Source organism: Rivihabitans pingtungensis (assembly GCF_003201855.1).
GTDB lineage: Bacteria > Pseudomonadota > Gammaproteobacteria > Burkholderiales > Aquaspirillaceae > Rivihabitans > Rivihabitans pingtungensis.
In genome coordinates this window covers 1-223991 of record NZ_QJKI01000003.1, presented here as the reverse complement: position 1 = coordinate 223991, position 223991 = coordinate 1, and the positions used below count along the sequence as shown (strand labels likewise).

The 223991-nt window shown below is 63.0% G+C and carries 207 protein-coding genes, 4 tRNA genes, 1 other RNA gene and 2 pseudogenes; 99 read left to right on the top strand and 115 right to left on the bottom strand.

The window, feature by feature from the left end; all coding sequences use genetic code 11:
- The first annotated feature begins 93 nt into the window (after positions 1-93).
- The 14 genes from DFR34_RS04185 (at position 94) to DFR34_RS04120 (ending at position 10951) form a co-directional block, all read left to right on the top strand.
- The gene (locus tag DFR34_RS04185) at positions 94-1065 is read left to right on the top strand and encodes a hypothetical protein (RefSeq protein ID WP_110389896.1); all 972 of its coding nucleotides are present in this window, start codon (positions 94-96) and stop codon (positions 1063-1065) included.
- Positions 1066-1419: 354 nt separating this feature from the next.
- Entirely contained in the window at positions 1420-2823 is a 1404-nt protein-coding gene (nifE, locus tag DFR34_RS04180; protein WP_110389895.1) for a nitrogenase iron-molybdenum cofactor biosynthesis protein NifE, read from the top strand.
- A 233-nt stretch (positions 2824-3056) separates the two neighbouring features.
- Positions 3057-4448 (top strand): nitrogenase iron-molybdenum cofactor biosynthesis protein NifN, encoded by a 1392-nt coding sequence (gene nifN / locus DFR34_RS04175; protein ID WP_110389894.1) that lies wholly within the window; start codon positions 3057-3059, stop codon positions 4446-4448.
- 16 nt (positions 4449-4464) lie between these two features.
- Positions 4465-4893 (top strand): NifB/NifX family molybdenum-iron cluster-binding protein, encoded by a 429-nt coding sequence (locus tag DFR34_RS04170; protein WP_211309285.1) that lies wholly within the window; start codon positions 4465-4467, stop codon positions 4891-4893.
- On the top strand, positions 4890-5330 hold the full coding sequence (locus DFR34_RS04165) for a SoxR reducing system RseC family protein (RefSeq protein ID WP_110389892.1): 441 nt from the start codon (positions 4890-4892) through the stop codon (positions 5328-5330). The genes DFR34_RS04170 and DFR34_RS04165 overlap by 4 nt, the downstream gene beginning before the upstream one ends.
- A gap of 21 nt (positions 5331-5351) precedes the next feature.
- The gene (locus DFR34_RS04160) at positions 5352-5822 is read left to right on the top strand and encodes a NifX-associated nitrogen fixation protein (RefSeq protein WP_110389891.1); all 471 of its coding nucleotides are present in this window, start codon (positions 5352-5354) and stop codon (positions 5820-5822) included.
- A gap of 16 nt (positions 5823-5838) precedes the next feature.
- Entirely contained in the window at positions 5839-6048 is a 210-nt protein-coding gene (locus tag DFR34_RS04155) for a CCE_0567 family metalloprotein (RefSeq protein WP_110389890.1), read from the top strand.
- A 5-nt stretch (positions 6049-6053) separates the two neighbouring features.
- On the top strand, positions 6054-6332 hold the full coding sequence (fdxB, locus tag DFR34_RS04150; protein ID WP_110389889.1) for a ferredoxin III, nif-specific: 279 nt from the start codon (positions 6054-6056) through the stop codon (positions 6330-6332).
- Positions 6332-6682, top strand: a complete 351-nt coding sequence (locus tag DFR34_RS04145) for a hypothetical protein (RefSeq protein WP_110389888.1) — start codon at positions 6332-6334, stop codon at positions 6680-6682. The genes fdxB and DFR34_RS04145 overlap by 1 nt, the downstream gene beginning before the upstream one ends.
- A gap of 3 nt (positions 6683-6685) precedes the next feature.
- The gene (locus DFR34_RS04140; protein WP_110389887.1) at positions 6686-7102 is read left to right on the top strand and encodes a hypothetical protein; all 417 of its coding nucleotides are present in this window, start codon (positions 6686-6688) and stop codon (positions 7100-7102) included.
- 535 nt (positions 7103-7637) lie between these two features.
- The gene (locus tag DFR34_RS04135; RefSeq protein ID WP_110389886.1) at positions 7638-7961 is read left to right on the top strand and encodes a HesB/IscA family protein; all 324 of its coding nucleotides are present in this window, start codon (positions 7638-7640) and stop codon (positions 7959-7961) included.
- 147 nt (positions 7962-8108) lie between these two features.
- The gene (gene nifU, locus DFR34_RS04130) at positions 8109-9005 is read left to right on the top strand and encodes a Fe-S cluster assembly protein NifU (protein WP_110389932.1); all 897 of its coding nucleotides are present in this window, start codon (positions 8109-8111) and stop codon (positions 9003-9005) included.
- A gap of 88 nt (positions 9006-9093) precedes the next feature.
- A complete protein-coding gene (gene nifS, locus DFR34_RS04125) occupies positions 9094-10302 on the top strand; it encodes a cysteine desulfurase NifS (protein WP_110389885.1) in 1209 nt (402 codons plus the stop codon).
- A 109-nt stretch (positions 10303-10411) separates the two neighbouring features.
- A complete protein-coding gene (locus DFR34_RS04120; protein ID WP_110389931.1) occupies positions 10412-10951 on the top strand; it encodes a flavodoxin in 540 nt (179 codons plus the stop codon).
- 45 nt (positions 10952-10996) lie between these two features.
- On the opposite strand, the gene DFR34_RS04115 is transcribed toward DFR34_RS04120, so the two are convergent.
- Positions 10997-12700: an AAA family ATPase gene (locus DFR34_RS04115; RefSeq protein ID WP_110389884.1), complete on the bottom strand. Its 1704-nt coding sequence runs from the start codon at positions 12698-12700 to the stop codon at positions 10997-10999.
- Between the two features lie 292 nt (positions 12701-12992).
- Here DFR34_RS04115 and DFR34_RS04110 point away from each other — a divergent pair, with 292 nt between their 5' ends.
- Positions 12993-13421 carry a CBS domain-containing protein gene (locus DFR34_RS04110; protein WP_110389883.1) on the top strand — a complete coding sequence of 143 codons (429 nt, stop codon included), beginning with the start codon at positions 12993-12995 and terminating at the stop codon, positions 13419-13421.
- A gap of 175 nt (positions 13422-13596) precedes the next feature.
- Here DFR34_RS04110 and trxC read toward each other — a convergent pair whose 3' ends face one another.
- Positions 13597-14049 (bottom strand): thioredoxin TrxC, encoded by a 453-nt coding sequence (gene trxC, locus DFR34_RS04105; RefSeq protein ID WP_110389930.1) that lies wholly within the window; start codon positions 14047-14049, stop codon positions 13597-13599.
- Between the two features lie 145 nt (positions 14050-14194).
- On the opposite strand from trxC, the gene DFR34_RS04100 reads away from it, so the two are divergent.
- Entirely contained in the window at positions 14195-14848 is a 654-nt protein-coding gene (locus tag DFR34_RS04100; RefSeq protein ID WP_110389882.1) for a pyrimidine 5'-nucleotidase, read from the top strand.
- Positions 14849-14943: 95 nt separating this feature from the next.
- Here DFR34_RS04100 and DFR34_RS04095 read toward each other — a convergent pair whose 3' ends face one another.
- The 8 genes from DFR34_RS04095 to rplU all read right to left on the bottom strand — a co-directional run bounded on the left by DFR34_RS04095 (position 14944) and on the right by rplU (position 22559).
- Complete coding sequence (locus DFR34_RS04095; protein WP_110389881.1) at positions 14944-16038, bottom strand: VanZ family protein; 1095 nt, start codon at positions 16036-16038, stop codon at positions 14944-14946.
- 58 nt (positions 16039-16096) lie between these two features.
- Positions 16097-17161, bottom strand: coding sequence for an ABC transporter substrate-binding protein (locus DFR34_RS04090; RefSeq protein ID WP_110389880.1), 1065 nt, complete (start codon positions 17159-17161; stop codon positions 16097-16099).
- Between the two features lie 250 nt (positions 17162-17411).
- The gene (locus DFR34_RS04085) at positions 17412-18188 is read right to left on the bottom strand and encodes an ABC transporter permease (protein ID WP_110389879.1); all 777 of its coding nucleotides are present in this window, start codon (positions 18186-18188) and stop codon (positions 17412-17414) included.
- A complete protein-coding gene (locus DFR34_RS04080; protein WP_110389878.1) occupies positions 18181-19113 on the bottom strand; it encodes an ABC transporter permease in 933 nt (310 codons plus the stop codon). The genes DFR34_RS04085 and DFR34_RS04080 overlap by 8 nt, the downstream gene beginning before the upstream one ends.
- 3 nt (positions 19114-19116) lie before the next feature.
- Positions 19117-20205 (bottom strand): ABC transporter ATP-binding protein, encoded by a 1089-nt coding sequence (locus DFR34_RS04075; RefSeq protein ID WP_110389877.1) that lies wholly within the window; start codon positions 20203-20205, stop codon positions 19117-19119.
- Between the two features lie 444 nt (positions 20206-20649).
- Complete coding sequence (gene obgE / locus DFR34_RS04070) at positions 20650-21786, bottom strand: GTPase ObgE (RefSeq protein ID WP_110389876.1); 1137 nt, start codon at positions 21784-21786, stop codon at positions 20650-20652.
- Positions 21787-21953: 167 nt separating this feature from the next.
- Positions 21954-22232: a 50S ribosomal protein L27 gene (gene rpmA, locus DFR34_RS04065; RefSeq protein WP_110389875.1), complete on the bottom strand. Its 279-nt coding sequence runs from the start codon at positions 22230-22232 to the stop codon at positions 21954-21956.
- Between the two features lie 15 nt (positions 22233-22247).
- Positions 22248-22559, bottom strand: a complete 312-nt coding sequence (rplU, locus tag DFR34_RS04060; protein WP_110389874.1) for a 50S ribosomal protein L21 — start codon at positions 22557-22559, stop codon at positions 22248-22250.
- Positions 22560-22831: 272 nt separating this feature from the next.
- Between rplU and DFR34_RS04055 the strand changes: the two genes are divergently transcribed.
- Positions 22832-24892: a molybdopterin-dependent oxidoreductase gene (locus DFR34_RS04055; RefSeq protein WP_110389873.1), complete on the top strand. Its 2061-nt coding sequence runs from the start codon at positions 22832-22834 to the stop codon at positions 24890-24892.
- A gap of 472 nt (positions 24893-25364) precedes the next feature.
- On the top strand, positions 25365-26618 hold the full coding sequence (locus DFR34_RS04045) for an MFS transporter (protein WP_110389872.1): 1254 nt from the start codon (positions 25365-25367) through the stop codon (positions 26616-26618).
- A 43-nt stretch (positions 26619-26661) separates the two neighbouring features.
- On the opposite strand, the gene DFR34_RS04040 is transcribed toward DFR34_RS04045, so the two are convergent.
- The 7 genes from DFR34_RS04040 to DFR34_RS04010 all read right to left on the bottom strand — a co-directional run bounded on the left by DFR34_RS04040 (position 26662) and on the right by DFR34_RS04010 (position 35215).
- Positions 26662-27561 carry an alpha/beta hydrolase gene (locus tag DFR34_RS04040; RefSeq protein ID WP_110389871.1) on the bottom strand — a complete coding sequence of 300 codons (900 nt, stop codon included), beginning with the start codon at positions 27559-27561 and terminating at the stop codon, positions 26662-26664.
- Positions 27562-27564: 3 nt separating this feature from the next.
- Entirely contained in the window at positions 27565-27939 is a 375-nt protein-coding gene (locus DFR34_RS04035) for a RidA family protein (protein WP_110389870.1), read from the bottom strand.
- Between the two features lie 228 nt (positions 27940-28167).
- Entirely contained in the window at positions 28168-28563 is a 396-nt protein-coding gene (locus DFR34_RS04030; RefSeq protein ID WP_110389869.1) for a VOC family protein, read from the bottom strand.
- 194 nt (positions 28564-28757) lie between these two features.
- On the bottom strand, positions 28758-30110 hold the full coding sequence (locus tag DFR34_RS04025; protein ID WP_110389868.1) for a TolC family outer membrane protein: 1353 nt from the start codon (positions 30108-30110) through the stop codon (positions 28758-28760).
- 54 nt (positions 30111-30164) lie between these two features.
- Complete coding sequence (locus DFR34_RS04020; RefSeq protein ID WP_110389867.1) at positions 30165-33224, bottom strand: efflux RND transporter permease subunit; 3060 nt, start codon at positions 33222-33224, stop codon at positions 30165-30167.
- Positions 33221-34315: an efflux RND transporter periplasmic adaptor subunit gene (locus DFR34_RS04015; protein WP_110389866.1), complete on the bottom strand. Its 1095-nt coding sequence runs from the start codon at positions 34313-34315 to the stop codon at positions 33221-33223. The genes DFR34_RS04020 and DFR34_RS04015 overlap by 4 nt, the downstream gene beginning before the upstream one ends.
- Positions 34316-34570: 255 nt before the next feature.
- Complete coding sequence (locus DFR34_RS04010; protein WP_110389865.1) at positions 34571-35215, bottom strand: TetR/AcrR family transcriptional regulator; 645 nt, start codon at positions 35213-35215, stop codon at positions 34571-34573.
- Between the two features lie 159 nt (positions 35216-35374).
- Between DFR34_RS04010 and argB the strand changes: the two genes are divergently transcribed.
- Positions 35375-36259, top strand: coding sequence for an acetylglutamate kinase (gene argB / locus DFR34_RS04005; RefSeq protein ID WP_110389864.1), 885 nt, complete (start codon positions 35375-35377; stop codon positions 36257-36259).
- 64 nt (positions 36260-36323) lie between these two features.
- Here argB and DFR34_RS04000 read toward each other — a convergent pair whose 3' ends face one another.
- The 9 genes from DFR34_RS04000 to DFR34_RS03955 all read right to left on the bottom strand — a co-directional run bounded on the left by DFR34_RS04000 (position 36324) and on the right by DFR34_RS03955 (position 47761).
- Positions 36324-37208: a hypothetical protein gene (locus tag DFR34_RS04000; protein ID WP_146215044.1), complete on the bottom strand. Its 885-nt coding sequence runs from the start codon at positions 37206-37208 to the stop codon at positions 36324-36326.
- Positions 37209-37503: 295 nt separating this feature from the next.
- Positions 37504-39273, bottom strand: coding sequence for a dihydrolipoyl dehydrogenase (gene lpdA, locus DFR34_RS03990; protein WP_110389861.1), 1770 nt, complete (start codon positions 39271-39273; stop codon positions 37504-37506).
- 60 nt (positions 39274-39333) lie between these two features.
- On the bottom strand, positions 39334-40968 hold the full coding sequence (aceF, locus tag DFR34_RS03985) for a dihydrolipoyllysine-residue acetyltransferase (RefSeq protein ID WP_110389860.1): 1635 nt from the start codon (positions 40966-40968) through the stop codon (positions 39334-39336).
- A gap of 29 nt (positions 40969-40997) precedes the next feature.
- Complete coding sequence (gene aceE, locus DFR34_RS03980) at positions 40998-43664, bottom strand: pyruvate dehydrogenase (acetyl-transferring), homodimeric type (protein ID WP_211309283.1); 2667 nt, start codon at positions 43662-43664, stop codon at positions 40998-41000.
- A 496-nt stretch (positions 43665-44160) separates the two neighbouring features.
- Positions 44161-45690 carry a M48 family metalloprotease gene (locus tag DFR34_RS03975; protein ID WP_110389928.1) on the bottom strand — a complete coding sequence of 510 codons (1530 nt, stop codon included), beginning with the start codon at positions 45688-45690 and terminating at the stop codon, positions 44161-44163.
- Between the two features lie 208 nt (positions 45691-45898).
- Entirely contained in the window at positions 45899-46324 is a 426-nt protein-coding gene (locus DFR34_RS03970) for a YeeE/YedE family protein (RefSeq protein WP_308418005.1), read from the bottom strand.
- A 3-nt stretch (positions 46325-46327) separates the two neighbouring features.
- Entirely contained in the window at positions 46328-46759 is a 432-nt protein-coding gene (locus tag DFR34_RS03965) for a YeeE/YedE family protein (RefSeq protein WP_110389858.1), read from the bottom strand.
- 59 nt (positions 46760-46818) lie between these two features.
- Positions 46819-47106, bottom strand: coding sequence for an ArsR/SmtB family transcription factor (locus DFR34_RS03960; RefSeq protein ID WP_110389857.1), 288 nt, complete (start codon positions 47104-47106; stop codon positions 46819-46821).
- A gap of 145 nt (positions 47107-47251) precedes the next feature.
- A complete protein-coding gene (locus tag DFR34_RS03955; protein WP_110389856.1) occupies positions 47252-47761 on the bottom strand; it encodes a winged helix DNA-binding protein in 510 nt (169 codons plus the stop codon).
- A 130-nt stretch (positions 47762-47891) separates the two neighbouring features.
- Here DFR34_RS03955 and pxpB point away from each other — a divergent pair, with 130 nt between their 5' ends.
- The 8 genes from pxpB to pxpA all read left to right on the top strand — a co-directional run bounded on the left by pxpB (position 47892) and on the right by pxpA (position 53998).
- Positions 47892-48560 (top strand): 5-oxoprolinase subunit PxpB, encoded by a 669-nt coding sequence (gene pxpB / locus DFR34_RS03950; protein WP_110389855.1) that lies wholly within the window; start codon positions 47892-47894, stop codon positions 48558-48560.
- Positions 48553-49485 (top strand): 5-oxoprolinase subunit C family protein, encoded by a 933-nt coding sequence (locus DFR34_RS03945; RefSeq protein ID WP_110389854.1) that lies wholly within the window; start codon positions 48553-48555, stop codon positions 49483-49485. Before pxpB ends, DFR34_RS03945 begins: the two co-directional genes overlap by 8 nt.
- 37 nt (positions 49486-49522) lie before the next feature.
- Positions 49523-50308 carry an alpha/beta hydrolase gene (locus DFR34_RS03940; RefSeq protein ID WP_110389853.1) on the top strand — a complete coding sequence of 262 codons (786 nt, stop codon included), beginning with the start codon at positions 49523-49525 and terminating at the stop codon, positions 50306-50308.
- 256 nt (positions 50309-50564) lie between these two features.
- Complete coding sequence (locus DFR34_RS03935) at positions 50565-51131, top strand: beta-class carbonic anhydrase (protein ID WP_110389852.1); 567 nt, start codon at positions 50565-50567, stop codon at positions 51129-51131.
- Complete coding sequence (nadD, locus tag DFR34_RS03930; RefSeq protein WP_110389851.1) at positions 51128-51769, top strand: nicotinate-nucleotide adenylyltransferase; 642 nt, start codon at positions 51128-51130, stop codon at positions 51767-51769. Before DFR34_RS03935 ends, nadD begins: the two co-directional genes overlap by 4 nt.
- A gap of 170 nt (positions 51770-51939) precedes the next feature.
- Positions 51940-52308, top strand: a complete 369-nt coding sequence (gene rsfS / locus DFR34_RS03925) for a ribosome silencing factor (RefSeq protein WP_110389850.1) — start codon at positions 51940-51942, stop codon at positions 52306-52308.
- A gap of 163 nt (positions 52309-52471) precedes the next feature.
- A complete protein-coding gene (gene rlmH / locus DFR34_RS03920; RefSeq protein WP_110389849.1) occupies positions 52472-52942 on the top strand; it encodes a 23S rRNA (pseudouridine(1915)-N(3))-methyltransferase RlmH in 471 nt (156 codons plus the stop codon).
- Positions 52943-53251: 309 nt separating this feature from the next.
- Positions 53252-53998 (top strand): 5-oxoprolinase subunit PxpA, encoded by a 747-nt coding sequence (gene pxpA, locus DFR34_RS03915; protein ID WP_110389848.1) that lies wholly within the window; start codon positions 53252-53254, stop codon positions 53996-53998.
- Positions 53999-54178: 180 nt separating this feature from the next.
- On the opposite strand, the gene DFR34_RS03910 is transcribed toward pxpA, so the two are convergent.
- The 11 genes from DFR34_RS03910 to hisB all read right to left on the bottom strand — a co-directional run bounded on the left by DFR34_RS03910 (position 54179) and on the right by hisB (position 60059).
- Positions 54179-54529, bottom strand: coding sequence for a DUF2069 domain-containing protein (locus tag DFR34_RS03910; protein ID WP_110389847.1), 351 nt, complete (start codon positions 54527-54529; stop codon positions 54179-54181).
- The gene (gene tatC / locus DFR34_RS03905; RefSeq protein WP_110389846.1) at positions 54526-55272 is read right to left on the bottom strand and encodes a twin-arginine translocase subunit TatC; all 747 of its coding nucleotides are present in this window, start codon (positions 55270-55272) and stop codon (positions 54526-54528) included. The genes DFR34_RS03910 and tatC overlap by 4 nt, the downstream gene beginning before the upstream one ends.
- Positions 55269-55799, bottom strand: coding sequence for a Sec-independent protein translocase protein TatB (gene tatB, locus DFR34_RS03900; RefSeq protein ID WP_110389845.1), 531 nt, complete (start codon positions 55797-55799; stop codon positions 55269-55271). Before tatB ends, tatC begins: the two co-directional genes overlap by 4 nt.
- A gap of 6 nt (positions 55800-55805) precedes the next feature.
- Entirely contained in the window at positions 55806-56015 is a 210-nt protein-coding gene (gene tatA / locus DFR34_RS03895; RefSeq protein ID WP_110389844.1) for a Sec-independent protein translocase subunit TatA, read from the bottom strand.
- A gap of 44 nt (positions 56016-56059) precedes the next feature.
- The gene (locus DFR34_RS03890; RefSeq protein ID WP_110389843.1) at positions 56060-56383 is read right to left on the bottom strand and encodes a histidine triad nucleotide-binding protein; all 324 of its coding nucleotides are present in this window, start codon (positions 56381-56383) and stop codon (positions 56060-56062) included.
- Positions 56384-56397: 14 nt separating this feature from the next.
- Positions 56398-56730 (bottom strand): phosphoribosyl-ATP diphosphatase, encoded by a 333-nt coding sequence (locus DFR34_RS03885; protein ID WP_283253919.1) that lies wholly within the window; start codon positions 56728-56730, stop codon positions 56398-56400.
- Between the two features lie 106 nt (positions 56731-56836).
- Entirely contained in the window at positions 56837-57241 is a 405-nt protein-coding gene (hisI, locus tag DFR34_RS03880; RefSeq protein ID WP_110389842.1) for a phosphoribosyl-AMP cyclohydrolase, read from the bottom strand.
- Entirely contained in the window at positions 57238-58005 is a 768-nt protein-coding gene (hisF, locus tag DFR34_RS03875) for an imidazole glycerol phosphate synthase subunit HisF (RefSeq protein WP_110389841.1), read from the bottom strand. Before hisF ends, hisI begins: the two co-directional genes overlap by 4 nt.
- Before the next feature lie 36 nt (positions 58006-58041).
- The gene (hisA, locus tag DFR34_RS03870; RefSeq protein ID WP_110389840.1) at positions 58042-58782 is read right to left on the bottom strand and encodes a 1-(5-phosphoribosyl)-5-[(5-phosphoribosylamino)methylideneamino]imidazole-4-carboxamide isomerase; all 741 of its coding nucleotides are present in this window, start codon (positions 58780-58782) and stop codon (positions 58042-58044) included.
- 30 nt (positions 58783-58812) lie between these two features.
- Complete coding sequence (gene hisH / locus DFR34_RS03865; RefSeq protein WP_110389839.1) at positions 58813-59469, bottom strand: imidazole glycerol phosphate synthase subunit HisH; 657 nt, start codon at positions 59467-59469, stop codon at positions 58813-58815.
- The gene (gene hisB / locus DFR34_RS03860; protein WP_110389926.1) at positions 59466-60059 is read right to left on the bottom strand and encodes an imidazoleglycerol-phosphate dehydratase HisB; all 594 of its coding nucleotides are present in this window, start codon (positions 60057-60059) and stop codon (positions 59466-59468) included. Before hisB ends, hisH begins: the two co-directional genes overlap by 4 nt.
- A gap of 154 nt (positions 60060-60213) precedes the next feature.
- Here hisB and hisC point away from each other — a divergent pair, with 154 nt between their 5' ends.
- The 10 genes from hisC (at position 60214) to qatD (ending at position 74371) form a co-directional block, all read left to right on the top strand.
- A complete protein-coding gene (gene hisC / locus DFR34_RS03855) occupies positions 60214-61275 on the top strand; it encodes a histidinol-phosphate transaminase (protein WP_110389838.1) in 1062 nt (353 codons plus the stop codon).
- Between the two features lie 202 nt (positions 61276-61477).
- A complete protein-coding gene (locus DFR34_RS03850; RefSeq protein ID WP_110389837.1) occupies positions 61478-63037 on the top strand; it encodes a type I restriction-modification system subunit M in 1560 nt (519 codons plus the stop codon).
- The gene (locus DFR34_RS03845) at positions 63034-64209 is read left to right on the top strand and encodes a restriction endonuclease subunit S (protein WP_110389836.1); all 1176 of its coding nucleotides are present in this window, start codon (positions 63034-63036) and stop codon (positions 64207-64209) included. The genes DFR34_RS03850 and DFR34_RS03845 overlap by 4 nt, the downstream gene beginning before the upstream one ends.
- 1 nt (position 64210) lies before the next feature.
- The gene (locus tag DFR34_RS03840; protein ID WP_110389835.1) at positions 64211-65326 is read left to right on the top strand and encodes an AAA family ATPase; all 1116 of its coding nucleotides are present in this window, start codon (positions 64211-64213) and stop codon (positions 65324-65326) included.
- A 157-nt stretch (positions 65327-65483) separates the two neighbouring features.
- Positions 65484-66518 (top strand): virulence RhuM family protein, encoded by a 1035-nt coding sequence (locus DFR34_RS03835; protein ID WP_110389834.1) that lies wholly within the window; start codon positions 65484-65486, stop codon positions 66516-66518.
- Positions 66515-69646, top strand: a complete 3132-nt coding sequence (locus DFR34_RS03830; protein ID WP_110389833.1) for a type I restriction endonuclease subunit R — start codon at positions 66515-66517, stop codon at positions 69644-69646. Before DFR34_RS03835 ends, DFR34_RS03830 begins: the two co-directional genes overlap by 4 nt.
- A gap of 24 nt (positions 69647-69670) precedes the next feature.
- Complete coding sequence (locus tag DFR34_RS03825; protein ID WP_110389832.1) at positions 69671-71512, top strand: KAP family P-loop NTPase fold protein; 1842 nt, start codon at positions 69671-69673, stop codon at positions 71510-71512.
- On the top strand, positions 71512-72375 hold the full coding sequence (locus DFR34_RS03820) for a Qat anti-phage system associated protein QatB (RefSeq protein ID WP_110389831.1): 864 nt from the start codon (positions 71512-71514) through the stop codon (positions 72373-72375). The genes DFR34_RS03825 and DFR34_RS03820 overlap by 1 nt, the downstream gene beginning before the upstream one ends.
- Positions 72372-73634: a Qat anti-phage system QueC-like protein QatC gene (gene qatC / locus DFR34_RS03815; RefSeq protein WP_110389830.1), complete on the top strand. Its 1263-nt coding sequence runs from the start codon at positions 72372-72374 to the stop codon at positions 73632-73634. The genes DFR34_RS03820 and qatC overlap by 4 nt, the downstream gene beginning before the upstream one ends.
- Positions 73634-74371, top strand: coding sequence for a Qat anti-phage system TatD family nuclease QatD (gene qatD, locus DFR34_RS03810; RefSeq protein ID WP_110389829.1), 738 nt, complete (start codon positions 73634-73636; stop codon positions 74369-74371). Before qatC ends, qatD begins: the two co-directional genes overlap by 1 nt.
- 3 nt (positions 74372-74374) lie before the next feature.
- Here the strand turns inward: qatD and DFR34_RS03805 are convergent, their stop codons facing one another.
- The 9 genes from DFR34_RS03805 to DFR34_RS03765 all read right to left on the bottom strand — a co-directional run bounded on the left by DFR34_RS03805 (position 74375) and on the right by DFR34_RS03765 (position 82439).
- Positions 74375-75562, bottom strand: a complete 1188-nt coding sequence (locus DFR34_RS03805) for a tyrosine-type recombinase/integrase (RefSeq protein WP_110389828.1) — start codon at positions 75560-75562, stop codon at positions 74375-74377.
- A 218-nt stretch (positions 75563-75780) separates the two neighbouring features.
- The gene (ychF, locus tag DFR34_RS03800; RefSeq protein WP_110389827.1) at positions 75781-76872 is read right to left on the bottom strand and encodes a redox-regulated ATPase YchF; all 1092 of its coding nucleotides are present in this window, start codon (positions 76870-76872) and stop codon (positions 75781-75783) included.
- A 29-nt stretch (positions 76873-76901) separates the two neighbouring features.
- The gene (gene pth / locus DFR34_RS03795; protein WP_110389826.1) at positions 76902-77471 is read right to left on the bottom strand and encodes an aminoacyl-tRNA hydrolase; all 570 of its coding nucleotides are present in this window, start codon (positions 77469-77471) and stop codon (positions 76902-76904) included.
- An 89-nt stretch (positions 77472-77560) separates the two neighbouring features.
- Entirely contained in the window at positions 77561-78121 is a 561-nt protein-coding gene (locus tag DFR34_RS03790) for a 50S ribosomal protein L25/general stress protein Ctc (RefSeq protein WP_110389825.1), read from the bottom strand.
- A gap of 87 nt (positions 78122-78208) precedes the next feature.
- The gene (locus tag DFR34_RS03785) at positions 78209-79165 is read right to left on the bottom strand and encodes a ribose-phosphate pyrophosphokinase (RefSeq protein ID WP_110389824.1); all 957 of its coding nucleotides are present in this window, start codon (positions 79163-79165) and stop codon (positions 78209-78211) included.
- A gap of 83 nt (positions 79166-79248) precedes the next feature.
- A tRNA-Gln gene (locus DFR34_RS03780) sits at positions 79249-79323 on the bottom strand.
- Between the two features lie 7 nt (positions 79324-79330).
- Positions 79331-80176, bottom strand: coding sequence for a 4-(cytidine 5'-diphospho)-2-C-methyl-D-erythritol kinase (gene ispE, locus DFR34_RS03775; protein ID WP_211309281.1), 846 nt, complete (start codon positions 80174-80176; stop codon positions 79331-79333).
- Positions 80167-80724: a lipoprotein insertase outer membrane protein LolB gene (gene lolB / locus DFR34_RS03770; protein WP_110389823.1), complete on the bottom strand. Its 558-nt coding sequence runs from the start codon at positions 80722-80724 to the stop codon at positions 80167-80169. The genes ispE and lolB overlap by 10 nt, the downstream gene beginning before the upstream one ends.
- The gene (locus DFR34_RS03765) at positions 80721-82439 is read right to left on the bottom strand and encodes a tetratricopeptide repeat protein (protein WP_158281729.1); all 1719 of its coding nucleotides are present in this window, start codon (positions 82437-82439) and stop codon (positions 80721-80723) included. The genes lolB and DFR34_RS03765 overlap by 4 nt, the downstream gene beginning before the upstream one ends.
- 148 nt (positions 82440-82587) lie before the next feature.
- Here DFR34_RS03765 and mutM point away from each other — a divergent pair, with 148 nt between their 5' ends.
- On the top strand, positions 82588-83403 hold the full coding sequence (gene mutM / locus DFR34_RS03760) for a bifunctional DNA-formamidopyrimidine glycosylase/DNA-(apurinic or apyrimidinic site) lyase (protein WP_110389821.1): 816 nt from the start codon (positions 82588-82590) through the stop codon (positions 83401-83403).
- Positions 83404-83416: 13 nt separating this feature from the next.
- The gene (locus tag DFR34_RS03755) at positions 83417-84229 is read left to right on the top strand and encodes a lysophospholipid acyltransferase family protein (protein ID WP_110389820.1); all 813 of its coding nucleotides are present in this window, start codon (positions 83417-83419) and stop codon (positions 84227-84229) included.
- Here the strand turns inward: DFR34_RS03755 and DFR34_RS03750 are convergent.
- The 4 genes from DFR34_RS03750 to DFR34_RS03735 form a co-directional block, all read right to left on the bottom strand.
- A complete protein-coding gene (locus tag DFR34_RS03750; protein WP_506344871.1) occupies positions 84195-84560 on the bottom strand; it encodes a hypothetical protein in 366 nt (121 codons plus the stop codon). The two genes, DFR34_RS03755 and DFR34_RS03750, sit on opposite strands and share 35 nt — an antisense overlap.
- Before the next feature lie 77 nt (positions 84561-84637).
- A complete protein-coding gene (locus DFR34_RS03745; protein ID WP_110389818.1) occupies positions 84638-84916 on the bottom strand; it encodes a hypothetical protein in 279 nt (92 codons plus the stop codon).
- Entirely contained in the window at positions 84910-86028 is a 1119-nt protein-coding gene (locus DFR34_RS03740) for an AAA family ATPase (protein WP_211309280.1), read from the bottom strand. The genes DFR34_RS03745 and DFR34_RS03740 overlap by 7 nt, the downstream gene beginning before the upstream one ends.
- A 49-nt stretch (positions 86029-86077) precedes the next feature.
- Complete coding sequence (locus DFR34_RS03735; RefSeq protein ID WP_110389817.1) at positions 86078-86896, bottom strand: symmetrical bis(5'-nucleosyl)-tetraphosphatase; 819 nt, start codon at positions 86894-86896, stop codon at positions 86078-86080.
- A 362-nt stretch (positions 86897-87258) separates the two neighbouring features.
- Here DFR34_RS03735 and DFR34_RS03730 point away from each other — a divergent pair, with 362 nt between their 5' ends.
- Positions 87259-89274: a UvrD-helicase domain-containing protein gene (locus tag DFR34_RS03730; RefSeq protein ID WP_110389816.1), complete on the top strand. Its 2016-nt coding sequence runs from the start codon at positions 87259-87261 to the stop codon at positions 89272-89274.
- 134 nt (positions 89275-89408) lie between these two features.
- Here DFR34_RS03730 and DFR34_RS03725 read toward each other — a convergent pair whose 3' ends face one another.
- Together DFR34_RS03725 and DFR34_RS03720 are read right to left on the bottom strand one after the other, a co-directional pair.
- The gene (locus DFR34_RS03725) at positions 89409-91277 is read right to left on the bottom strand and encodes a diguanylate cyclase (protein ID WP_158281728.1); all 1869 of its coding nucleotides are present in this window, start codon (positions 91275-91277) and stop codon (positions 89409-89411) included.
- 135 nt (positions 91278-91412) lie between these two features.
- A tRNA-Arg gene (locus DFR34_RS03720) sits at positions 91413-91489 on the bottom strand.
- Positions 91490-91768: 279 nt separating this feature from the next.
- Between DFR34_RS03720 and DFR34_RS03715 the strand changes: the two genes are divergently transcribed.
- Positions 91769-92380 (top strand): c-type cytochrome, encoded by a 612-nt coding sequence (locus DFR34_RS03715; RefSeq protein ID WP_245906807.1) that lies wholly within the window; start codon positions 91769-91771, stop codon positions 92378-92380.
- Between the two features lie 178 nt (positions 92381-92558).
- Here DFR34_RS03715 and DFR34_RS03710 read toward each other — a convergent pair whose 3' ends face one another.
- Together DFR34_RS03710 and hemE are read right to left on the bottom strand one after the other, a co-directional pair.
- Positions 92559-93476, bottom strand: a complete 918-nt coding sequence (locus DFR34_RS03710) for an AraC family transcriptional regulator (RefSeq protein ID WP_110389813.1) — start codon at positions 93474-93476, stop codon at positions 92559-92561.
- A gap of 48 nt (positions 93477-93524) precedes the next feature.
- Positions 93525-94592 (bottom strand): uroporphyrinogen decarboxylase, encoded by a 1068-nt coding sequence (gene hemE / locus DFR34_RS03705; RefSeq protein ID WP_110389812.1) that lies wholly within the window; start codon positions 94590-94592, stop codon positions 93525-93527.
- 324 nt (positions 94593-94916) lie between these two features.
- Between hemE and DFR34_RS03700 the strand changes: the two genes are divergently transcribed.
- On the top strand, positions 94917-95516 hold the full coding sequence (locus DFR34_RS03700; RefSeq protein WP_110389811.1) for a glycoside hydrolase family 19 protein: 600 nt from the start codon (positions 94917-94919) through the stop codon (positions 95514-95516).
- Between the two features lie 122 nt (positions 95517-95638).
- On the opposite strand, the gene cobS is transcribed toward DFR34_RS03700, so the two are convergent.
- The 3 genes from cobS to cobT are packed head-to-tail and all read right to left on the bottom strand — an operon-like array spanning position 95639 to position 98023.
- Positions 95639-96403, bottom strand: coding sequence for an adenosylcobinamide-GDP ribazoletransferase (gene cobS / locus DFR34_RS03695; RefSeq protein ID WP_110389810.1), 765 nt, complete (start codon positions 96401-96403; stop codon positions 95639-95641).
- On the bottom strand, positions 96396-96998 hold the full coding sequence (locus tag DFR34_RS03690; protein WP_110389809.1) for a histidine phosphatase family protein: 603 nt from the start codon (positions 96996-96998) through the stop codon (positions 96396-96398). The genes cobS and DFR34_RS03690 overlap by 8 nt, the downstream gene beginning before the upstream one ends.
- Complete coding sequence (gene cobT, locus DFR34_RS03685) at positions 96995-98023, bottom strand: nicotinate-nucleotide--dimethylbenzimidazole phosphoribosyltransferase (protein WP_110389808.1); 1029 nt, start codon at positions 98021-98023, stop codon at positions 96995-96997. Before cobT ends, DFR34_RS03690 begins: the two co-directional genes overlap by 4 nt.
- Positions 98024-98109: 86 nt before the next feature.
- Here cobT and cobU point away from each other — a divergent pair, with 86 nt between their 5' ends.
- The 6 genes from cobU (at position 98110) to DFR34_RS03655 (ending at position 100915) form a co-directional block, all read left to right on the top strand.
- A complete protein-coding gene (gene cobU / locus DFR34_RS03680) occupies positions 98110-98625 on the top strand; it encodes a bifunctional adenosylcobinamide kinase/adenosylcobinamide-phosphate guanylyltransferase (RefSeq protein WP_110389807.1) in 516 nt (171 codons plus the stop codon).
- 104 nt (positions 98626-98729) lie between these two features.
- Positions 98730-98930 carry a hypothetical protein gene (locus DFR34_RS03675; protein WP_110389806.1) on the top strand — a complete coding sequence of 67 codons (201 nt, stop codon included), beginning with the start codon at positions 98730-98732 and terminating at the stop codon, positions 98928-98930.
- The gene (locus DFR34_RS03670) at positions 98927-99247 is read left to right on the top strand and encodes a cell division protein ZapA (protein ID WP_110389805.1); all 321 of its coding nucleotides are present in this window, start codon (positions 98927-98929) and stop codon (positions 99245-99247) included. The genes DFR34_RS03675 and DFR34_RS03670 overlap by 4 nt, the downstream gene beginning before the upstream one ends.
- Positions 99248-99268: 21 nt before the next feature.
- Positions 99269-99448, top strand: a non-coding RNA gene (gene ssrS / locus DFR34_RS03665) — 6S RNA.
- Positions 99449-99506: 58 nt separating this feature from the next.
- Positions 99507-100118 (top strand): 5-formyltetrahydrofolate cyclo-ligase, encoded by a 612-nt coding sequence (locus DFR34_RS03660; protein WP_110389804.1) that lies wholly within the window; start codon positions 99507-99509, stop codon positions 100116-100118.
- Positions 100115-100915: a sulfite exporter TauE/SafE family protein gene (locus tag DFR34_RS03655; RefSeq protein ID WP_211309279.1), complete on the top strand. Its 801-nt coding sequence runs from the start codon at positions 100115-100117 to the stop codon at positions 100913-100915. Before DFR34_RS03660 ends, DFR34_RS03655 begins: the two co-directional genes overlap by 4 nt.
- 69 nt (positions 100916-100984) lie before the next feature.
- On the opposite strand, the gene ubiD is transcribed toward DFR34_RS03655, so the two are convergent.
- The gene (ubiD, locus tag DFR34_RS03650) at positions 100985-102508 is read right to left on the bottom strand and encodes a 4-hydroxy-3-polyprenylbenzoate decarboxylase (protein WP_110389803.1); all 1524 of its coding nucleotides are present in this window, start codon (positions 102506-102508) and stop codon (positions 100985-100987) included.
- A gap of 336 nt (positions 102509-102844) precedes the next feature.
- On the opposite strand from ubiD, the gene DFR34_RS03645 reads away from it, so the two are divergent.
- The 4 genes from DFR34_RS03645 (at position 102845) to DFR34_RS17070 (ending at position 105706) form a co-directional block, all read left to right on the top strand.
- Complete coding sequence (locus DFR34_RS03645; protein ID WP_110389802.1) at positions 102845-103489, top strand: OmpW/AlkL family protein; 645 nt, start codon at positions 102845-102847, stop codon at positions 103487-103489.
- Between the two features lie 297 nt (positions 103490-103786).
- Positions 103787-104347, top strand: coding sequence for an L-threonylcarbamoyladenylate synthase type 1 TsaC (gene tsaC / locus DFR34_RS03640; RefSeq protein WP_110389801.1), 561 nt, complete (start codon positions 103787-103789; stop codon positions 104345-104347).
- A 31-nt stretch (positions 104348-104378) separates the two neighbouring features.
- The gene (gene tolQ, locus DFR34_RS03635) at positions 104379-105068 is read left to right on the top strand and encodes a protein TolQ (RefSeq protein ID WP_444544402.1); all 690 of its coding nucleotides are present in this window, start codon (positions 104379-104381) and stop codon (positions 105066-105068) included.
- Between the two features lie 251 nt (positions 105069-105319).
- Entirely contained in the window at positions 105320-105706 is a 387-nt protein-coding gene (locus tag DFR34_RS17070) for a hypothetical protein (protein WP_158281727.1), read from the top strand.
- Here DFR34_RS17070 and DFR34_RS17500 read toward each other — a convergent pair.
- The gene (locus tag DFR34_RS17500; protein ID WP_245906806.1) at positions 105696-105866 is read right to left on the bottom strand and encodes a hypothetical protein; all 171 of its coding nucleotides are present in this window, start codon (positions 105864-105866) and stop codon (positions 105696-105698) included. The genes DFR34_RS17070 and DFR34_RS17500 overlap by 11 nt on opposite strands.
- Positions 105867-105881: 15 nt before the next feature.
- Here DFR34_RS17500 and msbA point away from each other — a divergent pair, with 15 nt between their 5' ends.
- From msbA to DFR34_RS17810, 7 genes and pseudogenes are all read left to right on the top strand, one after another.
- Positions 105882-107642 carry a lipid A export permease/ATP-binding protein MsbA gene (gene msbA, locus DFR34_RS03625; protein ID WP_110389798.1) on the top strand — a complete coding sequence of 587 codons (1761 nt, stop codon included), beginning with the start codon at positions 105882-105884 and terminating at the stop codon, positions 107640-107642.
- Positions 107635-108732: a glycosyltransferase family 4 protein gene (locus tag DFR34_RS03620; RefSeq protein ID WP_110389797.1), complete on the top strand. Its 1098-nt coding sequence runs from the start codon at positions 107635-107637 to the stop codon at positions 108730-108732. The genes msbA and DFR34_RS03620 overlap by 8 nt, the downstream gene beginning before the upstream one ends.
- A gap of 2 nt (positions 108733-108734) precedes the next feature.
- Positions 108735-109559 carry a polysaccharide deacetylase family protein gene (locus tag DFR34_RS03615; protein WP_110389796.1) on the top strand — a complete coding sequence of 275 codons (825 nt, stop codon included), beginning with the start codon at positions 108735-108737 and terminating at the stop codon, positions 109557-109559.
- Complete coding sequence (locus DFR34_RS03610; RefSeq protein WP_110389922.1) at positions 109559-110692, top strand: glycosyltransferase family 9 protein; 1134 nt, start codon at positions 109559-109561, stop codon at positions 110690-110692. Before DFR34_RS03615 ends, DFR34_RS03610 begins: the two co-directional genes overlap by 1 nt.
- On the top strand, positions 110689-111882 hold the full coding sequence (locus DFR34_RS03605; RefSeq protein ID WP_110389795.1) for a glycosyltransferase: 1194 nt from the start codon (positions 110689-110691) through the stop codon (positions 111880-111882). Before DFR34_RS03610 ends, DFR34_RS03605 begins: the two co-directional genes overlap by 4 nt.
- Complete coding sequence (locus DFR34_RS03600; RefSeq protein ID WP_110389794.1) at positions 111879-113006, top strand: glycosyltransferase family 9 protein; 1128 nt, start codon at positions 111879-111881, stop codon at positions 113004-113006. The genes DFR34_RS03605 and DFR34_RS03600 overlap by 4 nt, the downstream gene beginning before the upstream one ends.
- Positions 113006-114061 (top strand): annotated as a pseudogene (locus tag DFR34_RS17810) (hypothetical protein); the annotation flags it as partial. The gene DFR34_RS03600 and the pseudogene DFR34_RS17810, both read left to right, overlap by 1 nt.
- Here the strand turns inward: DFR34_RS17810 and DFR34_RS03590 are convergent.
- The 13 genes from DFR34_RS03590 to aroK all read right to left on the bottom strand — a co-directional run bounded on the left by DFR34_RS03590 (position 114059) and on the right by aroK (position 129048).
- Entirely contained in the window at positions 114059-116146 is a 2088-nt protein-coding gene (locus tag DFR34_RS03590) for a methyl-accepting chemotaxis protein (RefSeq protein ID WP_110389792.1), read from the bottom strand. The pseudogene DFR34_RS17810 and the gene DFR34_RS03590 overlap by 3 nt on opposite strands.
- Positions 116147-116577: 431 nt before the next feature.
- Positions 116578-118209 carry a methyl-accepting chemotaxis protein gene (locus DFR34_RS03585; protein WP_110389791.1) on the bottom strand — a complete coding sequence of 544 codons (1632 nt, stop codon included), beginning with the start codon at positions 118207-118209 and terminating at the stop codon, positions 116578-116580.
- A gap of 281 nt (positions 118210-118490) precedes the next feature.
- Positions 118491-119741 (bottom strand): UDP-N-acetylglucosamine 1-carboxyvinyltransferase, encoded by a 1251-nt coding sequence (gene murA / locus DFR34_RS03580; RefSeq protein WP_110389790.1) that lies wholly within the window; start codon positions 119739-119741, stop codon positions 118491-118493.
- Positions 119742-119823: 82 nt separating this feature from the next.
- The gene (locus DFR34_RS03575) at positions 119824-120069 is read right to left on the bottom strand and encodes a BolA family protein (RefSeq protein WP_110389789.1); all 246 of its coding nucleotides are present in this window, start codon (positions 120067-120069) and stop codon (positions 119824-119826) included.
- A gap of 91 nt (positions 120070-120160) precedes the next feature.
- A complete protein-coding gene (locus tag DFR34_RS03570; protein WP_110389788.1) occupies positions 120161-120916 on the bottom strand; it encodes an ABC transporter permease in 756 nt (251 codons plus the stop codon).
- Complete coding sequence (locus tag DFR34_RS03565) at positions 120916-121824, bottom strand: ABC transporter ATP-binding protein (RefSeq protein WP_110389787.1); 909 nt, start codon at positions 121822-121824, stop codon at positions 120916-120918. Before DFR34_RS03565 ends, DFR34_RS03570 begins: the two co-directional genes overlap by 1 nt.
- Positions 121825-122034: 210 nt before the next feature.
- Positions 122035-122964 (bottom strand): AEC family transporter, encoded by a 930-nt coding sequence (locus DFR34_RS03560; protein ID WP_110389786.1) that lies wholly within the window; start codon positions 122962-122964, stop codon positions 122035-122037.
- A gap of 144 nt (positions 122965-123108) precedes the next feature.
- Entirely contained in the window at positions 123109-124008 is a 900-nt protein-coding gene (locus DFR34_RS03555; protein ID WP_110389785.1) for a LysR family transcriptional regulator, read from the bottom strand.
- A 54-nt stretch (positions 124009-124062) separates the two neighbouring features.
- Entirely contained in the window at positions 124063-124587 is a 525-nt protein-coding gene (locus DFR34_RS03550) for a response regulator transcription factor (protein ID WP_110389784.1), read from the bottom strand.
- Positions 124584-125825 (bottom strand): ATP-binding protein, encoded by a 1242-nt coding sequence (locus tag DFR34_RS03545; RefSeq protein WP_110389783.1) that lies wholly within the window; start codon positions 125823-125825, stop codon positions 124584-124586. Before DFR34_RS03545 ends, DFR34_RS03550 begins: the two co-directional genes overlap by 4 nt.
- A gap of 561 nt (positions 125826-126386) precedes the next feature.
- Complete coding sequence (locus tag DFR34_RS03540; protein WP_110389782.1) at positions 126387-126779, bottom strand: type IV pilus assembly protein FimV; 393 nt, start codon at positions 126777-126779, stop codon at positions 126387-126389.
- Positions 126780-127388: 609 nt separating this feature from the next.
- Entirely contained in the window at positions 127389-128480 is a 1092-nt protein-coding gene (aroB, locus tag DFR34_RS03535; RefSeq protein ID WP_110389781.1) for a 3-dehydroquinate synthase, read from the bottom strand.
- Positions 128467-129048, bottom strand: coding sequence for a shikimate kinase AroK (gene aroK / locus DFR34_RS03530; protein ID WP_211309278.1), 582 nt, complete (start codon positions 129046-129048; stop codon positions 128467-128469). The genes aroB and aroK overlap by 14 nt, the downstream gene beginning before the upstream one ends.
- Positions 129049-129221: 173 nt before the next feature.
- Between aroK and dapC the strand changes: the two genes are divergently transcribed.
- The 3 genes from dapC (at position 129222) to DFR34_RS03515 (ending at position 134099) form a co-directional block, all read left to right on the top strand.
- The gene (gene dapC / locus DFR34_RS03525) at positions 129222-130415 is read left to right on the top strand and encodes a succinyldiaminopimelate transaminase (protein ID WP_110389780.1); all 1194 of its coding nucleotides are present in this window, start codon (positions 129222-129224) and stop codon (positions 130413-130415) included.
- Positions 130416-130538: 123 nt separating this feature from the next.
- Positions 130539-131360 carry a 2,3,4,5-tetrahydropyridine-2,6-dicarboxylate N-succinyltransferase gene (gene dapD / locus DFR34_RS03520; RefSeq protein WP_110389779.1) on the top strand — a complete coding sequence of 274 codons (822 nt, stop codon included), beginning with the start codon at positions 130539-130541 and terminating at the stop codon, positions 131358-131360.
- A gap of 735 nt (positions 131361-132095) precedes the next feature.
- Positions 132096-134099: a methyl-accepting chemotaxis protein gene (locus tag DFR34_RS03515; RefSeq protein WP_158281726.1), complete on the top strand. Its 2004-nt coding sequence runs from the start codon at positions 132096-132098 to the stop codon at positions 134097-134099.
- Between the two features lie 131 nt (positions 134100-134230).
- Here the strand turns inward: DFR34_RS03515 and polA are convergent, their stop codons facing one another.
- Complete coding sequence (polA, locus tag DFR34_RS03510; protein ID WP_110389777.1) at positions 134231-137005, bottom strand: DNA polymerase I; 2775 nt, start codon at positions 137003-137005, stop codon at positions 134231-134233.
- Positions 137006-137019: 14 nt separating this feature from the next.
- Here polA and DFR34_RS03505 point away from each other — a divergent pair, with 14 nt between their 5' ends.
- From DFR34_RS03505 to DFR34_RS17840, 5 genes and pseudogenes are all read left to right on the top strand, one after another.
- Entirely contained in the window at positions 137020-137748 is a 729-nt protein-coding gene (locus DFR34_RS03505) for an LOG family protein (protein ID WP_110389776.1), read from the top strand.
- A gap of 26 nt (positions 137749-137774) precedes the next feature.
- Complete coding sequence (locus DFR34_RS03500) at positions 137775-138089, top strand: DUF2782 domain-containing protein (RefSeq protein WP_110389775.1); 315 nt, start codon at positions 137775-137777, stop codon at positions 138087-138089.
- 324 nt (positions 138090-138413) lie between these two features.
- Positions 138414-139352 (top strand): homoserine kinase, encoded by a 939-nt coding sequence (gene thrB, locus DFR34_RS03495; RefSeq protein WP_110389774.1) that lies wholly within the window; start codon positions 138414-138416, stop codon positions 139350-139352.
- A 740-nt stretch (positions 139353-140092) separates the two neighbouring features.
- Positions 140093-140350 (top strand): annotated as a pseudogene (locus DFR34_RS17845) (methyl-accepting chemotaxis protein); the annotation flags it as partial.
- 45 nt (positions 140351-140395) lie between these two features.
- Positions 140396-140824 (top strand): CZB domain-containing protein, encoded by a 429-nt coding sequence (locus DFR34_RS17840; protein ID WP_373277935.1) that lies wholly within the window; start codon positions 140396-140398, stop codon positions 140822-140824.
- Between the two features lie 130 nt (positions 140825-140954).
- On the opposite strand, the gene pqqE is transcribed toward DFR34_RS17840, so the two are convergent.
- The 7 genes from pqqE to DFR34_RS03455 all read right to left on the bottom strand — a co-directional run bounded on the left by pqqE (position 140955) and on the right by DFR34_RS03455 (position 147527).
- Positions 140955-142052 (bottom strand): pyrroloquinoline quinone biosynthesis protein PqqE, encoded by a 1098-nt coding sequence (gene pqqE, locus DFR34_RS03485; RefSeq protein WP_110389772.1) that lies wholly within the window; start codon positions 142050-142052, stop codon positions 140955-140957.
- Positions 142045-142317 (bottom strand): pyrroloquinoline quinone biosynthesis peptide chaperone PqqD, encoded by a 273-nt coding sequence (gene pqqD / locus DFR34_RS03480; protein ID WP_110389771.1) that lies wholly within the window; start codon positions 142315-142317, stop codon positions 142045-142047. The genes pqqE and pqqD overlap by 8 nt, the downstream gene beginning before the upstream one ends.
- Positions 142314-143060, bottom strand: coding sequence for a pyrroloquinoline-quinone synthase PqqC (gene pqqC, locus DFR34_RS03475; protein ID WP_245906805.1), 747 nt, complete (start codon positions 143058-143060; stop codon positions 142314-142316). Before pqqC ends, pqqD begins: the two co-directional genes overlap by 4 nt.
- Positions 143060-143983 (bottom strand): pyrroloquinoline quinone biosynthesis protein PqqB, encoded by a 924-nt coding sequence (gene pqqB, locus DFR34_RS03470; RefSeq protein WP_110389769.1) that lies wholly within the window; start codon positions 143981-143983, stop codon positions 143060-143062. The genes pqqC and pqqB overlap by 1 nt, the downstream gene beginning before the upstream one ends.
- Positions 143984-143992: 9 nt before the next feature.
- Complete coding sequence (gene pqqA / locus DFR34_RS17835; RefSeq protein ID WP_077302250.1) at positions 143993-144073, bottom strand: pyrroloquinoline quinone precursor peptide PqqA; 81 nt, start codon at positions 144071-144073, stop codon at positions 143993-143995.
- Between the two features lie 414 nt (positions 144074-144487).
- A complete protein-coding gene (locus DFR34_RS03460) occupies positions 144488-146911 on the bottom strand; it encodes a penicillin-binding protein 1A (protein WP_170121687.1) in 2424 nt (807 codons plus the stop codon).
- A 112-nt stretch (positions 146912-147023) separates the two neighbouring features.
- Positions 147024-147527, bottom strand: a complete 504-nt coding sequence (locus DFR34_RS03455) for an SRPBCC family protein (protein WP_158281725.1) — start codon at positions 147525-147527, stop codon at positions 147024-147026.
- 129 nt (positions 147528-147656) lie between these two features.
- On the opposite strand from DFR34_RS03455, the gene DFR34_RS03450 reads away from it, so the two are divergent.
- Positions 147657-148433: a TatD family hydrolase gene (locus tag DFR34_RS03450; protein ID WP_245906804.1), complete on the top strand. Its 777-nt coding sequence runs from the start codon at positions 147657-147659 to the stop codon at positions 148431-148433.
- Positions 148434-148696: 263 nt separating this feature from the next.
- Here the strand turns inward: DFR34_RS03450 and mmsB are convergent, their stop codons facing one another.
- From mmsB to DFR34_RS03385, 13 genes are all read right to left on the bottom strand, one after another.
- Positions 148697-149605 carry a 3-hydroxyisobutyrate dehydrogenase gene (mmsB, locus tag DFR34_RS03445; RefSeq protein ID WP_110389766.1) on the bottom strand — a complete coding sequence of 303 codons (909 nt, stop codon included), beginning with the start codon at positions 149603-149605 and terminating at the stop codon, positions 148697-148699.
- A gap of 72 nt (positions 149606-149677) precedes the next feature.
- On the bottom strand, positions 149678-150814 hold the full coding sequence (locus tag DFR34_RS03440) for an enoyl-CoA hydratase/isomerase family protein (RefSeq protein WP_110389765.1): 1137 nt from the start codon (positions 150812-150814) through the stop codon (positions 149678-149680).
- A 17-nt stretch (positions 150815-150831) separates the two neighbouring features.
- Positions 150832-151614: an enoyl-CoA hydratase gene (locus DFR34_RS03435; protein WP_110389764.1), complete on the bottom strand. Its 783-nt coding sequence runs from the start codon at positions 151612-151614 to the stop codon at positions 150832-150834.
- A complete protein-coding gene (locus DFR34_RS03430; RefSeq protein ID WP_110389763.1) occupies positions 151611-152771 on the bottom strand; it encodes an acyl-CoA dehydrogenase family protein in 1161 nt (386 codons plus the stop codon). Before DFR34_RS03430 ends, DFR34_RS03435 begins: the two co-directional genes overlap by 4 nt.
- A 225-nt stretch (positions 152772-152996) precedes the next feature.
- Complete coding sequence (locus DFR34_RS03425) at positions 152997-154499, bottom strand: CoA-acylating methylmalonate-semialdehyde dehydrogenase (RefSeq protein ID WP_110389762.1); 1503 nt, start codon at positions 154497-154499, stop codon at positions 152997-152999.
- An 85-nt stretch (positions 154500-154584) separates the two neighbouring features.
- Positions 154585-155820, bottom strand: a complete 1236-nt coding sequence (locus DFR34_RS03420) for a phenylacetate--CoA ligase family protein (protein WP_110389761.1) — start codon at positions 155818-155820, stop codon at positions 154585-154587.
- A 571-nt stretch (positions 155821-156391) separates the two neighbouring features.
- Positions 156392-157240, bottom strand: coding sequence for an ABC transporter ATP-binding protein (locus tag DFR34_RS03415; protein WP_110389760.1), 849 nt, complete (start codon positions 157238-157240; stop codon positions 156392-156394).
- Positions 157241-157324: 84 nt separating this feature from the next.
- Entirely contained in the window at positions 157325-158653 is a 1329-nt protein-coding gene (locus DFR34_RS03410; protein WP_170121686.1) for an ABC transporter substrate-binding protein, read from the bottom strand.
- A gap of 221 nt (positions 158654-158874) precedes the next feature.
- Complete coding sequence (locus tag DFR34_RS03405) at positions 158875-159939, bottom strand: branched-chain amino acid ABC transporter permease (protein ID WP_110389759.1); 1065 nt, start codon at positions 159937-159939, stop codon at positions 158875-158877.
- A 53-nt stretch (positions 159940-159992) separates the two neighbouring features.
- The gene (locus DFR34_RS03400) at positions 159993-160874 is read right to left on the bottom strand and encodes a branched-chain amino acid ABC transporter permease (RefSeq protein ID WP_110389758.1); all 882 of its coding nucleotides are present in this window, start codon (positions 160872-160874) and stop codon (positions 159993-159995) included.
- 21 nt (positions 160875-160895) lie between these two features.
- The gene (locus tag DFR34_RS03395; protein ID WP_110389757.1) at positions 160896-161684 is read right to left on the bottom strand and encodes an ABC transporter ATP-binding protein; all 789 of its coding nucleotides are present in this window, start codon (positions 161682-161684) and stop codon (positions 160896-160898) included.
- A 15-nt stretch (positions 161685-161699) separates the two neighbouring features.
- Positions 161700-163679 carry an AMP-dependent synthetase/ligase gene (locus DFR34_RS03390; protein WP_110389756.1) on the bottom strand — a complete coding sequence of 660 codons (1980 nt, stop codon included), beginning with the start codon at positions 163677-163679 and terminating at the stop codon, positions 161700-161702.
- Positions 163680-164063: 384 nt separating this feature from the next.
- Complete coding sequence (locus tag DFR34_RS03385; RefSeq protein ID WP_110389755.1) at positions 164064-164918, bottom strand: 3-hydroxybutyryl-CoA dehydrogenase; 855 nt, start codon at positions 164916-164918, stop codon at positions 164064-164066.
- 288 nt (positions 164919-165206) lie between these two features.
- Here DFR34_RS03385 and DFR34_RS03380 point away from each other — a divergent pair, with 288 nt between their 5' ends.
- The 3 genes from DFR34_RS03380 (at position 165207) to DFR34_RS03370 (ending at position 168602) form a co-directional block, all read left to right on the top strand.
- A complete protein-coding gene (locus DFR34_RS03380; RefSeq protein WP_110389754.1) occupies positions 165207-165611 on the top strand; it encodes a MerR family transcriptional regulator in 405 nt (134 codons plus the stop codon).
- Between the two features lie 131 nt (positions 165612-165742).
- Positions 165743-166924, top strand: a complete 1182-nt coding sequence (locus tag DFR34_RS03375; RefSeq protein WP_110389753.1) for an acetyl-CoA C-acyltransferase — start codon at positions 165743-165745, stop codon at positions 166922-166924.
- Between the two features lie 535 nt (positions 166925-167459).
- The gene (locus DFR34_RS03370; protein ID WP_110389752.1) at positions 167460-168602 is read left to right on the top strand and encodes an acyl-CoA dehydrogenase family protein; all 1143 of its coding nucleotides are present in this window, start codon (positions 167460-167462) and stop codon (positions 168600-168602) included.
- Between the two features lie 270 nt (positions 168603-168872).
- On the opposite strand, the gene DFR34_RS03365 is transcribed toward DFR34_RS03370, so the two are convergent.
- Positions 168873-169436 (bottom strand): hypothetical protein, encoded by a 564-nt coding sequence (locus DFR34_RS03365; RefSeq protein ID WP_110389751.1) that lies wholly within the window; start codon positions 169434-169436, stop codon positions 168873-168875.
- 104 nt (positions 169437-169540) lie between these two features.
- Here DFR34_RS03365 and DFR34_RS03360 point away from each other — a divergent pair, with 104 nt between their 5' ends.
- From DFR34_RS03360 to DFR34_RS03345, 4 genes are all read left to right on the top strand, one after another.
- A complete protein-coding gene (locus DFR34_RS03360; RefSeq protein ID WP_110389918.1) occupies positions 169541-170683 on the top strand; it encodes a MalY/PatB family protein in 1143 nt (380 codons plus the stop codon).
- 253 nt (positions 170684-170936) lie between these two features.
- A complete protein-coding gene (locus DFR34_RS03355) occupies positions 170937-172022 on the top strand; it encodes a TRAP transporter substrate-binding protein (protein WP_110389750.1) in 1086 nt (361 codons plus the stop codon).
- 229 nt (positions 172023-172251) lie between these two features.
- Positions 172252-172875 carry a TRAP transporter small permease subunit gene (locus DFR34_RS03350; RefSeq protein ID WP_245906803.1) on the top strand — a complete coding sequence of 208 codons (624 nt, stop codon included), beginning with the start codon at positions 172252-172254 and terminating at the stop codon, positions 172873-172875.
- On the top strand, positions 172868-174772 hold the full coding sequence (locus tag DFR34_RS03345) for a TRAP transporter large permease (protein ID WP_245906802.1): 1905 nt from the start codon (positions 172868-172870) through the stop codon (positions 174770-174772). Before DFR34_RS03350 ends, DFR34_RS03345 begins: the two co-directional genes overlap by 8 nt.
- Positions 174773-174946: 174 nt before the next feature.
- On the opposite strand, the gene DFR34_RS03340 is transcribed toward DFR34_RS03345, so the two are convergent.
- Positions 174947-175591: a DedA family protein gene (locus DFR34_RS03340; RefSeq protein WP_110389749.1), complete on the bottom strand. Its 645-nt coding sequence runs from the start codon at positions 175589-175591 to the stop codon at positions 174947-174949.
- 99 nt (positions 175592-175690) lie between these two features.
- Between DFR34_RS03340 and alr the strand changes: the two genes are divergently transcribed.
- Positions 175691-176764 carry an alanine racemase gene (gene alr, locus DFR34_RS03335; RefSeq protein WP_110389748.1) on the top strand — a complete coding sequence of 358 codons (1074 nt, stop codon included), beginning with the start codon at positions 175691-175693 and terminating at the stop codon, positions 176762-176764.
- A 126-nt stretch (positions 176765-176890) separates the two neighbouring features.
- Here alr and DFR34_RS03330 read toward each other — a convergent pair whose 3' ends face one another.
- Positions 176891-177214: a hypothetical protein gene (locus DFR34_RS03330; RefSeq protein ID WP_110389747.1), complete on the bottom strand. Its 324-nt coding sequence runs from the start codon at positions 177212-177214 to the stop codon at positions 176891-176893.
- 336 nt (positions 177215-177550) lie between these two features.
- A complete protein-coding gene (gene glnK / locus DFR34_RS03325; protein WP_110389746.1) occupies positions 177551-177889 on the bottom strand; it encodes a P-II family nitrogen regulator in 339 nt (112 codons plus the stop codon).
- A 330-nt stretch (positions 177890-178219) separates the two neighbouring features.
- On the opposite strand from glnK, the gene DFR34_RS03320 reads away from it, so the two are divergent.
- From DFR34_RS03320 to DFR34_RS03295, 6 genes are all read left to right on the top strand, one after another.
- On the top strand, positions 178220-178528 hold the full coding sequence (locus tag DFR34_RS03320) for an accessory factor UbiK family protein (RefSeq protein ID WP_110389745.1): 309 nt from the start codon (positions 178220-178222) through the stop codon (positions 178526-178528).
- A gap of 11 nt (positions 178529-178539) precedes the next feature.
- On the top strand, positions 178540-180030 hold the full coding sequence (locus tag DFR34_RS03315; RefSeq protein WP_110389744.1) for a YifB family Mg chelatase-like AAA ATPase: 1491 nt from the start codon (positions 178540-178542) through the stop codon (positions 180028-180030).
- Positions 180031-180179: 149 nt separating this feature from the next.
- The gene (locus DFR34_RS03310; RefSeq protein WP_110389743.1) at positions 180180-181064 is read left to right on the top strand and encodes an SPOR domain-containing protein; all 885 of its coding nucleotides are present in this window, start codon (positions 180180-180182) and stop codon (positions 181062-181064) included.
- 241 nt (positions 181065-181305) lie between these two features.
- Positions 181306-181920 (top strand): thiol:disulfide interchange protein DsbA/DsbL, encoded by a 615-nt coding sequence (locus DFR34_RS03305; protein WP_245906801.1) that lies wholly within the window; start codon positions 181306-181308, stop codon positions 181918-181920.
- A gap of 126 nt (positions 181921-182046) precedes the next feature.
- Positions 182047-182868, top strand: a complete 822-nt coding sequence (locus tag DFR34_RS03300; RefSeq protein WP_110389742.1) for an undecaprenyl-diphosphate phosphatase — start codon at positions 182047-182049, stop codon at positions 182866-182868.
- A gap of 78 nt (positions 182869-182946) precedes the next feature.
- Positions 182947-183022: transfer RNA gene (locus tag DFR34_RS03295), tRNA-Met, on the top strand.
- Positions 183023-183189: 167 nt separating this feature from the next.
- Here the strand turns inward: DFR34_RS03295 and speB are convergent.
- Positions 183190-184155 (bottom strand): agmatinase, encoded by a 966-nt coding sequence (speB, locus tag DFR34_RS03290; RefSeq protein ID WP_110389741.1) that lies wholly within the window; start codon positions 184153-184155, stop codon positions 183190-183192.
- 536 nt (positions 184156-184691) lie between these two features.
- Here speB and DFR34_RS03285 point away from each other — a divergent pair.
- Both DFR34_RS03285 and DFR34_RS03280 read left to right on the top strand, forming a co-directional pair.
- Entirely contained in the window at positions 184692-185030 is a 339-nt protein-coding gene (locus DFR34_RS03285; RefSeq protein WP_110389740.1) for a P-II family nitrogen regulator, read from the top strand.
- 57 nt (positions 185031-185087) lie between these two features.
- Positions 185088-186596, top strand: a complete 1509-nt coding sequence (locus DFR34_RS03280; RefSeq protein ID WP_110389739.1) for an ammonium transporter — start codon at positions 185088-185090, stop codon at positions 186594-186596.
- A gap of 131 nt (positions 186597-186727) precedes the next feature.
- Here the strand turns inward: DFR34_RS03280 and DFR34_RS03275 are convergent, their stop codons facing one another.
- Entirely contained in the window at positions 186728-187216 is a 489-nt protein-coding gene (locus DFR34_RS03275) for an Lrp/AsnC family transcriptional regulator (RefSeq protein WP_110389738.1), read from the bottom strand.
- A gap of 148 nt (positions 187217-187364) precedes the next feature.
- Here DFR34_RS03275 and DFR34_RS16745 point away from each other — a divergent pair, with 148 nt between their 5' ends.
- Positions 187365-187883, top strand: coding sequence for a hypothetical protein (locus tag DFR34_RS16745; protein ID WP_146215043.1), 519 nt, complete (start codon positions 187365-187367; stop codon positions 187881-187883).
- A 39-nt stretch (positions 187884-187922) separates the two neighbouring features.
- Positions 187923-187998, top strand: a tRNA-Phe gene (locus DFR34_RS03270).
- 69 nt (positions 187999-188067) lie between these two features.
- On the opposite strand, the gene DFR34_RS03265 is transcribed toward DFR34_RS03270, so the two are convergent.
- Complete coding sequence (locus tag DFR34_RS03265; protein WP_110389737.1) at positions 188068-188340, bottom strand: ribbon-helix-helix domain-containing protein; 273 nt, start codon at positions 188338-188340, stop codon at positions 188068-188070.
- Between the two features lie 197 nt (positions 188341-188537).
- On the opposite strand from DFR34_RS03265, the gene DFR34_RS03260 reads away from it, so the two are divergent.
- Both DFR34_RS03260 and DFR34_RS03255 read left to right on the top strand, forming a co-directional pair.
- On the top strand, positions 188538-189107 hold the full coding sequence (locus DFR34_RS03260; RefSeq protein ID WP_110389736.1) for a DJ-1/PfpI family protein: 570 nt from the start codon (positions 188538-188540) through the stop codon (positions 189105-189107).
- A gap of 532 nt (positions 189108-189639) precedes the next feature.
- Positions 189640-191274, top strand: a complete 1635-nt coding sequence (locus DFR34_RS03255; RefSeq protein ID WP_146215042.1) for a methyl-accepting chemotaxis protein — start codon at positions 189640-189642, stop codon at positions 191272-191274.
- 92 nt (positions 191275-191366) lie between these two features.
- Here the strand turns inward: DFR34_RS03255 and DFR34_RS03250 are convergent, their stop codons facing one another.
- Complete coding sequence (locus DFR34_RS03250) at positions 191367-192944, bottom strand: tetratricopeptide repeat protein (protein ID WP_110389734.1); 1578 nt, start codon at positions 192942-192944, stop codon at positions 191367-191369.
- Positions 192945-193043: 99 nt separating this feature from the next.
- A complete protein-coding gene (gene tpx, locus DFR34_RS03245) occupies positions 193044-193541 on the bottom strand; it encodes a thiol peroxidase (protein ID WP_110389914.1) in 498 nt (165 codons plus the stop codon).
- A 232-nt stretch (positions 193542-193773) separates the two neighbouring features.
- Here tpx and DFR34_RS03240 point away from each other — a divergent pair, with 232 nt between their 5' ends.
- A complete protein-coding gene (locus DFR34_RS03240; RefSeq protein WP_110389733.1) occupies positions 193774-194151 on the top strand; it encodes a SirB2 family protein in 378 nt (125 codons plus the stop codon).
- Positions 194152-194288: 137 nt separating this feature from the next.
- On the opposite strand, the gene DFR34_RS03235 is transcribed toward DFR34_RS03240, so the two are convergent.
- The 6 genes from DFR34_RS03235 to DFR34_RS03210 form a co-directional block, all read right to left on the bottom strand.
- A complete protein-coding gene (locus tag DFR34_RS03235; protein WP_110389913.1) occupies positions 194289-194942 on the bottom strand; it encodes a response regulator in 654 nt (217 codons plus the stop codon).
- Positions 194943-195128: 186 nt separating this feature from the next.
- Positions 195129-195449, bottom strand: coding sequence for a c-type cytochrome (locus DFR34_RS03230; protein ID WP_110389732.1), 321 nt, complete (start codon positions 195447-195449; stop codon positions 195129-195131).
- A 157-nt stretch (positions 195450-195606) separates the two neighbouring features.
- Positions 195607-197382, bottom strand: a complete 1776-nt coding sequence (locus DFR34_RS03225) for a PQQ-dependent methanol/ethanol family dehydrogenase (protein WP_110389731.1) — start codon at positions 197380-197382, stop codon at positions 195607-195609.
- 142 nt (positions 197383-197524) lie between these two features.
- Positions 197525-198115, bottom strand: coding sequence for a pentapeptide repeat-containing protein (locus DFR34_RS03220; protein ID WP_211309275.1), 591 nt, complete (start codon positions 198113-198115; stop codon positions 197525-197527).
- 179 nt (positions 198116-198294) lie between these two features.
- Positions 198295-200151, bottom strand: a complete 1857-nt coding sequence (locus DFR34_RS03215) for a methanol/ethanol family PQQ-dependent dehydrogenase (RefSeq protein WP_110389729.1) — start codon at positions 200149-200151, stop codon at positions 198295-198297.
- 299 nt (positions 200152-200450) lie between these two features.
- Positions 200451-202952, bottom strand: a complete 2502-nt coding sequence (locus tag DFR34_RS03210; protein ID WP_110389912.1) for a TonB-dependent receptor — start codon at positions 202950-202952, stop codon at positions 200451-200453.
- 289 nt (positions 202953-203241) lie between these two features.
- On the opposite strand from DFR34_RS03210, the gene DFR34_RS03205 reads away from it, so the two are divergent.
- Complete coding sequence (locus DFR34_RS03205; protein WP_110389728.1) at positions 203242-204510, top strand: sensor histidine kinase; 1269 nt, start codon at positions 203242-203244, stop codon at positions 204508-204510.
- Positions 204511-204738: 228 nt separating this feature from the next.
- Positions 204739-205377: a response regulator gene (locus tag DFR34_RS03200; protein ID WP_211309274.1), complete on the top strand. Its 639-nt coding sequence runs from the start codon at positions 204739-204741 to the stop codon at positions 205375-205377.
- Between the two features lie 110 nt (positions 205378-205487).
- Here the strand turns inward: DFR34_RS03200 and DFR34_RS03195 are convergent, their stop codons facing one another.
- From DFR34_RS03195 to DFR34_RS03180, 4 genes are all read right to left on the bottom strand, one after another.
- Positions 205488-205886: a hypothetical protein gene (locus DFR34_RS03195; RefSeq protein WP_110389727.1), complete on the bottom strand. Its 399-nt coding sequence runs from the start codon at positions 205884-205886 to the stop codon at positions 205488-205490.
- A 118-nt stretch (positions 205887-206004) separates the two neighbouring features.
- On the bottom strand, positions 206005-207474 hold the full coding sequence (locus tag DFR34_RS03190) for a KAP family P-loop NTPase fold protein (protein WP_110389726.1): 1470 nt from the start codon (positions 207472-207474) through the stop codon (positions 206005-206007).
- Positions 207475-207639: 165 nt separating this feature from the next.
- Entirely contained in the window at positions 207640-208257 is a 618-nt protein-coding gene (locus DFR34_RS03185) for a glutathione S-transferase family protein (RefSeq protein WP_110389725.1), read from the bottom strand.
- Positions 208258-208350: 93 nt separating this feature from the next.
- On the bottom strand, positions 208351-208680 hold the full coding sequence (locus DFR34_RS03180) for an FKBP-type peptidyl-prolyl cis-trans isomerase (RefSeq protein ID WP_110389724.1): 330 nt from the start codon (positions 208678-208680) through the stop codon (positions 208351-208353).
- A gap of 184 nt (positions 208681-208864) precedes the next feature.
- Here DFR34_RS03180 and DFR34_RS03175 point away from each other — a divergent pair, with 184 nt between their 5' ends.
- Complete coding sequence (locus tag DFR34_RS03175) at positions 208865-209812, top strand: D-2-hydroxyacid dehydrogenase (protein ID WP_110389723.1); 948 nt, start codon at positions 208865-208867, stop codon at positions 209810-209812.
- Positions 209813-209873: 61 nt separating this feature from the next.
- Here the strand turns inward: DFR34_RS03175 and DFR34_RS03170 are convergent, their stop codons facing one another.
- Complete coding sequence (locus DFR34_RS03170; protein ID WP_110389722.1) at positions 209874-210626, bottom strand: M48 family metallopeptidase; 753 nt, start codon at positions 210624-210626, stop codon at positions 209874-209876.
- 205 nt (positions 210627-210831) lie between these two features.
- Between DFR34_RS03170 and DFR34_RS03165 the strand changes: the two genes are divergently transcribed.
- Both DFR34_RS03165 and DFR34_RS03160 read left to right on the top strand, forming a co-directional pair.
- Entirely contained in the window at positions 210832-211746 is a 915-nt protein-coding gene (locus DFR34_RS03165) for a MerR family transcriptional regulator (RefSeq protein ID WP_110389721.1), read from the top strand.
- 199 nt (positions 211747-211945) lie between these two features.
- Positions 211946-213562 (top strand): phosphoethanolamine transferase, encoded by a 1617-nt coding sequence (locus tag DFR34_RS03160; protein WP_110389720.1) that lies wholly within the window; start codon positions 211946-211948, stop codon positions 213560-213562.
- A 112-nt stretch (positions 213563-213674) separates the two neighbouring features.
- Here DFR34_RS03160 and DFR34_RS03155 read toward each other — a convergent pair whose 3' ends face one another.
- Together DFR34_RS03155 and DFR34_RS03150 are read right to left on the bottom strand one after the other, a co-directional pair.
- Positions 213675-214781 (bottom strand): FUSC family protein, encoded by a 1107-nt coding sequence (locus tag DFR34_RS03155; RefSeq protein ID WP_110389719.1) that lies wholly within the window; start codon positions 214779-214781, stop codon positions 213675-213677.
- A gap of 86 nt (positions 214782-214867) precedes the next feature.
- Complete coding sequence (locus tag DFR34_RS03150) at positions 214868-215650, bottom strand: GntR family transcriptional regulator (protein WP_245906800.1); 783 nt, start codon at positions 215648-215650, stop codon at positions 214868-214870.
- Between the two features lie 293 nt (positions 215651-215943).
- On the opposite strand from DFR34_RS03150, the gene DFR34_RS03145 reads away from it, so the two are divergent.
- From DFR34_RS03145 to DFR34_RS03125, 5 genes are all read left to right on the top strand, one after another.
- Positions 215944-216705: a (Fe-S)-binding protein gene (locus DFR34_RS03145; protein WP_110389718.1), complete on the top strand. Its 762-nt coding sequence runs from the start codon at positions 215944-215946 to the stop codon at positions 216703-216705.
- On the top strand, positions 216702-217406 hold the full coding sequence (locus tag DFR34_RS03140) for a LutC/YkgG family protein (RefSeq protein WP_110389717.1): 705 nt from the start codon (positions 216702-216704) through the stop codon (positions 217404-217406). The genes DFR34_RS03145 and DFR34_RS03140 overlap by 4 nt, the downstream gene beginning before the upstream one ends.
- On the top strand, positions 217403-218848 hold the full coding sequence (locus DFR34_RS03135) for a LutB/LldF family L-lactate oxidation iron-sulfur protein (RefSeq protein ID WP_110389716.1): 1446 nt from the start codon (positions 217403-217405) through the stop codon (positions 218846-218848). Before DFR34_RS03140 ends, DFR34_RS03135 begins: the two co-directional genes overlap by 4 nt.
- 9 nt (positions 218849-218857) lie before the next feature.
- Positions 218858-221668 (top strand): FAD-binding and (Fe-S)-binding domain-containing protein, encoded by a 2811-nt coding sequence (locus tag DFR34_RS03130; RefSeq protein WP_110389715.1) that lies wholly within the window; start codon positions 218858-218860, stop codon positions 221666-221668.
- Between the two features lie 397 nt (positions 221669-222065).
- Complete coding sequence (locus DFR34_RS03125) at positions 222066-223742, top strand: lactate permease LctP family transporter (RefSeq protein WP_110389714.1); 1677 nt, start codon at positions 222066-222068, stop codon at positions 223740-223742.
- The last annotated feature ends 249 nt before the right edge of the window (positions 223743-223991 follow it).

The window sequence follows — 223991 nt, the reverse complement described above, 5'->3', positions numbered from 1 at the left end:
GCTGTCGCGACGCTGATTCCGACTGTTTTTTGGTTTGGCGGCCGCCAGATGAGGCGGGCGCCAGAGTGTTGAGACTGCGACAAGGAACGCCGCATGAAAGATACCGCTGCCTGGTCCGAATACTGTAAATCCCTGGCCCCGGCCCTGATTCACGCCTGCACCATGGCCCCGGTGTCCACCGGGCCGTCGGCGCTGGTGCGCGAACTGGCCAACACCGCGCCAGACTGGCCTTTCCGCCACGCCGCCTGCCGTGGCGGCTGGCACCGGCTGGGCGGGCTGATCGACGCCAAGGGCAAACGCCTGACCGACAATCTGGAAAGCTGGGCGGAAACCGAGCTGGCGACTCGCCAAGGTGATCTGGGCTGGCTGGCCGAGGACTACGCCGAACAAGGGTTGCTGGCCACCCGGCTGGTGGGGCGCACCCATTATCTGGTGGCGCAGGCTGGCGATGGCCCGGCGGATTTTCTGCAACTGGAAATCGAAGAATTACAGGAAATCGCCAGCCACACCCTGTTTGCCGATGGCGAACCGGCCACCCTGGACGAACTGCTCGACCCGCAACTGCCCGCCCACAGCGGCCGTCCGCTGGGCCTGCCGTATTATGTGTTCCGCCGCGTCAGCCATGCCGGCGCCTTTGTGGCGCGCATGCGCGCCAAACACCCCGAACCCGGCCCCATCCACCGCATGCTGGAAGATTGGGCGGCGTGCAGCGCCGGCCAGGCCAGTGATTTTTGCAATCACTGGGTGCTGGCGATGAGCGAACACCAAGACCGCTTCTTGCAGTCGGTGTTCCGCGCCAAGCCGATGAGCACGCTGGAAGGCCATCCGCCAGCCTTTCACGGTGAACAAGGCCAGACCAACGGCGCCTTGCGCGCCGCGCTGACCGCCTACGACCGCGCCTGCGGTTATCCGATGGCCTGGTATTTCCATATGCTGGTGACCCACGCCGTGCCGCACTGGGTGGCGCAAACCATCATCGAAGACGCGCAAGCCGGGTTTGAGTATCTGCCCGAGCGGGATCTGGCGGTGGTGCGCGATTGGCTGCATCGGCCGTATGCCCTGTAAGCGTCACTCACCAAACCCTCCTGGCGTGCTTGCCCGACCTTGCCGTACTGTCTGTGGTCGTGCGCCTGGCCCGGATCGCTGCGCCGGGTTTGGTGCGTGACGCTAAATCTGTGTTTGCCGGGGCGCGGCGCTCAGTTGCCCCCGATTCCTCTCATCACAGCGGCCAGCGATAACAACGCCTTGGCCGCTGTGGCTTGCATGAACCACTGGCCTGCGCGCGGTTTTTTGGCTGGGCTGCCACGCTTTGTCAGCTTCGCCACAAAGCTGACAAGACAAATATTTGATAAATATCAAATGGTTAAATGTGGCATGCGAATTGCGATGCCCTAGGGTGAACTCAAGGGGAGATGCGCAATGAAAGCAAGCGATATTCAGGCTTTGCTCAACGAGCCAGCCTGTAGCCACAACCACAAGGAAAAATCCGGTTGCGCCCGACCCAAGCCCGGCGCAACGGCGGGCGGTTGTTCGTTTGATGGCGCGCAGATTGCCTTGCTGCCCATCGCCGACGTCGCCCACATCGTCCACGGGCCGATTGCCTGTGCCGGGGCGTCGTGGGACAACCGCGGCACCCGCTCGTCCGGCCCCACGCTGTACCGCATCGGCATGACCACGGATCTCTCAGAAACCGATGTGGTGATGGGGCGTGGCGAAAAGCGCTTGCTGCACGCCATTCGCCAGGCGGTGGAGAGTTACCGCCCGGCGGCGGTGTTTGTCTACGCCACCTGCGTCACCGCGCTGATTGGCGACGATATGGAAGCCGTGTGCAAGGCAGCGACCGATTTTTGGGGCGTGCCGGTGATTCCGGTGGACGCCGCCGGCTTTTACGGCACCAAAAACCTGGGCAACCGCCTGGCCGGTGAAGCAATGTTCAAGTATGTGATCGGCACGCGCGAGCCGCAGCCGGCCGCGCCGCGCCCGGACGGCCTGCCCACCTATGATGTCAGCCTGATTGGCGAATACAATATTGCCGGCGAGTTCTGGCATGTCGCCCCGCTGTTTGACGAGCTGGGCTTGCGCATTCTGGCGACCTTGTCGGGCGATGGCCGGTTTGCCGAAGTGCAGACCATGCACCGCGCCCAGGCCAATATGGTGGTGTGCGCCAAGGCCTTGCTGAACGTGGCGCGCAAGCTGCAAGACAATTTTGGCACGCCGTTTTTTGAAGGCAGTTTTTACGGCGTGGCCGACACCTCGGCGGCGCTGCGCGACTTTGCCCGCCTGATTGGCGATGATGACCTGTCGCACCGCACCGAAATGGTCATTGCCCGCGAAGAAGCGCTGGCCAATGCGGCGCTGGCGCCGTGGCGAGAAAAACTGGCCGGCAAGCGCGCGCTCTTGTACACCGGCGGGGTGAAATCCTGGTCGATTGTCTCGGCGCTGCAAGACCTGGGCATGACCGTGGTGGCCACCGGCACCAAAAAATCCACCGAAGAAGACAAGGCCCGCATCCGCGAGCTGATGGGCGACGATGTGCGCATGATCGACGACGGCAGCCCCAAGGGCCTGCTGTCCGCCTACCACGACCTGAAGGCCGACATCCTGATTGCCGGCGGGCGCAATCTGTACACCGCGCTGAAGGCGCGCATTCCCTTCCTCGACATCAACCAGGAACGCGAATTTGGCTACGCCGGCTACACCGGCATGGTCGAACTGGCGCGCCAGCTGCATCTGTCCATCAGCAGCCCAGTGTGGCCGGCCGTGCGCCAACCGGCGCCCTGGGCGGATAGCCGCCGGGCGCTGGGCGAGCTGCTGAGCGCGTAAGCGCTGCGCAGTCTGCACGGACGCTGTGTGTGCCGCACTGAGGGGCCGGGCTTGATCGCCCGGCCCCGTTTGCATTTTTCCCATTCTCCTGAGCCTTGTTTGGCTGCGTGTGCTCCCATGCACATTTTGTCTGGTTTGCGACAGATGAATTAGCCAAGCCATTGTTATTCAATACATATTCTATTGGCGCGTTCTTTGCTGCACTCCTGGCAACATCACCGAGGGAGGTCAGCATGGCTGAAATCGTACTGTCGAAAAAAGCCCTGGCGGTGAATCCGCTGAAGGTCAGCCAGCCTTTGGGCGCATCGCTGGTGTTTCTCGGCTTGAACAAAAGCCTGCCGCTGATGCATGGCTCGCAGGGTTGCACCGCGTTTGGCAAGGTGTTTTTCGTGCGCCATTTTCGCGAGCCGATTCCTTTGCAGACCACGGCCATGGACCAGGTGTCCACCATCATGGGCGCGGACGAGAACGTGGTCGAGGCCTTGCGCACGCTGTGCGACAAGCAAAAGCCCGAGATCATCGGCCTGGTCACCACCGGGCTGTCGGAAACCCAGGGCACCGATATTCACCGCTGTGTGCGCGAGTTTCGCGCCGCCTATCCGCAGTACGCCGACACCAGCGTGGTGGCGGTGAACACCCCGGATACGCTGGGCTGCCTGGAAACCGGCTACGCGCTGGCGGTGGAAGCGCTGCTGGACACTCTGGTGCCAGACACCCGCCACGCCGGCCGCCGCCCCAAGCAGGTCACCGTGCTGGCGGGCGGCCACCTGACGCCGGGCGATCTGGAAACCCTGCGCGACTGGATCGAAGCCTTTGGCCTGCGGCCGGTGCTGGTGCCTGATATTGGCGATTCGCTGGATGGCCATCTGGTCGAGGCCGAATATTCGCCGCTGACCCTGGGCGGCACGCCGCGCGCGGAAATCGCCAGCCTGGGCGAATCGGTGGCCACCCTGGTGATTGGCGAATCGCTGTATCGCGCCGCCAGCAAGCTGGAAGCGCGCACGGGCGTGCCGACCTACCGCTTTGCCGGCTTGATGGGGTTGGCGGCCTGCGATGCATTCACCCTCACCCTCAGCCAGCTGTCCGGCAAGCCCGTGCCGCCGCGTCTGGAGCGCCAGCGCGCCCAATTGCAGGACGCCATGGTGGACAGCCATTTCATGCTGGGCATGGCGCGGGTGGCGGTGGCGGGCGACCCTGATCTGTTGGCCATGCACTGCGAGTTTCTGGCCAGCATGGGCGCCGAGATTATTGCCGCCGTGTCGCCGGTAAAAACCGACGGCCTGGCGCGCCTGCCGGTGGCCAAGGTGATTGTCGGCGACCTGGAAGACCTGGAGCTGGCGGCGCGTGGTCAGCGCGTGCAACTGGTGGTGTCCAATTCGCACGCCGCCGGCACGGCCCAGCGTTTGGGCGCGCCGCTGATGCGCGCCGGCTTTCCGCAGTATGACTGGGTGGGCGGTTTCGCCCGCGCCTGGGTGGGCTATCACGGCACGCGCCAAGCCCTGTTCGATCTCGCCAACCTGATGTTGAGCCAGCACCATGACATTGATCCCTACCGATCCCGGTACTGGGCAGCAGAACGCGACGGCGCGCCCCTCGCGCTGGCTGAAGCTGGAATGGTCCACTGACCGGGAGACACACGACATGCTCAAGATTGCTTTTGCTTCCAACGACCGCACGCGCGTCAACCAGCACTTTGGCGCGGCAGAAGGGTTTGTGCTCTACGAGGTCAGCCCCACCCGCACCAGCATGGTGGGCGTGGCCGAGTTTGCCCCCGAGGCCATGGACGGCAACGAAAACAAGCTGGGCGCCAAGGTGGATTTTCTGGAGGGCTGCGCGGCGGTGTTCGTGATGGCCATCGGCGCCTCGGCGATCAAACAGCTGGTGGCGCGCGGCATTCGCCCGATTCGCATCACCGAATCCGACAAAATCGAAGACCTGCTCTACGACATCGCCCAGGGCATGAAGCACGGCGGGGTGGCCTGGATCGACCAGGCCATGGCCGAACACGCCCGCCCGGCGCGCAGCGCCGACCGCTTTGCCGCCATGCAGGAAGAAGGGTGGGAAGGATGATCGAACATCTGGGCATTGTCGAAGCCGTCCAGGACGGCAAGACCACCATCAGCGTGGCCACTGGCGGTTGCCGCAGCTGCCACAAAGAAAGCGAATGCGGCATCGGCCAGGTGGCTGGCGGCCGCGCCGTCACCCGGCTGACCCTGCCCGCGCCCAGCGGCCTGCAAGTGGGCGAATCGGTGCGCGTGCGCATTAGCGAAGACAGCCTGCGCCGCAGCGCCTTCATGGGCTATTTGCTGCCGCCGGTGATGATGTTGCTGAGCGCGGCGCTGGGCCACTTTGCCATCGGCGGCGATGTCGCCGTGGCGGTGGGCGCACTGACTGGTTTTCTGTTTGCCCTGTTGCTGGCCCGACTGGCCCCGGCGCGCCTGCCCGAAGTCAGCGCCGCCACCCCGACTCATGAAGCCACGCCGCAGCCCAACGTGCTTTCACACTGACACCCCACTGGAGACCCCACCATGAGCACCGCCCCTGTTGTGCAAGAATCCGACCCGATCCTGGGCACTGACTTCATCCGCGAAATGGTGCGCCAGATGCGCGCGCTGGACACCTACGGCGTCTACAACGGCCAAAGCCCGGAAAAAATCCTCGATCCCTTCGTGCTGACCCGCGCCCGCCGTCAGGAAATCCCGCTGGTGGGCGACCCGGACGAAGAAACCCTGGCGCGGGTGAAGGCGCTGTACAACGCCATCGCCGTGCTGATCGAAAAAGAATGCCGCCTGCTGGCCGTGCCGCTGATCCACCTGACCCACGAAGGCTTTGGCCGCGCGCTGATCACCGTGGGCAAGCTGGTGGTGGTGGACAAAACCCTGCGCGACGTACACCGCTTTGGCTTTGACAGCCTGTCCAAAATGAAGGACGAAGCCGACAAGCTGCTGGCCGTGGCGCTGGAGCGCATCGGCAAATATTCTGACGTGGCCGGCCTGTAAGCACACGGAGGCGAAGATGAGCGAAGACGAAATCCAGGCGCTTGATAAAGAAGTGAAAAAACTCAAGCGCATCGCCTCCGAGTGGGCGTCGCAATTGCACGATCTGGTGGAGGACCGCCTGCCGGCGGCCTACCACGAGATCCCGACCATTTCTCAATCCACTTACGATGCCTGCAAGGCCTGGGCGGACGCCACCGCCCGGCTGAAAGCAGCACAGAAAGGGTGATTCCCATGCCGCAAGTCACCGGCCTGACCCGTGGCGGATCCGAATGGATTCCGCAGTTTGTCACCGACCTGAACCAAGAAAAATGCATCGGCTGCGGCCGCTGCTATAAGGTCTGTCCGCGCGACGTGCTCGACCTGGTCGAGCGCGAGCTGGAGGACGACGACGAAGACGACGACAACATGATGGTGATGTCGATCGCCAACGCCAATGACTGCATTGGCTGTGGCTCCTGTGGCCGCGTCTGCCCCAAGGACTGCTACAGCTACGAGCCGCTGGCCGCCTGATGCCGGCCACGCTGGATCCCGCCGTGGGCGAATCACTGTGCGCGGCGCTGCGTGAGCAGGCCGCGCGCCTTGGCGTCTCGCTGGGCGACGAGCCCATCTGGGCCCAGGCCAGCCTGAGCGAAGCGGCCGACCCTTACACCCAGGCGGTCAGCGTGCTGGCCACCTGGCGGGGCGGCGCGCGCTATGGCCAAGCGACATTTTTTCCCGACGGCCGGGTGTTTGCCGAATACCAAGTGCTGGCGCCGCACCCCACGCGGCCCGGCTGCTTTATTGACGCGGTGCAGGTTTGGGGCGCGCCCGCCGCGTGGCGCGGCGAAGCCGTGTTGATTGAGCTGCCCGCCGAGGATTGACCCATGTCCTTGCAACCGCGCCTGTTGCTGTTGCACAAGCATCGCACCAGCGGCCGCGTGCGCTATCTGCGCCTGCCCGACGGCATGCTGGCCTTTGCGCCGCTGCCTGCGCTGGCCATGCTGCGCGATCCTGGCTATGCGCCCAAATTGTATTTTCATCCGGCCACGGTAACGCGCGAAGCCGAAGCCTGGCTGGCCCTGCCCGCCGGCAGCATCGAACTGGACGCCGAGTTTCATTGCTGGGTGGATACGCCAGAAGGCGATGTGCCGGTGTTGCTGGGGGCGTTTACCGCGATTGACCCGCCGTTTGACGCCGCCGAGCGCTGCGCCGGGCGGTTTATCCAGCTGACCGAGGCGCGGCAGTGCCGCGAGGTGGAGCTGGAGATTCTGCGCCTGGCGTATGAGCATGTGTTGGGGTGAGGGTGTGTGAGCTTTGGTTGCGCTGGGGTGTGGTCTGTGATGAGTGGCTGCGCTGGCGCGCAGCGGCTGGATTTTGGGCGGGGCTTCGCCCCGCACCCGACCCCTTTTCTTTGTCTCGCCAAAGAAAAGGGGGAAAAGAAAGGCGACCCGGGCGCCGCGCCCTTCGGGTTCCCTGTGCTTCTCGAAAGTCAGGGCCGCCACGGAATGGCGCGTCGGCTGCGCCGCCGCTTAGCCGTGGCGGACAGCTCCCTGACTTTCTGCGATGCTCGGCGCGCCACACGGGGGACACGGCGGGCTAAGCGCCACGGGCGGCGCGTTGAATTGCGCCATACGCGGCTGTGTGCAATATATGGCGCATTTGGTCCGTTGTCTTGTGTGTGGCTGTCGGTCGTAGAGCCGACAGTGACAATGTTTTGTTTGTGACAATTCCGGGGTGTGTTTGCGTAAATATTTGATTTTAATCAAATTTGCGCAGCGCAACAAATGGCACGGGGTTTGCTGACATCTCCATCAGGGACAACCAGGAGATTCCGCCATGATCACACTTACCCCCGCCGCCAAAAAAGCCATCGAACGCTTCATCCGGGGTTCTGAAACCCCTGTCGCCGGTCTGCGCCTGACCGTGTCCGGCGGCGGTTGCTCTGGCCTGCAATACGGCATGCGTCTGGAAACCGAAAAAGCCGACGACGATTGGTCGTTCGATATCGACGGCGTGACCATTCTGGTCGATCCGATCACCCACCCGATGATTGACAGCGTGAACATTGATTTCATCGACACGCTGACCCACACCGGCTTCCGTTTTGATAATCCGAGTGCCAGCGCGCAGTGTTCCTGCGGCCAGTCGTTCTCCGTGTAAGGCTGTTTTTTTGTTTTTGCGCTGCCTGACGCCCCATCCCCCCGACCGACTGGCGTCGCGCAGCAAGACGCAGCATTTTCCAGAACACGCGACACGCCCGCGCGCCGGATGCGCCGGGGCGGTCGCCATGCCCAGGAGGCCCCCATCATGTGGGAATATTCCGACAAAGTTCGTGAGCACTTTTTCAACCCGCGCAACGCTGGCCCGCTGGAAGACGCCAATGGCATTGGCGATGTGGGTTCGATCCAGTGCGGGGACGCGCTGCGCCTGATGCTCAAGGTGAACCCGGAAAGCGAAGTCATCGAAGACGCGCACTTCCAGACCTTTGGCTGCGGTTCGGCCATTGCTTCGTCGTCGGCGCTGACCGAGATGATCAAGGGCATGACCCTGGACGAGGCGCTGAAGGTCTCCAACCAGGACATCGCTGATTTTCTGGATGGCCTGCCGCCAGAAAAAATGCACTGTTCGGTGATGGGCCGCGAAGCGCTGCAAGCGGCGGTGGCCAACTACCGTGGTGAAGAATGGAAAGACGACCACGAAGAAGGTGCGCTGGTGTGCAAGTGCTTTGCCGTGGACGCGGTGATGATCGAAGACGTGATTCGCGCCAACAATCTGCACACCGTCGAAGAAGTCACTTTCTACACCAAGGCTGGCGGCGGTTGCGCGGCTTGCCATGAGGGCATCGAAGAAATCCTGGCCAAGGTCAAGGCCGACAGCCCGGGCGCTGGCGAAGTGTCGCCGCCGCCGGCCTGTCCGGCCACGCCGGAAGCGCCCAAGCCGCCGGCCAAGAAGCTGTCCATCGTGGAAAAAATCAAAAAAATCGAAGAAGTGCTGGAGTCGGTGCGCCCGATGCTGCAACGCGACCACGGCGATGTCGAGCTGGCCGATGTGCAGGGCAAGAAAATCTATGTGCACCTCAAGGGCGCCTGCTCGGGCTGCATGATGGAAGCCGCCACCTTGGGCGGCATCCAGCAAAAGATGATCGAAACGCTGGGCGAGCTGGTGCAGGTGCTGCCGTCCTCGCACATGCCGGCCGAAGCCTGATTTCCGATTCACCGGGTTTTACTGGATTGTCTGTCAGCCGGGCGGCGCGCGCCGCCCGGCCTCTCTCCCCGCTAGTTTGGAGTCGCCCATGGAACCGATCTATCTGGACAATAACGCCACCACCCGGGTTGACCCTGCCGTGGTGGAAGCCATGCTGCCGTTTTTCACCGAACACTTTGGCAACGCCTCGTCGATGCACGCCTTTGGCAGCCAGGTGGGCAAGGCGCTGAAAAACGCCCGCAGCCAGGTGCAGGCCCTGCTGGGCGCCGAGCATGATTCGGAAATCATCTTCACCTCCTGCGGCACCGAATCCGACTCCACCGCCATCCTGTCGGCGCTGAAAGCCCAGCCCGACCGCAACACCATCATCACCACCGTGGTCGAGCACCCGGCCATCCTCACCCTGTGCGAGTGGCTGGAAAAAGAAGGCTATATCGTCCACAAGCTGAAAGTGGACAAGCGCGGCCGGCTGGACATGGACGAATACAAATCGCTGCTGAATGACCGCGTGGCGATTGTCTCGGTGATGTGGGCCAATAACGAAACCGGCACGATTTTCCCGGTGGTGGAAATGGCCGAACTGGCCGCCGCCAAGGGCATCATGTTTCACACCGACGCCGTGCAGGCGGTGGGCAAGATCCCCATCGACCTGAAAAACACCAAGATCGACATGCTGTCGCTGTCTGGCCACAAACTGCACGCGCCCAAGGGCATTGGCGTGCTCTACCTGCGTCGCGGCTGCCGCTTCCGCCCGCTGCTGCGCGGCGGCCACCAAGAGCGCGGCCGTCGCGCCGGCACCGAGAACTCCGCCTCCATTGTCGCCCTGGGCATGGCCTGCGAGCTGGCCATGCAGCATATGGACGCCGAAAACACCACGGTGAAGGCGCTGCGCGACAAGCTGGAAAAAGGCATCCTCAGCCAGGTCAGCCATTGCTTTGTCACCGGCGACCCCAGCAACCGCCTGCCCAACACCTGCAATATTGCGTTTGAGTACATCGAAGGCGAGGCCATCCTGCTGCTGCTAAACAAGCTGGGCATCGCGTGCAGCTCGGGCTCGGCCTGCACCTCGGGCTCGCTGGAGCCCTCGCATGTGATGCGCGCCATGGGCATCCCCTATACCGCCGCCCACGGCACCATCCGCTTCTCGCTGTCGCGCTACAACACCGAAGCCGAAGTCGATCGGGTGATTGCCGCTGTGCCGGACATCATCGCCCAACTGCGCAAGCTGTCGCCGTACTGGGGCGACAAAGGCCCGTCGGCCAACCCGGAAGCCAGTTTTGCACCGACTTATGCCTGATGTTTTCTTCCCTCCGGCAATGCTGCGTATTGCCTGAATTGAGATCCCCGGCCCCACCGGGGATTTTTTTCATCACCTCACCATGACTGACTATAAGGAGAGTCTCATCATGTCCCAGATTGGCGTATTTTTTGGCACCACTTCCGGCTCCACCCGCAAAGTGGCGAAAATGATCAAAAAACGCTTTGACGACGCCGTGATGGCCGCGCCGTTGAACATCAACCGCACCGACGCCGAGGTATTCGCCAGCTACCCCCTGCTGCTGCTGGGCACCTCCACCGTGGGCGAAGGCCAACTGCCCGGCGCCAGCGCCGACAGCGAAGCCAGCTGGGAAGAAGCCATGGTCAAACTGGCCGGCGTGGACCTCAGCGGCAAAACCGTGGCGCTGTTCGGCCTGGGCGACCAAAGCCGCTACCCCGAGCGCTTTGCCAGCGGCCTGCGCGACCTGTATGAGTTTGTGATCAGCAAAGGCGCCGCCGTGGTCGGCCAATGGCCAACCGAAGGCTATGAATTCGAGCAATCGCGCGCCGTGGTGGACGGCCAGTTTGTCGGCCTGGTGCTGGATTTATCCAACCAATCGCAACTCACCGAAGCCCGGCTGGACGCCTGGCTGAAGCAGATTGCCCCGGTGTTTGGTTTGCCGGGGTAAGGCGTTGCGCTGCCCGTGCAGGAAGGACATCCTGCACGGGTACTCTCACCCCACCCCCACCACATCCATCCCCCGAAACGCCGAGCAGCGGATAAACACCTCCAGCGTCGGCGCTACCGCCTTGTGGTGGCAGTATTTGGCCACCAGTTTGGCCAGGCCTTTGATGTCGCGGCCGGTGGCGGCGGGAAAGCGGCTGGCCAGTTCGTCCATCAGCGCGGGGTCAAGCGCCAGGCCAAATTGCTCGCTCATCACCGCCCAGATGCGCCGGCGGTCGTCGTGTTGGGGTGGGTGAAAGCGGATCAGGGCGATGCAGCGCGAGACAATTGCCTCGTCGATGTCGTCCACCCGGTTGGTGGTGAGAAACAGCAGGCCGTTGAAATATTCCAGCACGCGCAGGAACACGCCGACCACGGCGTTCATGGTGATATTGTCGTCGCGGCGTTTGATATAGACATCGGCTTCGTCGATCAGCATCACCGCGCCCCAGCGCTGGGCGCGGGTGAGCACTTCTTTCAGCGCGGTTTCCATGGCGCCGACGTTCAGCCCCAGTTGGCCAGAGTGCACGCGGTAGAGCGGGCGCTGGATGATTTCGGCGTACACCTCGGCGGTCAGGGTTTTGCCCACCCCGGCCGGGCCGGCGCACAGCACGGTGGTGCCGCCGGATTTGCCGGCGACGATGTCGTCCATCAGCACGTCCATTTCGGCGGTGAGGATGTCGATCAGGTCGGTTTGCTGTGGCGGCAGCACCAGCTTGGTTTTCAGCGCCGGTTGATAGACATACGGCGTCATGTCGTCCACATGCACCCACACATAGTGGTGCAGATCCAGGTGGAAGGTGAGGATGTAAAAATGCACCGGCAGCTCGGTGAACGCGCCCCTGGGCATCTGGCCTTGCAGGGTTTCCAGGTCGGCTTCCTGGCGGCTGCTCAACAGATTGCTGCGGGTGAGCCGGCGCAGAAATTTGCTGAGGATGTCGCCAGTGGCGTCCAGCGCCAGCGGGCGTTCGCCCAGAATGCCTTCGTCGTTGACCAGCCGCGCCGGCTGGCCGGTGGACGACAGAATCACCACATCCTTGCGCGCATAGTCGGTGTCGCGGTGGGTGGCGGTGGGGTTGTCGGCAAACCAGCCCACCCCACGCGCAGAAAACTGCGCGCCGTAGCGCGCGCGCCAGTCAAAATAGCGCTCGGCGGCTTCGTCGTAGCTGGCCAACAGCGCCGGGGTTTCTTTGACAAAACCTTTGTGCGCCAGCGCCTCGGCCAGGGTGCGCCCGGCAATGTCGGCGGCCGACAGGCGCACGGTGACGGTGGCCAGCCGCGCGCGTGAATTGGCCTTGAGCTCGATAAACACTTTGCCGGTTTCGTCTTCCGATGGCGGGGTGTAATCCAGCCGGCTCACCACATAGGCCAGCGGCTTGCCGGTGATTTGCGCCGAAAACAGCCAGCCGCGTAGCGCGCCGTCAATCAGATAATGCGCCAGCGCCGGGGCCAGCGCATCCAGCTCGTCTTCGCCAAAGCGCGCGCCGCCTGCCGCCAGCGCCTGTTGCAGGGTGAGCAACTGCGCAGCCTGCGCGCGCAGGGTGACGCCGCCGGCCTGATAGCGGGTCACCAGCTGCGCCAGCTCGGCGTCGTGCAAATCGGCAAACGCCATCTCCACCCGATTGCCAAAGCGCAGCTGCGCTGCCCAGGGTTGCAATCGGGGAAACTCGGCCAACAAGGCTTCAAAGTGCCCGCGCTCGATGCTGACTTTCATGGCGCTTACCTGTGTGCAAAAGAAAGTGTGCGTGCAGCGAGTTTTGTGCCAGACAAATATATTTTTAAAAACAATGGATTGAATTTTTTTGTGGCGTGGATTGTCAAGCATGGCACACCGCCAGGCTGTACCCCGGTGGACGTGCCTACAGCATGCCGCAACTTGCCCTGCATTCCAGCCGGATAGCGGCTATAACTCAAAAGCACGCCTGTCGCCGGCCTGGCGACCTGCTGAGCCCTGGCGCCGTCCTTTGCGCCCCTTGCCTATCGTATGACGCAACCAAGGAGAGACCATGCTGACCGTTCGCCAATTGTTGAAAGAAAAACCCGCCGGTTTTTTTAGCGTGCCGCTGGACGCCACCGTGCTGCAAGCCCTGCAAGTGATGGCCGAGCACAATGTGGGCGCTGTGCTGGTGATGGAGGGGGAAAGCCTGCGCGGGATTTTTTCCGAGCGTGATTACGCCCGCCGCGTGGTGTTGTTGGGCAAGACTTCGGCTACCACGCTGGTGGGCGAAATCATGACCAACAAGGTGTGTTATATCGGCCCCGAGCATACGGTGGATCAGTGCATGGCGCTGATGACTGACAAAAACATCCGCCACTTGCCGGTGCTGGAGCATGGCGCTGTGCTGGGCATGGTGTCGATGCGCGATGTGGTGCGCGCCACGCTGGATGCCCAGGCGCAAACCATTGAGCAACTGGTGAGTTACATCCAGCAGTAAGAGTCACTCACCACCCTGGCGTTGTGGTGTGACTTTGCCGTACGACTTGTACTGTCTGCGGTCACACACCTGGCCAGCGCCGCTGCGCTGGCTTTGGTGAGCGCGCTTACCCCGTGCGCTTTGGCCCGAATGGCGGCCGGCGCTGGGGAGGCCGATTGCCGTCCTGGCTTGTCTGCTATTTGCCCGCCTGTCGCAGCCCGGCCGCCAGCCAGCGCTGAATGCTGGCGGCGTCCATCGCGCCGGCCTGGCGTTGTACTTCTTGTCCATTCACAAACAACACCAATGTGGGAATGCTGCGGATATTAAAGCGCTGGCCCAGCGTGGTTTCGGTCTGGGTGTTGATTTTGGCAAAGCGCACCTGCGGCAGTGCGGCAGCGGCCTGGGCAAAGGCCGGGGCCATCATCTGGCAGGGGCCGCACCACGGCGCCCAGAAATCCACCAATACCGGAATCTCATTGCGGCGCAGATGGCGCTCGGCATTGTCCACCGTCAGTTCCAGGGGCTGGCCGCTCAGCAGCGGCTGATGACAATGGCCACAGTTGGGCGCATCGGCCAGCCGGGCGGCGGGCAGGCGATTGATGCCGTCGCAGTGCGGGCACACCAGGTGCAGAGGGTCAGGCGAGCGCATGGCGGTTTCCGTCAGCAAGAAAAAGATAACCCACAGATAAGGGGCTGTGCTGACACTTTCAAGTATTGTAGTTCGTTAGCCTGCGTTGGCCCCGGCGCTGGCCGTGCTAAGCTAGCCGGCCTGATTGTTTTTGTCCCGTCTTGCCATGCCGTCTTCCCGTTTATGGGTCTTTGACCTGGATAACACTCTGCACAATGCCAGCGCCGGGGTGTTTCCGCTGATCAACCAGCAGATGACCGATTACATCGCCCAGCACCTGCAATTGGAGCAAGCCGCCGCCAATCAGGTGCGCGAAGCCTACTGGCGGCGCTATGGCGCCACGCTCACCGGCATGATTCGCCAGCACGGCGCCGACCCCACGCATTTCTTGCACCACACCCACCCTCTACCCGAATTGCTGGCGCAGGTGCGCCACGAGCCTGGGCTGCCGGCCTTGTTGGCGCGCTTGCCGGGCGACAAGGTGGTGTTCTCCAACGGCCCCAGCCGCTATGTGCGGGCGGTGTGCCGACATCTGGGCATTTTGCCCTTGCTGCGCGACTGCTTTGGTGTGGACCGCCTGAGCTTTCATCCCAAGCCCGACCCGCGCGCCTACCGGCGCGTGCTGGCCGCCATGGGCCGTCGGCCAGAACAGTGCGTGCTGGTGGAGGATTCCCTGGCCAATCTGCTGACTGCGCGGCGATTGGGCATGCGCACGGCGTGGCTGGCTCCGGCTGGCACGGTGGGCAAGCCGGCTTATGTGGACGTGCGTTTGCGCCAGATTGGCGAGCTGGCCCGCCATGTGCGGTTGGCCAAGATGTAAGCGCAGCTCACAAAACGTCTCGCAGTGCGCCTGGGACAGTACAAGCAGTAGGGTAAGGTCGGGCAACGACGCCAGGAGGGTTTTGTTAGTCGCGCTTACCAGCGCTCGCGGCGCAACTGGCGGCTGATCGACAACAGCACGCACGCCAGTGCCGCCCACGGCCACAGCCGGTTGGCGAATTCGGATAGGGCGTTGATATTGGTCAGATGGTAAGCCCAGCGGAACAGCCCGCGCTGGTCGTCGTCGGCCGCTACCAGTGGCCATTGTGCCGCCGCAAGTTGCGCCAGGCCCAGCAACAGCAGTGCGCAGATGCTTTGCACCAGCCGCTGGGTGTGGCACAGCAGCCAGGTCAGCACGCCGCCCAGCGCCAGGCCGGCCAGCACATGCGGGTTGATCCAGGCAAAATACGCCACCGGCTTGAGCATGGCGGCGGCCACCGCCACCTTGAACAACCAGGCCAGCAGAAAAAACCCGCCCAGCACCGGCGCATAATCGCGCCGTCGCGCCAGAAAACTGGCGATAAACAACAGCGTGGCGGTCAGGTTCAGCATCGCCCCGCCGGCTTCCAGCAGAAACAAAAACAAGGCTGGATCGGCAATCGGTGATTCAAACGGCTGCGGCAGCCCTTCCGGCATCACCACCACGCCAAACAGCGGGTTGGCCGGATTGATCTGGGTGAGAAACCACAGCGCCACCAGCATCAAGGCGTAGTCGGCGCTGTTGTCGGCCAGCAGCCAGCGCCGGCGCAGCCGCTGCATGGCGCGGCCCAGCCGCACTGTCCACGGCAGCGTAGCCAGCAAGCCGCCAGCCAGCGCACCCGCGGCATTGCACAGCACGTCCAGATTGGACGCCACCCGCATCGGCAGATACAGCTGGATGATTTCAATTACCAGGCTGGTCAGCGCCCCCAGGCCCAGCGCCGCCAACACGCCCAGCCAGGCCGGCCGGAACATGCGCGCCAAGGCGACGCCATACGGCACATAGGCCAGCACATTGACGCCCTGATCAAAGGCGGTGCGGTAATACGGCAGCGGATACAGCAGAAAATCCAGCCAGGGTTGGCCGTTGAATTCCCATTCGGTGAACGGGTAAAGACTGACCACCACCAGCGCACCCAGATAACTGAGGGCAAACCAGTGCGGCACCCGGTGCGGGGCGGGCGGCAAAGAAGGCAGGATTGGCGGCGTCATGGCTGTGCGCCGCCCGCCCGATGCCGGGCGAGCGGACTGCGCCAGAAGCGGGAGAGCATTACTTCAGCTTGATTTCCGACCACAGCTTGTTCAACTCACGACGTTGCTTGCCGTTGAGGTCTTGCAGCTGTTGCAGCTTGGGCAGCGCTTCCTTGCTCGGGAAGATGGCCGACAGCTTGGTGATCTCCGGCTTCACGTTCGGCATGGCGGCCTGATTGGGGTTGCCGGCGCCCACTTCGTTGGTCAGCTCGGCGGCGTTCTTGCCATCCAGCATGAAGTTGATGAACTTGTGCGCCAAGTCCTTGCGCGGGGCGTCTTTCAGGATCACCAGATTATCCATCGACAGGGTGTTGCCTTCTTGTTGCAGGCTGAAGTTCAGCTTGAACGGGCGCTTGGCCTTCAGCGCATCCTGCTGGGCCTGGAACAGGTCGTTGGAATACCCCAGCGACACCCAGGCGTTGCCCACGGTCAGCTCTTTGATATAGCTCTGGTTGTTGAACGCTGCCCAGTACGGCTTGGCCTTCAGAATCACCTGCTGGGCCTGCTTCCACTTGGCCGGGTCGGTTTCGTTGGCCGGGTAGCCCAGATACATCAGCGCGGCGGCCATCAGCTCGCGCTGCGAATCCAGCACGGTGACCTTGCCCTTGATCTTGGAGACCACGGCCGGATCAAAAATCAGCGCCCAGCTATTGGCCTTGTCCAGCACGCCAGCTTTTTGCAGCTGGGTTTCGTTATAGCCCAGCACCGTGGTGGTGAAGGCGTACGGCACTGAATAGGTGTTGGCCTTGTCGAAGAAACCGCCCATATAACCCGGGTTGATGTTCTTCAGATTGCTCAGCTGCGCCTTGTCCAGCGGCGCGGCGCCTTTCTGGCCGATCAGCGTTTGCACGGCAAAACCGGTGGGCACCACAATATCGTAGCCCTTGGCGCCCGCGGCCAGCTTGGCCAGCATCTCTTCGTTGTCGCCGTAGTAATCCTGCACCAGCTTACACTTGCACGACTGCTCAAAGCGCTTGGCAGTGGCTTCGGTCAGGTAGTTGTTCCAGTTGTACAGGTGCAGCTCATCAGCGGCAAACGCCATGGAACTGGCCAGCAAGGACATCGACAGCAGCAGCTTTTTCATCTTGTTCCCTTTAAGGTTCGGTCAAAATCAAGTCACACACACTGCACACCTGCTTGCTGGCTGGCCGGCAAACAGGCAGAAATTATCCCACTCACGCGCCATCGTGCCCAGGCGGGCATCCAGAACTCGCCGCCGCGTGGCGCGGGTGAAGGCTCAACACCACCGTCACCCTCAGCGCGCCGTGGCCGCTTGCCAGGGGGGCGACGCAGTGAGAAACAAAACGGCGATGGTGAAGCACCGATGCGGCCCATCACTCCGCCCGCAAGGCCCCCGGCGACACTTTGGACACCAGTACAATCAAACACAAGGTCAGCACCATCAACAGCGTCGAAATGGCATTCACCTCTGGCGTTACTGCGATCTTGATCATCGAATAAATCTGCAAAGGCAGCGTCGATGAGCCCACCCCGGCGGTAAAGAAGGTAATCACAAAGTCGTCAATCGACAAGGTGAACGCCATCAGGCCGCCGGCGAGAATGCCCGGCATGATCTGCGGCAGCGTCACCAGCCGGAAAGCCTGCCACGGCGTGGCGCCCAGGTCGCGGGCGGCTTCCACCAGGCTGTTGTCCATGCCCTGCATGCGCGCGCGCACCACAATCGCCACAAAGCCGATGCAAAACGCCACATGGGCCAGAATGATCGAGGTCATGCCCAGGGTGACATTCAGCAACACAAAGAAAATCAGCAGGCTCACGCCCATCAGGATTTCCGGGATGGCGATCGGGGTCAGCACCAGGAAGGGCAGCAGGCGCAGCTTGTAGCGGTGCATGGCAATGCCGGCCAGCGCGCCAAAAAAGGTGGCCGCCAGTGCCGACACCACGCCAATCACCATCGAATTGCGCGCCGCCACCAGCATTTCGCGGTTATTGAACAGCTTATGGTACCAGTCCAGGGTGAAGCCCACCCACTCGGCGTTGAGCTTGGAATCGTTGAACGAATACACCACCACGATCACCAGCGGCAGGTACAGGAACACATAGGCCAGCGCCGCCGCCGCCCACAGCCACCAGGATTGTCGTTTAGCCATGTTTCTGCTTCGCCTTCTGTTTGCCGCGCCCCACGGCGGCGGCCAGACCCGCCATCAGCAGCACGCCGCCGGTCAGCATGATCGACAGCACGGCGCCAAACGGCCAGTCGCGGGTTTCCAGGAATTGCTGCTTGATCAGGTTGCCGATCATGATGCCCTCAGTGCCGCCGATGATGTCCGGCACGGCAAACATGCCCAGCGCCGGGATAAACACCAGCGCCGCACCGGCGTACACGCCAGGCAGCGACAAGGGCCAGGTGATCTTCCAGAAGCGCTGCCAGGCCGAAGCGCCCAAATCCTGCGCAGCGTCCAGCAAGGCCATGTCGTGCTTTTCCAGATTGGCGTACAGCGGCAACACCATGAATGGCAGATGCACGTACACCAGGCAGACAATCACCGCAAACGGGGTGAACAGCAGGCTGACCGGCTCGTGGCCAAACGCCGTCACCACCAGATTGATGGCCTTGCTCAGCGCCGATTGCGGGCCGAGCAGAATCATCCAGGCATAAATCCGGATCAGAAAATTCGACCAGAACGGCAGAATCACCAGCAACAGCATCAGGTCGCGGTATTTTTTCGGGCTGCGCGCAATCAGCCAGGCCAGCGGGTAGCCCATGGCGATGCAAATCAGCGTGGTCAGCGTGGCGTACCACAGTGATTTGATGAACAGCTCGATATACAGCGGCTCGTCCACCAGCCGGACAAAGCTTTCCAGCGTCAGATAATCGCGCCAGTTATCCAGGGTGATGTCCAGCACCAGCTTGCCGGTGGCCGGGTCTTCCGAGGTCAGCGGCATCAGCCCGCCGTAATCGCCAGGGTAGCGAAAGGCGGCAAACATCATGATCAGCGACGGCAGCAAGAAAAACACCACCAGATACGCCAGCGGCGGCCACGACAGCAGCCATTTTCCCAAACGTTCCTGCATGGCTTACTCCGTCAGGAAGCTGCCGGCATCAAAACGCCAGGCGATTTCAACCAGATCATTGTCGTCAAACAGCTTGGCCAGGCCCGGCGCCGAATTGGGCAGCATGGCCTCGATGCGCACGCCCTCGCCCACTTCAACGATGTACAGCGTCACATCGCCCATGTACAGACAGTCATGCACGCGGCCCTTGAAGTAAGCCTCGTTGGCCAGCTCGGGCAGTTCGCGGTCGAGTTTGATTTTTTCCGGGCGCAGCGCCAGCCAGCCTTGCTGGCCCACTGTCACACCTTCGCGCGCCAGCGCCTTCATTTCGCCGCAGCCCTTGATGGCGATGGTCATCGTGCCGTCGCCGTGGATGGCCTTGACTTCGCTTTCCAGCACATTGCACTGGCCGATGAAATCCGCCACAAAGCGGTTGCGCGGGTAGCTGTAGATGGTTTCCGGCATGTCCAACTGCTCAACCTGACCACTGTTCATCACCGCAATGCGGTGCGACAGCGCCAGCGCCTCGCCCTGGTCATGGGTGACGTAGACAAAGGTGATGCCGACTTCTTTTTGCAGATTGATCAGCTCGATCTGCATTTCTTCGCGCAGCTTGGCGTCCAGCGCCGACAGCGGCTCGTCCAGCAGCAAGAGGCGCGGGCGGTCCACCAGCGCGCGGGCAATCGCCACCCGCTGGCGTTGGCCACCGGACAGCTCGTGCGGGTAGCGTGTGCCGAATTTGCTCAGGCGCACGTCTTCCAGCAGTTCGTCCACTTGCGGGGCGATTTTGTCAGCGCTCCAGCCGGCCATTTTCAGCGGAAAGGCGATGTTTTCGCGCACGGTCATGTGCGGAAACAGCGCATAGCTCTGGAATACTGTATGCACCGGGCGCTTTTCGGGCGGCACATTGGACACATCCTTGCCATCCAGCAGGATTTCGCCGCTGTCGGGCTGTTCAAAGCCGGCCAGCATGCGCAAGAGCGTGGTTTTGCCGCAGCCGGACGGCCCGAGCAGGGTGAAGAACTCGCCAGCGTTGACCGACAGGCTGACGTGGTTGACCGCGGTGAAGTCCCCGAACCGCTTGACTACATTACGAATTTCAAGAAGCGCCATGGTGTTCCCGTCCGACCGGCGGCCGGACGCCGTGAGAAGAATTCAATCCGTCGCGCCTGGCCCAAGGCCGCTGCGCGTCCCGTAACATGACATAGTGCCGGAAATCCGGCCCCCCGTCATGCTGGGGGTGTGGAACTGGGTTCCGTAGCGTGGCTTGTGGGGGTGAAGCAAGGGGTGGGCCACGGCGATGAGGTGGCATTGTTCAGCGCCACTTGGCGTCGCTGATAAAACTCAGCGAAGCGATTCTGGCTAGGTGTGCGGCCGTAGGCAGTGCAAGCCGTACGGCAAGGCCGCACAACGACGCCAGGAGGGTGAGCGGCGCTCAGGCCCGGCTGGGCGTCGCACGCCGATGAAGCTGGGCGCTCTCGGGTGCGACATCGGCGCAAGATAGTTACGCCGACAGGGGATTAGCGTCAAAAGCAGGGCCGGCGTGAGCGCGCCGGCTCAGTCGGCCTGGGGCTGGCTCGGGGCGATCAGTTCGCCCGGACGGGCGGCGGCTGCGGCGGCCAGGCGGTCTTGCTCGGCGCGCTGGCGGAGGGTGTCCAGATAGTCCATCACCGCGTAGGTCAGCTCGCGCGTGCCTTCGCCGGTCAGCGCCGAAATCACAAAGTGGCGCGGCGCCATCGGGTCGAAGTCGGCGTAGGGGTCGGGGTTTTCCTGCCAGCCGTAGTCGGCAAGGAACTGTTGCACGCGGGCGGCGCGTTCGTCGTCGTCCACCATGTCCAGCTTGTTCAGCACCAGCCAGCGCGGTTTGTTGTACAGCGATTCGTCGTATTTGCGCAGCTCTTCGACAATCGCGCGCGCCTCGGCCACCGGGTCGGTGTCCGGGTCAAACGGGGCCAGGTCCACAATGTGCAGCAGCAGGCCGGTGCGCTGCAAATGCTTGAGAAAGCGATGGCCCAGGCCAGCGCCATCCGCCGCGCCTTCGATCAGGCCGGGGATGTCGGCAATCACAAAGCTGCGGTTTTCGTCGATGCGCACCACGCCCAGATTGGGGTGCAGGGTGGTGAACGGGTAATCCGCCACCTTGGGTCGCGCGGCGGACACCGAGCGGATAAAGGTGGATTTGCCGGCGTTGGGCATGCCCAACAGGCCAATATCGGCCAGCACCTTGAGCTCCAGCTTCAGCTCGCGCTGCTCGCCCGGCTCGCCGTGGGTGAACTGGCGCGGCGCGCGGTTGACCGAGCTTTTAAAGTGAATATTGCCCAGCCCGCCCTTGCCGCCACGGGCGATGATGACTTCCATGCCGTCGGTGGTCAGGTCGGCCACCACTTCGCCGGTCAGCGAATCGGTAATCAGCGTGCCCACCGGCATGCGCAGGATAATGTCGTCCGCGCCCTTGCCATAGCAGTCGGCGCCCCGGCCGTTTTCGCCGTTGCGGGCGATGTATTTTTTCACAAAGCGGTAGTCCACCAGGGTGTTGATGTCTTTGTCCGCCACGGCAATCACATTGCCGCCGCGCCCGCCGTCACCGCCATCCGGGCCGCCGCGCGGGACGAATTTTTCCCGGCGCATGCTGGCCGAGCCATTGCCGCCCTTGCCGCCGCACACTTCGATGCGCGCTTCGTCGATGAATTTCATGTCACTCTCCTTGAACGCAGCCAAGTCTGGCCGCGCTGTGCGCGGGGCAACGGTGAGCCATCAGCCGCCGCGCCGGGCAGGGGCTCATGGTTCACGGCTGCGCCGCAAACAACAAAAAGAGCCCTATCGTGGGATAGGGCTCTGATGACGCTAAAACTGCGTGTAAATTACGCGGCTTCGGCTTCGCCAGTGTACGGCAGCACAGTCACGGTCTTGCGCTTGGCGGCGCCTTTGACCTCAAACTTGACATAGCCGTCAACCTTGGCGAACAGGGTGTGATCCTTGCCCATGCCAACGTTGTCGCCAGCGTGGAAGCGAGTGCCACGTTGACGGATGATGATGCTGCCAGCGGGAATCAGTTCGCCGCCATAAGCCTTGGTGCCCAGGCGCTTGGACTCAGAGTCACGACCGTTGCGCGAGCTACCGCCTGCCTTTTTATGTGCCATGAGAGTTCTCCCGGATTACTTCGAAATCGCGTCGATGCGAATTTCGGTGTAGTTCTGACGATGGCCCTGGTGCTTTTGGTAGTGCTTACGACGACGCATCTTGAAGATGCGGATCTTTTCGCCACGACCATGCGACACAACGGTCGCAGTCACGGTTACGCCGGCCACCAGCGGGGTGCCCACTGCAACCTGATCGCCATCAGCAACCATCAGTACCTGATCCAGGACGATTTGGCTGTCGATGTCTGCTGGTATCTGTTCTACTTTAAGTTTTTCGCCGATGGTCACGCGATACTGCTTGCCACCGGTTTTTACGACCGCATACATTCGTTAAGCTCCTAAAAATACGTTTCCTCGCGAGCCTTTCGCGGGAAGCGAGTGACTATACGCAAGTTGCTGGGCGGCGGCAAGATTTTTTGCGCGCAACCCGCTCGATTGGCAAGGCGCAGGATTTTTTGCCTGGGCCACTGCATGGCGTCGCAGCGGCAAATCTCCACAGACCCTCCCACGCCAAGCTTATGCCCCACCTGCCTTTGCCATTCGGTTTCCGGCAGGCACAATGACGGGCTCACTCAACTGTCTGTCCGCTCGCGCCCGCCATGCCTCCGATCCAGCGTCCTTCCGTTTGTCCCCATGATTGCCCCAGTGTCTGCGCCCTGTCTGTAGAGGTGGGCGACGATGGTCGCATTGGCCGCGTGCGCGGCGCGGCGCAGCCTTACACCGATGGGGTGATCTGCGCCAAGGTGGCGCGCTACGCCGAGCGTGTGCACCACCCCGAGCGGCTGACGCAACCCTTGTTGCGGGTGGGCAACAAGGGCAGCGACCAGTTCACCCCGATCAGCTGGGACGCTGCGCTGGATCTGTTGGCCGAGCGCATCGTCAGCGCCACCGCCCGCCACGGCGCGCAAAGCATCTGGCCCTACCACTACGCCGGCACCATGGGCGTGGTGCAGCGCGCCGCCATCCGCCGGCTGGGCCATCTGGCCGGCTGGTCGCGCCAACGAGAAACCTTCTGCGTGGCCCTGTCCGACGCCGGCTGGCTGGCCGGTGTGGGCGCCAAGCGCGGATTGGACCCGCGCGAGGTGATGGAGTCCGAGCTGATTGTGGTCTGGGGTGGCAACCCGGTGCACACCCAGGTGAATTTCATGCACTGGCTGCAAAAAGCCCGGCGCGGGCGCGATGTACCGCTGGTGGTGGTGGACCCCTACCGCACCGCCACTGCCGCCAAGGCCGACCTGCATCTGGCACTGCGCCCCGGCACCGATGGCGCGCTGGCCTGTGCGGTGATGCATGTGCTGCTGGCCGAAGGCCTGGCCGATCGGGATTACCTGGCCAAACACACCGATTTTTCCCCCGAGGTGGAAGCGCATCTGGCCCGCCGCACGCCAGCCTGGGCGGCCGAGATCACCGGCTTGTCGGTCGAGCAGATTGTGCAGTTTGCCCGGCTGTATGGCGGCGCGCGGCGCAGCTTTTTGCGTGTGGGTTATGGGTTTTCCCGCCAGCGCAATGGCGCGGCGGCCATGCACGCGGTCAGCTGTTTGCCGGCGGTCACCGGCGCCTGGCAATGGCCGGGCGGCGGCGCGCTGTACAGCAACAGCGGCCTGTACGGGCTGAACACCCGCACGCTGTACGGCCTGGACGCCGTCACCCCGGACACCCGCGTGCTGGACATGGGCCGGTTGGGCGCGGTGTTGGCCGGCGAGCGGCGCGATCTGGGCGATGGCCCGCCGGTCAGCGTGCTGCTGGTGCAAAACACCAACCCGGCAGTGGTGGCGCCGGACAGCCTGGCGGTGCGGCGCGGCCTGCTGCGTGACGACCTGTTTGTCTGCGTGCACGAACAGTTCATGACCGACACTGCGCGCCTGGCCGATCTGGTGCTGCCGGCCACCACCTTTCTGGAGCACGACGACCTGTATCAGGCCTCTGGCCACACCTTTTTGCAGGCGGCGCGCGCGCTGATTGCGCCGCTGGGCGAATGCCGCGCCAACCATGATTTCATCAGCCAGCTGGCCGCGCGGCTGGGGGTGTCGCATCCGGCTTTTCAGCAAGACGCCTGGGCGCTGGTGGACCAGGTGTTGCGCGAGAGCGGCCAGCCCGACGCCGACAGTCTGTACGCCGCCGGCTGGCATGACTGCACGCCAGGCTTTGCCCGTGCGCATTTTCTGGAAGGCTTTGGCCATGCCGACGGGCGCTTTCGCTTTGCCCCGGATTGGGCGGCGCGTGGTGAAGGCCACGCCAGCATGCCGCGCTACCCCGACCATCAGGCGGTGATCGACGCCGCCAGCGCCGAGCGGCCGTTCCGGCTGGTGGCTGCGCCGGCGCGGCACTTCTTGAACTCCAGCTTTACCGAAACCCCCAGCTCACGCCAGTTGGAAGGCCGCCCGACCGCGCAACTGCACCCCGACGCCGCTGCGCGTCTGGGCATTGCCGACGGCGAGCTGATCCGCCTGGGTAACGCCCAGGCCAGCGTGCTGCTGTACGCCCGCACCGTTGCCGGCGTGCAACCCGACACCGTGGTGGTGGAAAGCCAGTGGCCAAACGACGCGTTTATCGAAGGGGTGGGCATCAATGCGCTGGTCAGCGCCGAGCCGGGCTTTCCGGCGGCGGGGGTGGCGTATCACGATACGGCGGTGTGGGTGCAACGGGTGGCGGGCGAATGAAAGCCGTTCAAAAACCCCGTCTGGCGTGCTGGTGCGCATCCTGCCTGTATTTGCGCCGCTGCGGCTGAATGCCTCCACGCGTGGCTTGCTGGAGCGAGTATTGCCCAGTGCGGTGTTTCTGAATTTCCTGCTGTATATCGTCTGGACCGAGTGGCAGGCGGCGCCGTGGCCAGCGGCCCTTGGGCTGACCCTGCGCTGTTCACCCGCAGCGGGCTGATTGGCGCCTCCGCCTTGGGCTCGGTGGGGTATTTCGCCTGTGGCCTGGTGTGGCGCTAGCGCAAGCGCGCCAGGATTGCCCGGGGGCGTTCAGTCAACTCGGCATGGCGATCCTGGGCAAACGCACCGCCACGCACCTCGTCTATCAGGCGGTGGTGCCACACGACCAAGCGCATTTTTCTTGGTGTTACAACCGCCATGCGCAGTGAGCTGGCTGCTATGCTAACGCCTTGCTGACAACCGCCCTGTTCCCCCCATGACCGCTGCCGCTCCCCGCCCCTGGCCCGCGCCGATTCGCGCGCTGGGCCATGCGCATTTTCGCCGTTATTTCGCTGGTCAGGCGGTGTCCATCCTCGGTTCGTGGATTCAGCAGGTGGCGATGGCCTGGCTGGTGTATCGGCTCACCGGCTCGGCGGCCTTGCTGGGGGTGACTGCGTTTGCCGCGCTGATTCCGCAGTTGCTGGTGGGGCCGTTTGCCGGGGCGTGGGTGGACAAGCACGACAAGCGCCGCGCGCTGTTGTGGGTGCAGGCCTTGCTCACCGTGCAGGCGCTGGCGCTGGCGGCGTTGACCTGGCTGGGCTGGGTCAGCCCGTGGCTGCTGGTGGCGATGTCTGGCCTGCTGGGCGTGCTCAATAGCTTTGACACGCCATTGCGACAATCGCTGATTGGCAGTTTTGTTGGCCGGCGTGAAGATTTACCCAATGCGCTGGCGCTGAACGCCATGCTGTTCAATAGCGGCCGCTTTATCGGCCCGCCGATTGCCGGCGCGCTGCTGGCGGCCTTGTCCGAAGCGGCGTGCTTTGCGCTGAACGCGCTGACTTTTCTGGCGCTGATCATCGCCGTGGCCAGCATCCGCATGCCGGCGCCGCCCAAGGCGCAGGGCTCGATGGGCGATGTGTTTCGTGAAGGGGTCAGCTACGCCTGGCACACCTGGCTGGTGCGGCTGCTGATCTTTACCCTGATTGCGCTCAACCTCACCGCCTCGGCCTACGTTGTGCTGCTGCCGGTGTTTGCCCGCGATGTGTTTGCCGGCGATGCGCGCACGCTGGGCTGGCTGTGGGGCGCAGCGGGCTGCGGGGCGTTTGTGTCCACGCTGTATCTGGCCACCCGCCAATCCATGCCCGGCCTGGTGCGCAGCATCATCTTCGGCGCGGCGCTCAGCGCGCTGGCGCTGTTGGTGTTTGGGCTCACCGCCTGGCTGCCGCTGGCGCTGGCGGCGATGGCGGCGCTGGGCTTTGGCATTTCGGTGAGCAATGTCGGCATCAATATGCTGCTGCAATCCACCGCCCCCGACCGGCTGCGCGGCCGGGTGGTGTCGTTTTTCACCTCGGCGCGCTTTGGCTTTGACGCCCTGGGTGGCTTGCTGGCCGGCCTGCTGGCCACTGTGCTGGGCGCTGGGTGGACGCTGGCGCTGGAAGGCGTGCTGCTGCTGGGCTTTGTGCTGTTCTTGCTCAGCCGCCGCCGGGCTTTGCGCCAGGCGATTGACCGGCACGATCCGACGGCGCATTGAATAAAGATGGTAAGGGGCCGCGTACCCTGCCCCTAGAGGGTGTTCAGCGGCTGATGTCGCGCAAAAACGCCTCCACCTGCCGGGTATAGGCATTATCCAAACCCAACTGGGCGTTGATCTCCTGGTGTGACAAATCCTGCGGCAGCACCTGCGCGCGGGCGCCCAAGGCGTGGGCGGCGTCAGCGTAGGCGTGCGCCTGGGCGCAGGCGTCGGCGCGGCGGCTGGAGCACACCAGCAGAATCGGCGGGGTGGCAGCGGTTTGCTGGTGCAGCGGCGACAGCGCGCGCCAGTCGGCCGGCTGCGCGCCAAAGGCGTCGTCGTAAAAGCGCGGATGCGGGTGCTGCATGATGGCTGGCACGTCCAGCGCGGCGCTGTCCAAGGCCACTGCGCCGCGCCAGGCTTGCGCGCCGGCTTGGTGGGCCAGGCTGGCGTCGGCATTGAGCAGGGCAATCAGATGCGCGCCGGCAGAGTGGCCCATCAGCACCAGGCGGGCAGGGTCGCCGCCCCAGCGCGGCGCCTGATGCTGGGCAAAGGCCAGCGCGCGCGCCAGCGATTGCGCCTGCTGGGGCGGCGTGGCGTGCGGCAGCAGCGGGTAGTTCACCGACAGCACAATCACGCCTTGCGGCGCCCAGCGCTGCACTTTGTGCAAAAACACCGCCGACGCGCCCTTGTCGCCCAGCCGCCAGGCGCCGCCATGCACCATCAACACTAGCGGCGCGTGCTGCGGCTGCGCTGGCAGATAGGCATCCAGCGTTTCGGCCGGGTCGTCGCCGTAGCGCAGCGCCGACAGCATGCGCACGCCGTCGGGCAAGCCAGCGGCGCGCGCCTCGGCCTGGCCGGCTTGCCAGCGCTCGCGCAAGCGCTCAGCCAATGGCCCGGCGGCGGCCGGCCATGCCGCCAGCAGCGCCAGCGTCAGCCATCCCCAGCGGGCCCGGCGCAACATGGCTTAAGCCAGGCGGGCGACGACTTCGATTTCTACCTTCACATCACGCGGCAAACGCGCCACTTGCACGGTGGAGCGGGCCGGGGTGTGGCTGCCAAAACGGGCGGCGTAGACGGCGTTCATCGCGGCAAAGTCGTTCATATCGGCCAGGAACACGGTGGTTTTCACCACCTTGTCAAAACCGCCGCCAGCGGCGGTCAGCACGGCGTGCAGATTGTCCAGCACCTGGGTGGTCTGCACGGTGACATCGCCTTCCACCAGCTCGCCAGCGGCGTTCAGCGGAATCTGGCCCGAGGTGAACAACCAGCCGTCCACCGCCACGGCTTGGGCGTAGGGGCCAATGGCTTGCGGGGCGTCGGGGGTTTGAATGATGTTCATGAAAGCTCCAGAAAAGTCAGCAAGAAACCAGTCAGCACAGCTGACCGCCAAACCGGCAGTATACGGCCAGCCGGGCGGGGAAGTTCGGGTTAAAAGCGGGGGTGGGCAGTGGAATGCTCTGTGGCTGGCGTGGATGCGTGGGGGCAGAGGTGATCTGGTCATTCGGTGCGGTGGGCGCGGAGACGGTCAGATCAGGTCGCAACTGCCTACCCCCATTCTTTCACCCGCTCACGCCGACGTCGGTGGGCTCACCGGCGTACACAGCTCCACCAGAAAGCCATTCAGGTCGCTGACGTAGGCGATGGTCTGCCCCCAGGGCATGTCCGTCGGCGCTTGCACCAGCTGCGCGCCAGCGGCTTGGGCGCGGGCGACAGCGGCGGGCACGTCGTCGGTGACCAGGGCGATTTCAAAGCTGGGGTGGTCGGCCTGCGGCGCGCGCGGCGACTTGCCCATGGCGTGCAGCAGCGCGTGCGAGCAAAACGCCAGCGCGGTGGCGCCGGTGTCCAGCTCGGCAAAGTCGCCGCTATCGTGCAGAAAGCGGGTGTTCAGGCCAAAGGCGGCTTGATAGAAAGCCAGGCTGGCCGGCACGTCGGGCACATACAGGATGGTGTAGCCGAATTGCATGGCGCACTCCGTCAACAGGTGGGGATGACGCAAGCGTCACCGGATTGGGGCCGTGAGAGTGGGAGGCGGTGGTTCCGCGCGTCGGGACTTGACGCGCGGGGAGCCGCTTAGCGTCGCTCACAACACCCAGCGCAGTGCGCCAACAAGTACGGCAAAGTCGGGCAACGACGCCAGGAGGGTTTTGTGGGCGGCGCTTATTGCTTGCCTGGCTTGGGCTTGGGCTGGGCGCTGGCCAGCGCCGTGCTCTGGCGCGCTTGCAGCAGCTGGTTGACGCCTTCCAGCACCTTGCGGTCCAGCTGGCCGACGGCGGCGGCCAGTTGCAGGCGGGCCATCAGGTATTGGTAGCGCGCTTGCGCCAGGTCGCGGCGGGATTCGTACACCTTGCGCTCGGCGTTGAGCAAGTCCACGCTGGTGCGCACGCCCACTTCCCGGCCCAGGCGGGTGGCGTCCAGCTGGCTTTTGCTGGAGGCCAGCACTTGCTCGCGGGCGGTGACTTGCGCCGCGCCGCTGGTCACGCCCAGATAGGCGGTGCGGGTGGCTTGTTCCACCTGGCGGCGGGCGTCTTCCAGATCCTGGCGGGCTTGTTCTTCCAGCGCGCGGGCTTCGCGCACCTTGGATTGCGCCAGGCCGCCGCTGAAAATCGGCAGGGTGATTTGCACGCCGACCGAGCCGCCGCGCGTGTCCACGCTGGCCAGCTGAGTGCTGGTGCGGTCGTTGTAGCCGGCCACCAGGCTGACGGTGGGCAGGTGGCCGCTGCGGCTGATGTCCACTTGTTTGCCGGCGACAATCAATTGCTTGCGGCGGATGGCCAGCGCATAGCTGCCGTCTTCGGCCTGGCGCACCCAGCTGTCGGCGCTGTCCGGGCTGGGCAGCTCCAGCGGCACTTTGGCTTTCAGCGGGTCCAGCCGGTTGGCGCTGACGCCGGTTTGCAGCGCCAGCTTGTTGCGTTTGACTTCCAGGTCGTTGAGCGCGGCCAGCTCGCTGGCCACGGCGGAGTCATAGCTGGCCTGGGCTTCGTAGGTGTCGGTGATGGTGGCGCTGCCGACATCAAACGATTTTTTGGCTTGCTCAAGTTGCTTGGCGTAGGCGTCTTTGGCGGCGCGGGTGAATTCCAGCGTGTCTTCGGCCAGCAGCACGTCAAAATACGCCTGCGCGGTGCGCAGGATCAGCTCTTGTTCGGCGTTTTTGAACTGATCATCGGCAATCAGCGTGGCCTGGCGGCCTTGTTCCAGCGCGGCAAAGCGCGACCAGTCAAACAGGGTTTGCGTCAGTTGCAGGCCGGCGCTGGCGCTGCGGTAGCGGCCGATGCCGGCCGGGCGTTCGGCCTTGTTGCGGGTGTAGTCGCCGCTGGCGTTCAGCTGCGGCAGCAAGGGCGCGCGGCCCTGGATGGTTTTTTCCTGGCCGGCTTCCCAGCTGGCGCGCGCCGAGGCGTAGGCGGCGTCGTGTTCGCGCGCCGCCTGCCAGACGTCGATCAGGTCCAGCGCCTGGGCGCCGGCGCTGGCGCCGGCCAGGGCGAGGGCCAGCGCGTGGTGTTTCCATGTCCACATGATGGATGTCTTTCCGAAGTGTGAGGGGCCCGGCGCGCGCCGGGCCGCGTCAGGTCAGGCTGGGCGTTTGACTTTAAACCAGGCCGCGTACAACGCCGGCAAGAATAGCAGCGTCAGCACGGTGGCGACCAGCAGCCCACCCATGATGGCCACCGCCATCGGCCCCCAGAATGTGCTGCGGGTCAGCGGGATCATCGCCAGAATCGCCGCTGCGGCCGTGAGCATGATCGGGCGGAAACGGCGCACGGTGGAGCCAACCACCGCCTCCCAGCGGTCGATGCCTTCGCGGATATCGTGTTCGATCTGGTCCACCAGAATCACCGAGTTGCGCATGATCATCCCGGCCAGGGCAATCACCCCGAGCATGGCGACAAAGCCAAACGGCGCGGCAAACAGAATCAGCGTCAGCGTCACCCCGATCATGCCCAGCGGCGCGGTCAGCAGCACCAGCAAGGTGCGCTGGAAGCTGTGCAGCTGGAACATCAGCAGCGAAATCACCACCACCAGCATCAAGGGTTGCACGGCGCCGATGGCGTCCTGCGATTTTTTGCTGGATTCCAGCGAGCCGCCCAGCTCGATGTGATAGCCCGGCGGCAGGGTTTTTTCCAGCGCTTGCATCTTGGGCCACAGGGCAATCGACACATCGGCCGCCTGCACGCCGTCGGCCACATCGGCGCGCACGGTCAGCGTGGGCAGGCGGTTGCGCCGCCAGACGATGCTTTCTTCGGGCTTGTATTCCACCCCCGCCAGCTGCGCCACCGGCACAAAGCGCCCGGACGCGGTCTGGATCATCAGATTGGGCAGCCGCTCCAGGCTGGCGCGCTCGTCGGCACCCAGCCGGGCCACCACTTCCAGCGTGCGATCGGCGTCGCGGTATTCGGTGACCACCGACCCGGACAGCAGCATTTGCAGCTGGCGCGCCAGCGACTGGCTGGACACGCCCAGCGCGCGGGCTTTGTCTTGATCCACCGTGACGCGCATCACCCGCAATTGCTCGCCCCAGTCGTTGTTCACCTGGCGGGTGGCCGGGTGTTCACGCAGCATGGCCTCCATGCGCTGGCCGATGGCGCGCAGCTGGCCAGGGTCGGGGCCCAGCAGGCGGAACTGCACCGGATAGCCCACCGGCGGGCCGTTTTCCAGGCGGATCACCCGGCCGCGCACCGCCGGAAAGCCCTGGTCGAACAGCTCGGCGATTTTGTGTTTCACCTCGTCGCGCACCTGCTCGTCGCGGGTCATGATCATCATCTGCGCGTAGTTCAGGTGCTGTTGCTGCTGGTCCAGCGGCAGGTAAAAGCGCGGCGAGCCGCCGCCGACATAGCTGGTGATGGAGACAATCCGTTCGTCGTTCTTCAGCAGGGTTTCCAGCCGTTTGACCTCGGTTTCGGTGGCCTGATAACTGGCGCTTTGCGGCAGCCAGAAATCCACCAACAACTCCACCCGGCTGGAGGCCGGGAAGAACTGCTGCTGCACAAACAGCTTGAAGCACACCAGCGACAGCACAAACGCGGTCAGCGTAGCGGTCAGCACGGTCTTGCGGTGGTCCAGGCACCATTCCACCAGCCGGCGAAAGCGCACATAAAACGGCTTGTCGTACACATCGCCATGCGCGCCGTGCTCGGTGTTGGGCTGGTGCTCAGGCAGCAGCCAGTGGCCGATGAACGGGGTGAACAGCACGGCGACAAACCAGGAAATCACCAGCGCCAGGCCGACCACGGCAAACAAGCTGAAGGTGTATTCGCCGGCATTGGACTTGGCAAAGCCCACCGGCAAAAACGTCGCGGCGGTGATCAGCGTGCCGGTCAGCATCGGAAACGCCGTGCTGGTGTAGGCGTAGGTGGCGGCGTTGAGCCGGTTCCAGCCTTGTTCCAGTTTCAGCGCCATCATTTCCACGGCGATGATGGCGTCGTCCACCAGCAAGCCCAGGGCGATGATCAGCGAGCCCAGCGAGATGCGTTGCAGCTCGATATTGAAAAAATACATGGCCAAGAAAGTGATGGCCAGCACCAGCGGAATCGACAGCGCCACCACGATGCCGGTGCGCATGCCCAGGCTGACAAAGCTCACCCCCAGCACGATGACCACCGCTTCCACCAGCGACTTCATGAACTCGTTGACCGAGCTTTTCACCACGCGCGGCTGGTCAGACACTGCGTCGATCATCACCCCCACCGGCAGCTCGCTGCGCACCTTGTCCATCAGCGCGTTCAGCGTGTCGCCCAGTTTGATCACGTCGCCGCCTTTTTTCATGCTGATGGCCAGGCCCAGCGCCGGCTTGCCGTCAAAGCGCATGGCAAAGCCCAGCGGCTCGGCGTAGCCGCGCCGCACCTCGGCCACGTCGCCCAGGCGGAAGGTGCGGCCATTGGCCGACAGCAAGGCATTGCGCAGCGCGTCCACGCTTTGCAAGGCGCCGGTCACCCGCACCGGCACATGATCGGTGGCGGTGTCGATGGCCCCGGCCGGCGTGATGGCGTTCTGGGCGGCCAACGCCTGCCACAGCTGCTGCACGTCCATGCCCAGGCTGGCCAGGCGGGCGGTGTCCAGCGTCAGGTAGAGTTTTTCGTCCTGCTCGCCCACCACTTCCACCTTGGCCACGTCCGGCAGGCGCAAGGCCTCGCGCTTGACGTATTCCACATAGCGGCGCAGGTCTTCGTAGCCCAGCCCGTCGCCGGTAAAGGCGTAGATATTGCCAAAAGTGTCGCCAAATTCGTCGTTGAAAAACGGCCCGCGAATGTCGCTGGGCAGTTGCTGGCGAATATCAGACAGCTTTTTGCGCACCTGATACCAGGCATTGGCCACATCTTTGGGGGCCACGCTTTCTTTCAGGTTGACGATCAGCACCGTCTCGCCCGGCTTGGTGTAGCTTTTGACGAAGTCCAGATCGGGGTGCTCCATCAGCTTTTTTTCCACCCGGTCGGTAACTTGCAGCTGCATATCGTCGGTGCTGGCCCCCGGCCACACCACGCGCACCAACATGGCCTTGAAGGTGAATTCCGGGTCTTCTTTCTGCCCCAGCTTGCCATACGCCCACACCCCGCCAATCAGCAGGATGATCATCAAATAGCGCACCAGCGAGGCGTGGCGAATCGCCCATTCCGAGAGATTGAGTCGTTTCATTTCGCCTGCGTCCCCACCGGCTGCGCCGGATCATGCGTGAGTCGGCGCACGGTCTGGCCGTCGCGCAGCAGGTGCACGCCAGCGGTGACCACTTCTTGCCCGGCGCGCACGCCGCTGGCAATCCAGGCGGTGTCGCTGCTGACCTTGGCCAGTTTGACTTCCACCCGCTTGACCTGCGGCGCCTTGCCGTCCAGCAGCCACAGATAATGGCGATTGTTTTCGTCCAGCACGGCGCTCAGCGGCACGCTCAGCGGCGCAGCGGCCTCGCCCTGCGGGTAGACGCGCGCGCTCATGCCCAGGCGCACGCTGTCGTCAGCGTCCTTGAGGGTGATGCGTGCGGTGTAGGTGCGGCTGACGCTGTCGGCGTCCGGCGCCAGCTCGCGCAGCACGCCCTGATACTGGCCAGGCAGTTGGCCCACTTGCACGACAAAGCCGCGCGCGGCGCGCACCTCGGCCAGTTGCGATTCGGCCACGGCAATCACCGCCTCGCGCTCGCCGGATTCCGCCACCCGCGCCACCAGCTGGCCGGCGCTGACCACCTGGCCAACTTCGGCGTCGATGCTGGTCACCACCCCGGCGCGCTCGGCGCTCAGCGTGGTGTAGCCCTGCTGATTTGCACCCAACTGGGCGGCGGCCAGCGCAGCCTGCTGATTGCCACGCGCGGCGGCCAGCGCCGCTTCGCGGCGGTCAAACTCGGCCTGGCTGATAAAGTGCTGGGCCAGCAGCTCGCGGTAGCGCTTGATGTCGGCTTCGTTCTGCTTCAGGTCGGCCTCGGCGGCGGCCAGCTTGGCGCGGCGGCTGGCCAGATCCAGGCTGGTGTCGTTGTCTTCCAGCCGCGCCAGCGCCTGGCCAGGCTTGACCGTGGCGCCGACGTCCACCAGCCGGGCCACCACCTTGCCGCCGACGCGAAACGCCAGTCGCGCCTCGTGGCGGGCGCGGATGTCGCCAGCGTGAAACGCGGCGGTCTGCCCGTTGCCCGCCGCTAAAGTGACGCTGCGCACCGGCCGTGGCGCTTCTGGCTGCGCCTCGGGTTTGCTGCACGCCGCCAGCGCGCCCACCAGACACAGCGCGGCAAAATGACGAATGGTCATGGTTGTGTTTCCTTCGTGTAGTCGATCAGGCGTTTCTGCGTCGCCTGCGTGTGCAATTCAGCCGCTCTTGCCGCTGCTGGCGCAGCAGCAATGTAATAATTGTTAACTTAATGGGTGAACAAAACCCGCCGGGCGGCAAGGCCGCACCCCGGCGGGGTGGCGAAAACCCAAACAGCGCAACGCTTAGCGCAGCACACAAAACCCGGCACAGCGGTCCTGGCTAGGCGCACGCCAGGAGAGTTTTGTCAGCCGCGCTTAGCGGGTTTTCAGGCCATTGATCAAGATATCCAGCACATTATCCAAGTGCGCCGGCATGTCAAACTTGGCCGATTCAAAATTATGAAACGAATGCTTCCACACCATGGCCAGCAGCAGCGGGGCGATGACAATCTCCACCGCATGATCCATGTTGAGGATGTGAAACTCGCCGCGCTCGACGCCTTCTTCCAGCACATGGCGCACCATATTGCGACAGCGCACAATCACTTCGGCGTGGTAAAAGCTGGCCAGCTCAGGAAAATTGGCCGCCTCGGCGATCATCAGCTTGGACAGGCCCGCCAGGCGGGTGTTGCCGATGGATTCCCACCAGCGGTAAATCACCTGGCGCAGCCGGGTTTCCGCGCTGGCTTCATCCTGGCCGGACAAGCCTTCCAGCTCGTCGAACTTGGTCAGCATGCCTTCGCGGATCACCGCCTTGAAGATTTCTTCCTTGTTTTCGTAGTACAGATACGGCGTGCCCTTGGTCACCCCCGCTTCGCGGGCGATGTCTTCCATCTTGGTGGCGCGAAAGCCTTTTTCCACAAACAGTTTCAGCGCGGCTTCCAGGATTTCGCCGGGGCGAACGTCCTTGCGGCGAGACCAGCGGGTGGCAGGGGCGGAAGCGGGCGGGGTGGCCGTCATCTGGGATACCATAACAAGCGAATGATCAGACTTACTCTATAGTAAGGCGATGCAGTCGGCAAGGTATAGGTAAATGTGAATTCAGATAAACCCGGCGCGGCGTTGCGTTTACAATACGGCTTTCCGACCCCGTCGTTATTTGTCTCACAGGAACCGACCATGACGCTGACCCCGCACTTGGCCCAGGACAAGGCCGCCATCCTCTCTGAAGCGCTGCCTTACATCCGCAAATTTGCCGGCAAGACCATCGTGATCAAGTACGGCGGCAACGCCATGACCGACGACGCCCTGAAAGAAGGCTTCGCCAAGGACGTGGTGCTGCTCAAGCTGGTGGGCCTGAACCCGGTCGTGGTGCACGGCGGCGGCCCGCAAATCAACCAGTTGCTGGCGCGCATCGGCAAGCAGGGCGAATTTGTCCAGGGCATGCGCGTGACCGACAGCGAAACCATGGACGTGGTGGAAATGGTGCTGGGCGGCCTGGTCAACAAAGAAATCGTCAGCCTGATCAACCAGCACGGCGGCAAGGCCGTGGGCGTGACCGGCAAGGACGGCAACTTTATCCGTGCGCGCAAGATGTTCCTCAAGGCCGACGATGGCGAAGAGTCCATCGACATCGGCCAGGTGGGCGAAATCGAATCCATCGACCCCAGCCTGATTGCGCTGATGGACACCCGCGACTTTATCCCGGTGATCGCCCCGATTGGCGTGGGCCATGACGGCTCGGCCTACAATATCAACGCCGACCTGGTGGCCGGCAAGCTGGCGGAAACCCTGGGCGCCGAAAAACTGATCCTGATGACCAACACCGAAGGCGTGCTGGACAAAAACGGCCAGCTGCTCACCGGCCTGACCGCCAGCCAGGTGGACGGCCTGTTCGCCGACGGCACCATCCACGGCGGCATGCTGCCCAAGATCAGCTCGGCGCTGGACGCCGCCAAGAATGGCGTGCAATCGGTGCACATCATCGACGGCCGGGTGAAACACGCCCTGCTGCTGGAAATCCTCACCGATGCCGGCGTGGGCACCATGATCCGGGCCAACTGAGCAATCCCTGCCGCCTCACGCAAAACGGCGAGCCATCTGGCTCGCCGTTTTGTTTGTGGCTTTGTCAGACCAGCAGAATGCCCACGCCGCGATGGTCAGAGCCGGTCTGGTTCGGATTGGGCAAGGTCGGCGTGGCGTTGGCTGCCGCCGTGGCGCCTGGCGCCTGGAACAATTGCGGGTAGCTGATCCAGTAGTCATAGCGGTTGCCGGCGGCAGTGGTGGCGCCGGGCGAGTAATACCAGGACGGATGATGGCCATTGGGCGGATACAACTGGCCCACGCCGCCAGGGCCGGCCACTGGCGAGTTGGCGTTGAAATCGCCGCCGCACAGGGTCAGCGCCACCGGTGCCTGGGCTTCCAGCAGGGCGCGCAGGCCGTTCATCACCAGCACGGCCTGTTCATTGCCCGGTGCACGGTTGTGCAGGAAACCGACGGTGTAGGCTGCGCCATTCAGGGTGAAGCTGACATAGACGATGTAGCGATAATCCGGCACGGCCTGAGCTGGAATACCCAGATTGGCGGTGTACACGCCTTGGCTGGCAATCTGGCGGTCTTGCCATTGCATGGCGTTGGGATTGTTGAACCACAGCAGACCGTAACGCTGGATCACGGCGTTGCCGTCCAACACGATGGCCACCACTTCATTGCTGTTTTGCAGCACCGTGCGCCCGCAGCGAATCACTGCCAGTTGGCGGCCGTGGGCGCCGGGCGCAATGCCCAGCGCCGCGCCAAAATCGTTCAGTGCCTGGCGGACATTGGCCGGATTGGCGGCGTCGGCCACCAGTACTTCGGTAAAGCCTGCCAGATGCACGGCATTGCCGCCGATGACATTGGCGCGATAGTTGGCCATTTCCTGGCGCAAGGCCTGGTGCTTGCCCTGGGCTGCACCGCCGGCTGGAAATTGCGTGTTGGCGTTGTAGGTCAGAAGGTTCATATGAAATGCGCGCATCGGTCGGGCTCCTCATGCTGGCTGGTGGTCAAAGGCAGCGCTGGATGTTGGGCGTGGCGGGCAACATCCTCTCCGTGTGCTTGTCCTGCCTTGCCAGCGGCGGCATGGCCAGGGCAGCTACGTTGGATATGGTCCACCGCGCCTGGCGGGGCCATCTTTTGCGCCTTCTCGACAAACGCATCACAAAGCGCGCTGTGAAGCATGATCGCTTCGCCGGGCACGGCTGCACGCCATGACAAAAGGGCAAGCCCTCATCAGGCTTGCCCTTTTGTTGTTTACGCGATGCCGCTGGCGTTTACTTCTTGCGTTGCGGCGGCAGGTCGGTGCAGCTGCCGTGGGCGACTTCAGCGGCCATGCCGATGCTTTCGCCCAGCGTCGGGTGAGCATGGATGGTTTTGCCGATGTCGGTGGCGTCGCAGCCCATTTCGATGGCCAGGCAGATTTCGCCCAGCATGTCGCCAGCGTGGGTGCCGACAATCGCGCCGCCGATCACCTGATGGGTTTCCGCATCAAAAATCAGCTTGGTGAAGCCTTCGTCGCGGCCGTTGGCGATGGCGCGGCCAGACGCTGCCCACGGGAACACGGCTTTTTCGATCTTGATGCCGTCGCGCTTGGCGATTTCTTCGGTGACGCCCACCCAGGCCACTTCCGGGTCGGTGTAGGCCACGCCCGGAATCACCCGCGCGTCGAAGTAGGACTTCTGGCCGGCGCAGTTTTCTGCCGCCACATGCGCCTCGTGCACCGCCTTGTGCGCCAGCATCGGCTGGCCGACGATGTCGCCGATGGCGTAGATGTGGGGGACGTTGGTGCGCTGCTGTTTGTCCACCTCGATAAAGCCACGGTCGGTCACCGCCACGCCAGCGTTTTCGGCGCCGATCAGCTTGCCGTTCGGCGCGCGGCCGGCGGCCACCAGCACCAGGTCGTAGCGCTGCGGTTCGGCCGGGGCCTTGGCGCCTTCAAAGGTGACGTAGATGCCGTCTTCCTTCGCTTCAACCGCCACGGTCTTGGTGCTGGTCATGATGTTGTCGAAGCGGTGCTCGTTCATCTTCTGCCACACCTTGACCAGGTCGCGGTCGGCGCCCTGCATCAGGCCGTCCAGCATTTCCACCACGTCCAGGCGTGCGCCCAGGGTGGAGTACACCGTGCCCATTTCCAGGCCGATGATGCCGCCGCCGATGATCAGCATTTTCTTCGGCACGGATTTCAGTTCCAGCGCACCAGTGGAATCGACAATGCGCGGGTCTTGCGGGATGAACGGCAGGTTCACCACGCGGCTGCCAGCGGCGATGATGGCATTCTTGAACTTGACCACTTGCTTGGCGCCGGTCTTGTCCTGGCCTTGGCCGTCGGTGGTTTCCACTTGCAGATGATGCGGATCGAGGAACTGGCCCACGCCGCGCACCACTTGCACTTTGCGCGCCTTGGCCATGCCAGCCAAGCCGCCAGTGAGCTTGCCGATGACTTTTTCTTTGTAGCCGCGCAGCATGTCGATGTCGATTTCCGGCTCGGCAAACTTGATGCCGTTGGCGGCCAGATGCTTGACTTCGTCGATCACCGCCGCGTTGTGCAGCAGCGCCTTGGACGGGATGCAGCCCACGTTCAGGCACACGCCACCCAGCGTGCTGTAACGCTCGACCAGCACCACTTTCAGGCCCAGGTCGGCGGCGCGGAAGGCGGCGGAATAGCCGCCAGGGCCGGCGCCCAGCACCAGCACATCGCATTCAATATCCGCCGCGCCGCTGTGGCTGGCGGCCACCGGAGCAGCCGCCGGGGCGGCGGCGGGTTTGGCTTCGGCGGCCGGGGCGGCAGCCGGCGCTGCTGCTGCGCTGGCTTCGATCAGGGCGATGACATCGCCTTCGCTGACCTTGCTGCCCACGGCGATTTTGACTTCCTTGACCACGCCGGCGGCGTCGGCCGGCACGTCCATGGTGGCTTTGTCGGTTTCCAGGGTGACCAGCGCATCGTCCTTGGCTACGCTGTCGCCCGCTTTGATGAATACCTCGATCACGTCCACATTGCTGTGGCCGCCGATATCGGGGACTTTCAGTTCAATCAGGGTGCTCATGAATTTTCCCAATCGCGTGGCCGGCCGGAACGCGTCCGGCCGGCAAAAGGCCAGGTGACGTTACAGGATCAGGCGACGCACATCGCTCAGCAGCTTGCCCAGATACACGGTAAAGCGGGCGGCGGCGGCGCCGTCGATCACGCGGTGGTCAAACGACAGCGACAGCGGGCACATCAGGCGCGGGGTGAATTCCTTGCCATTCCACACCGGCTTGATCTGGCTCTTGCACACGCCCAGGATGGCCACTTCCGGCGCATTGACGATCGGGGTGAAGCCAGTGCCGCCAATGCCGCCCAGGCTGGAAATGGTGAAGGTGGCGCCCTGCATGTCGGTGGGCTTGAGCTTGCCGTCGCGCGCCAGCGCGGACAGGTCGGTCAGTTCCTTGGCGATTTGCTTGAGGCCCTTCTTGTCGGCGTCCTTGATCACCGGCACCACCAGCCCATTGGGCGTGTCGGCGGCAAAGCCGATGTGGTAGTACTGTTTCAGCACCAGGTTGTCGCCGTCCAGCGAGCTGTTGAAGGTCGGGAAGGCTTTCAGCGCTTCGGCGGCGGCCTTGATGATGAAGGCCAGCGGGCTGATCTTCAGGCCGGATTTTTCCCATTCCTTGCCGATGGTCTTGCGGAAGTCTTCCAGCTCGGTGATGTCGCAATCGTCGTTGAACGTGACGTGCGGAATCATCACCCAGTTGCGCGCCAGATTGGCGCCGGAGATCTTCTGGATGCGCGACAGCGGCTTGGTTTCGATCGGGCCAAACTTGGCGAAGTCCACCTTCGGCCACGGCAGCAGGTCCAGGCCCACGCCCGAGCCGGCGGCCGGCGCGGCGGTCGGCGCCAGCAGCGCCGGGTTTTGCATCACGCCCTTGACGAAGGACTTCACGTCCTGCTCGACAATGCGGCCTTTGCGGCCCGAGCCGCTCACCCGGCCCAGGTCTACGCCCAGCTCGCGCGCCAGACGGCGCACCGACGGGCCGGCGTGGGCGGTGGCGAAGCTGGCTTCGTTGATGGCCGGCAGGGCAGCCGGAGCGGCCACCGGGGCCGGGGCGGCAGCAGCGGCCACCGGCGCGGGCGCGGCAACAACGGGCGCAGCCGCCGGGGCCGGAGCCGGCGCAGCGGCGGGCGCAGGCGCTGCGCCTGCGGCGGCGACGGTGACAATCAGCGCGCCTTCGCTGACCTTGTCGCCCACCTTGATGGCCACGGCGGTGACCACGCCAGCGGCGGTGGCCGGCACGTCCATGGTGGCCTTGTCGGTTTCCAGGGTGATCAGGGTGTCGTCCACCTTGATCTCGTCGCCCACTTTCACCGCGACTTCAATCACGTCCACATTGCTGTGGCCGCCGATATCCGGCACCACGATGTCCACATTGGCGCTGGCGGCCGGGGCAGCTGCCGCTGCCGGCGCAGCCGGGGCGGCCGCAGGGGCCGGCGCCGCAGCGGGCGCGGCCGGGGCGTCGGCGGCGCTGGCTTCCAGCAGCAGCACCACATCGCCTTCGCTGACTTTGCTGCCGACGGCGATTTTGACTTCCTTGACCACGCCGGCCGCGCTGGACGGCACGTCCATGGTGGCTTTGTCGGTTTCCAGCGTCACCAGGGCGTCGTCCACCTTGATGCTGTCGCCCGGCTTGACGAACACTTCGATGACGTCCACGCCGCTGTGGCCGCCAATGTCGGGGATTTTGACTTCAATCAGATTGCTCATGTTCTTGTCCTTGTCGCGCGTCGTCCGGGTTACACCAGCCAGGATGCCGGCTTGTCGGCGTCGATGCCGTAGCGGGTCATGGCTTCGGCCACGCGCGCGGCGGGCAGTTTGCCTTCGTCAGCCAGCGCCTTCAAGGCGGCCACCACCACATAGTGGCGATCGACTTCAAAGAATTTGCGCAGGTTCTGACGGCTGTCCGAGCGGCCAAAGCCGTCGGTGCCCAGCACGGTGTAGCGGCCCGGCACGAATTCGCGCACTTGGTCAGCGTAGGCGCGGATGTAGTCGGTGGCGGCGATGAACGGGCCGCTGCGGCCGGCCAGCGCGCGGGTCAGGTAGGCTTCGCGCGGGGTTTCGGTCGGGTGCAGCAGGTTCCAGCGCGCGGTTTCGCGGCCGTCGCGGTTCAGCAGGTTAAAGCTGGTCACGCTCCAGACATCGGCGGCAATGCCAAAGTCGTTGCGCAGCAGGTCGGCGGCGGCTTCGACTTCGCGCAGGATGGTGCCCGAGCCCATCAGTTGCACCTTCACCTCGGCGTCGCCGCCATCCTTGAGCAGGTAGGCGCCCTTGAGGATGCCTTCTTCGCTGCCGGCCGGCAGCGCCGGGTGCGGGTAGTTTTCGTTCATCAGGGTGATGTAGTAGAACACATCTTCCTGATCGACATACATGCGGCGCATGCCGTCTTGCAGAATCACCGCCAGCTCGTGGGCGTAGGTCGGGTCGTAGCTGATGCAGTTGGGGATCAGGCCGGCCTGGATGTGGCTGTGGCCGTCTTCGTGTTGCAGGCCTTCGCCGTTCAGCGTGGTGCGGCCGGCAGTGCCGCCCAGCAGGAAGCCGCGCGCGCGCAGGTCGCCCGCTGCCCAGGCCAGGTCGCCAATGCGCTGGAAGCCAAACATCGAGTAATAGATGTAGAACGGAATCATCGGGATGCCGTGGTTGGCGTAGCTGGTGGCGGCAGCAATCCAGCTCGACATGGCGCCCGGCTCGTTGATGCCTTCTTGCAGCATCTGGCCGTCTTTGGATTCCTTGTAGAACATCAGTTGGTCGGCATCCTGCGGCACGTAGTTCTGGCCTTGGGTAGACCAGATGCCGTACTGGCGGAACATGCCTTCCATGCCAAAGGTGCGCGATTCATCCGGCACGATAGGCACGATTTGCTTGCTGATGTTTTTGTCTTTCAGCAGGGTGCCCAGCATGCGCACAAAGGCCATGGTGGTGGAGAATTCGCGGCCTTCGCTGTCTTTGAGCATAGCGTCAAACGCATGCAGACCCGGCACCGTCATCGGCGCTTTCACCGGCTTGCGCGCCGGCAGGTAGCCACCCAGTGCGCTGCGGCGGGCGCGCATGTATTGCATTTCCGGGCTGTCTTCGGCCGGCTTGTAATACGGGGCTTTTTCCAGCTGGTCGTCCGGGATGGGGATGCCCAGGCGGTCGCGGAACAGGCGGATGGAGTCCAGGTCCATTTTCTTGGCCTGGTGGGCAATATTCATCGCCTCGCCAGCGCGGCCCATGCCATAGCCCTTGATGGTCTTGGCCAGGATCACGGTCGGACGGCCGTTGGCGTTGTGGGTGGCTTCGTAGTAAGCCGCGTACACCTTGTGCGGGTCGTGGCCGCCACGGTTGAGCGCCCAGATGTCGTCGTCGGACATATTGGCGACCATTTCGCGCAGCTCGGGGTATTTGCCAAAGAAGTGCTCACGCACGTAAGCGCCGTCCTTGGATTTGAAGGTCTGGTAGTCGCCGTCCACGCATTCTTCCATGCGTTGCTTGAGCAGGCCTTGGGTGTCCATGGCCAGCAGCGGGTCCCAGCGGCCGCCCCAGATGACTTTCAGCACATTCCAGCCCGAACCACGGAATTCGCCTTCCAGCTCCTGGATGATCTTGCCGTTGCCGCGCACCGGGCCATCCAGGCGTTGCAGGTTGCAGTTGACCACAAAAATCAGGTTGTCCAGACCTTCGCGGGCGGCCATGCCGATGGCGCCCAGCGATTCCGGTTCGTCCATTTCGCCATCGCCGCAGAACACCCACACCTTGCGGCCCGGCGTGCGCGCCAGACCACGGCTTTCCAGGTATTTCAGGAAGCGGGCTTGATAAATGGCCATCAGCGGGCCCAGGCCCATCGACACGGTGGGGAACTGCCAGAAATCCGGCATCAGCCACGGGTGCGGGTAGGAGGACAGGCCATTGCCGTCCACTTCCTGGCGGAAGCTGTCCAGATCTTGTTCGCTCAGGCGGCCTTCCAGGAAGGCGCGGGCGTACATGCCCGGCGCAGAGTGGCCCTGGATATAGATCAGATCGCCTTCTTGTTCGTCATTGGGCGCGCGCCAGAAGTGGTTGAAGCCCACGTCATACAGGGTGGCGGCGGATTGGAAGCTGGCGATGTGGCCGCCCAGCTCCAGGTCTTTTTTGCCGGCGCGCAGCACCAAAGCGGCGGCGTTCCAGCGAATGATGGAGCGGATGCGGTGTTCCAGCTCATGGTTGCCGTGCGAGCGCTGTTCCTTGCCCACCGGGATGGTGTTCAGATAGGCGGTGGTGGCGGTGAACGGCAGATAGGCGCCGCGACGGCGGGCCTTGTCGATCATTTTTTCCAGCAGATAGTGCGCGCGTTCCGGGCCGTCAGCGGCCAGGACCGATTCCAGCGCTTCGATCCATTCTTTGGTTTCTTGCGGGTCGATGTCGTTGGGCAGTGTTGGGTTCACCATGTCTCTCCACCTCTTGAGCGATAGGGTTGGGCAGCGGCGGCGATGCGCGCCGGAAATCTGCCGATTGCGGGCTGGTTGCCCGTCGAATGTTTGCAAACGAACAGAAACGATCAGAAAACTCTGTGCTCTGCCTCCTGTCCAGCCCGGTCTGGCCCGCGCTCTGCCAGGGGTCACCCGATTTTTTGGCGCGTTCATGTTGCTGGATGTCGGATTTTGAACACAATGCATTCGTTTGAGCAAACAAATAATCAAAACTGCTTGCGCAAAGGCAAATTGCTGCGGCGCGTCATGTTGTTTTTTGCACACTTGCGCGCGCAAGTTTCGTTATAGCGTGGTTTTTGGCCAGATTCAGCCTCAAGGCATGTGATGGGAGCACTGACCATGCCAGCAGCAAGGCGCACCCAGACGCGTGCTCGGCCGCCGCCCGTGGCGGAAAAACCGGTAGGCCGTATCGTGCCGTCGGGCGGGCATGGTGAGTGTGTAGAAAACGCAGAAATCAGTGCGCGTGGCTGCTCAGCGGGGCATGGTCGTGTTGCATGCTGTCGCGCCAGCGCTCGCGCGGCAAGGGTTTGCCGCCGTTTTCCTTGCGCGCTTCGTCCAGCTGGGTTTGCAGCTCGCGGATGCGCGCCTCGATGGACGAGCGCACATAAAAATCCTCGCCCGGCGCCTGGCTGGCCAGCTGGTATTGCTCCAGCGCGGCAGAAGGCTTGTTTTGCAGGTAATAGGCATTGCCCAGCGCCTGGTGATAGCGCAGGCGGTCATGATCCGCATACTGGCGCGCCACCCGCTGCCAGAGCTCCGGGTCGCTGGCGTAGCGCACCGACAAGGGTTTGAGCAGCGCAGCCACCCCGGCGGCGTCGCCCTGTGCCTGGGCGGCGTCCACCTCGCCATAGGCCAGATAGCGCGCATCCGGGTAACGGCGGACGGCATCGCGGAACAGCGCCCGTGCACCAGGGTAATCGCGCTGATGCAGACGGATGGCGCCGGCAAAGCTCAGCAACATCGGCTGCGGGCCCATGCGCTGACTGGCCTCGTTCAAGGCGCTCTGCGCGCCGTTGGCGTCTCCCAGCTTGAGCTTGGCCACCGCCAGACCATACCAGATCGCCGCTTCGTTATTGAACTGACGCTGCGCCAGGGCATGCTGATAAAACTTCACCGCCTCCATCGGCCCCAACTGCAACACTCGGGCTTTTTCTCGCACCAGCAAAAACGCCGGGCTGTCGGCCACCAGCTTGACTGGCAGCTGGGCGGCGCGGTCCTGGCCGGCGCTGATGCGCTCGCCAGTTACCGGGTGGGTGCGCAAAAACGCCAGCGCCTGGTTGTCGTTCACCCGGTTCACCCGCTGCATGCGCTCGAAAAACATCGGCATGGCGCGGGCGTCAAAACCGGCGCGCGACAAAATCTGCATGCCGATATTGTCGGCTTCGCGTTCAAACTCACGGCTGAAAGTCAGTTGGTTCTGGATGGCCATGCCGGTGCCGGCATTCACGGCGGCGGCGCTGACCTGGCTGTTTTTGCTGACACTGGCGGCCAGAATCGCCACCAGCAGGCCGGCAATCGCCAGCAGCTGGTTATTGCCCTGCTGCACCATCGAGCGAGCAATATGGTGCTGAACGACATGGGCCATTTCGTGGCCGATCACCGAGGCCAGTTCGGATTCGCTTTGCGCGGTGTAGATCAGCCCGGTGTGCACGCCGATATAGCCGCCCGGCAGGGCAAAGGCGTTGATCTGCGGATCCAGCATGGGAAAGAACTGAAAATTCTGCCCCAACTCGGGCGAGGCGCTGGAAAGCCGCCGGCCCAGTTGATTGAGATACAGCTCGACCTCAGGATCGTCCAGCATCTCGCCGGATTCGCGGATCATCGCCATGATCTGGCGGCCGAGTTTTTGCTCGGCCTGCGGCGACAGGGTGGTTTGCGAGGCGTCGCCAAGATCGGGCAGCGCCAGCGCGTCGGCCTGAGCGGCCAGCGGCGAGCACAGCAGAGAGGCGGAGAGCAGCAGACTGAGCAGGGCGCGTGGTTTCATGGCAATGATCATACCGCGGCAAGGTGATTGCTGGTCAACCCTGATCGCATGAGACTTTTTGTGCAGCCGGCGCAGATGACTCGCTAAGCATCCTTTGCATACGCTGCCTTTGCGCCGCTTACAAAACCCCGTGCCGCGCGTTTGGCAGATAGTACAAGTCGCGCGGCAAGCTCGCGTCACCAGGCCTGGCGGGTTGTGTAAGCCGCGCTTACTTGGCAGGCCACAGCTTGCCCACCAGCCACATCCCGGCCAGCATGGCCGCGACAAAGCCCAGCGCCTGCGGCACGCCCGCGCCCAGCAGCACCAGCGCCGGGCCAGGGCACACCCCCGCCATGCCCCAGCCCACGCCAAACAGCGCGCCGCCCAGCAGCAGGCGGCGGTCGATCTGTGTGGCGCGCGGCCAGTCAAAGCGCGCGCCCAGCCAGCCGCGCTCGCGCCGGCGCGACAGCGCAAACGCCGGCAGCGCCACGCCAATCGCGCCACCCATCACCAGCGCCAGGCTTGGGTCCCAGGCGCCGGCCACGTCCAGAAAGGCCAGCACCTTGGCCGGGTTGGCCATGCCGGCCACGATCAGGCCCAGGCCAAACAGCACGCCCACCAAGCCCGCGGCGACAATCATCATCGGTCGATTCATGGTTTAGCCTCCCAGTCCATGGCGCAGCAGCCACACGGTGATGAAGCCGGTGGCCATAAAGCTCAGTGTGGCGGCCAGCGAGCGTGGCGACAGCCGCGCCAAGCCGCACACCCCGTGGCCGCTGGTGCAGCCGGAGCCGAGTTTGACGCCCACGCCCACCACCAAACCGGCAGCCAGCATCCAGGCAAACGAAGCAGAAAGTTGAATCTCAGGCAGGGGCGCAAACAGCCGCCACAGCAGGGGGGCAGCAATCAGGCCCAGGGTGAACGCCAGGCGAAACGCCCAATCAGAAGGGGCGGTGAGCAAGCCGCCCACCAAGCCACTGATGCCGGCAATGCGCCCGGTAAGCCACCACAGCAGGGCGGCGGCCAGGCCAATGAGCGCGCCGCCGGCCAGCGCCGCCCAGGGGGTGAAGTGAATCCAGTCTATTGTCATGACAAGCGTCCTGTTCAGTACGGTTCCCCCCGCCTGAACAGGCCGCTCGTCGGTTAAGGTCAGGCGCAGTAAATCTGGTGCAGCGTGCCCAGAATCGCCAGCGCGTCTTCGCTGGCAATCCGGTAGTACACCCATTTGCCGTCACGCCGGGTGGCCACCAGCTCTTCGTTGCGCAGCACGCCCAGCTGCTGCGACAAAGTGGGCTGGCGGATGCCGGTGAGCGCTTCCAGCTCGGTGACGCTGCGTTCGCCTTCGACCAGTTGACATAACAACAACAACCGATCGGGGTTGGCCAGGCTTTTCAGCAGGCTGGCCGCCCGTTCAGAGTTGTCACGTAAAACCTCCATGGCGGAGCCGGGAAGTTCAGCGGTAAGTTCATGCGGAGTATTCACACTATATACTTTTATATAATGATTGGCAAAAGGCAAGCGGTTTGCTTACCCCCAGGTGAAAACCCTTGCCCTCGGTAGGGGCAAAGGCCCGGCGTCCACCTCACAACGAGGCGCCTGCCCGCGCAGCCTGGTCATACAGGCCGGAGAGCACGCGCAGCAATTGCGCGGTGTTGCCGATTTCGGCATTGGAGGCGCCGCTTTCCACCAGCGCGCCGATCAGGCAGCGTTCGCGCACTTCCCGGTAGCGCTCGCACAGCGCCGTCCCGGCGGGGGTGGTGGAGAACAACACTTCCTTGCCGATCTTCTCGCTGGCCACATGGCCCGCCCGCACCAGTTTTTTCAAGGCATAGGACACCACGTGCGTATCTTCGATATTGAGCACAAAACAGATGTCTGCCAGTTTTTTTTTGCGACCCAGGTGATTGACATGGTGCAGCAGGGCCACGTCCATCGCCGTCATGTCTTTTTCGCCGGCGGCGGCCATGCAGCGCACCATCCAGCGGTTAAAGGCATTGCTGACCACCATCAGACCAAATTCAAACTCCGACAGTTCAGCGCTGCGCTCGGACACCAGGTGTGACGAGGAGACAATATTCAGCGAGGGGTTCATGGCGGCAGGGGTGTGGCAACGAGAATGCGCAAGTATAGCAATCTCAACTGGCCCGTAAACTTGCCGGGCGCAGCATTTTTGCGGCAATATGCCAATATCAATTTTAATTGCCTCCTGACAGGAGTCCGGCATGAGCCAAGCCGCTCCGCATTATTATTCTCTGGGCGAATCCGCCGTGGCGCTGGCCCTGCCGGCGCCGGCCACCCTGGCGCAACAGCGGCGCATCTGGCGGCTGGCCGCCAGCCTGGCCGGCGCGCCGGGCGTGCTGGATATCATCCCCGGCATGAACAACCTCACCGTCAGCTATCACCCGCTGGATTTTGACCCGGACCACGCCTTTGACTGCCTGCGCCAGCACTGGGTGGCTTTGAGTGCGGCCGACGACGACGCGCCAGCGCGGCAGGTGGACATCCCAGTGTGCTACGGCGGCGAGGCCGGCCCTGATCTGGCCGAGGTGGCGCGCCACACCGGCCTGACGCCGGCCGAGGTGGTCAAACAGCATTGCGCGGCGGAATACCAGGTGTTCTTCATGGGTTTTCAGCCCGGCTTTGCCTATTTGGGCGGCCTGCCCGAGGCGCTGGCCACCCCCCGGCGCGCGCAACCGCGCACCCGCGTGCCAGCCGGCTCGGTGGGCATTGGCGGCAGCCAGACCGGCGTGTACCCGGCCTGCAGCCCCGGCGGCTGGCAGCTGATTGGCCACACCCGGCTCAAACTGTTCGACCCCGTCGCCACCCAGCCCACCTTGTTGCAGCCGGGTGATCGGGTGCGTTTTGTCTGCGAGGAGCTGCGCCATGCTTGAAATCCTCCGCCCCGGCGTGCAGACCAGCGTGCAAGATCGCGGTCGGCGCGGCCTGCGCCATCTGGGTATTGCCCAGGCCGGCGCGCTGGACATGCCGGCGCTATACCGCGCCAACAGCCTGCTGGGCAACGATCCGGACGCCGCCGGCCTGGAAATCACCCTGGGCCCGGTCAGCGTGCGCTTTGGCCGCGACGCCTGGCTGGCCTTGTCCGGCGCGCATTTTCATCCCGAGCTTAACGGCCGGCCGATTCACACCGGCCAGCGGGTATTCGCCCAGGCCGGGCACACGCTGACGCTGAGCGGTTGCCAGTACGGCATGCGCACCTATCTGGCGGTGGATGGCGGCATCGACGCGCCGCTGACGCTGGGCGCGCGCGCCACCGATTTGCAAGGCGGCTTTGGCGGCGTGCATGGCCGCGCGCTGGAAGCCGGCGACCGGCTGCCGCTGGGCGCGCCGCGCGCGCTGCGCGACGGCCCCGGCTGCCGCAGCCCGGACTGGACGCCCTATGTGCGCGCCCTGCCCGGCCCGGATTACGCCAGCTTCAGCCCCAGCGCCCAGGCGGCGTTCTGGCAGCGGCAATGGACGGTGACGCCCAGCAGCAACCGCATGGGCATGCGCCTGCGCGGCACGCCGCTGGTGCGCCGCCACAATATGGATTTGCTCTCGCATGCGGTGTTTCCCGGCGTGGTGCAGGCGCCGCCGGATGGCCAGCCCATCATCCTGCTGGCCGACGCACAGACCACCGGCGGCTATCCGTGTTTGGCGACGGTGATTCAGGCTGACCTATGGAAGCTGGCGCAAGCCCGCCCCGGCGCACACCTGCATTTTGTGCCCTGCTCGGCCGCAGACGCCCGCGCCGCGCTGGCCCGCCAGGTGCGCGAAGGCCAGCGCCTGCGCCACGCCTTGCGCACGCTGACCGAGTAATCCGACTGTTTTACTCGGAATTAAACAGGAAAAACACATGCTGTTTCGGGCTTTTTGGCGGGTTTTGGCGCTGTGCGCGCTTTGTTGGGCGGTGGGTAGTCACGCTGACGGCGAAATCTGGCGGCTGCCCAGTCGGCCAGGCGCCGAGGTGTCGGTGTTCTGGTTGCCGGCCGCCTCGCCCGCGTTTGCCAACGTGGTGCTGTTCCCCGGTGGCGGCGGCGGATTTGGCCGGGTGGTGAACGGCTTGCCAGACAGCGAGAATTTTTTAGTGCGCATTGCCGCGCCGCTGGCCCAGGCCGGGCTGAATGTCGCCATTTTTGGTCGCGCTTCTGACCACGGTGCGCTGGACTACCCGGACCGCGTCACCGATTGGCATCTGGCCGATATTCATCAGGTGCTGGCCGCCGTGCGTCAGCGCGCACCCGGCCCGCTGTGGCTGATGGGCACCAGCCGTGGCACAGTGTCGGCGGCCGCTGCCGCCATTCAGGAAGGCGCGGCCATTGATGGACTGGTGCTGACCTCCAGCGTGGTGGGCGACAAACCCGGCGCGCTGCCCGGCCAGGCGCTGGCGCGCATCCGCGTGCCCACCTTGCTGATGCACCACCAGCACGATGCCTGCACCGTCTGCCAGCCCGAGCGAGTGCCTGCACTATTGCCGGCGCTCAGCCAGGCGCCAGTCAAGGCGCTGTGGTGGATCGACGGCGGCGGCTCGCCCTCCGGCAATATTTGCGGCCCGCTGCACTGGCATGGCTTTATTGGCCAGGATGCCGAGCTGGCGCGCCGGCTGGCCGGCTGGATGCGCCAGCCGCGCGCCACGCCCTGAGGGGGATTGATTCTCTGCGCGCATCAGGCGGACGCCGCTCACCACACCCTCCTGGCGTTACCGCACTGTCTGCGGTCGTGCGCCTCGCCAGGACCACTGCGTGGGGTTTTGTGAGCGACTCTTATCCGGTTTTGCGCTGGCCGTGATAGCATCGCCCGGCGTTGCGCGCCCCCCATGATCCGCGCCTTCCGTCCTGCCCCGCGCCCGTCCCAGCCCACCGGCTGTGCCGACGGCGCCTTTCATCGGAGACCATTCAATGAGCCTGTTGGGCGATCTGCTCGCGCATAACCGCGAGTTTGTCAGTAACCGTGAATACGAAAAATTCGAAACCGATAAATTCCCCGACAAAAACCTGGCCGTGCTGGCGTGCATGGACGCCCGGCTGGTCGAGCTGTTGCCGCAGGCCATGGGCCTGAAAAACGGCGACGCTAAGCTGATCAAAAACGCCGGCGCCCTGGTCACCCACCAGTGGGGTTCGGTGATGCGCAGCCTGGTGGTGGCGGTGTACGAGCTGCGCGCCGAAGAAATCTGCGTGGTGGCCCACCACGACTGCGGCATGCGCGCCATCGACCCGGCACGCATCCTGGCCAATGCCCGCGAGCGTGGCGTTTCGGCTGAAACCATTGCCACCCTGCGCGGCGCCGGCATTGACCTGGACAGCTGGCTGAAGGGTTTTGACAATGTCCACGACAGCGTGCGCCACACCGTGGCCACCATCCGCAGCCATCCGCTGATGCCCAAGGATATTCCGGTGCATGGCCTGGTGATTCATCCGGCCACCGGCCAGCTGGACGTGCTGGTGGACGGCTACGCGCAGGCATGAGCCCACGCATCGGCGTATTCGGCGGCACCTTCGACCCGATGCACCTGGCGCATCGGGACATGGCGCGCGCCTTGCGCGACGAGCTGGCGCTGGACAAAGTGCACATCGTGCCGGCTGGCCAGCCCTATCACCGCGCGCAAGCGCCGCAGGCCAGCGCCGAACAGCGGCTGGCCATGGCCCGGCTCACTCTCGGCGATGAGGCCGGCCTGTGGGTGGACGCGCGCGAAGTGCGCCGCCCACGCCCGGCCTACACCGTAGAAACCCTCACCGAACTGCGGGCCGAATACGGCGAGGCCGCCGAATTGTGGCTGCTGATCGGCGGCGACTCGCTGGCGGCGCTGCCCGGCTGGCGCAACTGGCAACAGATTTTTACCCTGGCCAATCTGGCGGTGTGGCTGCGCCCCGACCTGCCCACCCCACCCTTGCCGCCCGAACTGGCCGCGCGCTGGCAGGCGCGGCAAGTGGCTGATTTTTCAAAACGAACGCAGTACGGTACAATCCGCGCCCTGACTTTGCCAGCCCAGGCGGTTTCCGCCACGGCCATCCGCCAAGCGCTGGCCGCCGGCCGGCCCTGCGCCGGGCTATTGGCCCCCGCCGTGGTGGACTATATTAATCAACAGCATTTGTACGGCCGCTGAGCGGCTCGCCACAGCACAAGGGCCGTGGGAGCCATCACTCAAAGCGGCGAACAAAACTCAGCGCAGCGATCCTGGCCAGGCGACAGTGCCGTCAGGCAAGCACGCCAGGAGAGTTTTGTGAGCCGCGCTGAGCAGCCCGGCGGCCCAGCCTCACACTCATTAAGGACATCATGGACGCACAAGCGATTGCCGCCCTGGCGGTAGAAGCCCTGGAAGACATCAAGGGCAAGGACATCATCAACCTCGACACCCACAAGCTGACCGACCTGTTCCAGCGCATGGTGGTGTGCACCGGCGACTCCAACCGCCAGGTCAAGGCGCTGGCCAACAGCGTGCACGTCAAGCTCAAGGAAAACGGCGTGGACATCGTCGGCACCGAAGGCGAAGCCTCGGGCGAATGGGTGCTGGTGGATGCCGGCGACGTGGTGGTGCACGTGATGCTGCCGGCCGTGCGCGACTACTACGACATCGAAGCGCTGTGGGGCGGCGAAAAGCCGTCGTTCAGCCCGAACGCCGCCCGCCCGTGGAGCGCGCTGTAAGCGCAGCTCACCAAACTCTCCTGGCGCTTGTACTGCCCGTACACCTGGCCAGGGCCGCTGCGCTGAGTTTTATGAGCTGCTGTAAGCATTGCCCCGCGCCGCTCAGCCCAGTGCTCACTTCGCCTGGCGCGTGCGGCGCCCCCCTCTTTCTGCCGGTGTTCCCATGAAGATGACCCTGCTGGCCGTCGGCAGCAAAATGCCGCGCTGGGTGGACGACGCGTTCAATGAATACGCCCGTCGTCTGCCGCGTGAGGCCGCCCTGCATTTGCAGGAAATCAAACCCGAAAAACGCGGCGGCGGCGTCACCGCCGAAAAAGGCATGGCCGCCGAATGCGCCCGCATCGAGGCCGCCATCCCGCCGCGCAGCAAGCTGATCGTGCTGGACGAACGCGGCCAGGACTGGACCAGCGTGCGTCTGGCCAGCGAAATGAAAACCTGGCTGGAAAGCGGCGACGACATCTGCCTGGTGATCGGCGGCGCCGACGGCCTCTCCCCCGCCATCAAACAACGCGCTGACGTGCTGCTGCGCCTCTCCGCACTGACCCTGCCGCATGGCATGGTGCGCGTGCTGCTGGCCGAACAGCTTTACCGCGCGGTGTCGATCCTGAATAACCATCCGTATCATCGGGAGTGAAAATTTGGCGTGTTCTGCACATATTGGCCATCTTGCGGCAATATCGTTGCGGTGAAAGTAAATGTAATAAACTTGTGCTTTAGCAGGGTATTCCTGCGTCGATGAAATAGGTAGAGTGAAACCCTGCAATCTGGCTTAGAGCCGCTAACAAAACCCTCCTGGCGTCGTTGCGCGACCTTGCCGTACTCCTTGTACTGTCTGCGGCCGCGCGCCTAGCCAGGAGCGCTTCGCTGAGTTTTGTTAGCGGCTCTTATTGCGCCGCATTGCGCCGGGCGTTTCTACCATTTTGTTTTACCTGCGGAGCCTGTGATGCACATCGACCTCAATGCCGATCTCGGTGAAGGCTGCGGCGACGACGCCGCGATTTTGCGCTATGTCAGTTCCGCCAATATTGCCTGTGGCTGGCATGCGGGCGACGCGCGCACCATGCGCGACACGGCGCGCGCCGCCTTGGCGCATGGCGTGGCGTTGGGGGCGCATCCGAGTTTTCCTGACCGCGCGCATTTTGGCCGCCGCGCCATGCAGCGCGCGCCAGCGCAGGTCTACCAGGACATGCTCGACCAGATTGGCGCGCTGGATGAAATCGTCCGCGAAGAAGGCGGCCAGTTGCAGCACGTCAAGCCGCATGGCGCGCTGTATAACCAGGCCGCGGGCGATGAGGCCCTGGCCGAGGCGATTGCCCGCGCCGTGCATGATTACCACCCCGGCCTGAAGCTGGTGGGGCTGGCGGGTGGCGCGCTGGTGCGTCAGGCGCGTTTGCAGGGTTTGAATGCCGTGGAAGAAGTGTTTGCTGACCGCGCGTATCTGGCCGACGGCAGCCTGGCGCCGCGCGAGCTGCCGGGCGCGGTGATCGTCAATCCGGTCCAGGCGGTGGCGCAGACCCTGCGGCTGGTCGAGCAAGGCCAAGTCACCAGCCAGGATGGCCGCACCGTGCAGCTGCGCGCCGACAGCGTCTGTTTGCATGGTGACAGCGCGCATGCGCTGGATGTGGCCCGACGGCTGCGCGCGCGGCTGGAAGCGCGGGGGATTCAGGTGTGTCCGCAGCGAGCCGCTTGATGCGGCCGATGCGGTGAGCCGTGGCGGCTTACCGCCCGCCAAGCCCATCCAGCGTTGTTGTGTAATCTTGCCGTACTCGCGGCACTATCTGCACTCATCTGGCGCGGAATGTTGTGAGCGGCGTGACGGCGGCAGGGGCATCGCCGCACACTGCGCTGGCATGAGTGCGCTCAGCGCCGCTTATGCCGCCTGGCGCTCTTGCCGCACGGCGCGCACATAGCCCAGCACGCCGGTAAAGAACAGCACGGTAAGCAGGGTTTCCAGCCCGGCCAGCCATTGCGACAGGCCTTTGTCGCCCCAGGCGCGGGTGACGCCCTCGGCAAAAAACATCAGGATGAACATGCTCGACCACTGGTAGGTGTACACCCGCTCGCGCAGGATGCCAAACAGCGGCAGCAACAGCACCACGGCCTTGAGCGCCAGCAGGCTGCCGCCCGGACGCAACGGCGCCAGCCACAGCTCCCAGGCCAGGGTGAGCAGAATCAGCGCCACCAGGCTGGCGACGCTCAGCCAATGAAAAGTCTGCTTCATGCGGCGTCCTTGGCGTTGGCGCGGGTAGTCTCGGATTTGCCAATCCAGCCGGCTACCACCACACCCAGCTCGAACAGCAGCCACAGCGGCACCGCCAGCATCACTTGCGACAGCACATCCGGCGGGGTGACCACGGCGGCGACAATAAAGGCGCCGACAATCACATACGGCCGCGCTTCTTTCAGCTTGGCGATATCGACAATGCCAAAGCGCACCAACAGCACCACCACCACCGGCACTTCAAAGGTAATGCCAAAGGCGATGAACATGCCCAGCACAAACGACAAATAATTGTCGATGTCGGTCATCATTGACACGCCTTCCGGGGTTACCGCGCTCATAAAGCCAAACACCACCGGAAACACCAGAAAATACGCAAAAGCCATGCCGGTGATGAACAGCAGCACACTGGAAATAATCAGCGGCACAATCAGCCGTTTTTCATGGGCATATAGTCCCGGCGCGACAAACGCCCAGATCTGGTACAGCGTATTGGGCAGGGCCAGCACAAAAGCCACCATCATGGTGACTTTCATCGGCACAAAAAACGGCGTGGTGACGTCGGTGGCGATCATGTGCGCGCCAGCCGGCAGCACTTGCATCAGCGGCTTGGCCAGCAAGTGGTAAATGTCGCCAGACCAGTGAAACAGGCCCAGAAACATCAGCCCCAGGCCAATCAACGCGCGCACCAGGCGGGTGCGCAGCTCGATCAGGTGGGCAAGCAAGGGTTGAGAATCGGTCATGTCGGCTTGCTGGAAGAAGAAAGGGGCGCGGCGGTTTCGGCGGCAGCCACGGCGCTGGGCGGGCTTGCCTCGGCCGCCGGCAAGGCGGCGTGGGCTGCGCTGGGCGCAGTGTCCGACGGGGCGGCCGCGCTGGATGCGCTGCTGCTGGTCGGCGCCAGCGGCTCGGCGACGGTCTGATTGACTGCATCCAGCTGTGCTTGCGCCTCGGCCAGCGTGTGCGTGGCGGTCTGGCTGACTTCGTTCAGCTGGCTCTGCACCTCACCCACCGCCTGGCGGGCTTCGTCCACCTGGGTTTGCACGCTATGGCGCAGGCTTTGCGCGGCGTCGTGCACCTCGCTGTGCAATTGCTTGAGCTCGCCCAGATTCACCTCGCGCTGGATATCCGCCTTGACGTCGTGCACATAGCGCTGGGCGCGGCCGACCAAGGCGCCGACGGTGCGCGCCACCTTGGGCAGTTTTTCCGGGCCGATCACCACCAGCGCCACCACGCCGATGACCGCCAGTTCGCCAAAGCTGATGTCGAACACGGCGGCTTACTTCTTGCTGTGGTCGGTGTTGACGTCGATCACCCGGCCGCTGTCAGCGGGCGGTTGGCTCGGGTTTTCTTCGCTTTTCATGCCGTCCTTGAAACCCTTGACCGCGCCGCCCAGATCCTGGCCGATATTGCGCAGTTTTTTGGTGCCAAAAATCAGCACGACCACCACCAGCACGATAAGCCAGTGCCAAATGCTGAAAGAACCCATGTTGATACTCCTGTTGCAGGCTGCCCGCGCGGGGGGAGGCGGATTTAAGCCTTGTGACCAAAGACGTGGACATGCAGGTGATACACCTCCTGCCCGCCCAGTTTGCCGGTGTTGATGCCGGTCTTGAAGCCTGCCGCCAGCCCTTGCTCACGGGCCAGTTCGGGCACTTTTGTCATGATCTTGCCCAAAATGTCCACATCGTCCGCCGTGGTGGTCAGCAGCGATTCGATGTGGCGCTTGGGGATGATCAAGAAATGCACCGGCGCAATCGGACGGATGTCATGAAAAGCCAGCATGTCATCGTCTTCGTACACCTTGTTGCACGGGATTTGCCCGGCAATGATCTTGCAAAAAATGCAGTCGCTCATGCTGTGGCTCCGGCTCAGCCTTGCTGGGCGGCGCGCGCCGCTTTTTCGTCGTGGCCAGAGATGCCTTCGCGGCGCTTGAGCTCCACCAGCACATCGTCCGGACGCAGGCCGTGATAGGTCAGCAGCACCATCGAGTGGAACCACAAATCGGCCACTTCACGCACCAGATGCAGCTTGCTGCCGTCTTTCGAGGCCATCAGCACTTCGGCGGCTTCTTCCGCCACTTTTTTCAGCACGGCGTCTTCGCCCTTGTGCAGCAGCTCGGAAACGTAGGACGACTTCGGGTCGGCGCTCTTGCGCGCTTCCAGGGTGTCGGCAATATGGAACAGCACTTCGGCGTGAATCATGGCAGTCTCTATTTCTCGTCAGTAAACAAAACCGTGGCGCGCCATCATGGCGGGCGCGCATGACCGTGGCGTGACGCGCCACCCGTTTTTTTTGTGTCTGGCGCGATCAGTGCCCGTGCGGCTGGGCGTAGATGCTGGCTGGGTCTTTCAACACCGGGTCCACCGTCTGCCAGTCGCCGTCGTCGAGCTTGCGATAAAAGCAACTTTCGCGCCCGGTGTGGCAGGCAATGCCGCCATCCTGGTCAATCACCAGCAACACCACATCGCCATCGCAATCCAGGCGAATCTCGTGCACTTTTTGCAGGTGGCCGGATTCTTCGCCTTTTTTCCACAGCCGGTTGCGCGAGCGGCTCCAGTAGTGGGCAATGCCGGTGTCGGCGGTCAGTTGCAGCGATTCGCGGTTGACGTTGGCCACCATCATGATGCGCTGGCTGTGTTTGTCCTGCGCAATCGCCGTGACCAGGCCTTTATCGTCCCATTTGACCGCGTCCAGCCAGGACAAGTTGCTCATAGCCGCACCTCAATGCCTTGTTCGCGCATCAGGCGCTTGGCCTGTTCGACGGTGTATTCGCCAAAGTGAAAAATACTGGCGGCCAGCACCGCATCGGCGTGGCCTTGCAGCACGCCGTCGGCCAGGTGTTGCAAATTGCCCACGCCGCCCGAGGCAATCACCGGAATCGACACCGCATCGCTGACCGCGCGGGTCAGCGGCAGGTTAAAGCCGATCTTGGTGCCGTCGCGGTCCATGCTGGTCAGCAGGATTTCGCCGGCGCCCAGTTGTTGCATTTTTTGCGCCCAGGCCACCGCGTCCAGCCCGGTGGGGTTGCGTCCGCCGTGGGTGAACACCTCCCAGCGGTCGTTGTCCGGGCTGACCGCCTTGGCGTCTACCGCCACGACAATCGCCTGCGAGCCGAACTTGTCGGCGCATTCGCGCACCAGCTCGGGGTTAGTCACCGCGCTGGTGTTGATGCTGACCTTGTCGGCGCCGGCGTTGAGCAGCCGGCGCACGTCTTCCACCTTGCGCACGCCGCCGCCCACCGTCAGCGGGATGAACACCTGTTCGGCCACCGCTTCGATGATGTGCAGGATGATGTCGCGGTCGTCGCTGGAGGCAGTGATGTCCAGAAAAGTCAGCTCGTCAGCGCCTTGCTCGTCGTAGCGCCGGGCGATTTCCACCGGGTCGCCGGCGTCGCGCAGGCCGACAAAATTGACGCCCTTGACCACGCGACCAGCGGTCACGTCCAGACAGGGGATGATGCGTTTGGCTAAAGACATGGCGAATGCATTCTGTGTTGTGCGGGCAGTCCGGGCTTATTGGCCCAGCGCGTCGGCCAGGTCCTGCGCCTCGCGGAAGTTGATGCTGCCCTCGTAAATGGCGCGGCCGGTGATGGCGCCCTCGATGCCTTCGTGCTCAACGCCGCACAGCGCGCGCACATCGTCGAGGTTGGTCAGGCCGCCCGAGGCGATCACCGGAATGGTCAGCGCCTGCGCCAGCTTGACGGTGGCGTCGATGTTCACGCCGCTCATCATGCCGTCGCGGCCGATGTCGGTGTAAATCACCGACACCACGCCGTAATCCTGAAAACGGCGGGCCAGGTCGATCACGTCGTGGTGGGTGATCTTGGCCCAGCCGTCGGTGGCCACTTTGCCATCTTTGGCGTCCAGGCCAACAATCACCTGATTGGGGAAGGCATCGCAGGCGTCGTGCAGAAAGCCGGGGGTTTTCACCGCAGCCGTGCCGATGATGACGTATTGCAGGCCCATATCGAGGTATTTCTCGATGGTGTCCAGGTCGCGGATGCCGCCACCCAGCTGCACCGGCATGTCATCGCCGACTTCGGCGAGGATGTCGCGGATCACCGCGAGGTTTTTCGGCTTGCCGGCAAAGGCGCCGTTCAGATCAACCAGATGCAGGCGACGCGCGCCCTGGTCGCGCCAGTGGGCGGCAACCTTGACCGGGTCATCAGAAAACACGGTCGCATCGTCCATAACGCCTTGTTTCAGGCGCACACACTGGCCGTCTTTCAGATCAATCGCGGGAATCAGCAGCATGATGTATCTCGGGCTTTTGGGTCTTCGGGGTTATCGCTGGCCATCCCAGGCAATGAAGTTTTCCAGCAACTTCAAGCCGGCGGCCGCGCTTTTTTCGGGGTGAAACTGCGTGGCGAACACATTATCACGACCAATGACGGCGGAAAATGCGAAAGGATACTCAGCATAGCCCAGTGACAGCGCGGCATCGGCCGGCGCCATGTAGTAGCTATGCACAAAATAAAAGCGGCTGCCGTCGGCCACGCCGGCAAACAGCGGGTGGCGGGCGGTCTGCCAGACTTCGTTCCAGCCCATATGCGGCACCTTCAGGCGCGCGCCAGCGGCGTCGCTCAGCCCATCCGGAAAGCGCTTGACCTGGCCGGCGTATAGCCCCAGCGCCGGCGTGTCGCCTTCTTCGCTGTGGTCCAGCAGCAGTTGCGCGCCCACGCACACGCCAAAAAACGGCTTGTTGGCGGCGGCTTCCAGCACGGCGTCTTTCAGGCCGGATTCCAGCAGGCCGGCCATGCAATCCTTCATCGCGCCCTGGCCGGGAAACACCACCTTGTCAGCGGCGCGGACCACCTCGGGTTGCGCGGTCAGCGTGATGTGGGCGCGGCCGTCGGCCACATGCTCCAGCGCCTTGGTCACCGAGCGCAGATTGCCCATGCCGTAGTCCACCACGGCGATTGTCGGTTTGGCGGCGCTCATGCGGTGAGGGTTCCTTTGGTGGACGGGGTGACGCCGGCCATGCGCGGGTCTGGCTCAACGGCCATGCGCAGCGCGCGGCCAAAGGCCTTGAACACCGTTTCGGCCTGATGATGGGCGTTCACGCCGCGCAGATTGTCGATATGCAGCGTCACCATCGCGTGATTGACAAAGCCATGGAAGAATTCCGAGAACAAATCCACGTCAAACTGGCCAATCGCCGCGCGGGTGAAATCAATGTTGTACACCAGGCCAGGGCGGCCGGAGAGGTCAATCACCACCCGCGACAGCGCCTCGTCCAGCGGCACATAGGCGTGGCCATAGCGGCGAATGCCCTTTTTGTCGCCAATTGCCTTGGCGAAGGCCTGGCCCAGGGTGATGCCGATGTCTTCCACGGTGTGGTGCGCGTCGATATGCAAATCGCCCACCGCCTGAATATTCAGGTCGATCAGGCCATGGCGGCAAATCTGGTCGAGCATATGCTCCAGAAACGGCACGCCAGTGGCGAAGGTGCCGTGACCGTCGCCGTCCAGGTTGATCGACACGGTGATCTGGGTTTCCAGGGTGTTGCGGGTAATATCAGCCTGACGCATGGGATCCATCACTAGATAAACAAGGCAAACCGGCGCAGCGCGCCAGTCTGATCCAGACCTGAGGCCGCGCCGCACAGCCCTGCCATGATACCATTTCACCGGAAATCATTTCACGGGGATTGCAACACTCGCCCCGCCAGCCAGGAACCCGACCATGAGCCAATACTGGAGCGCCGTCGTCCACGGCCTGACCCCCTACGTGCCCGGCGAGCAGCCCAAGCTGCCCGATCTGGTCAAACTCAACACCAACGAAAACCCCTACGGCCCCTCGCCCAAGGCGCTGCAAGCTATTGCCGCCGAAACCAGCGACCATCTGCGCCTGTACCCCGACCCCAATGGCGACAGCCTGAAACTGGCCGTGGCCGCCCACTATGGCGTGACCACCCAGCAAGTGTTTGTCGGCAATGGCTCGGACGAAGTGCTGGCCCATGTGTTTCTGGCCCTGCTCAAGCACGACGAGCCGATTCTGTTTCCGGACATCACCTACAGCTTTTATCCGGTGTACTGCGGCCTGTACGGCGTGGAATACCGCGAAGTGCCGCTGGACGCCGACTTTGCCATCAATCCGGACGATTACCACGGCCCCAATGGCGGGGTGATCTTCCCCAACCCCAACGCCCCCACCGGCCGCCTGCTGCCGCTGGACGCCGTGGCCGCCATCGCTCGCCACAACCCCGATCGTGTGGTGGTGGTGGACGAAGCCTATATCGACTTTGGCGGCGACAGCGCCATCCGCCTGATCGACCAGCACCCTAACCTGCTGGTGACGCAAACCCTGTCCAAATCCCGCTCGCTGGCCGGCCTGCGCGTGGGCTTTGCTGTCGGCCACCCCGACTTGATCGACGCGCTGGAGCGGGTGAAAAACAGCTTTAACTCCTACCCGCTCGACCGCCTGGCCCTGGCCGGCGCCACCGCCGCGATGAACGACAACGCTCACTTTGAGCACACCCGCCAGGCAGTGATCGCCACCCGCGAACGCCTGAACGCCGGCCTGGCACAACTGGGCTTTGCCGTGCTGCCCTCCGCCGCCAACTTTGTGTTTGCCCGCCACCCGCAACACGACGCCGCCCAACTGGCCGCCGCCCTGCGCGAACGCGCCATCATCGTGCGCCACTTCAAACACCCGCGCATTGACCAGTTTTTGCGCATCACTGTGGGCACGGAACAACAGACGGATGTGTTGTTGGCGGCGTTGGCGGAGATTTTGGCGGTGTAAGGGCTGGCGGTTGGCTATCTGATGGATGGCAAGCGGCGTGGCCGCTTGCCTGTACACATCACGACTTGAAAAGAGCCTCGTATTCCACCAAGGCAAAAACAGCTGGGGGATAGAACGCCCCCCTATTGCCGCAACACGCTGCGCCTCCGGCTCAAGCATCACGCCTGGGCCGGAGTTAACGAATCAACACTGGATTTTAACAATGACAAGCATCCAACAACGCGCCGAACTGCAACGCCGAATCTGGCAGATTGCCAACGATGTTCGCGGCGCCGTCGATGGCTGGGATTTCAAGCAATATGTGCTGGGTGCACTGTTTTATCGCTTCATCAGCGAAAACTTTATTGATTACATTACCGGTGGCGACCCCGATGTCGATTACGCTGCCATGGCTGATAATGACAAAAACATCGCTGCCGCCAGAGACGACGCCATCAAGACCAAGGGCTACTTTATCTACCCCAGTCAGCTATTCGTCAATGTGGTGGCCAAGGCCAACACCAACGAAAGCCTGAATACCGATCTGGCCAATATCTTCAAAGCGATTGAAGCCTCTGCCATCGGCTATCCTTCTGAGCAGGACATCAAGGGCCTGTTTGCTGACTTCGACACCACCAGCAACCGCCTGGGCCACACTGTTAAAGACAAAAATGCCCGGCTGGCCGCCGTGCTCAAAGGCGTGGCAGAGCTCGACTTTGGCAACTTCGACACCAGCCATATCGACCTGTTTGGCGATGCCTATGAGTTTCTTATCTCCAACTATGCCGCCAACGCCGGCAAATCCGGCGGTGAATTTTTCACCCCGCAGCATGTGTCCAAGCTGATTGCCCAATTGGCCATGCACAAGCAAACCCGCGTCAACAAGATTTATGACCCGGCCTGCGGCTCGGGCTCGTTGCTGCTGCAAGCCAAAAAGCACTTTGATCAACACTTGATCGAAGACGGCTTCTTTGGGCAAGAAATCAACCACACCACGTATAACCTGGCGCGGATGAATATGTTCTTGCACAACGTCAACTACGATAAGTTCAATATTCAGCTGGGCAATACCCTGGAAGCCCCGCACTTTGCCGACGAGCGCCCGTTTGACGCCATCGTCTCCAACCCGCCGTATTCGGTGAAATGGATCGGCAGCGACGACCCCACGCTGATCAACGACGAGCGTTTTGCCCCGGCTGGCGTGCTTGCCCCCAAATCCAAGGCCGACTTTGCCTTTGTGCTGCACGCGCTGAACTACCTGTCTGCCAAAGGCCGTGCAGCCATCGTCTGCTTTCCTGGCATTTTTTACCGGGGCGGCGCCGAGCAGAAAATTCGCCAATATCTGGTGGATAACAACTATGTGGAGAGCGTGATTTCGCTCGCGCCCAATCTGTTTTTTGGCACCACCATCGCTGTGAACATTCTGGTGCTGTCCAAACACAAGACCGACACCGCCACCCAGTTTATCGACGCCAGCGGGCTGTTCAAAAAAGAAACCAATAACAATGTGCTGCTGGACGCGCACATCGAGCAGATCATGGCGGTGTTCGACAGCAAGGAAAATGTCGATCACTTTGCCCTGTCCATCCCGTTTGAGCAGGTGGTGGCCAACGACTACAACCTGTCGGTCAGCAGCTATGTGGAAGCCAAGGACAATCGCGAGGCAGTGGATATTGCCCAGCTGAATGCCGAGTTGAAAACCACCGTGGCCAGGATTGATCAGCTACGCAAAGACATTGACGCCATCGTGGCAGAGATTGAGGGAAGGGAGGAAGCAGTATGAGTAGCTTTAATGACCTTATTGCTGAATACTGCCCAGACGGCGTTACGTTCAAACGCCTTGGCGACATTGTGCGTATCAAAAATGGCAAGGATCACAAAGCGCTTGGTGATGGCGAATTTCCGGTTTACGGCTCTGGTGGAATCATGCGATATGCTGATACCTATACCTACAACAAACCTTCAGTCTTGATTCCAAGGAAAGGTTCCCTTGGCAATCTATTTTTCGTCGATGTGCCATTCTGGAATGTTGACACCATCTTCTATACAGAGATTGACGAAGCGCAGATTCTCCCCAAATTTCTGTACTACTTTTTAACAACGGCTGGCCTTGGGGAAATGAATCAAGCGGGCGGCGTGCCTAGCCAAACTCAATCCGTCTTGAATGAGCTGAAAATCCCTGTCCCTCCATTCGAAGTGCAAGATGAAATCGTACGCTTCCTTGACTCCTTCGCCGAGCTGACCGCCGAGCTGACCGCCGAGCTGACCGCCGAGCTGACCGCTCGAAAAAAACAATACAACTACTATCGTGATCAGTTGTTGAGTTTTGAAGATGAGGAAGTGGAATGGAAGGCGTTGGGCGAAATCGGCATTTGGTACGGAGGAGGAACTCCATCGAAAAACCATCCAGAATACTGGGAGAATGGCACAATTCCATGGATCTCGCCCAAAGATATGGGGCGGCCAATCATTGACTCTAGTGAAGACTATATTACTGAGGATGCAATTAGAAAATCTTCAACAAAACTCATGCCGGCTAATGCTATCGCTCTTGTGGTTCGCTCAAGTATTTTGGATAAATTTTTGCCTAGTGCGTTAATTTCCGTGCCTGCATCATTGAATCAAGATATGAAGGCGGTTATTGTGCAGGATGGCATTTTAGCCGGATACATTGCGCATGTTATTCGATCTAGAGGGGGTGATATTTTGCGAATGGCTAGAAAAACTGGTGGTTCGGTTGCTTCCATCGACAGCAAAAAATTATTCGCTTTCCGGGTGCCGGTTCCTCCTCTAAATGAGCAAGCTCGAATCGTCGCCATCCTCGACAAATTCGATGCCCTCGCCAACTCCCTCACCGAAGGCTTGCCACGCGAAATCGAGCTGCGCCAGAAGCAATACGAGTATTACCGTGATCTGCTGCTGAATTTTCCCAAGCCAGGCGTTGTAGAGGTGTGAAATGAGCAAGACGCTGACTGAAATCGCGCAGCAGCTGAAAGCGGCCAACAAAAAGGTGCAGTTAATTTATGCCTTCAATGGCACGGGTAAGACACGCCTGTCGCGGGCATTCAAACAGGAAATTGACCCCAAGCCAGAAGGTGATGATGTGCCATCATCGGAGTTGGCCGACAAAAAAATTCTTTATTACAGTGCCTTTACCGAAGACTTGTTTTACTGGGACAACGACTTGGGGCGAGGGGCCAATCCAACACTGAAGATTCAACCCAATGCTTTCACCACATGGGTGTTGGAGGAACAAGGCCAGGACCAAAGCATCACCACCACTTTTCAGCGCTACACCAGCGACAAGTTGACGCCGCATTTCAGCGCGGATTTCTCATCGGTCAGCTTTTCGTTCACGCGCGGAAACAATCAGCCAGAACCATATATCAAAATCTCCAAAGGTGAAGAAAGCAACTTCATCTGGAGTGTTTTCAATGCATTGCTGGAGCAGGTGATTGCCGAACTGAACATCGCTGAAGCGGCTGAGCGCTCCACCGATGTCTTCAACAATCTGAGCTATGTCTTTGTGGATGACCCCGTCAGCTCGCTGGATGAAAATCACCTGATTGAGCTGGCGGTGAATCTGGCCAGTTTGATTAAATCCAGTCAATCCGAGCTGAAGTTCATCGTCACCACGCACAGCCCGCTGTTCTACAACGTGTTATTTAATGAGTTAGGCAACAAGACTTGCTACTTGCTGGAGCGTTTTGAAGATGGTGGTTTCGCGCTGACGGAAAAACATGGCGATTCCAACCAGAGCTTTTCCTATCACCTGCATCTGAAGCAAACCATCGAGCAGGCAATTGCGGACAACAAGGTTGAACGATATCACTTTACCTTGCTGCGCAACCTCTACGAAAAAACGGCCAGTTTTTTGGGCTACCCCAAGTGGTCTGAGCTTTTGCCTGATGACCGGCAGCTGTATCTGAACAGAATTATCCAATTCACCAGCCACAGCACGCTGTCCAATGAGGCCGTTGCAGAGCCCACGCCAGCAGAGAAAGCCACGGTCAAGCTGCTGCTGGATCATTTGAAAAAAAACTATGGTTTTTGGCAGAAAACCAAGCCATAAGGCATGGGCGAGATGACCGCTGTCATCACTGCGCATCGATAGTAAATAAGCATGCCGGCGGGAGTTGCCGACCGCATTGTGCACTTGCCCCACCGCCTATGGGGCGAATGCCCAGGGGGATGCGCATCCCAGGCTGGCACGATACACGAGGGAAATAATGTCCACCCACCCAATGACTTTGCACAATCAAACGACAGAATTCTTGCTCTATACCGCCCCCAATGGCGCCATCAAGGTAGAGGTATTGCTCAGCAATGAAAGCATCTGGTTGACCCAGAAGCGCATGGCGGAGTTGTTTGGGGTGGGCGTCGCGGCAATTTCCAAACACCTTGAGAATATTTACCAATCAGGCGAATTGCATCGTGAGGCAACTGTTTCCATTCTGGAAACAGTTCAGCAAGAGGGGGCGCGTCAGGTTACACGCAAATTGGAGTACTACAACCTGGATGCGGTGATTTCGGTGGGCTACCGGGTGAATTCGGCGCAGGCCACCCAGTTTCGTATTTGGGCCACCCAGCTGATTAAAGAGTACATCATCAAGGGCTTCGCCATGGATGATGATCGCCTGAAAAATGGCCGCTTCTTTGGCAAAGATTATTTCCGCGAGTTACTGGAGCGGGTGCGCTCCATCCGCGCCAGCGAACGGCGGATTTATCAGCAGATTACCGATATTTTTGCCGAGTGTAGTATCGATTACGACTCGAAGTCGGAAACCACTCGCCTGTTTTATGCTCATGTGCAAGACAAGTTTCATTATGCAATTACTGGCCATACAGCGGCAGAAATCATCTCGCTGAAGGCTGACGCCAGCAAGCCCTTGATGGGCATGAGCACCTATAAAAATGCGCCGGATGGGCGAGTACTGAAATCTGATTCTCTGGTGGCCAAGAATTACTTGAGTGCAGAGGAAATCAAGAGGCTTGAACGGGCCGTCTCGGCATTTTTTGATTATATCGAAGGCATTATCGAGCGGCGCAATACTTTCACCATGGAAAGTTTTGCTGAAAGCGTAGACAAGTTTCTGTCCTTCAATGAATACCGGATACTGGAAGGGTTCGGAACAGTCAGCCGAAAGCAGGCTGAGCTGAAGGCTTCTGCTGAATATGAAAAATTCAACAAGCAGCAACGCATTGAGTCTGATTTTGATCGTGAAGTAAAAAAACTGCTGAAAAAGAAGGGCGCTGAACAATGAGCGACTATAAAACCATTGCCGAATCCAATAGCTTTATTATTTTGGATCAATACAAGCCTGAATGGAAGACCGCTGAGAGCTATCAGAGCGAAGGCCATCTGGAGTATGAGTTTATTCAGGATTTGCAGAATCAAGGGTATGAGTACTTGTCTGATCTGCATACACCTGGTGATTTGCTTAAAAATGTGCGCATACAACTGCAAGCACTCAATAGCCAGCAATTCACTGATAGCGAGTGGCAGCGCTTTGTAGAAACGTGGTTAGATAAGCCCAGTGATGGCATCGTTGAGAAAACCCGCAAGATTCACGATGACCATGTGCATGATTTTGTTTTTGATGATGGGAGCATTAAAAACATTTATTTATTGGACAAGAAAAACATCGCCTGCAACAAAGTGCAGGTGATCAATCAGTTTGAACAGACCGGCTCACATGCCAACCGCTATGATGTGACCATTTTGGTCAATGGCCTGCCGCTGGTGCAGGTAGAGCTGAAAAAGCGCGGCATGGCGATTCGTGAGGCCTTCAATCAGGTACACCGCTACAGCAAGGAAAGCTTTAATAGCGAGCACTCTTTGTTCAAGTATCTGCAATTGTTTGTGATTTCCAACGGCACCGATAGCCGCTACTTTGCCAACACCACCCAGCGCAACAAAAATAGTTTCGACTTCACCATGAATTGGGCAAGGTCGGATAACACTCTGATCAAAGACCTGAAGGATTTCACGGCCACTTTCTTCCAGAAGCACACGCTGCTGAATGTGCTGCTGCACTACTCGGTGTTTGATGTCAGCAATACGCTGTTGGTGATGCGCCCGTACCAGATTGCCGCGACAGAACGCATTTTGTGGAAGATCAAAAGCAGCCATCAGGCCAAGAACTGGAGCAACACCGAAAGCGGAGGCTTCATCTGGCACACCACGGGCTCGGGCAAGACGCTGACCAGCTTCAAGGCGGCGCGTCTGGCCACAGAGCTGGAATTCATCGAAAAAGTGTTTTTTGTGGTAGACCGCAAGGATCTGGATTACCAGACCATGAAGGAATACCAACGCTTTTCGCCGGACAGTGTCAATGGCTCAGACAGTACGGCGGGCCTGAAACGCAATCTGGACAAGGATGACAACAAGATTATCGTTACCACCATCCAGAAGCTCAACAATCTGATGAAAAGCGAGGCGGACTTGCCTATCTACGGCAAGCAAGTGGTGTTCATTTTTGATGAGTGCCACCGCAGCCAGTTTGGCGAAGCGCAGAAAAACCTGAAGAAAAAGTTCAAGAAATTCTGCCAGTTTGGCTTTACCGGCACGCCAATCTTCCCGGATAACGCCTTGGGGGCTGACACCACTGCCAGCGTGTTTGGCCGTGAGTTGCATTCGTATGTGATTACCGATGCGATTCGAGACGAGAAGGTGCTGAAGTTCAAGGTGGATTACAACGATGTGCGCCCACAGTTCAAGGCCCTCGAAACCGAGCAGGATGAGAAAAAACTGAGCGCGGCGGAAAACAAGCAAGCCCTGCTGCACCCTGAGCGCATCCGCGAGATTACCCAATACATCTTGAACAATTTCCGGCAAAAGACCCACCGCCTTCATGCGGGCAATAAAGGGTTCAATGCCATGTTTGCGGTCAGCAGTGTGGATGCAGCCAAGCTGTATTACGAGAGCTTCAGGGATCTGCAAAAGAGCTGCGACAAACCGCTGAAGGTGGCCACCATCTTCTCCTTCGCCGCCAACGAAGAGCAGGATGCGATTGGCGACATTCAGGACGAGAGCTTTGATGTGTCGGCCATGAACAGCAGCGCCAAGGAGTTCTTGAGTGCGGCGATTGCTGACTACAACGCGCTGTTCAAGACCAACTTCAGCGTGGACAGCAAAACCTTCGAGAACTATTACCGCGATCTGGCTAAACGCGTGAAGGGCGCCGACGATACTGGTAAAAAACTTCCTATCGATGAGCAGGTGGACTTGCTGATCGTGGTGGGCATGTTCCTCACCGGTTTTGATGCCCCCACGCTGAATACGCTGTTTGTGGACAAGAACCTGCGTTTCCACGGGCTGATGCAGGCGTATTCGCGCACCAACCGCATCTTTGACGCCACCAAGACCTTCGGCAATATCGTCACCTTCCGCGACCTGGAGCAGGCAACGATTGACGCCATCACCTTGTTTGGTGACAAGAACACCAAGAACGTGGTGCTGGAGAAGAGCTACACGGAGTACATGGAGGGCTTTACCGATGCTGTCACTGGTGAGGCGCGGCGGGGCTTCATGGATGTGGTGGCAGAGCTGGAGACGCGCTTTCCCGACCCTGCCGCCATTGAGAAAGAAGCCGACAAAAAAGCCTTTGCCAAGCTGTTTGGTGAGTATTTGCGCGTGGAAAACGTGCTGCAAAACTATGACGAATTCGCCTGCCTGAAGGAGGCGCAAGGCATTGATATGGGCGACGTGGCGGCAGTCGAGGCATTCAAGGCCAAACACTATCTGAACGATGATGATCTGGCCGCACTGCAAGCCATCACGCTTCCGCCCGAGCGAAAGATTCAGGATTACCGCTCGACCTACAACGATGTGCGCGACTGGTTGCGCCGTGAAAAGGCCGGTGCTGAGAAGGAAAAATCCACCATCGACTGGGATGATGTGGTTTTTGAGGTGGACTTGCTTAAATCGCAGGAAATCAACCTAGACTACATCCTGGAACTGATCTTTGAGCATAACAAGAAGATCAAGAGCAAGTCGGCGCTGGTGGAGGAAGTGCGGCGAGTGATCCGGGCCAGCTTGGGTAACCGGGCCAAAGAGGGCTTGCTGGTGGATTTTATCAATCAGACGGATCTGAACCAGATCGGTGACAAGGCCAGTGTGATTGATGCGTTCTTCACCTTTGCCCAAGCAGAGCAGCAGCGCGAAGCGCAGGAGTTGATTAGCACCGAGGGGCTTAATACCGAAGCCGCCAAACGTTACATCATCACTTCGCTTAAGCGGGAGTTCGCCAGCGAGAATGGCACAGAGCTTAATGCTGTTTTGCCCAAGATGAGCCCATTGAACCCGAAATACCTGACTAAGAAGCAGGCAGTCTTCCAGAAGATCGCGGCTTTTATTGAGAAGTTCAAGGGTGTTGGTGGGCAACTATAAGCACACGATTCTCAGGGGGAGCACATGTGGCATGACAACGAAACCACCACGGACTACTTGAATTTCGGCGTTGTTGCGGATGCCTGCGCAAAGCTTCTGCAGCAGGCGAACGGACAACCCATTTCGATTGGCGTATCGGGCGGCTGGGGCGTCGGAAAGTCCTCATTGGTACGCATGGTCGCGGCACGGCTGAACGTCGACGCAGACCCCAACAAGAATACGTACGTGGTGGTCACCTTCAATCCTTGGCTTTACCAGGACTTCGAAGGCGCACGTAGTGCTCTTCTTCAAATGGTCGGTGATGAAGTGTTGCGCCGAGCTTCCGCCGACGAGGGGCTGTTGAAGAAAGCCAAAAGGCTTCTTCAACGCATCAATCTGCTGCGAATCGTTCAACTCGGGGGCGAGGCGGCAGCAACGATCGCCACTGGCATCCCTATTGGCTTGATTGGACGCACGCTCGCAAAGTTTGGCTTTGGCGACGAGCAGGGAGAGGCCGCTGACGACAAGGCCGAGAAGGATGAGGATTGGGGCCTACTGAAGCCTGCCGAGCCGGTCTCTCTGCCAGGTGAGATTCAGGCATTTCGAGATGCGCTTGAGGAGCTTCTGGAAGAGCTGAAGATCACCCTTGTTGTGTTCGTGGACGACCTTGACCGCTGTCTCCCGCAGACGGCCATTTCGACACTGGAGTCCATTCGCCTGCTGCTGTTCCTGAAGCGCAGCGCGTTTGTTGTTGCTGCCGACAACGAGTTCATTCGAGGCGCTGTACGAGTGCACTTTGCGGGGACAGGCATCAGCGATGAGGTTGCGACGAACTACTTCGACAAGCTTATCCAGGTCCCGCTGCATGTGCCAAGGCTAGGGGTGAACGAGGCAAAGGCCTACCTCGCGTTGTTGCTGCTGGAGCGGGCCGTTGCTGACGGCCAGTTCGTCGATGGTCAGTTCACTCGCGCGGTTCAGGCCGTCGCTGAACGCCTCAAGACCAGTTGGCGCGGTGATGCGGTGACGCTGGAATTTTTGAAGGCCCTCATCAATCCTCAGAACGCTCACTTGGTCGAGCTGATGGAATTGGCCGAGGGGTTGGCACCGCTGCTCACGAGTTCGAGCAAGGTAAACGCGAATCCGCGCCTGATGAAGCGGTTCCTCAACACAGTCTTTCTCCGGTCAGCCCTAGCCAAGCCTCAGGGGATTGAATTGGACCTTAAGGCCTTGGCCAAATGGCACCTCTTGGAGCGCTGCGACGAAGCCTTGGCAAACGCGCTGGCAGGCCGAGTCACTTCCGCGACGGAAGGGCGCGTCGATGCCATTCGAGTGGCTGAGCAGTCTGCCCGAGAGGGGGGGGGCTTACCTGAGCCATTCAAGGATGAGTTTTTCCATAAGGAATGGCTTGGGCTGGAGCCTGCACTTGGCGAAATGGACTTGCGCCCATTGCTCCACCTGAGCAGGGACTCCGCGATGCGGGACTTCGGTGACGACAGTTTGACGACCGAAGGCCGTGCCTTGCGGGATGCGCTGATGGTGGCGACCAGCGCAAATGAGCCGCTGACACAGGCAATTCGAGCAGCTGGAGTGAGTCAGGCTGACGCTGTAATGGCCAAGGTGTGGCAGCTGAAGTCACCAAAGCGAAACTGGCGGCAAACCGAAGACGTTGTGTCATTGCTGGAAATCTCCAAGATCTTTCCTGACCTTGGTGCAAAGGCCGCCGCTTTGCTGGCCCAGGCGCCCATCAAGGAGGTCGGCCCAGGGCTCGTCCCTCTCCTGTATGAGCAGACGTGGGCTCGTCCTGTGCTCGATCAGTGGCATGCCTCCGGCGATGCTTCCAGACCGGTCAAGCAAGCCATTGAACAAGCCAGGAAAGGAGCGCGCTGATGGGAACGTCAACATCAAGCAAAGGTGGCGGCTCCCGCTCCCCCTTTGATCCTGAGTGGCTCTCGCCGCCCGAGGGCGGCAATGGCGGAGACAGCCCTGCGCCTGGTGATGGCGAAGGCCCTCCTCCGGCTGATGCCAACGACGCCAACGCTGACGGGCAGGGGGACGCGGCTGGCGGTGAAGAAGGTGATGTGACCGGACCTGCGCTAGCGCCTGACCGCCGCTTTGCTCCAGCCCGTTCTGGTATGTCAGCATTCCTTGGTGGCGGGGGGCGCGAAGCTCTGCGCAGTGCGACCAAGAGCATGGTCAGCAAGGGAATGGGCGGCCCGCGACGAGCAGCGGCCACCATGAGAGCGACGGCTCAGGGTGCCGGCCAACTGGGGCAATTTCTTGCGTCCGCACGGGATGCCACGGATCCACGAGTTGTCGACTGGGTCCAGCGGGTTCGCGCCCAGAACCTTTCAGCAAACGACCTCGTCCTGGAGGTGGTCAAAGAAGTTCTTCCGAACACAGGAAGTGTCGACGAAGAATCCATTCGGAACGCTGCGGCAGAAGCGCTTGGTCAGCTGTACGAGGTAGCCCCTGAAGTCGACATCTTCAATCTGACAGATGCACAAATCGGCGACCTCATCGGCTACATCGTCGCCAACGACCTATGTAATCGCGTTGACCTGCAACTGGGTCAAACATACGAGAAGCTTAAGTTCGACGCCCGGCAAATCCAGCTGTATCGGAACGACATCAAGGAATATGTCAACGCGCAAGTCAAGGTGGTTCTTGACCGACAAGGACCACGCGGCATTGACCATCAACGACTTGCCAGTGAAGTCTTGGCCTCAACCCTTGAGGTATTTGTCGAATGAAAGTTCTATGTACAACACCTGACTTCTTGCCTGCGCGCCTCGATGCTGGAGAACTCGCATTTACCTACTTCAAGAGCGCCCGACGCCCTGGGGTTGGCACCATCGCGAAAGGATGGCGAGGTTCGTTGAAGCGGCGCGGGTTCGCACCGAGCGCTCAGGTCTGGGACTTCGTTCAGTTCTGCCTAGCAGTTTGCGCCGCCGACTTGGCCTGTCTTCGAAGCACGAGTGCGGATGGCTGGACGCGCGTGATTGAGCTCACTGTCGGCCTGCATGAGCCACTGCGCTGGCTGCCTTTCCAAGAACAACTTGAAGCACTTCTCAAGGTTCTCACTGGCGACTACTGGAAGCTCCATTTCGTAGCTGGCGGTGCAGCGCCACCGGATGGCAGGCCCGTCGCGACTGCGCACGACTGCGTATCCCTGCTATCAGGCGGCCTCGATAGCCTCATCGGGGGGATAGACCTTGTTGCACAAGGTCGCCGCCCGATGTTTGTGTCGCAGCTGGCACATGAGGACTCTCAGCGTCAGAGGAATTACGCAGCGCAGCTTGGTGGTGTGGGGTCTCACTGGCAGTGGAGTCATGGCATCAGCTTTAGCGGCCAACGTGAGACTTCAACGCGCGCTCGGTCTCTGGCCTTTTACGCGTTCGCGGTGCTGGCTGCCTCGCGGGTTGCCAGTGATCCTGTCCAGGTGTTTGTTCCAGAAAATGGATTCATTTGCATCAATCCGCCTTTGGTGCCAGGACGCGTCTCTAGTTTGAGCACCCGGACCACGCACCCGCAGTTCATCGCAATGTTGCAGAGTGTGCTGGACGGATTGGATGTGCCTGTTCGGCTTGAACTTCCCTATCAGTTCAAAACCAAGGGCCAGATGCTCAACGAGTGTCTCAACCAGCCTCTGCTTCAGCAGTTGGCGGCGGACTCCACGAGTTGCGGCCGTTTTCGCACCTACAACCGAAAGCACTGCGGCCGGTGTGTTCCTTGCATGATTCGCAAAGCCGCATTTATCGCCTGGGACCCTGCCCGCGATACAACCGAGTACGTACACCGCTCGTTGGCCGATGCGAACAAGGCTAGTGGACCTGATGACGCGATGGCTGCAGCCCTTGCCGTACTCACGGCCCGGCAGAAAGGCTTGGACCGGTTCTTGGGGGCCTCTCTGGCATTTGCCGAGCCCGCTGTTAGGTTGGCATACAGGAGCGTACTTGCTAATGGGCTGAATGAGCTTGAAGTCTTGCTACAGAGGGATGGCGTACTGTGATGGATTTCCACTGCCACCTTGACCTCTATCCGAACGCTCGCGAGGTATTCAAGGAAGCTGCGCAGAAGAATGAATTCACATGGCTGGTGACTACCAGCCCAAAGGCCTTTGTTGCGACTGCGCGTGTGCTCACGGGCGCAGCGAATGTACTTGTCACCCCAGGACTTCATCCAGAGATTGCGCACGAGCGTGCTGGCGAGCTTGACCTTCTGTTGACGCAAATGGGCGATGTCTCAGCCATTGGCGAAGTCGGCCTTGATGGCTCGTCTCGCTACCGCAAGAGCTACGATGTTCAGTGCGGCCTATTTGAGGCCATCATTGAACGTAGCTCGGCACTGGGCGGTCGTGTGCTCAGCATTCATTCACGCCAAGCTGTGAATGACGTATTGGCTATTTTGGATCGACATGCCGGATTTGGGACCGCAGTAATGCACTGGTTCACAGGGACGGTAAAGGAGCTGCGAGCTGCGGAAGAGCGAGGCTGCTGGTTCAGCATCGGGCCAGCCGCATTTGCATCGAGTAGTGGCCGGGCTTTGGCGGCAAAGCTACCGCGGCACTTTGTTGTTCCCGAAAGTGACGGCCCATTTGCACGGATCGATGACAAGCCAGTTCCGCCCTGGAGCGCTGACCTCACCGCCTGGCACCTTGGACAAGCATGGGGTGTCTCCACCCAGGAAGCGGCAACTCTGCTGAGCGAAAACTCTCACCGTCTCCTGGCGATCATGAAGCAGCGCTGAGCGCTAGTTGGCATCCTTCCGTGCGTGGGTCTTCCACCCGTCCAGCTTATCTGCCCAGTCTTGCATCATGACTCGTCGCTCGTCCAGGTAGGTGGCGTGGTTGTATGTGCGCCGAACACTATTCGGCTCCGCATGTGCAAGCTGGGCTTCAATGGCATCGGGTCGATAACCCAGTTCATTGAGCCGGGTGCTGCCCGTCGTGCGCGTGCCATGCGGGCTGTACTTGGTTGCCCAGCCTAGCTTCTTGAGCGCCTGCCGCAAGGCCGCGTCAGCCATTGGGCGCTGGCGGTCGTCGCGGTTCGGGAAAACGAACTTCGTATGTCCCGTGATCGGATGCATGGCTTTGAGAAGTTCGACCGCCTGAGTCGGTAGCGGAACGACGTGCTCTCGCCGCGCCTTCATACGACGCGCAGGAATGGTCCAAAGCGCCTTCTCAAGGTCGAACTCGGCCCACTCTGCTTGGACGGATTCATTCGGGCGACTGAGCGTCAGCCACATCAGCTGGAACGCCTTGATGGTCTGGAAGTTGCCGCCATGTCCATCAAAGTCGTTCAGCAGCTGGCCGACCTCCTCCGCGCTGAGGGCGCGCTTGTGTTGCGTCTTGTTGGGCGGCAGCGCTTTGCGAACCGGCCAAACGGGGTCAGTGTCCGCCCGCAGGGTGGCTACCGCATGCTCGAAGACGCCAGACATGGTGCGCTTGGCTTCAGCTGCTACCGTGGGTGCGCCGCGCTTGACCGTCTTGTTGAGAATGTCGAGAACGTGGGCTGGGGTGATCTGACGCACCGGCAGCTTGCCAATCGATGGGAAGACCACGCGCTCCAGCATGTCGAGTCTGCGCTTCTTGGTTACTTCTTCCCAGTCCTTCAGGCCCAGCCACTCCTTGGCGATGGCCTCGAATGTGTTCGCTGCGTCTTGCTCGCGCTTGATGCGTTCGATCTGGCGGTTCTGGACGGGATTGATGCCCTCCTTGACCAGCTTCCGCGCCGCCTCGCACTTCTCTCTGGCTTCGCCGAGCGTCACGCTGGGGTAGTCGCCAAGTGCGAACCACGAGGCCTTGTCATTGAGCTTGAAGCGATAGCGCCAAGCCTTGATGCCGTTGGGTTTGATTTCTAGGTACAGCCCCTTGTAGTCATTGAGGCGGTAGATGCCTTCTCTAGGCTTGGCGGCTCGGCACTGGGCGTCTGTCAGCATCGTGAAGGTCTCCTGTTCGTCCTTAGGGCTTCATCGTATACACCTTCATCAGTCCGGCGCAAGATCCATATACACGCCCGTATTCACTTGCGCATCGCCATAAAGTGTCGTTGCATGCAACGAGCTGAAATGAAAAAGCCCCGTATCTACGGGGCTTTGCGTCGCTTTTGGTGATGTGCATGCAAGCAGATGCAATCGCCTGAAATGGCTTGCTCGAATCACACATTAAACAAGAAATTCATCACATCGCCGTCTTGCACCACATACTCCTTGCCTTCCGAGCGCATTTTACCGGCTTCTTTGGCCTTGGCTTCGCCGCCGCAGGCGATGAAGTCGGCAAAGGCGATGGTTTGCGCGCGGATAAAGCCGCGTTCGAAGTCGGTGTGGATCACGCCGGCGGCTTGCGGGGCGGTGTCGCCTTTGTGGATGGTCCAGGCGCGGACTTCTTTCACGCCAGCGGTGAAGTAGGTTTGCAGGCCCAAGAGCTCGTAGCCGGCGCGAATCAGGCGGTTCAGGCCGGGTTCTTCCAGGCCCAGGCTGTCGAGAAACTCTTGCTTGTCGGCGTCATCCAGGTCGGCGATTTCGCTTTCGATGGCGGCGCAGACGGCCACCACCGGGGCGTTTTCTTTGCTGGCGAATTCTGTCAGGCGGTCCAGGAAGGGGTTGTTGCTGAAACCGTCTTCGGCGACGTTGGCCACGTACATGGCCGGCTTGATGGTCAGCAGGCAGAAAGGCTTGATCAGCGTTTGCTGCTCGTCGTCCAGGCCCATGCTGCGCGCCGGCTGGCCTTGGTCGAGGTGGGCGCGGATTTTTTCCAACAGGGCCACCAGCTTGATGGCGTCTTTGTCGCCGCTCTTGGCTTTTTTGCCGTCGCGCTGGATGGCTTTTTCCACGGTGGTCAGGTCGGCCAGCGCCAGTTCGGTGCCGATGGTTTCGATATCGGCGATGGGGTCTACCTTGCCGGCCACGTGGACGATATTGTCGTCGTCAAAACAGCGCACCACGTTGACGATGGCGTCGGTTTCGCGGATGTTGGCCAGAAATTGGTTGCCCAGGCCTTCGCCCTTGCTGGCGCCCGCCACCAGGCCGGCGATGTCGACAAATTCGACGATGGCCGGTTGCACGCGTTGCGGGTTGACGATTTTGCACAGCTCGGCCAGACGCGGGTCGGGCACTTCCACGATGCCGACATTGGGCTCGATGGTGCAGAAGGGATAATTGGCGGCTTCAATGCCGGCCTTGGTCAGGGCGTTGAACAGGGTGGATTTGCCGACATTGGGCAAACCGACGATACCGCATTTGAGGCTCATGGTGGTGTCCTTGTGGATTCGGGCGCAGGCTATTTGGCGCGGGTGTGCAGGTCTTTCATGGCTTCGGGCATATTGCCGGCCAGCACGGCGGGCATGACGTCCAGCGCGCAGTCGATGGCGCGGTCGATGGCGTCTTGTTCTTCCTTGCGCGGCGGCTTGAGCACAAAATTCACCACTTCGGCTTTATTGCCGGGGTGGCCGATGCCCAGCCGCAGCCGCCAGAAATCCTGCACGCCCAGCGCGGCGATGATGTCGCGCAGGCCATTATGACCGCCATGGCCGCCGCCTTGCTTGAGTTTGGCGGCGCCGGGCGGCAGGTCGAGCTCATCGTGCACAACCAGGATTTCGTCGGGCTGGATTTTGTAAAAGCGCGCCACTGCCGCCACAGCCTTGCCGCTGGCGTTCATGAAGGTTTGCGGCTCCAGCAGGTGCATCTCGCCAGCGCGGGCGTACAGGCTGAAAAACTTGCCTTCGGCGCGCAGGGTGGCGCTGTGCTGGCGGGCCAGCAGGTCAACCAGCCAAAAGCCGGCGTTGTGGCGGGTGGCGGCGTAGTCGGGGCCGGGGTTGCCCAGGCCGACAATCAGGCGGATAGAAGCCATGGTTCATCCAGAAAAACAAAGGCCGGACGACAAAAACGGCCCGCTGCCAGGCAACGAGCCGTTTTGACGTCCGGATTCCGGTTCGGGAATCAGGAAGACTGGGCCACAGCCAGATCGCGGCCGCGAGCCAGATCGGCCAGCTCGGCGTTAGCCGGCAGGACCAGGTCGGACAAGTGGATGGACTGACCGGCTTGCAGGTTGCTCAGGTCCACTTCGATGAAGGCCGGCAGGTCGGCCGGCAGGGCGCGCACGTTCACGCTGTTGGCGATGTGGCTGACCTTCTTGCCGTTCAGCTTCACGGCCGGGCTGATGTCGGCATTCTTGAAGTGCAGGGCGACGCGGGCGGTGATCTTCTCGGCGGCGTTGATGCGCTGGAAGTCAACGTGCAGCACTTGCGGCTTCCACGGGTGCATTTGGTTGTCGCGCAGCAGCACGGACACGGTTTCGCCGTCCAGGTTCAGGCTCAGCACGGCGCCGTGGAAAGCTTCGTCTTTCATGGCGTAGAACAGGCTGTTGTGGTCCAGTTCGATGGACACAGCTTCTTGGCCGGCGCCGTACACCACGCCAGGCACTTTGCCAGCGCGACGCAGGCGGCGGCTCGCACCCGTACCCTCGACAACGCGCTTCTGGGCAATCACTTCGATAGTCATTGGTAACTCCAAACAGGATGTGTGTGGCGAAGCCGCGACCAGCTTCGCCGGGTAATCCGCCAGCAGTCTGGCGGGAGATTCAGCAATTCAGCGGTCAACAAACAGGTAGCTGACCGATTCCTCGTTGTTGATGCGGCGCAGGGTTTCGCCAATCAGCTCGGCGATGGACACCACGCGAATCTTGGGCTGGGCGGCCGAGTCGGCGCGCAGCGGAATGGTGTCGGTGACCACGACTTCGTCCAGCACCGAGGCGCCGATGCGGTCGGCGGCCTGGCCAGAGAGCACCGGGTGGGTGGCGTAGGCCACCACGCGGGCGGCGCCCTTTTGCTTGAGCGCTTGCGCGGCCTTGCACAGGGTGTTGGCGGTGTCGATCATGTCATCGACGATCAGACAGGTTTTGCCTTCGATTTCGCCGATGATGTTCATCACTTCGGCGACGTTGGCCTTGGGACGGCGCTTGTCGATGATGGCCAGGTCGCAGTTGAGCGCCTTGGCCATGGCGCGGGCGCGCACCACGCCGCCGATGTCCGGGCTGACCACCACGAGGTCTTCGTAGCGTTGCGTCTGGATTTCACGCAGCAGCACCGGGGTGGCGTAGACGTTGTCCACCGGGATATCGAAAAAGCCCTGAATCTGGTCGGCGTGCAGGTCAACGGTCAGCAGGCGGTCCACGCCGGCCGAGGTCAGCATATTGGCCACCAGCTTGGCAGAAATCGGCACACGGGCCGAGCGCGGGCGGCGGTCCTGGCGGGCGTAGCCAAAGTAGGGAATGGCGGCGGTGATGCGGCCGGCGGAGGCGCGCTTGAGCGCGTCCACCATGGTCAGCACTTCCATCAGGTTGTCGTTGGTCGGCTGACAGGTGGATTGCAGCACGAAGACATCGCGGCCACGGACGTTTTCCAGCAGCTCGATGGCCACTTCACCATCGCTGAAGCGGTTGACGTCGGCGCGCCCCAGCGAAATGTCCAGGTGTTTGACCACGTTCTGGGCGAGTTCCGGGTTAGCAGTCCCGGTGAAAACCATCAAGCTATCGTAGGAGGCCATATTCCGCTACCTGACTAAAAATAAACAAAAAGCGTGTAAGTAGGCTAACTTACACGCTTTTGCTGCCACTTAATGTGGAAATTTGGCTGGGGAGGTAGGGATCGAACCTACGAATGTCGGAATCAAAATCCGATGCCTTACCACTTGGCGACTCCCCAGTAACTCTTACCGGCCGTCGTACAGTGGGTGATGCTGCAACCCTTTGGCGATGAACGCCGTATAACTGCTCGACAGCGACTGGAAAACGGCTCCGGCCTGAGCTTCCTTATCGAACTCGAGAAACACACACGCTCCCGACCCGGTCATCAGTGGTTCGCCGTATTCGCTGGCTTTTGCCAGGCACTGCGCCACCTCAGGAAACATCTGGCAAACCACGCTTTGCATATCGTTCTTGCGCTGCGTCGTTTGGAGAGCACGCATTATGCTAGGGGTCGAATTACGTGTCAAGCCTTGATGCGAAAAAATTTTCGCGGTGGGCACGCTGACGCCCGGATGCAACACCACATACCAGGCGTCGGGCACCGCGCACTCGGTGAGTTCGTCGCCAATGCCGGTGGCGAAGGCCGGGCGGCCAAACACAAATACCGGCACGTCGGCGCCCAGTTTCACGCCGATGTCTTGCAGGGTTTGCCGGGGCAGCTGGGTGTTCCACAGTTGGTTCAGCGCCAGCAGCACGGTGGCGGCGTCCGAGCTGCCGCCGCCCAGGCCGCCGCCCATCGGGATGCGCTTGTGCAGGCGAATCGAGGCGCCCAGCGTGGCGCCGCTGGCGGCTTGCAGCGCGCGGGCGGCGCGCACGGTCAGATCGCTGTCGGCTGGCACGCCGGGAATGGGGTTGTCCAGCACGATGTCGCCATCGTCGCGCACCGCCAGCTCGACGGTGTCCATCAGGTCGATAAAGCGAAACACGCTTTCCAGCAGATGGTAGCCATCGGCGCGGCGGCCGGTGATGGCCAGCGTGAGGTTAAGCTTGGCCGGCGCAGGAAACGCCTGAAACGGGGTGATCAGTGCCATTGGTGCATCGCAAAACGAAGTTCCAGATCAGGCCGGCTCAGCTGCACGCGGCCAGGACGGCGGCCAAATGGCGTGTCCTGAAAATCCGCCAGCTCAATGCGCCAGCCCTGTTGTTCAAAGCCATCCACGCTGGGCGCGCTGGCCTGGCCGGGGGCGGGCAGGCCAGCCAGCCAATAGGGCAGATTGTCCAGCGGCAAGGCCCAGCCCAGCAAAGACTGGGTGAGCTGCTCGGCGTTGTCGGCCTGGTGGGTTTCGCCACGCGCGGTCAGGCGCACGCCGCTGGCGTCGCGGCTGAGCCGCGCCACGGTTTGCCCCAGCGGGGTGGTGATGTCAAAGGTGTCCACGCCGCCCTGGCGCTTCCAGTCAAAATTGGCGTAGCTGCCCTTGCCAGCGGCTTTCACGCCCAGCCGGCCGGCTACTGCCCAACTGGCCGGCAGCGCTTGCACCGCACCGCTTGGTGCGGGCGGTGGGCTGAGCCAGGCGCAGCCAGGCAGGGTCAGCGCGCCCAGCAGGGCGATGCAGCCGCTCCAGTGTCGTGTGGCGTTCACGGGATAAAGCGCTGCTGGGTGCGCCGGATGATGTCGCTATCCGGGTTGGCTTCCAGGCTGCGTGCCCACAGTTCACGGGCTTCGGCTTCGCGGCCCATCTTCCACAGCACCTCACCCAGGTGGGCGGCGATTTCCGGGTCGGGCATCAGGTGGTGAGCGCGTTGCAGATAGCGCAGCGCGGCTTCCAGCTTGCCGGAGCGGTATTCCACCCAGCCCATGCTGTCCAGAATCATCGGGTTGTCCGGGTCCAGCTTCAGCGCGCGGCTGACCAGCTCGCGCGCCTCGCGGATGCGGCTGGTGCGGTTGGCCAGGATATAGCCCAGTGCGTTCAGCCCTTGCGCGCTCTTGGGTTTGAGCTTGAGGTAGGCGCGCAGATCGCGCTCGGCCTCGGCCACCCGTTCGCGGTCGTCCAGCAGCAGGGCGCGCTCGTAGCGCCATTCGGCGACATTGCCATCCTTGGCCAGGGCGGCGCTGAGGATGGCCAGCGCGCGGTCGGGTTGCTCGGCATTGCGCGCCAGTTGCGCTTGCGCCAACACGCGCGCCGGGCGCGGGGTGTTTTGCATGTCGGCCAGGCGCTCCAGCCGGGCCAGCGCGGCGTCCAGCTTGCCATCTTCGGCTTCCAGCACCGCCAGCCGGCTTTGTGCCTGCGGCAGTTGCGGGCCGCTGGTGATGGCTTCGTACCAGTTGACGGCTTCTTGCGGCAGTTTGCGCTCTTCCGCCATCTGGCCCAGGGTGAAGCGTACAAAATCCGGCTCGCGGTAGCCCAGCGCCAGCGCGTCGCGCAGCGAGCGTTCGGCTTCTTCGTAGTCTTTCAGCTCGTAAGACAATACGCCGATGGCGTAGGCCACTTCGGGCTGATGGGGGTATTTGTTGCTCAGTTGCACAAAGGCGTCGCGGGCGGCGTCGTAGCGTTTGACCATCACCAGCAGGCGCGGATAGCTCAGCCGCAGTTCCAGCCCGGCTTGCGGCCGGCGAGCCAGTTCGCGCTCCAGCAGGCTCAGTGCAGCCTCGGGCGAGGGTTGCCGCAGACGCTCGACTTGCCAGCCCACTGGATAATCCCAGGCTGGGGCCAGGGTGGCCAGGGTGGCCATCTCGGCTTGCGCCATGGCGTCGTCACCGGCTTCCTGAGCGGTGATCATCAGGGCAAAATGGCCCTCGGCCACGCTGGGATACGGCGCCAGCAGGGTTTTCATCATGGCGTAGGCGCCAGCTTTGTCTGGTTGCCGCGACAAGAGTCCAGCCAGATGCATGAACACCTGCGGGGCTTCCTGCGGGCGGGCGGCCAGTTGCGCTTGTACGCCCGGCGTGGCTTCGCTCAGCCGGCCGGCGCGCAGCAGCGCGGCAATCAGCTGGTATTGGGCGTTGTCCGAGGCGGGCTCCAGCTCTTGCCAGAGCTTGAGCGCGCGGATGGCCTCGTCCAGCCGGTTGGCGGTCAGGGCAAATTCGGCGGCGCGGCGCGCCAGGCGTGGGTCGCGGGTGCGTTGCGCCAGCGCCAGCACGGTAGGCGCTGATGCGGCGGCCGCGCCGCGTTGGGCGGCAATTTCGCTGGCCAGCACGCCAAACAAAATATCATTGCTCAGCGCAAGCTTGGGATAGGCGGCCTCCGGCGCGGGGGCCGGCGCCTGGGCCACGGGGGTCGGCGGCGCCGAAGTCACGGCGCAGGCCGACAGCACGGATGCCAGCAGCGCAGCCGTGGCGGTAAGGCGGATATTCATGAATGATTTCGCGTAGGGCTGACCATTTAAGGACGCCCGGACGGGCAGGGCCGCATCCAGGCCGGCTGCGCGCTCAGGCATTGACGCTGAGCGGCGCGATGTCTCGCGTTAGAATAACACGCCCAACTTTAGCCATGGCCGCTTAAACATGCCTGAATTGCCAGAAGTGGAAACCACCCGGCGCGGCGTCGCCCCCTTGCTCACCGGCCGCGCCTTCACTGGCGCAGTGCTGCGCCAGCCGCGCCTGCGCTGGCCAATCGACCCCGAGCTGGCCGAGCGCCTGACTGGCCGCCGCGTGCGCCAGGTGGCGCGCCGCGCCAAATACCTGCTGATCGAGCTGGACGACGGCGCCACGCTGATCATTCATCTGGGCATGTCCGGCAGCCTGCGTCATCTGCCGGCCGACACCCCGCCCGAGCGCCACGACCATGTGGATTTGCTGCTGGGCGAGCACTGTCTGCGCTACCGCGACCCGCGCCGCTTTGGCGCCATCTTGTACTGCCCGGGCCCGGTTGAACTGCATCCGCTCTTGGTGAAACTGGGGCCGGAGCCCTTGTCCGATGACTTTGACGGCGAGGTGTTGTTTGCCGCCTGCCGGGGCAAAATCGCGCCAATCAAAACCGTGCTGATGGACAATCATGTGGTGGTGGGGGTGGGCAATATTTACGCCAACGAGGCGCTGTTTGCCGCTGGCGTGCGCCCCACCCGCCCCGCCGGGCAAGTCAGCCGCGAAGAATGCCAACGCCTGGCCGCGGCCATCCGCGCCACCCTGCTGCGCGCCATCGAGGCCGGCGGCAGCACGCTGCGCGACTTTACCGACGCCATTGGCAAGCCGGGGTATTTCCAGCAACACTACGCCGTGTATGGCCGTGACGGCCTGCCCTGTCATGCCTGTGCAACCTTGGTGCAACACACTCGCCTGGGGCAGCGCTCCAGTTTTTACTGCCCGCATTGTCAAACCTGACCCCAACGCCATCATGACCCGTCCCACCCACACAGTTGCCCTGCCCGTCCGCCTGTGGCGGCTCACCCGCTTAAGCCTGCATGTGCTGGGCGGGCTGTGGCAGGTGCTCACCCGCTTTCAGCGCCTGCCAGCGGCGCAACGCCACGCCGTGCAACGCGCCTGGTCAGAAAAACTGCTGCGCACGCTGAACATCCACCTGCGCGTGCACGGCCAGCCGCCCGCCACGCTCTACCCAGCCAACACCCTGCTGGTGGCCAATCACGTGTCCTGGCTGGATATTTTTGCCCTGAACAGCGTCACCCTCACCCGTTTTGTCGCCAAAAGCGAAATCCGCCGCTGGCCGCTGATAGGCACCCTGGTCACCCGCGCCGGCACGCTTTATATCGAGCGCGGCAACCGCCGCGACGCCGCCCGCATCAACCAGCACATGGCCAAGGCCATGCAGGACGGCGACTGCATCGGGTTATTCCCGGAAGGCACCACCTCCGACGGACGCAACCTGCTGCCATTCAAAGCTTCGCTGTTCGACGCCGCCGCCCGCGCCGGCGCCACCGTGCAGCCGGTGACGCTGCGCTTTGTCAACGCCGACGGCAGCCTCAGCCAGGCCGCCAGCTATGTCGGCGACACCACCCTCTTGCAATCCATCTGGCGGCTGGCCTCGGCGCGCGGCCAAGTGGTTGAACTGCACTACGGCCAGCCGCTCAGCGGCGAGCAACGCACCCGCTTTGAGCTGTGTGCGCATGCGGAACGGGAGATTGCGGCGGGGTTGCGGCTGGGGGAACGAGCGCCACTCAGGGCGGCGGAGGCAGCGACGGTGGAGGCGTAAGCGCCGCAGCGCGAAAATAGTCCGCCAGCTCCTTGGCGCTGGGGCAGGCGGCGTGCTGAGCGGCGCGGGCGATGGAAAACCCCCAGTGTTTGAGCAATTTTTGGGTAAACGCCACTTTGCTGGCGCCAGGGCCACGTTTGCCGTGCTCGCTGGCGATTTGCTTGAGTCGCTCCCAGGGCTTGTCTGGCGTGGCTTCCGGCTGAGGTTCGTGAAAGTCGTCTATTTTCAGCCAGGCGTTCATTGCCTGGCTGTCGGCCAAAAACCAGGCTTCCAGCGCTTTCACCGCGACAAATATGCATTGGATGCGCGGATGCGCCACCCGCTGCCGCACCAGGTCGGGGTGTGCTTCGTCTTCCAGGTCGGTGAGGACAACAATCCGTTCAACACCGGCATGGCTCAGGCGTTGAATTAAGAGTCGATAACAACACCCAGCGCAGCGGTCCTGGCTAGGCGCGCGGCCGCAGACAGTACAAGTAGTACGGCAAGGCCGCGCAACGACGCCAGGAGGGTGTTGTTAGCGGCTCTAAATGGCTCAATATGCTGGGGCAGCAAATTGCCGCCTCCTTTGGCGTCGATGACCGGCGTGACCAAGGTGCAATCATGGTCGTGCAGCCACTGTTGAAACATCGGCGACTCCACCACCAATTTTTCGCTCTCGCCTTCCACGATAAACCCGATTTTCACCATGGCAAGCCCCCGTCAAATAAATTGGCCAGCCAGGCGGTATCCAGCGGAATCTGGGTTTTATCCACACCGGCCAATTCGGCGGGGCTCACCTTGGTTTTGCCGTCCACTTTACTGACCAGATACAGCTCAGCGGTATTGAGCTGACGAACAATCGATTCGCTGTGCGTGGTCAAAAAAATCGGGTGTTCGGCGGAGGCGTTTTCCCGCATCAGCTGCACCAATTCGCCAATCGCCTTGGGGTGAATGCCCCGCTCGGGTTCTTCGATGAGGGTGATGCCACGGCGCTCGGCGCGACTGAGCACCGCCGTCAACATACACAACACATACAGCGTGCCATCCGACACCAGCTTGGCCGGGAAGCGGGTTTTTGTGCCGGCCTCCTTGAAGGTGATCACCGTGGAGCTATCCAGGCGCTGAGTTTCGGTGGAAATGCTTTCCATGCCGGGCACGATCAGTTCTAGCCATTCTTGCACCTGCTCACGAAACTCAGGCTCGGCCTCAAGCCGGGACAGCACCGACGCCACATTGCGGCCATATTCATCCAGTTCGCTGGCGTCCGTGGTGGCGCGGCTGGGTTCTTTGGCCGCCAGCGGATCAATGCGAAACACCTTGATATTGGTCAGAAATTCATACAGCGGCAAACTACCCAGCAACATCAATGCGGTCATGTCTTTGGGGTAGTCCGGCAACACCTGAATGGCAGACGCACTGCCCAGCCGCACATGCAGCTCGCCATTGGCTGGGCGGTTGATGATTTTTTGCCCGTTTACGCGCAGTGTTTCGTCAATCTGCGGCGCGGCGTCCAAGGTGCGCAAGGTCAGGTGATAGTCGTACACCGCGCCGTCCAGCTCCAGCGCCAAGGCAAATTGCATGGTGGTGCGCTGTTCTTTGCGATATTTGAAGCAGTGGATCTGGGCAAAACCGCCAAACCGGGTTCTGGCTTGTGTTGCCCCCTGTTTGACTACGTCCCCCAAAAACGCCAAGGCATCCGTGATATTGCTCTTGCCCGAGCCATTGGCGCCAGCCAGGACTAAAAACGGCGAGACATTCTCAAGCGTTAAATCCGCCACGCTCTTGAAGCCCTTGATGTGCAATTTATGAATCTTCATCATCCTGCCTTTGTGTGCCCCTTTAGCGCCAGAGTGTGCCGGGTTTGCGCCCTCACCCAATCTTCCGATATCCATCACAGGCGCGCTGAAACACCTTGCGGTCGGCCAGCCGCACGGCGGTCAGGCTACCGCCCCACAGGCAGCCGGTGTCAATCGCCAGCAAATCCGGGCTCAGGCGCAGGCCCAACGCCGACCAGTGGCCGACAATCAGCGGGGTGTCGGCGTAGCGGCGGTTGGGGGCGTCAAACCAGGCTTGCAGCTGCGGCGGCGCGTCGGCCAGCTCGCCCTTGAACGACAAATCCAGCTCGCCGTCCAGCGTCAACAGACGCATGCGCGTCATCACATTCACCACCAGCCGCAGCCGGTCGATACCCTTGAGTTCGTCGCTCCAGCGGGTGGGCTTGTTGCCAAACAGGCGGGCCAGAAAAGTGCGGTAATTGCGCCCAGCCAGTTCGTGCTCCACCTCTTCCGCCAGGCCCAGCGCGCGGTGAATGGTCCATTCCGGCAACAGCCCGGCGTGCACCATGGCGTAGCCCTCGCCGGCCACCATCAGCGGCTGGCAGCGCAGCCAGTCGATCAACACCTTGCCATCGGCGGCGTCCAGCACCTGGGCCAGGGTGTCGCCCGCCGAGGTTTTGCCATAGCCTTCCGACAGCGCCAGCAAGCTCAGGTCATGATTGCCCAGCACCATGCGCACGCTGTCCTGATGCTTGAACACCCAGCGCAGCACGCTCAGCGAATCTGGCCCACGGTTGACCAGATCACCGGCCAGCCACAGCTGATCGCGGGAGGGGGAAAACTCAATGAAGTCAAGCAGCTGCATGAAATCCTGATAGCAGCCTTGTATATCGCCGATTGCGTATGTAGCCATGGGGGAAAGTTGAGTGAAGTGATGTTGTAGGTTGTAGAGAGTGGTCAGTGATGCGTGAAATTGTGTGCTGCCTCGGTATCTCCACTGTGCAAAGCCACGGCGTTGTTTCTGCATTGGTCGGCGGCATACCGCCGCTTTACCTCCCCGTAAAGCGCGCCGAGCATCGCAGCCAGCCCGGGGTCGCCTTTCTTTGCCTACTTTCTTTGGCGAAGCAAAGAAAGTAGGTCGGCAAGCGGGACGAACTCCCGCCCAAAATCAAGCCCCAGCTCTTCTGCGCGCAGCGCAGCGCCAACCCCACAGATGATACCGCTGCGCAGTGCAACATACGTTAAAATTCCGCCATTCCCTCCCGAGCTTTGCCCATGTCCCTGCATCAACTCAACCCCCCACAGATGGCGGCCATCCGCTATCTGGACGGCCCCTTGCTGGTGCTGGCCGGCGCCGGCAGCGGCAAGACGCGGGTGATCACCCAAAAAATCGCCTACCTGATCCAGCAGGCGGACATTCCCGCCCGCCATATCGCCGCCATCACCTTCACCAACAAGGCGGCGCGCGAGATGCTGGAGCGGGTGGGCAAATTGCTCAAGCCGGGCGAGGGCCGCGGGCTGACGGTGTCCACTTTTCACTCGCTGGGCATGCAGCTGTTGCGGCAAGAGGCGCGTGAGCTGGGCTATAAGCCGCAGTTTTCCATTCTGGACGCCGCCGACGCCGGCAAGATCGTGTCGGATATTGTCGCCAGCACCGACAAGCAGGAAATCCGCCGGGTGCAAAACGCCATCTCGCGCTGGAAAAACGCGCTGATCGGCCCGCAAACGGCGCTGGCGCAAGCCGATAACGATCCGGATCTGACCGCCGCGCGCGCCTACCTGAGCTATCAGGACACGCTGTTTGCCTACCAGGCAATGGATTTTGACGACCTGATTCGCTTGCCGGTGGAGCTGCTGCGCGATAAGCCCGCCGTGCTGGAGCGCTGGCAGAACAAGCTGCGCTATTTGCTGATCGACGAATACCAGGACACCAACACCTGCCAGTATCAGTTGGTCAAGCTGCTGACCGGCGAGCGCGGCATGTTCACCGCCGTGGGCGACGATGACCAGTCGATCTACGCCTGGCGCGGGGCCAATATGGAAAACCTGGCGCTGCTGCAAAAAGACTTTCCCCGGCTCAAGCTGATCAAGCTGGAGCAAAACTACCGCTCGACGCTGCGCATTTTGCGCGCGGCCAATAGCGTGATCGCCAACAACCCGAAACTGTTCGAGAAGCAATTGTGGAGCGAGCTGGGCCATGGCGATTTGCTCACCGTGGTGCAGTGCAAGGACGAAGAGTCCGAAGCCGAAACCGTCGCCGCGCGGCTGTTGGCGCATAAGTTTGAACACCGCACGCTGTTTTCCGATTACGCCGTGCTGTATCGCGGCAACCATCAGGCGCGCATTATCGAGCAGGCGTTTCGCAACCAGAAAATCCCCTATTTGATCTCTGGCGGGCAGTCGTTTTTTGACAAGACCGAAATCAAGGACATTCTGTCCTGGCTGCGCCTGCTGGTGAACGAAGACGACGACCCGGCGTTTATCCGCGCCATCACCACACCCAAGCGCGGGGTGGGGGCAGTGACGCTGGAAAAACTGGGGGCGTATGCCGGCGAGCGCAAAATCTCGTTATTTGCCGCCACCCAGGAAGAAGGCCTGCGCCACCGGCTGGCCGAGGCGCAGCGCGCGCCGCTGGAGGCATTTGCCCAATTTGTGCTGCGCTACCAGCAGCGCTCCAGCCGCGAGGCGGCCGGGCCCTTGATTGTCGAGCTGGTGGCGGGCATTGGCTACGAGGCCTGGCTATTCGACAGCGAAGAGCCGCGTCCGGCGGAAAGCAAGTGGAAGAACGTGCAGGAGCTGATGCGCTGGCTGGGCGAAAAAGGCGAGCGCGACGCCAAAAACCTGATCGAACTCACCCAGACCATTGCCTTGATCACCATGCTGGAAGGCCGCGAAGAAGGCGAGGTGGACGCCGTGCGCCTGTCCACCCTGCACGCCTCCAAGGGGCTGGAATACGGTCATGTGTTTTTGATTGGCTGCGAAGAGGGCATCCTGCCGCACCAGGAATCCATCGACAACGAGCAGGTGGAAGAAGAACGCCGCTTGATGTACGTGGGCATCACCCGCGCCCAGCGCAGCCTGACCATCAGCCACTGCCACAAGCGCAAGCGCGCTGGCGAGTGGGCGTTTGTGGACCCCTCGCGCTTTATCGACGAACTGGTTCAAGAGGATGTGCGCTATCTGGGCAAGCCCGGCGCCACGGCCACGGTGAACCGCGAAGCCGGGCTGGCGCGGCTGAATGCGCTGAAGGCGGCGATGGCGCGCGGCAAGGGCAAGACCAGTGGCAACTAGCGTGGCGCACAAAACACAGCACAGCATGGTTGGTCAGAGGCCGGCCCGCAGACCGTACCAGCAGTGCGGCAAGGTCGGGCAACAACACCAGGCGCGCTGCGCGGGGTTTTGTTGGCCGCTCTAAGTGGTGAGCTTCAGGGCTGGGTATCGGTGGCCAGTGCCCGCGACCAGTTGTCGCGGCCCTTGTCCTTGGCGTGGTACATGGCCAGGTCGGCAACTTTGAGCAATTCTTCTGGCGTGTGGCCATCGTGGGGCAAGTAGGCAATGCCGATGCTGGCGCTGACATCGTGGCGGCCTGCCGGGGTGTCTACTGGCTGGCGCAGGCTGACCAGAAGCTGGTCCGCGAGCGTTTCCACCGTGCTCCGGCTTTGCGGAGGCGGCAGCAGCAGCACAAATTCGTCGCCGCCCAGTCGGGCCACGGTGTCCATCGGGCCGGCGCAGGCGTGCAGTCGGCGTGCCACTTCCTGCAGCAGCCGGTCGCCAGCTTCATGGCCGCAGCGGTCGTTGACTGGCTTGAAGTGGTCCAGATCAATCAGCAGTAGTGCCCCCTCGCCATGGCGGTCGCTGGCCTGGTTGAGCGCTTGATACAGTGCTTCGGTCAAGCGGCGACGGTTGGCCAGGCCGGTCAGCGGGTCGCGCTCGGCCAGCTCGGTCAGCCGCGCCTCGCTGATGCGCAGGCGGGCATTGGTTTCGGCCAGCTCGCGGGTGCGTTCAATCACCCGGGTTTCCAGCAACTGCTCCGATTGGCGCAAGGCGCTGACCATGGATTCTTTGGCTTGCAGGGTTTCACTCTGGGCTTTTTCTTTTTCCTCGCGCGCCAGGTGGATGCGATCCGCCAGGGCAAACGACAGCAGCAGCATTTCCAGTGCCGAGCCAATCTGGATGGCGTGGGTGGTCAACATATTGGTAGGTAGCCAGCCCAGATTGCGCGCACCCATCACCAGTATGCCCGCCAGCAACAAAGACCAGGCCAGCAAAAACCAGCGCGCGCTGCGGTTGCCGGCGCGCAGGCCAAACAGGGCAATGGAGGTGGTGATCACGGCAAATGAAATCCCCTGCAGGGACACCAGCACCGCCACCCACTGATAGGGCAACGCCAGTGGCGCTGCAGCCAGGATGGCAAAAATGCCGCCCAGGCCAAACAACACCCGGTCATACAGCGGTGCCGTTTGCCGGGTATGCAGGAACAGGCGGGTGAACCAGGTGCCAAAAGCACCACACAGGGCAAATCCTACTGGCAGGGCCACATTGCCCCAGGCCGGCCAGTCTGGCCATAGATACTGGTTGCCCAGACCATTGAGCGAAATCTGGCCAATGGCCATGCTGACGGTAAACAGCACGTAAGCCAGATACACCGGGTCACGCAGAGAAAGGAACAGCAGCAGGTTGTACAGTGCCAGCGCCAGCAGCATGCCGTAGTACAGCGCCAGCAGGCCGTAGGCCGACTGGCTGTATACCAGCAGCGCCGGTTCGGTCCATATCATCACCGGCAGGGTGAGTGTGCCCTGGGATTCCACTCGCAGGTAAATGGTGGTGATCTGGCCCGGGTCCAGCAGCATGGGAAAGATGAAATGCCGGTGCGGATACGGTCGCTGGTCGAAGGTCAGCATGTCGCCAGTCTGATAGGCGCGCCAGCCATGCTTGTCCACAATATAGGCGCTGATATGATCGAGCGCGGGAAACCCCAGCTCCAGCAGCCAATTGCGGATGATGTGATCCTGAGGGGCTTGTACGGTAAGCCGCAGCCAGTAGGCGCTTTTTGAGTAGCCCAGATTGATGTCGCCTTCCACCAGGCTGGCCGGTAAAAAGCGCTCAGCGTATTCCGGGCCTTGTACATCACTCAGCCCCAGAATACGGCTGGGATCTTCAAGCAGGTCGATCTGATGGGCGGCGCGCTGGCCAGCCGCTTGCGGATCCAGGCGCAGCACGCCACCAGCCAGGGCCGGAGCGACAGTGCACAGCAGAAACACATACAGCAGACAGTTTTGCAGCACACGCCACATGATTCGCATTCCAGACCATTTCATGCTCTGGAGTATCGCGCACTCTCGGGCTGGCCGTGAAGAAAATCTGCAAACAAACTAAGTGTAAATACGGTGAAGATACAACAGAATGGCGGAAAATTACCGCGCAAGAGATGGCGCACCCGAGTGGGATCGAACCACTGACCTTCAGCTTCGGAAACTGACACTCTATCCAACTGAGCTACGGGTGCTTGGGAAGAAAAGCCTGAGAATCATAGCCGATTTGTGGCCGTCAGTCCAGTTGCCGTCTTTGCCAAGGGGCAGGCGTTTACGTATAATTCCCCTATTCTGATTGTCATTATTCTTTTTTTTACTTTCTCTATGTGAGGCCGTGGCCAATGGGTAGCGCAAATAAGGGTAGCTCGGGAGACGCAATTCGCGTCATCCTCTCCGTGCTTGTCTTGGTTGTTCTGAGTGTTTGGCTGCTGGCCAAACTGTTTACGAGTGGCATGGTGGTGGACGCTGAAGTCATGTCCAAAGAAGCCATTGCTGCGCGCCTGAAGCCGGTGGGCGTGTCGGTCGCCAACGAAGGTGGCGCACCGGGCAGCCGCACGGGCGAAGCCGTGTACAAGGCCATCTGCTCGTCCTGTCACGCTGCCGGCCTGGCCGGTTCGCCCAAGTTTGCCGACGCTGGCGCCTGGGCTGGCCGCATCTCGCAAGGCTTTGACTCCCTGGTCAAGCACGCGGTGGAAGGTATCCGTGGCATGCCGGCCAAGGGCGGCGCCACTGACCTGACCAACGAGGAAGTCGCTCGCGCCGTGGCCTTCATGGCTAACGCTGGCGGCGCCAAGTTCGCTGAGCCGAAAGTAGAAGGCGCAGCTGGCGGCGACGCCAAGGTGGATCCGGCCAAGGGCAAGGAAATCTACAACACCGTTTGCCAGGCTTGCCACGCCACTGGCGCAGCCGGCGCACCGAAGTTTGGTGACAAGGCCGCCTGGGCGCCGCGCATCGGCAAGGGTCTGGATGATCTGGTGGCTTCCGCCACCAAGGGCCTGAACGCCATGCCGCCCAAGGGTGGTTACTCTGGCAGCGATGCAGAGTTCCGCTCTGCCGTGGAATACATGGTCAACGCGTCCAAGTAATCCTCTGCTGTCAGCTTGATGCACACAGCCCCCGAGCCACACTGGCCGGGGGCTGTGTGTTTTGGCGCCAAGCGTTGCTCAAAAGCGCCGTTGTGCTTCTTGTACTGTCTGCGTCGCGCGCCTGGCCAGAATCGCAGCACTGGGTTTTGTGAGCGACGCTATAAGTGACAAGCCGCGCTCAGCTGTTCAACGGTCGCACCGCCAGACAAATCTGGCAGCTGAATTCCCCGGTAGCCGGGTCGAAGAACGCGTCTTCCGGGTAAAACTCAAAACACGGCCGCGCATCCACCCCCCAGCCGCTGGCCGGCAACCACTCGGCAAACAAGGCCGTCCAGGCCTGGGCAATCTCGGGCACGCTGCCGCGAAAATCATACACTGCGTACAAACCGCCCGGAATTGTCATGGTCAGCATGTCCGCCGGTGGCGCATAGCCTGGCGGCAGGGCCACGCAGGCGTCGTAGCGGCATTGCGCCGGGTCGGTCAGTTGCGGGTTGTCGTGGCCGATGCCGTATTTGGCGTAGGGCAGCAATGCTTGGGCGTGCAGCCAGGGCACAAACTGGTCGCGCCAAAACTCGGCGATGGCTTGGCCGTAGGGGCCGGTGTGGCGCAGGTAGGCCACGGTGACGGCCGGGCGTTGGCAAAGGGTGACGTGCATATCGGGCTCCAGGTCAGAGAAGACCGACCCATCATGCCGCAGCGCGACCTGAGCTGCCTGATCCAGATTGCGCAATTCTTGTCGTTTGGCGGCGCTGGCGCCTCGCCACTGACTGGGGCTGAGGCCAAAGCGCGCCTTGAAGGCGCGGCTGAACGCCTCGCCCGAGGCAAAGCCGGCGCGCAGCGCCAGCGTCAGCACCGAGGCGGCCGGTTCGTTGCATAGCCAGCAGGCCGCCAGCGTCAGCCGGCGACGGCTGAGGTAGTCGCCCAGATTCTCGCCCGTCCAGGCGCGAAACACCCGATGAAAATGAAACGGCGACACATGCGCCACTGCCGCCAGCGCGACTAAATCCAGCGGCTGGTCGAGGTGGCGGTCAATATGGCGCAGCACGGCGTGCACATGCCGTTGCTGACGCTGGCGCGCGGCGGGATGACGGGACATGGCTTGGCGCGCCCACACCCCACCAAGGCAGTGTGTGAGCGGCTGTCCTTAGGCGGCGTGATACTGCCGCGACAGACGATGCACCGCCTCCACCAACACCCCGGCGTGTTCCGGCGGGGTGAACTGGGAAATTCCGTGCCCCAGGTTGAACACATGGCCGCTGCCGTGGCCGTAGGCGGCCAGGATGCGCGCAGCTTCGGCTTCGATGGCGGCCGGGTTGGCAAACAGCGCGTTCGGGTCGAAATTGCCTTGCAGCGCCACGCGCGCGCCCACGCGACGGCGGGCGTCGCCAATGTCGGTGGTCCAGTCCAGACCGACGGCGTCACTGCCGATGTCGGCGATTTTTTCCAGCCACTGGCCGCCGTTCTTGGTGAACACGATGGACGGCACGCGCCGGCCTTCGCGCTCGCGGGTGAGCTGGCTGACGATCTCTTGCATATAGGCCAGCGAGAAGGTTTCATACGCTGCGTGCGACAGCGCGCCGCCCCAGGTGTCGAAAATCATCACCGCCTGCGCGCCGGCTTCGATTTGCGCGTTCAGGTAGTCGATCACCGCGCGGGTGGTCACTTGCAGGATGTGGTGCATCAGGTCCGGGCGGTCGTACATCAGCGCCTTGACCTTGCGGAAATCCGCCGACGAGCCACCTTCCACCATATAGCAGGCCAGCGTCCACGGGCTACCGGAAAAACCAATCAGCGGCACGCGGCCGTTCAGCGCCTGGCGGATGCTGCTCACCGCGTCCAGCACATAGCGCAGGCGGTCGGTGGGGTCAGGGGCGGCCAGCGCCAGGATGGAGGCTTCGTCGGTCAGCGGGCGCTCAAACTTCGGGCCTTCGCCTTCGGCAAAGTACAACCCCAGGCCCATGGCGTCCGGCACGGTGAGGATGTCGGAAAACAAAATCGCCGCATCCAGCGGAAAGCGCTCCAGCGGTTGCAGGGTGACTTCAGTGGCCAGCGTCGGGTTGGTGCACAGGCCCATGAAATTGCCGGCGCGGCGGCGGGTTTCGCAGTACTCCGGCAGGTAGCGGCCGGCCTGGCGCATCATCCAGATCGGGGTGTAAGGAACCGGCTCGCGCAGCAGCGCGCGCAGGAAGACGTCATTTTGCAGTGCGGTCATGGCAGCTCAACAGGTCAGAATCATGCCGGGATTATACGCGGCTGCGCCAGGTCGGCGCGGTGTGAAGCACACACTTTATCCACACAGGGCATGAGGTTTCATGTCGTTTGCTTGACTCGGGGCGGCTTATGCCATCAGCCTGTCCAGCGGATGCTGTTTGCGTCAAGCGTGCTTGCGCGCGCAGCACCCCCGTGTGGTGGCGGCATGACTCACAAACCCTGTGGCGCAAGCGTTCAGGACAAGACGCGCGCCGGCAGCGCAGCACGGCGGCACACACCGCATTGGGCTTATCTGACAGCCTTATTTTTCCGGAGAATTTTCACTATGCTGACCGCTGCTCATTTGCAGGCCCTGGGCCTGGACGCCAGCTGGCTTGACCCGCTGAACGCCACTTTTGACCGCTTTGCCATCAACACCCCGCAACGCATGGCGGCCTTTATCGGCCAGTGCGGCCATGAATCTGCCGGGTTTCATACGCTGAACGAAAACCTCAACTACTCGGCCCAGGGCCTGCGCAACACCTGGCCCAAGCGCTTTCCTGACGACGCTACCGCCAACGCCTACGCCCGCCAGCCGGAAAAAATCGCCAACAAGGTATACGCCGACCGCATGGGCAACGGCAACGAAGCCTCGGGCGAAGGCTGGCGCTATCACGGCCGTGGCCTGATCCAGCTGACCGGCAAGGCCAACTATCAGGCAGCAGGCACGGCCTTGGGGGTGGATCTGGTCTCCAGCCCGGACCAAGTTGCTGCGCCGGAATACGCGGCGCTGACCGCTGGCTGGTTTTGGGACTCTCACAAGTTGAATGCGCTGGCCGACAAGCAGGACAACACAGGCATCACCAAGGCCATCAATGGCGGCACGCTGGGGCTGGACGACCGGGTGGCGCGCACCAATAAGGCGCTGGCGGTGCTGCAGGGCTAAGAGCCGCTCACAAAACCTTCCTGGCGTGGTGGGGGTATCTTGCCGTTATTGATGTCCCTCGCCAGGATCGCTTCGCTGACGCCGCCAAGCCCTACGGCGGCAGCCCCAGGCATTGCGCGGCCTTATCCCGTCAGATTGGCCAGCCACGCCGGCGCGCCCGACAGCTGCCAGCCCACGCCGGCCAGCAGCAGGCCGGTTTCCACGCACTCGATGCCGGCGCCCAGGCAATCCCCGGTCACCCCGCCAAGTCGGGTGAGCAAAAAGCGCCGCCATAGCCACAGCGCCAGCGGCCCCGCCAGGCACAGCCACGGCGTCAGCCAGGCCGAAATAGCCAGCAGGCCCAGCAGGGTCAGCCACAAAAGCGCCGGGCCGCTTTTCCAGGCAAAGCGTTCCGCCTGGCCGCCGCTGGCCAGCGGCGGCAGGCTGACCGACCACCATAGCGCACCAAAGCGCGCCCACGCCGGCAACAGCAGCAGCGCCCACGGTGATAAGCCATGGCGCGCCGCCAGCATCAGCCCCACCAGCTTGAGCAACAAGGCCATCACCAGCGCCACCACGCCAAAACTGCCGACATGCGGGTCTTTCAGCACCGCCAGAAAGCGCGCCGGGTCGCGGTGCGCCGCGCCCAGGCCGTCGGCCAGGTCGGCCAGGCCATCCAGATGCAGGGCGCCGGTCAGCCACACCCACAGCAGCAAGGTCAGCGCCGCCGCCAGCCAGGGCTCCACTTGGGCCAACGGCTGCCAGGGCAGCAAGAGCAGCGCGCCAATCAGCGCGCCCACCGGGGCAAACCAGCGGCCGCAGCCGGCCAGCCAGGCCGGGTCGAAGTCGCGCAGCTGCGGGGTGGGCAGGCGGGTGAGAAACTGCACGGCCAAAATCAGCTCACGCATCCGCGCCCTCCAGCGCCAGCAGCCAGGCCGGCTCTGGCGGATAGCAAGACAGGCGCAGCCAGCCGCCGCGCGCCACCGCCACCCGCCGCGCCAGCGGCCAGGGCATGGCCATCGCCTCGGCCAGCAACGCAGAAATCACCCCACCATGGCTTAACAGCAACAGATGCTCGCCGTCTTGCTCGCCCAGGCCGGCGCAGTGGCGCGCCCAGGCGCGCGCGCAGCGACCCCGAAAATCGACAATGCGCTCTCCGCCAGGCGGGCCGCTGGATGGGTCCTGGCAGCGCACCGACCAATCCGCCGGCAGCGTCAGCGGGTCGGCGGCGTCCCAGTCGCCAAAGTCGATTTCCGCCAAGTCGGCGTCCAGCGTCAGCGCCAGGCCGTGCGCGCATGCAAACGCTTCGGCCGGCGCGCGGCAGCGCAGCAGGGGCGAGGCGGCCAGCCGGGTGATGGGCTGGCGGGCGTGCAGCTGCGCCAGGGTGGCGGCCAGCTGCACTTGAGCGGCGGCGGTGGGCGGCGGGTCGCTGCGCTGGCCAATCAGCCGCCCGCTCAAGGGCGTGTCGCCGTGACGCAGCAGGGTGACGGTGAAGGGCTTCATGCCGCGCCAGAGACGCCAGCTTCGGCAAAGGTGGCCATTTCATTGTGCAGGCGCACCGCCATCTGGATCAGGGGCACGGCCAGCGCCGCGCCCGAGCCTTCGCCCAGGCGCAATTCCAGGTCAATCAGCGGCGTCAGGCCCAGCGCGGCCAATGCGCGCAGATGGCCCTGCTCTTGCGAGCGGTGGCTGGCCAGCCACCAGTCGGCGGCGGCAGGCTTGATGGCGCGAGCGGCCAGCGCGGCGGCGGTGGCGATAAAGCCATCCAGCAGGGCGGGGATGCCCAGCGCGGCGGCTTCCAGCAGCAGGCCGGCCATGGCGGCGATTTCCAGCCCGCCAACCTGCGCCAGCCAGCTTTCGCCGTCGTGCGCGCCGGCCGCCTGCGCGCGCGCCAGCGCCTCGCCCACCACGGCCACCTTGTGGGCGCGGCGGGCGTCGTCGATGCCGGTGCCCAGGCCGACAATGTCTTCTGGCGTCGCGCCAGTGAAGGCGCACACCAGGCAGGCCGAGGCGGTGGTGTTGCCAATGCCCATATCACCGGCAATCAGCAGCGTGACGCCCTGGGCGTGCAGCCGGCGGGCGCTGGCGCGGCCAATGGCCAGCGCCTGGCGGCATTCGTCCAGACTCATGGCGGCTTCGGTGCGCAGATTGCCCGTGCCGGCGCGCACGCGGGCGTGCACAATCGGCAGTTCGGCCGGCAGCGGGCTGGCCACGCCAACGTCCACCACTTCCAGCGGGGCGGCAATCGCGCGCGCCAGCACATTGATGGCGGCGCCGCCACGGGTGAAGTTTTTCACCATTTCGGCGGTGACTGCGCTGGGAAAGGCCGACACGCCATCGGCCGCCACGCCGTGGTCGCCGGCAAACACGGCAATGCCGGGCTGCGGCAGCGGCGGGCACACCTGGCCGCTGCGTTCGGCCAGCCAGCAGGCCAGCGCCTCCAGCCGGCCCAGGCTGCCAGCGGGTTTGGTCAGTTGCGATTGGCGTTGGCGCGCGGCCAGGCCGGCGTCGGGGTGCAAGACAGCCATGAGAACAATTCCAATCAGGCAAAGCCGCAGATTCTACCGGAGCCCTATAATGCCGGGCCAAGCTTTGGCGCACAGAAAGGCCCAGCATGCGACAGTTTTTTATTGGCGGCGCGCGCAGCGGCAAAAGCCGGCTGGCCGAGGCCGAGGCGCTGGCCTGGCCCGGCGAGGTGATTTATCTGGCCACCGCGCAGGTGGGCGACGAAGAGTTCGCCCAGCGCGTGGCCGCGCACCGCGCCCGCCGGCCGGCGCAATGGGGCTTGATCGAAGCCCCGGCCAGCCTGGCCCAGGCGCTGAACGCCGCCGCCGCGCCCGAGCGCCTGCTGCTGGTGGATTGCCTGACGCTGTGGCTGGTGGGTTTTCTCACCGCCGACGGCGTGGACGACGCGCGCTGGCGCCAAGAGCGCGCGGCGCTGTTGCAGCTTTTGCCACAGCTGCCCGGCAAGATTGTGCTGGTCAGCAATGAAATCGGCTGGGGCGTGGTGCCGATGGGTGCCGCCACCCGCTGGTTTGTCGATGAACTGGGCTGGCTCAATCAGGCAGTGGCCGCCTGCTGCGAGCGGGTGACCTTGGCGGCGGCCGGCTTGCCCTTGGTGTTGAAATGACCCACATGGCCAAGCTGCCCTGGCCCGAGGAGGCCATTCACCTTGCCAACACGCCGCCGACAGTGGTTTGACGCTGTTGCGGACAGCCCGTTATAGTGCCGAGCATGGACGCAGAACTTGATCTCCTTCATGGCAAAATCCTCCAGCTCGCCGAGCTGTGCCGACAGTTGCGCCTGGACAACAACCAGCTGCGCGACCGTCTGGCCGAACGCGAGGTGGAAAACCGTGACCTGAAATACAAGGTTGAGGAAACCCGCGCCCGCATCGAAAACCTGCTGGCGCGACTGCCCGAGGGGACGCAATGAGCCAGGTGCATATCGAGGTCAACCTGCTGGGACGGCGCTTTGCCGTGGGTTGCCCCAAAGAAGAACAAGCCTCGCTGGTTGAGGCGGTGGCGCTGCTGGAACAGCGCATGGCCGAGGTGCGCGACGTCGGCCGCGTGGTGGAAGTGGACAAAATTGCCATCATCGCCGCGCTGAATCTGGCCAATGACCTCTTGAAATTACAGAAGAATCCGCCGCCTTCAGCATCAGACTTGGACATTGAAGAAATCCAGCGTAAAATAGACGCCATGAACGACACGATTGATCAAGCCATGTTAGAGCAAAATCGCATGTTTTGACCGACATTCGTCAAAGTTCTTTCTCCCCTGCGGTGTTCGGAACGGCTTAAATTCCTTGAACCAATAGTTGGTAACTGGTTGCCAGCCCCATTGCCCCAGCGTGTCGCGCCGCTTGTCCGGCGCGCCCAACAGGCAAAGCCGGCGACCCCCTGATCCGCAAGGTTCAGGATGACCGGCCGGATCGGCATCTGCGGGGGACCCTATCCACGCCTTGTGTGAGTTACTCACACAAGGCGTTTTCGTTTCTGGAGCGCGCCCCATGGCCGATGCGCCTGAGCTTGATCTTCCCGCCCGCAAAACCGCCCTGCGCGCCGAACTGCGCCGCCGCCGGCTGGCCTTGTCGCCGCGCTACCGCCGCCAGGCAGCGCTGGCGCTGGCGCGCCACTGCCGGCGCTGGCTGCGCCGCGAACACACCCTGGCCGCCTATCTGAGCCACGGCAGCGAAATCGACACCCGTCCCTTGCTGAGCGCCGCGCGCGCGCGCGGCTGTCGCGTGCTGCTGCCGGTGGTGCCGGCGCGCGGCCGGCGGCTGCGCTTTACCGCGCTGGACGCCCGCCCGCGCTGGCGCGCCAACCGCTATGGCATCCCCGAATGCCTGGGCCCGCGCGTGCCGCTCAGCCGCGCCACCCATGTGCTGCTGCCCTTGTTGGGTTTTGACGCCGCCGGCCGCCGCTTGGGCCAGGGCGGCGGATTTTACGACGCCACCCTGGCGGCGCTGCGCGCGCGGCCAGGCCGCGCCAAGTTGATTGGCCTGGCTTATGCCGCGCAGCGGCTGGCGGAAGTGCCGTGCGAAGCGTGGGACCAGCGTCTGGACGCCGTGGTTACCGAACATGGCGTCAGCCGGGTATGGACCGCGCAGGAGGCCGCATGAGCGCATTGATGTTGCTGGCCTTGGCCGGCATGGGCGTGGTGGCCGGGCTGTTGGCCGGCTTGCTGGGCGTGGGCGGCGGCCTGGTGTTGGTGCCGGTGCTGGTATGGGTGATGGAAGGCAGCGGCATGCATGCCCATGTGCAGCATATGGCGCTGGGCACCTCACTGGCGGTGATGGTGTTCACCAGTTTTTCTTCGGTGCGCGCTCATCATCGGCACGGCGCGGTGGATTGGGCGATTGTGCGCCGCTTTGCCCCGGCCATTGTGCTGGGCACGCTGCTGGGCACGCAGTTGGCCGGGCTGCTGCCCAGCCGTGAGCTGCGCTGGTTTTTTATTGTTTACGCCTACCTGATTGCCGCGCAAATGCTGCTGGACGCCAAACCCAAGGCCAGCCGCACCCTGCCCGGCGCGGTGGGCCTGGGCGGCGTGGGGCTGGGCATTGGCGTGGTGTCGAGTTTTGTCGGCATCGGCGGCGGCTCGATGAGCGTGCCGTTCATGAGCTGGTGCAATATTCCGCTCAAGCGCGCCATCGCCACCAGCGCGGCGCTGGGCTGGCCCATCGCGTTTTCTGGCGCGCTGGGCTATATGGCCAGCGGCTGGGGGCGCGGCGATTTGCCGGCCTACACCGTGGGCTTTGTGTATTTGCCGGCGGTGGCCACGCTATGCCTGATCACCATGGCCACCGCGCCGATGGGCGCGCGGCTGGCGCACCGGCTGCCGGTGGCCAAGCTGAAAAAGCTGTTTGCCTTGCTGATGGTGGTGATGGCCAGCCAATTGCTGATCAAAGCCCTGGCCTAGCGTCGTCTCCCCGCCTGGTGGGCTGGTGCATTGCTCCCTGCCCACCAGGCTCTGCCATGTGGGGCGGGTTTACAGGCCCAACTCGCCCCACATGGCGTCCACCCGCGCCTTGACTGCGGTATCCATCACAATCGGCGTGCCCCACTCGCGCGAGGTTTCGCCGGGGTGCTTGTTGGTGGCGTCCAGCCCCATCTTGCCGCCCAGCCCGGAAATCGGGCTGGCGAAGTCCAGATAGTCAATCGGGGTGTTTTCCACCAGCACGGTGTCGCGCACCGGGTCCATGCGCGTGGTGATCGCCCAGATCACTTCGTTCCAGTCGCGGGTGTTGATGTCCTCGTCCACCACCACGATGAACTTGGTGTACATGAACTGCCGCAAAAAGCTCCACACCCCCATCATCACCCGCTTGGCGTGGCCGGGGTATTGCTTTTTGATGCTGACCACCGCCATGCGATAGCTGCAACCCTCTGGCGGCAGGTAGAAATCGACGATTTCCGGAAACTGCTTTTGCAGGATGGGCACGAACACCTCGTTCAGCGCCACGCCCAGCACCGCCGGCTCGTCGATCGGCTTGCCGGTGTAGGTGCTGTGGTAAATCGCCTCGCGGCGGCGGGTGATGCGGTCGATGGTGAACACCGGAAACCAATCCTGCTCGTTGTAATAGCCGGTGTGGTCGCCATACGGGCCTTCCAGCGCCGCCAGAAAGCCTTCTTGCTCTTTCAGCGGCACGCCATGTTCACTCACCCCGGCAAAGCCCGGCTCGACCGGGGTCAGCCGGCCTTCCAGCACGATTTCGGCGTAGGCCGGCACGGTGAGCTCATTGCCGAGGCACTGGGTGAGCTCGGTGCGGTCGCCGCGCAACAGGCCGGCAAATTGATATTCCGACAAGGTGTCCGGCACCGGCGTGACCGCGCCCAGGATGGTGGCCGGGTCGCAGCCCAGCACCACCGACACGGCAAACGGCTGGCCGGGGTGGGCGCGTTTGTGCTCACGAAAATCCAGCGCGCCGCCGCGATGCGCCAGCCAGCGCATGATCACCTGATTGCGGCCAATCACCTGCTGGCGATAAATGCCCAGGTTCTGGCGCTTTTTGTGCGGTCCGCGCGTGACGGTCAAGCCCCAGGTGATCAGCGGCGCCACATCGCCCGGCCAGCAGTGCTGCACCGGCAAGCGGCCCAGATCAACCTGCTCACCTTCCAGCACTTCTTCCTGACAGGGCGCATGGCGGATGGTTTTTGGCGCCATGTTCAGCACGTTTTTGAACACCGGCCATTTGTCCCACAAATCTTTCAGCCCCTTGGGCGGCTCGGGTTCTTTCAGGTAGGACAGCAGCTTGCCGATGTCGCGCAGCGCCGACACTTCTTCGGCGCCCATGCCCAGCGCCACCCGGCGCGGCGTGCCAAACAGATTGCCCAGCACCGGCATGCTGTGGCCTTGCGGCCGGGTGAACAGCAGCGCCGGGCCGCCCGCGCGCAGCACGCGGTCACAGATTTCGGTCATTTCCAGCCGGGTGGACACCGGTGTATCAATGCGGCGCAATTCGCCCATGGCTTGCAGTTGGGCGATGAAGTCGCGCAGATCGCGGTATTTCATGGGGCAACTCGTTTTGTGCAGGACAAGGCGCGAGTCTAGCAGAAAGCCGGGGCGCTGCTGCTGCCCCGCGCTGGCTGGCGGATTGTGGCGCGCGGCGGCAATTCCGCTACTGTCAGTGTGGTTTTTTTCAGACAGTGTTGCAGTTTGCCGACGGCGCAGGGCGTTAATTTGCGTCAGATCAAGAATGCAAGGGCATTCTTTTGCTAGCATTCATGACCTAAGCATGGGGGGTGTGGCAGCAGCCAAACGACAGCCGGAGGCAACGCCATCTGCCGGGCCATGACAGGGTAACCCCAAACACACCGTTTGATATCGGGAACATCAGGAGAGAAAACCATGAAAAAAATCGCATTGGCTCTGTGCGCTGGCGCAGCCCTCGCTTCTTCCGCCGCCATGGCCGCCCAAGGCGACATCCTTGCTCGCTTTCGCGTGATCAACGTCAATCCGGACGTCAAGACCACCGGTCTGCTGGCCTCCCCGCTGAGCGCTGGCGTGCAGGATGACACCATCCCCGAGCTCGACTTCACCTACATGATCACCAACAACGTGGGCGCCGAACTGATCCTGGGCACCTCGCGTCACAGCGTCACCGCCAACCGCACCGCCCTGGGCGGCGGCAATGGCTCCATCGGCAAGGTCAGCGTGCTGCCGCCGACCCTGACCCTGCAATACCACTTCAACCCGGAAGGCGCGATTCGCCCGTACGTTGGCGCCGGCCTGAACTACACCCGCTTCTACCGCGCGGGTGGCCTGAGCACTGAAGTGGGTGGCGTGTCCATCAAGAAAAACAGCTTCGGCCCGGCCCTGCAAGTGGGTATGGACGTGCCGGTTGCCAAGAATGTGTTCCTGAACGTTGACCTGAAAAAGATCTGGATCGACACCAAGGCTTCCGGCAACAGCGGCGCCATCAATGGCGTGGACCTGGGTCGCCTGGAAATCAACCCGCTGGTGTTCGGTGTTGGCGTTGGCATGAAGTTCTAAGAACCGCTCAAGGTTCATCCGCCGCTGGCGTGGCCGGCGGCGTGACGAGTTTTTCTCGTGTAGCACCCTCGTTTGACGGCGTATCTGTGATGCGCCGTTTTTTTGTGGGCGGCGCATGCCGGCAAGTTGGCCGCACCATGCGAACTTTCCCCGCGCGTTCCGGTCTGTCTGGCCACGCGCAGATAAAGCACCCGCGCACACGCCTTGCCCATCAGCGTGTCAGTGGCGCTTTGCCGCGATAATTGGCGTGTTCGCGCCCGCTTCTGCCACAATACTCTTTTACCTGCTTTCTGACTGATGTTGCGCACCCTTGGCTCCTCCCTGCTTCAGCACGCCCGCGCCCGCCTGGCCCGTGGCGGTGTGCTGGCCTATCCCACCGAATCCTGCTTTGGCCTGGGCTGCCATCCGGCCTCGGCAACCGGCCTGCGCCGCATTCTGGCGCTCAAGCGTCGGCCGATGCACAAAGGCATGATTGTGGTGGGGGCGAACTGGGCGCAACTGGCGCCGTATGTGGCGCCGCTCAGCCGTGAACAGCAGGCACGCCTGGCCGATTACTGGCCCGGCCCGGTGACTTTATTGCTGCCGGCTTCCCGGCGGGTGTTGCCGCTATTGCGCGGCCGTCACCGCAAACTGGCGGTGCGCATCACCGCCCATCCCGAGACGGCACGGCTGTGCCGCTTGCTGGGCAGCGCGCTGGTGTCCACCTCGGCCAATCTGGCCGGACAGCGCGCGCTGAAAACCGGTCGCGCCTGTCGGCAAACGTTTGGTGCAGCCGTGTCGGTGCTGCCCGGCCAGATTGGCAAGCGCCGCAAGCCTTCTGCCATCATTGATTTTGCAACCGGGCGCGTGTTGCGCTAACGCCCGCCCGTTCAACAAGGACCCAGACACCGTGGAAAGTGGAAATTCCCTGTCGATGATCTCGCTGATCATGCACGCCAGCCTGCCGGTGCAGTTGATCATGGCGCTGCTGGTGGCGCTGTCGGTGATTTCGTGGAGCTTTATCGTCAGCAAGCTGATCACCCTGCGCGCCGTGGGGCGCAGCACCGATGATTTCGAGCGCACCTTCTGGAGCGGCGCGGATCTGAACAGCATGTACCAGCGCGTCAGCGCCAACCAGAACAGCATGGGCATGGAAAAAATCTTCCAGGCCGGCTTTGGTGAATTTATCAAGCTGCGTCGTCAGGGTGGGGTGGAGTTGTCCGACCTGATGGACGGCACCCGCCGGGCAATGAAGGCGGCGGCGCAACGCGAGCTGGACGAGCTGGATCGCCACACGGCGTTTTTGGCCACCGTGGGCTCGGTCAGCCCGTATATTGGTCTGTTTGGCACGGTGTGGGGCATCATGCATGCCTTTATTGGCCTGGGTAACGCCGGCAGCGCAACCTTGTCCACCGTGGCGCCCGGCATTGCCGAGGCGCTGATCGCCACGGCGATTGGCCTGTTTGCCGCCATCCCGGCGGTGGTGGCGTATAACCGCTTTGCCCACGACACCGACCGCTTTGCCACCCGCTTTGACACCTTTGGCGAAGAATTTTCCAACATCCTGCAACGCCAGGCGGCACGCGGCCACAGCAACTGACGGCCAAGCCCACAAGACAAAACCCCGTCAGGCCAGCATGGGCCTGACGGGGTTTTTTGTTGATGTGTGTTCGGCAGGCGACGCTTTCGCCCGGGGCAAGGTAGGCAATGCGCCAACCAAAAAACAGCACATCAAGAAAGTGGCGCCCCCAATCGGGCGCCAGGACCGCCGCCAGCACGCGTCAAATACCTGGACGAATCTGTGATGATGCTCATGTTTGAGCATCATCCATTCGAACCTGGGCTACGCCCTTGGTATTTACCAGCCGTGCATGGCTGATCGGTAAAATCAGATTATATCGCCCACATATATTCGTCAATGCGTTTTTATACGCACCCAAACAAATTTTTAACAAAATTTACGCAGCGACCGCGACAGTGTTTTATGTTTTCTGCGTGGCGGCAATATTTGCCGGGATGCGGAAAATTTTTTCCGCACCGTATAAACACCAAATCACACCACTCAAACACCAACAACACAACACATTGATTCAAATATTAAAAATACAGAGTCGCGCTGCAAGAAAGCCCACAGCCGAACACACACGCTCCGAAATGAGAGCTGTTTCTACGTTTCAACCCTCAATTAAAGCGCATCATCCATCAAAAATCTTACAACATGAGTTTCTCAGCGGCTGACACAAAAACAAACAGGTATTTTTTGCCGGCCAATATCAAGCGCAAAGCCAAAAAAAGCTGAAATGGCATATTTTGCCGCAATGCCGGAAATTCTTGCCGGCGTGGCAACGCAAGCGCGCGCCCCGAACAACGGTTTTACGCTACAATCAGCGGTTTTCATCGCGACTTTCTCACCATGTCCGACCCCCACGCCATCAACAGCTTTGGCCTGTACAAGCGTCTGTTTGGCTATCTCAAGCAATACTGGCGGTTATTTGCCCTGTCGCTGCTGGCGCTGGCCGTGGCGGCTGCCACCGAGCCGGCGTTTGCCCGACTGATGAAACCGCTGGTGGATGGCGGTTTTGTCGAGCGCGACCCCGAGCGCATGATCTGGACGCCGGTGGCCATTGTTGGCCTGTTCTTGCTGCGCGGCCTCACCAGCTTTATCAATGATTACTCCACCACCTGGCTGGCCGGGCATCTGGTGATGCGGCTGCGCGAAGAGATGTTCAGCAAGCTGTTGCGTCTGCCGGTCAGCTACTACGACGACAACGCCTCGGGCCGTGTGCTGTCGCGCATCGCCTACGACGTCAATCAAGTCACCGAAGCCGGCTTTAACATCATCACCGTGACGGTGAAGGATGGCATCACCATCCTCGGCCTGCTGGCGCTGCTGTTTTACACCGATTGGCAGCTGACCTTGATCTGCCTGACCATGATTCCGGTGGTGGGCATCAGTATCCGCTACGTTGGCCGTCGCCTGCGTGCGCTGTCGCGGCAAAACCAGGCCACCATGGGGCAGATGACCCAGGTGCTGGGCGAATCCATCGACTGTCAGCGCGTGGTCAAGGTGTATGGCGGCGCGCCCTACGAGTTGCGCCGCTTTATGGCCGCCGCCAATCAACTGCGCCAGAACGGCGTCAAGCAGGCGGCGACCTCGTCGTCCAACACCGGCATCACCCAGCTGATTGTCTCGGTGGCGCTGGCGGTGATCATCTACTTTGCCAGCCTGCGCGCCAGCCACAACCAGTTTACCGCTGGCGATTTCATGTCGTTTCTGACGGCGATGATCATGCTGTTTGCCCCGGTCAAGCGCATCACCAGCATTAACCAATCGCTGCAAAAAGGCCTGGCCGCCGCCGAGAGCGTGTTTGGCTTTCTGGATGAAGCCAGCGAGCACGACCCCGGCACGCGCGAGCTGAAGCAGCCGCGCGGCAAGCTGGACTTTAATCAAGTGGGCTTTTGCTACCCCAAGGCCGAGCGCGAGGCGCTGTCGGCAATTGATTTGCATATTGCCCCCGGCGAAACCGTGGCCCTGGTGGGCAGTTCGGGCAGCGGCAAAACCACGCTGGTCAACCTCTTGCCGCGCTTTTATGACCCCAGCGCCGGGCAAATCCTGCTGGACGACGTGCCGCTGGCCGAGCTGCGCTTGGCCAATCTGCGCAGCCACATTGCCATGGTCAGCCAGGATGTGACGCTGTTCAACGACAGCGTGGCCGCCAATATCGCCTATGGCTGCTTTGAACAGGTCAACCGCGAGCAAATCATCGAGGCGGCGCGCGCCGCCAATGCGCTGGACTTTATCGAGGCCATGCCGCAGGGCTTTGACACGCTGATTGGCGAAAACGGCGTGCGTCTCTCCGGCGGCCAGCGCCAGCGACTGGCGATTGCCCGCGCGCTGCTGAAAAACGCGCCGGTGCTGATTCTGGACGAAGCCACCAGCGCGCTGGACACCCAGTCCGAACGGCTGGTGCAAGCCGCGCTGGAGCGGCTGATGGAGAACCGCACCACGATTGTGATTGCGCATCGGCTGTCCACCATTGAAAATGCTGATCGCATCGTGGTGATGCAACAGGGTCGCATTGTGGAAGTGGGCGCCCACGCCGAGCTGTTGGCGCTGGATGGCGTTTACGCCACCCTGCACCGTCTGCAATTCAAGGAGCCGCAACATGGCTGAGCTGGTGGTGCTGCACACCGAGTCGTCCAAGGGCTGGGGCGGCCAGGAGCACCGCACACTGAAAGAAGCGCGCGGCCTGGCCCGCCATGGCGTGCGCGTGCTGTTTGCCTGCCAGCCCGGCAGCCGGCTGGCCGAGCGCGCCAGCGCCGAGGGCTTTGCCGTCAGCCTGATGCGCATGCGCAGCAGCGTGGATGTTGGCGCGGTGGCCACCTTGGTCAAACTGATTCAGCGCGAGCGGGTGGACGTGGTCAACACCCACAGCGGCCGCGACAGCCTGCTGGCCGGCCTGGCCGGCCGCCTGGCCTGGCGCCAGCCGCTGGTGGTGCGCACCCGCCATCTGGCCCTGCCGATCACCTCGCGCTTTACCTATTCGGTGTTGCCGCACCATGTGGTGGCGGTCAGCGAATATGTGCGCGAATACCTGATCAGCGAAGGTGTGGCAGCGGATCAGGTCAGCACCATTTACACCGGCATCGAGCCGGATGCGCTGGCGCTGGATGGCCCGTCCTCGCTGCGCGGCGAGCTGGGCCTGGGGCCGGATGCGCCGCTGGTGGGCACGGTGGCGATTCTGCGCCAGAAAAAAGGCCATCACCTGATTGTGGACGCCGTGCCGGAGATTTTGCGCGCCGTGCCGGACGCGCATTTTGTGTTTGCCGGCGATGGCCCGCAGACCGACAATCTCAAAGCGCAAATCGCCCGCCTGGGCGTGGCCGGGCGCGTACACCTGCTGGGCCTGCGCCGCGATGTGGCCAATGTGCTGGCCGGGCTGGATTTGTTTGTGTTGCCCACCCGCGAAGAAGCGCTGGGCACGGCCTATATCGAAGCCATGGCCATGGGCCTGCCGATTGTCGGCACCCAGGTGGGCGGCGTGCCGGAAGTGGTGGGCGATGGCGACAACGGCCTGCTGGTGCCGGTGGACGACAGCCCTGCCTTGGCCGAGGCGATTATCCGCCTGCTCAACGACCCGGCCATGCGCGCGGCCATGGCAGCGCGCAGCCGTGACCGGGTGGCCAGCCACTTCCTGACTGACACCATGTGCGAACATATGCTGTTGCTGTATCGCCGCCTGTTGGCGGGCCGGAGCCGATAACCATGCCTGCATCCGTCGTTCCCGTGCTGATGTACCACCATGTCAGCCCTACGCCTGGCTTGATCACCGTGTCGCCCGCACACTTTGCCGCGCAGATGTGCTGGCTCAAGCGTCACGGCTACACCACGCTGACGCTGGATGCGCTGGCGGGTTTTCTGGCGGGCGAGCCGGTGCCGGCTAAATCCGTGGTGATCAGTTTTGACGACGGGTATCTGGACAACTGGGTATACGCGCATCCGGTGCTGGAGCAATACGGCCTGCATGCCGTACTGTTTTTGATTACCCGCTGGCTGGGCGAAGGGCCGTTGCGCCCTCATGCCGGTCAGGGCAATACACCGTTGCCCGCCTGCCTGAGCCACCATGCCGGCAAGACAGCCATTGACGCTGGCCAGACCGATTTGGTGATGATGCGCTGGAGCGAAGTGCTGGCTGCCCGCGATGCCGGCACGTTTGAATTTCACAGCCATACCCACACCCATAACCGCTGGGACAAAATCTACCCCGGCGACGCCGACAACAAGTCCAAGGCGCTGGCGCATGATCTGGCCAGCAGCCGCAACCTGTTGACCGAACGCCTGGGTGAAGTCAGTAGCCACCTGTGCTGGCCGCAAGGCTATTATGACGACGACTATATCCGCGTGGCTGAAGCCGCAGGTTTTCGTCATCTGTACACTACCGAGCCAGGCGTGGTGGGCGCTGACAGCATGGCCAGCCGGCTGCCGCGCATCGTGGTGAAAGATCGCGGGCTGGGCTGGTTTGCCCCACGCATGTGGGCCTACCGGCAGCCGGCGTTGGCGCGCTGGTATCTGGGGCGGAAGTCGCGCTGATGGGCACGCACCTGCGCGAGCACGCGCTGAAACTGGCCATGCGCCTGGCCAAGCGGCTGGATCGTCGCCAGCCCGATCCGGCCGAGCTGGGCAGCGCCACCATCCAGCGCATTCTGGTGGTGTCCTGCACCGCCATCGGCGACACGCTGATGTCCACCCCGGCCATCCGCAGCCTGCGGCTGGCGTATCCGCATGCCCACCTGACCTTGCTGATTCACCCCGCCTACCGTGAGCTGTTTGCCTCGCTGCCCGGCGTGAACGCCATGCTGGGCTATCGCGGTGGCTGGAAGGGTTTTGTGCGATTGGCGCTGACCCTGCATCGCCAATCATTTGACCTGGCGGTGATTCTACACGGCAACGAGCCGCAAGCCACGCCGCTGGCGTATTTGTCTGGCGCGCGCTGGATTTTCAAGCTGCCCAACGCCGGCAACCCTTTTCAGTTTTTATTGAGCAACCGCGAACCACAGCTGCGCTGGGAGGATTTCCAGCACGGTATCGAGCAAAGACTGGCCACTGCCGCCTTGGCCGGTGGCGCACCGACTGACTGGGCGATGGATATGCCGGTGGGCGACCACGAGCGGCTGTTGGTGGATGACTGGCTGGCGCGCCAGGGGGTAAAGCCGGCCCAGCGCGTGCTGGGCCTGCAAGCCGGCGCCAGCACGGTGAGCCGGCGCTGGCCGGCCGGGCGGCTGGCCGAGCTGGCGCGCCGGCTGCTGGCCGCCGACCCGCAACTGGCGATTGTGTTGACCGGCTCGGCCGCCGAACTGCCGCTGATTGAGCGCATCGCCGCCGACATTGCCAACCCGCGTGCCATCATCAGCGCTGGCGCCGTGCCCTTGGCGCATTTGCCGGCGCTGATGGCGCGCATGAGCGCGCTGGTCACCCCCGACACCGGCGCCTTGCACCTGGCGGTGGCGGTGGGCACGCCGGTGATTGCCCTGTTTGCCGTGTCCGACTGGCGGCGCAGCGGCCCGGCGGTGGCGTTGGAAAAACACACGGTGATTCAAAAATGGCGCACCTGTGCGCCCTGTCTGTCTAAGCGCTGCCCCTACCCGGAACCGCCCTGTATGGACTTGATCAGTGTGGATGAAGTCGAAGCCGCCTGTCGCCAGCGCCTGGATCTACTCACATGAGTCAGCGCCTGTTATTGCTGGACAATGGCCGTGAATGGGGCGGCGGCACCAACAGCCTGCTGGCCTTGCTGGCGCGGCTGGATCGCGCCCGCCATGCGGTGGACGCGGTGTTTTATCACGATTATGCCGGTGGCCCGCTGGGCCAGCTCAGCCGCAGCCTGGCGGCATTGCATGTGCCGCTGGCCATTCAGCCGCAGCGCCGGCAGCCGCTGTGGGCCAAGCTGGGCAAAGAGCTGGCGCGCGGCGTGCTGACCCCGCTGCCCGGCTGGCGCGCCGCCGCCGTCGAGCAGATCGAACTGGCCTGGCGGGTGCGCCCCAATGCCCAACAGCTGGCCGCGCGGCTGCGCCAGGGCGGCTATCAGGCGCTGTACATGAACAACCAGCCGCAATCCAATCTGGAAGGCTATCTGGCCGCCCAACTGGCCGGCGTGCCGGTGATTCAGCACTGCCGCAGCAATCCGGCGCTGTCGCCGCGCGCGGTGGCCGCCGCCAACCAGGCGGCGCGCATCATCGCCGTGTCGCACGGCATTGCCGACAGCCTGCGCGCGCAGGGGGTCGATCCGGCGCGCATCCGTGTGGTCGCCAACGGCATCGACCCGACCCAGCCCCTGCCCGACCCGGCCGCCTGCCGCGCCCGGCTGGGCGTGTCGGCCGACACCGTGGTGATTGGCACGGTGTGCTCGCTGCTGCCGCGCAAGGGCGTGGCGGATTTACTCACTGCCGTGGCGCGGCTGCGCAGCGCCACGCCGCTGTGTGTGCTGGTGATTGGCGACGGCCCGCAGCGCAGTGCGCTAGCGCAGCAAGCCCACGCCGCCGGCCTGGACGAGTGCGTGCGTTTTGTCGGGTTTCAGGCGCAGGTGCTGGAATGGACCGCCGCGCTGGATATCTGCGTGCTGGCCAGCGCCAGCGAAGGCCTGCCGCGCGTGCTGCTGGAAGCCATGTTGCTGGGCAAGCCGGTGGTGGCTTCGCGCGTCACCGGCTCGGCCGAGCTGGTGGTGGATGACCACACGGGCCTGTTGTTTCCCTACGCCGACGCCGAGGCGCTGGCCGCCGCGCTGGCCGCCTTGATCGCCGACCCGGCCCGCCGCCAGGCCATGGGCGCCGCCGGGCGGGCGCGGGTGCTGGCTGAGTACACGCTGGACAGCTATGTGGCCGGCGTCACGCGCGTGTTTGACGAGGTGTTGTCATGATGGCTTTGTTGCTGACCTGGCTGTGCTGGCCATGGCTGGCCTGGCGCGCCCGCGCCGCGCGCGCCACCCCGGTGCGCCGCATTCTGCTGATTCAAACCGCCAAGATTGGCGACATGCTGTGCGCCACGCCAGTGATTGCCGCGCTGCGCGCCGCCTATCCGCACGCCGAGCTGACCGTGCTGCACGACCCCATCACCAGCCGCATCATCGCCCATCAGCCGGGCCTGCGCCGTCTGGCGCAGCCGGCGCGGGCGTTTCGCGGCCTGGCGGGCCGCCGCGCGCTGCTGCGCCTGCTGCGTGACGGCCAGTACGACACCGTGCTGACATTGTCGCCCAATCTGTCGTTCTGGCTGGCGCCGTTCTGGGCTGGCGCGGCGCGGCGCTGGTCGATTGTGCCCACCTGGCCGGGGCGCACGCTGGCGGCGGCGCGCGCCTGCTTGAGCGATGGCGAGGCGCACCAGCCGGGCGAATTGGTGCTGGACACCCTGGCCCGCCTGCTGTCCCGCCACGGCGTGACGCTGGGCCGCGACAAGCAGATTCATCTGGCCGACAGCGCCGCCGCCGCGCTGGCGGCGCTGCACCTGCCGGCTGGGCGCGCCATCGGTCTGGGGGTGAGCGCCGCCAACAAACTCAAAGAACTGGGCGTGCCCAAGCTGGTGGAAGTCTGCCAGCGCCTGCTGGCCGCCAGCGACGCCCATCTGGTGTTGATTGGCAGCGGCGGCGACAGCCCGCTGGCGCAGGCAATTGCCAGCCAGGTCAACAGCCCGCGCCTGATCGACGCCACCGGGCGCTTTCAGCTGGACGAGCTGCCGGCGCTGTTGCAGCGGTTGGATGGCTATGTCGGCGTGGATTCCGGCATCACTTATCTGGCTGACACCGTGCACACGCCGATTGTCACCGTGGTCGGCCCCACCGACCCGCGCGAGCAGCGCGCGCTGGGGCAGCGGGTGATTCGCATCGCGCCAGTGGATTTGCCGTGTTATCCCTGCGCCTTTGTGTTTGCCACGCCCTCGCGCTGCCACACCGGCACGCGCGCCTGTATTGAATCGATTTCCGCCCAGCAGATTGCCGACGCCGCGCTGTCGCTGCTGGATGCCGACGCCGACCGAAAGGCTCCCGTCTGATGCTCGCACCCCGCCGCCATACCGCCGCCCTTTGGCTGACACTGATTTTATTGATTGTCTGGTCGATTCCGCACACCGTGGCCTTGCGCTATACGCTGATGACCGGGCTGGCCTTGTGTGTGTTCAGTGTGCCGGCGGTGCGTCAGGCGGTGGCGGCGCAGTGGCGCAGCCAACCCGCTTTGTGGATTTATCTGGCGCTGTCGGCCTGGTTGCTGATTCAGATTCCCACCGTGGCCATGCACCCCCAAGAAACCCTGGAAGAGCTGCGCGGCCAGTGGCTGAAAAGCTCGCTGGCCTTGCTGCTGGGCATGGGGGTGATGCAACTGGGCCGCACCACACCGGGCAGCTCGCGCGCGGTGGTGTTCAACCGGGTGTTTGTGGCGCTGGGTCTGGCGGTGTGGATTCAGGGGGCGGACTATCTGTGGGCCTGGCTGGTGCTGGGCGAGCCGTCGTTTAACTCGACCGGCGTTTTCAATGGCAAGGTGCAGGTGTCGTATCTGGCCAATCTGTTTTTGTCGCTGTGCATGGCCGAGGCGTTCAGCCGGGTGTGCGGCGGCGGGCGTCAGGTGGCCGTGTCCACCCCGCTGCTGGCAGCGTGGGCCTTGTGTGCGGTGGCGGTGACGTTTTTTTCCGGTGCGCGCAATGGCCTGATTGGCGTGGTATTGCTGTGTGTCTCCACCGGCTTGCTGATGCTGTATTACGCGCCGTCGCGTATTCGCCCGTGGCAACGGCTGGGCGGTTTTGCCTTGCTGCTGTGTGTGGCGGCCGGCCTGGCGGGCGCGCAGCTGAAAACCGACACGCGCTGGGCGCGCTTTATCGAATCCACGTCGTATTCTTTTCAGACCGACACCGTGCTGAGCTGGCTGGACCCCAAGCGCTACCCGTATCCGATTTTGTCCGATGGCCAGCCACTGGATGATTCCGCCTACGAACGCACCGCCTGGATCATCGTCGGTATGAAGCTGTCTGCCGAACACAAGCTGGGCGTGGGCTTTACCCGCAAGGCGTACACCAACACGGTGATGGACAAATACGGCGTGCTGGTGCGCCACTCACACAGCGGCCTGGTGGAATACACCCTGGGCATGGGCTGGCCCGGCATTGCGCTGTGGGCGGCGTTTTTGCTGACGGTGTTCAGCCAGGGCCTGCGCCGGCTGCTGCGCAAACACGACACGCTGGCGCTGGCCAGCATGTTTCTGATCAGCGGCTTTGCCGGGCGCATGATCATCGAAAACGTCACCCGCGATCACATGATGGAAATGTTCATGTTTTTGATCGGGCTGATGCTGGCCGCGCTGGTGCGGCCAGCCCAAGCGCGTTAACGGGCGTTCTCTACCCGAAAAAAAATGCATCAGCTGTTGCAGTGATTCGGCTTGTGCGCCCAGTTCTTCCGAGGTGGCGGCCAGTTGCTCCGACGCCGCCGCGTTTTGCTGGGTGGCCTGGTTCAGCTGCCCCATCGCCTGATTGATCTGGCCAATGCCGGCGGATTGCTCATCCGAGGCGGCGGCGATTTCGCGCACCAAGTCCGCCGTGCGGCCAATCGCCGGCACAATCCGGTGCAGCAACTCGCCAGCGCGCTCGGCCTGGCGCACGGTGTCGCCGGCCACCGCGCCGATTTCCCCGGCCGCCACCTGGCTGCGCTCGGCCAGCTTGCGCACCTCCGCCGCCACCACGGCAAAGCCCTTGCCATGCTCGCCAGCCCGGGCGGCCTCAATCGCCGCGTTCAAGGCCAACAGATTGGTCTGGTAGGCGATATCGTCGATGATGCCCACCTTGCCGGCAATCTGCTGCATGGCGCGCACATTGCCGCTGACCGCCTCCCCGCCGGTTTCGGCTTCGCGGGCGGCATCCATCGCCATGGTTTCGGTGGCGCGGGCGTTTTGCGTGTTATTGCTCACCGAGGCGCTGGCCTGTTCCAGCGTGCTGGAGATTTCTTCCACCGACGAAGCCTGCTGGCTGGCGGCCTGCGACAGGCTTTGCGCAGTGGCCGAGACTTCTACCGACGCCGACGACAGATTGTCCGCCGCGCCGCGCACCTGGCCGATGATGTCGGCCAACCGCTCGACCATATGCGCCATGGCGGCCAGCAGGCGGCCGATTTCATCGTCGCGCTCGGCGTGCACGCGCACGGTCAAATCGCCGTCGGCCAGCGCATTGGCGGCGGTGACCGCCTGCTGAATCGGCGCCAGCACCACCCGGCGCAGCACCAGCATCAGCAGCGCCAGCAGGGCGATGGTAATGCCCAGCCCGGACAGCAGCACCGGCAGCGCGGCGCGGCGGCCGGCGGCGGCCACTTCATCCTCGCTATAGGCCACCGCCACGGCAAACCCCCAGGCCGGGAACGGCTGCTCGATGACGCGCCATTCGCCCTCGCCCTGACGCGCTTGTTGCAGTTGCGTCTGAATGCGCTCGGCGCTGGCGGATTGCGAATGCAAAAACGGCCGGCCCTTGCCATCCAGCAGCACAACAAAGCCTGAGCCAAAGGCGCTGGCCTGGCCAATCAGGGTTTTCAGCCCGGCCAGATCAGCCTTGAAACCGACATACCAGGCGCCAATCACCTTGCCGTTTTCCAGGATAGGCTCGTAGCCGGTCAGATAGGGCGCGCCCAGAATATCCACCTGGCCATAAAACGGCTGGCCCTTGCTGAGCATGGCGTAAGCCTGGCTTTGCGGGTCCAGCACGGTGCCCACCGCGCGCTGGCCTTCGGCGGTTTTGACATTGGTGGCGATGCGGACAAAATCCTGGCCTTCGCGGGCAAACAGCGTGGCGCTGCCGCCGGCAATGGCGGTGACGCTGTCCACCAGGGCGGTGTCCAGCGTTTGCACGCGCCCGCCAAAGCGCAGGCCCAGCGGGCGACGGCTGCCGACGGCCACCGCCTCGCCCGCGCTGGCCGGGCCTTGCTGGGCGCTTTTTTCTTTGAATAATTTCATCGCCGAGCGGGTTTGCTCGCCGATCAGGCTGTCGCTCATTTGCAGCAGCTGAATCACCCCGGCAGCGGTGGCTTGCGAGCGCTCGCGCACTTCGTCTTCCAGCTGGCGGGATTGCTTGATCGACAATAACAACGAGCCAATGACCAGGGCGGCCACCAGCGGGGCAAACCCGAACAGGGCGAAACGGGCTTGAAGTCCCAGACCTTTCATCTTGCTTCCTCATGGGGGCATCACGACATGGCGCAGCAGCCAGCCGGGTTGGGCAATGGGCTGCGCAGCAGACACGCTAACAACAATTGCTCAGCAGGGAAAGTGGGAATGATTATTAAGAAATACTGTAAATGACCATGCCTGGCACGGTGACATGCCGGGAAATATCCATGGGTGATATATTTGCAGTTTAGCCTGGCTCGGCGAGTTTGCGTGGCCTACCTACATAAGCCGGTTGGCCATGTAGAAAAAACCATTCTTTGATAAGGGTTAATTGGCTGGCGTTGCCTTAAGGGGCTGGTCTTTGCAAGCCACTGGCATGACTGGCGTCACCGGGCTGTTTGTGCACTTTGCCCGTATGGCATGCGCTGTTGCGGAGGTGGCCGGCCACCAGGCGACTGTGGCCACCTCCGCAACAGAGTTGATCTGGATCAGACGCGGAAATGCCCCACGGCTTCCGCCAGCGAATGGGCATTGGCAGTCAGTTGGCTGGCCGCGCTGGCGGTGCTTTCGATGGCGTGGTGGTGGGTGTCGCTCATGCTGACGATCACCTCCAGCCGTTGGCCCAGCTCGGCCATGGCGTGTTCCTGCTCGCGTAGGGCCAGCGCCACGCCATGGATATGCTGATTGATCTGCTCGGTGTTCTGGCGGATATGGCCAATGGCCTGGCTGACCTCGCCGGTGCGTGCCACGCCCTGATCACTGGCCGTCACGCCGTTTTCCATGGTGCCGACCACTTCGCTCATGCGCTGGGCCAGGGCGCTGGTCTGGCTGGTGATGTCCAGCGTGGTTTGGGCGGTGCGTTCGGCCAGCTTGCGCACTTCGTCGGCCACCACGGCAAAGCCGCGACCCTGCTCGCCGGCGCGCGCGGCTTCAATGGCGGCGTTCAAGGCCAGCAGATTGGTCTGGTCGGCAATGTCATGAATGGTTTGCGTCAGTTGGGCGATGGCGTCGGTTTGCTGATGCAGGTCGGTAATCACCCCGGCCGCATGCTGAAACTGGCCCGCCATGGCCCGCACGCTATCGGCGCTGGCGTGCACCAGTGCTTCACAGGCGGCCACCATATCGCCAGCCTGGTGGGCCTCGTCGCCGACCTGCCCGCTTTGCTCGCCCAATTGGGTGATGCTGTGCTGGATTTCTTCCATGGCTGCGGCCATGGCGCGGGTGGCGTCGCTTTGGGTTTGGGCGCCTTGTTCCATGTGGCACGAGGTGCTGGCCAGCGCCTGGGCGCCGTCATCCAGTTGCACCGCCAGCGTCTGGATGTGCTGGGTGACATGACACAACTGGCTGCGCATGTCGCTGAGCGCACCCAGCAGACTGTCGGGCGCATCGTCGGCTTCGATCTTGCGACTCAGATCGCCCTGGGCAATGCGCTGGGCCAGGCGCACGGCGCGGGCCGGCTCGCCACCCAGCATGCCGAACACCTGGCGGTACAGCCAGATGCCGCCCAGCAGCAGGGTCAAGGCCAGAAACACGCTCAGGCCAATGACGGTGGCGCGCAGACGCTGCACGGTGGCCTCCGTGGCTGCCTCGGATTCTGCCACGCGGACATCGACTTGTCGGGCCATGGCTTCCAACTGGTGAGTGAGCGCCAGTGCACGCTCGTCAAAGCCGCTGCCAGGGGCTTTCATCAGCACATTGCCGGCCTCGCGGCCCTGGGTGATGTATGCCTCGGCCATGGTGGTGCCGGTTTGGTAGTAGTTTTGCGCCAGCGCAGTTATTTTGTCGGTTTCGTCGCGAAAGGCGGTGTCGAATTCTGCAATGGCGCGCAGATTTTTGCCCAGCGCCTGAAAATGCTCGCTGGCATCTTTCAGCCCGTCACGCTCGCCGGTGGCGCTGGCATCGGTCAGAAACTGCTGCACCTGCACCACATGAAAGCGGGCTTCGGTCATATTGTGCTTGAGCACCTGCACCACGGCGTGCTCGCGCTGGTCGTTGTCCAGCACACGTTGCAGGTCGAAATACGCCACGGCAGCCACGATGATCTGCAAGGCAGTCATCACGGCAATAAAACCAATCAACAGGGGGCGCAGGCGGCGGCTGGCCAGAGAAGGAGTAGGCATGGACAAGAAAAGCCGATAAAAACAATCGATTATAACGCAATTCGACTGGTATATTGACTTCAGTCAAACCTTACGCAGATTCTGGCGTCCGCGCTCAGGGCGAGGGCGGCCGGCAAATCATCACTGCACATGGTAAGAATTGCTCACAAAACTCAGTGCAGCGCTCCTGGCGAGGGATGCAGCGGTACGGCAAGGCTGCGCAACAACGCCAGGAAGGTTTTGTGAGCCGCAGCAAACACCCTGCTCGGCCAGCAGGGTGCTGCAGCACTTTCCAGCGGCTTTTAGCTGATGCGCTCGATTTGCGCGCCCACGCCGGCCAGCTTTTGCTCGATATGCTCGTAGCCGCGATCCAGATGGTAAATCCGGTCAACGATGGTTTCGCCATCCGCCACCAGGCCGGCAATCACCAGGCTGGCCGAGGCGCGCAGGTCGGTGGCCATCACCGTGGCGCCCGACAGGCGCGGCACGCCGGTGATGATGGCGGTGTTGCCCTCGGTGGCGATGTTGGCGCCCATGCGGTTCAGCTCGGGCACGTGCATGAAGCGGTTTTCAAAAATGGTTTCGGTGACGCGGCTGGTGCCTTCGGCCAGGGCGTTCAAGGTCATGAACTGCGCCTGCATATCGGTGGGGAAGGCCGGGTAGGGCAGGGTGCGCACATTCACCGCCTTGGGGCGGCGCTTCATGTCCAGCGAAATCCAGTCGTCGCCGGCCTCCACCACGCAGCCGGCTTCCACCAGCTTGTCCAGCACGGCTTCCATGCTGGCGGCGTGGGCGCGGCGCAGCACCACATGGCCCTGGGTGACGGCGGCGGCCACCAGGAAGGTGCCGGCTTCGATGCGGTCTGGCATCACTGCGTGGTCGGCGCCGTGCAGGCGCTCGACGCCTTCGATCACCAGGCGGTCGCTGCCGATGCCGCTGATCTTGGCGCCCATTTTCACCAGGCACTCGGCCAGGTCGGTGACTTCCGGCTCGCGCGCGGCGTTTTCCAGAATGGTGACGCCCTCGGCCAGGGTGGCGGCCATCAGCAGGTTTTCGGTGCCGGTGACGGTGACCATGTCCATCACCACGCGCGCGCCCTTGAGCTTGCCGCGCGCCTTGACGTAGCCATGCTCGATGACAATATCGGCCCCCATCGCCGCCAGGCCCTTGATGTGCTGATCCACCGGCCGGCTGCCAATGGCGCAACCGCCCGGCAGCGACACACTGGCCTCGCCAAAGCGCGCCAGCGTCGGGCCCAGCACCAGAATCGACGCGCGCATGGTTTTCACCAGCTCATACGGCGCTTGCAGGGTGTGGATGTCGCTGGCGGTGAGTTCGTATTCGTGCACATTGTCGGTCATCACCCGCGCGCCCATGCCTTGCAGCAGCTTTTGCGTGGTCAGCACATCGCGCAGCTGCGGCACATTGGTCAGCCGCAGGGTGTCGGCGGTCAGCAGGCTGGCGCACAAAATCGGCAGCGCTGCATTTTTGGCGCCCGACACGGTGATGTCGCCGTTCAGCGGGCCATTGCCGACAATTTTCAGTTTTTCCATGACTTCAATTCAGCCTTTACAAAGGGCAACGGCGCGAAATAGTCGCGCCGGAAACAAGCGTGGTGACGGTGTGGCGCAGCGCTCAGGCTTTTTGCGCCCACTCTTCTGGCGTCAGCGCCTGGGTAATCGACAGCGCGTGCAGCTCGTTGCTGTCCAGCTTGGCGCGGGCGATGTCCATCACCAGACGATGGCGTTCGATCAGGCGCTTGCCCGCAAAGGCCGGCGAGACAATCACCGCAAAAAAGTGATGGCCATCGCCTTCCACGTCCACGTGGGTGCAGTCCAGCTCAGCGGTAATCAGGGTTTTTACCTGTTCGGGAGTCAGCATCAGCAGTCTCTTTTCTTTAAATCTTGAATATCTGGAATGTTGCTAAGCGCGGTTTGCAACACTCAGCGCAGCGGTCTTGGCTAGGTGGGGCTTAATGGCGCAATTTGTAGCCGGCGCGCAGCAGGCGCAGCGCCAGCGCCATCAAAACCAACAAGCCGCCGCTGACCACCGCCAGGCTCAGCAGCGGCGGGGCGTCGGACTGGCCAAAAAAGCCATAGCGAAAGCCGTCGATCATATAAAACACCGGGTTGGCGTGCGACAGCCCGCGCCAGAACGGCGGCAGGGTGTGAATCGAATAAAACACGCCCGACAAAAAAGTCAGCGGCATGATCAAAAAGTTCTGAAACGCCGCCAGTTGGTCGAATTTATCCGCCCAAATGCCGGCAATCAAGCCCAGCGTCGCCAGCACCGCACAGCCCAGCACGGCAAAGGCCAGCGCCCACAGCGGGTGGCTCAGCGCCGGCAGGTCAAACCACAGCGTCACCGCAAACACCCCCACGCCCACCACCAGCCCGCGCACCACCGCCGCCAGCACATAGGCGGTGAAAAACTCCAGGTGCGACAAGGGCGGCAGCAGCAAAAACACGATATTGCCGGTGATTTTTGACTGAATCAGGCTGGAAGACGTATTGGCGAAGGCGTTTTGCAGCATCGACATCATCACCAGGCCCGGAATCAAAAACGCCGTATAGCCCACGCCAGGAAACACATCCACATGGCGCGACAGCGCATGCGAAAAAATCATCAAATACAACAGCGCCGTCAGCACCGGCGCCGCCACGGTCTGGAAGGCCACCCGCCAAAAGCGCAGGATTTCTTTGTAGAACAGCGTGTAAAACCCGCTCATCATGCCTCCTTGCCTTGCATGCGCGCCACGAACACCTGCTCCAGATCCAGCTCGACCACTTCAAAATCACGCACCCGCGCCCCCGCCGCCTGCACCTGGGCCAACACCCCGCCCAATTGGTCGATGTCGGCCAGCCGCAGCCACACCTTGCTGCCCTCGCGGCGCAGCAACAAGGGCTCCAGCGCGGGCGGCAAGCCGGGCGGATCCAGCCGCAGCATGATGTCGCGGCGCGCGCTGCCCTGGCCCAATAGCGTGGCCTTGTCTTCCAGCGCAATCACCCGCCCGGCCTTGAGCATGGCGATGCGGTTGCACAGGGTTTCCGCTTCTTCCAGATAGTGGGTAGTCAGCACAATGGTGTGGCCGGCGCGGTTGAGCTCTTGAATAAACACCCACAGGCTTTGCCGCAGCTCGACATCCACCCCGGCGGTGGGCTCGTCCAGCACAATCACCGGCGGACGGTGCACCAGCGCCTGCGCCACCATCACCCGCCGCTTCATGCCGCCCGACAGCGCGCGCATATTGGCGTTGGCCTTGCTGGTGAGCCCCAGCTTGTGCAGGATTTCGTCAATCCAGTTGTCGTTGTGCTTCAGGCCAAAATAGCCCGACTGAAACACCAGCGACTCGCGCACGGTAAAAAACGGATCAAACACCAACTCCTGCGGCACCACGCCCAGCGCGCGCCGGGCGGCGCGGTAGTCGTGCTGCACATCGTGGCCCATCACCCGGATGTGGCCGCTGTCCGGCCGCGACAAACCGGCCATGCAGGAAATCAGCGTGGTCTTGCCGGCGCCATTTGGCCCCAGCAGGGCAAAGAATTCGCCAGCCTCTACAGACAGCGAAACCTGGTCTAGCGCAGTCAGCGCGCCAAAGCGCTTGCTGACCGCCTGAATATCGAGCGCAATGGTCATTGGCGCGGCGGCAAAAAGGGGTGAGTTTACCGGAAAATCAGCAAGGTGCGTCAGCGGCATCACGCGGCGCGCTGATGACAGTATTGCCCTAATTGGGCGGTCAGACGGCCTGTCAAGAGCCTGGGATGATCCGCTAGAAGCACAGATATCAAGGCTCGGACAGTTTTGTATCCGCTTTTGCTGCCTTGATTAGACCATGACGTGCGATGCTCACGGCCACAGCTGGGCATGCGCCAGCATCACCGCCGGCAGCGCCAGGCCGGCCAGCACAGTCTGGCTGGCAATGATGCCGGCCATCAGCGGCGCGTCGCCGCCCAGCTGGCGGGCCATGATGTAGGACGACGAGGCGGTGGGCAGGCTCTGGAACAACAGCGCCGCGCCCGCTGCTGCGCCGTGCAGGCCAAAGGCGTCGCAGGCGGCCAGCGTGGCCAGCGGCATCACCAAAAACTTGACCAGCGAGGCCTGCCCTACCGGGCGCAGCCAGCGCCGGGCGGTAGAAAAATCCAGTGCTGCGCCCACGCACAGCAGACCAATCGCCAACGAGGCCTGGCCCAGCGTGTGCAGGGTGTGCGCCAGCAGGGTGGGCAAGGTCACGCCGCCGGCTTGCAGGCCGATGCCGATGGCGCAGGCCACCACCAGCGGATTGGCCAGCAATTGCCGGGCAATGCCGCGCGCCGAGGCATCGCCGCCGTGGCCGTAGCGGGCGAACACCAGCACGCACAGGATATTCACCGTGGGCACAATCGCCGCATTGGCCACCGCCGCCAGCGCCACGCCCTGCGCGCCAAACAGCCCGGCGGCAGCGGATACGCCGACATAATTGTTAAAGCGCACCCCGCCCTGAAACACCGAGGTGAACGCCGGTCGGCTGACCGCCAGATGCGGGCGCGCCGCCCACAGCCCCAGCGCCACCGCCACGGTGGACGCCACCAGCGCCGCCACCATCGGCCACACCGGCACGCCGTCCAGCCGTGCGCTGGCCAGGCCGTGGATGAACAGCGCCGGCAACAGCACGTAATAACTCAGCCGCTCCGCCTGCGGCCAGAACGCGTCGCTGAGCACGGCGCGGCGGCGCAAGCCCGCGCCCAGGGCAATCAGCAAGGCAATCGGCGCCAGCGCCTGCAACAAGGTGATCAACATGGCGCACCTGCAACGGGCACGCGGCGACAAACATGGGAAAGATTCAACACAGACATCGGGCAAACCCGGCAGGCAACAAGAAGGCCCAGAAGATACCTGGCTTTTGCTTGAGAAAAAATCGAGTTTAATTGCAGCTAAACCCAATTATTTCTCATGGATGGCCTCGTCGCCGGCCTGCTGGCGAATCGCCTCGGCCAAGGCGGCGCTCAAACGCGCCGCCGGTTGCTCGACTTGCTCCAGCAGCACCACCCGGCGCAGGCGTTGCGGCTCGGCAAACGGCAGACAGGTCAGCCCCAGCCCATCCAGCCGCGCGCGCACCTCACGCGACAGCGGCGCCACCGCCACGCCCAGCCCGCAGGCCACCATCTGCACAATGGCGTCCTGGCTGTCCAGCTCCATTTCGGTGTGCACCTGCCAGCGCTGCCGGCGCAATTCGCTGTCGATCACCCGCCCGGCCCAAGAGCGACGGTCAAAGCGGATAAACGGGTGCTGCTGCAAGAGCGTGCGCGCCTCCTGTGCGTGCAAACCCGGCGGGGCAATCACCCAAAAACCATCCTGATACAAGGGCGTGCTGATCAAGCCCGGCGGGTGCGGGCGCACCGGCTCGGTGGTCACCGCGGCGTCCAGCTCACCGGCGTCCAGCCGGCTGGCCAACTCGGCCGACATGCCGGAATACACCTGCACGCGCAGGCGCGGATGCTGACGGCGCAAGGCGGCCAAGGCCGCCGGCAACACCCCGGCCAGTGCGGTCTGAATGGCGCCGATGCGCAAACGCCCGGCCAGTTCGCCGCCCTCGCCCAACTCGCCGGCAATGCCATCGTAAATGGCCAGAATCTCGCGCGCGCGCTCCACCGCCCGCCGCCCGGCCTCAGTCAGCGTTGGCGTGCGCCGCGAGCGGTCGAACAAAGGGGCGTTGAAGGCTTCTTCCAGGGTGCGCACATGCAGGCTGACCGCCGATTGGGTCAGGCACACCGCTTCAGCGGCGCGGGCAAACGAACCATGCTGGGCAATCGCCGCCAGCGTGCGCAGGGCGCGCAAGGACATTGGATAAGGGCTCCGTGTTGTGAGCGGTGTTTAACGTCGCTGGATATCACCGGCTCAGCGGTTGGCCGGTTTTTTGGCCAGCATGCGTTGCAGCGTGCGCCGATGCATATCCAGCGCGCGGGCGGTGGCCGAGACATTGCCATCATGCTCGGCCAGCACCCGCTGGATGTGCTCCCAGGTGAGCCGGCGCACCGACATGGTGTGCTCAGGCGCGTGTTGCGCCGGGTTGGGCTCGCGCTGCTCAAACGCGGCCAGGATGTCATCTACCCCGGCGGGCTTGGCCAGGTATTGCGCCGCGCCCAGTTTGATGGCATCCACGGCGGTGGCGATGCTGGCGTAGCCGGTCAGCACCAGAATCACCGCCTGTGGCGCCTGCTCGCGCAAGTGCGGCAGCAGGCGCAGGCCGCTTTCGCCGCCCAGGTTCAGGTCCAGCACAATATGGCTGGGGGCGGTTTCTTTGAGGGCGGCCAGCGCTGCTTCACCATTGGCCGCCCAGTGTGCGCAATAGCCACGCCGGCTTAGGGCGCGACGCAGCACGCTGGCAAATACTTCGTCGTCGTCGATCAGTAAAAAATTCATGACGCGTTCTCCTTGGGCCAGGGCAGGATGACGGTGGCTTCTACCCCGCCGCCTGCCCGGTTGCGCAGGCGCACTTCGCCGCCCAGGCGCTCGAAGGTGGCATGCGCCAGCGCCACGCCCAAGCCCATGCCGCCTTTGCTGCTGGGCGCACCTGGCGTGCCAGCGGCGGCGAGCAGTGACGGCGACAGCCCTGGGCCGCGATTGCGGATGCTCAGGCAAAACGCTTCGCCAGACCAGTTTGTGTGGATGTCCACTTCTTGTGGTGATGCGTCGGCGGCGTTGTTCAAGAGATTCAGCAAGGCGGCGGTGACGCCGGCATCCAGCGCCAGCTGGGGCGCGGCGGCGGGGTCGGGCTGGTAGCGCACGGCAACATCCGGGCGCAGGGTGCGCCATTGGCGCAGCAACTGGGCCATGTAGGCATCCGCTGCCTGCCGGCTTGCCGCGCGCGCGACGCCGGCCTCGCTGGCCAGCCGGTTGAGCGCTGCTTTGCAGGCATCCACCTGGGTGTGCATGAGGTCGAGGTCTTCGTGCAAGTCAGGATTGTCCAGCGGCGCGCGCCGCCATTCGCCAATCAGCACCGCCAGCGTGCTCAGTGGCGTTCCCAGCTCGTGCGCGGCACTGGCCGCCAGCGTGCCCAGCGCCACCCATTGTTCGTCGCGCAATTGTTTTTCGCGAAAGTCGCGCAAGGCCCGATCGCGGGCGCGCAGTTCCGCGGTCATCTTGCCAATCAGCCCGACCATCAGCGCTGCTGCGCCGCAGAAGGTGGCCCACATGCCTACCGTGTGCAAACGAAAGGCCAGTGCCGGGTCGCTGTGTGAGCCTGGTAGAGGGATGAAAAAATCCATCAGAAAGGTGTAATCAGCCACCGCCAGCACGGCCAGCCACCAGGCCTGGCGACGCGGCAGGGTGAGGGCCGCGTACACCAGCGGCAGCAGATACAGCGTCACCAGCGGGTTGTTGGCGCCTCCGCTGAAAAACAGCAGCACGCCCAGTGCCGTGCAATCCAGCGCCAGCACGACTGTCAGCACCCAGGGCGAGACATTGCTGGCGCGGCGCGTCCACAGCGCTGCCAGCATATTGCCCAGTGCCAGCGTGGCCAGGGTGGCCAGCATGGGAGTCCACGGCAGCGCCATGCCATCCTGAGCGGCCACCAGCAGGCCCAGGCTGGCCAGCAGGATAAACCCCCAGTTGAGGGCAAGCAGGCGTGAGAGTGCAGTAGTGCAGGATTCGGCAGGCATGGCGGATGGCAAAAGCGGGCGGGCGCTTACCTTAGCACAGGATGGCGAATGGGCGGCCGCGGCAAATTGTCGCGGTCAGGCAGACGTGGTGTGCACAATCCACAGCGTCTTGAGTGTCGCCCACAAAGCGCTGCTGGCGTTGCGGCGTGACTTTGCCGCGTACTGTCTGCCGTTGTGTGTCTGGTCAGCACGGCTGCGCTGCGCTTTGTTAGCGTGTGTGCGACATGTTTGGCCAAGCGTGCAGCGTGCGGCGTTGTGTGTGGTACAGGATTATAGTTTATTGCGATATTTGAATGTCAGCCAAAACCACACGTTGAGACAGATATTATGTTTGGTGGCGTGCACAAAATCTTTTTGGTGTGCCTGAGTGGCTTGACTTATTTTTCTGTTGCTGTTTATGGCTGTATGAGTGGCACGTGGTGGAGCCGCTTTTTGCCTGGTGCGTTAATCTCTGGATTGACGGATAAATTATCCGGGATGATTTAAATTGCTTCAGGACAAAAGGATAATTCAAGCGAACGTGAATGCCTTTTGAATGCCAGATGTCCTGAGGCAAGGCGCTTACGCCAGCTGGAACAGCGGGTGGCCCGGCTGCAATTGCTGGCCGGTTTTGCAGATTTGCCGCCATACCGGCTGGCCATGCAGTGCGCCGCGCACCTCTCCTGCCAGGCGCACAAAGCCATGGGCATCCTGCTGCTCGGCCAGTGCCCGCAGCATGACCACCTTGATTTTGACATTGCCGGGCTCACGGTTCAGAGCGGTTTGCAGCACGCGCAGGGCGTCCTTGCTGCGGCCATAGGCCAGGAATACCTCGGCTTCGCCGATGGGGTCGATGCGCCGGGCGCGCTGGATGCTCAGGCGAGTTTGCCGACGTCGCCACATCCAATACAAGCTGAGCGAGGCAAATAATGCCAATGGGATTAAAGTGTTCGATTCGGTAATCAGATCAACCATGGGGCAAACTCCGTCTAACATGGGGTAATCATCGCGTGCCCGAGGAATTCCGACAATTCGTAGATTTGCCTAGCGCCCCTGTTTCAAACACAGGTTTGTGCACTCAGGCCGGGAAAAGCCGCCACGTGTCCGGGGGGAAGCACGCCATGGTCCACGCACGTGCGGTGTCAACGGCGTGGGCCTTTATCCGGATTATCAGAAAAAAGCCCTATCCGGTGCGGGTAATTTGGCGAGGTGGCGGATATGCGGATGCTTATCATTTTTTTGATAAAATAAATTCAATCATATCAAAAGCTTGAAAGCATTGTTGGTCGTGATGCGATGGCCGTGCACATGCTGGAAGTGCTTGGTTTGTCAGCGTAAATCAGTCACTGTCAGACAAAAAACGGCCCTGGCCGAGGGGCACGGCAGGGATGAGCGTTAATTGGCCGATGGCCTGCGCATCCTGCAAAAATACAAGATGAACCGATGTTTTTTTCTGATTAAGTTAATGTCATGGTGTGTTTATTCCGAAGCCATGCCCCCGGAGCCGACTCACGGATGCGCGCACGGCCGCGCAGGGCGGCCGTGACAGCAGATAGAGGGAGAAAAGGCACGCGCAGTGAGCGCTCAGGCGCGGCGGATAAAGCGCCCTTGCAGCACCTCACGCAGCACCGCCAGCGGCACGCCCTTCTCGATCACCGCCTGGCCCAGCTGACGCAGCAGCACAAAGCGCAGCTGGCCTTCTTCCACTTTTTTGTCGTGGCCCATATGGCTGATCCAGGCGTCCACGCCCAGGTCGGGCGACAGAATCGGCAGGCCGGCGCGTTCGATCAAGGCGGTGACGCGGGCGACGTCCGCCTCGCTGATCCAGCCCAGCAGGCGCGAGGTTTCCGCCGCCAGCACCATGCCGGCCGCCACCGCCTCGCCGTGCAGCCAGGCGCCGTAGCCCATGCCGGCTTCGATGGCGTGGCCAAAGGTGTGGCCCAGATTGAGCAGGGCGCGCACGCCGGTTTCTTTTTCGTCTTCGCCGACGATATCGGCCTTCATCTGGCAGCAGTGGCGCACCGCCTCGGCCAGGGTGGCGCGGTCGCGCGCGCGCAGCGCCTCAATGTGTTGCTCCAGCCAGGCCAGAAACTGCACATCGCCCAGCAGCGCGTATTTGATCACCTCCGCCAGGCCGGCGGACAGCTCGCGCTCGGGCAGGGTGTCCAGCACCGCCATATCGGCCAGCACCGCGCGCGGCTGGTAGAAGGCGCCGATCATATTCTTGCCCAGCGGGTGGTTGATGGCGGTTTTGCCGCCCACCGAGGAATCCACCTGCGCCAGCAAGGTGGTGGGAATTTGAATAAACGGCGCGCCGCGCTGGTAGCAGGCGGCGGCAAAGCCGGTCATGTCGCCAATCACGCCGCCGCCCAGGGCAATCAGCGTGGTTTTGCGCTCGGCGCGCGCGCCCAGCAGGGCGTCGAAGATCAGGTTCAGCGTTTCCCAGGTTTTGTAGGCTTCGCCATCGGGCAGAATCACCGGGGTCACCGCCACGCCAGCGGCCTCCAGCGCGGCTTGCAGCGGCGCCAGGTAGAGCGGAGCGATGGTTTCGTTGGTGATGATGGCGGCTTTTTTCTGCGGCAGATGCGCCACGATGCGCGCGGCGTCGGCGTACAGCGATTCACCAATATAAATGGGATAGCGGGTGTCGGGCAGAACAAGGTCAAGCGTGATCATGCGGAGAGGCGCCGGGCAGGGGAGTGGAAGGACAGGGGCTGTGGTGCGCCAGCTTTTGCAGCAGGCGGCTGACCAGCAGGTGCACGTTCTGGCGCGAGGTGTCGATGATGATGTCGGCCACTTCGCGGTAGAGCGGGTCGCGCTGGGCAAACAGGCTTTCCAGCTTGGCGCGCGGGTCGGCGGTTTGCAGCAGCGGGCGGTTTTTGTCGTTTTGCGTGCGCAGCAGCAGGTCGTCGATGCTGGCGCGTAGGTAAATCACCGTGCCGTTGGCGGCCAGCACCCGGCGGGTGTCCGGGTGGGTGACCGCGCCGCCGCCAGTGGCCAGCACGATGTTCTGGCGCTCGGCCAGCTCGGCGATGGTCTTGCGCTCGCGCTCACGAAAGGCCGGTTCGCCCTCGATCTCGAAAATCGTGGCCACGCGCACACCGGCGCGCGCTTCGATTTCGTGGTCGGAGTCGTAGAAGGATTTGCCGGTTTCACGCGCCAAAGTGCGCCCGACGGTGGTTTTACCCGCCCCCATCAGCCCGACCAGAAAGAGATTGCCAGCAACATGTATCATGCCCGCCATTCTACCCAAAGACCTGCGGCCCGCGCGACATTGCAGCGCAGCATCGGGCCGTGCGTCTGGCTGGGCGGCGCCACGGTGGGGCAGGGAGTCAGCCTACGACCATGTTTGCTTTGCGTAAACGGCGTGTAACTTTTACCATTGACGGTTACGCCGATTTTTGCCCGAGCACGTCGATGAACCCGAACCTGTCGCTGCTGCACCCCTACCCCTTCCAGAAACTGCGCGAGCTGTTTTTGGGCGTGGTCCCCAACCCGGATCTGAAGCCGGTCAATCTGTCGATTGGCGAGCCCAAGCACGCCACGCCCACCCTGGTGACCGAGGCGCTGACCGCCAATCTGGGCGGGCTGGCGCAATATCCGGCCACCCAGGGCAGCGAGGCGCTGCGCCAGGCGGCGGCGCGCTGGCTGAGCCGGCGCTATGGCCTGCGCGGGCTGGACATCCAGCGCGAAATCCTGCCGGTGAACGGCAGCCGCGAGGCGCTGTTTGCCTTTGTGCAAGCGGTGGTGGACGCCAGCGGCGCCGAGAAGCCGGTGGTGATTTCGCCCAATCCCTTCTATCAGATTTACGAAGGCGCGGCGCTATTGGCCGGCGCTGAACCGTATTACCTGAACTGCCTGGCCGACCAGCGCTTTCAGCCGGATTGGGCCAGCGTCCCAGCCGAGGTGTGGGCGCGCACCCAACTGGTGTTTGTCTGTAGCCCGGGCAACCCCACCGGCAGCGTGATGTCGCTGAACGATTGGCAGGATTTGTTCGAGCTGTCCGACCGCTATGGCTTTGTGATTGCCTCGGACGAGTGCTATTCCGAAATCTATTGTGACGCGCCGCCGCTGGGCGGGCTGGAAGCCGCCGCCACGCTGGGCCGCGATGACTTTGCCAATCTGGTGATGTTCACCAGCTTGTCCAAGCGCTCCAATGTGCCGGGCATGCGCTCGGGCTTTGTCGCCGGCGACGCCCGCGTGCTGGAGAAATTCCTGCTCTACCGCACCTACCATGGTTCGGCGATGAGCCCGGCCATTCAGGCCGCCAGCGTGGCGGCCTGGGATGACGAAGCCCACGTCGAGCACAACCGCCAGCTGTACGCCGAAAAATTTGCCGCCGTCACCCCGGTGGTGGCGCAGGCGCTGGACGTCAGCCTGCCCGAGGCCAGTTTTTATCTGTGGGCAAAAGTGCCCGGCGACGACGCCGAATTTGCCCGCGAGCTCTACCGCGAGCAGCACGTCACCGTGCTGCCCGGCAGCTATCTGGCGCGCGACGCCCACGGCGTCAACCCCGGCGCCGGTTATATCCGTATTGCCCTGGTGGCTCCGCTGGCCGAATGCCAGGAGGCCGCCGAGCGGCTGGTGACGTTTGCCCGCAGCCGCGCCTGATGCCTGCCCGACGGCGCTGCGCTGCCGGGCGCCGTCATCGTTCTTTCATTTGCTCTTTGACCTTGCTCTTTAGAAGATAGCCCCATGTCTGTTCCCATTCGTATCGCCAGAGGCCTTAACACCATGCACCCGATCCAGACCCTGATCGAAGAATCCTTTGAAAAGCGCGCCGACATCACCCCGGCCACCGCCTCGCCCGAGCTGAAATCCGCCGTGATGCAAGTCATCGACGAGCTGGACAACGGCCGCATCCGCGTGGCGGAAAAACACGGTGATGACTGGGTGGTGAACCAATGGGTGAAAAAAGCCGTACTGCTGTCGTTCCGCATCCGCGACAACGCGCCGATGGCCGGCGGCTGCATGCAGTATTACGACAAGGTGGACACCAAGTTTGCCGACTACACCGAGCGTGAATTCCGCGAAGGCGGCTTCCGCGTGGTGCCCAATGCCGTCGCCCGTCGCGGCAGCTTTATTGGCAAGAATGTGGTGCTGATGCCGTCCTACGTGAACATCGGCGCCTATGTGGACGAAGGCACCATGGTGGACACTTGGGCCACTGTGGGTTCGTGCGCGCAAATCGGCAAGAACGTGCATCTGTCCGGCGGCGTGGGCATCGGCGGCGTGCTGGAGCCGCTGCAAGCCAACCCGACCATCATCGAAGACAACTGCTTTATCGGCGCGCGCTCGGAAGTGGTGGAAGGCGTGATCGTTGGCGAAGGCTCGGTGATCTCGATGGGCGTGTACATCGGCCAGTCCACCAAGATTTACGACCGCGAAACCGGCGAAGTCAGCTACGGCCGCATCCCGCCGGGCTCGGTGGTGGTGTCGGGCAACCTGCCGGCCGCCGATGGCAGCCACAGCCTGTATTGCGCGGTGATCGTCAAGAAAGTGGACGCCAAGACCCGCGCCAAGACCAGCATCAACGAGCTGCTGCGCGGGGTGTAAGCCCCGCTGGCCGCACCTGCCAGATGGGATGAACGACGATAGCCTGGTGCTGCCAGGCCATACCCCTCTGCCCCAGCATGAAAAACGCGCTTGGCCGCCCTGGCCTGGCGCGTTTTTCATGGCCGACCAGCGACAGGAATCATTCTTGCTTAAGCGTGGCGACAGGCTGGATTGCGCCATGCGGCGGCTGTTGGCACTCAAGCGGACGTCGCGGCAACCGATGGTAGTTTTACGGTAAATCCCCTATGCTGACTGACAGGCGCTTACCCCGCACCGTGTCTGCTGACTCATCTGGCGCATCCGCTAGAGCGTTTTATTAGGTTAAATCAAAGTCTTGTCCGAAAAATAGTGGTCAGGCTCGTATGGCGCACACTGTGATCCGGTGAATGCCAGGCAAAATGCCCAGGACATATCTGGACAGAATTTTCCGTGCAGGGCACGGGGCCGAATGAGGGCGGCCCATCCATGTGTCGTGCACCACAAGGCGGCAAGCCTTGCCAAGCGTCGCTAAGAGCGGCTCACAAAACCCTCCTGGCGTTGTTGCCCGACCTTGCCGTACGACTTGTACTGTCTGCGGTCGCGCGCCTGGCCAGGATCGCTTTGCTGAGTTTTGTGAGTCGCGCTAAATGACCATGCGCCACGTAGCGCATGGCGCACATCTACGCACACAACCGGAGACCGCGCCCCTGGCGCGGCAGAGGCCGCCGTATGGCTTCGAATAAGGGGAGATTCAATATGCTGCATTCGCTCAGCCTGCGCGCCAAAATTCTATTGCCGTTCATCATCCTGATGCTCGCCGGCTTTGCCGTGGTGGTGGGCTACAACAGCTGGGCCATGCGCCAGCACGACCTGGAGCAGGGGGTGGAAAACGCCCGGCTACAGGCCGCCGTGCTGTCCACCAGCATCAATAAGACGCTTAACGATGGGCTGAGCACCACGCAGACGCTGACTTCCACCTTCGAAACCCTGCGTCGCAGCCATGTGGTAAACCGCGACATGCTCAACAAGATTCTCGCCCGCCAGCTGGAGAACCACGCCGGCCTGCTGGCAGTGTGGACCGGCTGGGAGCCAGACGCGCTGGATGGCCGCGACAGCGAATACGCCGGGCAAAAGCCCGCCCATGACGACAGTGGCCGCTTTGTGCCCTACTGGCACCGTGATACCCAGGGCATCAGCGTTGAGCCGCTGGTGGATTACGACAAACCCGGCGCCGGCGATTACTACCTGCTGCCCAAGCAAACCGGCAGCTTGCAGGTGATTGAACCTTATCTGTATCCGGTGAATGGCAAGCCGGTGATGATGACCTCCATCGTCGCGCCGCTGATGGTGGGCATTACTTTTTCTGGCGTGGTGGGCGTGGACATTGCGCTGACCGACATCGCCAACGAAATGGCCAAGGTCAAACCCTACGAAACCGGCTATCTCAGCCTGCTGTCGGGCAGCGGGCAATGGCTGGCGCATCCGCAAGAAGACAAAGTCGGCAAGCCGGCCAAGGATGAGCTGCCGGCCGAAGCGCTGGAGGCTATCAAGGCTGGCAAGCCATGGCAACTGGAAGACGCCAACGGCATGCTGCATTTCTTTACCCCGATCAAGGTGCACGAGGGCATGACGCCGTGGTCCTTGCGCGTCAGCGTCGAGCGCGCCCAACTGCTGGCCAACGCCGACCGCGCGCGCAACGCCGCGCTGCTGCTGGGCGCTGGCGCCTGCCTGGCCACCTTGCTGCTGTGCGCCGTCCTGCTGGGCTGGCTGACCCGCCCGCTGGTGGGCCTGGCCGAAGCGGTGGAAGTGCTGGCGCAAGGCGAGGGCGACCTTACCCGCCGTCTGCCGGTGAACAGCCAGGATGAAATCGGCCGCACCTCAGCAGCGTTCAACCGCTTTATGGACAAGCTGCGCGATATGTTCGCCGAGGTCAAGCAACACGCCGCCACGCTGGAAACCAGCCTGGTGCGGCTGGGCGACACCACCCAGGCGGTGGCCGGCAACGCCCGCCAGCAGGCCGACGCCGCCAGCTCGACCGCCGCCACGGTGGAAGAAGTCAGCAGCAGCATCAGCCAGATTGCCGACGGCGCCCAGCAAGCGGCGCGCGCCGCCGAAGACACCGGCGAATTGTCCGAACAACTGGCCGAACTGGTGCAGGACACCGCTGGCGAAATCCGCCAGGCCGCCAGTGCGGTGGAAGCGCTGTCCGGCACGCTGAACGGCCTGGGCGAGCGCTCACAGCAAATCGCCAGCATTGTCGACGTGATCCGCGACATTGCCGACCAAACCAATTTGCTGGCGCTGAATGCAGCCATTGAAGCCGCCCGCGCCGGAGAACAAGGCCGTGGCTTTGCCGTGGTGGCCGATGAGGTGCGCAAGCTGGCCGAGCGCACCGCCAGCGCCACGCTGGAAATCGCCACCATGATCCAGACCATCCAGCGCGATATGCAGGCCGCCACCCAAGGCATGGACACCGCGCTGGGCCGCATCAGCAGCGGCGTGGCGCACTCGGAAGACACCGCCGAGGCGATTGCCGGCATTCACAACACCATGGCCAATATGGTCAACCGCATCCGCGACATCGCCCGCGCCACCGAAGAACAATCGGTTGCCAGTCAGGACATCAGCAGCCATGTCGAGCACATCAACCACATGAGTCAGCAGACTGATCAGCAGATTCATGTTGCCAGCGAAGAAACCGCGCAACTGCGGGCATTGGGGCAACAGCTGGAAGCGCTGGTGCAGCGTTTCCGCACCTGAGCGGTGGTTTCCGTGGCCGCACACCACGCACTGGGCTGAGTGGTGTGCGGCAGAAGCTGTCGCCGCCCGAAACGGCTTGGGGCATCGTCAGTTTTGCCTGGTGCTGTGTCTGGGCGCGGCCGCCCAATGTCTCAGTGCGCTGCCTCCCAGTTATCCCCGCTGCCGACTTCCGCCACCAGCGGGGTTTTCAGTTGCGCGACGCGCGCCATGGCGGCCACCACGCCGGCTTTGACGGTGTCCAGTTCGTCGGCCGGGGCTTCCAGCACCAGTTCGTCGTGCACTTGCATGATCAGCCGGCTGCGCAGGTTTTCGGTGCGCAGCCAGTGTTGCACTTCAATCATCGCCAGTTTGATCAGGTCGGCGGCGGTGCCTTGCATCGGGGCGTTGATGGCGGCGCGTTCGGCGCCTTGGCGTTTCATGGCGTTGGCGGCGTGGATGTCGGGCAGCCACAGGCGGCGGCCAAAGACGGTTTCCACATAGCCTTGTTCGCGCGCGTGCTCGCGGGTGCGCGCCATGTAGTCGGCCACGCCGGGGTAGCGGGCAAAGTAACGGTCGATAAAGCTTTGCGCGGCGCTGCGGTCGATTTCCAGCTGGGCGGCCAGGCCAAAGGCGCTCATGCCGTAGATCAGGCCAAAGTTGATGGTTTTGGCATAGCGGCGTTGCTGGCTGCTGACTTCGGCCAGCGGCACGGCAAACACTTCGGCGGCGGTGGCGCGGTGGATGTCTTCGCCGTCGGCAAAGGCTTGCAGCAGGCGCGGGTCGTCAGACAGATGCGCCATGATGCGCAGTTCGATCTGTGAGTAATCCGCCGACACAATCTGGCAGCCGGGCGGGGCGATAAACGCCTTGCGCACGCGGCGGCCTTCTTCGGTGCGCACCGGGATGTTTTGCAGATTGGGGTCGCTGCTGGCCAGGCGGCCGGTGACTGCCACGGCTTGCGAGTAATGGGTGTGCACGCGGCCGGTGTCCGGGTGGATCATGGTCGGCAGCTTGTCGGTGTAGGTGGATTTCAGCTTGGCCAGGCCGCGATATTCCAGCAGCAGCTTGGGCAGCGGGTGGTCGGCGGCGAGTTTTTCCAGGGCGTCTTCGTTGACCGAAATCGCCCCGGTCGGGGTTTTTTTCAGGCCTTTGCTGTCGATGCCCAGCCGGCCGAACAGGATTTCCTGCAATTGCTTGGGTGAGTTCATATTGAACGGCTGGCCGGCCAGTTCGTAGGCGTGGGCTTCCAGTTGCTGGATGCGCTGGCCCAGTTGGTGGCTTTGCCGGGCCAGTTCGTCGCGGTCGATCAGCACGCCAGTGCGCTCCATGGCGAACAGCACCTCGGCGGTAGGCAGTTCGATGCGGCGATAGACGTCTTCCAGCGCGCCGTGCAGTTGCGGGGCAAAGGCGTGCGCCAGACGCAGGGTGATGTCGGCGTCTTCGGCGGCGTAATGGCCAGCGGCGTCGATGTCTACTTCGTCAAAGCCGATTTGTTTGGCGCCCTTGCCGCAGAGCGCTTCGTAGGTTTGCGTGCTTACGCCCAGATGGCGCTCGGCCAGGTCGTCCATATTGTGGGTGAGGTGGCTTTCCAGCACATACGAGGCCAGCAGGGTGTCGTCCACCACGCCGGCCAGTTGCACGCCGTGGTTGGCCAGCACGTGGCGGTCGTATTTGAGGTTCTGGCCGAGTTTTTTGGCTTGCGGGTTTTCCAGCCAGGGTTTCAGCGTGGCCAGCGCGGCGTCCAGGCTGAGCTGATCGGGCAGCAGGCCGCCCGCGTCGCGGTGCATCAGCGGCAGGTAGGCGGCTTCGCCGGGGGTGAGGCTGAAGCTCAGGCCCACCAGTCGGGCGCGCAGCGAATCCAGGCTGGTGGTTTCCGTGTCCAGCGACACCACAGGCGCGGCTTGCAGGCGAGCCAGCCAGGCGTCCAGCTCGGCCTGGGTGCGGATCAGCGTGTAGTTGGCGGATGCCGGCGCCGGCTTGGGTGCGGCGCTGGCGGCTGGGGCGGCATCGGCAGTCGGCGCGGCGGGCGCTTCGGCAAATAAATCACCGGGCGGGGCCGGCTCGCTGGCGGCGGCGTCCAGCTCGCGCAGCCAGGTGCGAAACCCGCATTGGCGGTACAGCGCCAGCAGCGCTTCGCGGCGCGGCTCGCCGTGGCGCAGGCTGGCCAGGCCGTCGGCCAGGTGGGCTGACAGGTCTACGTCCAGCTTGATGGTGACCAGTTGCCGCGACAGCGGCAGGTGCGGCAGCGCGGCGCGCAGTTTTTCGCCGGCCTTGCCTTTGACGCTGTCGGCGGCGGCGATGATGGCGTCCAGGCTGCCGTGTTCGGCCAGCCATTTGGCGGCAGTTTTCGGGCCGCAGCCGTCCACGCCGGGCACGTTGTCCACTTTGTCGCCGGTCAGCGTCAGAAAATCAATGATGCGCTCGGGTGGCACGCCGAATTTTTCTTGCACCCCGGCGCTGTCCAGGGTTTCGCTGGTCATGGTGTTGACCAGAGTAACCTGGGCGTTGACCAACTGGGCCATGTCCTTGTCGCCAGTGGACACCACCACCTGCCAGCCTTGCGCGCTGGCCTGGTGCGCCAGCGCGCCAATCACGTCGTCGGCCTCGACGCCTTCCACCATCAGCAGCGGCCAGCCCAGGCCGGTGACGGCGGCGTGCACTGGCGTGATCTGCGCGGCCAGCTCGGGCGGCATTGGCGGACGCTGGGCTTTGTACTCGGGGTAAAGCTCGTCGCGGAAGGTCTTGCCTTTTGCGTCAAATACGACAGCGCTATAATCAAAGCTTATGTCCTTCTCCAGCTTTTTCAGCATGTTGATCATGCCGTACACCGCGCCGGTGGGTTCGCCGGCCGGCGAACGCAAGTCCGGCATGGCGTGGAATGCGCGGTAAAGATAAGAAGAACCGTCGACCAGTAACAGGGTTTTCATGAAAGCAATCCGCAATGAGCGTGTCTGATAAAGTGCCGCAGGCCAGCGACCGTGTAGAGCACATGCAGCGTTTTCGCTCGCGCGAAGCCTGGCATGTGCTGAAAATCATGGCCGAATTTGTTGAGTCCACCGAGGCGCTCAGTGAAATCAGCCCGGCGGTGAGCATTTTTGGCAGCGCACGCACGCCGCGCGCGCATGGCTATTATAAGCTGACCGAAGAAATCGCCCGCAGGCTTTCCGACGCCGGCTTTTCGGTGATTTCCGGCGGCGGGCCGGGTATCATGGAAGCCGCCAGCAAGGGCGCGTTTTTTGGCAAAAGCCCGTCAGTGGGCTTGAACATCCAGCTGCCGCACGAGCAAAAGCCCAACGAGTATCAAGACCTCAGCCTGAGCTTCAATCACTTTTTTTCCCGCAAGGTGATGTTCGTCAAGCACGCGGTGGCCTATGTGGTGATGCCCGGCGGCTTTGGCACGCTGGACGAGATGTTCGAGGCGCTGACCCTGGTGCAAACCGGCAAAAGCCGCAAGATTCCCATTATTTTGGTGGGGCGCGCCTTCTGGCAGGGGCTGCTGGATTGGTTCCAGGCCCAGCTGGTGGCCGAGGGCATGATTGCCGCCGACGATATGCAGCTGATCCAGCTGATTGACGAGCCGGGCGAGATTGTCGAGGCGATTTTCCGCCATTACGAAATGCGCGGCTTCGAGGCCTTGCCCGAAGAACGCGAACAACTGCTTAATCTTTAATCATCCCTGCTTGCACGAGGCCCACCATGCGCCGCATTCTTATTGCTCTTTCCCTGCTTTCGCCGCTGGCTGCGCTGGCCGCCCCGGCCAATGTGCCGCCGCCGCCCACCATTCAGGAATCCGCCGCTGCCCAGGCCGAGCCGGAAGTGCGCATCATCCAGAAATCCGGGCAAAAAATCGAAGAATACCGGATGAACGGCAAGCTTTACGCCATCAAGGTCACCCCGAAAATCGGCCTGCCTTACTATCTGGTGGACGAAGACGGCAGCGGCAAGATGAACCGCATCGACACCCACGGCGACAAGCTGGTGGTGCCGCGCTGGGTGCTGATGACTTTTTAAGCGCCACTGGGATACGCTGAAAAACCGTCATTCCCGCACAGGCGGGAATTCAGGGTGTTGATCGTGTTGAATCAATCAGCGCATCCCTTGAGAGCCGCTCATAAAACCCCCTGGCGTTGTGGTGTGACCTTGCCGTACTGCTTGTACTGTCTGCGGTCGTGCGCCTAGCCAGCGCAGCGCACCTGACCAGGCGCACGACCGCGTCGGGCAACCACGCCAGGAGGGTTTTGTGAATAGCGCTCAGCACACGCCCCAAGGCAAAAAACGCGCCGTCACGGCCAGGCCGTGACGCCCCCCCATCCCGGAACCCTCAAGAGACATCCCATGTCGGTTTACACCACCGTCACCCAGGCCGAGCTGGAAAGCTGGCTGGCGCAATACACCCTAGGCCAGTTGGTCGAACTGAAAGGCATCGCTGCCGGCATCACCAACACCAATTACTTTGTCACCACCACGCAGGGCCGCTATGTGCTGACCCTGTTTGAAACGCTCAAGCTGGAAGAGCTGCCCTACTATCTGAACCTGATGAGCCACCTGGCGCGCCACGGCGTGGCCTGCCCGGCGCCGGTGGCCGACCGCAGCGACCGCTTTGTCAGCCTGCTGGCCGGCAAGCCGGCCTGCCTGGTGTCTTGCCTGAGTGGCGCCGACGTGGCCGCGCCCAACCCGGCGCAATGCCGCGCGGTGGGGGTGATGATGGCCGATATGCATCTGGCCGGCGACACTTACCCGGCGCGCATGGCCAACCCGCGCGGCCCGGCCTGGTGGAGCGCCACTGCGCAAGTGGTCTACCCGCATATGGACGCCGCCGACGCCGCCATGCTGCACGAAGAAGTGGCCTTCCAGAGCGAGCACCGCTTTGATGCGCTGCCCACCGGGGTGATTCACGCCGATTTGTTCCGCGACAATGTGCTGTTTGACGGCGACAGCGTGGCGGGCTTTATCGATTTTTACTATGCCTGCAACGATGTGCTGGCCTACGACCTGGCCATTGCCCTGAACGACTGGTGCGCGCTGCCGGATGGCGACATCGACGGCGAACGCGCGCGCGCCATGCTGGCCGGCTATCAGTCGGTGCGCCCGCTCAGCGACGCCGAAAAAGCCGCCTGGCCGGTGCTGCTGCGCGCCGCTGGCCTGCGCTTCTGGACCTCGCGCCTGTACGACAAATACCTGCCGCAAGCCGGTGAGCTGACTTTCACCAAAGACCCGGCGCAGTTCCAGCGGGTGGTTGCCCTGCACCGCCAGCGCCAGGATTTCTGGCTGTAAGCGCGGCGCACAAAACCCTCCTGGCGTTGTTGCGCAGCCTTGCCGTGCGACTGCCGCGCGCCTGGCCAGGATTGCGTCACGGGGTTTGGTTCGCGCCTCTTACTTGCTCACGCCGCTATTCTGGCGGCGTTTTTATTGGGGTTTTGCGTGCCTTCATGGGGCAAAACTCGCCATTGATCATGGGTTTATTTGACTTTGCACCATACTGGGGCGAGGTCATATCATGTTAAAATAAACTGAACCGTCATTTTATTGTCATGCGCGCCGGCCGGATGTGACATCGCCGCCCCTGCGCGCACCCTGGTTAGATGCCTGACCAGCGCAGTGGAGTTGTCATGTTTGGACGTCAAAAGATCGCCGATCTGCAAGCCCGGCTGAACCAGATCGAAAGCGAACGCAGCCAGTTGCAGCGCGAGTTGCAGTCCGCGCAAACCGCTTTGGCCGAGCAACAGCAAACCAGTCATGGCTTGCAAGGCGAGGTGGAGCAAAACCGCACTTTGCGCAACCCGTTTGCCGAGTTTTGCCAGAGCATTGTCGATATCCGCACCTCGTTTTCCACCCTGGCCGAGCGCATGGACAGCTGCTTTGTCAGCGCCGCCGACGCCGCCACCACGCTGCACGGCACGCGCGGCATGATTGATGTGCTGACCGACAGCTTTACCCATATTGCCGCCAGCCAGCAGCAAACCCGCCAGCACATGGACACCCTGGATGGCAAAACCGGCGAAATCCGCCAGTTTGTCCAACTGATCAAGGAAGTGGCCGACCAGACCAATCTCTTGGCGCTGAACGCCGCCATCGAAGCCGCCCGCGCTGGTGAATCCGGCCGTGGTTTTGCCGTGGTGGCCGACGAAGTGCGCAAGCTGGCCGAGCGCACCGCCGCCGCCACCCGCGAAATTGACGTGCTGGTGGAAGACATCGGCGAAGCCTCGGGCGCCACCAAGCAGCAGGTGAGCGAGGCCAGCGAACAGATTCTGCACTACCGCGATGTGGGTGGCCGCGCCACCGCCAGCATTCACCGGCTGGTGGACGACACCCAGGACATGGCGCAGGCGATTGCCTACGGCGCCAATGTCAGCTTTATGGAAGTGGTCAAGCTGGATCACATTGTCTTCAAGCTGGAAATCTACAAGGCGGTGATGGGCTACCACACGCTCCAGCCGGACAGCATCGCTTCGCACCAGACCTGTCGGCTGGGCAAGTGGTACTACCAGGGGCGCGGCAGCCAGGAATGCGCCGACCTGCCGGCGTTCCGCCAGCTGGAAACCCCGCATCAGCAGGTGCACGACTATGCCCGCCATGCGCTGCTGGCGCTGGAGATTGGCGACCGCAAAGAGGCCGAGCAGTCGCTGCTGCGCATGGAGCGTGCGTCGGTGAAGGTGATGGAATTATTGACCGAGATGGAAAGCATTCCCTGCGCGTATACGCTGGAAGGCATGGCGCTGGGTCAAGGCGCTAAAGCCGCGGCCTGAGCCAGAAAAAAACCAGCCGGACACGCCGGCTGGCCAAACACCCACGAGACACACGTGGCGCGGGGCCCAGGCGGCGCCCGCAAATACCCAGGGAGCAGGGAGAAACCGTGATGACGGTTGTGCCGCCACGCTAAGCGTGGCGCTGGCGCAGCATTAACTCAGGCGTGGGCTGGCGCGATTCGCGCATGGCCAGCGCCACCACCTGTGCGTGCTGCGGCGAGCGTTCGCACACCGGGTCGGTTTGGCTGGCGTCGCCGGCCAGGGCCAGCGCCTGGCAGCGACAGCCGCCCCAATCCTGTTCTTTGTGGTCGCAGCTGCCGCACGGGTCGGGCATCCAGTCCACGCCGCGATAGGCGGCAAAGCTGGGGTGCTCGCACCAGGCAGCGCGCAGGCTGCTTTCAGGAAAGCGCGGAAAACTCAGGTGGCCGATGGTTTGCGCGGCGTGACAGGGCAGGATGGTCCCGTCCGGCATCACATTGATAAAGCGCTGCCCCCAGCCGCCCATACAGGCCTTGGGCCGGCGGGCGTAATAATCCGGGATCACATAATCAATCACCATGCGGCCCTTGCAGCGCGCGCGCCGCTCGGCCACCAGGCTGTTCATCTCGTCCAGCTGTTCGCGGGTGGGAATCAGCGCCGCGCGGTTTTTCAGGCCCCAGCCGTAGTATTGGGTGTTGGCCACTTCCACCCGGCCCACGCCCAGGCTTTCGGCGTAATCCAGCATGGCCGACAGCCGCGAGACATTGTGCCGGGTCATGACAAAATTCAGCGTCAGCGCCAGGCCGCTGGCCAGCACGCGGTCGGCCACTTCGCGTTTTTTCGCCACCCCGCCAGCATAGCCGCTCACCCACTGCGCGCCGTCTTCGTCCAGGTCCTGAAAACTCAGCTGCACATGTGACAGCCCGGCGTCCACCAGTTCGGCCAGTTTGTGCGCGTCCAGCAGCAGGCCAGAGGTGATCAAATTGCTGTACAGCCCGCGCGCGGTGGCGTGGCGCACCTGCTCGATCAAGTCCGGGCGCGCCATCGGCTCGCCGCCAGAAAAATGCACTTGCAGCATGCCCAGCTGGGCGGCTTCGTCCAGCGCGGCTTTCCAGGCGGCGGTGGGCAGCTCGGCGCTGGCCGGGCTGAGCGCCAGCGGGTTGGAGCAGTAGGCGCAGCGCAGCGGGCAGCGATGGGTGAGTTCCATCAGCATGGCCAGCGGCAGGGTGTTGGGCAACAGGCTAGCCATAGCGGACAAATCCTTTATCTGCCAGGGTGTTGAGCAGCGCCAGCACATCGGCGCCAATCACCTCGACCGGCGCGTCAAACTCCACCGCCAGCGCGGCGACCAGCTCGCCGGCGCTTTGGCCGGCCAGGCGCGAAATCACCAGTTGGGCGATGTCGTCCAGCACCAGCATGCGCTCGGGCCCCAGCAGCACCCAGCCGCCGCGCGCGGCGTCTTGCTGCATGCGCACGCCGGGGGCCAGGCGCACCACGCTGTCGGCGGCAATCATGCCCAATCCTCGGGGCGGAAGGCGCCAGGCGGAACCATGCCGGGGGCGACATAGGCGGCGTACAGCGCGTCCAGCTGCGCCCACAGCACATTGCACTTGAACAGCAGCGCGTCGATCACGCCTTGTTGCTCGGCGATGGTCAGCGCGTGGCGCTTGACGTAGTCCAGGGCAAAATCCGCATCGCGCGGCGCTTGGTCCAGCCGGCGGCGGAAGTAGGCCAGCACGCGGTCTTCGATAAAGTCGTAGTTTTCCAGCATGCCGACGATGCGCTCTTTGTGAATCGCCGGGGCAAACAGCTCGGTCAGGCAGGACGACACCGCCACCACCGGCGGCTGTTCGGCGACAAAGCGCACATAGGCTTCCACGGCAAACACCGTGGCCGGCAGCGCGCCCTCGCGGGAAATCACATAGTCACGCGGCAGGCCCAGGCCGTCGGTCAGCACCAGCCAGCGCTCGATGCCGCCTTCTTCTTGCTCGCGGCCATCGTGGTCGATGATGCGCTGCGCCCACACCCGGCGCAGTTCGCGGTCGTGAATCTTGCTGATCAGCGCGGCGTCCTTGCGCGGAATCGCCGCCTGATAACAGTAGCGGTTCAGCGCCCAGGCCTGCACCTGACCCAGCGACAGCTTGCCGCCGTGCAAGAGGTGATGAAACGGGTGCAGGTTGTGGTAGCGCTCGCGGCCGATGGCGCGCAGGGCGGCTTCCAGCTCGTCGGGCGACAGCAGGCGGGTCAGGCGGGTCATCACAATGTCAGCTCCATGCCATCGAAGGCGAGATCCCAACCCTGGCGGGCAATCTCCCGGCGCGCCTCGCTGTCGGGCAGCCACACCGGGTTGGTGTTGTTGATATGAATGAACAAACGGCGCGCCAGCGGCACATCGGCCAGCCGGGCAATGGTGCCTTGTGGGCCGCTCATCACCAGATGGCCCATGCGCGAGGCGGATTTCTGGCCGACGCCGGCTTCGGCCATTTCGTGTTCGGTGTAGGTGGTGCCGTCAAACAGCACGGTGTCGGTGGGCTTGAAGCGCGCTTTCAGGCTGTCGGGCACGTCGGCGCAGCCGGGCAGGTAAAACAGCCGGGCCTCGCTGCCTTCGGCGCGGATGGCCACGCCGATGGTGTCTTCGGCCACGCTGCCAAAGCGCTCGGCATTCGGGTCTTCCAGCCACAGCGCCACTTTGCCGGGCACGGTGAAGGTTTCGATGCAGATGCCGGTGGCTTCGCCCGCGGCGTCCAGAATCGGCATGCTTTCGTTCAGCTGCACCGGGCGACGCGGCACATGTTCGCGGTTGACCACGTTGAAGATGGCGTTGGCGTCCAGCACGCTGTGCACCCGGCGGGTGGCGTACAGGGCAAACGGCTGGGCTTCGCGCAGCGACAACAGGCCGGCAACGTGATCGACGTCGGCGTTGGTCACCAGCACTGCCGACAGCGGGCTGTGCCGCACGGCGCGGGGATGCAGCGCCGGGGTGGCGGCAAATTGTTGGCGAATGTCAGGGGAGGCGTTGATCAACACCCAGCGCTCGCCGTCGGCGCTGACCACAATCGAAGACTGGGTCTGCGGCGCGCCGGCCTGCCCACTGCGCACCGCCGCGCATACCGGGCAGGCGCAGTTCCACTGCGGCAGACCGCCGCCGGCGGCGGCGCCTAAAACAATGGCGCGCAGCATGATCGCGCCTTACAGCTCAGCGCACATGTAGCAGTTGATTTCCAGGCCGAGGGCGATTTCGACCACTTGCGGGGTGTGCCATTGACGCATGATGAGTCCTCCAGTACGTGAACAAAAAACGCCGGCCGGATGGCGGCGCGCCCAGCCCGTCACGGCGATGCGATGTGCGGGTGGGCCAAGTCACTATAAGGAGGCGCAGCAGTCAGGAGAATGCGACTTTAGTGGGGGAGCAACAGACAAAAAAACGCCCGCAATGCGGGCGTTCAATGTCGTCAAAAGAGGAGGAACAAACACAAGACCTCACCACGAGCTGAGGTGTTATCACTATAGTGGCCCTGGTTGCATTGCAACATACGACTTTGGGAGGAGGGCCCCTCCCTCTTCGGATGATGCTGTTTTGTCTGTGCCAGGATTTGATGCATACCCGCTGAAATCCAGCAAACCTGATGTGTCTGAATCAGCGCCAGGGCGGTCAGCGGTGCTCCGGCCGCCCTGGCGCGGACATCAAAACAACTGCTCCTTTACCTTGTCCACCGCATCGCGCGGTGGGGTTGGGCGAGGCGTGGCCGGGGCAGCCTGCGGCGCTGGCGTGGAGGGCGTCGGGGCCGGGCGTTGTTCGCCCTGCGTGGCCGGGGCCGCGGTGTCCTCATTGGCCTGCGGGTCGCTGCTGCGGTTGTTCAGGCCCAGATCCGGGTTGGTGTTCTGGAATTCCTCGTAGTAATACTCAGCACCGCCCTTGGCGCCGGCCCCCGCGCGTTCAACAATGCCGGAAGGCACCGGGACATCCACTTCTGGCGTGCCCTTGAGCGCTTGCGCCATATAGTGAATCCAGATCGGCAAAGCTGCGCCGCCGCCGGTTTCGCCACCGCCCAGGCTGCGGTTATTGTCAAAGCCCACCCAGGCAATGCCCACCAGCGCCGGGTTAAAGCCCGAGAACCAGGCATCGCGGGCGTCGTTGGTGGTGCCGGTTTTGCCGGCCAGGTCCGTGCGGCCCAGGCTCATGGCGCGCACGGCGGTGCCATAGCGCACCACGTCCTTCATCATGCTGGTCATGATGAAGGCGTTGCGTGGGTCAATGGCTTGCTCGGCGTTCTTGCCGGCCACGGTGGGCGCGGTGCGCGCCAGCACGCGGCCTTGATCGTCTTCAATGCGGTCGATCAGATAAGAGCGCACGCGCGAGCCGCCATTGGCAAACACCGAGTAGCCCTCGGCCATCTGCAAGGGCGTCACCACACCCGCGCCCAGCGCCATGGTCAGATAGGCTGGATGTTGCTTGGGGCCAAAACCAAAGTGGCCGATGTATTCTTGTGCGTAGTCCACGCCGATGGCCATCAGGATGCGGATGGACACCAGGTTCTTCGAGCGGGTCAGCGCCTGGCGCATGGTCATCATGCCGCCAAATTTGCCGTCGTAGTTTTTCGGCTCCCAGCGCTGCCCGCCGATGGATTGCGGATCGATCACCAGCGGCGCATCGTTGATCATCGACGACGGCGTGAAGCCGCGTTCCAGGCCGGCCGAATAAATGAACGGCTTGAAGCTGGAGCCAGGCTGACGCCAGGCCATGGTCACGCGGTTGAAGTGGTTGCGGTTAAAGTCAAAGCCGCCCACCAGCGACTTGATGGCGCCATCGTGTGGGTCCATCGACACAAACGCGCCTTCCACCTGCGGCATCTGGCCGATTTCCCAGCTTCCCTTGTCGTTCTGTTGCACGCGCACCACCGCGCCGGGGCGAATCTGCTGGGCGGGGGTCAGTTTGGGCGACAGCGCACGGCGGGCAAAATTCAGCCCGGCGCCGCTGACTTCCACCTGACGGCCGCCGCGCATATACACCACCACCTTATTGGCGCTGGCTTCCAGCACCACGCCCGGTTGCAGCTTGCCGCTGTCGCGGATGGCGGCCAGCGATTCATCCAGCGATTCGTCGCGCTCGCCAGCCGGCAGGGTTTTCAGGTCGATAAACGATTCCGGGCCGCGATAGCCGTGGCGCACATCGTATTCGGTCAGGCCGGCGCGCAGGGCGTCGAATGCCCATTTCTGGTGTTGGCTGTCTACCGTGGTGTACACCCGGTAGCCATCGGTGTAGGCGTTTTCTTTGTAGCGCTCGAACATGGTCTGACGCACCATCTCGGCCACATACTGCGCCGGCACGCTGAAATCCTCGCTCTGGCGCGACACGCTATTGGGCTCGTTCTTGGCGGCTTCGTATTGCGCTTCGCTGATGAAATTCAACTCGCGCATACGACGCAGCACATACAGCTGGCGCAGACGGGCGCGATCCGGGTTGACCACCGGGTTATACGACGATGGCGCCTTGGGCAGGCCGGCCAGCATGGCCATCTGGGCAATCGACAGCTCTTTCAGCGGGCGGCCGTAATACGCCTGGCCGGCAGCGGCAAAACCATAGGCGCGCTGACCCAGATAGATCTGATTGAAATACAGCTCAAGAATCTGATCCTTGCTGAGATTGTGTTCGATCTTGAACGCCAGCAAGGCTTCGTTGAATTTGCGGGTGAGGGTTTTTTCCGAAGACAGGAAGAAATTGCGCGCCACCTGCATGGTGATGGTGGAGGCGCCAGACTTGGGATGACCTGACACCACATTGCCCAGCATGGCCCGCGCCACACCAACATAATCAATGCCGCCATGCTGGTAAAAACGCTCGTCCTCGGCGGCCATGATGGCCTGCTTCATCAGTTGCGGCACATCCTGGATGCGGGTGAAAGCCCGGCGTTCTTCGCCAAATTCGCCAATCTGCACGCCGTCGGCAGTGTAGATGCGCAAGGGGATTTTCGGCCGGTAGTCGGTCAGCACTTCCAGGCTGGGGAGTTTGGGATAGGTGACGGCCACCGCAAAGCCAAGCAGGCCGGCGGCAATGATGGCCAGCGCCAGACACACCACCAGAAAACCAAGCAGGATACGGGTCAGCATGAGCATAGGCCCAAGAATGAAGGATGGGCGATTATAGACCTTCGCCCGCGCCGCTGTCTGCGCAAGGCAGACAGCAGCCTGCCAACCCTCTCGCCGCCACCTGGCAGCGCGTTTATTGCGGGCTGCCGAAGGCCTTGACCAGCGACTGCATGCCCACGCGATAAATGCCCTCTACGGCCTGGCGTGCCGCAGCATCATCCACGGCCGCCGTGCGCCGGAAATGTGACGACCACACCACCTTGCTGCCACCAAACTGGGCTGGCAGCACCCGCAAGGTGGAGACATAGCCGCTGACCGGCAATGGCGAACGCAGGATGCGATAGCTCATGCTGTGCTGACCGGCAGCATGCGCCACCAGCTTTTCCACCAGCACCGCGCCATCCACCGTGGTGATTTCCCGCACGGCGCCGGTGCGTTCCGGGTTGCCGCGCACCACCGTGGTTGCCACTGCCGGGTGCCAGCTCAACTGGCCAAAGCGGCCGATTTCCTGCCAGACTTCTTCCGGGCTGGCCGATAGGGTCTGGCTGACACTGACCTGCAATTCGCCAGCACTGGCGACGCCAGCGCTGAACAAGGCGGCCAGCGCCAGGGCGCGCCGCAAGGATACTCCACGCATGGAAAACTCCTGTTGGGGGTGTTGATGAACAAAACATCCCCATTCTAGGCAGCCGCTGGCCAACCGCGTATGCAACTTAAGTCGCAACTGGCCGGCAGGCCCTGGGTGCGCTAGATTGGCCGTATGCACATGACTGACACCCCACCCTTGCTGTTTGACACCCATTGCCACCTGGATGCCGCCGAGTTTGCCGCCGACCGCGACGCGCAAGTGGCGCAGGCGCGCGCCGCTGGCGTGGGCGAGATTTTGGCGCCGGCGGTCGAGCAGGCCAATTTTGCCGACACCCTGGTCATGCGCGCGCGCTACGGCTGCCGGGTGGCGCTAGGCCTGCACCCGGTGTATCTGCCGCGCCATCGGCCGGAGCATCTTGAACAGCTGGCCGACTGGCTGGACCGCGAACGCCCCGATGCCGTGGGCGAAATCGGCCTGGATTTTTACCTGCCGGAACTCGATCCCGCCCAACAAGAGGCGCTGTTTGTCGCCCAACTGCGGCTGGCGCGCGCGCGTCAGCTGCCGGTGGTGCTGCACCTGCGCCGCGCGCAGGATCGGGTGCTGAAATACCTGCGCCAGGTGGGCGTGCCAGGCGGCATTGCCCACGCCTTCAACGGCAGCCGGCAACAGGCCGAGGCGTTTATCGCGCTGGGTTTCAAGCTGGGATTTGGTGGGGCGATGACCTATAGCGGTTCGCAGCGCATCCGCCAACTGGCCGCCAGCTTGCCGCTGTCGGCGCTGGTGCTGGAAACCGACGCGCCCGACATCCGCCCGGCCTGGGCGCCAGACACGCCGAATGCGCCGGCCAATCTGCACCGCTTTGCCCAGGTGCTGGCCGAGCTGCGCGGCGAACCACTGGATGAGGTGATTGCCACCACCACGGCCAATGCACGGGCGGCCTTGTTATTGCGCTGAGAGTCACTCACCCCCCCCTGGCGTTGTTGTGTGGCGGTTGTATTGTCTGCGGCGACACGCCTAGCCAGGATCGCTTCGCTGAGGCGCTAAACATCCGTCAGCCAGGCACGTCCGCCCAGCCGCAACCCTGTGCGCCAGGCAAAAAAAACCGGCGGCTCCCCCCTCTTGGTCACCCGCCGGCCCAGATCCCGCTCGTCACGCGCGGCAAGCCGCGTGCGCCTTGTGCCACGCAAGGCCGTGACGGGGGAAGATGCAATATCAACTCAACCCTGTGCGGGCTTGGCCTTGGCGCTCATCAGTTGCACGATGCTGGAAAAATCCAGCCCGCCCTGGCCGTTCTGGCTGTGCAGCTGGTACAGATTGCGCGCCGCCGCGCCCAGTGGGGTGGCGGCGCGGGCGTGCAAGGCCGCTTCTTGCGCCAGACCCAGATCCTTGAGCATCAAATCCGAGCCAAAGCCGCCGCTGTAGCCACGGCTGGCAGGCGCGTTTTCCATGACCCCCGGCCAAGGGTTATACACTTCCAGTGCCCAGTTGCGGCCCGAGCTCTTGCTCATGATGTCGGACAGCACTTTCGGATCCAGGCCGTTGGCCACGCCCAGCGCCAGCGCTTCGGCGGTGCCGGCCATCAGGATGCCCAGCAGCATATTGTTGCAAATCTTGGCGGTTTGCCCGGCGCCGGCGGCGCCCGCGTGAAAGATATTCTTGCCCATGGCTTCCAGCAGCGGACGGGCAGCCTCCAGGTCGGCGGCGTCGCCGCCGACGATAAAGGTCAGCGTGCCGGCGGCGGCGCCGGCGGTGCCGCCGGACACCGGGGCGTCGATCATGCGCAGGCCCTTGGCCTGGGCGGCCTGGGCGACTTCCACGGCGACATGGCTGGCGATGGTGCTGCTGTCGATCAGCAGCGCGCCGGGGCGGGCGTTGGCCAGCACGCCGTTTTCGCCCAGGTACAGCGCCTTGACGTGCGGGCTGGCCGGCAGCATGGAAATCACCGCGTCGTCTGCCGCCGCCACGGCGGCGGCGGCGCTGGCGGCGGCGTGCGCGCCGGCATCGACCAGGGTTTGCACCGCGCTGGCGGACAGGTCAAAAACGTGCAGGGTGTGGCCGGCGCGCAGCAGGTTGAGCGCCATCGGCCCACCCATATTGCCCAGCCCAATGAATGCAATGCTTGCCATGATGTTGTCTCCTTGTGGGGGCCGCCGCGCCGTCGCCGTCTGCTGCGGCGTGGGGTCGGGCGCGGCCAAAAGTTACAGGTCGGCCAGCGGGTGGACGGTGTCGGCGGGGACGACAAAATGGCCGTCGATCCACTCGCGGCTGACCTCGGCCAAGGTGGCCGGCGTCCAGCGCGGGGCGTTGTCCTTGTCCACCAGCAGGGCGCGAACGCCTTCGCGGAAGTCCGGGTGGGCGCAGCACTGCACCGATAGCGTCCATTCCATGCGGAACACATCGGCCAGGCCCAAGAGCCGGCTGCGCCGCCAGATTTCCCAGCTCAGCGCAGCGGAGGTGGGCGAGCCCACCGCCAGCGATTTGGCGGCGCGCTGCATCCAGGCGTCGTCGCTGGCGTGGCGGGTGATCTGTTCGCACACCTCGGCCAGGCTGTCGCCGTCGGTGACATGCTGGATGGCGTCAAAGTGGGCACGCACCTGCGAGGCCGGCAGATGGCTGGCGGCGTGCTGGGCAAAGCCGCGCAGCAGCTTGGACAGCAAACCGTGGTTGTGCGCCGGGTCGGCCTGCCAATCGATATTGGCCAGGCCGGCAAAAATGGCCAGCTTGTCTTCGCTGCGCACAAACCAGTCGGCCAGATTCACCGCCTGGGCGTCGTGGGCGTTCAGCGGCGCGCCGGTCAGCGCCAGGAACAAGCCCAACCGGCCGGGCATGCGCGGCAGGAACCAGCTGCCGCCCACGTCCGGGTAGAGGCCAATGGTGATTTCCGGCATGGCGATGCGCGAGGTTTCGGTGACCACGCGGTGGCTGGCGCCGGCCATCAGGCCCAGGCCGCCGCCCATGACAATGCCGCTGCCCCACAGCAGGATGGGCTTGGCGTAGGTGTGGATGCGGTAATCCAGGCGATATTCTTCGGCAAAATATTCCGAAGCAAACGGAATGGCCGCCGGGCCTTCGTGGGCGAGGATGGCTTCGCGCAGCTTGCGCACGTCGCCGCCAGCGCAAAAGGCTTTTTCGCCAGCGCCTTGCAGCACCACGCAGGCCAGCTGCGGGTCATCCGCCCATTGGCGCAGGCGGGCGTCCAGCAGGCGGATCATCTCCAGCGACAGGGCGTTCAGCGATTTTTCCGCATTCAGCGTGGCGTAGCCGATTTTCATGCCGCTGGGCGTGGCGTGTTCGGTGAAAATCACGCAGGCGGAGTCTTGGTGTTCTACGGTCATGGCGCGTTCCGGGGCAATCAGGCGTTTTTCCAGTGGGGGGCGCGTTTTTCCAGAAAGGCGTTGACGCCTTCGCGCTGGTCCTGGGTGTTGAACAAATCGACAAACAATTCGCGCTCGGCCGGCAGCGCGTGCTTCATCGGGTTGCTGCGCGCCGCCTGGATCAGGCCCTTGCAGGCGGTGACGCTGCTCGGGCTTTGCTTGGCCACCTTGGCCGCCAGCGCCAGCGCCGTAGCGCGCGCCTCGCCAGTAGGCACCACCTGCTCGACCAGGCCGATGCGCTCGGCGGTGGCGGCATCCACCCGCTCGCCGCACAGAATCATGCGCTTGGCCCAGCCTTCGCCCACCAGCCAGGGCAGGTTTTGCGTGCCGCCCGCGCAGGGCAAGAGGCCAACGGTGGCTTCCGGCAGCGCCATTTGCGCCTGGGTTTCGGCAATGCGCACATCGCAGGCCAGCGCCACTTCCAGGCCACCGCCCATGGCGTAGCCATTGATGGCGGCAATCGACACGCCGCGAAAATCGGTGAGGGTTTCAAACGCCTGACCAAACAGCCGCGCCATTTTGCGCGCCACCGCCGGGTCGCCGTCGGCAAACATGTTCAAGTCGGCGCCGGCCGAGAAAAACTTGCTGCCCTCGCCAGTGAGCACCAAGGCGTAGATGTCGCGGTTGGCGTTCAGTTCGTGCACCAGCTCAATCAGGCCGTTCAGGCTGTCGGCGTTCCAGGTGTTGGCCGGCGGGTTGCTGATGGTGACCAGCGCGGTGTGTTGTTGAATGTCCAGCAACAGGTGGGGGTAGTGTGTCATCGGATGTCCTCGGCGCCGCCAGGGCGCAGGATGGCGCGGGCAACAATCACCCGCATGATTTCGTTGGTGCCTTCCAGAATCTGGTGCACGCGATTGTCGCGCACATGACGTTCAAGTGGATATTCGCGAATATACCCATAGCCGCCGTGTAATTGCAGCGCATCGTTGGCCACCTTGAAGCCGACATCGGTGGCAAAGCGCTTGGCCATGGCGCAATAGGTGGTGGCGTCGGCGCTGCCGTGGTCCAGCTTCCAGGCAGCCAGACGCACCATTTGCCGCGCCGCCACCAGCTCGGTGGCCATGTCGGCCAGCTTGAATTGCAGCGCCTGAAACTCGGCCAGCTCGCGGCCAAACTGCTTGCGCTCGTGCAAATACGCCTGGGCGCGCTCCAGCGCCGCTTGCGCGGTGCCTACCGAGCAGGTGGCGATATTGATGCGCCCGCCGTCCAGGCCTTTCATCGCCATGCTGAAGCCCTGGCCTTCTTCGCCCAATAAGTGGTCGTCCGGCACTTCGACGTTGTCAAAAGTGATGGCGCGGGTGGGCTGGCTGTTCCAGCCCATTTTGTGTTCTTTTTTGCCATAGTGAATGCCCGGCAGATCGGCTGGCACGGCAAATGCCGAAATCCCCTTGGGGCCGGCCTCGCCGGTGCGCGCCATCACCAGCAGCAGGTCGGTGTCGCCCGCGCCAGAGATAAACATCTTGCTGCCATTCAGCACATAGCGGTCACCGCGCCGCTCGGCGCGGGTGCGCAGATTGGCGGCGTCCGAGCCGGCGTTGGGTTCGGTCAGGCAGTAGCTGCCCAGTTTTTCGCCGCTGGCCAAAAACGGCGCCCAGCGTTCGGCCACTTCCGGGCGCGCCCAGGTGGCGAACATCCACGACACCATATTGTGGATGGTGATATACGCCGTGGTGGAGGTGCAGCCGGCGGCCAGTTCTTCAAACACGATGGCGGCGTCCAGCCGCGACAGGCCCAGTCCGCCGTAGGTTTCCGGGGTGTACAGCCCGCAAAAGCCCAGCTCGCCAGCGCGGGCAATCACCTCGCGCGGAAAAATCGACTCGGCGTCCCAGTCCGCCGCGTGCGGCGCCAGCTCGTGGCGGGCAAAGGCGCGCGCGGCGTCCTGAAAGGCGCGCTGGTCGTCAGAGAGGGAAAAATCCATGGGGGTGGGTCCTTCTGATTTTATTGTTGTCTTATGTCTGTCGCCGAAGCGAGCCGCAAAGCCATGCGCTTGCGCGGCCCGCCCCACCTCTTAAGAGTCGCTCACCACACTCAGCGCAGCGGTCCTGGCCAGGCGCACGGCCGCAGACAGTACGAGTCGTACGGCAAGGTCGTGCAACAACGCCAGGCGCGTTTTGTAAGCGACTCTTAGCGGCGCTTGGCGGTTTTACTTCAGGCTGATGGTGGTGTTCACCTTGCCCATCGACGCCGGGTCGTCAAACCAGCGCTGGGTGATGGTCTTGGTCTGGGTGTAGAACATCACCACCTGCTTGCCGTACGGGCCCAGGTCGCCCAGCTTGGAGCCGCGCGAGCCGGTAAAGCTGAACAGCGGCACCGGCACCGGAATCGGCACATTGATGCCCACCTGCCCGACGTCGATGTCTTCCTGGAACTTGCGCGCCACCGCGCCGTTCTGGGTGAAGATGGCGGTGCCGTTGCCGTTGGGGTTGCTGTTGATCAGCTCGATGGCTTCGTCCAGGCTGTCGGCCTCGGTCAGTACCAGCACCGGGCCAAAAATCTCCTGGTCGTACACCGCCATGCCCGGCTTGACCCCGGACAGGATGGTCGGGCCAAAGAAATTGCCGTTGGGGTAGCCGTCCACCTGCACGCCGCGCCCATCCAGCTCCAGCACCGCGCCCTGCTCCAGGCCTTGCGCCACCAGGTTCAGCGCGCGCTGGCGGGCGGCGCAGGAAATCATCGGCCCCACATCCGGGTTATCCTTGCCGGCGCCCACGCGCAGCCCCTGCGCCTTGGCCACCAGCTCCGGCACCCATTCGCGCGCCGCGCCCACCAGCACCGCCACCGTGGTGGCCATGCAGCGCTGGCCGGCGGCGCCAAACGCCGCGCCGACCAGTTGATTGAGCGCCTGTTCGCGGTTGGCGTCTGGCATCACCACGGCGTGGTTTTTGGCGCCCATCATGCACTGCACGCGCTTGCCGTTCAGGCTGGCGCGGTTGTACACATGGGTGCCGACGCGGGTGGAGCCCACAAACGAAATCGCCTTGATGTCCGGGTGGTCGCACAGCGCGTTCACCGCGTCTTCGCCGCCGTGAATCACATTCAGCACGCCCGGCGGCACGCCGGCTTCCAGCGCCAGCTTGACCAGCTTCATGGTGACCAGCGGGTCTTGCTCGGAGGGCTTGAGCACAAAGGTGTTGCCGGTGGCGATGGCCATCGGGAACATCCACAGCGGAATCATCGCCGGGAAGTTGAACGGGGTGATGCCGGCGCACACGCCCAGCGGTTGCAGCAGGGTGTAGGTGTCCACGCCGCTGGCGACGTTTTCGGCAAACTCGCCCATTTGCAGCGTGCCGATATTGGCGGCGTGTTCAACCACTTCCAGGCCACGGAACACATCGCCCTCGGCGTCAGCCAGGGTCTTGCCTTGCTCGGCGGTCAGCGTGGCGGCCAGGTCGGCCATGTTTTCGCGGATCAGCTGTTGCAGCTTGAGAAAAATCCGCGCGCGCGCGCCAATCGGCGTCTTGCGCCAGGTTTTGAACGCGGCCTTGGCGCTGGCGATGGCGGCGTTGATTTCATCGGCCGTGGCGAACGGCACGCGGGCCAGCGGCTCCTGGGTGGCCGGGTTGACCACATCGCGCCATTGCGTGGTGGCGGACTCGACAAATTCGCCCTGGATCAGCAGCGGAACGGTAGGCAAGGTGGCGGTCATGCAGTGTCTCCTAATTGGGTGGGGGCGAATCGCCCCGCCAGCGTTATCCGGGCCGGGCGGACGTGGCGCCCGGCCTCTGTGTGTGTCAGGCCAGCGGACGCTGGTCGTCAATAATCTTGCCGTCGTTGGCCAGGCTGCCCGGCGCGCACAGGCACACCTCGCCCTTGAGCTTGGTCAGCTCGCGCAGGCTGTCGGCCACCGCCTGGCGCAGCGCGGCGTCGCTGTCGGCGCTCTCGGCGTGCAGGGTCATGTGGTCCAGGTCGTTCACCCGCTCCACCACCAGGCGCAAGCGCCCCAGCGCCGGATGGCGTGGGCCGATGGCGTGGATTTGCGCCGGGTGCACAAACATGCCCTTGATCTTGGCGGTCTGGTCGGCGCGGCCCAGCCAGCCCTTGATGCGGCGATTGCTGCGCCCGCAACTGCCGGCGCTGTCCAGAAACGCCGACAAATCGCCGGTGGCAAAGCGCACCAGCGGGTAGGCGCGGTTATGCAGCGGGGTGACCACCACCTCGCCGACATCGCCATCGGCCACCAACTCGCCCGTGCCAGGCTTGACCAGCTCCAGCACAATGCCCTCGTCCACCACCAAGCCTTCGCCGGGCTGGCTCTCGTAGGCAATCAGTCCCAAATCCGCCGTGGCGTAGCACTGGCGCACCTGAATGCCGCGCGCCTCAAACTGCTGACGCAGGCTGTTGGGCAAGGCCTCGCCAGTGACCAGCGCCTTGTTCAAGCGGGGCAGGGCAATGCCCAGCTCGTCGGCTTTATCCAGGATGATTTTCAAAAACGACGGCGTGCCGGTGTAGCCGGTGGCGCCAATATCGCGCAGCGCCATCACCTGCTGCTCGGTCTGCCCCACCCCGGCCGGAAACACCGCGCAGCCCAAGGCGCGCGCGCCGGAATCCAGCATGAAGCCGCCCGGAGTGAAGTGATAAGAAAACGTGTTGTGCACAATATCGCCGCTGCGAAACCCGGCGGCGTACAACGCGCGGCTCATCCGCCAAAAATCCTCACCCGGCCCCTGGGGTTCGTAAATCGGGCCGGGCGAGGCAAACACCCGACTGGCTGCCCCAGCCGCCATGGCGGCATACCCGCCAAACGGCGGGCACGCCTGCTGCTGCTCAATCAAGGCCGACTTGCGCGTCACCGGCAACCCCGCCAGCGCCTGCGCATCGGTGACAGCGGACAAATCCAGGCCGGCCAACGCCTGGGCATAAGCCGGGCTATGCTCACGGGCATAAGCCAACTGCGCCGGCAAACGGGCGTATTGCTCCGCCACACGCTGCGCGTGCGGCCGGGTTTCCAGAGCGTCCAGATGGGGCATCGGAATATCCTCGAATTGAGATGCTGCGTATTCAACATACTGGCCGTGCTGCTGGCCAAACCTGATTCTTGTGATGGCGTAGGGTGGGTGAGTCACTCACCAAACCACGGCCAACGCGTTTTCACCGTCGCCACGCTGTGGTTCCTTGCCTGGGTCCCCGCCTGCGCAGGGACGACGCGGGGGTGGGGTAAATGCCGGGTAGCACTGCACAACCTTAGCGCTCACCAAAACCCCAATAATCTATAAATTCAATACTTTTAGTGCCTTGCCCGTTGCGCTTAGCCGCTGTTCACCCCCGTGTGGCGCGCTGAGCATCGCAGCCGGACAGGGAGGTGTCCGCCACGGCTAAGCGGCGGCGCAGCCGACGCGCCATTCCGTGGCGGCCCTGGCCGGCGAGAAGCGCAAGGCACCCGAAGCCGCAGGCGTAGGGCGCGACGCCCGGGTCGCCTTTCTTTCCCCTATTTCTTTGGCGAGACAAAGAAATAGGGTCGGGTGCGGGGCGAAGCCCCGCCCCAATTCAGCCCCAGCCCATGCGCGTCAGCGCAACCACATCACCCAGACAGATAAACCCTTACGCCAACCACCGCTTACGCCGCCGATAATGCTTCACCTCGCGGAAACTCTTGCGCCCATCCCCGCCCAGGCCCAGATAAAACTCCTTCACATCCTCATTGCTGGCCAACTCATCCGCCGCGCCATCCATCACCACCCGGCCGTTCTCCAGGATGTAGCCAAAATTGGCGTAGCGCAGCGCCACCATGGTGTTCTGCTCGGCCAGCAGAAAACTCACCCGCTCTTTTTGATTCAAGTCTTTAACAATCTCGAAAATCTCTTCCACAATCTGCGGCGCCAGGCCCATCGACGGCTCGTCCAGCAAAATCATGCTCGGGCGCGCCATCAGCGCGCGGCCCACCGCCACCATCTGCTGCTCGCCGCCCGAGGTGTAGCCGGCCTGACTCTGCCGGCGCACTTTCAGGCGCGGAAAATAGTGATAGACCTTCTCCAGGTCCTGGGCGATTTCCGCCCGGCTGGCCTTGCGCGTATACGCGCCGGTCAGCAGGTTTTCTTCTACGGTGAGGTGGCCAAAACAATGGCGGCCTTCCATCACCTGCACCACGCCGCGCTTGACCAGCGCGTCCGGGGTGAGCTGATCCACCCGTTCGCCGCGAAACTCCACCGAGCCCTTGGTGACATCGCCGCGTTCGCTGGCCAACAGGTTGGAAATGGCTTTCAGCGTAGTGCTCTTGCCCGCGCCGTTGCCGCCCAGCAAGGCGACGATGCTGCCTTCTGGCACGTCCAGCGACACGCCCTTGAGCACCAGAATCACATGGTTGTAAATCACTTCAATATTGTTGACCGACAGCAAGAACGGGCTGGGCTGCTGGTCGGTGTGGCCGGGAACAATGCCGGTTTGACTCATGATGCGGCTCCATAGGGCCGGCGGATAACGTGCATCCGCCGGCAAACAGGACATCCTCCCCGGCAGACACCGGGGCCGGGTGGATTACTTTTCCTTGCTGCAATCGCGCGGGGTGATGCCCTTTTCTTTGGCGTACTTGTCTGCCGAGGCTTTCACCAGCGGATCCAGCACGCTGTTGTCCGGGGCAATCCAGCCGGAGGCCGGCTTCCAGGCCTTGCCGTCCCATTGCATGAAGCGGGTGTAGCCCGAGCCTTCGTGGTTGGCGCACGAGGTTTTCACGCCGGGGATCATATTGGCCGCGCCCAGCGCCTTCAGGCGGGCCGGGCTGAGGTCGAGGTGTTCCAGGCCCCAGCGCACTTCGTCGCCGTTCAGCGCTTTTTTGCCGAACTTGCCTTGCGCCACGCGGATGGCTTCCACCATCATGATCCCGCCGATCACGCCACGGTTGTAGTTGACCGTGCCGATGGCGGCCTGGTCGGACAGATTGCCCTTGCCGTTGGCGTACAGGGTTTTCTGGATGTCCTGAATCACCGGGAAGCCCACGCCATCCGAGGCGAAGCTGCCGGCGATATAACCCTTGGCGGCCTCACCAGCCGGGATGACGTCTTCTTCCGAACCGCCCCACCACACGGCGACGATCTTGTCACGCGGGAAGCCCACCTTGGCGGCGGCCTTGATCGCCGCCGGGGTCATCACCCCCCAGCTGCGCAGAATCACGAAATCCGGCTGCTGGCGACGGATTTCCAGCCATTGCGATTGCTGCTCGGTGCCCGGCGCCGGGACTTCCACATTCACCAGCTCAAAGCCGTATTTCTTGGCGAACGCCTCCAGCACTGGCATGGTTTCTTTGCCGTAAGCCGAGCCGTGGTAGAGGTTGACGATCTTTTTGCCCTTGAGCTTGTCCATGCCGCCCAGGCGCTGGCCGATATAGCTGATCTTGGCCGAGGCCTGGCTCCAGTACGAGGTGATCAGCGGGAACACATAGGGGAACACGCTGCCGTCCTTGGCGTCGGCGCGGCCAAAGCCGATGGTCACCAGCGGGATTTTGTCCTGCGAGGCGCGGTCCATGGTGGCGTAGGTGATGCCGGTGGACATGAAGTTGAACATCGAGGCACCGGCTTCGCCCTTGGCCTTGAGCCGCTCGTAGCACTCTACGCCACGGTCGTTTTTGTATTCGGTTTCGCACTCTTCGTAGGTGAGCTTGACGCCGCCGACACCGCCTTCCTTGGCGTTGACCAGGTTGATGTAGTCAATCAGGCCACCGTAATACTTGGAGCCGCCCGAGGCGTAGGGGCCGACGCGATAGCTGGGAATCGGGATGAACTGCTCGGCGGCCCAGGCCTGGCCTGCGGCCAGCGTGCCCAACGACACGGCCACGGCCAGGACGGAACGCTTCAGGGAATTCGTCTTCATGGTGTCTCTCCTCGGTTTTTGAATGTCAGCTACGGCTTTGCCACACCGCCGTCTGCGCGACGGCATGGCGGGACTACACAAGGGATGGATGCAGGCATCCGTGCTTCAGCGTCGCTCACCAAACTCAGCGAAGCGATCCTGGCTAGGCGCACGACCGTAGACAGTACGGGGTAGTACGACAAGGCCGCGCAACCACGCCAGGAGGGTTTTGTGAGCCGCGCTCAGTGCGGGAACGGCCACATGCGCAGCTTCTCCTTGGCGATCTGCCACAAGCGGGCCAGGCCCAGCGGCTCGACAATCAGGAAGAAAATAATCAGGCCGCCAAACAGCATCATTTCCATATTGGACAGAAACTGGGTGCTGATCGCGCCGTGGAACAGCTGGCCAATCAGGTTCAGCACGATGGGCAGCAGCACGATGAACGCCGCCCCCAGGTAAGAACCGAGAATCGAGCCCACGCCGCCGACAATGATCATGAACAGCACCTGAAACGAGCGGTGCAGGTCAAAGGCTTGCGGGTCCACCGTGCCCAGCAGCACAAAGGCCCACAGCGCGCCGGCAATGCCGCAGTAGAACGAGCTGATGGCAAAGGCCAGCAGTTTGGTTTTCAGGATGGGGATGCCGATCACTTCGGCGGCCACGTCCATGTCGCGCACCGCCATCCAGCTGCGGCCCAGCGAGCTGCGCACCATATTTTTGGCCGCCAGGGTGAGTAGGGCGACAATGGCCAGGGTGAACAGGTATTTCTTGGCGGCGGAGTCGATGACAATGCCGAACACCTGCATTTCCGGCGCGGAAATCACCCCCGAGCTGGAATAATTGGTGAACCAGCCAAACTTGGTCAGTGCCCATTCAATAAAGAACTGCGCCGCCAGGGTGGCCACCGCCAGATAAAAGCCCTTGATGCGCAGGCTGGGCAGGCCAAACAAAATGCCCACCAGCGCCGCCATCAGCCCGCCCAGCACCAGGGCCAGCAACAGCGGAATGCCGGGGATGCGGATCATGAAGTTGTACGTGGCGAAGGCCCCCACCGCCATGAACGCCGCCGAGCCCAGCGACAGCTGGCCGGCGTAGCCGGTGAGGATGTTCAGGCCCAGCGCCGCCAGCGACAGGATCAGAAACGGGGTGAGAATGCCGGCCAGAAAGTAATCCGAGCCCAGCACCGGGATGACCAGAAAGCTCACGACCATCAGGCCGATCATGAACATGCGGTCCTGAACGATGGGCAAAATGGCCGAATCGCTCTGGTAATTGATTTTGAACTGTCCAGCTTCGCGGTAGATCATTGCAATTTTCTCCAGAATGTCAGGCGTGATGTCAGCGCCACATCAAGCAGGCTTTACACTCGCTCGATATGGCGCTCGCCAAACAAGCCCTCGGGGCGCACCAGCAGAAATACCAGCGCCAGCATGTAAGGGAACCAGTTTTCGATGCCGCCGCCGATAAACGGGCCCAGGTAGACTTCGGCCAGCTTTTCGCCCGCGCCGACAATCAGCCCGCCGACAATGGCGCCCGGCACCGAGGTGAAGCCGCCCAGAATCAGCACTGGCAAGGCCTTGAGCACCACCAGGGTAAGGGCGAACTGCACGCCCAGCCGCGAGCCCCACAGCATGCCGGCCACCAGGGCGACAAAACCGGCCACCGCCCAGACAATCGCCCAGATGTGCTTGAGCGGAATGCCCACCGACAGCGCCGCCTGATGGTCATCGGCCACCGCGCGCAGCGCGCGGCCCAGCTTGGTTTTCTGGAAGAACAGCGCCAGACCGGCCACCAGCACGCCGGACAGCGTGGCGGCAAACAGGTCAAACTTGGAGATGAACACGCCCATCACGTCAAACGGCTCGTCGGTGATGCCCAGCTCCAGGCCATGCACCTCGGTGCCCCATACCGTTTGCGCCAGCCCTTCGATGAAGAAGGACAAGCCGATGGTGGCCATGAACAGCGAAATCGGTGGCTGGTTGACCAACCGGCGCAACACAATCCGCTCAATCGCCACCCCCATCAGCACCATGATGCCCAGGGTGATGGCCAGGGCGATCCAGAACGGCACGCCCATTTTTTCGATGCTGACAAAGGTCAGCGCGGCAAACAGCACCAGCGCGCCCTGGGCAAAGTTGAACACGCCGGAAGCCTTGTAAATCAGCACAAAGCCCAGCGCCACCAGTGAATACATCACCCCGGCGAGCAGGCCGCCGACCATCACTTCAATAAAAAACTGCATGATTTGTCTCTCCCTGGCCGGCTAGTGGGACGTGCCCAGATAGGCGGCGATCACATCCGGGTTGGCGCGCACTTCCTCGGGGCTGCCGTCGCCAATTTTCTTGCCGTAGTCCAGCACGATCACCCGGTCGGAAATATCCATCACCACGCCCATATCGTGTTCGATCAGCACGATGGTGGTGCCGAACTCGTCGTTGACGTCGAGGATGAAGCGGCACATATCCTGTTTTTCTTCGACGTTCATGCCGGCCATCGGCTCGTCCAGCAGCAGCAAGGTGGGCTCGGCGGCCAGCGCGCGGCCCAGCTCGACGCGCTTTTGCAGGCCATAGGGCAGGCGGCCCACCGGGGTTTTGCGGATGTTCTCGATTTGCAGAAAGTCGATGATTTCTTCCACCTTGCGGCGGTGGCGGATTTCCTCGCGCTGGGTGGCGCCCCAGTACAGCGCCTGCTGGAGGAAGTTGGTGTGCATCTTGAGGTTGCGCCCGGTCATGATGTTGTCCAGCACGCTCATGCCCTTGAACAAGGCGATGTTCTGAAAAGTGCGGGCAATGCCGTGACGGGCGGCTTCGTGGGCGTGCATGCTGTCGCGCACATGGCCCTTGTAGCTGACGCGGCCTTCTTGCGGGTGATAGACGCCGTTGATGACATTGAGCATCGAGCTCTTGCCGGCGCCGTTGGGGCCGATGATGGCGCAGATTTCATGCTCGCGCACATCCAGGCTGATATTGGTCAGCGCCTTCACCCCGCCAAACGACAGCGAAATGTTTTCTGCCTTGAGGATGACGTCGCCAATTTTGCGATGAGGATTCATGGGCTCGCTTCTCCGTTATGCCGTGGCCAGGGGATAGGTCTGCACATCACACAGTTTGAGCGTGGCGCGGATATTGCCCACGCGGCCATCCTCGAACTTCACCTGGGCGTCGATCATGCAGCTCTCCTGGCTGGAATACAGCGCCTCGACCAGCACGCCATAACGCTCGGAAATGAATTTGCGGCGCACCTTGCGGGTGCGGGTCAGCTCGCCGTCGTCGGCGTCCAGCTCTTTGTGCAAAATCAAAAAGCGCTTGATCTGCGAGTGGCCCAGACGCGGGTCGCGCGCCAGATCGGCGTTGATCTTTTCCACGCATTCGCGGATCAGCTCGTACACCGGGGCCTGGCCGGCCAGGTCGGTGTAGCCGGTGTAGGGCAGATTGCGTTTTTCCGCCCAGTTGCCCACCGCAGAGAGGTCAATATTGATGAACGCCGTGGCGTGGTCGCGGCCATCGCCAAAAGTGACCGCCTCTTTGATATACGGGAAGAACTTCAGCTTGTTTTCCAGGTACTTCGGCGCAAACATGCCGCCCTGGGTGAACTTGCCCACATCCTTGGCGCGGTCGATGATTTTCAGGTGGCCGTCGTCGTCAAAGAACCCCGCATCGCCGGTCAGCACCCAGCCATCGTCGGTCTTGGTTTCGGCGGTGGCGTCCGGGCGGTTCCAGTAGCTGTGGAACACGCCAGGGCCACGGAACAGCACCTCGCCAGAATCGGCGATCTTGACCTCCACCCCTGGCGCCGGCGTGCCCACCGTGTCCGGCTTCACCTGGCCATTGGGCTGCACGCACACCATCACATAGGCCTCGGTCGAGCCGTACAGCTGCTTGATGTTGATATTCAGCGCGCGATAAAAATCAAACAGCTCCGGGCCGATGGCCTCGCCCGCGGTAAACGCCAGCTTGATGCGCGAGAAGCCCAGCACATTTTTCACCGGGCCATACACCAAGAGATTGCCCAGCCAGTAGCCCAGACGATCGATCATGCTCACCGGCTGGCCATCGACAATGCGGGTGCCGGTCTTGCGCGCATGCTCCATGAAGTAATTGAACATCCAGCGCTTGAGCGGGCTGGCGTCTTCCATGCGGATGGTCACCTGGGTCAGCAGGTTTTCGTAGACGCGCGGCGGGGCAAAGTAATACGTCGGCCCGATTTCGCGCATATCGGTCATCACCGTCTCGCTGGATTCCGGGCAGGACACGCAAAACCCGGCCACCATCGACTGCGCATAAGAAAACAGGTTGTCGCCCACCCAGGCCATCGGCAGATAGGCCAGCACTTCTTCCTGGTCGCTCAGCCCTTCCGCCTCGATGCTGTTGCGCGCGGTGACAATCATGCTGTGGTAGGTGTGCGCCACGCCCTTGGGGTTGCCGGTGGTGCCCGAGGTGTACAGCATGATGGCGATGTCGTCGGCGCCCACGCCGTCCACTTCGCTCTGGAAAAAATGCGGATGCTCGTCGTGGTGCACGCGGCCATCGCCCAGCACTTCGGCAAAGCTGTGCAGGCCGTCATGCTGGTAGTGGCGCATGCCGCGCGGGTCGTCGTAAATGATGTGGGTGAGCGTCGGCAGGCGGTCGCGGATTTCCAGGAGCTTGTCCACCTGCTCCTGATCCTCCACCACGGCAAAGCGCGCGCCGGCGTCTTGCAGCACAAACACCATTTCTTCCGCCACCGCATCCTGATACAGCGGCACCGGCACGCCACCCAGACACTGGGCGGCAGCCATGCTCCAGTACAGGCGTGGGCGGTTGTCGCCGATGATGGCCAGACGGTCGCCACGGGCAAAGCCGCGCGCGGCCAGGCCGCAGGCAATGGCGCGTACCTCGGCAGCTACCTCGGCCCAGCTCCAGGTTTGCCAGATGCCCAGGTCTTTTTCCCGCATGGCGGGACGATTGCCGCGCACGGCGGCATGGTTGAGCAGCAGCTTGGGGAAGGTGTCCAGCGCCGGCCTGGATGGCGCGTGCGCGTTGACCTGCAACGCTTGCGGGCTTGCCATGTGTGTTGTCTCCGTCCTCATGTTCTCTAACGAGCCGCGCGCTTTGCCTGGCGCGGCGGCCTGACCGTGTCAACGGCCTGGGCCGCGCATGCAGCGGGGCGAACGGCTCTGAATCTGTTCAGGCTGCGCGCCAGCGCACAGCCGGTTCAGGGTGTCGCGCGCCGGGTGGACCCGGTCTCTGGCGACAAATCATGACCCGGCGTCGTGGCGCCGGGTCATGTGGCGCGGGTGGGCGGTGGCCGCCTCGGAATGCGCCGGCAAGCTGAATCGGATTTCATTACGTTGACGTTAACGTAAACTTGCCGGAACTAGACTAGCCGAAGCGGTCAATGTCATGCAACAACTATCGATGTTGCACCGCAGCAGTGCATGACAAGATCAAGCCTATGATTCATAACCGTAAAAACCCTTAGCCGTCTTGCGGCCCAATTGGCCGGCGTCCACCATCTGCACCAGCAGCGGGCAGGCGCGGTATTTGCTGTCGCGCAATTCGTGGTAGAGCACGTCCATGATCGCCAGGCAGGTGTCCAGGCCAATCAGGTCGGCCAGCGCCAGCGGGCCAATCGGGTGGTTCATGCCCAGCTTCATCACCGCGTCGATGTCGCCGGCGCTGGCAATGCCCTCGTGCAGGCAAAAAATCGCCTCGTTGATCATCGGCATCAGCACCCGGTTAGAGACAAAACCCGGCGCATCGTTGACGCTGACCGGCGTCTTGCCCAGCCGCTCACTCAGCGCGCGGATGGCGGCAAAGGTGGCGTCGTCGGTCTGGCGGGCGCGGATGATTTCCACCAGCGGCATCACCGGCACCGGGTTCATGAAGTGCATGCCAATCACCCGATGCGCCGCCGGCACGCGCGCGGCCAGACGGGTGAGCGAAATCGACGAAGTGTTTGACGCCAAAATGGTTTGTTCATTGACCACGCTGGCAATGCGGGCAAATAGCTGGGCTTTGATCTCCCAGTTTTCGGTGGCGGCCTCGATCACCAGCTGGCAGTGCGCCAGCTCGGTAGGCGCATCGTGGTAGGCGATGCGCGCCTGGGATGCGTCGGCGTCGGCCTGGGTCAGCGCGCCTTTTTTCACCAGCCGCGCCAGGCTGCGGGCGATGGTGTCGCGCGCGCGCGACAGCGCCGCCTGGTGCACGTCCACCAGCGTCACCGTCAGCCCGGCCTGGGCGCACACCTGGGCAATGCCGCTGCCCATTTGCCCGGCGCCGACTACGCCAATGTGTTGAATTTGCATGCTGCTCTCCTTGCCTTGCGTGTTGAGGTGTGGTTAAACTACTATCACGTTTACGTAAACGTCAACAATGCTTTGTACGCTGTCGCTGATTTAGCGTGGCTTGCCACACTCGGCGCAGCACTCTTGGCGAGGTGCGCAGCCGCACGCTGCGCCAGCGCGCCAGGAGGGTTTTGCCAGCAGCGCTTAGCCCACCCGCCAGGCCAACCATGCCGCCAGGGTGGCCGTGATGGGGTGAAACGCGGTAAAATCAGCCGCTTAACCCGAAATATCCCTACGAGTTGCAGCATTGTGAGCACAGTTCAGGACAGAACCTTCACCATCGGCGAGCTGGCGCGCGAGTTCGACATCACCCCACGGGCGATTCGTCACTACGAAGACCAAGGCTTGCTGGAGCCCGAACGGCGCGGCCAGCACCGCATCTATTCGCGCCGCGACCGCGTGCGTTTGATGCTGACGCTGCGCGGCAAGCGCATCGGGCTCACCTTGCAGGAAATCCGCGAACTGTTCGAACTCTACGACACCGCCAACGATGACGAGTCGCAGTTGTTCGAGTTCATCAAGCTGCTCTCGCGCCGCGAAAGCCAGCTGCGTCAGCAGCAGGAAGACATCAATGCGGTGCTCAAGGAAGTCGGCTCCTTGCGGGTGCAGTGCGAGCGTTTGTTGGAAAAACGCACCGGGGGCATCCCCGAGTGAGTTTTTTGCCAGTTGGTTTACGTTAACGTAAACGATAGGTAATTTTACCGATGCGTGCGGCGCGCCAGCGCCGACGCACGCGGCCACGCACACGCCGGCACACCCGGCGGCAAAAAAACAAGGAGAGACACATGCAAGATCCGGTTGTGATTGTCGGCATGGCGCGCACCCCGATGGGCGGCCTGCAAGGCAGCTTGTCCAGCCTCACCGCCGCCCAGCTGGGCGCCGCCGCCGTGGCCGCCGCCGTGGCGCGCGCTGGCGTGGCCGGCGAAGACATCGACGAGGCGCTGATGGGCTGCGTGCTGCCCGCCGGTCAGGGCCAGGCCCCGGCGCGCCAGGCGGTGCTGGGCGCCGGCCTGCCGCAGTCGGCGCCGTGCAGCACGGTGAACAAGATGTGCGGATCGGGCATGAAGGCCGCCATGCTGGCGCATGATGTGTTGCTGGCCGGCGCCAGCCGGGTGGTGCTGGCCGGCGGCATGGAAAGCATGAGCAACGCCCCCTATCTGCTGGCCAAGGCGCGCGCCGGCTTTCGGCTGGGCCACGGCGAAATCAAAGACCATATGTTTCTTGACGGCCTGGAAGACGCCTACCAAAAAGGCGCGCTGATGGGGGTGTTTGCCGAGCAATGCGCCGAGCACTATGGCTTTACCCGCGCCATGCAGGACGAATTCGCCATCCGCTCGCTGACCCGCGCGCAAGACGCCATCCGCACCGGCCGCTTTGCCAGCGAAATCACCCCGGTGACTCTGCAAGGCCGCAAGGGTGAAGAAGTCGTCAGCGACGATGAGCAACCGCTGAAGGCCAATCTGGACAAAATCCCCCAGCTCAAGCCAGCGTTCAAGAAGGACGGCACGGTGACCCCGGCCAACGCCAGCTCGATTTCTGACGGCGCCGCCGCCTTGGTGTTGATGCGCGCCAGCGAGGCCGAGCGGCGCGGCTTGACCCCGCTGGCGCGGATTGTGGGCCACAGCAGCCACGCCCAGGCTCCGGCCTGGTTCACCACGGCGCCGACCTTCGCCATCGAGAAGTTGCTGGGGCGGATTGGCTGGAGCGCCGACAGTGTGGATTTGTATGAAATCAACGAGGCGTTTGCCGTGGTGACGCTGGCGGCGATGCATGATTTGAAGTTGCCGGCGGAGAAGGTGAATGTCCATGGCGGCGCGTGTGCGCTGGGCCATCCGATTGGCGCGTCGGGGGCGCGGATTGTGGTGACGTTGTTGTCGGCTTTGCAGCAGTATGGTTTGCGCCGTGGGGTGGCGAGTTTGTGCATTGGCGGCGGGGAGGCGACGGCGTTGGCGATTGAGCGGATGTAAGTAAGGTGCGCGCTGCGCGCGGGGGATTGAGACGGGGTGGCGCCCCGTGCGCGCCCTACTTTCTTTGCTTCGCCAAAGAAAGTAGGCAAAGAAAGGCGACCCCGGGACGCGCGCCCGTCCGCCGCCTGCGGCGTCGGTGGTGCCCTGTGCTTCTCGAAAACCGGGGCCGCCCCGAACTTGCGCCGGCTGCGCCGTCGCTTCGAACATGCGGGGCGGACTACCCCCCGATTTTCTGCGATGCTCGGCGCGCTTTACGGGGGGTAAACCGGCTAAGCGCAACGGGAAAAGCACTGAAAATCTAGGGCGCGTCACCAATCAACTAGGCCTTGTCATTAAGGCGCATAGGGCGCAACGAATTGGGACGACGCCATCGTTGTGTGCCACTTTGGTGCTTTACCCAGCCTCAGCGTCGTCCCCGCGCTGACGGGGTCCCCTCCAGGCAAGGGGCCACGGCGGGGTGAGGGTGAAATCTCGTTGACCGCAGTTTGGTGAGCGGCTCTTATTTTGATCGATTACTACTGAGGATGGCCAAAGCATGATTTTGTCCCCCGAACATCAATTGCTGCGCGACACCTTGGCGGATTTTGCCGCGCGCGAGTTGGCGCCGAATGCGGCGCGTTGGGCTGAGGCGCATGAGTTTCCAGCCGATGCATTGCGCAAGTTGGGCGAGTTGGGGCTGTATGGCATTACCGTGCCCACCGAGTGGGGCGGGGCGGGTTTGGATACTTTGGCGGCGGCAGTGGCGCTGGAGGAAATCGCCGTGGGTGATGGCGCGACGTCCACCATTATTTCCGTCACCAATTCGGTGGGCTGCGGGCCGATTGAGCGGTTTGGCGATGCGTGGCAAAAAGAGACTTTTTTGCGGCCGATGGCCAGTGGCCAATGGCTGGGGGCGTTTTGCCTGACCGAGGCGCAGGCCGGTTCGGACGCCAGCGCCTTGCGCACCCGGGCGGTGCGCGATGGCGATGACTATGTGCTCAACGGCGCCAAGCAGTTCATCACCTCGGGCAAGCACGCCGACATCGCCATCGTGATTGCCGTCACCGACCCGAAAGCCGGCAAAAAAGGCCTGTCGGCGTTTATTGTGCCCACCGCCACGCCGGGTTATCAGGTGGCGCGGGTGGAGGACAAGCTGGGTCAGGCGGCCAGTGACACCTGCCAGATTGTGTTTGACCAGTGCCGCATTCCCGCCCGCCAGCGGCTGGGTGCGGAGGGCGATGGCTACCGCATTGCCCTGGCCAATCTGGAATCCGGGCGCATCGGCATTGCCGCCCAGTCGCTGGGCATGGCGCGTGCGGCGCTGGATGGTGCGCTGCGCTACGCCCGCGAGCGGGAAAGCTTTGGCCAGCCGATTATCCAGCACCAGGCGGTGGGCTTTCGCCTGGCCGACCTGGCCACCCAGCTGGAAGCGGCGCGGCAGTTGGTGTGGCACGCCGCCAGCCTGAAAGACGCCGGCCAGCCCTGCCTGAAAGAAGCCTCGATGGCCAAGCTGTTCGCCTCGGAAATGGCCGAGCGGGTGTGTTCCGGCGCCTTGCAGACGCTGGGTGGCTACGGTTATTTGCGCGATTTTCCGATTGAGCGGATTTACCGCGACGTGCGAGTAACCCAGATTTACGAAGGCACCAGCGATATTCAGCGTTTGGTGATCAGCCGCGCGCTGGTGGATGGGCTGCTGTAAGCATTGCTCAGCAAACCCGCCTGGCGTGGTTGCCCGACCTTGCCGCACTCCCCGCGCACCTGGCCAGGACCGCTCCACTGGGTTTGGTGAGCAACCCTAAACCCAAGCAGGTCGCCGCTGTTTTCTCTTATGTCATCCGGCGCTGCCCCGCCGGATAGCGTGGCGTTTCCGGGCTACTCTCCTCAAGTACCCGCTTTGGCCCACCCCGCAAGGGGTGGGCTTTTTCTTGCGGGATAGATCCAACAGCGTCTGTGCGCCGGCAAAAGACCATCAGGGCAGCGCGTCCAGCCGGGCCTGTAGCGCCGGGCGTTCGGCCTGGCTGCGCGCCCGCACTGTTTCCAGCAGGGTTTTCAGTGCCGGGCGCAGCCGTACACCCTCGGCGCGGCGGGCCAATTGCTCGACCGCATCGTGATGCGCCAGCATGGCTTGCACATACTGGCGTTCGGCCTGGGCGCGGGTCAGGGCGCCGGGTTCGGGCAGGCGCGGCAAATAATCGGCCTGTGGCCGGTCGGGCAGGCGGCTGATCCAGCCACGCAAGGTGCGCAGCTCGTTGGCGTGCAGCTGGATGCTGCGCTCCAGCGGCTTGCGCTGGGCGCGCTCGCGCACCAGGGGCAGCAGCGTCATGCTTTGATTAAGGCTATCTTCGTGCAGGGCCGCCAGGGTGACCAGCACTTCAGCTTCGCGGTTGAGCGGTCGCGGGGTGGCGGCGGGGGTGGCGCTGCCTTGAGTGGCGGCCGGGGCCGAGGTGGGCTGTGCCGGCAGCTCGGCGCACGCGGCCAGCCACACGGCGGCGGCGGCCACCGACAGGCGGCACAGTCGGGATAATACGGTCATACAAGCTCCTGTCTTGCCGGCCACACGGCCGGCGGGCATGATGGTTCGGTTATGAACCGGCCGCTGGGCAATTGTTCCCACGGCCCAGCCAGGTGGACATCATCATGCAGGAGCTTTTTCAACAAGCGCCCGACCGGCGCGACAGCGACAGCTGGAAATGGCAGAAATACGCCGGCCGCGACATTTTGCCGATGTGGGTGGCCGATATGGACTTTGCCGCGCCGCCAGCGGTGCAAACAGCGCTGGCCGAACGGGTGGCGCACGGCGTGTATGGCTATCCGGACGTGCTGCCCGGCGTGGCCGGCGCGGTAAGTGACTGGCTGGCGCGTGAATACGGCTGGCACATTGAGGCCGATTGGCTGGTGTGGCTGCCTGGCCTGGTGTGCGGGCTGAACGTGGCCTGCCGGGCGGTGGGTGAGCCTGGCGACGCGGTGCTGACCGCCACGCCGGTGTATCCGCCGTTCATGTCGGCGCCACAGCTATCGGGCCGTGAGCTGCAAACCGCGTTGCTGCAAGAAGGCGCCGATGGCTGGCGCTGGGATTGGGCGGCCATGGAAGCCGCGCTGACCCCGCGCACCCGCCTGTTGATGCTGTGCCATCCGCACAACCCGGTGGGCCGGGTGTGGTCGGCCGAGGAGCTGGCCGAAGTGGCCGATTTTGCCCGCCGCCATGAACTGACGGTGTGCTCGGACGAGATTCACTGCCAGTTGATTCTGGACGCCGAGCGCCACCACCAGCCGTTTGCCAGCCTGTCGGATGACGCCGCCCAGCGCAGCATCACGCTGATGGCGCCCTCAAAAACCTATAACGTGCCCGGCCTGGGCTGCGCTTTTGCCATTATCCCCAACCCGGCTTTGCGCGCGCGCTTTAGCCGCGCCATGCGTGGCATTGTGCCGGGGGTGAATGTATTTGGCCTGGTGGCGGCCGAAGCGGCCTATCGCGACAGCCCGGATTGGCTGCAAGGCTTGTTGACGGTGCTGCGCGCCAACCGGGAGCGGGTGGAAAGCGTGCTGGGCGCGCTGCCTGGCGTGCGCGTCACCCACAGCCAGGGCACTTATCTGGCCTGGATTGATGTGCGCGCCAAGGGCTGGGCTGACCCGGTAGCGCAGTTTGAGGCTGGCGGCGTGGGGCTGTCGGATGGACGGGATTTTGGTCTGTCCGGTTTTGTCCGCCTGAACTTTGGCTGCCCGCCGGCACAGTTGGAAGAGGCGCTGGCGCGCATGGCGGCGGTGTGCCAGCAGGACTGAGCTACTCGCTTACGATGTGAAACGTCCGTTTGATTGACCTTGCTTGCCTGGAATGGCATCATGCCAATGGCTTTATTGTGGCAGTTTCTTCAAAAGTAAAAAGGTATGACCAATATTGCTGCACTGCATGATGTTGTTTTCCGTGTTTTGCGGTATAGATAAAAGACTGCCTGTGCCGGCTGAAGCCAAAAACTGCCGGACACAGGCGGATAAAAAAATCATCACATGAGAAGTGAACACAAAGGAGAAACTCGTGGAACGTCGCGCCTTTCTGAAACAAGCCGGGGTCGCCGGTCTGGCCGCATCCGCCATCGCCGCGCCGGCGATTGCCGCTGAACCGCAAATCCGCTGGCGGCTGGCGTCCAGCTTCCCGAAAAGCCTGGACACCATTTACGGCGGCGCTGAAGTGCTGGCCGACCGCGTGCGCGAGCTGACCGACGGTAAATTCGACATCCGCGTGTTCGCTGGCGGCGAAATCGTGCCGGGCCTGCAAGTGCTGGACGCAGTCAGCAATGGCACGGTGGAAATCGGCCACACCTGCAGCTATTACTATGTGGGCAAGAACAAGGCGTTTGGCTTTGACACCTCGATGCCGTTTGGCCTGAATTCCCGCCAGCAAAACGCCTGGATGCAGTTTGGCGGCGGCGACAAGCTGATGGCCGAGCTGTTTGACCAATACAAGGTGATTGCCCTGGCTGGCGGCAATACCGGCACGCAGATGGGTGGCTGGTTCCGCAATCCGATCAAAGGCCTGGCCGACCTCAAGGGCCTGAAAATGCGTATCCCCGGCATTGGCGGCGAGCTGATGGCCAAGCTGGGCGCGGTGCCGCAAACCCTGGCCGGCGGCGATATCTACCCGGCGCTGGAAAAAGGCACCATCGACGCCACCGAATGGGTGGGGCCGTACGATGATGAAAAGCTGGGCTTCTTCAAGATCGCCAAAAATTACTACTACCCGGGCTTCTGGGAGCCGGGCCCGCAGATCACCTTCATGATCAACAAAGAGCACTGGGCCAAGCTGCCCAAGGCTTACCAGGCCGCGCTGAAGGCCGCCGCCGCCGAAGCCAACGTCACCATGCAGGCCGAATACGACCACAAAAACCCGCTGGCGCTGGGCCGTCTGCTCAAACAGGGCGTCAAGCTGCAAGCCTATCCGAAGGATGTGATGGTGGCGGCGCAGAAGGCTGCGGAAGAGCTGTATGCCGAAGAATCGGCCAAGAACCCGCTGTTCAAGAAGATCTACGCCTCCTGGCTGCCCTACCGCAACACCCAGTCGCGCTGGTTCAGCGTGGCGGAAGGCACCATGGACCGCTTCACCCAGGCCACTCCGCTGAAGTAAGCCGCCCCCCACTTAGCGCCGCTCACCAAACCCTCCTGGCGTTGTTGCGCGACCTTGCCGCACGGCTGTGCTGCCTGCGGTTGTGCGCCTAGCCAGGATGAGCGGCTCTTCGCGGCCGGCGACCACGCGACCGTCACCCCCGGTCGCGTTGTTGTCTGCGCCGTAGACGGCAGCCGTCGCCCACCCGTGGCGACGCCCCTTTGCACGCTACCCATGAGGTAAGTCATCCATGATTGACGCTGCCCTGAAACTGTCGCGCGTGATCGACGCGGTCAACGACAGAATCGGCCGCTGGAGCATGTGGCTGATTCTGGCCATGACCCTGCTCAGCGCCGGCAATGCGGTCATCCGCAAAGCTTTTGACTATAGCTCCAATGCGCTGCTGGAAGCGCAATGGTATATGTTCTCCGCCGTGTTTCTGCTGTGCGCCGGCCATGCCCTGCTGCACAACGAGCACATCCGCATTGATTTGCTGTCGTCCCGTTACGACCCGCGCACCCGCGCCTGGATGGAGTTGCTGGGCACCCTGGTGTTTTTGTTCCCGGTGGTGGGCCTGGTGCTGTGGCTGGGCGTGCCGTACTTTTTGAATTCACTGCGCGCCGGCGATGTGTCGGCCAACCCCGGCGGGCTGATTTTGTGGCCGGCCAAAATGCTGCTGCCGCTGGGCTTTGCCCTGCTGTGGCTGCAAGGCTTGTCGCAGGCGATCAAGCAGATCGGCTTTTTGTGCGGCGCCAGCCCGGATCCGGCCCACAAGGGCGAAGAAATCAGCGCCGAACAGGCCTTGATTGACGAGCTGCGCCGACGCGAACAAGCCGAAGCCGCCGCCCTGCAGAAAGGAGCGCAACATGGCTAATGTCTCTGCCCCCGCCGCCGCGCCAGTCAGCGGCATGCGCTTTATGCCCTGGGTGTTTGCCTTTTTGTCGGTATTGATCCTTGCCCTGGTTGGCTCGGCGCTGATGGGCGCGTCCATCAGCGACGTGCTGGGCCACGACAGCGCCGCGCATCATTTTTTGGCGGAAAACCTGGCGCCGGTGATGTTTGCCTCGATGGTGATTTTTTTGCTGCTGGGCTACCCGGTGGCGTTTGCCCTGGCCGCCAACGGCATTGTGTTTGGCCTGCTGGGCATCGACCTGGGCCTGTTACAGCCCTCGCTGTTCAACGCCATGCCCGACCGCATCTGGGGGGTGATGAATAACGACACCCTGCTGGCGATTCCGTTCTTCACCTTCATGGGTCTGGTGCTGGAGCGCAGCGGCATGGCCGAAGACTTGCTGGACACCGTCGGCCAGATTTTCGGGCCGATTCGCGGCGGCATTGCCTATGCGGTGATTCTGGTGGGCGCCATGCTGGCGGCCACCACGGGCGTGGTGGCGGCGAGTGTGATTTCGATGGGGCTGATTTCCATGCCCATCATGCTGCGCTATGGCTACGACCGCCGGCTGGCCTCGGGTGTAATTGCCGCTTCAGGCACCCTGGCGCAGATCATTCCGCCCTCGCTGGTGCTGATTGTGATGGCCGACCAGCTGGGCCGCTCGGTGGGCGATTTGTACAAGGGTGCGTTTATTCCGGGCTTTATCCTGACGGCTTTGTACGCTGTGTATGTGTTTGCCTGCACCATGTTCCGCCCGGAGTCGGCGCCGGCCTTGCCGCCCGAAGCGCGCTCGCTGCGCGAGTCCAATGGCGCGTCGGGCAACCGCTCGCTGGGCGTGCTCACCCTGATCGCCGTGGCTGCTGGCGTGCTGTTCGCCAAGCAATACCCGGAAAACCACCCGCTGGACGAAACCATTGTGGTGTCCATCATGGTTGGCATTGGCGTGGCCTTTGTGCTGGCGCTGATCAACCGTCAGTTCAAGCTGGGCCTGCTGTCGCAGATCGCCGAAAAAACCACCTTTGTGCTGATTCCGCCGCTGGGGCTGATTTTTCTGGTGCTGGGCACGATTTTTGTGGGCATCGCCACCCCCACCGAAGGCGGCGCCATGGGTGCCACGGGGGCCATCATCATGGCCTTGTCGCGCAAGCGGCTGGATTTGGCGCTGCTCAAGCAGGCGATGTACAGCACCGCCAAGCTGACCACCTTTGTGCTGTTCATCCTGGTGGGCGCGCGGGTGTTCAGCCTGACCTTCTACGGCGTGGATGGCCATGTCTGGGTGGAGCATCTGCTGCACGACCTGCCGGGCGGCCAGATCGGCTTTTCGATTGTGGTCAACCTGCTGGTGTTCGGCCTGGCCTTCTTCCTCGACTTTTTCGAGCTGGCCTTTATCGTGGTGCCCTTGCTGGCCCCGGTGGCGGAAAAACTCGGCATTGACCTGGTGTGGTTTGGCGTCTTGCTGGCGGTGAATATGCAAACCTCGTTCATGCACCCGCCGTTTGGCTTTGCGCTGTTTTACCTGCGCAGTGTGGCCGCCACCAAGGACTACACCGACAAGGTCACCGGCAAGCTGATCGAGCGGGTGAAATCCAGCCAGATTTACTGGGGCGCAGTGCCGTTTGTGCTGATTCAGCTGGCGATGGTGGCCATGCTGATTGCCTTCCCCAATCTGGTCACCATGGGCCTGGACAAGGCGGTGGACACCAGCGGCGCCGAGCTGACGCAAGAGCTGCAAATCACCCCGGACGCCAATGACGACGCCCTGCCGCCGCCAGTGATGGAAGGCGAAGCGCCAGCGGCGCCCGCGGCTGGCGAAGAGCCCACCCCGGCGTTCAACGCCAGTGATTTTGCCGGTGATGGCAAGGATGCCGGCAAGCCGTAATCTGGCTAAGCGACTGGCTAATGGTGTGAAAAAGCCCTGCATTGTTACCCGATGCAGGGCTTTGCTGTGTAAAACGGGAGCGCAAACCTCAGTGGTAGAAGTTGTCGCCAGCGGACACTGTCGGCGCAAGGCGACCGTCAGTGCCAGATGCGGGCTGGCAGCCAAGACGGGGGTTTACTCCCGCCCCGCCACCCGGCGCAATTCACAGGCGCGGGCTTTGCGCCGGCGCTGAATCCACCAATAGCTGGCCGCCAGCACGGCGCCCAGGCCAATCAGCACCAGAATGCCGGCCTGGCCACGGTGCACCCAGGTCATCAGCCAATCGCGGTTGGAGGCGCCAAAAAAGCCCAGATACACCCATACCGGCACGCTGATCAGCGCGGCCAGGCCGTCCATCAGCAAAAAGCGCCAGAACGGCACCTTGCGGGTGAGCCCGGCGGTGAGAAAAATCGGCGAGCGCAGGCCCGGCAGAAAACGGGCGACAAACAGCACCCATACCCCGTACTTTTCAAATTTTTCCTGCACGGCGACAAAGCGTTCCGGCGTCAGCGCTCTGGCGATAAAAGGCAGTTTCAGCACGGACTTGCCGTACACCCGGCCAATGGTGAACATGGTGGCGTCGCCCACCAGCACGCCGGCCATGCCGACGGCGAACATCGTATGCACATGAGTGTAGCCCAGGCCAGAGATCACCCCGCCGGCCACCAGGGTGATGTCCTCCGGGATCGGCACGCCAAAACCACAGATCAGCAGCACGAAAAATACGGCGAAATAACCATATCCAGTGAAAAAGTCGATAAGTACTTGCAAAATGTCCATTTGACGTCCTCGGGCGCGTCAGGGGCGCTCCCGCTGGCGGTGAGTGTACTCCAAGCGGCGTATAATGGCCCACTCCTGATGTGAATTCCCCGCACGCTCATGACCCGTCCGATTCAAGCCCGCATCCATATGGATGCCCTCGCCCACAATTATTCCGTGGCCAAGCAACTTGCCCCGCGCAGCCAGGCGCTGGCGGTGATCAAGGCCGATGGCTATGGCCATGGCTACGCCCGCGTGGTGCGCGCCCTGCCGCATGCTGACGGCTTTGCCATGCTCAACCTGGAAAACGCCATTGCCTTGCGCGAGTCGGGAGAAATCCGACCGCTGATGATGCTGGAAGGTTTCTTTGATCGCGAAGAACTGCTGGCCTGCGCCGAACACGACATCTGGACCTCGGTGCACAGCGAGCATCAGCTGGCGCTGCTGGAGTCCACCCCACTGCCGCGCCCGCTCAGCGTCTGGCTCAAGCTCAACACTGGCATGAACCGGCTGGGTTTCCGCCCGGAAGCCGCGCTGGCCATGGCCCAGCGCCTGCGCGCCTTGCCCCAGGTGCGCCTGAGCGCACTGATGACCCACTTTGCCACCGCCGATGACGAGCGCGGCATTGCCGGCCAGATGGCGCGTTTTCAGCCGGTGGCGGCCGAGCTGGGCCTGCCGGTCAGCGTGGCCAATTCGGCAGCGATTTTGCGCCACGACTCAGCCCGCGCCGAATTCATTCGCCCCGGCATCATGCTGTACGGCTGCTCGCCGTTTGCCGGCGAAACCGGCGAACAGCTGGGCCTGCGCCCGACCATGACGCTGGAGGCTGACATTATTGGCGTGCAAACGCTGCAAGCCGGTGACGAGGTGGGCTATGGCGCGCGCTTTACCGCGCCAGGGCCGATGCGCATTGGCGTGGTGGCCTGTGGTTACGCCGATGGCTACCCGCGCATTGTGCCCTCGGGCACGCCGGTGCGGGTGGATGGCCAGGCCAGCGGCACGGTGGGCCGGGTGTCGATGGATATGCTGGCGGTGGACCTCACCCACCTGCCTGCCGCCGGCATCGGCAGCAAGGTGGTGTTGTGGGGTGAGGGCGTGGCGATTGAAACGGTGGCGGATGCCGCCGGCACGATTGGCTATGAATTGATGTGTGCGGTGGCGCCGCGCGTGCCGCTGGTGGAAGTAGGCATTTGATCGCTGCCGGCGCGGCGTAGAGCGGCTAACAACACTCAGCGCAGCGATCCTGGCTAGGCGCGCGACCGCAGACAGTACGGGTAGTACGGCAAGGTCGGGCAACAAGGCCAGGAGGGTTAGCCGCTCTTAATAGCCGCGCTGCAACTGCAAGGCCCGCCACCATCCCCCAGACGCGCCATGGCTGGCTTCCGCCGCGCGGCGCGGCGATACCGCCGGCTGGCGGACTTCCACTTCGGCGCTGGGCGGCATATGCATATGCTGGGCAATCTTGCGGCCCAGCTCGCGGATGTCGTCTTCGTCACAGTGCGCAGCCAGGTCCAGCACATGGCGGGCGTAGCGGGCGTCCTCGTTCATCCATTTCAGGTCAATCACCCGGCAGTGGGTGCGGCGCAGCTCCAGAAACAGCCGGCTTTGCAAAATGGCCAGTTCGCGGTCTCGACTTCCCATCATGATGTGTCTCCTTGCTTGGGCAGCATGGCTGAACTGTGCCGGAAGGCGGCAAGGACACACGCTGCGTGGATGTCCATGGCTCAGCAGGTTTCATGCCTGCGAGTAAAAATCCAGCAAAAAGCGGCAAAAATACATAAAAATCTGGCTATATCCGGCAAAAACGGATTGATTAGATGGCCATGTGTTGGTCGCGCTGGCGCAGAGCCGCCAATTGCTGGGGCCTGGGTGTCGCGATGTGTGCACCACGCCAGACGCCGCCAATATGCAACACGCCCTGGCGGCAGGGTTGCCGTCAGGGCGTGTGTGGGTGGGTGTGACTGCGCTTAAAAGGCGCTGTTACACCGCTTCCGGGCCGGTTTCGCCGGTGCGGATGCGCACCACTTGTTCCAGCTCGAACACAAAAATCTTGCCGTCGCCGATTTTGCCGGTGTGGGCGGATTTCTCGATGGCTTCCAGCACCTGGTCGAGCAGTTCATCCTTGATGGCCACGTCGATTTTCACCTTGGGCAGAAAGTCCACCACATATTCGGCGCCACGATACAGCTCGGTGTGGCCTTTTTGACGACCAAAGCCTTTGACTTCGGTGACGGTCACCCCTTGCACGCCGATCGTCGACAGGGCTTCGCGCACCTCGTCGAGTTTGAACGGCTTGATGACGGCGGATACCAGTTTCATACAAGCTCCTTGATGGTTGAATGTTGGATGGGGCCGCAACGCTGCGCCCAATGGCGTGCTGGCGAACTTGCATAATTCGTGCCATGCTGCAAAACGTCCGCCGATGGGGTTTGGGCGCCAGCGCGGCGCAGTCATGCACCGCAGACAGGCAAAGCCGTGCACTGCAATAGTGCATGCTGTTTGGCTGAAACCTGCCGCGCAGGCATTCAGTTGTCAGCCGCAGCGCGCCGGCTTTTGCTACACTGCTATCCAGATACTCATACGGCGTGAACCTGCGCGCCGCCACGGCGGTCTATCACGCTGCCGCCCAACCGCATCAAGGAGTCAGCCATGCTGAGCCAAAAACTGTTCGACGAAATCAGCGCCAAGATTGGCGACACCCTGGCCTCCAGCCCGGCCAAGGATCTGGAAAAAAACCTGCGCAGCCTGATGGGCTCGGCCTTCACCAAGCTGGATCTGGTCACCCGCGAAGAATTCGACGTGCAGCAAGAAGTGCTGGCGCGTACCCGCGAAAAACTGGAACAGCTGGAAGCCCGTCTGGCCAAGCTGGAAGCGCTGGTGCTGCCGGCCGAGCCGGCAGCCGAAGCCGCCGCGGCGGTAGAAGCCGAGGCGGAACAAGCCGCTCAGGGCCACTCCTAAGACGCCCCGCCGTGTCGCTGGCGCGGATCACCAGCCGGGCCCTGGCCGGAACGGACGCCCCGGAAGTCACCGTGGAAGTCCATCTGGCCAACGGCCTGCCCTCGCTGACCTTGGTCGGCCTGCCCGACACCGAAGTCAAGGAAAGCCGCGAGCGCGTGCGCGCGGCGATACAGCTGGCGGGGTTTGAGTTTCCCAACCGCCGCGTCACCATCAATCTGGCGCCCGCAGACCTGCCCAAGGACTCCGGGCGCTTTGATTTGCCGATTGCCCTGGGCATTCTGGCCGCCTCGGGCCAACTGAGCGCCCAGCATCTGGCCCGCCATGAGTTTGTCGGCGAGCTGGCGTTGAATGGCGAGTTGCGGCCAATACGCGGCGCGCTGTTGATGGCCATGGCCGCCACCCGCGCCGGGCGCACGCTGGTGCTGCCGCGCGCCAGCGCGGGCGAGGCGGCGCTGTGGCCGCAGGCCTCGCTGGCGCAGGCCGACAGCCTGCAAGCAGTGTGCGCCATGCTCAATGGCCAGGCCCGGCTGGAGGCGCCCGAGCCGCCGCCGCCGGCGCTGGCGCCGGACTACCCCGACCTGAGTGACCTGAAAGGCCAGCTGACGGCGCGGCGCGCGCTGGAAATCGCCGCCGCCGGCCGCCACAGCCTGCTGCTGTCCGGCCCGCCAGGCACCGGCAAATCCATGCTGGCCACCCGCTTGCCCGGCATTCTACCGGCGATGAGCGAGACCGAAGCGCTGGAAGTGGCCAGCGTGCGCTCGCTGGCCAGCGGCGGGCTGGACCCGACACAATTCTGGACTCGCCCTTATCGTGCGCCGCATCATTCTGCCTCGGCGGCGGCGCTGGTCGGCGGCGGCGGCCAGCCGCGTCCGGGCGAGGTGTCGCTGGCCCTGCATGGCGTGTTGTTTCTGGATGAACTGCCCGAGTTCGAGCGCAAAACGCTGGACATGCTGCGCGAGCCGTTGGAAACCGGCCGGGTAACCATTTCGCGTGCGGCGCGTCAGGTGGATTTCCCGGCGCGCTTTCAGCTGGTGGCGGCGATGAACCCCTGCCCCTGCGGCTATCACGGCCACCCTTCCGGGCGTTGCCGCTGCACGCCAGAGCAAATCAGCCGCTATCGCGGCAAAATATCCGGTCCATTGCTGGACCGCATCGACATGCGGGTGGAAGTGCCCAGCCTGCCGGCGCAAGATTTACTGCGCGCCGCGCCCGGCGAGCCCAGCGCGCGGGTGCGCGAGCGGGTAGAGACGGCTTTCTCCATCCAGCTGGCGCGCCAGGGGGTGGCCAATGCCTTGCTGGACGGCGCCACGCTGGACGACATCGCCCGCCCGGACGCCGAAGGCGCGGCCCTGGCGGCGCAGGCCATCGAGCGCTTTCATTTATCTGGCCGCGCCTACCATCGCATCCTGCGGCTGGCGCGCACCATCGCTGACCTGGAAGCCAGCGCGGCGGTCAACGCCCGCCATATTGCCGAAGCCATTCAATACCGTCGTGGCTTGTAGTCACGCCCCTCCCGGCTGATATAATCGCAGCGCGCCGTGTTCCGCATTGCCGGAACCACGGCCCTTCCCTGCCGCCACCGACAGGAGAAGAGTGGGCCAGCGCTGCGCGCTGGCCATGAACTCACCTGATAGAAAGACGCGCCAGCAGCATGTCCCGTGATTACAAAAACAGCACTCGGCCACCGCGTGGTGGCAATGGCGCCAGCCGAGGCGCGCCAGCGCCGCGCACGCCAACATCCACGTCAGCCAAAAAATCATCCGGCAATGGCAAGGGCGTGGTCGCCGGGGTGCTGATTGGCCTGCTGGTGGGGGTAGGGGGCGCTGCGGGGGTGGCGTTCTACCTGAATCGCGCCAATACCCCATTTGCCCCGCGCGACGCCAAACCCGCCAAGGAAGAAGCCTCGGATATGGTATCGCTGCCGGCGCAGCCAGCCAGACCGGCCCCCCCGCCAGGCCCGGCTACGCTGGAGCCTGGCGCACCCGGTAGCCGCGCACCGGATCTGGCTGCCAACCTGCCTACCAATCCTTTGCTGGATACGCCACCGGCCAGCCCGCCACCTGCAGCGCCGCCTGCCGCTGCGCCGCAACCGTCCCAGGCTCCGGCAGAAGACAAGCCCGCCAGACCGGGCAAGGCCGATGCCAAACCGGATGCTCCGCAGACGCCGGCAGAAAAACACGCCAAGGCCGAGCCGCCGCAGTATGACTTTTACAAGATTCTGCCGGGTAATGCGCCGCCGCCAGCCCCGCAGGAAAAACCCGCCACCGATCCGGCCAAAGACAAAGAGGCCGCTGACAAGGGCAAAAAGATTTACCTGCAAGTGGGCGCCTATCAAAAAGAAGTGGACGCCGACAATATGAAAGCCAAATTGGCGCTGCTGGGGGTCGAGGCCAATATCCAGTCGGTCAACAGCTCGGACAAGGGTTTGCTGCATCGGGTGCGCATCGGCCCGCTGACCCGCTCGGAAGATGTCGAGCGCCTGCGCGGCCAGTTGAAGGCCAATGGATTGAACCCGACGCCGGTGAAGGCAGACTAAGAACGGCTCACAAAACCCTCCTGGTGTTGTTGCCCGACTTTGCCGTACTTGTTTACTGTCTGCGGTCGCGCGCCTGGCCAGGATCGCTTCGCTGAGTTTTGTGAGCCGCGCTAAACGCCGCGAACAGAACCCTTCGGGCATCGTTGCGCTGCCCTGCGGCAGCGCGCCTTGCGGCAAGTGTGAGCGTAGCGCTCCGAAGGCTGTCTTTGGGGCATGACCGAATCCAGAAATTGAAGGAAACATGATGCTGAAAAAATGGTGGGCAGCCCTGTTGCTGCTGGTGTCCGCCGTGGCCATGGCGGATATCCAGCCCGGCCGCGATTATGTCGAACTGCGCGCCCCGCAACCAAGCGGTGCGCCAGCCGGCAAGGTGGAAGTGATCGAGTTTTTCTCGTACACCTGCATTCATTGCTACCGGCTGGAGCCGGCAGTGGAAAGCTGGGCAGCCAAGTTGCCGGCGCATGTGAGCTTCCGCCGCGAGCAGATTGTGTGGAGCAAGGAAATGGAGCCGCTGGCTCGCCTGTTTGCCACCCAGCGCCAGATGGGCTTGCTGGACAAGCTGCACAAGCCGGTGTTTGACGCGATGATGCGCGACAAGCAAAACCTGGCCGATGAAAAACTGCTGACCCCGTTCCTGAAGGCGCAAGGCGTGGACGCCAATGCGTTCTTGCAAACCAGCAAATCTTTCGGCATGGCCAGCCAGGTGTCGCGCGCGGCCAAGATGACCCGCGATTATCAGATTGAAGGCACGCCCACCTTTGTGGTGGCCGGCCGCTACGCCACCATGGCCGCAGAGCCCACCCGCCTGCTGCAGGTGGTGGATGAGCTGATCGCCAAGGCCAAAAACGGCCGTTGATCTCTTGCACACGGGCCGCTTTTGCGGCCCGTGTGCTTGTGCATGGCGCCGCCTGTCACCAGGCTGGCGCACCGTTTTTTTACTTTCGCGCATTCATCCGCAGCACGCGCGCCCGGAAAGCCACTGATGGACATCCTGTTGTTGTGCAAGGCCCTGATCATGGGCATCGTTGAAGGCATTACCGAGTTTTTTCCGATTTCCAGTACGGGCCATTTGATTCTGGCTGGCGATTTGATCAACTTTGACGATGGCAAGGGCAAGGTATTCGAAGTGGTGATTCAGCTGGGGGCGATTCTGGCGGTGTGCTGGGAATACCGTGCGCGCATCGCCGCGCTGGCCAGCGGCGTGCGCCGCGACCCTGTCGCCCTGCGCTTTGTGGTGGGCCTGGGCCTGGCCTTTTTGCCGGCCGCAGTGATTGGCGTGCTGACCATCAAGACCATCAAGTTTTATCTGTTCAACGCCGTCTCGGTGGCGGTGGCGCTGGTGGTTGGGGGGCTGGTGATTTTGTGGGTGGAGTCGCGCCCGCAAAAGCCGCGCATTACCCGCGTGGACGATATGCGCCTGCGCGACGCGCTGAAAGTGGGCTTTGCTCAGGTGTTGTCGCTGATTCCTGGCGTGTCGCGCTCGGGCTCGACCATCATCGGCGGCATGCTGTTTGGCCTGGACCGTAAGGTGGCCACCGAGTTTTCGTTCTTTCTGGCCATTCCCATCATGTTCGCTGCCACGGCTTACGATGTGCTCAAGCACTGGCAGGCGTTTTCCATGGCCGATGTGCCGGTGTTTGGCGTGGGCTTTGTCGCGGCGTTTCTGTCGGCGTTTCTGGCGGTGCGCGGCCTGCTGCGCTTTGTCGCCACCCACACCTTTGTGGTGTTTGCCTGGTATCGCATTGTGTTTGGCCTGCTGATTTTGCTGACCTGGAAGATGGGCTGGGTGAGCTGGACGGCGTGATGGCGCGAGCCGTCCTCTTGCAGCGCAACAAAAACCCTTGACAGCCTGAATAGCCCTGCGTATAGTTCACCTCTCTGACGCGGGGTGGAGCAGTTGGCAGCTCGTCGGGCTCATAACCCGAAGGTCACAGGTTCGAGTCCTGTCCCCGCAACCAAATTCAAAAACGCCCTCGGCTGATGCCGGGGGCGTTTTTCTTTGCGCGCTTGAAAAAACCCGCGCGACATCAGCAAACAGCCTCTTGCGCCAAAAACCCTCCTGAGCCGACATGCGCCGCTCATGCGAGCGCCACACAGGTCGCCAGGAGGGTTTTGTTGGCCGCTCTTAGCCTTGGCGCGCCAGCTTCTGGTTGCGCAGCAGGCACAGCATGTCACAGGCAATGTGTGCGGCGGCAATCGCAGTGATTTCGCTCTGGTCGTAGCTGGGCGCCACTTCCACCACGTCCATGCCGACAATATTCAGCCCACCCAGATTGCGCACAATCTTCAGCGCCTGCGCGCTGGACAGCCCACCCGGCACGGGGGTGCCGGTGCCGGGGGCGGCGGACGGGTCAAGACAGTCGATGTCGAACGTCACATACACCGGGTGGTCGCCAATCACCCGCGTGATTTCCGCCAAGACGGCCTCGGGGCCGTGGTCGTGCACCCACGGTGCATCCAGCACCTTCACCCCCATGAAATCATCATTCCAGGTGCGAATGCCCACTTGCACAGACTTGGCCGGGTCAATCAGCCCATCCTTGATGGCCTTGTAAAACATGGTGCCGTGGTTAAGCGAATCCGGCGAGTCGTCCGGCCAGGTGTCGCAGTGGGCGTCAAAGTGCAGCAGGGCCAGCGGTTTGCCGTATTTTTCGGCGTGCGCAATCAGCAGCGGATAGGTGATGAAGTGGTCGCCGCCCAGGGTGAGCATCTTGGCGCCGCTGGCCAGAATGGTGCGCGCGTGCTCAACAATCGTCGGCTTGATGCTCAGCGGGTTGTGCGCGTCAAACCAGCAATCGCCGTAATCAATCACTGCAAGGTCGTCAAACGGATCAAACCCCCACGGGTAGGGCTTGAGCTCGGCCAGTTGCACGCTGGCGGCGCGGATGGCCTGCGGGCCCAGCCGCGCGCCCGAGCGGAAGGTGGTGGATAAATCCAGCGGCACGCCAGACACCACCACGTCCACGCCGTTCAGCTCGCGGCTGTAAGTGCGGCGCATGAACGACAGCACGCCGGCGTAGGTGTTTTCAATCGAAGAGCCATACAGGCCCGGACGGCGGATGGCGCCGTCGCCGTAAATCATTTCACTCATCTTGCTGCTCCACACGAGAGCACGCCCCGGCCGTCTGGCCGCGACGATTCCCGTCCATCTTGCCCAGCCGACGGGTTGAGGCTGGCGCGCCCACGCGGCGCGTGACGGCAAGTGTGCCGCGCGGCGATTTGATCGGCAAGCGTGCATGCAGCCGCGCCATTTTGGTGCTTGACTGACTTCAGGCGCGATTGTGGGGCACACGCCGTGTGCGCAGACCAAATCAGCCAGCGCGTGTCGCCGCCGGGCCGCGTGGCGCGCGCGCTGTCAGCGGGCCAATTGCGCCAAGGCAGTGCATGCCAAAGCTGGGTTTGCCAGGGGTTTTTATGACTAAATGCTGAAAAAACCAGAATAAATCACGCATAAGCCCCTGAAAACACACAAAGCCCAGTCTAGGGCTTTTGATGCTTGGCACACCTTGTGCTTTTAGCTGTGCAGAAATTCAGACATTACGCAGCGCACAAAAACAAGCGGCTGACTCACCCGCACAGGGCGGCAGCCGGTACAGCAAAAACACGTGAGAAATGCAGAGGTGAAACATGAAATGGATCAGCGCGATCATCAAGCCTTTCAAGCTCGATGAAGTGCGTGTGGCGCTGGAGGACATCGGCGTGCGCGGACTGACCGTCACCGAGGTCAAGGGCTTTGGTCGCCAGAAGGGCCACACGGAAATCTATCGTGGCGCGGAATATCAGGTGAGTTTTTTGCCTAAAACCCGCATCGACATTGCCGTGCGCAACGATCAACTGGACGCCGCCCTGGCCGCCATCGAAAAAGCGGCCGCCACCGGCAAGATGGGCGACGGCAAGATTTTTGTTCTGGATTTGCAACAAGTCATCCGCATCCGCACCGGCGAGTCCGGCGAAGATGCCCTGTAATTGAGCGCCGGCCCATCCGGGCGGCTCGCCGTTTTTCAAACCTAAGGAGAAAGTGGCATGAGACGTGTTCTGGCCATGGTGAGCTTGTTGTTCACCTTTCTGTTCGTGATGCCCAGCTGGGCGGAAGATGCGCCGGCAGCCGCCGCCGCTGTGACTCAAGCCGCGCCGGCGGCTGACGCCCCGGCCGTAGCGCCGGCAGCCCCTGCGGCCGCTGTGGCTGCCGCTCCGGCTGCGGATGCCGCGGCTGCCCCGGCTCCGGTTGCCAACAAGGGCGACACCGCCTGGATGCTGGCCTCCACCCTCCTGGTGCTGCTGATGGCCGCACCTGGCCTGGGTCTGTTCTACGGTGGCCTGGTGCGCACCAAGAACATGCTGTCCATCCTGATGCAAAGCCTGGTGGTGTTCTGCCTGCTGGGCGTGCTGTGGGCAGCGTACGGCTATAGCCTGGCGTTTACCGAGGGCAATGCCTTCTTCGGCAGCCTGGACAAGCTGTTCCTGAAGGGCGTGACCGTGGATTCCGTCGCCGCTACCTTCAGCAAGGGCGTGGTGATTCCGGAATACGTGTACATCGCCTTCCAGCTGACCTTTGCCGGCCTGACTTCCGCGCTGATCATCGGCGGCTTTGCCGAGCGCATCAAGTTCTCCGCCGTGCTGGCCTTTGTGGTGGTGTGGTTCACCTTCTCCTACCTGCCGCTGGCACACATGGTGTGGTACTGGGCCGGTCCTGACGCTTACACCACGGCCGAAGCTGGCGCCAAGGCTGGTGAAACCGCAGGCTTCCTGTTCCAGAAGGGCGCGCTGGACTTCGCTGGCGGCACCGTGGTGCACATCAACGCCGGTGTGGCAGCCCTGGTTGGCGCACTGATCATCGGCAAGCGCGTGGGCTACGGCCGCGAATCCATGGCCCCGCACAGCCTGACCATGACCATGGTCGGCGGCGCGATGCTGTGGGTGGGCTGGTTTGGCTTTAACGCCGGCTCCAACCTCGAAGCCACCGGCACCGCCGCACTGGCCATGATCAACACCATGCTGGCCACCTGCGCCGCCACCGTGTCGTGGACTCTGGTCGAATGGCTGATCAAGGGCAAGCCGTCCATGCTGGGCGCGATTTCCGGCACCATCGCCGGCCTGGTGGTGATCACCCCGGCTTGCGGCTTCGTCGGCCCGATGGGCAGCATCATCATGGGTCTGCTGGGCGGCATGGTGTGCTACTGGGGTGTGAACGGCCTCAAGCGCATGCTGGGTGTGGATGACTCGCTGGATGTGTTCGGCGTGCACGGCGTGGGCGGCATCCTGGGCGCTCTGCTGACTGGCGTGTTTGCTGCGCCGAGCCTGGGCGGCACCGGTGTGTACGACTACGTGGCCAACGCCGTGGGCGAATACGACATGGTGGCGCAAGTGACCTCGCAAGCCTGGGGTGTTGGCGTGGCCATCATCTGGTCGGCTGTGGTGTCCTTCGTGGCCTTCAAGCTGATCGACCTGACCATCGGTCTGCGTGTCAGCGAAGAGCAAGAACGTGAAGGTCTGGACATCACCACCCACGGTGAAACCGCCTACCATCACTGATCCTGAACCCCCGGCGTTTGCCGGGCGGCACAGAACACAAAAGGCGCCTTGCGGCGCCTTTTGTGTTTTCTGGCTATTGCTGGCCAGGCGTCCCTCCCGAATCCGGCGGGCGGGGGCCTAGCCAGCCCCGCTCAGCGCGGCGCGCCCAACTGGTGCAAGGGCAGCGCCGTGGTGCGCTTGACGTCGGTCAGCACAAAGCTGGAGCGCAGGTCTTCCACGCCGGGGTGGGTGAGCAATTCGCCCATGACAAAGCGGGAAAAATGATCCAGATCCTCGCAATACACATGCAGCATGTAATCCATATCGCCCGTCAGCGCATAGCAGGCAATCACTTCCGGCCAGCGCTGCACCGCCTGCAAAAAGCTTTGCATATGCACGCTGCCGCGCTTTTCCAGCGCGACATTGACAAAAGCCTGCAAGCCCAGTCCCAGGCGGGCGGGGTCCAGCAGGGCGACATAACGCTTGATGATGCCCGACTCTTCCAGATGCTTCAGACGGCGCAGGCAAGGCGAGGGCGACAGTGCCACGGCATCGGCCAGCTCCACATTGGTCAGCCGGCCGTTTTGCTGCAAGGCGGCCAGAATTTTGATATCGGTTTTATCCAGGTCGAGGTGAGGCATGGTATTGCTTACTCCAGTGTGTATCAGGGCCGGCGGCAGAATCGGCCATATCATTGTTGTCTTGGCGTCGAGCCTGGCGCCAATGGCAATGGGCGCCTGCGGACTGGGCGAGCTTGCAAAATTCATTCCTGCCTGGCAGGAATTTTAAGTGAATCTACGAGTCATCGGCCATGATTCATGGAAAAACCCTGGCCAAACATGCTGGCTGTTGCGTGATGGCCGCAGTTTTTGGCAGAAAATGCATCGCCATAATTTTTTGGCATATATCGAACAGCCAGGACTCCCCCTCCTTGGCTCACCCAAAATCGACGGATATCCGCACAAGAAACTTGTTCAGTTTCAATGCTTTGCAAGCATAAAAAGCCAAGCTTTCAATTTGCTTTCAGTCCAATTGAACGCACGATTGACAGAAAATGGCCGGGTGTGGGGGCGGAAAATATGGATAAGCAGCATATTGCCGGGGGAATCCACTGACTTTGTCGGGCTGGGCGCACAAGTGGCCGAAATTGGCCATCGCCACGCAATTCCCTGCTTACGCCAGCGCTGCAAGACAAACAGAACGAACCCCATTCGCAATTTTTCAGCGTCTGGCGAGCAAGTGTGTGATTTACCAACAAAAATCTGCTCCACTTGTGTTGCATGCAGATTTTTTGCAAAAACCACTTGACCCATCCGGCGAAATCCGGTTTAATACGCATCTCTTGAGGGCCAGTTAGCTCAGTTGGTAGAGCAGCGGATTGAAAATCCGCGTGTCCGTGGTTCGATTCCGCGACTGGCCACCAGAATTCAAACCCCCGCATGCTTGCATGCGGGGGTTTTCGTTTTGTCTGACCGTCTGAAGCAAGCTGACCTCAGGCCGGCACGCTGCGCGCTTGCAGATGTACCCCGCACGCCACCCGTAATAAAGATGTGAAATTGCGCACTTCACCATGCCGCCTGAGCACTTCGTCGTAAAGGGTGGCGATGAATTGCGGCGTACTCATGCCCTGCTCAGCCGACAAGGCATCCAGCACTTCCCAAAAATACTGTTCCAGCGACAGGCTGGTGACAAAGCCGCGCAGCCGCAAAGAACGACGCACGCTGGCGTAACGACGCGGATCCTGCCCGGAAAACAATTCGCACATGTACTTCTCCTTCTGACTGAATCCATACTCATGTAGTACATCGCTACTACCAGGTTGCGCGACCGAGTGGCTACAGTGAAAGGCAGCGGGTAACCGCCTTCATTGGGGGCTGCGCACCTCTACTTGACTGATGCGAGCGCACGGCCGGTGGTGAGCAGTGACCCAGACTCATGACTCATCAAACGGGAGACTTCCGCATGACTGCCAAACGTATTGTGGTGCTGGCTGGTGACTACGTCGAGGATTACGAAATCATGGTGCCGTTCCAGGCACTGCAAATGCTCGGCCATACCGTGCACGCCATCTGCCCGGGCAAGATCGCTGGCGAGCAGGTGCGCACGGCGGTGCACGACTTCGAAGGCGACCAGACCTACAGCGAAAAACCCGGTCACCGCTTCACCTTGAACGCCAGCTTTGCCCACTGCCAGCCCGAGCAATACGATGCGCTGCTGATTCCTGGTGGTCGCGCGCCGGAATACCTGCGACTGAACCCGGATGTGCTGAACTGGGTGCGCCATTTCATGCAGGCCAATAAGCCGGTGGCCGCCGTGTGTCATGGCGTGCAACTGCTGACTGCCGCCGGGGTACTGGCCGGACGCAAGGTCACCGCCTACCCCGCCTGCGCTCCGGAAGTGACTGCTGTGGGGGGAGAATATGTCGAAGTTGCCGTTACTGACGCCGTGACCGACGGCAAGCTGGTCACTGCCCCTGCCTGGCCGGCTCATCCGGCCTGGCTGGCAGCCTGGCTGACCGTGCTCGAGGCCTGATCCAGCAGTCGCACGCCGTGGCCACTTTGCGCTGGGCGTGCATCACCGCCTCATCCATCCCGATCAGACACCTGGTCATCGCCATGACCAGAAAAAGCCCCTGTAGATCTGATGGAGTGGCGAGCGGTGCGCATTGCCCCGGCCATTTGGCCGGGGCAATGCGTTTACATGTCATTGGTGTTGCCCATGGTTTTGACCCAGCGCAACATGATGGCGCGGCAATCAGAGTAGCGTAGATCTGACTGTGGCTTGCCGGGCCTTCTATTTGGCATGTGTGCAGTGCATGACGCTTGGTCTGCTAGGGCCCGGCAAAACAAACGTTTGCCGTCATCACATGCACGGGGCAAGCTGAACGTCGTTGATAGATATCAATATTCAACAGTAATCCACCGGCAAGCCGGTATATAATCACTTTCTTGTAATATTGTCATGCTCAGGCAGCAAGACACCATCCCGAGTGGATGTTCCTTTCCAGACAGCAAGACCGCATCAGCAGCATGCCCTGCCTGAATGCGGCGACCAGGAGGCATGTGTGAAAGTCAATCTGCCAGTCACCCAGAACGAGGTCTTTCTCGATCCGGCACGGCCGATCGTGACCAAAACCGACCTCAAGGGGCAGATCACCTACGCCAACCGCGCTTTTATCGACATCAGTGGCTTTACCGAAAACGAGCTGATTGGTGTCAGCCATAATATTGTCCGCCATCCCGATATGCCGCCCGAGGCATTTGCCGATCTGTGGGCCACGCTGAAGGCTGGCCGTCCCTGGAGTGGCTTGGTCAAGAACCGCAATAAAGCAGGTGATTTCTACTGGGTGGAGGCTTACGTCTCGCCGATCACGGAAAACGGCGAAACCATTGGCTATATGTCGGTGCGCAATGCCCCCAAGCGCGAAGATGTCGCCGCCGCCGAGGCCTTGTACCGCGATGTGCGCGACAAACGCCGCACCCTGCCAGCTACCCCCAAAGGCCCTGGCCGCTACAGCCTGCCGCTGAGCAAAAAGCTGCGCAGCGCTTATTGGGGCGCCGCCTGTCTGATGCTGCTGATCGCCCTGCTGCCGGATAGCCAATCCACCTTGCGCTGGGTGCTGGCTGGCGCTGGAGCCACGTTTGGCCTGGTGATGGGCTGGACGCTGCCGCAGTCGTTTCGCGTGTCGATCCGCGCCCTGCGCCGTGGCCTGATGCGCATCAGCGAGGGCAATTTCACCCAGCCGGTGCGCGTGCGCAAGCAAACCGCCGGCAGCCTGGGCGAGGCGCTGGTCAGTGTCGAGTCCACCCGCATCAGCCTGCGCGCGCTGATGGCCGATGTGCTGGCCGCGGCGGGCGACACGCAAACCCACGCGCAAAACCTGCGTCAGCGCATGGCCGCCCAGGCCGCCCGCTCGCACGAACAGGCGCAGGGTGTGCAGCAGGTGGCGCAAACCATGGAAACCATCTCGCAGGCGGCCGCCAGCATTTCCAACAGCGCCGAACAGGCGCGCGACGGCGCCAACCTGATCCGCGAAGCGGTGCTGGACGGCTGTCAGCGCATCGACTGTGGCCGCGCCGCCAGCACCCGCGCCATGGACGTGGTCGAGCGCAGCCGCGTCACCATGCAGGCGCTCAGCCAGGAGATGAACAATATCGGCTGTATGACGGCGATGATTCGCGAAATCGCCGACCAGACCAATCTGCTGGCCTTGAACGCCGCCATCGAAGCGGCCCGCGCCGGTGAACAAGGCCGCGGATTTGCCGTGGTGGCCGATGAAGTGCGCAAGCTGGCCGAGCGTTCCAGTCAATCCACCGAAGAAATCAACGCCGCCGTGGCCAAGATTGGCGAAGTGGTGGAGCAGGCCACGCGCAATATGGACGAAACCGTGGAAGAGGTGCAGCGCGGCGCCGCTGAAATCGAATCCGCCAGCGATAATCTGGCCCAACTGATCATGGCTGCCGACGAAGCCAGCACCCAGGCCGAACAACTGGCCGGCGTCAGTCAGCAGCAATCGCAGGCTACCCACCAGATTGCCGCCACCTTGCAGCAAGTGTCAGTGGCCACCGAAGAGCATATGCAAGCCACCGACGCCTTGTCAGAAGCCTCGGCGCAACTGGCGCAAACCGCCAGCGACCTGGAAAAACTGGTCGGCCACTTCTCACGCTGGCATACCCCTGCCGCCGATCACGACGACTGAGCGCGGCGCAGAGGCGCTCTGCACGCTGGATAAGCGCGCCTGGCTAATGGCGGCAGACGCAGGGCAAAGCTAAGCGCGCGGGTGAGCCGCGCTTAGCCAGCCAGCAGCGCCTCGCGCACCGCACGCATCACCGATGCCCACTCGCCCTGTTCGCGCTGGCGGAACAGCCGCATGCTGGGGTAGCTGGCGCACGACTCGCCGCTCAAGCCCCAGCGCCAGTCCGGCACGCGCTGCACCAGCAGCCAGGTGAGCGCGCCCAGCGCGCCGGCCAGGTGGGCGGGGCCGGTGTCGGTGCTGATCAGCAAGTCCAACTGACTGACAATCGCCGCGGTGTCAGCAAAATCAGTAATCTCATCGCCCCAGGCGTGCCAACTCAGCCCTTCCGGCGGCGCTTGGCGACCTTCTGCGCCCATTTGCAGGCTGATCCATTGCACATTGTCCAGCCCGGCCAGCGCCGCCAACTGCGCGCGCGGCAAGGCGCGGGTGGGGTTATTGCCATTCAGCGGATTGCCGCTCCAGATCAGGCCGATGCGCCGGCCTGGCGGCAGCGCATCCAGCCGCGCCCGCCAGCGCGCCTGGCGCTGCGGCTCAACCTGCAGATAAGGGACCAAATAACCCAAAGGGTCGTCGCCAGACTCAGTCAGCTGCGGCAAGCTCAGCAAGGGCGCCCAAAAATCCACCTGCCCGTCTTCTGCTGCTACCTGCTCTGGCGGCAACAAGCGCTCAATGCCTGGCGCACCCTGCGCCAGCAGCGGCCACAAGGCCGGCACACACACCAGCCACACCCGTGCGCCGCGCGTCGCCAGCAACTGGGCATAGCGGCAAAACTGCAAAGTATCGCCATGGCCTTGCTCTGGCCACAACAGCAGCACCTTGCCGTTGATCGGCTCGCCTTGCCAACGTGGCGCGCTCAGGCCGGGCAAGGGCGCCGACTGCTGGCAGCTAAAGCGCCATTCGTATTCACGCCAACCATCGGCAAAATTGCCCGCCAGCAGCTCCAGATGCGCCAGATTCACATGCAACTGACCCTCTTGTGGCTTCAGCGCAATGGCCCGTTGCAAAGACTGCCGGGCGGCGTCGATCTGACCGAGTTTCTCCTGCGCGCAGCCCAGGCAGGACCAGCCATCGGCGAATTTGGGGTAGCGGTGAGTCACATCAGCCGCCAGCTTGGCGGCTTGGACATGCTCACCCATGGTGTTCAGCGCATCGCTCAGCATTAACTGTAAAGTCAGCGAGCCAGGGCAACGCGCGTGCGCCTGGCGCAGCACATCGGCTTGCTCGGCAAACTGACCCTGCATTTCCAGCAATTGCGCCAGCAACTGCCAGGCGGTTTCATGTTCGGGGGCAAATTCCAGTGTTTGCGCCAGCAGCGCACTGGCCTGGGCCAGCTCGCCCAGTTGGCTGAGCACAATGGCCAGATTGGTGCGGATTTGCGCCTGGGTAGCGTCCAGCTTGGCTGCCTGCGCCATCAGTTGCGCGGCCTGCTCCAACTGGCCGTAGCGGCTGGCCACCATGCCCAGCAGATTCCAGGCCATGGCTGACTCGGGCCATTGCGACAAGGTTTGCCGCGCCAGTTGCTCGCAGCGTTCCAGCTCGCCGCTATTCCAGGCGGCTTCAGCCTGAGCGAGCAATTGAGCAATGTGGGGAGAAGGGGGCGGCGTGGAGGGCATGCTGGCTGTCCGCTACAAGGGAAAGCCAGCACCTTAGCCGCTTCGATGAGGGATGACAACCGGACGGGTCAACACCCGATCAGATTCATCTGGCAAGCGTTAGCCCAGCACGGCCAGCGCTGCGCCGTAGTTCGGTTCTTCGGTGATTTCCGCCACGCGCTCGGCGTACAGCACGGTGTTGTTTTCATCCAGCACCAGCACGGCGCGGGCAGCCAGGCCGGCCAGCGGGCCGCTGGCGATGGCCACACCGTAGTTGGCCAGAAATTCACCGCCGCGCAGGGTGGACAGGGTTTTCACCTGTTCCAGGCCTTCGGCGCCGCAAAAGCGCTTTTGCGCAAACGGCAGGTCGGCAGAAATGCACAACACCACGGTGTTGGCCAGGCTGCTGGCGGCGGCGTTGAACTTGCGCACCGAGGCGGCGCACACCGGGGTGTCCACGCTCGGGAAAATATTCAGCACTTTGCGCTGACCAGCCAGCGAGGACAACGACACGTCGGCCAGGTCGGCGCCGACCAGAGAAAACTCGGCCGCGACCGCGCCCACAGCGGGAAACTCGCCGCGCACTTCAACCGGATTGCCTTTCAGGGTAACACTCATGTGATCTGCTCCATGGGGGTGGATAATGCCGTAAGCACCGCTCACAAAACCCGCCTGGCGTCGTTGCGCGGCCTTGTCGTGCCTGGCCAGGCGCGCTGCGCTGAGTTTTGTGCGCGGCTCCAAAAACGGCAACATGCCATCAGTGTGCTAGATTGCACCGGAAATGCAACCCTGTTGAAAACAGGGGTTTTATTCAGTGGCTCACCCCTTTGGGCGGCGGTATGATCCAGCCATGAGCTACCTTGCCCTGAAACATCTGCATCTCACCTGCGCGGTGCTGACTGCGCTGTCTTTTATTGCCCGTGGCCTGCTGCTGGCCAGCCGGCCACAGGCGCTGCATGCGCGCTTCTGGCGTGTGGCCCCGCATGTCAACGACACCGTGCTGCTGGCGGCCGGGGTGGGCATGGCGGTGGTCGGTGGATTCAACCCGCTGACCACGCCCTGGCTGGCTACCAAGCTGGTGCTGCTGCTGGCCTATATTGGCCTGGGCACGCTGGCGCTCAAGCGCGGCAAAACCCCGCAACAACGCGCCATTGCCTTTGTGCTGGCCTTGGCGGCGCTGGCGGCAATTGTGCATGTGGCTTTGAGCAAGCAGGGCTGGTGGGGCTGAATCGCGCATGCCTTCCCTTGGCAGGAAAAAAGCAGGCTGTCAGGGGGTATGAGCGGTGCTTTGCGTCGCTCACCATGCTCAGCGTAGCGGCACGGCAAGGCCGCGCAACGACCTCAGGAGAGTTTGCTGAGCGGCGCTCAGTTCAGTTGCAACAACGGCCCGGCCTTGATCACTGCCAGCGTGCGGCTGTGCACCTTGAGTTTGCGCAGAATCGACGACACATGCGCCTTGACCGTGCTTTCGGCGATATCCAGCTCGATGGCGACAAATTTATTGGACTTGCCACGGATCAGGTATTCCAGAATGCAGCGTTCTTGCTTGGTCAGCGTGGCGATGCGCGCGGCCATGTCGGTCATGCCCGGATCGTAAGCGGGCGGCGCGCCGGTGTTGCGGTCGCTGGTGGCGGGAAAGAAAATATCGCCGTCCAGCACGGCGTTGACCGCTGCGGCCATGTCGGCGCGTGAAAACGACTTGGGGATAAAGCCCGACACGCCGGCGCGCAGCGCGGCATCTACCGTGGCGTGGCGCTCGTCGGCGGACACCACGATGATGGGCAGGGTGGGCATGTGCGCGCGCAAGCTGGCCAGCCCGGCCAGGCCATCCATGCCCGGCATGTTCAAGTCCATCAAGGCCAGATCGATATTGGGGCTGTGCGCCACTTGCTCGCGTGCCTCGTCCAGGCTGGCGCACTCGATGGTTTGCGCCTCGGCGCCCAGCGCTTCGGCCACCACCAGGCGCAGGGCTTCGCGAAACAGCGGATGATCATCGGCAATCAGGACAGTGGTTTCCATGGCGGGCATACTTTCGGTCAGGCGTGAAGACACGGCCGGCGCAATGCCGGCCCGAGCGTGCCGGATCAGACGGACCGCACACGGCTTGAGAACGGCTCACCAACACAGCGCAACCCCGGTCAGGCGCACCGCAGCCCACAGGGCAAGGCGGCGCAATTCCGGCAGACGGGGATTTGTGAGCGATTCTTACTTGTGATCAAGCACCCAGTCAATCATAGCGCGAATGTCATCGTCTTTCAGGTTCGGATGCGGGGGCATGCCCATCTGCCCCCAAACGCCGCCGCCGCCATTTTTCACTTTGGCCACCAGCTTGGCCGGCGCGTCGGCCTGGCCGGCGTAGCGCTTGGCCACATCACGGTAGGCCGGGCCGATGATTTTTTGTTCGACGCTGTGGCAGGCGAAACAGCCGTTTTTCTGCATCATGGCTTCAACAGCTTTCGGGTCGTTGGCATGGGCTTGGCCAACCAGCATCAGGGTGGCGGCAGACAGCATCCAGCGCAGTTTCATGGTGTGCTTCCTCTCGGGTTTGGGGGATGAATCTGAGCCTAGCCGCCGCCGGGCAGCGGCTGGGCTCAGGGCCATCTGCGCCCACCCAAATCAGGTGGGCGCAAGACAGACGGACGTCCGGGGGGAGGCCGCCTGCCAGGCAGGGCTTACTTCATGCTCAGTTTTTCGGCAGCTTGAAGGTCCACACGCTGGCGCCCTGGGTCAGGTGCGAAATGACCTTGGCCACTTCGCCACCCCACAGCGGCACTGCGCCGCCCCAGCCAGACACCACCGACACGTATTGCTCGCCGTCCATTTCCCAGGTCACCGGGCTGCCCACCACGCCAGAGCCGGTCTGGAATTTCCACAGCTCTTTGCCGGTTTTGGCGTCAAATGCCTTCAGGAAGCCTTCCGGAGTGCCGGTGAACACCAGATCGCCGGCGGTGCTCAGTACGCCGCCCCACAGCGGGGCTTTGTTTTTGTATTCCCACTTGATCTTGCCGGTTTTCGGATCCATGGCGCGCAGCACGCCGATGTGGTCGTCATACAGAGGTTTGATGGTGAAGCCCGCGCCCAGGTAAGCGGCGCCCTTCTTGTAGGTGATCGGCTCGTTCCAGATGTCCATGCCCCATTCGTTGCTGGGCACGTAGAACAATTCGGTCTTCGGGCTGTAGGCCATCGGCATCCAGTTCTTGCCGCCCAGGAAGGACGGTGCGGCAAACACCGACTTGCCCTTGCCGCCTTCAGCCTGCTGGGCCGGGTCAAACGGGTTGGCCGGGCGGCCTTCCGGGTTGACGATCGGCTTCTTGGTCTTCAGGTCGAAACCCTTGGCCCAGGTGATCTTGGACACAAACGGGTAGGCGCCCAGCAAGTCGCCGTTGGTGCGGTCGGCCACAAAGAAGAAGCCATTGCGGTCAGCCTTGGCGCCGGCCTTGATCACCTTGCCGTCTTTTTTCAGGTCGAACGGGATGAATTCGTTCACGCCGTCAAAGTCCCAGCCGTCATGCGGCGTGGTTTGCAGGTGCCACTTGATTTCGCCGTTGTCCGGGTTGATGGCCAGGGTGGAGGCGGTGTACAGGTTGTCGCCCTTGCGGGTCCACGAGTTCCACGGCGCCGGGTTGCCGGTGCCCATGAAGATGGTGTCGGTTTCCGGGTCGTAGGTGCCGCCCAGCCAGGTGGCGCCGCCGCCCTGCTTCCACTGGTCGCCTTCCCAGGTGGCGTTCAGCGTGCCGGTCATGGTGCTTTCCTTGCCATTGAGCGTGCCCATATGGCCTTCGATCACCGGACGCGACCACACCAGCTCGCCGGTCTTGGCGTCGCGGGCTTCCACCTTGCCGACAATGCCGAACTCACCGCCGGACACGCCGGTGATGACCTTGCCCTTCACGATCATCGGCGCGGCGGTGTACGAGTAACCGGCCTTGTAGTCGCCCAGGGTCTTGGTCCACACCACCTTGCCGGTCTTGCGGTCCAGCGCCACCAGACGGGCGTCCAGGGTGCCGAAGTACACCAGGTCGCCATAGATGGCCATGCCACGGTTGATCACGTCGCAGCACGGCATGATGCCGTCCGGCAGACGGGCGTTGTATTCCCACAACTTTTGCCCGGTGCGCGCGTCCACGGCGTAGGCGCGCGAGTACGAGGCGGTGACATACATCACGCCGTCATGGATGATCGGCTGCGATTCCTGGCCGCGCTGCTTTTCGCCGCCAAACGAGAAGCTCCAGGCCGGCACCAGTTTTTTCACCGTGCTGGTGTTCAGCTTGGTCAGCGGGCTGAAACGCTGGCCTTGCGGGCCCATGCCATACGACACCACGTCGCCAGGGGTTTTGGCGTCGTTGAGAATATCCTGGTCATTCACCGCAGCGCCGGCCAGCGGGGCGCTCAGGGCGGCGGAAACCATCAGGGTGCAGGTGGCCAGCCGCCAGCCATTGCGCGCAAAAAATGTGTTCATCTCTCCGGTTCTCCACTTGTCAATTGGGCTTCATTGGCGCGGGAAAAAATCCCGGCCCTCTGATTGTGGAGAGCACACCCGGTTGCGCCTATTCGACCAAAGTCGGGTAGGGTGCAAAAACAAGGGTTTGGCGCATGATGCATCACCAGTCATGCGGACAACCCTGGCAGCCTTCGAAGAACGCCTCAGGGAAAATCGCGTAGCGAATCACCGACCCTTCCATGGTCGCCTCCCAGAAGTTGGCGCCGTTGAACTTGGTTTCCTGCAAATTGGTGGCGATCAGGCGGCTGCGGTGAAACACCGCATAAGCGGCGCGCGCGGCTTCCAGGCTGGCGGCGGTGAGGTCGGCGTCGCTGAAGTCGGCGCGCATCAGCCGCGACAACTCCAGATCTGTGCCCACCAGCCGGGCTTTTTTCAGCGAGGCGCCGGCCAGATAACCGCGATTGATCCGCGCGCCGCTTAAATCGGCGCCGTCCAGCATGGCGCCGGTGAGGTTGGCCATGCGCAAATCGGCGCGGCGCAAATCCGCGCCAGTGAGATTGGCGCCGGCCAGATTGGCCGCCTTGAGGTCGGCATGGCGCAAATCGGCCCCTGGGCATTGCGTTTTTGGCGCGATGCGGCAGCCGTTGACCACGGTTTCCGCCGCCAGGCTGGAGGCCGGGGGTTCATCGGCGTGGGCCAGCGCAACGGCCAGACCCAGCGCCAGCGCCAGGCGCGGCAGAGTCAACATCATCAAGAATCCTTGTCATCATCCGCCCCGGCGAACGCCAGGGCGGCAAACGGTGGACGAGAATGGGCTTAGAGTCGCTAACAAAACCCAGCGAAGCGGCCCTGGCTAGGCGTGTGACCGCAGACAGTACAAGCAGTACGGCAAGGTCACACAACAACGCCAGGGGGTTTTGTTAGCGGCTCTTAGCGGGCGCGGCGCGGCAGCTTGAACACCCAGAAACTGCCGCCCTGATTCACCTGCTTGGTCAACTGGGCCATGTCGCCGCCCCACAGCGGCACCGCGCCGCCATAGCCAGAGGCCAGGCCGATGTACTGCTCGCCGTCCTGCTCCCAGGTGACCGGCGAGGAGACAATCCCCGAGCCGGTCTGGAATTTCCACAGCTCCTTGCCGGTTTTGGCGTCAAACGCCTTCACGTAGCCATCCGAGGTGCCGGTGAACAGCAGGCCGCCAGCGGTGGACAAGGTGCCGGCCCAGAACGGGAAGGTTTCTTTGTGATCCCAGACAATCTTGCCGGTGCGCGGGTCAACCGCGCGCAAGGTGCCGACGTGGTCGTCAAACAGACGCTTGATGCGGAAGCCCTGGCCCAGATAGGCCGAACCCGGCTTGTAGGTGACTTGCTCGGTCCAGTAGTCCATGCCCCAGTGGTTGGCGGCCACATAGAACAGACCAGTGTCCGGGTTGTACGACATCGGGTTCCAGTTCTTGCCGCCCAGGAACGGCGGCGAGACAAACACGCTCTTGCCATGCGCTTCGCCGCCTTCCGGCAGCGGCGGACGGTTGCTCGGCGTCGGCTCCACCGGGCGGCCGGTTTTCAGGTCGATGTGCTTGGCCCAGGTGATGCCCTCCACAAACGGGAAGGCGTTCAGCAGCGCGGTGGGTTTGTTCGGGTAGCCGGCGCCATTGGCCAGCTGGGTGCGGTCGGTCACATAGAAAAAGCCATTGCGGTCGGCATGAGCGCCGGCCTTGATGGTTTTGCCGGTTTTCGGGTCTTTGTAGTCAAACAGCACGATTTCGTTATTGCCGGAGAAGTCCCAGGCGTCGTTCGGCGTGTGCTGGTAAAACCCCTTCAGCTCGCCAGTGCTGGCGTCCACATAGGCCTGGCCGGAGGTGAACAAAGAATCACCCGGCGAGCGCTTGTGGGTGTTCCACGGGGCCGGGTTGCCGGCGCCGATGATGATGGTGTTGGTGTCCGGGTCAAAGGTGGCGCTCTGCCACGGCGCGCCGCCGCCATGGCTCCAGGCTTCCACCTTGCCGGTGGGCGAATTCGGGTCGTTCGGCCACGACGGGGCTTTCGGGTCGCCGGTCGGGGTGGACGGCTGGCCGTTCAGGCGGCCGATATGGCCTTCCACCAGCGGGCGCGCCCACACTTCTTTGCCGGTGTCCGGGTCGCGGGCGTACAGCCAGCCGACCACGCCGAATTCGTCGCCCGACGAGCCGTGGATCAGCAGCATGCGGCCGGTTTTTTGATCTTTGACCACGGTCGGCGCACCGGTCATGGTGTAGCCGATTTTGTGGTCGCCGAATTTTTCTTTCCACACCACTTTGCCGGTGTCTTTGTTCAGCGCCACGATGCTGGCGTCCAGCGTGCCAAAGTACACCTTGTCGCCATAAATCGCCGCGCCGCGGTTGATCACGTCGCAACATGGGCGGATGTCGTCGGCCAGGCGGTGCTCGTAGGCCCACAGCTGCTTGCCGGTCTTGGCGTCGATGGCGAACATGCGCGAGTACGAGGCGGTGATGTAGATCACCCCATCATGCACAATCGCCTGGGTTTCCTGGCCGCGCTGTTTTTCGCCGCCAAACGAAAAGCTCCACGCCGGGACCAGGTCGGCCACATTCTTGGCGGACACCTGCTTGAGCGCGCTAAAGCGCTGGCCCTTTAGGCCCATGCCGTACATCAGCACGTCTTTCGGGGTTTTGTCGTCGCTGGCGATGTCTTCCCAGCTGACCGTGCCGGCCAGCGCGGCGCCGGCCAGCGCCAGCGAAATCACCGCGGCCAGCGGCGCGCGCCGCAGGGTGTGTTTGATGGTGGTGTGCATATCTCCGTCCTTGTCTTGTCTGGTTTGCCATGCGTGCAGTCACACAGCTTTGCCCACAAACAAGTGTAAGCGGAGTGCATGATTTAACCCTGGGCGTCACGCCCGGACAAAGCAGGATTTTTTCCCGGATACTCTGCTGATATTTAAAATCAGATTTATCGACAGCACAATAAAACTGCTATTCACTGAAAAATACGACTAAAGGCGAATAGGCGAGCCCGGCATTTAAATATCCAGCGCCATCCACCATAAAAAAGCCGCCCTAAGGCGGCTGTAAGGAGAAGCCGGTTCATGCGCGTTCAGTCTTTTTGCGCCACCTTGTCAAACTCATAGCGCACACCCAGCCAGAAGCTGCGCGGCGCGCCGGGGGCGTAGAAGGTGGCGTGCATCAGCGGGTACTTGCCACCCACCGCCGCAAACGGCCGCGCCACAAAATTGCCATCGCTGGTAAAGCCGGTGGCGCCCAGTTGGGCGGCGGTGGCGTAGCGGCGGTCAAAGACATTGTTCACCTGGCCAAACACGGTCAGTTGGGTCGTCGGCCGGTATTCGCCAGTCAAATCCCATACCGCGTAGCCGGCGCTGCGGCCTGGGCCCAGGTTGTATACGCCGTCGGACTGGTGCTGGCCGTTTTCATTGCCGCGCGCCAGGCTGCCCGCCACGGCGCGCATGGCCACGCCAGCCTGCCATTGCGGCGAAAAGCGATAATCGGCGCGCAGCTTGACCAGATGGCGCGGGGTCAGCGGCAGGCGGTCGCCCGGCTGCACGCGGATATTGCCGCTGGCGTCCTGGCTGCTGTTGGCGGCGGCGGTGAGGGTTTCTGCGCTTTGGTAGGTGGCGTCCAGATAGGTGTAATCCAGCCCCCAATTAAACGCGCCATGCTCGCCGCTCAAGCCCAGCTCGACGCCCTGGCGGCGGGTGCGGTCCACGTTCTTGAAATAGCCAGAACCGCTCTGGCGCGACGCGACAAACAGGATGTCGTCGCGGCTGTCGGCGCGAAAGCCGCCCAGCTGCCAGCGCAGATTCGGCGTGAATTTGCCGCGCACGCCGGCTTCCCAGGTGTGGGTGACCACCTGACGCAAGGCTGGGTCGCTGGCCATGGCGTTGGGCAGGCGGCAAGGGTTGCTGGGGTCGGCGCAGCCCAGCTCCACCACGCTGGGGGCGCGGCTGCCCTGGTTGTAGCCCAGCCAGGCGGTCAGGTTGGCGCTGGGCGCATAGCTCAATCCGGCGGCCGGGTTAAGCCGGCTGAAGCGGTGGTCGCCGTCCATCGAGCCGGCGCCGCCGCCCGGGGTGATGTGGTCGCGCACGCTCAGGCGGGTTTGGTTCCAGCGCGCCGACAGGGTGAGGTGCCAGTGCTCGGCCAGGGTCAGGGTGTCGGTGGCGAACAGGCTCCAGGTGCGGGTGCGCCCGCTCAGGTTCACCCGGTTGTCCACCGGCACGCCGCTGTCGTCGATTTCTCTGCCGTCGGCAAAGAAATTCACCGGCGTCACGCTACGGTCGGGGTTCAGATAGCCAAACTGGCTGGTCTGGCTAAAGCGCACCCGGCTGGCGTCGTAGCCCAGCCCGGCGGTGAACTGGTTACCCGTGTCCTGCAGGGTGAACTGGCCGCTAAAGCCGTATTGCGTCTGCCGGGTGCGGGTGCGGTTGAGCAGGCCGTTGCATTTTTCTGCCGGCTCGTCGGCCAGCGCGGTTTGCGCCAGGCAGCGCCAGTACGGAAACGGCGTATTGGCGGCGGTTTCGTTCTGGCTGGGCAAATTGCTGTAGCCGGCCTTGCTCAGCGCATTGCGGTCGGCGGTGCTGGTGCGCTGCAAATACACCTGCTGATCCAGCGAATCTTCGTTCAGGTCGCCATTCAGCGTGCTGCTGCTCAGTCGGCGCGCGTAGGCATTGCCAGAGAGCTGCACGCGGTCGTTCAGCTGGTGCTTGCCGGTGAGGTTCAGCCAGGCGCTGCGGTTGTCGGTTTCGTCTGGCTGGGTGTACACGCTGCGGTAGTCGCGCGCCAGCAGGCGGGCGTCTTGCAGGCCATTGCCGGTCAGCGTGTTGTCGGCCCAGCCCAGCGCGGCGGCCAGGTCGGTGCGCTCGCCACTCCAGCCCAGCTTGGCGAACAGCTGACGGGTTTCTGAGGGCGAATGCTCGCGCCAGCCGTTTTCTTTCATCCAGTTGCCGGTGACAAACCAGTTCAGGCCATTGGCCGCCGAGCCGCCATGCTCAAAACCCAGCCGACGGCGCTGATCCGACCCATAGCCCGTTTCAATCGCCGTGCCGGGATGGCTCAGGCCGTCCTTGGTGGTCAGCGCCAGCGCGCCGCCCAGGGTGTTCAGGCCAAACAGCGGATTGGAGCCGGGCATCAGCGTCAGCGTGGCCAGCGCCGAACGCGGCAGCGCATCCCAGCTGACCACGTCGCCAAACGGCTGGTTCATGCGCATGCCGTCCAGGTACACCGACAAGCCCTGCGGCGTGCCAAGCAGCGGCGAGGCGGTGTAGCCGCGGTAATTGACATCGGCCTGCAAGGCGTTGCCCTGCATGTCGTTGATATGCACGCTGCCCAGCTCGCGCTCGAGAAACTCGCCCAGGGTGGCGCGCTGGCTGTGTTGCAGCGCGGCGGCGTTGCGGCTGACCACCGGAGCCGCCACCTGCGCACGGCTCAGCCCCAGGCCTGGCAGCGGCGTGGCGCCCACCACGGTGACCTCGGCCAGCGCGGCGTCTTCCGCCTGCGCCACCACCGGGCCCAGCAGGCCGGCAATGCACAATAACCAGGGCGCGCGCGCCGGACCGCGACAGGGGATTTGATAAAATTGCAGCATGGCCATGTCCGTATATTAATCATGTCATTGTTGTTTTTGGCGGATATGTGCTGTTGTGCGTCACTCCGGGCATCAGGCCCATTCATCCGCCGCCTGACCGGCAGTATCAGGATTTGTTCCCAGCCTAAACAGGGAAAATCACCCGCCAGGGTCGGGAAAATTTCCCGAACTGGCCGAATATGGATTTACGGCGGAATATGCTAGAGTGACATGCAGAAAACCCGTGTGTTTATTCTGCTAAATTCACAAATTGATTTAAATGTCGATTCAACTAAAGTAGGGGGTCAATATGGATTTACGCAAGCGCTTGACCGCCTGGATGGGCTTGTTCTCTCTGCTGCTGATCGCCTGTGTCAGCCTGTACTGGCTGAACGCCGCGCGCGCCGACGCCGAAGAAGAGCTGCGCGCCTCGGCCCGGCTATTGCAACTGATCGACGCCCTGGGCCGCGCCGACGCCAACCCGGCGCGCGTGCGCGAGCTGGTGGCAGCCGGCGGCTTTCGCCATGTCACCCTGCGTCTGGGCGGCGGGCCGGATGCGCCGGCGGGGGATGAAGCCCCCGGCTGGCTGGCGCCGCTGGCCGCGCAAGTGCAGTTTGACCGCCAGCCGATTGCGCTGAATCTGGATGGCCATGTGGTGCATGTGGCGCTGGAGCCCTACAGCGAAATCGAAGAAAAAATCCGCGACGCCAGCGGCGTGATCCTGTTCACCGTGGTGATCAGCGCCATCTCGCTGGTGGCCTGCTGGCTGACCATTGGCCGCGCGCTGGCGCCGGCCCGGCGCATCGAAGCCGCCATCCGCGCGTTGGAAGACGACAGCCAGCCGCTGACGCTGCCGCGCTTTGCCCTGCGCGAGTTCGACCGCATCGCGCAAACGCTGAACACCCTGTCGGCCAAGCTGCACGCCGCCCGCCAGCGCCAGCGCCAGCTCAGCCGCCGGCTGCTGGCGGTGCGCGAGCAAGAACAAGCCGAGCTGGCGCGTGAGTTGCACGACGAGCTGGGCCAGTCGCTGGAGGCAATTGGCGTGTGCGCCGCCTATTTGCTGCGCCACGGCCCCAGCGAGCCGGAGCACCCGCAGCGCCAGTGCGTGCGCGACATCCAGCAAGAAACCCAGCGCATTCATCGCCATATCCGCGCCCTGCTCAGCGAGCTGCGCCCGCATGGCCTGGACGGCCTGTCGCTGGCCGAGGCGCTGGAAGAGCTCACCCGGCAATGGCAGGCGCGCCGCCCGGAAGTGCAGCTGGACGCCAATTGGCAAGCCATGCCGCCGCTGCCCGCCCGCCACGCCTTGCAGCTATACCGCGCCGTGCAGGAGTGCCTGACCAATATCGCCCGCCACAGCCAGGCCACGGCCGTGCAATTGCGCGCCGAGGTGACGGACGGCTGCTTGTGTGTGTCGGTCAGCGACAACGGCGTGGCGCGTGTCGTGCCAAAGTATGGTTGTGGTCTGCTGGGGATGCGCGAGAGACTGGAGAGTGTCGGCGGCGGCGTGACATTGGCGCTGAACCCCGGCGGCGGGCTGTGCGTGAGTTTGCACGCGCCGCTGCTGGGGCTGAGTTAGCGGCTCACACAGCCCCAGCCGCGCCTTTAGAGCCGCTAACAAAACCCCCTGGCGTTGTTGTGTGACCTTGCCGTACCGCTTGTACTGTCTGCGGTCACACGCCTAGCCAGGGCCGCTTCGCTGGGTTTTGTTAGCGACTCTTAGCCACAGACAGCACAAGCCATCCAACAAGGCCGCACAACCGGTTTGGTCAGCGGCGCTGAAAACCCTATCCGTCACGAGGACGCCATGATTCATATCCTGCTGCTGGACGACCACGCTGTGGTGCGCACCGGCTACCGCCGCCTGATCGACGCCGAGGCCGATATGCGCGTGGTGGCCGAGGCCGCCACCGCCGACGAAGCCTGCGCCGCGCTGCGCCGCCAGCCGGTGAACGTGGCGGTGGTGGATTTGTCGCTGCAACTGGGCAGCGGCATGGAGGCCATCAGCCGCCTGCTGGCTCGGCAGCCGGATTTGGCCATCCTGGTGTTCACCATGCACCAGCACGCCGGCTACGCCCGCCAGGCGTTTCGCGCTGGCGCGCAGGGCTATCTGACCAAACACGCCGACCCGGACGACATGCTGGCGGCGCTGCGCAAGGTGGCGCAGGGGCGGCGGGTGTTGTCGCCGGACATGGCCGAGCTGCTGGCCAACGACAGCCTGGAAGCCGACGCCGCCATCAGCCGGCTGACGCCGCGCGAATTCGACATCTTGCGCCTGGCGGTGGCCGGCGAGCCGCCGGCGCGCATTGCCGAGCAGCTGCACCTGAGCGCCAAGACCGTGCTCAATTATCTGTCGGCGATTCGCCAAAAGCTGGAAGTGCACAACGATATTGGCCTGATGCAACTGGCACTGCGCCATGGCTTGGTGGCCGCGCCGGGCGCCTGAAGGAAGGTTGGCGCCACCATCAATATGAGCTTGGCGTGGCCACCTACGGCCACGGCCCGCTTGCCATCAGCGGCTTCCCGCGACGGCGCCATGGGCAGGTTGCGGCGGCACTATGCCGGCAATGGAAAACACGCCAGCGTCAACACCAAGCACACGCTGTACACCCCAATCTCTGCCGTCTCCGTCCACGGCTGCTCACGGCGCAGCGCGCCATACACATGTAATGCCACCATGCAGGCAAACACCGCCACCAACTGCTCGAACACCCACACCCGCCCCTCGCCGCTCCACGCCGCCCGCGCCATCAAGCCTTCCAGAATCAGGATGAACAACCCCAGACAGCGGCCAAAATACACCGTCAACTGCGTATCCGCCGGAATCCGCCAACGCATCAAGCGCGCCCAGCGCAACGGAAAAAACGTAATCGGCACGGCAAACACCACCGTGGTGATGGCGCACAGCCACGCCAGAAACACACCGGCCTGATCGGCCCAAACGCCCAGTAACATGAAGATGACCTCGTCAATAAATGAGTGGGGATTCTAGGCGGGCGGGATGGTGCGGGGTATGCGACTTAGGTGGGGCGGCGCGGGGTGAGCCGCGCCGGGTGTGCTGGGTGCGGTCAGGTCAGAGGGTGAGCACGTCGCTGAGCTCGATCATTTTTTTGTAGTCGGACCAGGGGCGGAAAATATGGCCATCCGTTTCATGCTGATGCCGGCTGTAAATTGCTTGATGCCACTGGGCAACAGTGAGCCAGAGATCTGCCTCACTTTCAAAATTTCTAGATCGATCAATGCGGCGCTCTTCTTTCAAATAAGATGGGCGTCTGTTTTCGATTTCATAATATGATTCACTCTCGCCATAGTTATTTGTTTGATTTTTTTTGCACAAAATATCCCCGCATAATTCTGAAATCATGCTGCCACGAATTGCATTGCCCAGTCTGTCAAATGGCATGGATAATGTTGGGGTTCTGTCATTATCTCTGCGCGTAGCAAATAACTCTTTCGATTTTTCATGCTCAAGTAAGCCAAGAAACAGTATAAGCACACATGTAAGCTTGGCTGTATTTTGCGTATAGTGATGCATGATGGCTTTTGCCCGCAGAAGAATATTATCCAAGCTGCGAATTGACAGGCTTAATGTGCTGGCACTGGCAGCCAAGACTTCCACAACGAATTCCCAGTGCATTCCAAATAGATGATTGCTGTTGCCATGAATGAAATCCTCTGCGCTATATTTGGCCAGAATATACTGCTTCAAATCCGGCTCCGGCAGCTTCGCCCGCTGCTGAAAAAACCGCCGCAAGTAAGTATCCGCATCAAACCCCTCGCCATACACCGCCCTGATTGAATGGCTGAGCTGATCGGTGTCTGTGGCCACCACAAACACCAGTTTGTCTACCGAAAAGAAGTGTTTGATTACTTCCAGCATTTCGATGGCGTAGGTGGGGCGACAGCGGTCCAGTTCGTCCACCAACACGATTATCGGCAGATTGCTACCATAATTTTTTTCCAGCACTTCAGCTAACCCTGCCAAATCTTGTCTAATAGCTTTCATTGCTTTTTGCTGGCTTTGATAGTTTAACGTAAGGCTGTGCATCAGATCTTCAGGCTTCTCTGGGGCAGGAATCAGATTTTCCACAACAGGTTTTATTGGATTGTTTTTCAGGCCTAATTGTTGTGCAGCCACCTCCGTTGCACCAATGGCAAGGCCGCGTAAAAAGCGGCCACAATGTAACTTCAAATTTTTGTAGTGCTTAACCTTGCCTATGTTTCCGTTAAAAGCATACACCTGCTGCGTTAACTCACTCGCCACCACCACCAAGGGCTGCTGAGAAAAATCGCTTTCCCAGGCGTTGATATAAATCACCGGATGGCCACGCTCCAGCGCCGCCACATACAGGCGCTTGAGAAACTCGGTCTTGCCCGAGCCCCAGGCGCCGTTCAGATTCAGCACAAACTCGCCGGATTCACCTAGCAGGTAATTCAGCAGAAATTCACCGTACTCGCGGCGGTTCAGTTTGCAGGTGTCCCAATTGTGCGTATCCCGCCATGCTTGATGGCAGGCGTTAAATATAAAATCTGTATTTTCCATGTGGTGCCTTGGGGTAAATAAATCACTGCGCGCTGTTTGCTGTCGTGGCCAACACAGCCAATTTATGCTTTATCTGCGCTCATCAAAAGCTACGCGTAGAGAGGCCATGCCGGTGTTGACCCCGGCGCCACCTGGCTGTGTGGCGCCGTTGTCTGTGTGCTGTGCTTATGCCGGTTCTGCCATCCCCTTCACCACCGCCGGCCGTGCCGCCAGCGTGGCCATCCAGCGGGCGACATTCGGGAAGTCCGCCAGATCAATCTCCTGCCATTCGTGGCGAGTGGCCCAGGGGTAGAGCGCCATATCGGCAATCGAATAATCACCGGCCACGTAGTCGCGCCCGGCCAGTTGATTGTCCAGCACGGTGTACAGGCGGCGGGCTTCGTTGCGGTAGCGCTCGATGGCGTAGGGGACGGGTTCGGGGGCAAAGCGTAAAAAGTGGTGCGCCTGGCCGAGCATGGGGCCAAAGCCGCCCATCTGGAACATCAGCCATTGCAGCACGGCATAGCGTTCGGCGCCGCTGGCGGGCAAGAAGCGCTGATGTTTTTCTGCCAGGTAAATCATGATGGCGGCGGATTCAAACACGCTGATCGGCTGGCCATCGGGGCCATCGCTGTCTACCAGCGCGGGAATTTTGCCATTGGGGTTGATGGCGCGAAACGCCGGGGTGTTTTGTTCGCCGGTCAGGATATTGATCGGCTGGACGTGGTGTTCCAGGCCCAGTTCGGCCAACAGAATGGAAAGCTTGCGGCCGTTGGGGGTGCCCCAGGTATAGAGGGTGAGCATGTGTGCGCCTGTGTCCGGTGAAGGGAAACCCGAGGGTATACCGGCGCTGGCGGGGCGGCAACGGACGCAGGGCGCGCCCGTTGCCCGTGGGCGTCAGTCGATCGACAGCAGTTCCACTTCAAACACCAGGGTGGCGTTGGGCGGAATCACGCCACCAGCGCCACGCGCGCCGTAGCCCAGCTCCGGCGGGATGGTCAGTTTGCGCTTGCCGCCCACTTTCATGCCGGCCACGCCTTGATCCCAGCCCTTGATCACATGCCCCGCGCCCAGCGGAAAGCTGAACGGCTGCATGCGGTCTTTGCTGGAGTCAAATTTCTGGCCGTCGGTCAGCCAGCCGGTGTAGTGAACGGTGACTTCCTTGCCGGTGACAGCTTCGGCGCCGTCGCCTACGGTGAGGTCTTCAATCAACAGCGATGTGCTCATGAGGGTTCCTTGGTGAATGCGAATGTCTGGCCGGATGGGCCAGGCTGTGAGCATTGTAAGCGGCGAAACGACGGCGTAGAACCCCACGGATGGCCTTTTGCGCCTGCGATGGGGCAGGATTTTCCTGTGGGTGGAATTCAGGCATGCTGCGGGTCTGACCTTTTGACTCTGGAAAGCCCCCGCCATGACCTCGATTGTGTTTCTGGATCGCGACAGCCTGCCCACTGCCGTCCCGCCGCTGCCATTGCCGCACCGCTGGCAAGATTACCCGGCCACCTCGCCCGAGCAACTGCTGCGCCATGCCAGCGGCGCGCAGGTGTTGATCAGCAATAAAGTGCCGCTGCGCGCCGAGCATTTTGCCCAGTTGCCCGAGCTCAAGCTGGTGGCGGTGGCGGCCACCGGGGTGAACCAGATTGATCTGGACGCGGCACGCGCGCATGGCGTGGCGGTGTGCAATGTGCGCAACTACGGCGCCGATGCGGTGGCCGAGCACGCCTTGATGCTGATGCTGGCGCTGTCGCGCAATCTGTTTGCCTACCGGCGCGCCGTGCTGGAAGGCGGCTGGCAGCAGTCGGCGCAGTTTTGCCTGCACGCCGCACCGATGAAAGACCTGTCGGCGCGCACGCTGGCGGTGTGCGGCGGCGGGGCGATTGGCGAGGCGCTGGCCGCCAAGGCGGCGGCGCTGGGCATGCGGCTGATGCGCGTGGAGCGCAAGGGCGCGGCGCAGGTCCGCACGGGCTATACCCGGTTTGAAACGGCGCTGGCCGAGGCGGATGTGCTGAGCTTGCATCTGCCGCTGAACGACGACACCCGTGGCCTGATTGGCGCGGCCGAGCTGGCCTTGATGAAGCCGAACGCGCTGCTGATCAACACCGCGCGCGGCGGGCTGGTGGACGAGGCGGCGTTGCTGGCCGCCTTGCAGGCCGGCCGACTGGGCGGCGCCGGGCTGGATGTGCTGGACACCGAACCGCCGCGCCAGGGCAATCCGCTGCTGGATGTCGAGCTGCCCAATCTGATCATCACCCCGCACGCCGCCTGGCTGAGCGAGCAGGCGCTGGCCAAGCTGGCGCAGCAGCTGGTGGACAATATCGCCGCGTTTTTGCAGGGCGAACCGCGCAATCTGGTGGGGTAAACGCCGCGCGCCCCTGGCGGGCGGGGCCGGCAGGGGCGCGCATCTGGCCTGTGTGCCTGGTTTACAGCTTGGCGATTTCGCTTTCCACTTTAGTGGCGCGTTCGCTGGAGGCCGGGTGCGAGGACAAAATGCTGGCGCCATCGCCCAGCGCCTGCAATTTGCGCAGCGCCGACACTGCCGCTGCCGGCGGGTAGTTGTGGCGCTTCATGAAGCCCACGGAATAGGTGTCTGCTTCGTTTTCCTGGCTTTGCGAGAACTGGGCATTGACCAGCGCTTCGGCAAATCCACCAATTGCCGAGGCGCTCAGCTGCGCCACCGCCTGATTGCCGCTGGCGGCAGCCAGACCACGCACGCCGGAGGCGGTGTAAGCCACTTGCATGGCTTTCTTGGAGTGGCCCAGCTTGACGTGGCCGACTTCATGGCCGATGACAAAGCGCACTTCGTCGTCGGTCATCGCGTCCAGCAGGCCGGCGTACACCCGCACCGTGCCATTGGCCATGGCAAAGGCGTTGACTTCTTTGGTCAGGTATACCTTGTAATTCAGCGCCAAGCCGTCTTCTTGATCCAGGCCTTTGACGATGCGCGCCAGGCGCTTGGCGTAAGGGTTGTTGGGCGGGGCGATTTTGTTCTGACCGTCCATATGCTGGGCGGCATCAAAGGCCAGTGTCTTGGCATCGTCGTCGCTGAGCGTGGCGGCCTTGGCCAGGTTGACCAGACCACCGGCCAGATTGCCCAGGTCCAGCGCCTGACTGGCAGGGGCGATGCCCAGGCCGGCGGCCAGGGCAAGAGAAGCGGTAAGCGTGCGCAATTTCATCGGATGTGACTCCTGTTTTTGTATGGTGCTGAATTTGCAGAACAAGCGAATGTGCAATACAAGCATATCGTATTGTGCCGGCCCGGTCAGTCAGGGGTTTTACCGTGTCTGACGGCGATGCCGCGCCACGCGGGCGCGGTGGTGGGCGGCAATATGGCATAATCTGCAACGCTTGTTTTATTGCCTGCACGACTGAGGAACCTCCATGACGTTGACCGGATTACCCCAATTTGATGGCCTGCCCATCAGCGTGGTCGAGCGGGAAACCGGCATCCCCAAGGATTTGCTGCGCATGTGGGAGCGCCGTTATGGCTTTCCCGAGCCGGCCCGCGATGCCCAGGGGGATCGGGTATACCCGCGCGAACAGGTGGACAAGCTGCGCGCCGTGCGCCGGCTGATGGATCAGGGATTCCGGCCGGGCAAGATCATTCATCTGAGTGCCGAAGAGTTGTCCCGCCTGTTTGAGGCGCGCCGCCCGCGTGAAGCCGCTCCTGCGGTGTGCGCCCGGCTGGAAAGCCTGCTGAAAGGCCAGGAAGGCCACGCCATTCGCGATGAGCTGCAATGCCAGTTGCACAGCCAGGGGCTGCGCAGCTTTGTCTGTGATTTTTTGCCGCCGGCCAATCAACTGGTGGGTGAGCTGTGGGCGCGCGGGCAGATCGAAATCCACGAAGAACATCTGTACACCGAGCAAGTCACCCGCATCCTGCGCGAGACGCTGGCGGTGCTGACCATTCCCCAGGGCCACCCCAAGGTGATGCTGACTACCTGTGCCGGCGAGCAGCATGTGCTGGGCTTGCTGATGGCCGAGGCCTTGTTCCGTTTGTCGGCTTGCGAGGTGCTGGCCTTTGGCGCCGACCTGCCGCTGACCGACATTGCCCAGGCCGCACACAAGCACCGGGTGGATGTGCTGGCGTTGTCGTTCTCACAAGCCTACGATGGCGCGCCCCCAGATACCCTGACTGCCTTGCGCCGCTTGCTGCCGCCCCAGGTCGAGCTGTGGGTGGGAGGCGCGGGTGTACAGGGCATGCGCCCTTCGCCGGCAGGACACTGGCAGATCCTGCGCAACCTGCATGATATTGAACCGCTGTTGCAAGACTGGCGACAGCGTCATCTGGATTGAGGTCGGGGCGCGTATGATGGCGCGTGGCACAGCGCGCAAACGTCCTGCTGACCTTGTTTTCGGCCTTGCCGAACGACGGGGTTTGTCTATGTTGGCGCGTCGCCCGGATGGCTGTACCGGGTGTGGCGTGCGGTTCTTAAGCCCGCATTAAGCAGGTTGCGCTGATAATTCTTCTCATTTTTTTCCGGGTTGTGTCCTCATGAAATTGCTGCGTCCGTTGTCGCCGGAGCGTCTGGCCCTGTATGTGGCCATGGCGCTGGTGCTGTTGTTCAACCTGCCGTTCTGGCAGCGCCTGTGGGAGATTGTCAGCCCGCTGGACGGCCATGGCGTGAAAATGCTGGCGCTGGCGCTGGCGCTGACCACCACCTTCTTTTACTGGGTGTTGCTGCTGTTTGTCTGGCCACGGGTGGGCAAGCCGCTGATTGGCCTCTTGCTGCTGAGCACCGCGGCGGTGAGTTACTTCATGAACCAGTACGGCGTGCTGATCGACCAGGACATGGTGCGCAACGCCCTGCAAACCGACGGCGCCGAAGTGCGCGACCTGCTCACCGTCAAAATGGCGCTGACCGTGCTGCTGCTGGGTGTGCTGCCATGCTGGCTGCTGTGGAAGCTGCCGGTGGAATACCGCCCCGGTTGGCGGCGGCTGGGTCGGCGCTTGGCGCATCTGGGCATCGCCACCCTGGCGCTGGCGGCGATTGCCGCGGTGGGTTATCAGGACTTTGCCTCGCTGTTTCGCAACCACCGCGAACTGCGCATGGCGCTGGCCCCGCTGAATTACCTGCAAGCGTCCACCTCTTACCTGCGCAAAGTCACCGCCAAACCGCAGCCCTTGCAGCAAATTGGCCTGGACGCCAGGCAAACCGCCGCCGCGCACGACAAGCCGCGCGTGCTGGTGCTGGTGGTGGGCGAAACCGCCCGCGCTGACCACTTTGCCCTCAACGGCTACCCGCGCCCGACCACGCCCGAGCTGGCCGCTCGCACTGACATCGTCAACTACCCCAACGCCTGGTCCTGCGGCACTGAAACCGCCGTCTCGGTGCCGTGCATGTTCTCGGCCAAGGCGCGCGAGCAATTCGACACCGACCGCGCCCGCCACGAAGAAAACCTGCTGGACGTGCTCAAGCGCGCCGGCCTCACCGTGCTGTGGGTGGACAATAATTCCGGCTGCAAAGAAGTCTGCAACCGGGTAGAAAAACAGATGCGCTACGACGAGCAGCACGCCAAATACTGCCGCGACGGCGAATGCTTTGACGAAATCCTGCTCGACGGCCTGCCCGAGCGGCTGGCGGCGCTCAAGGGCGACGCGGTGATTGTGCTGCACCAAAAAGGCAGCCACGGCCCGGCTTATTACAAGCGCTATCCGCCAGCGTTTGAGCGCTTCAAGCCGGTGTGCCGCACCAGCGAGCTGCAACAATGCGCGCGCGAAGACATCATCAACGCCTTCGACAACACCATCGCCTACACCGATTTCTTTTTGGCGCAAACCATCCGCCTGCTGGAAAAGCAGGCCAATATCGACAGCAGCCTGCTTTATCTGTCCGACCATGGCGAATCGCTGGGTGAAAACGGCATGTATCTGCACGCCACCCCGTATCTGGTGGCTCCGGACGCGCAAAAACACATCCCGATGGTGGCCTGGTTCTCGCCCGGCTGGCGCGAACACGGCGGCCCGGCGCTGAACTGCCTGAAAGCCCAGGCCGGCCAGCGCTACAGCCAGGACAATCTGTTTCACAGCGTGCTGGGGATGATGGGGGTGAGCACCGCGCTGTATCAGCGTGAGCTGGATATGTTTGCCGGCTGCCGTCAGGCCAGTTAAGCATCGCTCACAAAACCCTCCTGGCGTTGTTGCCCGACCTTGCCGTACTTGTTGTACTGTCTACGGTCGTGCGCCTAGCCAGGCGCGCTGCGCTGGGTTTTGTTAGCTGCGCTTAATCTGCGGCCTGGCGTGGCCGTTGCGGCGTCAGCAGGCGTCGCAACGGCGGGCTGGCCCAGGCGCGAAAGCGTGGGCTATGCAGGCAGACGCCGCCGACCAGGCCCACCAGACAGCCCAGCAGGGTATCGACAAAGCGCGCCTGGATCAGCGCGCTGACTGAGCCATGCCCCAGCGTCACCGCTTCGGCCAGCAGCAAGGTCAGCGGGGTGATGAAGATGGCGGCAAAGCCATAGTGGCGCACCACGGCGGTTTCGACGATAAAGGTCAGCACAATGATCATCAGCGCCAGCCGCCAAGGGTCGAGCGGCAGCGCCAGCAGCCCCCAGGACAGCAAGAGCCCGATGCTGGTGCCCAGCAGCCGTTGCAGCTGTTTTTCCCACACCGCACGTAGCGACATGCCCTGAATCACCGCCAGACAGCTCACCGGCACCCAGTACGGGTTATGCAGCTGCAAGGCCTGCGCCAGCAGCAGCGACACTCCCACACACACGCCGATCAGCACCGAATCGAACACCACAAACTCAAAGCTGGCGGGTGGCAAAGGCTGCACCGGTCGTGGCAGGCGGCGCGACAGAATAAACAGGCTGTAGACAAAAGCCACCACGCAGGCCAGCAGACAGCCCAGCGCCAACAAGCCCACCTTGAATGGTGCTTGCAGCAGCTCGACCGGAGAATACGCACCAATCGCCGCCGCCATGAAAAAGAACAGGCTGCCAGGCGGGTTCACCTGGTAAAACCGGCAAGTCATATTGCTCAGCATGGCCACCGTGGCCAGCGCCAGCAGCATGCCGGCCGGCAGCAGGTGGCTGATGATCCCCAAGGTGTAGCAGGCGATCATGGCAAAGGCACTGGCCATCAGCGACACCATGCGATGGTGCAGCGGGGTATCCGGCAGGTACAAAAACACCAAGCCACCCAGCGAGGACACCAGGCCATAATCCACCCGACCAAACGCTGCCCCCACCAGCAAGGGCAAACCAGACGCCAGCGCCGCGGCAAACGGCATCTGCCAGGGGCGGTCGCTGGGGCGGATGGTGATCAATTGCCGCCCCTCGGCATACAGTTGCTGACGCACCTGGCGCCACAAGTTACGCGCAGACATCAGCGTGAACTGTCCCTGTGGATGAGCTGGCGCGGCGCGGCAACATGCCTTTGGCTTGGTTTATGTGTGGTGGCTTGCATTTGGTCTTACCCTTTCTCCACCGCCTGCGCCCGGCGCATGGCGCGTTCTTCGCGTTCGTGCTCCACCCGGATCACGTTCAGCGTCTGATCGACAAAATCAATATGTGCTTCGGCGGCGGCGCGGGCGGCTTGCGGGTTGCGTTCGTGGATGGCCTGCCAGATGGCGCGGTGCTGGGCCAGGAGCTGGCCTGACACCGGGGCGACGTCAAACAGATTGGCGATATTGTCGCGCACATGGGTTTTCAGCATTGACAGCAGGCTGGACGACAGGTGGGCGAACAGCACATTGTGCGCGGCGTCGGCGATGGCCTGGTGAAACGCCACATCCATGCGCGACAGCGTCAGCAGGTCGTGGCCGGCGTAGGCGACTTCCAGCTCGTCCATCAGCGCCGCCAGGCGTTCGCGGTCGGGTTCGGTGGCGCGGCGCGCGGCGCATTCGGCCATGGCGCCTTCCAGCGTGCGGCGAAACTCCAGCACATCGCGGTGCAAGTTGGGGTGCTCCACCAGCAGTTGCTGCCAGGGGTCAGAAAACGCCGCAGCCAGTTGATCAGTGACATAGGTGCCGCCGCCCTGGCGGCTGACCAGCATGCCGCGTGCGGCCAGGCGCTGGATGGCTTCGCGCAGCGAGGGGCGCGACACGCCCAGTTGTTCGGCCAGCTGGCGCTCGGGCGGCAGGCGGTCGCCGGGTTTGAGCGAGCCTTCCAGAATCATGCTTTCCAGCTGGTGCATGATGGCGTCGGACAGCTTGGGCACATTGACGCGTTGAACAGGCATTCTGGGCGTGGGCATGTCGTCTTCTCCTTGCAACAGATTTTCGTTTTGCGCCAAAACCGGGGGATAAACGCAAAACGAACGCTGTTTTTTCGTTTTTGTTCGAATATTCCAGGTTTTTTCCCTGAAATCATCAAGAGCGCACAGCGGTGGCGCGCAAAAGAAGTTATTGGTCTTACCAATGATACGCCCTTACCTTCACCTAGAAAAGGGTTTAAATTAAACTTCGTTGACAACGGAAGTCTTTGATTTTACATTCACTGAACACGAAAAATATTGGTCTTACCAATTGACCAAGAGGGAGACAACCCATGCACGCCACCCCCGCGCCCGCCCGCCCCGGCGATGTGTATTTTTTTGGCACCTGTTTGCTTGATTTGTTCTTGCCCGAAGCCGGGCTGGACGCCATGACGCTGTTGGAGCGTGAAGGCGTGCGCGTGCATTTTCCGCAGGCGCAAAGCTGCTGTGGCCAACCCGCCTTCACCAGCGGCCAGCCCGGCGAAGCGCGCGAGGTGGCGCGCAGCCAGCTGGGGCTGTTTGATCAGCCGTGGCCGATTGTGGTGCCGTCCGGTTCGTGTGGCGGCATGATCAAGCACCACTGGCCGACGCTGTTTGCCGGCGACGCCGACGAGGCGCGCGCCTGTGCCGTGGCTGGTCGGGTGGTGGAATTTGCCGATTTTCTGCTGAACGTGCTGCGCATTGAACTGCGCGACCAGGGCAAGCCCACCAAGGTGGCGGTGCATACCTCGTGTTCGGCGCGGCGCGAGATGAACACCCATGTGCACGGCTGGGCGCTGGTGGATCAGCTGGCCCAGGTCGAGCGCGTGGTGCACGACCACGAATCCGAATGCTGTGGCTTTGGCGGGGTGTTTTCGCTGCGCCACCCGGATATTTCCGGGGCGATGGTCAGCGACAAGAGCGCGGCGCTGCAAGACAGCGGCGCGGTGGAGTTCGTCACCGCCGACGGCGGCTGTTTATTGAATATCAACGGCAAGCTGGCCCACGATGGCAAAGCCTTTCGCGGCAAGCATCTGGCCAGTTTTCTGCTGGAGCGCACCGGAGGCAAGGCATGAGCGCGCGCGACCGCATTCTGGGCAAGCTGCGCGCCGCCGCCCCGGCGCAAACCCCAGTCGAGCCCGATGTGGCCGGCTACTACGCCCGCCACACCCTGCAACACGCGCTGCCGGCGCGACTGGCGCACTTTAGCCACATGATGCGCGCGGTGCACACCGAGGTGATCTACACCCGCGCCGACAGCTGGCCGCAGGCGCTGGCCGCCCGCGCCGCCCAGGCTGGCTGGCGTCATGTGCTGCTGGCCCCCAACACCGCCCACGGCGCGCGCGCCGCCCAGGCGCTGCAAGGCCTGGCCACGCCGCCGCAACTGAAAAGCTACGACCGGCCCATCGACGACTGGAAAGCCGAGCTGTTTCATGATGTGGACGCCGCCTTCACCACCACCCGCGCCGGCATTGCCGAAACCGGCACGCTGATTGTCTGGCCAGACGCCGACGAGCCGCGCGCCATGAGCCTGGTGCCGCCGGTGCACATCGCCCTGTTTGACGCCAGCCGCCTGTACGAAAACTTTTATCAAGCCGTCAGCACGGAAGGCTGGGCCAACGGCCTGCCGACCAACAGCCTGCTGATTTCCGGGCCGTCCAAAACCGCCGACATCCAGCAAACGCTGGCCTACGGCGCGCATGGCCCGCGTGAACTGATTGTGCTGGCCATCGTGCCGGACGACATCGACCTTGCCGAACTGGAGGCCGCCCAATGAGCACGCATCCGATTACCGTGCACCCGGCGCGCAGCTTCAAGGCCAATAGCCACGATGCGGTGAACGACCCGCACCTGCGCAAGAGCTTTCGCGGGGCGATGGACTTCCTGATGGCCAAGCGCGCGGCGCAGTTTCCCGACCACAACGAGCTGGAAGCGCTGCGCAGCCTGGGCGAAACCGTGCGCCAGCGCTGCCTGGCCAAGCTGCCCCAGTTGCTGGAAAAACTGGAAGCCCAGCTCACCGCCAATGGCGTAAAAGTGCATTGGGCGGAAACCCCGGAAGAAGCCAACGCCATCATCCATGGCCTGATCGCCGCCCGCAACGGCAAGCTGGCGGTCAAGGGCAAGTCGATGGTCAGTGAAGAAACCGAGCTGAACCACTATCTGGAAGCGCACGGCGTGCAGGCGGTGGAAAGCGATATGGGCGAGTACATCGTCCAGCTGGCGGGCGAAAAGCCCAGCCACATCATCATGCCGGCGATTCACAAAACCAAGGCGCAAATCGCCACGCTGTTTCACGACAATATCCCGGCCGCGCCGTACACCGAAGACGTGGACGAGCTGATCCAGCTGGGCCGCAATGCCCTGCGCGGCATGTATCTGAAGGCCGATGTCGGGATTTCCGGGGTGAACTTTGCCGTGGCGGAAACCGGCACGCTGTGCCTGGTGGAAAACGAAGGCAATGGCCGCATGTGCACCACCGTGCCGGACATGCACATCGCCATCACCGGCATTGAAAAAGTGGTGGAAAAACTCAGCGACGTGATTCCGCTGTATTCCATCCTGCCGCGCTCGGCCACCGGCCAGGCCATCACCACCTATTTCAATATGATCTCGCGCCCGCGCCAGCCCGGCGAAAAAGACGGCCCGCGCGAGGTGCATCTGGTGCTGCTGGACAACGGCCGCTCGCAAGCCTACGCCGACGAACAGCTGCGCAAAACCCTGCAATGCATCCGCTGCGGCGCCTGCATGAACCATTGCCCGGTGTACAGCCGCATTGGCGGCCACGCCTACGGCACGGTCTACCCCGGCCCGATTGGCAAGATCATCTCGCCGCATATGCTTGGCCTGAACGACACCCAGGATTTGCCCACCGCCTCCAGCTTGTGCGGGGCCTGCGGCGAAGTGTGTCCGGTGCGCATTCCCATCCCGGAAATGCTGATGCGCCTGCGCGAAGAAGCCGCGCGCGACCCGGAAGAAAAAGTCCCGCATCCGTTGGCTGGTCAAGGCGCGGCGTATTCGCCGCAACTGGCGCGGGTGTGGTCGCTGTGGCGCACGGTGTACAGCCGCCCGGCGCTGTACCGCGCCTTCAGCTGGCTGGCCACCCGCCTGCGTGTGTTCACCCCGCGCCGCCAGCTGGGCTGGACGGTTCACCGCACGCCGCTGACCCCGGCCAAGCAATCGCTGCACGAACTGGTGCGCCAGCGCCAGTCGTCCCGTTGAGGAGCCCGCATGCTGCCCGCTCAATATCAGGCGTTTTATGACCAGCTGACCGCCCACATCGACCCGGCGCGGCTGATCACCGACCCTACCCGCACCCTGGCCTACGGCACCGACGCCAGCTTTTACCGGCTAGTGCCCAAGATCGTCGCCCAAGTGAACAGCGAAAGCGAAATCGCCGCCCTGCTGGCGCTGGCCCACCAGCACCGCGTGGCGGTGACCTTCCGCGCTGCTGGCACCAGCTTGTCTGGCCAGGCGGTGACTGATTCGGTGCTGGTGACGCTGGGCGCCGGCTGGACCAGCCAGGAAGTGCTGGACGGCGGCGCGCGCATTCGCCTGCAACCGGGGGTGATTGGCCAGCACGCCAACAACACCCTGGCCCCGCTGGGCCGCAAGATCGGCCCTGATCCGGCCTCGATCGCCACCGCGCGGATTGGCGGCATGGCGGCCAATAATTCTTCGGGCATGTGCTGCGGCACCGCGCAAAACAGCTACCACACGCTGTCGGCGCTGCGGGTGATGCTGGCCGACGGCACGGTGCTGGACACTGGCGACGCCGCCAGCGTGACGGCGTTTCGCGCCAGCCATGCTGCGTTGCTGGATGGCCTGTCGGCGCTGGCGGCGCGCATTCACGGCAACCCGGCGCTGGCCGAGAAAATCCGCCACAAATACCGGCTGAAAAACACCACCGGCTACGGCATCAACGCCCTGCTGGACTTCACCGACCCGGTGGACATGCTCAGCCATGTGATGATCGGCTCGGAAGGCACGCTGGGCTTTATCAGCAGCATCACCTTCGACACCGTGCCCGACTACCCGCACAAGGCGTCTTGCCTGGTGCTGTTTGACGAGCTGGACCCGTGCTGCCGCGCGGTGACCGCGCTGAAGGCCGATGCGCCGGTAGAAGCCGTCGAGCTGATCGACAGCCGGGGCATTCGCGCCGTGCAAAACAAAGCTGGCCTACCGGACTTTTTATATGGCGAGATTGGCCCGTCGGCCGCCGCGCTGCTGATCGAAACCCGTGCGCCCAGCGCCGAGGCGCTGGCCGAGCAAATGGCGGCAATCGACGCCTGCGTGGCTGGCTTTGCCCCGGCGGCGAACAGTGGTTTCTCCACTGACAGCCAGGTGTGTGAAACCTACTGGGCAGTGCGCAAGGGCCTGTTCCCGGCGGTGGGCGCGGTGCGCCCGGTCGGCACCACGGTGGTGATCGAGGACGTGGCCTTCCCGGTGGAAGCCCTGGCTGAGGGCGTGCGCCGGCTGACCGTGCTGTTTGACCAATACCAGTACCACGAGGCGCTGATTTTTGGCCACGCGCTGGAAGGCAATCTGCACTTTGTGTTCACCCCGAGCTTTGACTCCAGCGCCGAGGTGAAACGCTACAACGACTTCATGGACGCGGTCAGCGAGCTGGTGGCGGTGGAGTTTGGCGGCTCGCTCAAGGCCGAGCACGGCACCGGCCGCAATGTGGCGCCGTTTGTCGAGCTGGAATGGGGCAGCGACGCCTACGCCATCATGCGCGACATCAAAAAGCTGTTCGATCCGCACGGCGTGCTCAACCCGGACGTGATCATCACCGACAACGACCAGCTGCACCTGGAAAACCTCAAGGCCATGCCGGCGGCCGACCCGCTGGTGGACCGCTGCATCGAGTGCGGCTTTTGCGAGCCGGCCTGCCCGTCCAACGGTCTGAGCCTGACCCCGCGCCAGCGCATTGTGCTGTGGCGGCGCATCAACCATTTGCAGCGCAGCGGCGAAGCGCCGGCCGAGCTGAGCAGCCACCAAAGCCAGTATCGCTATCTGGGCATCGACACCTGCGCCGCCACCGGCATGTGCGCCACCCGCTGCCCGGTGGGCATCAACACCGGCACGCTGATGAAGCAGCTCAAGGGCGCCAGCCCGCGCCCGGATGCGGCGCGCTGGGCGGCCGGCCATATGCGTCTGCTCACCGCTGGCGCGCGGCTGGGCTTGGGCGTGCGCGCCAGCGCGCAAAAACTGCTGGGCAAGCCGGCGGTGCAAGCGCTGAACCGCAGCCTGCATCACACCTTCAAAACCATTCCCATCGTGCCGCTGGGCGCGCCCGGCCCAGCCCGCCGCCTGCCCACGCCGTCGGCGCAGGGCGAGCCGGTGGTGTACTTCGTCAGCTGCGTGAATCGCACCCTGGCCGAAGGCCGCGACGGCGCTGCCAGCGTGGCCGAACACACGCTGAGCCTGTTTGCCAAGGCCGGCTTTGCCGCCCGCTACCCGGACAATCTGGACGCGCTGTGCTGCGGCCAGCCGTTTGACTCAAAAAACGCTGCCGACGCCGCCGAGCTGGCCAGCAGCCAGACCGCCAAGGCGCTGCTGGCCGCCAGCGACAACGGCCGCATCCCGGTGTACATCGACAACGGCCCCTGCGCCGAGCGGCTGATTACCGCCCAGCGCGAAGGCCGGGTGGACGCCCGGCTCAAGCTGTACGACGCCGCCAGCTTTTTGAGTGAATTCATCGCCCCACGGCTGAGCTTTACCCGTCAGCTCGACCAGTTGGCCCTGCATGTGCCGTGCAGCGCCAGCAAGCTGGGCGTGGGCGGCAAGCTCACCGCGCTGGCGCGCCGCTGCGCCACGCAGCTGAGCGTGCCGGACATCGCCTGTTGCGGCTTTGCCGGCGACAAGGGCTTCACCACCCCTGAGCTGAACGCCAACAGCCTCAAGCGCCTGCAACTGCCGGCCGGCTGTGCGCACGGCGTGTCGATGAGCCGCACCTGTCAGATTGGCCTGACCACGCACACCGGCGTGGATTACCAAAGCATCGAAGCTCTGCTGGACGCCTGTAGCGACCCGGCCTGAGATATTGCAACACCTTGCGCGCCGTCCAGGCGGCGCGTGAATTAAAAGCGGCGCACCCAAACCCTTCAGGGAAAAGATGCGCCGCGTAAAGAGACCGACGGCGCAAGCCAGCCGGCCCACAAACCCGCTGAGGAGAAAACATGCCCACACCGACCGCCCCGCTGCGCTAGCGCCGCCTCGCCAGGCGCCTGACGGCCCGGTTCAGCCACCCTGAGCCGCTGTCGCCCAGGCCCGGACGTTGCCCGCTGACCCCGGCAACGCACGAGGATGCAGGCTTGGCCCCGCCGTCACCGACGGCAAAGCCGGCCCTTGCGCACTCCTTCGGCCCACCCGGCCGGACACTTCACTTCATCGTGTCGCAACCCCATTTCGGGGCTGCGCGGAGGACTATTGTTTCATGGAAACCTGGACGCAAATCTACGCGCCGCTGGGCAGCCTGGGCCTGTCGGCGCTGGTGGCCTCGCTGCCGATCATTTTCTTCTTTATCGCGCTGGCGGTGCTGCGCATGAAAGGCCATGTGGCCGGCACCATCACCGTGGCCATCGCCCTGGCGATTGCCGTGTTGGTGTATCAAATGCCGGTGGACATGGCGTTTGCCGCCGCGGGTTATGGCTTTTTGTACGGTCTGTGGCCGATTGCCTGGATCATTGTCTGCTCGGTGTTCCTATACAAGGTAACGGTCAAAACCGGGCAATTTGACATCATCCGCGCCTCGGTGTTGTCGATTACCGAAGACCAACGCCTGCAAATGCTGCTGGTGGGCTTCTCGTTCGGCGCCTTCCTGGAAGGCGCGGCCGGTTTTGGCGCCCCGGTGGCCATCACCGCCGCGCTGCTGGTCGGCCTGGGCTTCAACCCGCTGTACGCCGCTGGCCTGTGCCTGATCGCCAACACCGCCCCGGTGGCGTTTGGCGCCATGGGCATCCCCATTCTGGTGGCCGGCAAGGTGACCAGCATTGACCCGTTCCTGATCGGCAAAATGGCTGGCCATCAACTGCCGCTGCTGTCGGTGATCGTGCCGTTCTGGCTGGTGTTCATGATGGACGGTTTCCGTGGCATCCGTCAGACCTGGCCGGCGATTCTGGTGGCCGGCGGTTCGTTTGCCGTGACCCAGTTCTTTACCGCCAGCTATGTTGGCCCGGAACTGCCGGACATCACCTCGGCCCTGGTCAGCCTGATCTGCCTGACCGTGTTCCTGAAAGTGTGGCACCCGAAAGAAAACTTCCGCTTTGCCAACGACGGCACCACCAAGGGCATTTGCGTGCCGCGCAGCGGCAAGGCCGGTTCGGCGCTGGGCTTTACCGGCGGCCAGGTGTTCAAGGCCTGGACCCCGTTCATCATCCTGACCGCCATGGTCACGGTGTGGAGCCTGAAGCCGTTCAAGATGCTGTTCGACAAGGGCGGCCCGCTGGCTGGCCTGGTGTTCAAGTGGGAAGTGCCGCACCTGCATAATCTGGTGATCAAGGCCGCCCCGATCGTGGCCAGCGCCAAGCCCTACGAGGCGATCTACAAGCTGGACATCCTGTCGGCCACCGGCACCGCCATCCTGATCGCCGCGCTGATTTCCATCGCCCTGCTGCGCATGAAGCCGGCCGAAGCTGCCCGCACTTTTGTGGAAGTGGTGCTGGAGCTGAAGCGCCCGATCTACTCGATTGGCATGGTGCTGGCATTTGCCTTTGTCGCCAACTACTCCGGCCTGTCGTCCACCCTGGCCCTGGTGCTGGCTGGCACCGGCGCGCTGTTCCCGTTCTTCTCGCCGTTCCTGGGCTGGCTGGGCGTGTTCCTGACCGGTTCGGACACCTCGTCCAACGCGCTGTTCTGCTCGCTGCAAGCCACCACCGCGCACCAGATTGGCGTGTCCGACACCTTGCTGGTGGCGGCCAACACCACGGGCGGCGTGACCGGCAAGATGATCTCGCCGCAATCCATCGCCGTGGCTTGCGCGGCTGTGGGCCTGGTGGGCAAGGAGTCCGACCTGTTCCGCTTCACCGTCAAGCACAGCCTGATGTTTGCCACCATGGTGGGCATCATCACCTATGTGCAGGCGTATTACCTGACGGGGATGATTCCGCAGTAAGCGCCGCTCACCAAACCCGCCTGGCGTCGTTGCGCGGCCTTGCCGTACTGCTTGTACTGTCTGCGGCCGCACGCCTCGCCAGGCGCGCTGCGCTGGGTGTGGTGAGCGACGCTAAGCATTGCTGCCAGCCTCGCTCAACATTCCGCGCGCAGCGCTAGTAGCCAGTCACCATGATCTGAACAGATAATAGGCACAGCCGCTGCATACAGGACAGCACAACCCCGCTGAGGAAATCACCATGCCCGCCAT

What these genes read in the sequence shown, in the direction of transcription:
- DFR34_RS04185 (WP_110389896.1), top strand. Translation starts at nt 94, where the DNA reads ATGAAAGATACCGCTGCCTGGTCCGAATACTGTAAATCCCTGGCCCCG.
- nifE (WP_110389895.1), top strand. Translation starts at nt 1,420, where the DNA reads ATGAAAGCAAGCGATATTCAGGCTTTGCTCAACGAGCCAGCCTGTAGC.
- nifN (WP_110389894.1), top strand. Translation starts at nt 3,057, where the DNA reads ATGGCTGAAATCGTACTGTCGAAAAAAGCCCTGGCGGTGAATCCGCTG.
- DFR34_RS04170 (WP_211309285.1), top strand. Translation starts at nt 4,465, where the DNA reads ATGCTCAAGATTGCTTTTGCTTCCAACGACCGCACGCGCGTCAACCAG.
- DFR34_RS04165 (WP_110389892.1), top strand. Translation starts at nt 4,890, where the DNA reads ATGATCGAACATCTGGGCATTGTCGAAGCCGTCCAGGACGGCAAGACC.
- DFR34_RS04160 (WP_110389891.1), top strand. Translation starts at nt 5,352, where the DNA reads ATGAGCACCGCCCCTGTTGTGCAAGAATCCGACCCGATCCTGGGCACT.
- DFR34_RS04155 (WP_110389890.1), top strand. Translation starts at nt 5,839, where the DNA reads ATGAGCGAAGACGAAATCCAGGCGCTTGATAAAGAAGTGAAAAAACTC.
- fdxB (WP_110389889.1), top strand. Translation starts at nt 6,054, where the DNA reads ATGCCGCAAGTCACCGGCCTGACCCGTGGCGGATCCGAATGGATTCCG.
- DFR34_RS04145 (WP_110389888.1), top strand. Translation starts at nt 6,332, where the DNA reads ATGCCGGCCACGCTGGATCCCGCCGTGGGCGAATCACTGTGCGCGGCG.
- DFR34_RS04140 (WP_110389887.1), top strand. Translation starts at nt 6,686, where the DNA reads ATGTCCTTGCAACCGCGCCTGTTGCTGTTGCACAAGCATCGCACCAGC.
- DFR34_RS04135 (WP_110389886.1), top strand. Translation starts at nt 7,638, where the DNA reads ATGATCACACTTACCCCCGCCGCCAAAAAAGCCATCGAACGCTTCATC.
- nifU (WP_110389932.1), top strand. Translation starts at nt 8,109, where the DNA reads ATGTGGGAATATTCCGACAAAGTTCGTGAGCACTTTTTCAACCCGCGC.
- nifS (WP_110389885.1), top strand. Translation starts at nt 9,094, where the DNA reads ATGGAACCGATCTATCTGGACAATAACGCCACCACCCGGGTTGACCCT.
- DFR34_RS04120 (WP_110389931.1), top strand. Translation starts at nt 10,412, where the DNA reads ATGTCCCAGATTGGCGTATTTTTTGGCACCACTTCCGGCTCCACCCGC.
- DFR34_RS04115 (WP_110389884.1), bottom strand. Translation starts at nt 12,700, where the DNA reads ATGAAAGTCAGCATCGAGCGCGGGCACTTTGAAGCCTTGTTGGCCGAG.
- DFR34_RS04110 (WP_110389883.1), top strand. Translation starts at nt 12,993, where the DNA reads ATGCTGACCGTTCGCCAATTGTTGAAAGAAAAACCCGCCGGTTTTTTT.
- trxC (WP_110389930.1), bottom strand. Translation starts at nt 14,049, where the DNA reads ATGCGCTCGCCTGACCCTCTGCACCTGGTGTGCCCGCACTGCGACGGC.
- DFR34_RS04100 (WP_110389882.1), top strand. Translation starts at nt 14,195, where the DNA reads ATGCCGTCTTCCCGTTTATGGGTCTTTGACCTGGATAACACTCTGCAC.
- DFR34_RS04095 (WP_110389881.1), bottom strand. Translation starts at nt 16,038, where the DNA reads ATGACGCCGCCAATCCTGCCTTCTTTGCCGCCCGCCCCGCACCGGGTG.
- DFR34_RS04090 (WP_110389880.1), bottom strand. Translation starts at nt 17,161, where the DNA reads ATGAAAAAGCTGCTGCTGTCGATGTCCTTGCTGGCCAGTTCCATGGCG.
- DFR34_RS04085 (WP_110389879.1), bottom strand. Translation starts at nt 18,188, where the DNA reads ATGGCTAAACGACAATCCTGGTGGCTGTGGGCGGCGGCGGCGCTGGCC.
- DFR34_RS04080 (WP_110389878.1), bottom strand. Translation starts at nt 19,113, where the DNA reads ATGCAGGAACGTTTGGGAAAATGGCTGCTGTCGTGGCCGCCGCTGGCG.
- DFR34_RS04075 (WP_110389877.1), bottom strand. Translation starts at nt 20,205, where the DNA reads ATGGCGCTTCTTGAAATTCGTAATGTAGTCAAGCGGTTCGGGGACTTC.
- obgE (WP_110389876.1), bottom strand. Translation starts at nt 21,786, where the DNA reads ATGAAATTCATCGACGAAGCGCGCATCGAAGTGTGCGGCGGCAAGGGC.
- rpmA (WP_110389875.1), bottom strand. Translation starts at nt 22,232, where the DNA reads ATGGCACATAAAAAGGCAGGCGGTAGCTCGCGCAACGGTCGTGACTCT.
- rplU (WP_110389874.1), bottom strand. Translation starts at nt 22,559, where the DNA reads ATGTATGCGGTCGTAAAAACCGGTGGCAAGCAGTATCGCGTGACCATC.
- DFR34_RS04055 (WP_110389873.1), top strand. Translation starts at nt 22,832, where the DNA reads ATGCCTCCGATCCAGCGTCCTTCCGTTTGTCCCCATGATTGCCCCAGT.
- DFR34_RS04045 (WP_110389872.1), top strand. Translation starts at nt 25,365, where the DNA reads ATGACCGCTGCCGCTCCCCGCCCCTGGCCCGCGCCGATTCGCGCGCTG.
- DFR34_RS04040 (WP_110389871.1), bottom strand. Translation starts at nt 27,561, where the DNA reads ATGTTGCGCCGGGCCCGCTGGGGATGGCTGACGCTGGCGCTGCTGGCG.
- DFR34_RS04035 (WP_110389870.1), bottom strand. Translation starts at nt 27,939, where the DNA reads ATGAACATCATTCAAACCCCCGACGCCCCGCAAGCCATTGGCCCCTAC.
- DFR34_RS04030 (WP_110389869.1), bottom strand. Translation starts at nt 28,563, where the DNA reads ATGCAATTCGGCTACACCATCCTGTATGTGCCCGACGTGCCGGCCAGC.
- DFR34_RS04025 (WP_110389868.1), bottom strand. Translation starts at nt 30,110, where the DNA reads ATGTGGACATGGAAACACCACGCGCTGGCCCTCGCCCTGGCCGGCGCC.
- DFR34_RS04020 (WP_110389867.1), bottom strand. Translation starts at nt 33,224, where the DNA reads ATGAAACGACTCAATCTCTCGGAATGGGCGATTCGCCACGCCTCGCTG.
- DFR34_RS04015 (WP_110389866.1), bottom strand. Translation starts at nt 34,315, where the DNA reads ATGACCATTCGTCATTTTGCCGCGCTGTGTCTGGTGGGCGCGCTGGCG.
- DFR34_RS04010 (WP_110389865.1), bottom strand. Translation starts at nt 35,215, where the DNA reads ATGACGGCCACCCCGCCCGCTTCCGCCCCTGCCACCCGCTGGTCTCGC.
- argB (WP_110389864.1), top strand. Translation starts at nt 35,375, where the DNA reads ATGACGCTGACCCCGCACTTGGCCCAGGACAAGGCCGCCATCCTCTCT.
- DFR34_RS04000 (WP_146215044.1), bottom strand. Translation starts at nt 37,208, where the DNA reads ATGCGCGCATTTCATATGAACCTTCTGACCTACAACGCCAACACGCAA.
- lpdA (WP_110389861.1), bottom strand. Translation starts at nt 39,273, where the DNA reads ATGAGCACCCTGATTGAACTGAAAGTCCCCGATATCGGCGGCCACAGC.
- aceF (WP_110389860.1), bottom strand. Translation starts at nt 40,968, where the DNA reads ATGAGCAATCTGATTGAAGTCAAAATCCCCGACATTGGCGGCCACAGC.
- aceE (WP_211309283.1), bottom strand. Translation starts at nt 43,664, where the DNA reads ATGGTGAACCCAACACTGCCCAACGACATCGACCCGCAAGAAACCAAA.
- DFR34_RS03975 (WP_110389928.1), bottom strand. Translation starts at nt 45,690, where the DNA reads ATGAAACCACGCGCCCTGCTCAGTCTGCTGCTCTCCGCCTCTCTGCTG.
- DFR34_RS03970 (WP_308418005.1), bottom strand. Translation starts at nt 46,324, where the DNA reads ATGAATCGACCGATGATGATTGTCGCCGCGGGCTTGGTGGGCGTGCTG.
- DFR34_RS03965 (WP_110389858.1), bottom strand. Translation starts at nt 46,759, where the DNA reads ATGACAATAGACTGGATTCACTTCACCCCCTGGGCGGCGCTGGCCGGC.
- DFR34_RS03960 (WP_110389857.1), bottom strand. Translation starts at nt 47,106, where the DNA reads ATGGAGGTTTTACGTGACAACTCTGAACGGGCGGCCAGCCTGCTGAAA.
- DFR34_RS03955 (WP_110389856.1), bottom strand. Translation starts at nt 47,761, where the DNA reads ATGAACCCCTCGCTGAATATTGTCTCCTCGTCACACCTGGTGTCCGAG.
- pxpB (WP_110389855.1), top strand. Translation starts at nt 47,892, where the DNA reads ATGAGCCAAGCCGCTCCGCATTATTATTCTCTGGGCGAATCCGCCGTG.
- DFR34_RS03945 (WP_110389854.1), top strand. Translation starts at nt 48,553, where the DNA reads ATGCTTGAAATCCTCCGCCCCGGCGTGCAGACCAGCGTGCAAGATCGC.
- DFR34_RS03940 (WP_110389853.1), top strand. Translation starts at nt 49,523, where the DNA reads ATGCTGTTTCGGGCTTTTTGGCGGGTTTTGGCGCTGTGCGCGCTTTGT.
- DFR34_RS03935 (WP_110389852.1), top strand. Translation starts at nt 50,565, where the DNA reads ATGAGCCTGTTGGGCGATCTGCTCGCGCATAACCGCGAGTTTGTCAGT.
- nadD (WP_110389851.1), top strand. Translation starts at nt 51,128, where the DNA reads ATGAGCCCACGCATCGGCGTATTCGGCGGCACCTTCGACCCGATGCAC.
- rsfS (WP_110389850.1), top strand. Translation starts at nt 51,940, where the DNA reads ATGGACGCACAAGCGATTGCCGCCCTGGCGGTAGAAGCCCTGGAAGAC.
- rlmH (WP_110389849.1), top strand. Translation starts at nt 52,472, where the DNA reads ATGAAGATGACCCTGCTGGCCGTCGGCAGCAAAATGCCGCGCTGGGTG.
- pxpA (WP_110389848.1), top strand. Translation starts at nt 53,252, where the DNA reads ATGCACATCGACCTCAATGCCGATCTCGGTGAAGGCTGCGGCGACGAC.
- DFR34_RS03910 (WP_110389847.1), bottom strand. Translation starts at nt 54,529, where the DNA reads ATGAAGCAGACTTTTCATTGGCTGAGCGTCGCCAGCCTGGTGGCGCTG.
- tatC (WP_110389846.1), bottom strand. Translation starts at nt 55,272, where the DNA reads ATGACCGATTCTCAACCCTTGCTTGCCCACCTGATCGAGCTGCGCACC.
- tatA (WP_110389844.1), bottom strand. Translation starts at nt 56,015, where the DNA reads ATGGGTTCTTTCAGCATTTGGCACTGGCTTATCGTGCTGGTGGTGGTC.
- DFR34_RS03890 (WP_110389843.1), bottom strand. Translation starts at nt 56,383, where the DNA reads ATGAGCGACTGCATTTTTTGCAAGATCATTGCCGGGCAAATCCCGTGC.
- DFR34_RS03885 (WP_283253919.1), bottom strand. Translation starts at nt 56,730, where the DNA reads ATGATTCACGCCGAAGTGCTGTTCCATATTGCCGACACCCTGGAAGCG.
- hisI (WP_110389842.1), bottom strand. Translation starts at nt 57,241, where the DNA reads ATGAGCAACTTGTCCTGGCTGGACGCGGTCAAATGGGACGATAAAGGC.
- hisF (WP_110389841.1), bottom strand. Translation starts at nt 58,005, where the DNA reads ATGTCTTTAGCCAAACGCATCATCCCCTGTCTGGACGTGACCGCTGGT.
- hisA (WP_110389840.1), bottom strand. Translation starts at nt 58,782, where the DNA reads ATGCTGCTGATTCCCGCGATTGATCTGAAAGACGGCCAGTGTGTGCGC.
- hisH (WP_110389839.1), bottom strand. Translation starts at nt 59,469, where the DNA reads ATGAGCGCCGCCAAACCGACAATCGCCGTGGTGGACTACGGCATGGGC.
- hisB (WP_110389926.1), bottom strand. Translation starts at nt 60,059, where the DNA reads ATGCGTCAGGCTGATATTACCCGCAACACCCTGGAAACCCAGATCACC.
- hisC (WP_110389838.1), top strand. Translation starts at nt 60,214, where the DNA reads ATGAGCCAATACTGGAGCGCCGTCGTCCACGGCCTGACCCCCTACGTG.
- DFR34_RS03850 (WP_110389837.1), top strand. Translation starts at nt 61,478, where the DNA reads ATGACAAGCATCCAACAACGCGCCGAACTGCAACGCCGAATCTGGCAG.
- DFR34_RS03845 (WP_110389836.1), top strand. Translation starts at nt 63,034, where the DNA reads ATGAGTAGCTTTAATGACCTTATTGCTGAATACTGCCCAGACGGCGTT.
- DFR34_RS03840 (WP_110389835.1), top strand. Translation starts at nt 64,211, where the DNA reads ATGAGCAAGACGCTGACTGAAATCGCGCAGCAGCTGAAAGCGGCCAAC.
- DFR34_RS03835 (WP_110389834.1), top strand. Translation starts at nt 65,484, where the DNA reads ATGTCCACCCACCCAATGACTTTGCACAATCAAACGACAGAATTCTTG.
- DFR34_RS03830 (WP_110389833.1), top strand. Translation starts at nt 66,515, where the DNA reads ATGAGCGACTATAAAACCATTGCCGAATCCAATAGCTTTATTATTTTG.
- DFR34_RS03825 (WP_110389832.1), top strand. Translation starts at nt 69,671, where the DNA reads ATGTGGCATGACAACGAAACCACCACGGACTACTTGAATTTCGGCGTT.
- DFR34_RS03820 (WP_110389831.1), top strand. Translation starts at nt 71,512, where the DNA reads ATGGGAACGTCAACATCAAGCAAAGGTGGCGGCTCCCGCTCCCCCTTT.
- qatC (WP_110389830.1), top strand. Translation starts at nt 72,372, where the DNA reads ATGAAAGTTCTATGTACAACACCTGACTTCTTGCCTGCGCGCCTCGAT.
- qatD (WP_110389829.1), top strand. Translation starts at nt 73,634, where the DNA reads ATGGATTTCCACTGCCACCTTGACCTCTATCCGAACGCTCGCGAGGTA.
- DFR34_RS03805 (WP_110389828.1), bottom strand. Translation starts at nt 75,562, where the DNA reads ATGCTGACAGACGCCCAGTGCCGAGCCGCCAAGCCTAGAGAAGGCATC.
- ychF (WP_110389827.1), bottom strand. Translation starts at nt 76,872, where the DNA reads ATGAGCCTCAAATGCGGTATCGTCGGTTTGCCCAATGTCGGCAAATCC.
- pth (WP_110389826.1), bottom strand. Translation starts at nt 77,471, where the DNA reads ATGGCTTCTATCCGCCTGATTGTCGGCCTGGGCAACCCCGGCCCCGAC.
- DFR34_RS03790 (WP_110389825.1), bottom strand. Translation starts at nt 78,121, where the DNA reads ATGACTATCGAAGTGATTGCCCAGAAGCGCGTTGTCGAGGGTACGGGT.
- DFR34_RS03785 (WP_110389824.1), bottom strand. Translation starts at nt 79,165, where the DNA reads ATGGCCTCCTACGATAGCTTGATGGTTTTCACCGGGACTGCTAACCCG.
- ispE (WP_211309281.1), bottom strand. Translation starts at nt 80,176, where the DNA reads ATGGCACTGATCACCCCGTTTCAGGCGTTTCCTGCGCCGGCCAAGCTT.
- DFR34_RS03765 (WP_158281729.1), bottom strand. Translation starts at nt 82,439, where the DNA reads ATGAATATCCGCCTTACCGCCACGGCTGCGCTGCTGGCATCCGTGCTG.
- mutM (WP_110389821.1), top strand. Translation starts at nt 82,588, where the DNA reads ATGCCTGAATTGCCAGAAGTGGAAACCACCCGGCGCGGCGTCGCCCCC.
- DFR34_RS03755 (WP_110389820.1), top strand. Translation starts at nt 83,417, where the DNA reads ATGACCCGTCCCACCCACACAGTTGCCCTGCCCGTCCGCCTGTGGCGG.
- DFR34_RS03745 (WP_110389818.1), bottom strand. Translation starts at nt 84,916, where the DNA reads ATGGTGAAAATCGGGTTTATCGTGGAAGGCGAGAGCGAAAAATTGGTG.
- DFR34_RS03740 (WP_211309280.1), bottom strand. Translation starts at nt 86,028, where the DNA reads ATGATGAAGATTCATAAATTGCACATCAAGGGCTTCAAGAGCGTGGCG.
- DFR34_RS03735 (WP_110389817.1), bottom strand. Translation starts at nt 86,896, where the DNA reads ATGGCTACATACGCAATCGGCGATATACAAGGCTGCTATCAGGATTTC.
- DFR34_RS03730 (WP_110389816.1), top strand. Translation starts at nt 87,259, where the DNA reads ATGTCCCTGCATCAACTCAACCCCCCACAGATGGCGGCCATCCGCTAT.
- DFR34_RS03725 (WP_158281728.1), bottom strand. Translation starts at nt 91,277, where the DNA reads ATGTGGCGTGTGCTGCAAAACTGTCTGCTGTATGTGTTTCTGCTGTGC.
- DFR34_RS03715 (WP_245906807.1), top strand. Translation starts at nt 91,769, where the DNA reads ATGTCCAAAGAAGCCATTGCTGCGCGCCTGAAGCCGGTGGGCGTGTCG.
- DFR34_RS03710 (WP_110389813.1), bottom strand. Translation starts at nt 93,476, where the DNA reads ATGTCCCGTCATCCCGCCGCGCGCCAGCGTCAGCAACGGCATGTGCAC.
- hemE (WP_110389812.1), bottom strand. Translation starts at nt 94,592, where the DNA reads ATGACCGCACTGCAAAATGACGTCTTCCTGCGCGCGCTGCTGCGCGAG.
- DFR34_RS03700 (WP_110389811.1), top strand. Translation starts at nt 94,917, where the DNA reads ATGCTGACCGCTGCTCATTTGCAGGCCCTGGGCCTGGACGCCAGCTGG.
- cobS (WP_110389810.1), bottom strand. Translation starts at nt 96,403, where the DNA reads ATGCGTGAGCTGATTTTGGCCGTGCAGTTTCTCACCCGCCTGCCCACC.
- DFR34_RS03690 (WP_110389809.1), bottom strand. Translation starts at nt 96,998, where the DNA reads ATGAAGCCCTTCACCGTCACCCTGCTGCGTCACGGCGACACGCCCTTG.
- cobT (WP_110389808.1), bottom strand. Translation starts at nt 98,023, where the DNA reads ATGGCTGTCTTGCACCCCGACGCCGGCCTGGCCGCGCGCCAACGCCAA.
- cobU (WP_110389807.1), top strand. Translation starts at nt 98,110, where the DNA reads ATGCGACAGTTTTTTATTGGCGGCGCGCGCAGCGGCAAAAGCCGGCTG.
- DFR34_RS03675 (WP_110389806.1), top strand. Translation starts at nt 98,730, where the DNA reads ATGGACGCAGAACTTGATCTCCTTCATGGCAAAATCCTCCAGCTCGCC.
- DFR34_RS03670 (WP_110389805.1), top strand. Translation starts at nt 98,927, where the DNA reads ATGAGCCAGGTGCATATCGAGGTCAACCTGCTGGGACGGCGCTTTGCC.
- DFR34_RS03660 (WP_110389804.1), top strand. Translation starts at nt 99,507, where the DNA reads ATGGCCGATGCGCCTGAGCTTGATCTTCCCGCCCGCAAAACCGCCCTG.
- DFR34_RS03655 (WP_211309279.1), top strand. Translation starts at nt 100,115, where the DNA reads ATGAGCGCATTGATGTTGCTGGCCTTGGCCGGCATGGGCGTGGTGGCC.
- ubiD (WP_110389803.1), bottom strand. Translation starts at nt 102,508, where the DNA reads ATGAAATACCGCGATCTGCGCGACTTCATCGCCCAACTGCAAGCCATG.
- DFR34_RS03645 (WP_110389802.1), top strand. Translation starts at nt 102,845, where the DNA reads ATGAAAAAAATCGCATTGGCTCTGTGCGCTGGCGCAGCCCTCGCTTCT.
- tsaC (WP_110389801.1), top strand. Translation starts at nt 103,787, where the DNA reads ATGTTGCGCACCCTTGGCTCCTCCCTGCTTCAGCACGCCCGCGCCCGC.
- DFR34_RS17500 (WP_245906806.1), bottom strand. Translation starts at nt 105,866, where the DNA reads ATGAAAACCGCTGATTGTAGCGTAAAACCGTTGTTCGGGGCGCGCGCT.
- msbA (WP_110389798.1), top strand. Translation starts at nt 105,882, where the DNA reads ATGTCCGACCCCCACGCCATCAACAGCTTTGGCCTGTACAAGCGTCTG.
- DFR34_RS03620 (WP_110389797.1), top strand. Translation starts at nt 107,635, where the DNA reads ATGGCTGAGCTGGTGGTGCTGCACACCGAGTCGTCCAAGGGCTGGGGC.
- DFR34_RS03615 (WP_110389796.1), top strand. Translation starts at nt 108,735, where the DNA reads ATGCCTGCATCCGTCGTTCCCGTGCTGATGTACCACCATGTCAGCCCT.
- DFR34_RS03610 (WP_110389922.1), top strand. Translation starts at nt 109,559, where the DNA reads ATGGGCACGCACCTGCGCGAGCACGCGCTGAAACTGGCCATGCGCCTG.
- DFR34_RS03605 (WP_110389795.1), top strand. Translation starts at nt 110,689, where the DNA reads ATGAGTCAGCGCCTGTTATTGCTGGACAATGGCCGTGAATGGGGCGGC.
- DFR34_RS03600 (WP_110389794.1), top strand. Translation starts at nt 111,879, where the DNA reads ATGATGGCTTTGTTGCTGACCTGGCTGTGCTGGCCATGGCTGGCCTGG.
- DFR34_RS03590 (WP_110389792.1), bottom strand. Translation starts at nt 116,146, where the DNA reads ATGAAAGGTCTGGGACTTCAAGCCCGTTTCGCCCTGTTCGGGTTTGCC.
- DFR34_RS03585 (WP_110389791.1), bottom strand. Translation starts at nt 118,209, where the DNA reads ATGCCTACTCCTTCTCTGGCCAGCCGCCGCCTGCGCCCCCTGTTGATT.
- murA (WP_110389790.1), bottom strand. Translation starts at nt 119,741, where the DNA reads ATGGAAAAACTGAAAATTGTCGGCAATGGCCCGCTGAACGGCGACATC.
- DFR34_RS03575 (WP_110389789.1), bottom strand. Translation starts at nt 120,069, where the DNA reads ATGCTGACTCCCGAACAGGTAAAAACCCTGATTACCGCTGAGCTGGAC.
- DFR34_RS03570 (WP_110389788.1), bottom strand. Translation starts at nt 120,916, where the DNA reads ATGAGCGGGTTTTACACGCTGTTCTACAAAGAAATCCTGCGCTTTTGG.
- DFR34_RS03565 (WP_110389787.1), bottom strand. Translation starts at nt 121,824, where the DNA reads ATGACCATTGCGCTCGATATTCAGGCGGTCAGCAAGCGCTTTGGCGCG.
- DFR34_RS03560 (WP_110389786.1), bottom strand. Translation starts at nt 122,964, where the DNA reads ATGTTGATCACCTTGTTGCAGGCGCTGGCGCCGATTGCCTTGCTGATT.
- DFR34_RS03555 (WP_110389785.1), bottom strand. Translation starts at nt 124,008, where the DNA reads ATGTCCTTGCGCGCCCTGCGCACGCTGGCGGCGATTGCCCAGCATGGT.
- DFR34_RS03550 (WP_110389784.1), bottom strand. Translation starts at nt 124,587, where the DNA reads ATGAATTTTTTACTGATCGACGACGACGAAGTATTTGCCAGCGTGCTG.
- DFR34_RS03545 (WP_110389783.1), bottom strand. Translation starts at nt 125,825, where the DNA reads ATGCCTGCCGAATCCTGCACTACTGCACTCTCACGCCTGCTTGCCCTC.
- DFR34_RS03540 (WP_110389782.1), bottom strand. Translation starts at nt 126,779, where the DNA reads ATGGTTGATCTGATTACCGAATCGAACACTTTAATCCCATTGGCATTA.
- aroB (WP_110389781.1), bottom strand. Translation starts at nt 128,480, where the DNA reads ATGATCACGCTTGACCTTGTTCTGCCCGACACCCGCTATCCCATTTAT.
- aroK (WP_211309278.1), bottom strand. Translation starts at nt 129,048, where the DNA reads ATGGCGGGCATGATACATGTTGCTGGCAATCTCTTTCTGGTCGGGCTG.
- dapC (WP_110389780.1), top strand. Translation starts at nt 129,222, where the DNA reads ATGAACCCGAACCTGTCGCTGCTGCACCCCTACCCCTTCCAGAAACTG.
- dapD (WP_110389779.1), top strand. Translation starts at nt 130,539, where the DNA reads ATGCACCCGATCCAGACCCTGATCGAAGAATCCTTTGAAAAGCGCGCC.
- DFR34_RS03515 (WP_158281726.1), top strand. Translation starts at nt 132,096, where the DNA reads ATGCTGCATTCGCTCAGCCTGCGCGCCAAAATTCTATTGCCGTTCATC.
- polA (WP_110389777.1), bottom strand. Translation starts at nt 137,005, where the DNA reads ATGAAAACCCTGTTACTGGTCGACGGTTCTTCTTATCTTTACCGCGCA.
- DFR34_RS03505 (WP_110389776.1), top strand. Translation starts at nt 137,020, where the DNA reads ATGAGCGTGTCTGATAAAGTGCCGCAGGCCAGCGACCGTGTAGAGCAC.
- DFR34_RS03500 (WP_110389775.1), top strand. Translation starts at nt 137,775, where the DNA reads ATGCGCCGCATTCTTATTGCTCTTTCCCTGCTTTCGCCGCTGGCTGCG.
- thrB (WP_110389774.1), top strand. Translation starts at nt 138,414, where the DNA reads ATGTCGGTTTACACCACCGTCACCCAGGCCGAGCTGGAAAGCTGGCTG.
- DFR34_RS17840 (WP_373277935.1), top strand. Translation starts at nt 140,396, where the DNA reads ATGGCGCAGGCGATTGCCTACGGCGCCAATGTCAGCTTTATGGAAGTG.
- pqqE (WP_110389772.1), bottom strand. Translation starts at nt 142,052, where the DNA reads ATGGCTAGCCTGTTGCCCAACACCCTGCCGCTGGCCATGCTGATGGAA.
- pqqD (WP_110389771.1), bottom strand. Translation starts at nt 142,317, where the DNA reads ATGATTGCCGCCGACAGCGTGGTGCGCCTGGCCCCCGGCGTGCGCATG.
- pqqC (WP_245906805.1), bottom strand. Translation starts at nt 143,060, where the DNA reads ATGACCCGCCTGACCCGCCTGCTGTCGCCCGACGAGCTGGAAGCCGCC.
- pqqB (WP_110389769.1), bottom strand. Translation starts at nt 143,983, where the DNA reads ATGCTGCGCGCCATTGTTTTAGGCGCCGCCGCCGGCGGCGGTCTGCCG.
- pqqA (WP_077302250.1), bottom strand. Translation starts at nt 144,073, where the DNA reads ATGCGTCAATGGCACACCCCGCAAGTGGTCGAAATCGCCCTCGGCCTG.
- DFR34_RS03460 (WP_170121687.1), bottom strand. Translation starts at nt 146,911, where the DNA reads ATGCTGACCCGTATCCTGCTTGGTTTTCTGGTGGTGTGTCTGGCGCTG.
- DFR34_RS03455 (WP_158281725.1), bottom strand. Translation starts at nt 147,527, where the DNA reads ATGCGTGGAGTATCCTTGCGGCGCGCCCTGGCGCTGGCCGCCTTGTTC.
- DFR34_RS03450 (WP_245906804.1), top strand. Translation starts at nt 147,657, where the DNA reads ATGACTGACACCCCACCCTTGCTGTTTGACACCCATTGCCACCTGGAT.
- mmsB (WP_110389766.1), bottom strand. Translation starts at nt 149,605, where the DNA reads ATGGCAAGCATTGCATTCATTGGGCTGGGCAATATGGGTGGGCCGATG.
- DFR34_RS03440 (WP_110389765.1), bottom strand. Translation starts at nt 150,814, where the DNA reads ATGACCGTAGAACACCAAGACTCCGCCTGCGTGATTTTCACCGAACAC.
- DFR34_RS03435 (WP_110389764.1), bottom strand. Translation starts at nt 151,614, where the DNA reads ATGACACACTACCCCCACCTGTTGCTGGACATTCAACAACACACCGCG.
- DFR34_RS03430 (WP_110389763.1), bottom strand. Translation starts at nt 152,771, where the DNA reads ATGGATTTTTCCCTCTCTGACGACCAGCGCGCCTTTCAGGACGCCGCG.
- DFR34_RS03425 (WP_110389762.1), bottom strand. Translation starts at nt 154,499, where the DNA reads ATGACCGCCACCTTGCCTACCGTTCCGCTGCTGATCCAGGGCGAATTT.
- DFR34_RS03420 (WP_110389761.1), bottom strand. Translation starts at nt 155,820, where the DNA reads ATGCCCCATCTGGACGCTCTGGAAACCCGGCCGCACGCGCAGCGTGTG.
- DFR34_RS03415 (WP_110389760.1), bottom strand. Translation starts at nt 157,240, where the DNA reads ATGAGTCAAACCGGCATTGTTCCCGGCCACACCGACCAGCAGCCCAGC.
- DFR34_RS03410 (WP_170121686.1), bottom strand. Translation starts at nt 158,653, where the DNA reads ATGAAGACGAATTCCCTGAAGCGTTCCGTCCTGGCCGTGGCCGTGTCG.
- DFR34_RS03405 (WP_110389759.1), bottom strand. Translation starts at nt 159,939, where the DNA reads ATGATCTACCGCGAAGCTGGACAGTTCAAAATCAATTACCAGAGCGAT.
- DFR34_RS03400 (WP_110389758.1), bottom strand. Translation starts at nt 160,874, where the DNA reads ATGCAGTTTTTTATTGAAGTGATGGTCGGCGGCCTGCTCGCCGGGGTG.
- DFR34_RS03395 (WP_110389757.1), bottom strand. Translation starts at nt 161,684, where the DNA reads ATGAATCCTCATCGCAAAATTGGCGACGTCATCCTCAAGGCAGAAAAC.
- DFR34_RS03390 (WP_110389756.1), bottom strand. Translation starts at nt 163,679, where the DNA reads ATGGCAAGCCCGCAAGCGTTGCAGGTCAACGCGCACGCGCCATCCAGG.
- DFR34_RS03385 (WP_110389755.1), bottom strand. Translation starts at nt 164,918, where the DNA reads ATGCAAATTCAACACATTGGCGTAGTCGGCGCCGGGCAAATGGGCAGC.
- DFR34_RS03375 (WP_110389753.1), top strand. Translation starts at nt 165,743, where the DNA reads ATGCAAGATCCGGTTGTGATTGTCGGCATGGCGCGCACCCCGATGGGC.
- DFR34_RS03370 (WP_110389752.1), top strand. Translation starts at nt 167,460, where the DNA reads ATGATTTTGTCCCCCGAACATCAATTGCTGCGCGACACCTTGGCGGAT.
- DFR34_RS03365 (WP_110389751.1), bottom strand. Translation starts at nt 169,436, where the DNA reads ATGACCGTATTATCCCGACTGTGCCGCCTGTCGGTGGCCGCCGCCGCC.
- DFR34_RS03360 (WP_110389918.1), top strand. Translation starts at nt 169,541, where the DNA reads ATGCAGGAGCTTTTTCAACAAGCGCCCGACCGGCGCGACAGCGACAGC.
- DFR34_RS03350 (WP_245906803.1), top strand. Translation starts at nt 172,252, where the DNA reads ATGATTGACGCTGCCCTGAAACTGTCGCGCGTGATCGACGCGGTCAAC.
- DFR34_RS03345 (WP_245906802.1), top strand. Translation starts at nt 172,868, where the DNA reads ATGGCTAATGTCTCTGCCCCCGCCGCCGCGCCAGTCAGCGGCATGCGC.
- DFR34_RS03340 (WP_110389749.1), bottom strand. Translation starts at nt 175,591, where the DNA reads ATGGACATTTTGCAAGTACTTATCGACTTTTTCACTGGATATGGTTAT.
- alr (WP_110389748.1), top strand. Translation starts at nt 175,691, where the DNA reads ATGACCCGTCCGATTCAAGCCCGCATCCATATGGATGCCCTCGCCCAC.
- DFR34_RS03330 (WP_110389747.1), bottom strand. Translation starts at nt 177,214, where the DNA reads ATGATGGGAAGTCGAGACCGCGAACTGGCCATTTTGCAAAGCCGGCTG.
- glnK (WP_110389746.1), bottom strand. Translation starts at nt 177,889, where the DNA reads ATGAAACTGGTATCCGCCGTCATCAAGCCGTTCAAACTCGACGAGGTG.
- DFR34_RS03320 (WP_110389745.1), top strand. Translation starts at nt 178,220, where the DNA reads ATGCTGAGCCAAAAACTGTTCGACGAAATCAGCGCCAAGATTGGCGAC.
- DFR34_RS03310 (WP_110389743.1), top strand. Translation starts at nt 180,180, where the DNA reads ATGTCCCGTGATTACAAAAACAGCACTCGGCCACCGCGTGGTGGCAAT.
- DFR34_RS03305 (WP_245906801.1), top strand. Translation starts at nt 181,306, where the DNA reads ATGATGCTGAAAAAATGGTGGGCAGCCCTGTTGCTGCTGGTGTCCGCC.
- DFR34_RS03300 (WP_110389742.1), top strand. Translation starts at nt 182,047, where the DNA reads ATGGACATCCTGTTGTTGTGCAAGGCCCTGATCATGGGCATCGTTGAA.
- speB (WP_110389741.1), bottom strand. Translation starts at nt 184,155, where the DNA reads ATGAGTGAAATGATTTACGGCGACGGCGCCATCCGCCGTCCGGGCCTG.
- DFR34_RS03285 (WP_110389740.1), top strand. Translation starts at nt 184,692, where the DNA reads ATGAAATGGATCAGCGCGATCATCAAGCCTTTCAAGCTCGATGAAGTG.
- DFR34_RS03280 (WP_110389739.1), top strand. Translation starts at nt 185,088, where the DNA reads ATGAGACGTGTTCTGGCCATGGTGAGCTTGTTGTTCACCTTTCTGTTC.
- DFR34_RS03275 (WP_110389738.1), bottom strand. Translation starts at nt 187,216, where the DNA reads ATGCCTCACCTCGACCTGGATAAAACCGATATCAAAATTCTGGCCGCC.
- DFR34_RS03265 (WP_110389737.1), bottom strand. Translation starts at nt 188,340, where the DNA reads ATGTGCGAATTGTTTTCCGGGCAGGATCCGCGTCGTTACGCCAGCGTG.
- DFR34_RS03260 (WP_110389736.1), top strand. Translation starts at nt 188,538, where the DNA reads ATGACTGCCAAACGTATTGTGGTGCTGGCTGGTGACTACGTCGAGGAT.
- DFR34_RS03250 (WP_110389734.1), bottom strand. Translation starts at nt 192,944, where the DNA reads ATGCCCTCCACGCCGCCCCCTTCTCCCCACATTGCTCAATTGCTCGCT.
- tpx (WP_110389914.1), bottom strand. Translation starts at nt 193,541, where the DNA reads ATGAGTGTTACCCTGAAAGGCAATCCGGTTGAAGTGCGCGGCGAGTTT.
- DFR34_RS03240 (WP_110389733.1), top strand. Translation starts at nt 193,774, where the DNA reads ATGAGCTACCTTGCCCTGAAACATCTGCATCTCACCTGCGCGGTGCTG.
- DFR34_RS03235 (WP_110389913.1), bottom strand. Translation starts at nt 194,942, where the DNA reads ATGGAAACCACTGTCCTGATTGCCGATGATCATCCGCTGTTTCGCGAA.
- DFR34_RS03230 (WP_110389732.1), bottom strand. Translation starts at nt 195,449, where the DNA reads ATGAAACTGCGCTGGATGCTGTCTGCCGCCACCCTGATGCTGGTTGGC.
- DFR34_RS03225 (WP_110389731.1), bottom strand. Translation starts at nt 197,382, where the DNA reads ATGAACACATTTTTTGCGCGCAATGGCTGGCGGCTGGCCACCTGCACC.
- DFR34_RS03220 (WP_211309275.1), bottom strand. Translation starts at nt 198,115, where the DNA reads ATGATGTTGACTCTGCCGCGCCTGGCGCTGGCGCTGGGTCTGGCCGTT.
- DFR34_RS03215 (WP_110389729.1), bottom strand. Translation starts at nt 200,151, where the DNA reads ATGCACACCACCATCAAACACACCCTGCGGCGCGCGCCGCTGGCCGCG.
- DFR34_RS03210 (WP_110389912.1), bottom strand. Translation starts at nt 202,952, where the DNA reads ATGCTGCAATTTTATCAAATCCCCTGTCGCGGTCCGGCGCGCGCGCCC.
- DFR34_RS03205 (WP_110389728.1), top strand. Translation starts at nt 203,242, where the DNA reads ATGGATTTACGCAAGCGCTTGACCGCCTGGATGGGCTTGTTCTCTCTG.
- DFR34_RS03200 (WP_211309274.1), top strand. Translation starts at nt 204,739, where the DNA reads ATGATTCATATCCTGCTGCTGGACGACCACGCTGTGGTGCGCACCGGC.
- DFR34_RS03195 (WP_110389727.1), bottom strand. Translation starts at nt 205,886, where the DNA reads ATGTTACTGGGCGTTTGGGCCGATCAGGCCGGTGTGTTTCTGGCGTGG.
- DFR34_RS03190 (WP_110389726.1), bottom strand. Translation starts at nt 207,474, where the DNA reads ATGGAAAATACAGATTTTATATTTAACGCCTGCCATCAAGCATGGCGG.
- DFR34_RS03185 (WP_110389725.1), bottom strand. Translation starts at nt 208,257, where the DNA reads ATGCTCACCCTCTATACCTGGGGCACCCCCAACGGCCGCAAGCTTTCC.
- DFR34_RS03180 (WP_110389724.1), bottom strand. Translation starts at nt 208,680, where the DNA reads ATGAGCACATCGCTGTTGATTGAAGACCTCACCGTAGGCGACGGCGCC.
- DFR34_RS03175 (WP_110389723.1), top strand. Translation starts at nt 208,865, where the DNA reads ATGACCTCGATTGTGTTTCTGGATCGCGACAGCCTGCCCACTGCCGTC.
- DFR34_RS03170 (WP_110389722.1), bottom strand. Translation starts at nt 210,626, where the DNA reads ATGAAATTGCGCACGCTTACCGCTTCTCTTGCCCTGGCCGCCGGCCTG.
- DFR34_RS03165 (WP_110389721.1), top strand. Translation starts at nt 210,832, where the DNA reads ATGACGTTGACCGGATTACCCCAATTTGATGGCCTGCCCATCAGCGTG.
- DFR34_RS03160 (WP_110389720.1), top strand. Translation starts at nt 211,946, where the DNA reads ATGAAATTGCTGCGTCCGTTGTCGCCGGAGCGTCTGGCCCTGTATGTG.
- DFR34_RS03155 (WP_110389719.1), bottom strand. Translation starts at nt 214,781, where the DNA reads ATGTCTGCGCGTAACTTGTGGCGCCAGGTGCGTCAGCAACTGTATGCC.
- DFR34_RS03150 (WP_245906800.1), bottom strand. Translation starts at nt 215,650, where the DNA reads ATGCCCACGCCCAGAATGCCTGTTCAACGCGTCAATGTGCCCAAGCTG.
- DFR34_RS03145 (WP_110389718.1), top strand. Translation starts at nt 215,944, where the DNA reads ATGCACGCCACCCCCGCGCCCGCCCGCCCCGGCGATGTGTATTTTTTT.
- DFR34_RS03140 (WP_110389717.1), top strand. Translation starts at nt 216,702, where the DNA reads ATGAGCGCGCGCGACCGCATTCTGGGCAAGCTGCGCGCCGCCGCCCCG.
- DFR34_RS03135 (WP_110389716.1), top strand. Translation starts at nt 217,403, where the DNA reads ATGAGCACGCATCCGATTACCGTGCACCCGGCGCGCAGCTTCAAGGCC.
- DFR34_RS03130 (WP_110389715.1), top strand. Translation starts at nt 218,858, where the DNA reads ATGCTGCCCGCTCAATATCAGGCGTTTTATGACCAGCTGACCGCCCAC.
- DFR34_RS03125 (WP_110389714.1), top strand. Translation starts at nt 222,066, where the DNA reads ATGGAAACCTGGACGCAAATCTACGCGCCGCTGGGCAGCCTGGGCCTG.